This is a genomic window from Rhodococcus sp. LW-XY12 (assembly GCF_019317345.1).
GTDB classification, from domain to species: Bacteria; Actinomycetota; Actinomycetes; order Mycobacteriales; family Mycobacteriaceae; genus Rhodococcus; species Rhodococcus pyridinivorans.
Window position 1 is genome coordinate 4,022,866 of the sequence record NZ_CP079225.1, and the last position, 230,686, is coordinate 4,253,551.

General features: G+C 68.5%; 198 protein-coding genes, 7 pseudogenes and 9 riboswitches (2 of these 214 running past the window's edge). Of the genes and pseudogenes, 96 read left to right on the forward strand and 109 right to left on the reverse strand.

The features are described 5' to 3' along the window. From urtD to atzF, 6 genes are all read left to right on the forward strand, one after another. On the forward strand, window positions 1-504 hold the 3' portion of the coding sequence (gene urtD / locus KXC42_RS18620; protein WP_219129360.1) for an urea ABC transporter ATP-binding protein UrtD. 279 nt of this gene lie to the left of the window's left edge; only the last 504 of its 783 coding nucleotides appear in the window; its start codon lies off the left edge, out of view; it ends in the stop codon at window positions 502-504. Beyond that, window positions 504-1,196 carry an urea ABC transporter ATP-binding subunit UrtE gene (gene urtE / locus KXC42_RS18625; RefSeq protein ID WP_039585648.1) on the forward strand — a complete coding sequence of 231 codons (693 nt, stop codon included), beginning with the start codon at window positions 504-506 and terminating at the stop codon, window positions 1,194-1,196. The genes urtD and urtE overlap by 1 nt, the downstream gene beginning before the upstream one ends. After that, on the forward strand, window positions 1,196-1,882 hold the full coding sequence (locus KXC42_RS18630) for a GntR family transcriptional regulator (protein ID WP_039585441.1): 687 nt from the start codon (window positions 1,196-1,198) through the stop codon (window positions 1,880-1,882). The genes urtE and KXC42_RS18630 overlap by 1 nt, the downstream gene beginning before the upstream one ends. A gap of 54 nt (window positions 1,883-1,936) precedes the next feature. Continuing rightward, a complete protein-coding gene (locus tag KXC42_RS18635) occupies window positions 1,937-2,467 on the forward strand; it encodes a carboxymuconolactone decarboxylase family protein (RefSeq protein ID WP_039585650.1) in 531 nt (176 codons plus the stop codon). A gap of 101 nt (window positions 2,468-2,568) precedes the next feature. Further along, window positions 2,569-6,210, forward strand: coding sequence for an urea carboxylase (uca, locus tag KXC42_RS18640; protein ID WP_052227293.1), 3,642 nt, complete (start codon window positions 2,569-2,571; stop codon window positions 6,208-6,210). Then, on the forward strand, window positions 6,210-7,964 hold the full coding sequence (gene atzF, locus KXC42_RS18645) for an allophanate hydrolase (RefSeq protein ID WP_257605858.1): 1,755 nt from the start codon (window positions 6,210-6,212) through the stop codon (window positions 7,962-7,964). Before uca ends, atzF begins: the two co-directional genes overlap by 1 nt. A gap of 31 nt (window positions 7,965-7,995) precedes the next feature. Here atzF and KXC42_RS18650 read toward each other — a convergent pair whose 3' ends face one another. The 4 genes from KXC42_RS18650 to KXC42_RS18665 all read right to left on the reverse strand — a co-directional run bounded on the left by KXC42_RS18650 (window position 7,996) and on the right by KXC42_RS18665 (window position 11,773). Beyond that, window positions 7,996-9,432, reverse strand: a complete 1,437-nt coding sequence (locus KXC42_RS18650; RefSeq protein ID WP_064062056.1) for an acyl-CoA desaturase — start codon at window positions 9,430-9,432, stop codon at window positions 7,996-7,998. 30 nt (window positions 9,433-9,462) lie between these two features. Continuing rightward, window positions 9,463-10,560 carry a ferredoxin reductase gene (locus tag KXC42_RS18655; RefSeq protein WP_219129361.1) on the reverse strand — a complete coding sequence of 366 codons (1,098 nt, stop codon included), beginning with the start codon at window positions 10,558-10,560 and terminating at the stop codon, window positions 9,463-9,465. Between the two features lie 68 nt (window positions 10,561-10,628). Continuing rightward, on the reverse strand, window positions 10,629-10,961 hold the full coding sequence (locus tag KXC42_RS18660; RefSeq protein ID WP_006553595.1) for a hypothetical protein: 333 nt from the start codon (window positions 10,959-10,961) through the stop codon (window positions 10,629-10,631). Continuing rightward, window positions 10,961-11,773 carry a methyltransferase domain-containing protein gene (locus tag KXC42_RS18665; protein WP_064062060.1) on the reverse strand — a complete coding sequence of 271 codons (813 nt, stop codon included), beginning with the start codon at window positions 11,771-11,773 and terminating at the stop codon, window positions 10,961-10,963. Before KXC42_RS18665 ends, KXC42_RS18660 begins: the two co-directional genes overlap by 1 nt. Window positions 11,774-11,952: 179 nt before the next feature. On the opposite strand from KXC42_RS18665, the gene KXC42_RS18670 reads away from it, so the two are divergent. Beyond that, on the forward strand, window positions 11,953-12,630 hold the full coding sequence (locus KXC42_RS18670; RefSeq protein ID WP_257605860.1) for a metalloregulator ArsR/SmtB family transcription factor: 678 nt from the start codon (window positions 11,953-11,955) through the stop codon (window positions 12,628-12,630). Between the two features lie 74 nt (window positions 12,631-12,704). Here the strand turns inward: KXC42_RS18670 and lpdA are convergent, their stop codons facing one another. The 3 genes from lpdA to KXC42_RS18685 form a co-directional block, all read right to left on the reverse strand. Then, entirely contained in the window at window positions 12,705-14,108 is a 1,404-nt protein-coding gene (gene lpdA, locus KXC42_RS18675; RefSeq protein ID WP_219129362.1) for a dihydrolipoyl dehydrogenase, read from the reverse strand. Window positions 14,109-14,171: 63 nt separating this feature from the next. Beyond that, window positions 14,172-14,993 carry an ABC transporter permease gene (locus KXC42_RS18680; protein ID WP_219129363.1) on the reverse strand — a complete coding sequence of 274 codons (822 nt, stop codon included), beginning with the start codon at window positions 14,991-14,993 and terminating at the stop codon, window positions 14,172-14,174. After that, complete coding sequence (locus KXC42_RS18685) at window positions 14,990-15,946, reverse strand: ABC transporter ATP-binding protein (RefSeq protein WP_257605861.1); 957 nt, start codon at window positions 15,944-15,946, stop codon at window positions 14,990-14,992. Before KXC42_RS18685 ends, KXC42_RS18680 begins: the two co-directional genes overlap by 4 nt. Before the next feature lie 103 nt (window positions 15,947-16,049). Between KXC42_RS18685 and KXC42_RS18690 the strand changes: the two genes are divergently transcribed. Both KXC42_RS18690 and KXC42_RS18695 read left to right on the forward strand, forming a co-directional pair. Beyond that, window positions 16,050-16,775, forward strand: a complete 726-nt coding sequence (locus tag KXC42_RS18690; protein ID WP_230809933.1) for a TetR/AcrR family transcriptional regulator — start codon at window positions 16,050-16,052, stop codon at window positions 16,773-16,775. A 148-nt stretch (window positions 16,776-16,923) separates the two neighbouring features. After that, the gene (locus KXC42_RS18695; protein ID WP_255025602.1) at window positions 16,924-17,583 is read left to right on the forward strand and encodes a hemerythrin domain-containing protein; all 660 of its coding nucleotides are present in this window, start codon (window positions 16,924-16,926) and stop codon (window positions 17,581-17,583) included. 47 nt (window positions 17,584-17,630) lie between these two features. On the opposite strand, the gene KXC42_RS18700 is transcribed toward KXC42_RS18695, so the two are convergent. Genes KXC42_RS18700 through KXC42_RS18715 form a run of 4 tightly spaced genes read right to left on the reverse strand, consistent with a single transcriptional unit; the run spans window position 17,631 to window position 21,233 of the window. Further along, the gene (locus tag KXC42_RS18700; RefSeq protein ID WP_006553604.1) at window positions 17,631-18,269 is read right to left on the reverse strand and encodes a response regulator transcription factor; all 639 of its coding nucleotides are present in this window, start codon (window positions 18,267-18,269) and stop codon (window positions 17,631-17,633) included. Then, window positions 18,266-19,501 carry a sensor histidine kinase gene (locus KXC42_RS18705; RefSeq protein ID WP_255025600.1) on the reverse strand — a complete coding sequence of 412 codons (1,236 nt, stop codon included), beginning with the start codon at window positions 19,499-19,501 and terminating at the stop codon, window positions 18,266-18,268. Before KXC42_RS18705 ends, KXC42_RS18700 begins: the two co-directional genes overlap by 4 nt. 26 nt (window positions 19,502-19,527) lie before the next feature. Next, window positions 19,528-20,328: an ABC transporter permease gene (locus KXC42_RS18710; protein ID WP_219129367.1), complete on the reverse strand. Its 801-nt coding sequence runs from the start codon at window positions 20,326-20,328 to the stop codon at window positions 19,528-19,530. After that, the gene (locus KXC42_RS18715; RefSeq protein WP_254707508.1) at window positions 20,325-21,233 is read right to left on the reverse strand and encodes an ABC transporter ATP-binding protein; all 909 of its coding nucleotides are present in this window, start codon (window positions 21,231-21,233) and stop codon (window positions 20,325-20,327) included. Before KXC42_RS18715 ends, KXC42_RS18710 begins: the two co-directional genes overlap by 4 nt. Before the next feature lie 181 nt (window positions 21,234-21,414). Between KXC42_RS18715 and KXC42_RS18720 the strand changes: the two genes are divergently transcribed. Then, entirely contained in the window at window positions 21,415-21,705 is a 291-nt protein-coding gene (locus tag KXC42_RS18720) for a hypothetical protein (RefSeq protein ID WP_019291132.1), read from the forward strand. 37 nt (window positions 21,706-21,742) lie between these two features. Here the strand turns inward: KXC42_RS18720 and KXC42_RS18725 are convergent, their stop codons facing one another. Together KXC42_RS18725 and KXC42_RS18730 are read right to left on the reverse strand one after the other, a co-directional pair. Continuing rightward, window positions 21,743-22,588 (reverse strand): SDR family oxidoreductase, encoded by an 846-nt coding sequence (locus KXC42_RS18725; protein WP_121208859.1) that lies wholly within the window; start codon window positions 22,586-22,588, stop codon window positions 21,743-21,745. A 30-nt stretch (window positions 22,589-22,618) separates the two neighbouring features. Further along, the gene (locus KXC42_RS18730) at window positions 22,619-23,953 is read right to left on the reverse strand and encodes a wax ester/triacylglycerol synthase domain-containing protein (protein WP_219129369.1); all 1,335 of its coding nucleotides are present in this window, start codon (window positions 23,951-23,953) and stop codon (window positions 22,619-22,621) included. Between KXC42_RS18730 and KXC42_RS18735 the strand changes: the two genes are divergently transcribed. Next, entirely contained in the window at window positions 23,952-25,970 is a 2,019-nt protein-coding gene (locus KXC42_RS18735) for a prolyl oligopeptidase family protein (protein WP_219129370.1), read from the forward strand. The two genes, KXC42_RS18730 and KXC42_RS18735, sit on opposite strands and share 2 nt — an antisense overlap. 52 nt (window positions 25,971-26,022) lie before the next feature. Here the strand turns inward: KXC42_RS18735 and KXC42_RS18740 are convergent, their stop codons facing one another. Next, window positions 26,023-27,027, reverse strand: coding sequence for a LacI family DNA-binding transcriptional regulator (locus tag KXC42_RS18740; protein WP_019291129.1), 1,005 nt, complete (start codon window positions 27,025-27,027; stop codon window positions 26,023-26,025). 103 nt (window positions 27,028-27,130) lie between these two features. Here KXC42_RS18740 and KXC42_RS18745 point away from each other — a divergent pair, with 103 nt between their 5' ends. The 4 genes from KXC42_RS18745 to KXC42_RS18760 are packed head-to-tail and all read left to right on the forward strand — an operon-like array spanning window position 27,131 to window position 31,648. Beyond that, window positions 27,131-28,489 (forward strand): MFS transporter, encoded by a 1,359-nt coding sequence (locus KXC42_RS18745; protein ID WP_219129371.1) that lies wholly within the window; start codon window positions 27,131-27,133, stop codon window positions 28,487-28,489. Further along, window positions 28,486-28,956 (forward strand): type II 3-dehydroquinate dehydratase, encoded by a 471-nt coding sequence (gene aroQ, locus KXC42_RS18750; protein WP_024101795.1) that lies wholly within the window; start codon window positions 28,486-28,488, stop codon window positions 28,954-28,956. Before KXC42_RS18745 ends, aroQ begins: the two co-directional genes overlap by 4 nt. After that, window positions 28,953-29,819, forward strand: a complete 867-nt coding sequence (locus tag KXC42_RS18755; protein WP_019291127.1) for a shikimate dehydrogenase — start codon at window positions 28,953-28,955, stop codon at window positions 29,817-29,819. The genes aroQ and KXC42_RS18755 overlap by 4 nt, the downstream gene beginning before the upstream one ends. Further along, window positions 29,819-31,648, forward strand: coding sequence for a sugar phosphate isomerase/epimerase and 4-hydroxyphenylpyruvate domain-containing protein (locus tag KXC42_RS18760; RefSeq protein WP_219129372.1), 1,830 nt, complete (start codon window positions 29,819-29,821; stop codon window positions 31,646-31,648). Before KXC42_RS18755 ends, KXC42_RS18760 begins: the two co-directional genes overlap by 1 nt. On the opposite strand, the gene KXC42_RS18765 is transcribed toward KXC42_RS18760, so the two are convergent. Then, on the reverse strand, window positions 31,634-32,491 hold the full coding sequence (locus tag KXC42_RS18765) for an alpha/beta fold hydrolase (RefSeq protein ID WP_071935572.1): 858 nt from the start codon (window positions 32,489-32,491) through the stop codon (window positions 31,634-31,636). The two genes, KXC42_RS18760 and KXC42_RS18765, sit on opposite strands and share 15 nt — an antisense overlap. 168 nt (window positions 32,492-32,659) lie before the next feature. On the opposite strand from KXC42_RS18765, the gene KXC42_RS18770 reads away from it, so the two are divergent. Then, a complete protein-coding gene (locus KXC42_RS18770) occupies window positions 32,660-33,001 on the forward strand; it encodes a hypothetical protein (protein WP_024101798.1) in 342 nt (113 codons plus the stop codon). Window positions 33,002-33,014: 13 nt separating this feature from the next. Here KXC42_RS18770 and KXC42_RS18775 read toward each other — a convergent pair whose 3' ends face one another. Continuing rightward, entirely contained in the window at window positions 33,015-33,863 is an 849-nt protein-coding gene (locus KXC42_RS18775; protein WP_219129373.1) for an NADPH-dependent oxidoreductase, read from the reverse strand. 197 nt (window positions 33,864-34,060) lie between these two features. On the opposite strand from KXC42_RS18775, the gene KXC42_RS18780 reads away from it, so the two are divergent. Beyond that, window positions 34,061-34,264, forward strand: coding sequence for a PspC domain-containing protein (locus KXC42_RS18780; RefSeq protein WP_006553621.1), 204 nt, complete (start codon window positions 34,061-34,063; stop codon window positions 34,262-34,264). Window positions 34,265-35,025: 761 nt separating this feature from the next. Here KXC42_RS18780 and KXC42_RS18785 read toward each other — a convergent pair. From KXC42_RS18785 to htpG, 7 genes are all read right to left on the reverse strand, one after another. Further along, window positions 35,026-35,784 (reverse strand): ATP-binding protein, encoded by a 759-nt coding sequence (locus KXC42_RS18785; protein ID WP_007633699.1) that lies wholly within the window; start codon window positions 35,782-35,784, stop codon window positions 35,026-35,028. After that, complete coding sequence (gene istA / locus KXC42_RS18790) at window positions 35,781-37,439, reverse strand: IS21 family transposase (RefSeq protein WP_257605819.1); 1,659 nt, start codon at window positions 37,437-37,439, stop codon at window positions 35,781-35,783. Before istA ends, KXC42_RS18785 begins: the two co-directional genes overlap by 4 nt. Before the next feature lie 111 nt (window positions 37,440-37,550). Beyond that, window positions 37,551-38,564 (reverse strand): alpha/beta hydrolase family protein, encoded by a 1,014-nt coding sequence (locus tag KXC42_RS18795; RefSeq protein ID WP_219129374.1) that lies wholly within the window; start codon window positions 38,562-38,564, stop codon window positions 37,551-37,553. A 319-nt stretch (window positions 38,565-38,883) separates the two neighbouring features. Next, window positions 38,884-40,509, reverse strand: a complete 1,626-nt coding sequence (groL, locus tag KXC42_RS18800; protein WP_024101799.1) for a chaperonin GroEL — start codon at window positions 40,507-40,509, stop codon at window positions 38,884-38,886. Between the two features lie 280 nt (window positions 40,510-40,789). Continuing rightward, a complete protein-coding gene (locus KXC42_RS18805) occupies window positions 40,790-41,314 on the reverse strand; it encodes a DUF6764 family protein (RefSeq protein ID WP_016691625.1) in 525 nt (174 codons plus the stop codon). A 141-nt stretch (window positions 41,315-41,455) separates the two neighbouring features. Beyond that, window positions 41,456-42,232 (reverse strand): HAD-IIA family hydrolase, encoded by a 777-nt coding sequence (locus KXC42_RS18810; protein WP_024101800.1) that lies wholly within the window; start codon window positions 42,230-42,232, stop codon window positions 41,456-41,458. Window positions 42,233-42,276: 44 nt separating this feature from the next. Next, a complete protein-coding gene (gene htpG / locus KXC42_RS18815) occupies window positions 42,277-44,202 on the reverse strand; it encodes a molecular chaperone HtpG (protein WP_219129375.1) in 1,926 nt (641 codons plus the stop codon). A gap of 122 nt (window positions 44,203-44,324) precedes the next feature. Here htpG and KXC42_RS18820 point away from each other — a divergent pair, with 122 nt between their 5' ends. After that, window positions 44,325-45,575 (forward strand): FAD-binding oxidoreductase, encoded by a 1,251-nt coding sequence (locus KXC42_RS18820; protein WP_033096167.1) that lies wholly within the window; start codon window positions 44,325-44,327, stop codon window positions 45,573-45,575. Here the strand turns inward: KXC42_RS18820 and KXC42_RS18825 are convergent. After that, window positions 45,550-46,020: pseudogene (locus tag KXC42_RS18825) on the reverse strand (PadR family transcriptional regulator); the annotation flags it as partial. The gene KXC42_RS18820 and the pseudogene KXC42_RS18825 overlap by 26 nt on opposite strands. Between KXC42_RS18825 and KXC42_RS18830 the strand changes: the two are divergent. The 13 genes and pseudogenes from KXC42_RS18830 to mnhG all read left to right on the forward strand — a co-directional run bounded on the left by KXC42_RS18830 (window position 46,010) and on the right by mnhG (window position 62,362). Continuing rightward, a complete protein-coding gene (locus KXC42_RS18830; RefSeq protein WP_257235647.1) occupies window positions 46,010-46,510 on the forward strand; it encodes a DUF1707 domain-containing protein in 501 nt (166 codons plus the stop codon). The pseudogene KXC42_RS18825 and the gene KXC42_RS18830 sit on opposite strands and share 11 nt — an antisense overlap. Before the next feature lie 55 nt (window positions 46,511-46,565). Continuing rightward, window positions 46,566-50,060: a bifunctional RecB family nuclease/DEAD/DEAH box helicase gene (locus tag KXC42_RS18835; RefSeq protein ID WP_219129376.1), complete on the forward strand. Its 3,495-nt coding sequence runs from the start codon at window positions 46,566-46,568 to the stop codon at window positions 50,058-50,060. Between the two features lie 111 nt (window positions 50,061-50,171). After that, window positions 50,172-50,636, forward strand: coding sequence for an SRPBCC family protein (locus tag KXC42_RS18840; protein WP_006553630.1), 465 nt, complete (start codon window positions 50,172-50,174; stop codon window positions 50,634-50,636). A 116-nt stretch (window positions 50,637-50,752) separates the two neighbouring features. Then, window positions 50,753-51,475: a phosphatidylserine decarboxylase gene (locus KXC42_RS18845; RefSeq protein ID WP_024101805.1), complete on the forward strand. Its 723-nt coding sequence runs from the start codon at window positions 50,753-50,755 to the stop codon at window positions 51,473-51,475. Then, window positions 51,472-52,389, forward strand: coding sequence for a phosphatidylcholine/phosphatidylserine synthase (locus KXC42_RS18850; RefSeq protein ID WP_006553633.1), 918 nt, complete (start codon window positions 51,472-51,474; stop codon window positions 52,387-52,389). The genes KXC42_RS18845 and KXC42_RS18850 overlap by 4 nt, the downstream gene beginning before the upstream one ends. Window positions 52,390-52,460: 71 nt before the next feature. Next, a complete protein-coding gene (locus KXC42_RS18855; protein ID WP_033096170.1) occupies window positions 52,461-54,677 on the forward strand; it encodes an AAA family ATPase in 2,217 nt (738 codons plus the stop codon). A 1-nt stretch (window position 54,678) separates the two neighbouring features. Next, on the forward strand, window positions 54,679-55,872 hold the full coding sequence (locus tag KXC42_RS18860) for a hypothetical protein (protein WP_064852234.1): 1,194 nt from the start codon (window positions 54,679-54,681) through the stop codon (window positions 55,870-55,872). Between the two features lie 201 nt (window positions 55,873-56,073). Continuing rightward, window positions 56,074-58,911 (forward strand): Na+/H+ antiporter subunit A, encoded by a 2,838-nt coding sequence (locus tag KXC42_RS18865; RefSeq protein ID WP_033096172.1) that lies wholly within the window; start codon window positions 56,074-56,076, stop codon window positions 58,909-58,911. Further along, window positions 58,908-59,450, forward strand: a pseudogene (locus KXC42_RS18870) (Na(+)/H(+) antiporter subunit C); the annotation flags it as partial. The gene KXC42_RS18865 and the pseudogene KXC42_RS18870, both read left to right, overlap by 4 nt. Window positions 59,451-59,641: 191 nt before the next feature. Then, a complete protein-coding gene (locus KXC42_RS18875) occupies window positions 59,642-61,231 on the forward strand; it encodes a Na+/H+ antiporter subunit D (protein WP_024101810.1) in 1,590 nt (529 codons plus the stop codon). Beyond that, window positions 61,231-61,779: a Na+/H+ antiporter subunit E gene (locus KXC42_RS18880; RefSeq protein ID WP_006553639.1), complete on the forward strand. Its 549-nt coding sequence runs from the start codon at window positions 61,231-61,233 to the stop codon at window positions 61,777-61,779. Before KXC42_RS18875 ends, KXC42_RS18880 begins: the two co-directional genes overlap by 1 nt. Beyond that, window positions 61,776-62,036, forward strand: a complete 261-nt coding sequence (locus tag KXC42_RS18885) for a monovalent cation/H+ antiporter complex subunit F (protein WP_219129378.1) — start codon at window positions 61,776-61,778, stop codon at window positions 62,034-62,036. Before KXC42_RS18880 ends, KXC42_RS18885 begins: the two co-directional genes overlap by 4 nt. Beyond that, window positions 62,033-62,362, forward strand: a complete 330-nt coding sequence (gene mnhG, locus KXC42_RS18890) for a monovalent cation/H(+) antiporter subunit G (protein WP_006553641.1) — start codon at window positions 62,033-62,035, stop codon at window positions 62,360-62,362. Before KXC42_RS18885 ends, mnhG begins: the two co-directional genes overlap by 4 nt. A gap of 40 nt (window positions 62,363-62,402) precedes the next feature. On the opposite strand, the gene KXC42_RS18895 is transcribed toward mnhG, so the two are convergent. From KXC42_RS18895 to KXC42_RS18910, 4 genes are all read right to left on the reverse strand, one after another. Further along, a complete protein-coding gene (locus KXC42_RS18895) occupies window positions 62,403-63,524 on the reverse strand; it encodes a glutamate--cysteine ligase (protein WP_039585476.1) in 1,122 nt (373 codons plus the stop codon). A 99-nt stretch (window positions 63,525-63,623) separates the two neighbouring features. Continuing rightward, window positions 63,624-64,265 (reverse strand): superoxide dismutase family protein, encoded by a 642-nt coding sequence (locus KXC42_RS18900; protein WP_019291110.1) that lies wholly within the window; start codon window positions 64,263-64,265, stop codon window positions 63,624-63,626. Between the two features lie 91 nt (window positions 64,266-64,356). Beyond that, window positions 64,357-65,001, reverse strand: coding sequence for a LytR C-terminal domain-containing protein (locus KXC42_RS18905; protein WP_006553644.1), 645 nt, complete (start codon window positions 64,999-65,001; stop codon window positions 64,357-64,359). A 77-nt stretch (window positions 65,002-65,078) separates the two neighbouring features. After that, the gene (locus KXC42_RS18910; RefSeq protein WP_006553645.1) at window positions 65,079-65,429 is read right to left on the reverse strand and encodes a DUF3263 domain-containing protein; all 351 of its coding nucleotides are present in this window, start codon (window positions 65,427-65,429) and stop codon (window positions 65,079-65,081) included. 132 nt (window positions 65,430-65,561) lie between these two features. Here KXC42_RS18910 and KXC42_RS18915 point away from each other — a divergent pair, with 132 nt between their 5' ends. From KXC42_RS18915 to KXC42_RS18925, 3 genes are read left to right on the forward strand one after another with little or no spacing between them, the layout of a single operon-like run. Next, complete coding sequence (locus KXC42_RS18915; RefSeq protein ID WP_039585478.1) at window positions 65,562-66,158, forward strand: peptide deformylase; 597 nt, start codon at window positions 65,562-65,564, stop codon at window positions 66,156-66,158. A gap of 22 nt (window positions 66,159-66,180) precedes the next feature. Continuing rightward, a complete protein-coding gene (locus KXC42_RS18920) occupies window positions 66,181-67,146 on the forward strand; it encodes an N-acetyltransferase (protein WP_064852235.1) in 966 nt (321 codons plus the stop codon). 18 nt (window positions 67,147-67,164) lie between these two features. Beyond that, window positions 67,165-67,968 carry an exodeoxyribonuclease III gene (locus KXC42_RS18925; RefSeq protein ID WP_219129379.1) on the forward strand — a complete coding sequence of 268 codons (804 nt, stop codon included), beginning with the start codon at window positions 67,165-67,167 and terminating at the stop codon, window positions 67,966-67,968. A 36-nt stretch (window positions 67,969-68,004) separates the two neighbouring features. On the opposite strand, the gene KXC42_RS18930 is transcribed toward KXC42_RS18925, so the two are convergent. Beyond that, entirely contained in the window at window positions 68,005-68,403 is a 399-nt protein-coding gene (locus tag KXC42_RS18930; protein ID WP_019291107.1) for a GNAT family N-acetyltransferase, read from the reverse strand. Between the two features lie 158 nt (window positions 68,404-68,561). Between KXC42_RS18930 and thiD the strand changes: the two genes are divergently transcribed. Continuing rightward, window positions 68,562-69,407 carry a bifunctional hydroxymethylpyrimidine kinase/phosphomethylpyrimidine kinase gene (thiD, locus tag KXC42_RS18935; RefSeq protein WP_006553650.1) on the forward strand — a complete coding sequence of 282 codons (846 nt, stop codon included), beginning with the start codon at window positions 68,562-68,564 and terminating at the stop codon, window positions 69,405-69,407. 12 nt (window positions 69,408-69,419) lie between these two features. Here thiD and KXC42_RS18940 read toward each other — a convergent pair whose 3' ends face one another. The 7 genes from KXC42_RS18940 to thiO form a co-directional block, all read right to left on the reverse strand. Beyond that, the gene (locus KXC42_RS18940; protein WP_231913161.1) at window positions 69,420-70,892 is read right to left on the reverse strand and encodes a M20/M25/M40 family metallo-hydrolase; all 1,473 of its coding nucleotides are present in this window, start codon (window positions 70,890-70,892) and stop codon (window positions 69,420-69,422) included. A gap of 114 nt (window positions 70,893-71,006) precedes the next feature. Further along, window positions 71,007-71,786: an ABC transporter permease gene (locus KXC42_RS18945; RefSeq protein ID WP_006553652.1), complete on the reverse strand. Its 780-nt coding sequence runs from the start codon at window positions 71,784-71,786 to the stop codon at window positions 71,007-71,009. Further along, entirely contained in the window at window positions 71,786-72,715 is a 930-nt protein-coding gene (locus KXC42_RS18950; protein WP_219129380.1) for an ATP-binding cassette domain-containing protein, read from the reverse strand. Before KXC42_RS18950 ends, KXC42_RS18945 begins: the two co-directional genes overlap by 1 nt. A gap of 68 nt (window positions 72,716-72,783) precedes the next feature. Further along, entirely contained in the window at window positions 72,784-73,317 is a 534-nt protein-coding gene (locus KXC42_RS18955) for a hypothetical protein (protein WP_230809913.1), read from the reverse strand. 90 nt (window positions 73,318-73,407) lie between these two features. Next, a complete protein-coding gene (locus tag KXC42_RS18960; protein ID WP_006553655.1) occupies window positions 73,408-74,193 on the reverse strand; it encodes a thiazole synthase in 786 nt (261 codons plus the stop codon). Then, window positions 74,186-74,398, reverse strand: a complete 213-nt coding sequence (thiS, locus tag KXC42_RS18965) for a sulfur carrier protein ThiS (protein WP_006553656.1) — start codon at window positions 74,396-74,398, stop codon at window positions 74,186-74,188. Before thiS ends, KXC42_RS18960 begins: the two co-directional genes overlap by 8 nt. Next, window positions 74,395-75,459, reverse strand: coding sequence for a glycine oxidase ThiO (gene thiO / locus KXC42_RS18970; RefSeq protein WP_039585483.1), 1,065 nt, complete (start codon window positions 75,457-75,459; stop codon window positions 74,395-74,397). Before thiO ends, thiS begins: the two co-directional genes overlap by 4 nt. Beyond that, a riboswitch (TPP riboswitch) is annotated at window positions 75,456-75,568 on the reverse strand. Its footprint overlaps the gene before it by 4 nt. Window positions 75,569-75,594: 26 nt before the next feature. Between thiO and thiE the strand changes: the two genes are divergently transcribed. Next, window positions 75,595-76,284, forward strand: coding sequence for a thiamine phosphate synthase (thiE, locus tag KXC42_RS18975; protein WP_033096181.1), 690 nt, complete (start codon window positions 75,595-75,597; stop codon window positions 76,282-76,284). A 4-nt stretch (window positions 76,285-76,288) separates the two neighbouring features. Here thiE and KXC42_RS18980 read toward each other — a convergent pair whose 3' ends face one another. Beyond that, on the reverse strand, window positions 76,289-77,143 hold the full coding sequence (locus tag KXC42_RS18980; protein ID WP_006553659.1) for an NUDIX hydrolase: 855 nt from the start codon (window positions 77,141-77,143) through the stop codon (window positions 76,289-76,291). A gap of 137 nt (window positions 77,144-77,280) precedes the next feature. On the opposite strand from KXC42_RS18980, the gene KXC42_RS18985 reads away from it, so the two are divergent. From KXC42_RS18985 to KXC42_RS18995, 3 genes are read left to right on the forward strand one after another with little or no spacing between them, the layout of a single operon-like run. Further along, window positions 77,281-78,633, forward strand: a complete 1,353-nt coding sequence (locus tag KXC42_RS18985) for a hypothetical protein (protein WP_024101821.1) — start codon at window positions 77,281-77,283, stop codon at window positions 78,631-78,633. Continuing rightward, window positions 78,630-79,592: a glutamate ABC transporter substrate-binding protein gene (locus KXC42_RS18990; RefSeq protein ID WP_219129381.1), complete on the forward strand. Its 963-nt coding sequence runs from the start codon at window positions 78,630-78,632 to the stop codon at window positions 79,590-79,592. Before KXC42_RS18985 ends, KXC42_RS18990 begins: the two co-directional genes overlap by 4 nt. Before the next feature lie 5 nt (window positions 79,593-79,597). Beyond that, entirely contained in the window at window positions 79,598-82,018 is a 2,421-nt protein-coding gene (locus KXC42_RS18995; RefSeq protein ID WP_373922162.1) for a tetratricopeptide repeat protein, read from the forward strand. A gap of 7 nt (window positions 82,019-82,025) precedes the next feature. On the opposite strand, the gene KXC42_RS19000 is transcribed toward KXC42_RS18995, so the two are convergent. The 5 genes and pseudogenes from KXC42_RS19000 to KXC42_RS19020 all read right to left on the reverse strand — a co-directional run. Further along, window positions 82,026-83,240, reverse strand: coding sequence for an acetate/propionate family kinase (locus KXC42_RS19000; protein WP_219129383.1), 1,215 nt, complete (start codon window positions 83,238-83,240; stop codon window positions 82,026-82,028). Then, on the reverse strand, window positions 83,237-85,321 hold the full coding sequence (gene pta, locus KXC42_RS19005; RefSeq protein WP_039585489.1) for a phosphate acetyltransferase: 2,085 nt from the start codon (window positions 85,319-85,321) through the stop codon (window positions 83,237-83,239). Before pta ends, KXC42_RS19000 begins: the two co-directional genes overlap by 4 nt. A gap of 183 nt (window positions 85,322-85,504) precedes the next feature. Next, window positions 85,505-86,518 carry a glucose-6-phosphate dehydrogenase (coenzyme-F420) gene (fgd, locus tag KXC42_RS19010; RefSeq protein WP_219129384.1) on the reverse strand — a complete coding sequence of 338 codons (1,014 nt, stop codon included), beginning with the start codon at window positions 86,516-86,518 and terminating at the stop codon, window positions 85,505-85,507. 125 nt (window positions 86,519-86,643) lie between these two features. Next, window positions 86,644-87,504: a DUF559 domain-containing protein gene (locus tag KXC42_RS19015; protein ID WP_039585493.1), complete on the reverse strand. Its 861-nt coding sequence runs from the start codon at window positions 87,502-87,504 to the stop codon at window positions 86,644-86,646. A gap of 155 nt (window positions 87,505-87,659) precedes the next feature. After that, window positions 87,660-88,100, reverse strand: a pseudogene (locus tag KXC42_RS19020) (LLM class flavin-dependent oxidoreductase); the annotation flags it as partial. 318 nt (window positions 88,101-88,418) lie between these two features. Between KXC42_RS19020 and KXC42_RS19025 the strand changes: the two are divergent. After that, window positions 88,419-89,192 carry a sulfite exporter TauE/SafE family protein gene (locus KXC42_RS19025; protein WP_006552923.1) on the forward strand — a complete coding sequence of 258 codons (774 nt, stop codon included), beginning with the start codon at window positions 88,419-88,421 and terminating at the stop codon, window positions 89,190-89,192. 63 nt (window positions 89,193-89,255) lie between these two features. Here the strand turns inward: KXC42_RS19025 and KXC42_RS19030 are convergent, their stop codons facing one another. The 7 genes from KXC42_RS19030 to KXC42_RS19060 form a co-directional block, all read right to left on the reverse strand. Continuing rightward, entirely contained in the window at window positions 89,256-90,602 is a 1,347-nt protein-coding gene (locus KXC42_RS19030) for a bifunctional adenosylcobinamide kinase/adenosylcobinamide-phosphate guanylyltransferase (protein ID WP_006552924.1), read from the reverse strand. Then, complete coding sequence (locus KXC42_RS19035) at window positions 90,602-91,414, reverse strand: ABC transporter ATP-binding protein (protein WP_373922163.1); 813 nt, start codon at window positions 91,412-91,414, stop codon at window positions 90,602-90,604. Before KXC42_RS19035 ends, KXC42_RS19030 begins: the two co-directional genes overlap by 1 nt. Beyond that, a complete protein-coding gene (locus tag KXC42_RS19040) occupies window positions 91,411-92,373 on the reverse strand; it encodes an iron ABC transporter permease (protein WP_228045161.1) in 963 nt (320 codons plus the stop codon). Before KXC42_RS19040 ends, KXC42_RS19035 begins: the two co-directional genes overlap by 4 nt. A gap of 107 nt (window positions 92,374-92,480) precedes the next feature. Next, on the reverse strand, window positions 92,481-93,386 hold the full coding sequence (locus tag KXC42_RS19045; RefSeq protein WP_219129385.1) for an ABC transporter substrate-binding protein: 906 nt from the start codon (window positions 93,384-93,386) through the stop codon (window positions 92,481-92,483). 87 nt (window positions 93,387-93,473) lie between these two features. After that, a riboswitch (cobalamin riboswitch) is annotated at window positions 93,474-93,603 on the reverse strand. Between the two features lie 19 nt (window positions 93,604-93,622). Then, window positions 93,623-94,846 (reverse strand): O-succinylhomoserine sulfhydrylase, encoded by a 1,224-nt coding sequence (locus tag KXC42_RS19050; protein WP_006552928.1) that lies wholly within the window; start codon window positions 94,844-94,846, stop codon window positions 93,623-93,625. After that, on the reverse strand, window positions 94,843-95,253 hold the full coding sequence (locus KXC42_RS19055) for a rhodanese-like domain-containing protein (RefSeq protein ID WP_219129386.1): 411 nt from the start codon (window positions 95,251-95,253) through the stop codon (window positions 94,843-94,845). The genes KXC42_RS19050 and KXC42_RS19055 overlap by 4 nt, the downstream gene beginning before the upstream one ends. 70 nt (window positions 95,254-95,323) lie before the next feature. After that, window positions 95,324-95,770, reverse strand: a complete 447-nt coding sequence (locus tag KXC42_RS19060) for a hypothetical protein (protein ID WP_219129387.1) — start codon at window positions 95,768-95,770, stop codon at window positions 95,324-95,326. 292 nt (window positions 95,771-96,062) lie between these two features. Between KXC42_RS19060 and KXC42_RS19065 the strand changes: the two genes are divergently transcribed. Further along, a complete protein-coding gene (locus KXC42_RS19065; RefSeq protein WP_033096189.1) occupies window positions 96,063-97,460 on the forward strand; it encodes an FAD-dependent oxidoreductase in 1,398 nt (465 codons plus the stop codon). A gap of 90 nt (window positions 97,461-97,550) precedes the next feature. Here the strand turns inward: KXC42_RS19065 and KXC42_RS19070 are convergent, their stop codons facing one another. After that, a complete protein-coding gene (locus tag KXC42_RS19070) occupies window positions 97,551-98,033 on the reverse strand; it encodes a DUF456 domain-containing protein (RefSeq protein ID WP_006552932.1) in 483 nt (160 codons plus the stop codon). Window positions 98,034-98,140: 107 nt separating this feature from the next. Between KXC42_RS19070 and KXC42_RS19075 the strand changes: the two genes are divergently transcribed. Together KXC42_RS19075 and KXC42_RS19080 are read left to right on the forward strand one after the other, a co-directional pair. Continuing rightward, a complete protein-coding gene (locus tag KXC42_RS19075) occupies window positions 98,141-100,924 on the forward strand; it encodes a vitamin B12-dependent ribonucleotide reductase (protein ID WP_006552933.1) in 2,784 nt (927 codons plus the stop codon). A 23-nt stretch (window positions 100,925-100,947) separates the two neighbouring features. Beyond that, window positions 100,948-101,376: a hypothetical protein gene (locus tag KXC42_RS19080; protein WP_200358561.1), complete on the forward strand. Its 429-nt coding sequence runs from the start codon at window positions 100,948-100,950 to the stop codon at window positions 101,374-101,376. Between the two features lie 7 nt (window positions 101,377-101,383). Here the strand turns inward: KXC42_RS19080 and KXC42_RS19085 are convergent, their stop codons facing one another. Continuing rightward, on the reverse strand, window positions 101,384-101,764 hold the full coding sequence (locus tag KXC42_RS19085) for a VOC family protein (RefSeq protein WP_006552935.1): 381 nt from the start codon (window positions 101,762-101,764) through the stop codon (window positions 101,384-101,386). A gap of 92 nt (window positions 101,765-101,856) precedes the next feature. Between KXC42_RS19085 and KXC42_RS19090 the strand changes: the two genes are divergently transcribed. Together KXC42_RS19090 and KXC42_RS19095 are read left to right on the forward strand one after the other, a co-directional pair. Next, a complete protein-coding gene (locus KXC42_RS19090; RefSeq protein ID WP_037217988.1) occupies window positions 101,857-102,234 on the forward strand; it encodes a nuclear transport factor 2 family protein in 378 nt (125 codons plus the stop codon). A 106-nt stretch (window positions 102,235-102,340) separates the two neighbouring features. After that, window positions 102,341-103,438, forward strand: coding sequence for a CaiB/BaiF CoA-transferase family protein (locus tag KXC42_RS19095; RefSeq protein WP_019291085.1), 1,098 nt, complete (start codon window positions 102,341-102,343; stop codon window positions 103,436-103,438). 51 nt (window positions 103,439-103,489) lie between these two features. Here the strand turns inward: KXC42_RS19095 and KXC42_RS19100 are convergent, their stop codons facing one another. From KXC42_RS19100 to KXC42_RS19110, 3 genes are all read right to left on the reverse strand, one after another. After that, complete coding sequence (locus KXC42_RS19100) at window positions 103,490-104,971, reverse strand: PLP-dependent aminotransferase family protein (RefSeq protein ID WP_071935594.1); 1,482 nt, start codon at window positions 104,969-104,971, stop codon at window positions 103,490-103,492. A gap of 33 nt (window positions 104,972-105,004) precedes the next feature. Further along, on the reverse strand, window positions 105,005-106,543 hold the full coding sequence (locus KXC42_RS19105) for an alkaline phosphatase (protein WP_071935595.1): 1,539 nt from the start codon (window positions 106,541-106,543) through the stop codon (window positions 105,005-105,007). Between the two features lie 128 nt (window positions 106,544-106,671). Then, complete coding sequence (locus tag KXC42_RS19110) at window positions 106,672-107,961, reverse strand: adenylosuccinate synthase (protein WP_006552940.1); 1,290 nt, start codon at window positions 107,959-107,961, stop codon at window positions 106,672-106,674. 252 nt (window positions 107,962-108,213) lie between these two features. Here KXC42_RS19110 and KXC42_RS19115 point away from each other — a divergent pair, with 252 nt between their 5' ends. Beyond that, complete coding sequence (locus KXC42_RS19115; protein ID WP_024101848.1) at window positions 108,214-108,867, forward strand: hypothetical protein; 654 nt, start codon at window positions 108,214-108,216, stop codon at window positions 108,865-108,867. Between the two features lie 112 nt (window positions 108,868-108,979). Here KXC42_RS19115 and KXC42_RS19120 read toward each other — a convergent pair whose 3' ends face one another. Beyond that, entirely contained in the window at window positions 108,980-109,558 is a 579-nt protein-coding gene (locus tag KXC42_RS19120; protein WP_219129388.1) for a TerD family protein, read from the reverse strand. A 188-nt stretch (window positions 109,559-109,746) separates the two neighbouring features. On the opposite strand from KXC42_RS19120, the pseudogene KXC42_RS19125 reads away from it, so the two are divergent. From KXC42_RS19125 to KXC42_RS19165, 9 genes and pseudogenes are all read left to right on the forward strand, one after another. Continuing rightward, window positions 109,747-110,817: pseudogene (locus KXC42_RS19125) on the forward strand (glycosyltransferase family 1 protein). After that, window positions 110,814-111,893 carry a glycosyltransferase gene (locus KXC42_RS19130; RefSeq protein WP_006552944.1) on the forward strand — a complete coding sequence of 360 codons (1,080 nt, stop codon included), beginning with the start codon at window positions 110,814-110,816 and terminating at the stop codon, window positions 111,891-111,893. Before KXC42_RS19125 ends, KXC42_RS19130 begins: the two are co-directional and overlap by 4 nt. Beyond that, complete coding sequence (locus tag KXC42_RS19135) at window positions 111,890-112,870, forward strand: glycosyltransferase (protein WP_219129389.1); 981 nt, start codon at window positions 111,890-111,892, stop codon at window positions 112,868-112,870. Before KXC42_RS19130 ends, KXC42_RS19135 begins: the two co-directional genes overlap by 4 nt. Continuing rightward, window positions 112,867-113,694 (forward strand): glycosyltransferase family 2 protein, encoded by an 828-nt coding sequence (locus KXC42_RS19140; RefSeq protein ID WP_071935599.1) that lies wholly within the window; start codon window positions 112,867-112,869, stop codon window positions 113,692-113,694. Before KXC42_RS19135 ends, KXC42_RS19140 begins: the two co-directional genes overlap by 4 nt. Before the next feature lie 17 nt (window positions 113,695-113,711). Then, window positions 113,712-113,839, forward strand: a riboswitch (cobalamin riboswitch). A 35-nt stretch (window positions 113,840-113,874) separates the two neighbouring features. Beyond that, on the forward strand, window positions 113,875-114,042 hold the full coding sequence (locus KXC42_RS19145; RefSeq protein ID WP_219129390.1) for a hypothetical protein: 168 nt from the start codon (window positions 113,875-113,877) through the stop codon (window positions 114,040-114,042). 20 nt (window positions 114,043-114,062) lie between these two features. Continuing rightward, window positions 114,063-114,284 carry a hypothetical protein gene (locus tag KXC42_RS19150; protein ID WP_219129391.1) on the forward strand — a complete coding sequence of 74 codons (222 nt, stop codon included), beginning with the start codon at window positions 114,063-114,065 and terminating at the stop codon, window positions 114,282-114,284. A gap of 92 nt (window positions 114,285-114,376) precedes the next feature. Beyond that, window positions 114,377-114,652: a hypothetical protein gene (locus KXC42_RS19155; RefSeq protein WP_219129392.1), complete on the forward strand. Its 276-nt coding sequence runs from the start codon at window positions 114,377-114,379 to the stop codon at window positions 114,650-114,652. A gap of 49 nt (window positions 114,653-114,701) precedes the next feature. Continuing rightward, on the forward strand, window positions 114,702-115,292 hold the full coding sequence (locus KXC42_RS19160; RefSeq protein WP_257605870.1) for a (2Fe-2S)-binding protein: 591 nt from the start codon (window positions 114,702-114,704) through the stop codon (window positions 115,290-115,292). Then, a complete protein-coding gene (locus tag KXC42_RS19165; RefSeq protein WP_198040558.1) occupies window positions 115,289-115,642 on the forward strand; it encodes a hypothetical protein in 354 nt (117 codons plus the stop codon). Before KXC42_RS19160 ends, KXC42_RS19165 begins: the two co-directional genes overlap by 4 nt. Before the next feature lie 179 nt (window positions 115,643-115,821). Here KXC42_RS19165 and KXC42_RS19170 read toward each other — a convergent pair whose 3' ends face one another. Genes KXC42_RS19170 through KXC42_RS19185 form a run of 4 tightly spaced genes read right to left on the reverse strand, consistent with a single transcriptional unit; the run spans window position 115,822 to window position 119,883 of the window. Further along, a complete protein-coding gene (locus KXC42_RS19170) occupies window positions 115,822-116,652 on the reverse strand; it encodes an ABC transporter ATP-binding protein (RefSeq protein WP_193902545.1) in 831 nt (276 codons plus the stop codon). After that, window positions 116,649-117,719 (reverse strand): iron chelate uptake ABC transporter family permease subunit, encoded by a 1,071-nt coding sequence (locus tag KXC42_RS19175; RefSeq protein WP_219129394.1) that lies wholly within the window; start codon window positions 117,717-117,719, stop codon window positions 116,649-116,651. Before KXC42_RS19175 ends, KXC42_RS19170 begins: the two co-directional genes overlap by 4 nt. Then, a complete protein-coding gene (locus KXC42_RS19180; protein ID WP_219129395.1) occupies window positions 117,716-118,801 on the reverse strand; it encodes an iron ABC transporter permease in 1,086 nt (361 codons plus the stop codon). Before KXC42_RS19180 ends, KXC42_RS19175 begins: the two co-directional genes overlap by 4 nt. Window positions 118,802-118,809: 8 nt before the next feature. Beyond that, a complete protein-coding gene (locus KXC42_RS19185) occupies window positions 118,810-119,883 on the reverse strand; it encodes an ABC transporter substrate-binding protein (RefSeq protein WP_219129396.1) in 1,074 nt (357 codons plus the stop codon). Window positions 119,884-120,130: 247 nt separating this feature from the next. Further along, window positions 120,131-120,207: riboswitch (cobalamin riboswitch) on the reverse strand. 255 nt (window positions 120,208-120,462) lie between these two features. Between KXC42_RS19185 and KXC42_RS19190 the strand changes: the two genes are divergently transcribed. From KXC42_RS19190 to KXC42_RS19205, 4 genes are all read left to right on the forward strand, one after another. After that, entirely contained in the window at window positions 120,463-120,981 is a 519-nt protein-coding gene (locus tag KXC42_RS19190) for a hypothetical protein (protein WP_219130510.1), read from the forward strand. Window positions 120,982-121,289: 308 nt separating this feature from the next. Further along, complete coding sequence (locus tag KXC42_RS19195; RefSeq protein WP_219129397.1) at window positions 121,290-122,813, forward strand: PepSY domain-containing protein; 1,524 nt, start codon at window positions 121,290-121,292, stop codon at window positions 122,811-122,813. A 226-nt stretch (window positions 122,814-123,039) separates the two neighbouring features. Further along, a riboswitch (cobalamin riboswitch) is annotated at window positions 123,040-123,243 on the forward strand. A gap of 143 nt (window positions 123,244-123,386) precedes the next feature. Beyond that, entirely contained in the window at window positions 123,387-125,669 is a 2,283-nt protein-coding gene (metE, locus tag KXC42_RS19200) for a 5-methyltetrahydropteroyltriglutamate--homocysteine S-methyltransferase (protein ID WP_219129398.1), read from the forward strand. Between the two features lie 29 nt (window positions 125,670-125,698). Continuing rightward, window positions 125,699-126,916, forward strand: coding sequence for a cobalamin-independent methionine synthase II family protein (locus KXC42_RS19205; protein ID WP_219129399.1), 1,218 nt, complete (start codon window positions 125,699-125,701; stop codon window positions 126,914-126,916). Between the two features lie 112 nt (window positions 126,917-127,028). Here the strand turns inward: KXC42_RS19205 and KXC42_RS19210 are convergent. Next, window positions 127,029-127,277 (reverse strand): annotated as a pseudogene (locus tag KXC42_RS19210) (citrate/2-methylcitrate synthase); the annotation flags it as partial. A gap of 2 nt (window positions 127,278-127,279) precedes the next feature. Continuing rightward, window positions 127,280-127,627: pseudogene (locus KXC42_RS19215) on the reverse strand (ABC transporter substrate-binding protein); the annotation flags it as partial. Window positions 127,628-127,682: 55 nt separating this feature from the next. Then, window positions 127,683-127,879: riboswitch (cobalamin riboswitch) on the reverse strand. A gap of 48 nt (window positions 127,880-127,927) precedes the next feature. Here KXC42_RS19215 and KXC42_RS19220 point away from each other — a divergent pair. Next, window positions 127,928-128,644 carry a polysaccharide deacetylase family protein gene (locus KXC42_RS19220; RefSeq protein ID WP_039958234.1) on the forward strand — a complete coding sequence of 239 codons (717 nt, stop codon included), beginning with the start codon at window positions 127,928-127,930 and terminating at the stop codon, window positions 128,642-128,644. A 70-nt stretch (window positions 128,645-128,714) separates the two neighbouring features. Here KXC42_RS19220 and KXC42_RS19225 read toward each other — a convergent pair. Beyond that, window positions 128,715-128,825 (reverse strand): annotated as a pseudogene (locus KXC42_RS19225) (SDR family oxidoreductase); the annotation flags it as partial. Between the two features lie 264 nt (window positions 128,826-129,089). Between KXC42_RS19225 and KXC42_RS19230 the strand changes: the two are divergent. Next, window positions 129,090-129,623: a hypothetical protein gene (locus KXC42_RS19230; protein ID WP_006552961.1), complete on the forward strand. Its 534-nt coding sequence runs from the start codon at window positions 129,090-129,092 to the stop codon at window positions 129,621-129,623. Window position 129,624: 1 nt separating this feature from the next. Here KXC42_RS19230 and KXC42_RS19235 read toward each other — a convergent pair whose 3' ends face one another. Continuing rightward, window positions 129,625-130,425 carry an SDR family oxidoreductase gene (locus KXC42_RS19235; protein ID WP_193902551.1) on the reverse strand — a complete coding sequence of 267 codons (801 nt, stop codon included), beginning with the start codon at window positions 130,423-130,425 and terminating at the stop codon, window positions 129,625-129,627. Window positions 130,426-130,551: 126 nt separating this feature from the next. Here KXC42_RS19235 and KXC42_RS27410 point away from each other — a divergent pair, with 126 nt between their 5' ends. After that, window positions 130,552-130,686 carry a hypothetical protein gene (locus KXC42_RS27410; protein WP_006552963.1) on the forward strand — a complete coding sequence of 45 codons (135 nt, stop codon included), beginning with the start codon at window positions 130,552-130,554 and terminating at the stop codon, window positions 130,684-130,686. A 60-nt stretch (window positions 130,687-130,746) separates the two neighbouring features. After that, the gene (locus tag KXC42_RS19240; protein WP_219129400.1) at window positions 130,747-131,538 is read left to right on the forward strand and encodes a class I SAM-dependent methyltransferase; all 792 of its coding nucleotides are present in this window, start codon (window positions 130,747-130,749) and stop codon (window positions 131,536-131,538) included. Here the strand turns inward: KXC42_RS19240 and cobF are convergent. Then, the gene (cobF, locus tag KXC42_RS19245) at window positions 131,521-132,267 is read right to left on the reverse strand and encodes a precorrin-6A synthase (deacetylating) (RefSeq protein WP_219129401.1); all 747 of its coding nucleotides are present in this window, start codon (window positions 132,265-132,267) and stop codon (window positions 131,521-131,523) included. The genes KXC42_RS19240 and cobF overlap by 18 nt on opposite strands. Next, window positions 132,264-135,863 carry a cobaltochelatase subunit CobN gene (gene cobN / locus KXC42_RS19250; protein WP_219129402.1) on the reverse strand — a complete coding sequence of 1,200 codons (3,600 nt, stop codon included), beginning with the start codon at window positions 135,861-135,863 and terminating at the stop codon, window positions 132,264-132,266. Before cobN ends, cobF begins: the two co-directional genes overlap by 4 nt. 52 nt (window positions 135,864-135,915) lie before the next feature. Then, a riboswitch (cobalamin riboswitch) is annotated at window positions 135,916-136,108 on the reverse strand. 118 nt (window positions 136,109-136,226) lie between these two features. Here cobN and KXC42_RS19255 point away from each other — a divergent pair. From KXC42_RS19255 to KXC42_RS19265, 3 genes are read left to right on the forward strand one after another with little or no spacing between them, the layout of a single operon-like run. Then, window positions 136,227-137,216: a cobalamin biosynthesis protein CobG gene (locus KXC42_RS19255; RefSeq protein ID WP_219129403.1), complete on the forward strand. Its 990-nt coding sequence runs from the start codon at window positions 136,227-136,229 to the stop codon at window positions 137,214-137,216. Then, window positions 137,213-137,863, forward strand: coding sequence for a precorrin-8X methylmutase (locus KXC42_RS19260; protein WP_071935611.1), 651 nt, complete (start codon window positions 137,213-137,215; stop codon window positions 137,861-137,863). Before KXC42_RS19255 ends, KXC42_RS19260 begins: the two co-directional genes overlap by 4 nt. Further along, window positions 137,860-139,416, forward strand: coding sequence for a precorrin-2 C(20)-methyltransferase (locus KXC42_RS19265; RefSeq protein ID WP_039958237.1), 1,557 nt, complete (start codon window positions 137,860-137,862; stop codon window positions 139,414-139,416). Before KXC42_RS19260 ends, KXC42_RS19265 begins: the two co-directional genes overlap by 4 nt. 102 nt (window positions 139,417-139,518) lie before the next feature. On the opposite strand, the gene KXC42_RS19270 is transcribed toward KXC42_RS19265, so the two are convergent. Then, window positions 139,519-140,280 carry a cobalt-precorrin-4/precorrin-4 C(11)-methyltransferase gene (locus KXC42_RS19270; RefSeq protein WP_006552970.1) on the reverse strand — a complete coding sequence of 254 codons (762 nt, stop codon included), beginning with the start codon at window positions 140,278-140,280 and terminating at the stop codon, window positions 139,519-139,521. Next, entirely contained in the window at window positions 140,277-141,497 is a 1,221-nt protein-coding gene (gene cbiE, locus KXC42_RS19275) for a precorrin-6y C5,15-methyltransferase (decarboxylating) subunit CbiE (RefSeq protein WP_219129404.1), read from the reverse strand. Before cbiE ends, KXC42_RS19270 begins: the two co-directional genes overlap by 4 nt. A gap of 41 nt (window positions 141,498-141,538) precedes the next feature. Further along, a riboswitch (cobalamin riboswitch) is annotated at window positions 141,539-141,735 on the forward strand. A 22-nt stretch (window positions 141,736-141,757) separates the two neighbouring features. Here cbiE and KXC42_RS19280 point away from each other — a divergent pair. The 4 genes from KXC42_RS19280 to KXC42_RS19295 are packed head-to-tail and all read left to right on the forward strand — an operon-like array spanning window position 141,758 to window position 147,550. After that, window positions 141,758-143,650, forward strand: a complete 1,893-nt coding sequence (locus KXC42_RS19280; RefSeq protein WP_219129405.1) for a VWA domain-containing protein — start codon at window positions 141,758-141,760, stop codon at window positions 143,648-143,650. After that, entirely contained in the window at window positions 143,650-144,264 is a 615-nt protein-coding gene (cobO, locus tag KXC42_RS19285) for a cob(I)yrinic acid a,c-diamide adenosyltransferase (protein ID WP_024101878.1), read from the forward strand. Before KXC42_RS19280 ends, cobO begins: the two co-directional genes overlap by 1 nt. After that, window positions 144,261-146,636 (forward strand): cobyrinate a,c-diamide synthase, encoded by a 2,376-nt coding sequence (locus KXC42_RS19290; RefSeq protein ID WP_257605871.1) that lies wholly within the window; start codon window positions 144,261-144,263, stop codon window positions 146,634-146,636. Before cobO ends, KXC42_RS19290 begins: the two co-directional genes overlap by 4 nt. Beyond that, a complete protein-coding gene (locus tag KXC42_RS19295) occupies window positions 146,633-147,550 on the forward strand; it encodes a cobalamin biosynthesis protein (protein WP_200358593.1) in 918 nt (305 codons plus the stop codon). Before KXC42_RS19290 ends, KXC42_RS19295 begins: the two co-directional genes overlap by 4 nt. A 185-nt stretch (window positions 147,551-147,735) precedes the next feature. Here the strand turns inward: KXC42_RS19295 and KXC42_RS19300 are convergent, their stop codons facing one another. Beyond that, window positions 147,736-148,437: a haloacid dehalogenase type II gene (locus KXC42_RS19300; protein WP_019291058.1), complete on the reverse strand. Its 702-nt coding sequence runs from the start codon at window positions 148,435-148,437 to the stop codon at window positions 147,736-147,738. 102 nt (window positions 148,438-148,539) lie between these two features. Between KXC42_RS19300 and KXC42_RS19305 the strand changes: the two genes are divergently transcribed. Both KXC42_RS19305 and KXC42_RS19310 read left to right on the forward strand, forming a co-directional pair. Continuing rightward, complete coding sequence (locus KXC42_RS19305) at window positions 148,540-149,061, forward strand: hypothetical protein (RefSeq protein ID WP_019291057.1); 522 nt, start codon at window positions 148,540-148,542, stop codon at window positions 149,059-149,061. Between the two features lie 121 nt (window positions 149,062-149,182). Then, window positions 149,183-149,731 (forward strand): hypothetical protein, encoded by a 549-nt coding sequence (locus KXC42_RS19310; protein WP_024101881.1) that lies wholly within the window; start codon window positions 149,183-149,185, stop codon window positions 149,729-149,731. Here the strand turns inward: KXC42_RS19310 and KXC42_RS19315 are convergent. From KXC42_RS19315 to KXC42_RS19330, 4 genes are read right to left on the reverse strand one after another with little or no spacing between them, the layout of a single operon-like run. After that, a complete protein-coding gene (locus KXC42_RS19315) occupies window positions 149,634-150,464 on the reverse strand; it encodes a cobalt-precorrin-6A reductase (protein WP_019291055.1) in 831 nt (276 codons plus the stop codon). The two genes, KXC42_RS19310 and KXC42_RS19315, sit on opposite strands and share 98 nt — an antisense overlap. Beyond that, window positions 150,461-151,939, reverse strand: a complete 1,479-nt coding sequence (locus KXC42_RS19320; protein ID WP_006552980.1) for a cobyric acid synthase — start codon at window positions 151,937-151,939, stop codon at window positions 150,461-150,463. The genes KXC42_RS19315 and KXC42_RS19320 overlap by 4 nt, the downstream gene beginning before the upstream one ends. Window positions 151,940-151,943: 4 nt before the next feature. Continuing rightward, complete coding sequence (locus KXC42_RS19325; protein ID WP_019291054.1) at window positions 151,944-152,714, reverse strand: CbtA family protein; 771 nt, start codon at window positions 152,712-152,714, stop codon at window positions 151,944-151,946. 14 nt (window positions 152,715-152,728) lie between these two features. Then, on the reverse strand, window positions 152,729-152,923 hold the full coding sequence (locus KXC42_RS19330; protein WP_006552982.1) for a CbtB domain-containing protein: 195 nt from the start codon (window positions 152,921-152,923) through the stop codon (window positions 152,729-152,731). A gap of 54 nt (window positions 152,924-152,977) precedes the next feature. Next, window positions 152,978-153,047, reverse strand: a riboswitch (cobalamin riboswitch). A gap of 80 nt (window positions 153,048-153,127) precedes the next feature. On the opposite strand from KXC42_RS19330, the gene KXC42_RS19335 reads away from it, so the two are divergent. Continuing rightward, window positions 153,128-153,676, forward strand: a complete 549-nt coding sequence (locus KXC42_RS19335) for a histidine phosphatase family protein (RefSeq protein WP_219129407.1) — start codon at window positions 153,128-153,130, stop codon at window positions 153,674-153,676. A 1-nt stretch (window position 153,677) separates the two neighbouring features. Here the strand turns inward: KXC42_RS19335 and KXC42_RS19340 are convergent, their stop codons facing one another. The 3 genes from KXC42_RS19340 to KXC42_RS19350 form a co-directional block, all read right to left on the reverse strand. Further along, the gene (locus KXC42_RS19340) at window positions 153,678-154,607 is read right to left on the reverse strand and encodes a cation diffusion facilitator family transporter (RefSeq protein WP_006552984.1); all 930 of its coding nucleotides are present in this window, start codon (window positions 154,605-154,607) and stop codon (window positions 153,678-153,680) included. Window positions 154,608-154,692: 85 nt separating this feature from the next. Then, window positions 154,693-155,856 (reverse strand): aromatic acid exporter family protein, encoded by a 1,164-nt coding sequence (locus KXC42_RS19345; protein ID WP_219129408.1) that lies wholly within the window; start codon window positions 155,854-155,856, stop codon window positions 154,693-154,695. A 10-nt stretch (window positions 155,857-155,866) separates the two neighbouring features. Continuing rightward, entirely contained in the window at window positions 155,867-156,283 is a 417-nt protein-coding gene (locus KXC42_RS19350) for a DUF3151 domain-containing protein (protein WP_006552986.1), read from the reverse strand. A gap of 259 nt (window positions 156,284-156,542) precedes the next feature. On the opposite strand from KXC42_RS19350, the gene KXC42_RS19355 reads away from it, so the two are divergent. Continuing rightward, window positions 156,543-157,382: a hypothetical protein gene (locus KXC42_RS19355; protein ID WP_257605873.1), complete on the forward strand. Its 840-nt coding sequence runs from the start codon at window positions 156,543-156,545 to the stop codon at window positions 157,380-157,382. Window positions 157,383-157,514: 132 nt separating this feature from the next. Here the strand turns inward: KXC42_RS19355 and fbaA are convergent, their stop codons facing one another. Continuing rightward, window positions 157,515-158,549, reverse strand: a complete 1,035-nt coding sequence (fbaA, locus tag KXC42_RS19360) for a class II fructose-bisphosphate aldolase (RefSeq protein ID WP_006552988.1) — start codon at window positions 158,547-158,549, stop codon at window positions 157,515-157,517. A gap of 148 nt (window positions 158,550-158,697) precedes the next feature. On the opposite strand from fbaA, the gene KXC42_RS19365 reads away from it, so the two are divergent. Together KXC42_RS19365 and KXC42_RS19370 are read left to right on the forward strand one after the other, a co-directional pair. Then, the gene (locus tag KXC42_RS19365) at window positions 158,698-159,705 is read left to right on the forward strand and encodes a DUF368 domain-containing protein (protein ID WP_219129409.1); all 1,008 of its coding nucleotides are present in this window, start codon (window positions 158,698-158,700) and stop codon (window positions 159,703-159,705) included. A 64-nt stretch (window positions 159,706-159,769) separates the two neighbouring features. Beyond that, on the forward strand, window positions 159,770-160,498 hold the full coding sequence (locus KXC42_RS19370; protein WP_019291049.1) for a VTT domain-containing protein: 729 nt from the start codon (window positions 159,770-159,772) through the stop codon (window positions 160,496-160,498). A gap of 72 nt (window positions 160,499-160,570) precedes the next feature. Here the strand turns inward: KXC42_RS19370 and KXC42_RS19375 are convergent, their stop codons facing one another. From KXC42_RS19375 to KXC42_RS19390, 4 genes are all read right to left on the reverse strand, one after another. Beyond that, the gene (locus tag KXC42_RS19375) at window positions 160,571-161,713 is read right to left on the reverse strand and encodes a glycoside hydrolase family 76 protein (protein WP_064852490.1); all 1,143 of its coding nucleotides are present in this window, start codon (window positions 161,711-161,713) and stop codon (window positions 160,571-160,573) included. A 77-nt stretch (window positions 161,714-161,790) separates the two neighbouring features. Then, window positions 161,791-162,477, reverse strand: a complete 687-nt coding sequence (locus KXC42_RS19380) for an RNA methyltransferase (protein WP_059384638.1) — start codon at window positions 162,475-162,477, stop codon at window positions 161,791-161,793. Between the two features lie 2 nt (window positions 162,478-162,479). Further along, on the reverse strand, window positions 162,480-163,088 hold the full coding sequence (locus KXC42_RS19385; RefSeq protein WP_059384639.1) for a hypothetical protein: 609 nt from the start codon (window positions 163,086-163,088) through the stop codon (window positions 162,480-162,482). Between the two features lie 59 nt (window positions 163,089-163,147). After that, complete coding sequence (locus KXC42_RS19390) at window positions 163,148-163,930, reverse strand: SDR family oxidoreductase (protein WP_219129410.1); 783 nt, start codon at window positions 163,928-163,930, stop codon at window positions 163,148-163,150. Window positions 163,931-163,997: 67 nt separating this feature from the next. Here KXC42_RS19390 and KXC42_RS19395 point away from each other — a divergent pair, with 67 nt between their 5' ends. Beyond that, a complete protein-coding gene (locus KXC42_RS19395) occupies window positions 163,998-164,438 on the forward strand; it encodes a hypothetical protein (RefSeq protein ID WP_059384641.1) in 441 nt (146 codons plus the stop codon). Here the strand turns inward: KXC42_RS19395 and KXC42_RS19400 are convergent. From KXC42_RS19400 to clpB, 9 genes are all read right to left on the reverse strand, one after another. Continuing rightward, window positions 164,435-165,157 (reverse strand): lysoplasmalogenase family protein, encoded by a 723-nt coding sequence (locus tag KXC42_RS19400; RefSeq protein WP_059384642.1) that lies wholly within the window; start codon window positions 165,155-165,157, stop codon window positions 164,435-164,437. The genes KXC42_RS19395 and KXC42_RS19400 overlap by 4 nt on opposite strands. Window positions 165,158-165,197: 40 nt before the next feature. Then, window positions 165,198-166,319, reverse strand: a complete 1,122-nt coding sequence (galK, locus tag KXC42_RS19405; protein WP_219129411.1) for a galactokinase — start codon at window positions 166,317-166,319, stop codon at window positions 165,198-165,200. Continuing rightward, window positions 166,316-167,431: a galactose-1-phosphate uridylyltransferase gene (galT, locus tag KXC42_RS19410; RefSeq protein ID WP_219129412.1), complete on the reverse strand. Its 1,116-nt coding sequence runs from the start codon at window positions 167,429-167,431 to the stop codon at window positions 166,316-166,318. Before galT ends, galK begins: the two co-directional genes overlap by 4 nt. A gap of 4 nt (window positions 167,432-167,435) precedes the next feature. Next, window positions 167,436-167,975 carry an orotate phosphoribosyltransferase gene (gene pyrE / locus KXC42_RS19415; protein WP_059384645.1) on the reverse strand — a complete coding sequence of 180 codons (540 nt, stop codon included), beginning with the start codon at window positions 167,973-167,975 and terminating at the stop codon, window positions 167,436-167,438. 86 nt (window positions 167,976-168,061) lie between these two features. Beyond that, window positions 168,062-168,661, reverse strand: coding sequence for a LemA family protein (locus tag KXC42_RS19420; protein WP_219130512.1), 600 nt, complete (start codon window positions 168,659-168,661; stop codon window positions 168,062-168,064). Between the two features lie 159 nt (window positions 168,662-168,820). Beyond that, entirely contained in the window at window positions 168,821-169,603 is a 783-nt protein-coding gene (locus tag KXC42_RS19425) for an SDR family oxidoreductase (protein ID WP_059384647.1), read from the reverse strand. 128 nt (window positions 169,604-169,731) lie between these two features. After that, entirely contained in the window at window positions 169,732-170,391 is a 660-nt protein-coding gene (locus KXC42_RS19430; protein ID WP_016691486.1) for a hypothetical protein, read from the reverse strand. Between the two features lie 29 nt (window positions 170,392-170,420). Then, complete coding sequence (locus KXC42_RS19435; protein ID WP_219129413.1) at window positions 170,421-171,332, reverse strand: hypothetical protein; 912 nt, start codon at window positions 171,330-171,332, stop codon at window positions 170,421-170,423. A 67-nt stretch (window positions 171,333-171,399) separates the two neighbouring features. Further along, window positions 171,400-173,955 (reverse strand): ATP-dependent chaperone ClpB, encoded by a 2,556-nt coding sequence (clpB, locus tag KXC42_RS19440; RefSeq protein WP_024101899.1) that lies wholly within the window; start codon window positions 173,953-173,955, stop codon window positions 171,400-171,402. A 270-nt stretch (window positions 173,956-174,225) separates the two neighbouring features. On the opposite strand from clpB, the gene KXC42_RS19445 reads away from it, so the two are divergent. Continuing rightward, a complete protein-coding gene (locus tag KXC42_RS19445; RefSeq protein WP_024101900.1) occupies window positions 174,226-175,386 on the forward strand; it encodes an FAD-binding oxidoreductase in 1,161 nt (386 codons plus the stop codon). Here the strand turns inward: KXC42_RS19445 and KXC42_RS19450 are convergent. The 3 genes from KXC42_RS19450 to KXC42_RS19460 all read right to left on the reverse strand — a co-directional run bounded on the left by KXC42_RS19450 (window position 175,367) and on the right by KXC42_RS19460 (window position 177,092). Further along, window positions 175,367-175,933, reverse strand: coding sequence for an ester cyclase (locus KXC42_RS19450; protein ID WP_033096225.1), 567 nt, complete (start codon window positions 175,931-175,933; stop codon window positions 175,367-175,369). The genes KXC42_RS19445 and KXC42_RS19450 overlap by 20 nt on opposite strands. Before the next feature lie 97 nt (window positions 175,934-176,030). Continuing rightward, window positions 176,031-176,597 carry a hypothetical protein gene (locus KXC42_RS19455; RefSeq protein WP_019291034.1) on the reverse strand — a complete coding sequence of 189 codons (567 nt, stop codon included), beginning with the start codon at window positions 176,595-176,597 and terminating at the stop codon, window positions 176,031-176,033. 45 nt (window positions 176,598-176,642) lie between these two features. Next, the gene (locus tag KXC42_RS19460; RefSeq protein WP_257605877.1) at window positions 176,643-177,092 is read right to left on the reverse strand and encodes a hypothetical protein; all 450 of its coding nucleotides are present in this window, start codon (window positions 177,090-177,092) and stop codon (window positions 176,643-176,645) included. 245 nt (window positions 177,093-177,337) lie between these two features. On the opposite strand from KXC42_RS19460, the gene KXC42_RS19465 reads away from it, so the two are divergent. The 4 genes from KXC42_RS19465 to KXC42_RS19480 are packed head-to-tail and all read left to right on the forward strand — an operon-like array spanning window position 177,338 to window position 179,250. Then, window positions 177,338-177,661, forward strand: a complete 324-nt coding sequence (locus KXC42_RS19465) for a hypothetical protein (protein ID WP_228044657.1) — start codon at window positions 177,338-177,340, stop codon at window positions 177,659-177,661. After that, window positions 177,658-178,359, forward strand: coding sequence for a hypothetical protein (locus tag KXC42_RS19470; RefSeq protein WP_024101904.1), 702 nt, complete (start codon window positions 177,658-177,660; stop codon window positions 178,357-178,359). The genes KXC42_RS19465 and KXC42_RS19470 overlap by 4 nt, the downstream gene beginning before the upstream one ends. 32 nt (window positions 178,360-178,391) lie before the next feature. Beyond that, entirely contained in the window at window positions 178,392-178,670 is a 279-nt protein-coding gene (locus tag KXC42_RS19475; RefSeq protein ID WP_219129414.1) for a hypothetical protein, read from the forward strand. A gap of 55 nt (window positions 178,671-178,725) precedes the next feature. Further along, entirely contained in the window at window positions 178,726-179,250 is a 525-nt protein-coding gene (locus KXC42_RS19480; protein ID WP_257605878.1) for a hypothetical protein, read from the forward strand. A 99-nt stretch (window positions 179,251-179,349) separates the two neighbouring features. Here the strand turns inward: KXC42_RS19480 and KXC42_RS19485 are convergent, their stop codons facing one another. After that, window positions 179,350-180,903, reverse strand: a complete 1,554-nt coding sequence (locus KXC42_RS19485; protein WP_219129415.1) for an AMP-binding protein — start codon at window positions 180,901-180,903, stop codon at window positions 179,350-179,352. Between the two features lie 197 nt (window positions 180,904-181,100). Here KXC42_RS19485 and KXC42_RS19490 point away from each other — a divergent pair, with 197 nt between their 5' ends. Next, a complete protein-coding gene (locus tag KXC42_RS19490) occupies window positions 181,101-181,892 on the forward strand; it encodes an FAD-binding oxidoreductase (protein WP_019291028.1) in 792 nt (263 codons plus the stop codon). 25 nt (window positions 181,893-181,917) lie between these two features. On the opposite strand, the gene KXC42_RS19495 is transcribed toward KXC42_RS19490, so the two are convergent. The 3 genes from KXC42_RS19495 to KXC42_RS19505 are packed head-to-tail and all read right to left on the reverse strand — an operon-like array spanning window position 181,918 to window position 185,107. Continuing rightward, the gene (locus KXC42_RS19495; protein ID WP_006553016.1) at window positions 181,918-182,436 is read right to left on the reverse strand and encodes a hypothetical protein; all 519 of its coding nucleotides are present in this window, start codon (window positions 182,434-182,436) and stop codon (window positions 181,918-181,920) included. Between the two features lie 29 nt (window positions 182,437-182,465). Next, entirely contained in the window at window positions 182,466-184,178 is a 1,713-nt protein-coding gene (locus tag KXC42_RS19500; protein ID WP_064852468.1) for a 3-ketosteroid-delta-1-dehydrogenase, read from the reverse strand. Window positions 184,179-184,225: 47 nt separating this feature from the next. Then, on the reverse strand, window positions 184,226-185,107 hold the full coding sequence (locus tag KXC42_RS19505) for an alpha/beta hydrolase (protein ID WP_006553018.1): 882 nt from the start codon (window positions 185,105-185,107) through the stop codon (window positions 184,226-184,228). A gap of 31 nt (window positions 185,108-185,138) precedes the next feature. On the opposite strand from KXC42_RS19505, the gene KXC42_RS19510 reads away from it, so the two are divergent. The 5 genes from KXC42_RS19510 to KXC42_RS19530 all read left to right on the forward strand — a co-directional run bounded on the left by KXC42_RS19510 (window position 185,139) and on the right by KXC42_RS19530 (window position 188,746). After that, the gene (locus KXC42_RS19510) at window positions 185,139-186,041 is read left to right on the forward strand and encodes an LLM class F420-dependent oxidoreductase (protein WP_219129416.1); all 903 of its coding nucleotides are present in this window, start codon (window positions 185,139-185,141) and stop codon (window positions 186,039-186,041) included. Window positions 186,042-186,146: 105 nt separating this feature from the next. Then, window positions 186,147-186,536: a nuclear transport factor 2 family protein gene (locus KXC42_RS19515; protein WP_219129417.1), complete on the forward strand. Its 390-nt coding sequence runs from the start codon at window positions 186,147-186,149 to the stop codon at window positions 186,534-186,536. A gap of 78 nt (window positions 186,537-186,614) precedes the next feature. Continuing rightward, window positions 186,615-187,109: a flavin reductase family protein gene (locus KXC42_RS19520; RefSeq protein ID WP_024101914.1), complete on the forward strand. Its 495-nt coding sequence runs from the start codon at window positions 186,615-186,617 to the stop codon at window positions 187,107-187,109. A gap of 98 nt (window positions 187,110-187,207) precedes the next feature. Beyond that, window positions 187,208-188,197, forward strand: a complete 990-nt coding sequence (locus tag KXC42_RS19525; RefSeq protein ID WP_219129418.1) for an LLM class flavin-dependent oxidoreductase — start codon at window positions 187,208-187,210, stop codon at window positions 188,195-188,197. Between the two features lie 96 nt (window positions 188,198-188,293). Further along, on the forward strand, window positions 188,294-188,746 hold the full coding sequence (locus KXC42_RS19530; protein ID WP_006553023.1) for a hypothetical protein: 453 nt from the start codon (window positions 188,294-188,296) through the stop codon (window positions 188,744-188,746). Window positions 188,747-188,826: 80 nt separating this feature from the next. Here the strand turns inward: KXC42_RS19530 and KXC42_RS19535 are convergent, their stop codons facing one another. The 5 genes from KXC42_RS19535 to dnaK form a co-directional block, all read right to left on the reverse strand. Beyond that, the gene (locus KXC42_RS19535; RefSeq protein ID WP_219129419.1) at window positions 188,827-190,362 is read right to left on the reverse strand and encodes an FAD-binding protein; all 1,536 of its coding nucleotides are present in this window, start codon (window positions 190,360-190,362) and stop codon (window positions 188,827-188,829) included. 168 nt (window positions 190,363-190,530) lie between these two features. After that, complete coding sequence (locus tag KXC42_RS19540; RefSeq protein WP_024101918.1) at window positions 190,531-190,935, reverse strand: heat shock protein transcriptional repressor HspR; 405 nt, start codon at window positions 190,933-190,935, stop codon at window positions 190,531-190,533. After that, window positions 190,935-192,107: a molecular chaperone DnaJ gene (gene dnaJ, locus KXC42_RS19545; RefSeq protein ID WP_064061281.1), complete on the reverse strand. Its 1,173-nt coding sequence runs from the start codon at window positions 192,105-192,107 to the stop codon at window positions 190,935-190,937. The genes KXC42_RS19540 and dnaJ overlap by 1 nt, the downstream gene beginning before the upstream one ends. 32 nt (window positions 192,108-192,139) lie before the next feature. Continuing rightward, on the reverse strand, window positions 192,140-192,784 hold the full coding sequence (gene grpE / locus KXC42_RS19550) for a nucleotide exchange factor GrpE (protein ID WP_219129420.1): 645 nt from the start codon (window positions 192,782-192,784) through the stop codon (window positions 192,140-192,142). Continuing rightward, entirely contained in the window at window positions 192,781-194,622 is a 1,842-nt protein-coding gene (gene dnaK, locus KXC42_RS19555) for a molecular chaperone DnaK (protein WP_193902573.1), read from the reverse strand. Before dnaK ends, grpE begins: the two co-directional genes overlap by 4 nt. A 388-nt stretch (window positions 194,623-195,010) precedes the next feature. Between dnaK and KXC42_RS19560 the strand changes: the two genes are divergently transcribed. After that, on the forward strand, window positions 195,011-195,922 hold the full coding sequence (locus KXC42_RS19560; protein ID WP_219129421.1) for a hypothetical protein: 912 nt from the start codon (window positions 195,011-195,013) through the stop codon (window positions 195,920-195,922). A gap of 55 nt (window positions 195,923-195,977) precedes the next feature. On the opposite strand, the gene KXC42_RS19565 is transcribed toward KXC42_RS19560, so the two are convergent. The 4 genes from KXC42_RS19565 to KXC42_RS19580 all read right to left on the reverse strand — a co-directional run bounded on the left by KXC42_RS19565 (window position 195,978) and on the right by KXC42_RS19580 (window position 202,187). Then, window positions 195,978-196,754 carry a MerR family transcriptional regulator gene (locus tag KXC42_RS19565; protein WP_006553030.1) on the reverse strand — a complete coding sequence of 259 codons (777 nt, stop codon included), beginning with the start codon at window positions 196,752-196,754 and terminating at the stop codon, window positions 195,978-195,980. Between the two features lie 95 nt (window positions 196,755-196,849). Next, window positions 196,850-198,313 (reverse strand): dynamin family protein, encoded by a 1,464-nt coding sequence (locus KXC42_RS19570; RefSeq protein WP_064256526.1) that lies wholly within the window; start codon window positions 198,311-198,313, stop codon window positions 196,850-196,852. Further along, window positions 198,310-200,127 (reverse strand): dynamin family protein, encoded by a 1,818-nt coding sequence (locus KXC42_RS19575; protein ID WP_064061282.1) that lies wholly within the window; start codon window positions 200,125-200,127, stop codon window positions 198,310-198,312. The genes KXC42_RS19570 and KXC42_RS19575 overlap by 4 nt, the downstream gene beginning before the upstream one ends. A gap of 71 nt (window positions 200,128-200,198) precedes the next feature. Continuing rightward, window positions 200,199-202,187: an IniB N-terminal domain-containing protein gene (locus KXC42_RS19580; RefSeq protein ID WP_219129422.1), complete on the reverse strand. Its 1,989-nt coding sequence runs from the start codon at window positions 202,185-202,187 to the stop codon at window positions 200,199-200,201. 264 nt (window positions 202,188-202,451) lie between these two features. Here KXC42_RS19580 and KXC42_RS19585 point away from each other — a divergent pair, with 264 nt between their 5' ends. The 5 genes from KXC42_RS19585 to KXC42_RS19605 all read left to right on the forward strand — a co-directional run bounded on the left by KXC42_RS19585 (window position 202,452) and on the right by KXC42_RS19605 (window position 211,271). After that, complete coding sequence (locus KXC42_RS19585; RefSeq protein ID WP_257605881.1) at window positions 202,452-204,254, forward strand: Hsp70 family protein; 1,803 nt, start codon at window positions 202,452-202,454, stop codon at window positions 204,252-204,254. A 9-nt stretch (window positions 204,255-204,263) separates the two neighbouring features. After that, window positions 204,264-206,741: a LuxR C-terminal-related transcriptional regulator gene (locus KXC42_RS19590; protein ID WP_219129423.1), complete on the forward strand. Its 2,478-nt coding sequence runs from the start codon at window positions 204,264-204,266 to the stop codon at window positions 206,739-206,741. Next, the gene (locus KXC42_RS19595) at window positions 206,732-208,327 is read left to right on the forward strand and encodes a hypothetical protein (protein ID WP_257605882.1); all 1,596 of its coding nucleotides are present in this window, start codon (window positions 206,732-206,734) and stop codon (window positions 208,325-208,327) included. The genes KXC42_RS19590 and KXC42_RS19595 overlap by 10 nt, the downstream gene beginning before the upstream one ends. Before the next feature lie 138 nt (window positions 208,328-208,465). Continuing rightward, complete coding sequence (locus KXC42_RS19600) at window positions 208,466-209,797, forward strand: S1 family peptidase (RefSeq protein ID WP_219129424.1); 1,332 nt, start codon at window positions 208,466-208,468, stop codon at window positions 209,795-209,797. Window positions 209,798-209,963: 166 nt separating this feature from the next. After that, complete coding sequence (locus KXC42_RS19605; RefSeq protein ID WP_219129425.1) at window positions 209,964-211,271, forward strand: S1 family peptidase; 1,308 nt, start codon at window positions 209,964-209,966, stop codon at window positions 211,269-211,271. 332 nt (window positions 211,272-211,603) lie between these two features. Here KXC42_RS19605 and KXC42_RS19610 read toward each other — a convergent pair whose 3' ends face one another. Then, entirely contained in the window at window positions 211,604-212,302 is a 699-nt protein-coding gene (locus tag KXC42_RS19610; RefSeq protein ID WP_193902579.1) for an ammonium transporter, read from the reverse strand. Window positions 212,303-212,736: 434 nt separating this feature from the next. Here KXC42_RS19610 and KXC42_RS19615 point away from each other — a divergent pair, with 434 nt between their 5' ends. Beyond that, the gene (locus KXC42_RS19615) at window positions 212,737-215,925 is read left to right on the forward strand and encodes a heterodisulfide reductase-related iron-sulfur binding cluster (RefSeq protein ID WP_219129426.1); all 3,189 of its coding nucleotides are present in this window, start codon (window positions 212,737-212,739) and stop codon (window positions 215,923-215,925) included. 58 nt (window positions 215,926-215,983) lie between these two features. Here KXC42_RS19615 and KXC42_RS19620 read toward each other — a convergent pair whose 3' ends face one another. Both KXC42_RS19620 and KXC42_RS19625 read right to left on the reverse strand, forming a co-directional pair. Then, entirely contained in the window at window positions 215,984-216,934 is a 951-nt protein-coding gene (locus KXC42_RS19620; protein WP_219129427.1) for a hypothetical protein, read from the reverse strand. Window positions 216,935-217,029: 95 nt separating this feature from the next. Further along, on the reverse strand, window positions 217,030-218,004 hold the full coding sequence (locus tag KXC42_RS19625; protein ID WP_373922164.1) for an alpha/beta hydrolase: 975 nt from the start codon (window positions 218,002-218,004) through the stop codon (window positions 217,030-217,032). Between the two features lie 115 nt (window positions 218,005-218,119). Between KXC42_RS19625 and KXC42_RS19630 the strand changes: the two genes are divergently transcribed. Continuing rightward, window positions 218,120-218,998 carry a triacylglycerol lipase gene (locus KXC42_RS19630; protein ID WP_219129429.1) on the forward strand — a complete coding sequence of 293 codons (879 nt, stop codon included), beginning with the start codon at window positions 218,120-218,122 and terminating at the stop codon, window positions 218,996-218,998. A 7-nt stretch (window positions 218,999-219,005) separates the two neighbouring features. Here the strand turns inward: KXC42_RS19630 and KXC42_RS19635 are convergent, their stop codons facing one another. Further along, window positions 219,006-230,686: the 3' end of a non-ribosomal peptide synthase/polyketide synthase gene (locus tag KXC42_RS19635; protein ID WP_219129430.1), read on the reverse strand. The gene runs 18,880 nt beyond the window's last position; the window shows 11,681 of its 30,561 coding nt (coding positions 18,881-30,561); its start codon lies off the right edge, out of view; it ends in the stop codon at window positions 219,006-219,008.

Genomic DNA, 230,686 nt, shown 5'->3' on the forward strand with positions numbered 1-230,686 from the left:
CGCACCTTCCAGACCGCCTCGGTCTTCGAGGAACTGTCGGTCCTGCAGAACCTCGACATCGCCGCCGGCGCGAGCCGCTCCCCGTGGCAGTTGCTGCGCCGCCGCAACAACGTTCTGCCCGAGATCGAGGAAACACTCGAGACGATCGGCCTGACCGCCCACCGCGACACCCCCGCGGGCATCCTCGCCCACGGGCAGAAGCAGTGGCTCGAGATCGGCATGCTGCTCGTGCAGAACGCCGACGTGCTGCTCCTCGACGAACCCGTCGCCGGAATGAGCGGCGACGAACGCGAGGAGACCGGGCAGCTGCTGCGCCGCATCGGCGCGCAGCGCACGGTGGTCGTCGTCGAGCACGACATGGACTTCATGCGCGCCTTCGCCACCTCCGTCACCGTCCTCGCCCGCGGCAAGGTCATCGCCGACGGCACCGTCGACCAGGTCCAGAACGACCCGCAGGTCCAGCAGGTCTACCTCGGGACCGCCACCGCTCCCCAGGAGGCATGATGCTCGAACTCGTCGACGTCCGCGCCGGTTACGGTCGCACCGAGATCCTGCACGGCATCTCCCTGACCGTGCCGACCGGCAAGACCGTCGCGGTCATGGGCCACAACGGTGCCGGCAAGACCACACTGCTGCGTGCCGCCGTCGGCCTGCTGCCCGTCACCAAGGGAAAGATCCTCTTCGACGGTGACGACATCACCTCGCTGCGACCATCTGCGCGGGTCGCCCGCGGTCTGGCCTACGTCCCCCAGGGGCAGCAGTCCTTCGGTCAGCTCACCTGCCGCGAGAACCTGCAGGTCGTCGCGGACACCCGCCGCAACGGCCGCGCACTCGTCGCCGACATGCTCGATCTGTTCCCCGCCCTCGTCCCGCTGCTGGACCGGCGGGCCGGCCTGCTCTCCGGTGGTCAGCGCCAGCAGCTCGCCATCGCCCGCGCCCTGATCACCGAGCCGCGCATGCTCATCCTCGACGAGCCCACCGAGGGCATCCAGCCGTCGGTGGTCGCCGAGATCGAGAACACCATCGTCGAACTCGGCCGCAGCGGCGACCTCGGGGTGCTGCTCGTCGAACAGCACATCGGTTTCGCCCTCGACAATGCCCTGCACTACTACGTCCTCGAATCCGGGCGCATCACCTCGACGGGTGACGGTGGTGTCGACGCCGCCTCCACCGTCCGTGCGGCGATGGCGATCTGATGGCCGCCGACACACGGCGCGAGAGGGTCTACAAGGCCCTGCGCGATCGCCTGATGTCCGGGACACCCTCCCCCGACGAACGACTCAGTGAAGAACGCCTCGCCGAGCAGTACGGGGTATCGCGCACGCCGGTGCGCGAGGCCCTCGCCCGATTGGTCTCCGACGGACTCGTCGAACGCCGCGACCAGGGGCTGTACCCCTACCGTCCGCGCTTCGACGACCTCGCCGACCTGTACGAGCTGCGGACCACGCTGGAGCTGCGCGGGATCCGCCGCGCGCTCGACGGCGAGTCGGTGCGGCACGATCCCGACGTCCTCGGTCCCGAACTCGACCGCTGGTACGAGATCCGCGAGGAGCCGCCCGAGCCCGACGCCGGTTTCGTCACGCTCGACGAGCGCTTCCACATGACGCTGCTCGCCGCTTCCGGCAACCGTGCGCTGTGCGACGCGCTGGCCTCGGTGAACGCGAAGGTGCGCCCGGTGCGGATGTTCGACTATCTGACCCCCGACCGCATCGTCGCGACCGTCGACGAGCACATCGAGGTCGCCGAGCTGGTCCTCGCCGACAAGCTCGACGACGCCCACGACCTGCTGCTCGCTCACATCGACACTTCGCGATCGGTGGTCGTGCGCCGGGCCGAGGAGGCACGCGCCTTCGCCCGGATGGCCCGCGCCGTCCGAGACTGACACTTCCGGTCGTGTCACGTGACCGGAGGGGTCCGGTGCGGCACACTGGCGCTCATGACACCCCGCATCCCGCCCGGACGTTTCAAGGAACTCGGCCCGATCAACTGGGTGACATGGAAGGCCCTGTCCGCCGCCGGCGGCACCTCTGATGCCCACCTGTTCAGCACCCTCGGCCGCACCGGACGACTGTTCCGCGGGTGGTTGCACTACGCCGGCATGCTCATGCCGTTCGGCCGTCTCGGCCGGTTCGAATCGGAGATGGTCATCCTGCGCGTCGCGCATCTGCGCGAGTGCGGTTACGAATTCGACCACCACACCCGCCTGGGCCGCCGTGCCGGGATCACCGACGAGGTGCGCGAGCGTATCGTCGCCGGACCCGATGCTCCCGGCTGGCAGGCGAGGCATCGCGCACTTCTCCTCGCCGTCGACGAACTCGTGGCGACGAAGAATCTGTCCGACGAGACGTGGGCGTCGCTCACGCAGTTCTACGACGACCGCAGGCTCATCGAGTTCTGCCTGCTGGTCACGCAGTACGACGCTCTCGCCACGACCATCGGGGTGCTGCGGATCGAACGCGACTTCTGATCCGTCCGCACCGGCCGGCATCCGGCCGGCGGCGCGATCCCTAACAAGGCTGTTACACAACGTCACAGCGGCGTCATTGCTGGTCCATAGCGTATACAGCCATGTCCACAAAGACGTATACAGAAGCGTCGGTCCCCTCGACCTTCGCCTTCGACACCCTGCTGGTCGCCAACCGCGGTGAGATCGCGTGCCGCATCATGCGGTCCGCGCACAAGCTGGGTCTGAAGACTGTTGCGGTCTACTCGGACGCCGACGCAGCGGCCGCACATGTCGAACTCGCCGACCTCGCGGTCCGGCTCGGCCCGGCTCCCGCAGCCGAGTCCTACCTGCGGGCCGATCTCGTCGTCGAGGCGGCCCTGGCCACCGGTGCGGGAGCGATCCATCCCGGTTACGGATTCCTCTCGGAGAACGCCGAATTCGCCGCTGCCTGCGAAGGTGCGGGAATCGCCTTCGTCGGGCCGACCCCCGACCAGTTGCGCGTCTTCGGCGACAAGCACACCGCCCGTGAGGCCGCCCGCGCGGTGGGCGCGCCCCTCGTCCCCGGTAGCGGCCTGCTCGATTCGCTCGACGACGCGCTCGCCGCGGCCGAGGACATCGGCTATCCCGTGATGCTCAAGGCCGTCGGCGGGGGCGGCGGTATCGGGATGCAGGCCTGCCACAGCGCCGACGACCTGCGTGGGGCGTACGAACGCGTCATCCGTCTCGCCACGGCGAACTTCTCGTCCTCCGGTGTCTTCCTCGAACGGTTCGTCCCCCGCGCCCGGCACGTGGAGGTGCAGGTCTTCGGCGACGGGCACGGCCGGACGATCAGCCTCGGCACCCGCGACTGTTCGTTGCAGCGCCGGAACCAGAAGGTCGTCGAGGAAGCGCCCGCGCCGAACCTCCCCGACCACATCGTCGAGCAGATGCTCTCGTGTTCACGCGCTCTCGCGTCGTCGGTGCGGTACCGATCGGCGGGCACGGTCGAGTTCGTCTACGACGTCGACCGCGGCGAGGTGTCCTTCCTCGAGATGAACACCCGACTGCAGGTCGAGCATCCGGTCACCGAGGAGGTCACGGGCGTCGACCTCGTCGAGTGGATGCTGCGTCTCGCGCGCGGCGACGACAGCATGCTGGGCGGCCTGCCCGATTCCGGACCCGAGCTCACCGGGCACGCCGTGGAAGCCCGCGTGTACGCGGAGGATCCGGGACGCGACCACCGGCCGAGCGCGGGTCTGCTCACCCACGTCGAGTTCCCCGCCCACACCCGTATCGAGACGTGGGTGGACACGGGCACCGAGGTCGGCACCTTCTACGACCCGATGCTCGCGAAGGTGATCGTGCGCGGCGAGTCGCGGCGCACAGCATTCGCCGGGTTGGCGGAGGCACTCGACGACACCCGGATCCACGGCGTGCAGACGAACCTGTCGAAGTTGCGCAGGATCTGCTCCGAGGCAACGGTTCTCGACGCGGAGCATGTCACCACGACGCTGGCGGACATCCCCCCTGCCGGACGTCGCATCGACGTGCTGCGCGCCGGCACGATGACGACCGTCCAGGACTTCCCGGGGCGGATCGGACTGTGGGAGGTCGGGATTCCGCCGTCCGGCCCGATGGACGATCTCTCCTTCCGCGCCGCGAACGTCGCCGTCGGCAACCCCGAGGGCGCACCCGGTCTCGAATGTACCCTGCTCGGCCCGCGCCTCGAGTTCTCCGATCCGACGATCGTGTGTGTCACGGGCGCCCCCGCCGAGGTCACCGTCGACGGTGTGCCGGTGCCGATGTGGGAGCCCGTCGAGGTCCCGGCCGGCTCCGTTCTCGAAGTCGCCGCCCCCGTCGACGCCGGTCTGCGCACCTATGTCGCGGTCCGCGGCGGACTCGACGTGCCGCTCTATCACGGCAGCGCATCGACGTTCACGCTCGGCGGCTTCGGTGGGCCGACCGGCAGGGCGCTCGCGACCGGCGACGTGCTCGGCCTCGCGTCCGGCGAGGCGCTCACCGATCCGGCGCCGGTCCCCACCGCGATCCGCCCCATCCTCGGGCACACCTGGCATCTCGCGGTGACCGAGGGCCCGCAACCGGCCCCCGGCTACTTCACCGCCGACGACCTGCAGCAGTTCTACGACGCGACGTGGACGGTGCAGACGCACGCCAACCGCACCGGCATCCGGCTCGACGGCCCGAAGCCCACCTGGTCGCGCACCGACGGCGGCGACGCCGGCCTGCATCCGTCGAACCTGCACGACAATCCGTACAGCGTCGGCGCACTCAACGTCTCCGGCGACACTCCGATCCTGCTCGGCCCGGACGGTCCGAGCCTCGGCGGTTTCGCGTGCCCGCTCACGGTGGTCTCCGGTCATCGCTGGAAGCTCGGCCAGATCCGCCCCGGCGACTCGCTGCGGTTCGTGCCGGTCACCGACGAAGGGGCCGTCGAACTGCGCAACAGTGCGGCCCGCGGCGCCGACCTCCCGCCGGTCGCCCGGCAGAGCGCACCCGACGGTGGGCGCCTCGGTCGCATCGAGCCGTTCTTGGACCACCCCGAGGTCGTGTATCTGCGCGGTGGCGACGACAACATCCTCGTCGAGTACGGCGAGATGGTGCTCGATCTCGGCCTGCGCATGCGGGTGCACGCATTGTCGGAGGCACTGGCCGCCACGCATCTACCCGGCATCGTCGACGTCACGCCGGGTGTGCGCTCGCTGCACATCCACTTCGATCCCGATGTGCTGCCGCAGTACCGCCTGCTCGGGGTGCTGCAGGATCTCGAGACGGAACTGCCCGCGACGCGCGATCTGGTGGTGCCGAGCCGCACCGTCCGCCTGCCACTGTCGTTCGACGACCCGTCCATCGCCGACGCCATCTCGCGCTACCGCAGCGGGGTGCGCGACGAGGCGCCCTGGCTGCCGTCGAACACCGAGTTCATCCGGCGCATCAACGGTCTCGACTCGATCGAGCAGGTCCGCGACACCGTCTTCGACGCCGAATATCTCGTCCTCGGTCTCGGTGACGTCTATCTCGGTGCGCCCCTGGCCGTTCCGCTCGATCCGCGGCACCGGCTGGTCACGACGAAGTACAACCCGGCCCGCACGTGGACGCCGTCCGACGCAGTGGGCATCGGCGGCAAGTACCTGTGCGTCTACGGCATGGAATCGCCCGGCGGATACCAGCTGGTCGGACGGACGATCCCCATCTGGTCGGGCTACCGGCAGACGGGGCCGTTCGAGGAGGACAAGCCGTGGCTGTTCCGGTTCTTCGACCGCATCGTCTGGGAACCGGTGACGCCCGATCAGTTGCTCGAACACCGGGCCGCGGCGAAGGCGGGCCGGTTCGACGCCGACATCTCCGACGGCACCTTCGCTCTCGACGACCACCTGCGTTTCCTCGAGGACAACGCCGACTCCATCGACGCCTTCCACGCCGCACAGGCCCGCACGTTCGACGCGGAGAAGCGGGCGTGGCGTGATGCCGGAGAGTTCGACCGCGTCGACAGCGAGCCGATCGAGATATCCGCCGTCGGTGATCCCCTCGACGGGATGCCGACCGGTGCCGTCGTCGTCGAGGCACCGATGGTCGGCAACGTCTGGCGCGTGGAGGTCGCCGAGGGCGACACCGTCACTGCCGGGGACACTGCGGTGATCCTCGAGGCGATGAAGCTCGAGATGCCCGTGCCGTCGGAGACCACCGGCACGGTCCTGAAAGTTCTCGTGATCCCGGGCACGAAGGTTGCACCCGGGACCCCCCTTCTCGTGATCGGAGCAGTCTGATGAGCATCGGCAGTACCCTCGACAACCCGGGTGTCGGATTCGCGACGCCCGCCCCCTCGGTGAGGGTGTCCGCTACCGATCGCGTTTGCGCCGCACTGGGCCGCATCGACGAGGTGGATCGACCCGAGGTGTGGATCGCGTTGCGCAGCGCCGACGATCTCCTCGCCGACGCGGCCGCCGTGGACGCGCGGGTCGCCGCCGGTGAGTCGCTTCCGCTCGCCGGTCTGGTCGTGGCGGTCAAGGACAACGTGGACGTCGCGGGAATCCCCACCACCGCGGCGTGTCCGGAGTTCGCGTACGTCCCGGAGGAAACAGCTTCGGGTGTCGATCGTCTGGTTGCCGCCGGCGCCGTCGTGCTGGGCAAGACCAATCTCGACCAGTTCGCCACCGGTCTCGTCGGCACCCGGAGCCCCCACGGGGCGGTGCGGTGCGCGTGGGATCCCGAGAAGGTCTCGGGCGGTTCCAGTTCGGGTTCGGCGGCCGCGGTGGCGCTCGGTATCGCCGACATCGGGCTGGGCACCGACACGGCCGGTTCGGGACGTGTTCCGGCCGCGCTGCACGGAATCGTCGGCATCAAGGCCACTCTCGGAGTGATCCCGGCGCACGGTGTGGTCCCGGCCTGCGTCGACTACGACTGCCTCACGGTCTTCGCGACGTCGCTCGACCTGGCGGCGACCGCCGTCCGGATCATGGCCGGACCCGAACCCCGCGACCCGCGCAGCAGGACCTGGCCCGCGGATGTACGACTCGCCGCGCCGAACACCCTGCGCGTCGCGGTGCCGCGCGCCGAGGATCTCGAGGCGCTGTGCGAGGAGTACCGTGACGCCTTCACCCGCACGGTGGCCGCGGCGCGCGAGTCCGGCATCGAGATCGCGGAAGTGGATATCTCACCGCTGCTCGACGCAGCCCTGCTCCTGTACGACGGTGCCGTCGTGGCCCAGCGCTACGCGGCCGTCGGCGAGTTCCTGTCGACGGCACCGGAGGGCGCCGATCCCACCGTCGCCGCGATCGTCGCCGGGGCGAAGAAGCCCGCCGCCTACGAACTCGTCGAGGACATCGACACGCTCACCCACGTGAAGGCGTTCGCCGCTGAACTGCTGGCCGGGTTCGACGGGTTGCTGCTCCCGACGACGACGGAACACCCGACGATCGCCGCGGTGCAGGCCGATCCGATCGCGATCAATCGGCGGATGGGCACCTACACGAACTTCTGCAACCTGCTGGACATGGCAGCGGTGGCGGTGCCCGGCGCGCCCACGGCGGCCGGTGAGCCGTTCGGGGTCATGGTCGTGGTCCCGGCTTTCGGCGACCAGGTGGCGGTGGACGTCGCGGCCGCGCTGAACGGTGTGGATGCACCGCGCGTCGTCGAATCCGGCGTCGAACTCGCGGTCTTCGGAGCACACCTGCGCGGTCAGCCGCTGCACTTCCAGCTCGAGGAACTCGGGGCGCGCTTCGTCGAGGAGGTGCACACCTCCGACGCGTACCGTCTCGCCGCACTGAACACGACGCCGCCGAAGCCGGGACTGGTGCGTCACGCACCGGGCGAGGGCGCCGCGATCGTCGGTGAACTGTTCCGGTTGTCGGAGGCCGGACTGGGCCGGTTCCTCGCTGCGCTGCCCGCCCCGATGACGTTGACGAGCGTCGAACTGGCGGACGGGCGGTGGGTCGTCGGTTTCGGGTGCACCCAGGACGCAGCCGCCGACGCGGTGGACATCACCGAGTTCGGCGGCTGGAAGGCCTACCGGGCGTCCTGACCCCGGCTCCGGAGTGCACCGGACGAACCGGTCAGCGGGGCGGCGGATCGACCTTCACACCGCCACCGGCGTGTTCCGGTCCGGCGTCGGGATGGTCGGCCGGCAGACGGTCGCGGAACCGTGCGGCCTCGCTGGGAACGGGACCGCCGGTGGGATCCTGCGAACGACGATACGGTCCGGGCTTCGGACGGGGCTTGCCGCCCGGGAAGGCGAGCCGGGCGATGGTGCGGTGCACCATGAACCACTGCTTGCCCAATCGGCCCGAGTTGTAGGGCAGTTCGTAACGCTCGCAGATGTCCTTGACCTTCGGCGCGACCTCCGCGTAACGGGTGCTCGGCATGTCGGGGAACAGGTGATGCTCCACCTGGTAGCCGAGATTGCCGCTGAGGATGTGGAACAGCGGGGTGCCTTCGATGTTCGCGGCGCCGACGAGCTGCCGCACGTACCACCCTCCACGCGACTCGTTCTCGACCTCCTTCTTCGAGAAGGTATAGGTCTGGTCCGGGAAGTGCCCGCAGAAGATGATCGCGTGCGCCCACACGTTGCGAATGATGTTGGCCGTGATGTCGGCGAGAACCGTCGCGAGGAAGGTCTTCTCGACACCGGGCAGATACCGGTCGGCGAGATGGGCTGCGGTACGAAACTTTCCGGACCGGCCCTTGCCCATCGGTCCCTTGCTCATCGACCGCAGTCGCCGGCCCAGACGCGAGGTCTTCGGCTGGGGCAACCGGCCCTGCAGCGCGACCTGCGCGAGACCGAACAGCGCGGCGCTCACCAGCGGCCAGCCGACGTAGTCCTTGACGAACTGCGCGCGGGCCTTGCCGAAGATGCCCTTCAGCTCCTCGATCACCTGACCGGTCGACTTCTCGCCGGCCCACAACGCCTCGAGGTCGAGGTCGTGCAGCGCCACACCCCATTCGAAGAGCACGGTGAGCAGCGCGTTGTAGAGAGGTTGCGCCAGGTAGACGGGGTGCCACTTCTGGTGCGGGTCGATCCGCATGATCTCGTAGCCGAGATCCTTGTCGAGGCCGCGGATGTTCGTGAACGTGTGGTGGATGTAGTTGTGCGAGTGCTTCCACGCCTCCGCGGTGGAGGCGGTGTCCCAGTCCCACACCGACGAGTGGATGTCCGGATCGTTCATCCAGTCCCACTGGCCGTGCATGACGTTGTGGCCGATCTCCATGTTCTCGAGGATCTTCGCCACTCCGAGACAGGCTGTCCCGGCCACCCAGGCGGGCTTGTACGACGACGCGAAGAGCAGTAACCGCCCCGCGACGACCAACTGCCGTTGCGTGGCGATGACGTTCTTGATGTACTGCCGGTCCTTGTCGCCGAGACTCGAGTACACCTCGTCGTGGATGGCGTCGAACTCCTTGGCGATCTGCTCGAGATCGTCGTCGCTCAGATGCGCGAGCGGACTCTGTGGTTCCCGTGTCCCGGTGTCGGTCCTGTCGATGCTTCTCGTCACGACGCGCCCCCTGCTTCGAAGCCGGTTGCTTCACAGTTCTATTTCGATGTCACCCTCCGCGGTGTGGATACAGGTACGCACCGCAGCCCCGGTGGGCTCGCTCACCTCGTCGGTCCGCAGGTCCCGGAGTTGCCCGGATTTCAGCGTTCCGACGCACGTGTGGCAGATGCCGATACGGCAGCCGTATGGCAACTTCAGGCCGGCGTTCTCGCCTGCGACCAGGATGGGTGTTCCCCCGTCGCACTCCACCTCTTTCTCGCTGTCGAGGAAGTGGATGGTGCCGCCCTCGCCGCTCCCGGCATTCCCACCGATGATCGGCTGGAAACGTTCGAGGTGGAATCTTTCGGGATCACCGTGTTCGTCCCAGTGTTCTTCGAGGGCGTCGAGCAGGTCGCGCGGGCCCGAGCAGAAAGCGTCGCGTTCGCGCCAGTCGGGGCACAGATCGCCGAGATCGCCGGGGGTGATGCGGCCGCGGTCGCCGCTGAGCCACAGCTCGAGACGCATTCCGGGATGCCGCTCGTCGAGGTCGCGCAGGGTCGAGCCGAAGATCACCTCGTCCTCGGTGTGGGCGGAATGCACGACGACGACGTCGTCGATGCGGTCGCGGTGGTCGAGGCTGCGCAGCATGCTCATGATCGGGGTGATCCCGCTGCCCGCGCTGATGAACAGCATCTTCGCGGGCAGCGGGTCGGGCAGGGTGAACACGCCCTCGACCTCACCGAGGCGGACGATGTCGCCGGGGTCGAGTTTGCGGACCAGGTACGGCGAGACCACGCCATTCTCGACGAGTTTGGGTGTGATGCTGATGAGCCCGTCGACCGGATCGGGGTCGGAGGTGAGCGAGTACGCGCGCCAGTGGTAGACCCCGTCGATGACCACCCCGAGCCGCACGTACTGGCCCGGCTCGTGACCGCGCCACTCGTAGGCCGGGCGGATGAGCACCGATGCGGCGTCGCCGCCCTCGGGGACGACCCGCTCCACACGGCCGCGCAGTTCGCGGGTCGTCCAGAGCGGGTTGATCATCTCGAGATAGTCGTCGGGCCGCAGAGGTGTGAACAGGTGCCGCACCGTGCGCAGCAACCATCTCCGAACCGGGTGCACGTGTGGGCGAGCGCCGCGTTCCGCCATGGCGCAACACTACGCGGGCGCGCACACCTCACATGCACATTCGTCGCCGATGTGGGATCGGTGACAGCTCAGCGCAGGATCGTCAGCTGCACCACGGAATCGGCGTTCGCGACGAGGCGGTGCACGATGCCGGCGTCGACGTGGACGGCGGTACCCGGTACGAGCGACACGGTCTCGTCGGCGGTGCTGAACGAGATGTCGCCGGTGACGGCCTGCACGAGGATCGGAGCGCCGGCCTTGTGGTCGTCCATCGTCTGCCCGGCGACGAAGGACAGACGTACCACGGTGGCACCGGTGACCGCCGCGAGCTTCTCGATGCGTGGCCCGCTCCCCTCGCCCGCGTTGAGCTCCGCGAGCCCCTCGATACGGGTGAGCTTGCCCTCGACCTGCTGTGTACTCATCACGCTTCCTTCTTCGTGGCGACGATCTCGATCGCGACCAGATGCTTCTTGTACTTTGTGAACGTCGACCGCATCTGAAGCACCCGGCTGCGGGCGTCGGAGTCGCGAAGGACGTTGCGAACGAACTTCAGGGTGCCGGGCAGGCCCTCGTCGGCGAGGATGCGCTTGGGTTCGAGCAGCGCCATGGGAGCGAAGCCGATCTTCTCGACCTCGAATCCGTTCTCCTCGAACAGGGTCCGCCATTCCGCCGCGGTGAGCGGGCGGGCGTTGACCTTGATCGAGCGCGCGAGCGACGTGCGGATCTCGGTCTTGACCTCGTCATCGACCTCGTCGGGTTCGATCGCGAGTTCGTGGATGGCGTACCGGCCGCCCACACGGAGCACCCGGCGGGCCTCCTGCACGATCTCCGCCTTGTGCCTGTCGGTCTGCATGGTCAGCATCGCCTCGCCGACCACGACGTCGGCGACCTCGTCGTCGAGTCCGGTCTTCGACGCCTCGCCGCTGACCACACTGCCTCCGCCGGCGATGGCCTTGCGCGTCAGTTCGGCTGCCGTCTCGTCGGATTCGACTCCGGTGTAGCTGCCGGGCGAGTACGCGAGGATCTCCTGCGCCGTCCGGCCGAGGCCGGGCGCGAACTCGACGACGTCCGCGCCACGCAACCTCGCGTCGGCGAGCACGCGTGCCGTCAGTTCCTTACCGCCGGGCCGCAGCACACGCTTGCCCAGGCGGGCGAGCAGCCAGTGTCCCGGCAGGTGGGCGGTGTCCCTACCCGCAAGGGGGAGAGCGTCTTCCGATGCGCGCTTGTCCGCCATGTTCTGCACTCCTTCTCGCGAGGGCAAGGGTGGCTACGGTTCCGAGGCTCTCCGGACCGGTCGTAACGTGGACGGTGCGTCGGTTGTCGCCTCCATGGCGCCGACTATAGAGGATTTTCCTCCTTTTAATAAGGTGACCCTCACCTGAGAGTCACCGCGGGCGCGACGGGAGAGCGGACTTGGCACGGCGGGTGAAGCAACGCGAGCGGATTCTCGGCCTGTTGCGGGAGTCCTCGGGCCCGGTCGACGCCCATCATCTCGCCGCCACGCTCGACCTGCACGTCACGACCGTCCGCTTCCATCTCGCGGGCCTCGGGGAGGAAGGTCTCGTCCGCACCCGGCAACTTCCGATCGAGCGGGTCGGGCGCCCGCGCCTCGGCTACGTCGCGGTGAAGGAACCGTCCTACACCGATCTCGTCGCGCTGCTCGCCGCGCGGATCGGGGGCACCCCCACCGAGCGCGAGGACAAGGCGTTCGAGGTGGGCTCGGACTGGGCGGGCATGCTCGCCCTCGCACCCGCGCCGACCGTCGACGCCGGCACGCTCGTCATCGACGCCCTGCAGCAGTTGGGTTTCGAGACGCAGAGCGCGACGAACGCCTTCGGCACCCACAGCCTCACGTTGTGCACGTGCCCGCTCGCGGAGATCGCCCGCACGAATCCCGAAGTGATGCGCGGCATCCAACGCGGATTGATCCAGCGTGTCCTCGACGACCACGCCGACCTGCTGCGCAGCCGCTACGCCGTCGACGTCCGGCCCGACCCGCAGGACGGTAACTGTCTCGTGCAGCTGGTGCTGCGCCCGGAGAAGGGCGGAACGACGTCAGCCCGCGACGACGGTCGAGTCGTCACGGGCTGAGCCGGTACATCCGAGCGGGGATCCGCCCACACGGAAGAAGGGTGAACGCGGGGCCTCGGGTCGGCCCCGCATCCTCAGAAGTTGATCATGTGTCCTGCGAGACCGTGGATGGCCTCCTGCAGCGCCTCGCTCAGAGTCGGGTGCGTGTGGACGTTGCGCGCGAGCTCGTTGACCGTGAGGTCCCACTTCTGGGCCAGGGTCAGCTCGGGCAGCAGCTCCGAGACGTCGGGGCCGATGAGGTGGCCGCCGATGAGCTCACCGTGGGTCTTGTCGGCGATGAGCTTGACGAAGCCGTTGGGATCGCCCAGACCGTGCGCCTTGCCGTTGGCGGTGAACGGGAAGGTCGCGACCTTCACGTCGTAGCCCTCGGCCTTCGCCTGCTCCTCGGTGAGACCGAAGGAGGCGACCTGCGGCTGGCAGAAGGTCGCACGCGGCATCATGCGGTAGTCGCCGAGCTCGAGGGTCTCGGCACCGCCGATGGTCTCGGCCGCGACCACGGCCTGCGCCTCCGCGACGTGCGCGAGCTGAAGCTTCGCGGTGACGTCGCCGATGGCGTAGATGCCCTTGACGTTGGTGCGCATGCGCTCGTCGATCGCGATGGCACCGCGGTCGGTGAGCTCGACGCCGGTGTTCTCGAGGCCGTAGCCCTCGACGCGCGGCGCGAAGCCGACCGACTGCAGCACCTTGTCGACCGTGACGGTCTCGACGTTGCCGGACTTGTTGTCCTTGATCTCGACGGTCACCTTCGAACCGTCGTCCGAGATCTTCTGCACCGCGGCACCGGTCTTGATGGTGATGCCGAGCTTCTTGTACGCCTTGGCGATCTCCTTGGAGACGTCGGCGTCCTCGTTGGGCAGTGCGCGGTCGAGGAACTCGACGATGGTGACGTCGACCCCGTAGTTCTTCAGGACGTAGCCGAACTCCATGCCGATGGCACCGGCACCGACGATGACGATGGACTCGGGGAGGTCGCGGGTGAGGATCTGCTCCTCGTAGGTGACGACGTTGTCGCTGAGCTCGGTGCCCGGGAGCAGCTTGGTGACGGAGCCGGTGGCGATGATGACGTTGTCGAAGGTCACCTGTTCGGTGCCGCCCTTGGTGAGGGCCACCTCGATGGTCGTGGCGTCGACGAACGAGCCCTTACCGTCGTATTCGGTGATCTTGTTCTTCTTCATGAGGAAGTGCACGCCCTTGGTGCGCCCGTCCGCGACCTTGCGGCTGCGGTCGTAGGCGGCACCGAAGTCGAAGGACACGTCTCCCGAGATGCCGAAGGTCTTGGCCTCTTTGTTGAAGAGATGTGCCAGCTCGGCGTTGCGGAGAAGTGCCTTCGAGGGGATGCAGCCGACGTTCAGGCAGACACCACCCCAGTACTTCTGCTCGATGATGGCGGTGCTCAGTCCCAGCTGTGCCGCGCGGATAGCAGCGACGTACCCACCGGGACCGGCTCCGAGGACAACGACGTCATAGTGTGAGGTCACGGATATACAGGGTAGTCCCGCCCGATTCCGGTGTCTGCCGATGGTCCGGTTACCGGCCGGTAGCTACCGGATCCGGTGATCGGCCGTGTATCGGCGCACGGCGAGCGGGACCGTCACGGCGAGCAGCACGACGCACCAACCGAACGCCGACCACACCGGATGGTGCAGCGGCCACGCCGCATCCGCGGGTACCGGCGCGGACGCCGAGAGCAGCTCGCGCAGCGCACCTACGACGGCACTGACGGGATTCCACTCGGCGATCTGTCGGACGACCACCGGCATCGTGTCGGTGGGCACGAAGATGTTCGAGAACGTGATCGTGCCGAAGATCATGGGTGCGCACTGCTGCAGGACCTGTTCGTCCCGGATCGAGACGCCGAGCCACACACCTACCCACGAGAATGCGAACCGGAACAACAGCAGCACCACCGCGGCGAGGGCGATCTCCCCGGCGCCCGCTTCGATCCGCCAGCCGACGAGATATCCGATGCCGACCATCGGCGCCAGCGTGACCGCACACGTCAGGGTCTCGGCGAAGGCGAGTCCGGCGGGCGCGGCCACCGGGGAGGTGGGCAGGGTCCGGAAGCGATCCGACAGTCCGCTGCGCATGTCGGCGTTCGCGGTGGCGGCGGTGGTCGCGAGGCCCATGGCCGCCACGAGGACGAGCACACCCGGCATCAGGTATGCGCGGTAGGCGGCGCCCTCGCCACCGGACAGGGCGCCGGCGAAGACGAATCCGAAGAGCAGCATCATGCCCAGCGGTGCGGCGAGGGTGACGAACAGCAGGGCCGGCGAGTGCCGGTAGGTCAGCAGGACGCGATGCAGCAACGTCCGGGTGCCGGTGAGGGCAGAACTGCCGTGGCCGGACTCGTGGATGGTGGTCATGCGGACTCCTCGATTCGCTCGCGTCCGGTCAGGGTCAGGAATGCCTCGTCGAGACCGACGCGGCGACGGCCGATGTCGTCAACGGGGACACCCGCGTCGTCGAGGGCGCGCAGCACGGGCAGCAGCGGCACCGAGTGGGCGTCGGTCGTGAAGGACAGCCGGACCGAGCCGTTCTCGACCGGCACCTGGATGCCGTTGTGGCGCAGGCCGAATGCGCCGATGACGGCGACGGCCTCGTCGATGCGGGCGGCACCGGGGAGGACGAGGTCGAGTCCGGAGCCGACCGCCTCCTTGATCTCGGCGGGAGTGCCGGTCGCGATCGTCCGGCCCGCGTCGAGGATGGTGATGTCGTCGGCGAGCCGGTCGGCCTCGTCGAGATACTGCGTGGTGAGCAGGACCGCGGTGCCCTCGGCGACCAGTTCGCCGACCATCCCGTAGATCTCGTTGCGGCTGCTCGGGTCGAGACCGGTGGTCGGTTCGTCGAGGAAGAGCACGTCGGGTCGCACGAGCATCCCGGCGAGCAGATCCAGCCGCCGGCGCATGCCGCCGGAGTAGGTGCTCGCCTGCCGGTTCGCAGCATCGGCGAGGCCGAAGCGGTCGAGCAGTTCGACCGTGCGGGTGTGGGCGGCGCGGCCGGCCAGACCGTGCAGGCGAGCGACGATCATCAGGTTCTCGACACCGGTCAGTCGTAGATCCACCGCGTGGTACTGGCCGACGAAGCCGATGCAGCGCTTCACGCGGGTCGCGTCGTGCACCACATCGAAGCCGCGTACGCGGGCACGTCCGGCCGTGGGCCGCAGCAGGGTGGCGAGCATCCGGACGATGGTGGTCTTCCCCGATCCGTTCGGACCGAGGAGCGCATGGACGCGCCCCGGCGGGACGCGCAGGTGGACGTCGTCGACGACGATGCGATCGCCGAACGCCCGGGTGAGGCCTTCCGCCTCGAGTGCCATCTCGATCACGATCCACCTATCGATCGGGAACACCGTTCGCAGTTCGAGGGTACGCATCTGCGAACATCGTTCGCAACCCGTTCGAGGAGGCATGCTGTCCTGCATGACGGTCTCCGACTCGATCTGGCTGCGGTCCGACACCGGGCGCCCCGGCCCGCGACCGGCCTACACGCTCGACCAGCTCGCAGACGCGTGCGTGCGGATCGCCGACGAGGACGGCATCCGCGCCCTGTCCATGCGCAGGCTCGCCGACGCCCTCGGCACCGCCCCCGCGTCGCTCTACCGCTACGTCTCCGGCAAGACCGATCTCGTGGACCTCATGGTCGACCGGGCCGGAGCCGAATACCGCTTCGCTCCGCTGACCGGTGACGTGCGCGCCGACGTACTCGACGTCGCCGAACAGTCCCGCGCAATCCACCGCCGGCATCCCTGGCTGAGCCAGGTCACGGCATCGACGCTCGGCCCGAACTCGATGCGGTATCTCGACCACCTCGTCGGCGCCCTCGCCCCCGCCGGACTCGACCCGACCGCGACGATGACCGGAGTCGCCCTCCTGTCGGGGTGGGTCACCAACTTCGCCGCGCAGGAGGCCGCCGGGATGTCTGCAGGGGCGGCCGGCGGCGGAGCCGCGCACATCGCCGCGATGCTCGAGCACGGCGACTACCCGCATCTCACCGCCCTGATGACCGGCGCGTCCGCCGGAGGATCCGCAGGTGATGTCGCAGATGCGGACAGCCGCAGCGGTGCGGACGACGGATCCGATGCGAACGACCGTGCGTTCCGCGCCGGCATCGACGCGCTCCTGTTCGGCATCGCGCCGACCCGCTGACATCGCCTGCCGGCTCCCTGCAAGAGCCGGAGTGATGATCACGGACCGAGCGCGCGGAGACATTCTTGGCGACCACTTGGTGCGCGACGATCTCCGGCGCCCGCTCGGCACCAAGCCGGTTCCAAGTCCGGCCGCGCACGCTACCGACATGACTTCCGCATCCCTCACCCCGCGCCTCACCACCGACGACGACCTGCTCGGAATGCGGCTCGCGCACCGCGTGATCCTCCGCGACGTCACCCGGCTCCGCGAACTGGCGGACCGGATGCTCGCAGATCCGTCGAGCTTCGACAGGGCCCGCTACGCGGCGACCGCCGACTATGTCGGACTGTTCGTCGCGAGTCTCTACCACCATCACAACGTGGAGGACCTCGCACTCTGGCCGCTGATCACCGCGTCGGCCGGACCCCACGTCGACTTCACCGAACTCACCGACGACCACGACGAACTCGACCCGCTCCTCGACGAACTCGGCGAATTCACCCGTGGGCTCCCCGACCCCGCGGCAGTGGCCGGCTTCGCACGCACCCTCCGCACGCTGAGTGAGCACCTCCACGAGCACATCGCGGACGAGGAGGGAACGGTCTTCCCGCTCATCACCGGGCACGTCTCCGCCGACGCGTGGCAGCGGTTCGAGAAGGACGCCCAGCGCGGTGGCCGGGCCGACTTCGACCTCACCCGCTTCTTCGCCGTGATGACCGAGGACGAGACCGAGCGGGTCCGCCGCGAACTGCCCCTTCCGGTGCGACTGATGGTCGCGGTCTTCTCCCGTCGGCAACGACGCCGCGAGCGTGCGGTGTTCGGATGACCCTGCTGTTCGGCTGACCCTGCTGTTCGGCTGACCCTGCTGTTCGGCTAACCCAGGATCCCGCGGTCGTAGGCGACTGCGACCGCGGCCGCCCTGTCCTTCACCTCGAGCTTCGCGAAGACGTGGGTCAGGTGGGTCTTCACGGTCGCCTCGCTGATGAACAGCTCCTGGGCGATGGCCCGGTTCGAGGTGCCCTTCGCGACGAGCGCCAGCACCTCACGCTCCCGGGCGCTGAGCGCCTGCGGGGCGGTGGGTGTCCGCATGTGGTTCATCAACCGCGACGCGACCACCGGCGACAAGACGGTCCGTCCCTCCGCCGCGGCCCGCACCCCGGCGAACAGGTCGTCCCTCAGAGCGTCCTTGAGCAGGTAGCCGGTCGCGCCGGCCTCGATCGCAGGCACGGTGTCGGCGTCCGTGTCGTAGGTCGTCAGCACCAGGACGCGACTGCGCGCACCTCGCGCGACGAGTTCGGTGATCGCCTGCACTCCCCCGCCTCCCGGCATCCGCAGGTCCATGAGCACCACGTCGGGGTCGAGTTCGAGCGTGAGGGTCACGGCCTCCGGACCGGAGGCAGCCTCTCCGACCACGTCGAATTCCGGGGATGCGGCGAACATTCCGCGCAGGCCGTCCCGCACGACGGGGTGGTCGTCGACGATCAGCACGGTGATCTCGTCCGCGTCGGTCACGACGTCCTCCCGGCCCTGATCAGCGGCACCCGCACCGAGACCGCGGTCCCCACACCCGGTTCGGACTCGACGTCCACGACGCCGGCGATCCGGTCGGCACGGGACTGCATGCCCCGCAACCCGAATCCGTCGCCCGGTGTCGCGCACGGATCGAAACCGCATCCGTCGTCCCGGATGTCCACACTCACTTCGTCGTCCATATAGGACACCGTGACACCGGCACGGTGTGCGGAGGAATGCTTGGCGACGTTCGCGAGGGCCTCCTGGGTGATGCGGAACAACGTCACGCCGATGTCGTCGTGCAACGGTTCGGTGGTGCCCGTGACCGTGAGATCGACCCGGATCCCGTGTTCGGCCGACCATCTCTCCACCTCGTGGGCCAGCGCGTCGTCGAGCGTGCGGTGTTCGAGTACCTCGGGAGCGAGATTGCGCACCGAACGACGGGCGTCGCCGAGGCTGCGTCGGGCGAGGTCCGTCGCCCTCTCGACGTGGCGCCGCGCCGCCTCCGGGTCGGTGGTGTCCTGCGCGGCCTGCAGCTGCGTGACGATCCCGGCCAGGCCTTGGGCGAGGGTGTCGTGGATCTCCGCGGCGAGTCGGCGACGCTCGTCGTCGATCCCCGCTTCCCGGGCGTGGACCAGCAGCTGCGCGTGCAGAGCCTCGTTCTCGGACAGCGCGTTCTCGAGTTGCACGTTGGTGCGTTCGAGTTCGGCGATCGCAGCCAGCCGTTCGAGACTGCGTTGCTCGTCGCGTTCGGCGAGCCTCATCATCAGCATGGAGATCGACGCGTTGAGCACGACGAGGAGCCCGAACGCGATCCACATGGTCGTGTCCTCCGGCGGCAGACCGCCCGCCTGCGAACCCGCCACCGTCACGGCGGTGACGAGCAGCCCGAACCGGATCCAACGGTCCGGCAGCATCGCGTGGGCATCGAAGTAACCGGAGGCCGCGTAGATCGCAAAGAACGGGTTGAGCCAGCTCAGGACGAACGCCAGGGCGGACCGGAGGAGGTAGTAGACCGCGTCGCCCTCCGGCATCGACCGACGGCGACGGCCCCGCCACAGTTCCAGACCCACCGCCACCGCGGTGAGCACCGCTGCCGTGTACCGCTCGGCGGGACTCATCAACAACGTCGCGGTGCCGACGGACAGGACGGTGCCGGTGGCGAGCATCCCCACCGGCGCCCATCTGTAGGTCCGAAGCCACGGATCGTCGGTGGTCGTCGGTGCCGTCATGGCTTCCAGGATGACGGTCGACGCGGTCACTGCCAACGGAACCACCGGATCGCCACGCCGGTCAGGACGACGGTCCAACCCACCACGACCGCGATGCCACCGAGGTTCGGCAGGCCGCCCGCGGCGGTCTCGTCGAGCAGTTGCGCTGCGGCACCGAAGGGTGTCAGCTCCACGATCCGTCGCAGCAGCTCGGGCATCGCCTGCACCGGAAGCCATACGCCTGCACTGAACATCAACGGGAAGAACACGATCGTGCCCAGCGTCTGGGCGATCCGCACGGACGGTGCCACCGCAGCCAGTGTCGCTCCCGCGCTCAGTGCCGCAGCGAGAGTGACGAGTACCGCGAGTGCGTATCCCCACGGCTGGGCGGGGAAGGCGACTCCGAAGGCCGCCCGACCGACGATCAGTGCGAGGACCACCGACGCCAGGACCGCGATCGCGTGCACCACGATCTGTGCGGTCAGCAGGTGCGACGGACTCGCCGGGGTCACGGCGAGCCTGCGGAGGATGCCCCGTTCTCGGTACGACGACAACACCGCGGGCATCGTCTGGACACCGGCCACGATCATCGCGAGGAGGATCGCCACGGGGACGTACAGATCGATCACCCGCAGACCACCGAGGTCCGGATCCGGTTCCCGGAAACCGGGAATCATGCCGAGGATCACGAGCAACAACGTGGGGAAGACGAGGATCCAGAAGAGCGCCCCGGGTTCCCGCGTGAACAGTCGTGCCTCGGTACGCAGAACGGCGGTCGATGCGGACATCGTCGGGGTGCTCGTCGTCGACGTCTCGACGAGCCTGGTGCGGACGGTCGGGTCGGTCATGACGTGCTCCTGGTGTCGGTGAGATCGAGGTAGGCGTCGTCGAGGGTCGCTTCGGCGATGCGGAGGCGTTCGGCCGTGACGCCGAGGCGTGCCAACAGGCCGAGTACCGCGTGGATCGACTCCTCACTGCCTTCGACGGCCACCCGTTCCCGGGCGGTGTGCACGGAGACGACGCCGGGCTGGGCTTCGAGGAGCGCGGGGTCGAGCGGACCGGACGGGTGGAACGAGACCACGATCGCTGCGGACGACTGCCCGATCAGCTGGGCCGGCGTCCCCAGCGCACGGATGCGCCCGGAATCGAAGACCGCGACACGGTCGCAGAGGCGTTGTGCCTCTTCCATGAAATGTGTGACGAGCAGGACGGTGACGCCGGAATCACGCACCTCCTCGATCAGTTCCCAGGTGTCACGGCGCCCACGCGGGTCGAGTCCGGTGGTGAGTTCGTCGAGGACGACGACGCGCGGTGAACCGATGAGTGCCAGTGCGATGAACAACCGCTGTTTCTGGCCCCCGGACAGTTTCGTGAACCGGGTGTCGAGCATGCGGCCGAGCCCGAGGCGTTCGGCGAGCACATCGCCGTCCGCGGGTCGGGCGTAGAAGGCCGCGTACAACCGGAGGGCCTCGCGCACGGTCAATTTCGGCTGCAGCTCACTCTGCTGCAACTGCGTGCCGAGCAGTTCGGTGACGGCCCGGTGGTCGCGGACCGGGTCGAGGCCGGCGACGCGGACGGTGCCCTCATCGGGTTTTCGCAGACCCGAGATGTGTTCGACGGAGGTCGTCTTCCCGGCCCCGTTCGGACCGAGGATCCCGAAGATCTCACCTTCGTGGATCTCGAAGCTCACGCCGTCCACGACGGCGCGACCTCCGTACGACTTGTGCAGATTGTTCACTTCGACGATCGGCATGCATCGAGCGTCGCGCGGAGCACAGGTCCCGCACATCGTCCGTCCGTCTCGATCGGATGTCCCCCGATCGGATGATGGCGAGGGTCATCCGGCTCGGGCATGATGTCGCCGTGCGTGTTCCCCGTCGAGATCAACCCGCGCGGCGCGAGGCCGCTCGGGTGTTCGACACGGGAGAACCCACATGGAATACAACGCAATGATCGAAATCGACGCCGACCTCGATCTCCTGACCGACGACGAGACCGTCGACCTCATCGAACCGATCGTCCCGCACCACGGGGCGGTGGGCCGCAGCGACAACGGTCGCGCCCAGCTCATCATCACCGTCGACGCCGTCGACGCGATCCACGCGCTGCGGTTCGTGCGCGACCTGATGCAGGACTCGTACTCGTCCTACCGCGTGAACGCGGTGGATGTATTGCCCACCAGCGCGTTCGACGCGATCTACGGTTTCGGCGACTACTTCGCCTGATACGGGAGCGCGGTGGGGGTCCGCGCTGCGCGGACCCTCACTTGCGGCGCCCGAACCTGCGCATGCCGAGCAGGTAGCGCGGGATCGACCGGAACGGGACCCGCACCGGCCAGTCGTCGGGACGGAAGTACGCCTCGGTGCCGCCGTCGACCACCACGACGCTGCCCGTCATGAAGTCCGCCGCCGGGGACAGCATGAATTCGACCCACTGCGCGATCTCGTCGGGCTTCCCGAAGCCCCCGAGCGGAACGGGGAAGCTCTCCACCACCTTCCCGAGGGGGCTCTCGAGTTGCGCGTCGAGCAGCGGGGTGGAGATCGCTCCGGGCGCGAGGATGTTGAGGCGGATGCCGGCACCCGCCCACTCGGGGGTGACCGCGGCGCGTCGCGCCCATCGGGTCACGGCGATCTTCGACGCCGCATAGGTGAACGGCGGGCCCGCCTGCGAGATGCGGGTGGTGCGCGCGACGCCCTTGTCCATGTCGCCGGCGAGGAAGGCCTTCACCGCCGAGTTCGGCACGCCGGGAGTCGTGGTCGTCGAATTGGATCCGAACACCACGACCTTGCTGTTCGCGGAGGCGGCCAGAGCTGCTCGCCATCCGACGAGCAGGTCGATCACGCCGCGCACGTTGACCTGCGCGATGATCTTCTCCTTGCCGGGGGTGGGGCCCAGGCCCGCGGCGAGCACGGCACCGTCGAGACGGCCGCCCGCCAGCTCGAGCGTGGCCCGGACGGCGTGGGAACGACCCTCCGGAGTGGATAGGTCCGCCGTGACCTCGGTGTCCTTCAGGTCGATGCCGATCACCGTGTGCCCGGCGGCCCGCAGCCGCTCCGCGCTCGCCCGGCCCATTCCCGAGGCGGCACCCGTCACCGCATAAGCCGCCATGTGCCCCTCCATCGTTGGATTCGGGGCACGTTACAGCGAGGCGACCGCCTCGTGCAGCAGGGAGACGTACCGAGCGAGACCTGCCGCGTCGAGGACATCCGGGGAGGTCGTCACCGACAGGGTCACGGTGTCGCCGATCCCGTGCACGCCGTGGGTGAGCGCCTGCACGGGCGACAGGCCCGGGAAGCCCGAGGTGAACCGCACCCGCCCGCCACCGAGTTCCAGGTCGGCCGGACCTCGGTAGACGCTCGACACGACGGTGTTGCCCGTGACGGTGGGTGGGACGACGGACAGGTCGAGTCGGTCGGTACCGAACCGCAGCAACGGTGCGGGGACGTGGTCGTCGGTGCGGACCCGGATCGCCATGGCGGGGTGCCGCGCACGGATCCGTTGCAACGCCAGGTCGGCGGCGATCGCCGCGGCACGTTCGTGCGGGTCGCGGAGCGCGCAGTGCAGGTCGACGCCGACGTTGCGGTAGCTGTTGCGGGCCGTGCCCGGCGCCACCGCGACCGGCACCTCGGCGGACAGTTCGTCGACGCCGAGGAACTGCGACAGGGCGGCGCCGATGGCCGTGAGCGCGCCGATGGTGACCGTGCCGACGCTGCGCAGGGCGGCGGAGTCGAACACGAGTGTGCGGACCGTCCGCCGCGGCCCGGGTGCGGTGTTCACAGCGACCAGCGGCCTCCCCGGGGTGGGTGGCGGCACCGAGGGGTCGGCGAGCTGTCGCGCCGCATCCACCGACCGCCGCCCGTCGGCGATCACCCGTGGAATCGAGAACGGCAGCCGCAGGACGGCACGCGTAAGCATCCCGGCGGGCGAGAGGGCGCGCGGCGGTGTCGTGGGTGTCGCGGTGCCCGCCAGCAGATCGCGGGCGAGCGCGGAGGAGCGCACCCCGTCTGCGAAGGCGTGCGACATCTGCAGGACGACCACGAGGGCGGGACCGTTCCCGCGCGGAGCACCCGTGACATGTGGGAAGACGTGCAGTCGCCACGGCGAGACGGTGACGTCGACGCGGGTCGCGACGAGCCCGGACAGCGCGACGAGCATCTGTTCGTAGCTGCCGGATTCGTGGACGACGAACCGGTCTTCTGCTGGGGTGTGCGCTGCCCAGTAGGGATAGTCGAGACCCGCGGGTACCTCGACCATCCGTACCTGCAGCTCCCCCATCACCGCCGCCCGCGACCGCAGTTCGTCGAGCACGTCGGCGACCGGAGTCGCGGGGGCGTCGAAACAGTAGAGGGCGAACAGGTCGCCCGGGATGCGGTCGCCGAGCCATTCCCGGCGCGCGTCCGACGGATGCATCTGCACGAGGTCACAGTCTGCCTGCCGCCGGAGGCACGTGCGGGGCGGGTATGAATGGACCATGAGCGACGACACGACCGATCCGTACCTATGGCTCGAGGACGTCACCGGCGAGGAACAACTCGACTGGGTGCGTGCCCGGAACGACCGAACGGTCGAGGAGTACACCCGCACCGAGAGCTTCACCGACCTCGAATCCCGCATCCGCGAGATTCTCGACACCGACGCCCGCATCCCCTATGCACGTCGGCGGGGCGAGTACCTCTACAACTACTGGCGGGACGCCGAGCACGTACGCGGCCTGTGGCGTCGCACGACGATAGAGCAGTACCTGCGCGACGAACCCGAATGGGACGTCCTCGTCGACCTCGACGCCGTCGCCGAGGAAGAGGGCGAGAACTGGGTGTGGTCGGGTGCCCAGGTGCTGCGGCCCGATCAGACCCGCGCGCTCATCAGCTTGTCGCGCGGTGGTGCCGACGCGAGTGTGATCCGCGAGTTCGATCTCGTCGAGCGACGATTCGTCTCGGGCCCGGACAGTTTCGAACTGCCCGAGGCGAAGACGGACATCGGGTGGATCGACTCCGACACCGTCTATGTGGGAAGCGATTTCGGCGACGGGTCGCTCACCGACTCGGGTTATCCGCGACTCGCGAAGCGTTGGCGGCGCGGCACTCCGATCGATGAGGCCGAGACGGTCTTCGAAGGTGAGCGCACCGATGTTGCTGTCTCCGCCTGGTACGACAACACGCCCGGATACGAGCGCAGCTTCGTCGACCGCGCGATCGACTTCTACCGGGCGCAGCGTTTCGAACTCACCGCGGACGGCGAGCTCGTCGAACTGGATGTTCCCGACGACGCGCGGGTGAGCGTGTACCGCGACCACCTGCTCGTGCGCACCCGCTCCGAATGGCTCGGCCATCCCGCCGGCACGCTGCTCGCCGCGAACTATCCGGCCTTCCTCGCCGGCTCGCGTGAGGTGACGGTGCTGTTCGCCCCGGACGAACACACCTCGCTCGAGCAGTACGCGTGGACGCAGAATCACCTGCTCGTCGTCACACTGCGCGACGTGCAGACCCGCGTGCGGGTGCTCACACCGGGTGAGGACGGTTGGTCGGACGAGGAACTGCCCGACGTCCCCGATGCCACGTCGACTTCGATCATCGACGTCGATCCGCTCAACAGCGACGACTTCTTCCTCAACTCCAGCGGTTTCACGATCCCTGCGACCCTGCTGTCGGGGACGGTCGGCGGCCCGGTGGAGGCGATCAAGCAGGCCCCGTCGTTCTTCGACGCCGAGGGCATCACCGTCGAGCAGTTCTTCGCGACGTCCGACGACGGCACGCAGGTGCCCTACTTCGTGGTCGGCAGCAACACCGGAACCCCGTCGCCCACACTGCTGTACGGGTACGGCGGGTTCGAGAACTCGATGGTGCCGGCCTACAGCGGCGGCGTCGGGCGGGCGTGGCTCGAGAAGGGCTACACCTACGTCATCGCGAACATCCGCGGTGGCGGCGAGTACGGACCCAGCTGGCACACGCAGGCCCTGAAGGAAAACCGGCACAAGGTCTTCGAGGACTTCGCCGCGGTCGCGAAGGATCTCGTCGCGCGCGGGATCACGACGGCCGAGCAGCTCGGCACCCAGGGCGGCAGCAACGGCGGTCTGCTCATGGGCGTGATGCTCACCCGCTATCCCGAACTGTTCGGGGCGATCGTGTGCCAGGTGCCGCTGCTCGACATGAAGCGCTACCACCTGCTGCTCGCCGGTGCGTCGTGGATGGCCGAGTACGGCGACCCCGACAACCCCGCGGAGTGGGAGTTCCTGTCGAAGTACTCGCCGTACCAGAACACCGACCCGGATGCCGACTACCCGCCGATCCTCGTCACCACGTCGACGCGCGACGACCGGGTGCATCCCGGCCATGCGCGGAAGATGGTGGCGCGGCTCGAAGAGCAGGGTCACGAGGTCCGGTACTACGAGAACATCGAGGGCGGCCACGGCGGCGCTGCCGACAACGCCCAGGCGGCGTTCAAGTCGGCGCTGACGTTCACCTTCCTGGCGGACAAGCTCGCGAACCGGTGAACTTCGGGGAGGCTGTGTGCGTTCTCGTCGAGAAAGACGCACACAACCTCCCTCATCTCGCCGGTCCGGTGGACTCGCGGACGACGAGCTGCGTCGGGAGCACGAGTTCGTCGGCCACCGCGACCCGCTCGTAGGCCTGCCGGGCGAGCATCTCGATGGCGCGCGCCCCGGCGTCCTCGGTGCGTTCGGCGAGCGTGGTGAGCGACGGCCGGCACAGGTCGGAGCCGAAGATGTTGTCGAATCCGACCACGCTCACGTGCTCCGGGACGGACACCCCGCGTTCCCGCATCCGGCGCAGCACCCCGATGGCGAGCATGTCGTTGTGGCACACCACCGCGGTGGCACCGGCCGCCACGGCGGCGTCGGCCGCGGCGGCACCGCCACCGAGCGTCGGCGAGTAGGGGCCGAAGCGACGCACCGCGATGCCGTGAGCCTGCGCCGCGGCCTGCAGACCGGCCCAGCGCCGCGCTCCCGACCACGACTCGGGCGGACCGCCGAGGAACAGCAACGAGCGGTGCCCGAGCGACGCGAGGTGGTCGACGATCTGCCGCGTGCCCGTCTCGTAATCGGCGACAACGCAGGAGATTCCGCGGATCGCCCGGTTCACCAGGGTCACGGCGTCGAATTCGGCGACGCGCCGCAGCTCGTCGTCCGGCATACGGGCGGCCGCCAGGACGAAACCGTCGACGGCCGGCCCCAGCCGCCGGATGATGTGCGCTTCGGTGGTCGCGCTCTCCTGGGTGTCGGCGAGGACGAGGGTCCGGCCGGAGGCGACGGCGGCGCGTTCGGCCCCCTTGATCACGCCCGAGAAGAAGGGGTTCGTGATGTCGGGGACCAGCAGCGCCAGGGTGTTGGTGCGTCCCGATTCGAGGGCGCGGGCCGCGGGGTTGGGTGCGTAGCCGAGCCGGTCGGCGACCTCGAGGATGTGGTCGCGAGTGGCGGCGTTGACGCGACCGGGCTTGGTGAACGTGCGCGAGACCGTCGACGCCGCGACCCCTGCCTCGCGGGCCACATCGGTGATGGTGGCGCGTTTCCGTGAACGCGGAGAGGCCGACATACGGACAGTATGGCAAAAAAAATGGCAAACGATTGTCGTGGGCTGCGCCACACCCATAACGTCCGTGTATCCGATACTGAAGACCCACCCCCCGAGGCATCCGATGACTGAAAACACCACGGTGCAGCGCACGCCCCGCAAGGCGGCCCTCGCCGCGTGGAGCGGCAGCGCACTGGAGTACTACGACCTGGCGATCTACGGTACCGCCGCTGCGCTCGTCTTCCCGAAGATCTTCTTCCCCGAGGGCAACCAGGCGGTCGCGACCGTCGCGTCGCTCGCGACCTTCGGCGTCGCCTACGTCGCACGCCCCTTCGGCTCCGTCCTGATGGGCCACATCGGTGACCGCTTCGGCCGCAAGCTGATTCTCGTCGGCACGCTGCTACTGATGGGTGTCTCGACCTTCCTCATCGGCTGCCTGCCGACCTACGGACAGGTCGGCATGATCGCGCCGATCCTGCTGGTCGTGCTGCGGCTGCTCCAGGGGCTGTCCGCCGCGGGTGAGCAGGCCGGCGCGAACTCGATGTCGTTCGAACACGCCCCCGACGACAGACGCGGTTTCTTCACCAGCTGGACACTGAGCGGCACGCAGGGCGGCCAGGTGCTCGCACCTCTGATGTTCCTGCCCGTGATCGCGCTGCTGTCCGAGGAGCAGTTGCAGTCGTGGGGCTGGCGCGTGCCCTTCTGGATCAGCGCCGTGATCGTGCTGGTCGGTTTCCTCATCCGGCGCAGCCTCGACGAGACCCCCGAGTTCCACGCCAAGAAGGCGCACGACGAGGCCCCCAAGGCACCGCTGGCCGTGCTCTTCCGCCACCACTGGACCGGCGTCCTGCGCGTCTTCTTCGCGGCCTTCATCGCCATGGTCAACACGGCCTTCCAGGTGTTCGCCCTCAACTTCGCCACAGCCGACGAGTACGGCATCGGCATCAGCGACACCACGATGCTGTGGCTGGCGATCGTCGCCAACATCATCGCCGTGGGCACCATCCCCATGTGGGCCCTGCTGTCCGACCGCATCGGTCGCAAGCCGGTCTTCGTCTCCGGCCTGATCGGCAGCGCCGTGATGGTGACGGCCTTCCTGTGGTCGATCTCGCGGGGCGACGTGCCGCTCGTGCTCATCACCGGAATCCTGCTCGCCGGCGTGGTCTACAGCATGCCGAACGCGGTGTGGCCCGCCACCTACGCCGAGTACTTTCCCACCAGCGTCCGCCTGTCGGGCATGGCGATCGGCACCCAGTTCGGCTTCGCGCTCGCCGGTTTCACCCCGGCCATTGCCGGCTCGCTCATGGACGGCAACGCCGACAACTGGTACCGCGTGGCCCTGTTCTGCGTCGGCGCCGTCGCCATCTCGCTGATCGCGGTGGCCACCGGACCGTCCGGAACCCACAAGATCCCCACCCGTGAGATCGGCCTGCTCCCCCACGATCGGAACACCGCGCCGGTCCCCGCCGGAGCGGCATCGTGAGTGCTCGTCCGACGATCGCCGTTCTCAACGGGCCCAATCTCAACCTGCTCGGCACGCGCGAACCTCATCTCTACGGCACCGCGACGCTGGCGGACATCGAGAAGTCGTGCCGCCGCACCGCCGACGACCTGGGCTTCGACATCGACTTCCGGCAGAGCAACCACGAGGGCGCACTCATCGACGCCGTCCACGAACTCCGCGAATCGGCAGCCGGTTTCGTCGTCAACGCCGCGGCCTACACGCACACCTCGGTCGCACTGCACGACGCGCTCGTGACCGTCGCGGCACCGATCGTGGAAGTGCATTTGACCAACGTCCACGCCCGCGAGGAGTTCCGGCACCGTTCGTTCGTCGCTCCCGTCGCGAAGGCCGTGATCGCCGGATGCGGCCCCGACGGATACGAGTTCGCCGTCCGTCACCTGGCCGCACTCGCACTCGATACCGAGAAGAAGGAAAGCTCCCGATGACCACCGCAGCGCCCGCACGTACGTCCTTCCTGCTGGGCCTGTTCGGCGCCGGGATCGGCGGTTCGCTCACCCCGGCCATGCAGGAACGGGAGGGCTTCGCCTCGGGACTGAACCTGACCTACCGCCTCGTCGACGCCGAGCGCCTCGGCTACGGCGCCGAGAACCTGGCCGAGATGCTCGACTGGGCACAGCGTTTCGGCTTCGACGGGCTCAACATCACGCACCCCTTCAAGCAGGTCGTCATCCCCCTGCTCGACGAGTTGTCCGACGACGCCCACGATCTCGGCGCGGTCAACACGGTGGTGTTCCGGGACGGTCGCGCACTCGGCCGCAATACCGACTGGTCCGGCTGGGGGCGCGCGTTCCGCCGCCGGCTGCCCGAGGCCGTCTCCGACCGCGCCGTGCTGGTCGGGGCCGGCGGTGCCGGTTCGGCCGTCGGGTACGCGCTGCTCGAACAGGGCTCCGCGCACGTGTCCATCGTCGACGTCGACGTCGAGAAGGCGCAGGCCTGCGCGACCCGCCTGGCCAAACGCTTCGGCGACGACCGGGTCCGCGCGACCACCGATCTCGCCGGCGCTCTGGCCTCGGCGCAGGGTCTGGTCAACGCGACCCCCACAGGCATGACCGGCCACCCCGGCCTGCCCGTCCCCGCCGAGCTCGTCCGCGAGGACCTGTGGGTCTCCGACGTCGTGTACTTCCCGCTCGAGACCGAACTGATCCACCTCGCCCGCTCCCGCGGATGCCGCGTGGTGCCCGGTGGCGGCATGGCCGTCTTCCAGGCCGTGGGTGCCTTCGAGTACTTCACGGGCGTCGAACCCGACGCCGAACGAATGGTCCGACACTTCGAGGAGCTGACCAGCTGATGCGCCGCGGAATCGCCACCGTCTCGCTCTCCGGTGTTCTCGCCGACAAACTCGACGCGATCGCCGCTGCAGGATTCGACGGGATCGAAATCTTCGACAACGACCTCATCGCGTCGCCGCTGTCACCCGCCGAGGTAGCGCGGCGCTGCGCCGATCTCGGTCTGTCGATCGACCTGTTCCAGCCGATCCGCGACATCGAGGGCGTCGACCCGCGGCGATTCCCCGACGTCCTGCACCGCGTCCGCCGCAAGCTCGAGGTGATGAACGAGCTCGGCGCAACGACCTTCCTGGCGTGCTCGAACGCGCTGCCGACCGCGATCGACGATCCGGAACTGTCCGCCGAACAGCTGCGCGCCGTCGGCGATCTCGCCGCCTCGCACGGGGTCACCTTCGCCTACGAGGCCCTCGCCTGGGGACGTCACGTCAACCGGGTCGGGCAGGCGTGGAATCTCGTCGAACGCGCCGACCACCCGGCCGTGACGCTGGCCGTGGACACCTTCCACATGCTCGCACGCGGCGACGACGGACGCGCCCTGGCCGGCATCCCCGGCGAACGCATCGGCTTCCTGCAGGTTGCCGACGCCCCGGTGCTCGACATGAACGTCCTCGAATGGAGCCGCCACTTCCGGTGCTTCCCGGGGCAGGGCATGCTCGACGTCTCCGGGGTGGTCGCGGCCGTGCTCGACGCCGGTTACGACGGTCCGCTCTCGCTCGAGGTCTTCAGCGACGTGGTGCGCGAAGCGGATCCGCATGTGACCGCGCGCGACGCGATGCGGTCGCTGCTGTTCCTCGAGGACCGGCTCGGTGCGCGGGTCACCGGGCCCGCACGCGAGAAGGTGACGGTCGCACCGCCGCTTCCGGCGCACACCGACGCGGCGTTCGTCGAACTCGCCGACCCCGACCGCACCGACTACCCGGCGCTGCTCACCGGACTCGGATTCCATGTCGCCGGCCGGCACCGCAGCAAGCCCGTCGTGTGGTGGCGCAACGGCGGCGCGAACGTCGTCCTGAACGAGGAGCCCGCGCCGGGTCCCGCCGCGACCGCGCTGGGTCTCGTCGCCCCCGACGTCGCCGCGGTGGCCGAACGCGCCGCGAACCTGCTGTGGCCCGCGGTCGACCGCACCCGAGGGGAGGGTGAAGCAGGCCTGCCGGGCATCACCTCGCCCTCCGGTCTGCACGTCTTCGTCAGTGCCGAGCCGGGGCAGACCGACGACTGGCACAACGACTTCGTGTCCGACGACGCGGCAGCCACTCCCCCGGCCGACGAGGGATGGCTCGGTCTCGACCATGTCGACGTGACGGTCGCGGCGGACGACCTGAACCAGGAGCTGTCGTTCTTCCGCACCCTGTTCGGACTGCGGCCGGAAGACCCCGAGGAGTACATCCAGCCGCAGGGCCGCCTGCGCATCCGCGCACTGCGCGCGGAGAAGGGTGACCTGCGGGTCGCGCTGAACGTCTCCGAGACCGGTGCTGCGCCCCAGCTGCACGGTGTGACCCAGCTGGCCTTCGCCACGGCCGACGTCGTCGACTCGGTACGCCACGCACGTGCGCGCGGCGTGGAGTTCCTCCGGCCGCCCGCGAACTACTACGCGGATCTCGACGCGCGGTTCGTGCTCGACCCCGACCTGCTCGCCGTCCTGCAGGACAACGGCCTGCTCTACGACCGCAACGACGACGGCGGCGAATTCCTGCACGCCTACACGCTCCCGGTGCAGGGCAATTTCCAGGTCGAACTCCTCGAACGGCGCGGCGGATACACCGGATACGGCTCCCCCAACGCCCACGTCCGGCTCGCCGCGGCCGCCCGCGCGGGCTCAGCGGTCACGTAACCACGCCACGATCGTCGCGACGGTGTCGTCGTTGTCGCGGATCCAGCCGTTGTGGCCCAGTGCCCGCGGATTGTGCCATCGGGTGATCTCGGTGGAGGGCAGCTTCTCGAGCAGGTGCTGCGCCGACGCGACCGGGGTGAGGTCGTCGTCTTCGATCGTGATCGACAGGACGGGGAGCGTGAGACGCCCGACCCGTTCCTCGTAGTCGATGTCCGCACCGGCCGGTTCGAACCGGCCGGTGCGGGCCAGTCGCGCCCAGTCGGAGATCAGCACGCGCGACTGCCGGCCGAACCCGGCGACGTCGATCCGGTCGCCGGGCCAGAATCCGGCGACCGCGGCGGTCAGCGACATCGCCGTCGATCCGAGCCACAGTCCCGGGCCGCGGACGCCCCCGTGATGCCGGTAGTAGGGCGTGCCCGACGCGACGAGGATCAGTCCGCCGAGCCGGCCGCGGATGCGCGCGGCGTAGAGCACCCCGAGTTGGCCGCCCATGGAGTGGCCGAGAAGGTACGGCGTCGAGTCGGGGAAGCGCTCCCGCACCACCTCGAAGACAGCGGGGAAGTGCGTCGCGACGATCTCGTGGTAGCCGTAGGTGCTGTCGGGTCCGGGCCTCGGACGGCTGTCGCCCTGGCCGGCCAGTTCACAGATCGCCGCGTCGAATCCGTGCTCGGTGATCGCCTGCCCGAACGGCTCGTAGTAACCGGCAGGGATGCCGAGCCCCGGCACGATCACCACGACGGCGCGGGAGGCGTCGCGACGTGTCTCGTGCTCGTGGTCGGGTCCCGCGAAGAGGCGCACCGGGGCCGTGGTGCCCCCGGGAAGCTGGATCGGTACGGTCTCCACCGGCCCAGACTAGGCCGATCCGGACGCGGCGGGTGCCGGTTTCCCCAGTGTCCCTGCCACCCCGAGTCCGGAATTCAGGGTCGGGATGGGGGTCGTGCCCGGATGTGCTCGGGCCGGGTCGCGGCGGACGATCGAAATGTCCGGTCCAGCACCCTTTCGGAGGAACCCATGCGTACTCTTGCCACCCGCTCCCGCCTCGCGACCGCCGCCGTCCTGTCGCTCGGCACCGCCGCAGTACTGCTCGGAACAGGAACTGCCACAGCACAACCCGCGCCCGGCGTGGTCGGCTTGAGCGAGCAGGCCGCGGTCGCCGTGCTCGCCGCGGAGGGTGTGCCGTACTCGATCGTCAACCGGTCCGGTTCCGCCGGCGGCGACTGCACCGTGACCGCTCAGCGCGACCGGGGATACCGGACCGAGGTCGAGTACGAATACGACAGTGACGACAACGAGTTCGATCGTGTCGAACGTCAGGTGTGGCGCGGGGTCGGCCTGACGGTCGTGTGCCGCTGACGCCTCCCTGCGGTCAGTCCAGACCGAAACCGCGCTCCCGCAGAGCTTCCCGCATCTGTTCTTTGCTCCCGAGCGCGCCGGGCGACGCGAAGCGCCCGAGTACACGTTCGACCCAGCTCTCCGCCAGACCCTGATCGCGGTAGAAGCCGGAGATCTCCTCCTCATAGGCGGCGAGGCCGGCATCCCGTTCCTCGGTCGAGTACTGCTCGCGATGCAGCACCACGTCCTGACCCAACCGCGGCTTGACCTCCGACTCCACCTCGGGATCGGGACGGCCCACCACCAGCCCGACCACAGCGAAACTGTGGTCGGGCAGAGCCAGTTCTGCGGCCACGTCACGCGGATGGTTGCGGATGGCCCCGATGTAGACGGTGCCGAGGCCGAGCGATTCCGCGGCGAGCACCGCATTCTGTGCGGCGAGCGCGGCATCGACCACCCCGAGCAGCGCGGACTCCACGTAGTCGACGTTGACGAGATCCTTGTCGTACTGCTCGGCGACCCGCGCCGCTCGGGCGAGGTCGGCCACCCACACGAGCAGCAGTGGAGCGTCACGCACCGCCGGCTGGTTGCCGGCGAGAGTCGCGATCCGGGCGAGCCGGTCGCGGTCGGTGACGGCCACGACGCTCCACAACTGCAGGTTGCTCGAGCTCGCGGCGGACGAAGCCGCGGCCACGATCGCGCACAGATCATCCTCGGAGACCGCTTCGGGAAGGAACTTTCGCACGGAGCGATGCGCCAGTTGGAGAGCGATGACGTCGTTCCACGCGCCGGAGCCACCGCGTCCGGCCACCTGCTCGGCGGCCCGGGTGCCGTACCTGCGGCGCAGTGCGGCGAGCTGTTCGTCCAGGACGACGTCGGTCATGACGGGAGATCTCCTTCTGATCGGCAGTACCGACGGTCGAGTCTGCCTCCTCGCGCCCCGGTCGCCGAGCATTGTCCTCAGCGTGATTTCTGCGTTGTTCGGGCCGGCTCGTCCGACCGACCCCGAGACGAAGATCAGGGTGAAGATCCGGGCCGTTCCCGGATGTGCCGAGACCGTTACGGCGACAGGATGAATACATGAACTTCGAGAACCAGGCTCCCCGTCCCTTCACCCGCTCCTCGTCCCAGCGCATGCTCGGTGGTGTGTGCGCAGGACTGGCCGAGTACTTCAACGTCGACCTCAACCTCGTGCGTGCAGGCGCAGTCCTCGCAGCCTTCGTCACGGGCGGCACCGCCGTGTTGCTCTACCTCGCCCTGTGGATGCTGATCCCCGAGAACTGATCCGGGTCACGGGGTCGGCCGAGACGACGATACCCCCGGCGGAGATCCGCCGGGGGTGTCGTATTCCGCTGCGAGGCAGCGGCGCAGCTGTTCAGCTCAGCAGGAACTACTGGCCGAGGCCGAGAACGGCACTGCCGGTCTCGAGCAGGGTGCCGAGCAGTTCGGTGCCGCCGAGCAGTTCGAGGGCAGAGCCGATGAGTTCGATGACGTCCATGTGAATCTCCTTCGTCCGATCACATACCGGACGGGTCTCGTCCGATTGCTTTTCGCCTACCCGGAATTCCGATCGGAATTCCGTCGGGCTCGCATCAATTCTCAACACACTCGACGTGTATGCGCGACCCGAGAGTGCGCAAATCGGGATGTGATGACATTCACACTCGCAGGGAAGCTGGGACGAGCCCGCATATGACCAGTTCACAGCGTCAAGGAAAGAAAACGGAACGTCCGTACCCATTTATTTCTGTTTGAATTCGATATTTCCGTTCGGCCCGATTCATCCCGTTCACCGACCGATTACGGCGAATCGACCGATTTATCGGTTGAATAACGACCGAAAGAAGATGCCCGATTCGACCGGGATCGAATCGGGCATTTCCGGTGGATTGTGCGGGACCTCTACAGTCCGACCGCCTGCGACAGAAGCGGCCACGAGTTGCGCAGATTGTTTGGGACGCCTTTCGGAAAGCGCGGTTCTGATGATCGGGTAGCGGTCGGACGGGCATCGGATAGCGGCATCTGCCCGTCCGACCGCTGGGCCGCTATGGCGTTGCCGTGGCGAGGTGCCGTCTCATGTTCGGGCCGTCGAGGGCGATGATCTCGGCGCCGGCGACGATCCGGTTGAGGATCGATTCGGCGATGACCGCGTCTTGGAGCGACTTGTACCAATCTGGCGGATCGAACTGCGAGGTCACCAGCGTCGAGCCCCGCCCTTCCCGAGCGGCAAGGATGTTGAGCAGCTCCGCCGCGGTGTGCGGAGCCACCGGCGTGGTCAGGAAGTCATCGAGAACCAGCAGGTCGCAGTTGTGCAGATCAGTGAGGAAGTCCAGCCTGCGCTGCGAGGTCGGCTCCAGCACGGCGAGCCGGTTGGCCAGGTCGTCGAGCCGGAAGAACCTCGCGGTGTAGTACTTTCGGCACGCGGCATTGAGCAGCGCCTGGGCGAGGTAGGTCTTGCCCACGCTGGACTGGCCGAGCACGACGAGATTGCGGGTGGCGTCGATCCATTGACAGCTGGAAAGTCGTGCGATTAGCTCGCGGTTGACGTTGCGGTCAGGCAGGTAGCGGATCTCTTCTACGCAAGCATCAGGGTTTGGCGATCTGGAGGCCTTGAGTAGTTTCTGGGTCCGGCGTTCCTGCCTGGCCGTGATCTCTTTGTCCAGGGCGTGGAAGATCTTCTCCGAGAAGGTCCACTCGTCGCAGGCGGGATCGTTGGCCAAGTCGATGACGGTCTGGCCGAACGCGGTCATCCGCAACTGGGTGAACAGTGGCATGTCGGCGTCGGTGAGATGACGATCAGTCACTGCAGCTCCTCCCGCCCCGCGGTGCCGCTGCTCGGGCCTCCGGTGAGGACGGCGAGGCTGAACTGCTCCGGCCCGGCCAGATGCGCCCCGGTGGTATCTCGCCGATCCGGCGGTACCGCTACAGGCGTTGCGGTCGCCGGCGTCGTCGCTGCGGTCGTGGTGGTGGGTCGAGCGGCGGCCTGGGCCCTCAGGGCCGCCAGCTGCTGCTTGACGGCGGTGTAGCTGATCGCCCGGCGTGAGGTCTCGGAGACCAGCTGCCCGCAGGCCCGCTCGAGCAGCATCTTGTTGTCCCCGCGGGCCAGGGCGAGGATGTTCTGGCACGAGCGGTAGCCCTGAGCCTCGATCCGCTGGCGATCCAGGACCTCACTGATCGCGGCCACGGTGTGCGGTCCGATCTTGTGGGCCTGGCGCACGAAATACGCCCGCGACCACAGGTCCGATGACTGCAGATGCTGCGCGGGAACATGGTCAGGGTCGGTCACGAAGGCGTGCCGCCTACCGGAGACGGCGTGGGAGGCGATGACCTCCCCGCCAGCCATGACAGTGAGCGTGGGGCCGGTGATCTTCACATCGACGTGCTGGCCAGCGAAGGTGTAGGGCACCGAGTACTTCACCGTGGCGATCTCCACGTGGTAATCCCTGTTGACCTTGGACTTCTTCCAGATGACTGGCTGCCAGCGGGCCTCGGGAAGGTCGAACAGTTCCGACTGCTCGTGCTCGGTGAACAGCTCCCGGCGGCTGGTCTTCTGGCCGCGGAACGGGGTCCGGTCGTTGATCGCCTCGACCTCGGCGGCGATCGCCTCGTTCGCATCATCCAGGCTAGCGAACCGCCGATCGGCCAGCCGTCCGATCACCCAGTTCGTCACCACCTTCACCCCAGCCTCGACGTGCCCCTTGTCTGTCGGGCGCACCGGCCGAGTGGGCACGGCAGCGGTCTGGTGATACTCGAGGAAGTCACGGTACTCACGGTTGACCTCGCGGGCCCGGTCACCGCGGGCGATCTGGTTCGACGCCGTCGAGGCGTTGTCCGGGACGATCACCTGCGCCGCGCCGCCGAAGTACTCGAACGCCTGCAAGTGCGCGTCGAGCCAGTTCGGCATCTTCTCGTCCAGGCAGCCGCAGGCGAAGACCATCCCCGAGTACGGCAGCGATGCCACGAACACCGACACTGTGGTCTTGGTGCCGGTGACGGGATCGAAGATGGCCATCTTCGTGCCCGCCCAGTCGACCTGCATCGTGTGCCCGGGCACGTGCGTGATCCGCATCGTCAGCTCGTTGACCTCGACGTACTCGCCGATGATCTGGCAGAACCGCTGGTAGCTGTAGTGCCGCTGCCCCGGCGTGCCGTCAGTGTCGAGGTAGTTGGCCCACAGCACCCGCAGCGGCAGCTTCTTCTTGCCCGTGCGCTTCTTCACGGCAGCCGCCACGTCGAAGGCGACGAACTCCTTCGACGGCGTCTTGCGCCCATCGGCGAACAAGACGTCGATCTCCTCGACGCTGAGCGCCTCGACCTGGCTCGTGGCGGTCAACCCGTGCTCGTGGCAGACCTTCTTCGCCTTCGCGACCGTGCGATGCGAGCAACCCGCGATCGCCTCGATGTCCCGGTAGGACCTGTCCTGCAGCAGTAGCGACATCACCAATCGGTAATCAGTCACCCGTGCCTCCTGTTCGGATCCACGCGCAGCCTGGTTGCCACGCGTAGAACCGACACGAGCACACGAGGACCGGCACCGCTATCCGATGCTCATACTCGCGCTACCCGATCATCAGAACCCTGCTATCCGAAGCACGTCCCTAACACGCAGATCGTCCTCCCAGTAGTCCCAGGAGTGCGTACCCGCCGGACGCAGGTCGATCCGGGCGGGGATGTCCAACTCCTCGAGTCGCTGGGCCATCCGCTGGGTGCAGTGGTGGACCGCCGCCTCGATGCTGCCGCCGACGACCACCTGCCCGACGAGCCCGATCGGGTCGTTGTTCACCGACCGCGATCCGAGCCGCTCGTACTGCCCGGGCAGACCCGAACCCGACGAGATGTACAGGTCGATACCGCGGAGCTTCTCGGCCTGGAGGTAGGGATCGTTCTCGATCCAGGCCGGATCACCGACCGGGCCCCACATGTTCTCGGGGTCGCCACCCTTGACGCGTACGACGGCCTGCACGTAGGACTGCCCCAGCGGCGTGCTCGTCTCGGCGCATCCGCTGTACGCCCCGACCGCCTCGTACAGCTCGGGGGCCGTCGTGGCGAGGCCGAGCACCGACGTCCCCGACATCGACACTCCCGCAATGGCGTTGCGTCCCGATGTCCCGAACTCCGTGTCGATGACCGGCGGGAGTTCGTGCGTCAGGAAGGTCGTCCACATGTTGCGGCCGAGTGCGGGATCGTCGTTGCGCCAATCGGTGTAGTAGCTGTAGCCGCCGAGGAGCGGCGTGACGACGTTGATGTTCTTGTCCGAGAAGAAGTCCTCGACGTCGGTCTGCTTCTCCCAGGTGGCGATCCCCTGCCCGCCTCCCGAGCCGTTGATCAGGTAGAGGGTGGGACGCGGTTCGCTCGAGTCGGCGGGCGTCCGGATCCGGAGGGGGATCACCTTGTCCATCGACGGTGAGTAGACGTTCGCGATGACGGTGCGGTCGCTCTCGTGCTCGACAGAGGTCAGCTCTCCCACCGGTCGCTGGTCGTCGGCTTCTACCGACTGCGCGAAAGCGCCTCCGGGAGCCGCGAGGACCATCGACGTTCCCATCGCCACCGTGAGCAGTACCCGCCGTAACCAGGACGACCGCATATTCTCTTCCCCTCGTCGATCCGTCTGGCTGCGCACCTCGGACCGGTTGCGGATCGGCACGAACCTCCGGAACCGGATGAAGTGACACTTTCGTGACATTCATCGTCCGCAGAGCCCCTTTCGTAACGAATATGTGATCGTTCCGTACCGGAGGCCGGAATCGTCGGGGAACAGCACGAGGCCCGACCCCACCGGAGTGGGATCGGGCCTCGTGTGGCTCAGGGGCGGATCAGAAGTCCTCTCCGCCCGCAGGGGCGGATCAGAAGTCCTCTCCGCCCGCAGGGGCGGATCAGAAGTCCTCTCCGCCCGCAGGGGCGGATCAGAAGTCCATGCCGCCCATGCCGCCGGTCGGGTCGCCCACGGGAGCGGCGGCCTTCTCCGGCTTGTCGGCGACGACGGCCTCGGTCGTCAGGAACAGAGCCGCGATCGACGCAGCGTTCTGCAGCGCCGAGCGGGTGACCTTGACCGGGTCGTTGATGCCCGCTTCGAGCAGGTCCTCGTAGTCGCCGGTCGCAGCGTTGAGGCCGTGGCCGGCCTCGAGGTTGCGGACCTTCTCGGCGACGACGCCGGGCTCGAGGCCGGCGTTGAAGGCGATCTGCTTCAGCGGCGCCTCGAGAGCGACCTTGACGATGTTGGCACCCGTAGCCTCGTCGCCCTCGAGCTTGAGGTCGTCGAGAACCGGAGCGGCCTGCAGCAGGGCCACGCCACCACCGGCGACGATGCCCTCTTCGACGGCAGCCTTCGCGTTGCGGACGGCGTCCTCGATGCGGTGCTTGCGCTCCTTGAGCTCGACCTCGGTCGCGGCACCGGCCTTGATGACGGCGACGCCGCCGGCCAGCTTCGCGAGGCGCTCCTGCAGCTTCTCACGGTCGTAGTCCGAATCCGACGCCTCGATCTCGGCGCGGATCTGGTTGACGCGACCGGCGATGGCGTCGGGATCGCCCGCGCCCTCGACGATGGTGGTCTCGTCCTTGGTGACGACGACCTTGCGGGCCTGGCCGAGCAGCTCGATGCCGGCGGTCTCGAGGGAGAGGCCGACCTCTTCGCTGACGACCTCGCCACCGGTGAGGATGGCGATGTCGGCGAGCTGGGCCTTGCGACGGTCACCGAAGCCCGGAGCCTTGACGGCGACCGACTTGAAGGTGCCGCGGATCTTGTTGAGGACCAGGGTGGACAGAGCCTCGCCCTCGACGTCCTCGGCGATGATCAGCAGCGGCTTGCCCGACTGGATGACCTTCTCGAGCAGCGGCAGCAGGTCCTTGACCGTGGAGATCTTGGAGCTGACGAGCAGGATGTAGGGATCCTCGAGCACGGCCTCCTGACGCTCTGCGTCGGTGGCGAAGTAGAGGGAGATGTAGCCCTTGTCGAAGCGCATGCCCTCGGTCAGCTCGAGCTGGAGGCCGAAGGTGTTGGACTCCTCGACGGTGATGACGCCTTCCTTGCCCACCTTGTCGATGGCCTCGGCGATGAGCTCACCGATCGCGGGGTCGCCGGCGGAGATGCCTGCGGTGGCGGCGATCTGCTCCTTGGTCTCGACCTCCTTGGCGGTGTCGAGCAGCTTGGCGGTGACGGCCTCGACGGCCTTCTCGATGCCGCGCTTCAGGCCGAGGGGGTTGGCGCCCGCAGCAACGTTGCGCAGACCCTCGCGGACGAGCGCCTGGGCGAGCACGGTAGCGGTGGTGGTGCCGTCACCCGCGACGTCGTCGGTCTTCTTGGCAACTTCCTTGACCAGCTCGGCGCCGATCTTCTCGTACGGATCCTCGAGCTCGATCTCCTTGGCGATGGACACACCATCGTTGGTGATCGTGGGGGCGCCCCACTTCTTCTCGAGAACGACGTTGCGACCCTTGGGGCCCAACGTCACCTTGACTGCGTCGGCGAGGCTGTTGAGGCCCCGCTCGAGGCCGCGACGGGCCTCTTCGTCGAACGCGATGATCTTGGCCATTGCGAAGTGATCCTCCGGGTATGGGGGTGACACCGGAGCGATCGCTCGTCGGATCGCTCCATGTACGCCTTCGGCCGGAAGCAGTGCCCGCGACGGACGACCAGGGGTGTCGAAAACCCGGTCTCACCCTACCGACCTGGCACTCACGTGTTGCGAGTGCTAAGTGCATTTTTAGCACTCGGGGGTGGCGAGTGCAAGACTACCGGCACCTGCCACCCCCGTCACGAAATCCGCGAAAGACCGACTACACGGTCGTCCGGATCATCGGTGCCGCGCTCGCTCAGCGCGGCGTCGAACCGACCCCCACGGCGCACCACTGTCCCGTCGCGGTGTTGACCGCGAACGACTGGGCTCCGACGCACGTGACGCCGGTGGTGTCGGCCGTGGCGCCCGACCCGTAGCCGGCCACCGACAGGGTCGTCGCCGGACCCTGAGCCCACGAGTGGCTCAGTCCGCCGCCGAGCGCGTAGGCGAACGACCGGCCGCCGTCACGGGCTGCACTGAGCGCCGTGCCGAAGCCCGTCGCGTGGGCTTCGGCGGCACCGGCCGACTCGGCGACCGACACCGCGGTGCCGCTGTCGGCCGCATACGCGCGAGCGAAGGCGTCCTCGGCGGTGGCGCCGCAGCTGGCGGTATCGGACACCAGGATGTCGTTGGCAGAAGGAGGCGACACACAGGTCACCGGCGCCGCTGCGGCGGTACCCCCACCGAACAGCGCGGCCGAGGCCACACCGACGGCGACGAGTACACCGGCCCGGAACGAACGGCGCGCGGTGAGAACGGATCGGAAGGAACGAATGGACAAGAACGGGCTCCTCTGCACTGGAGTGCCTCTTCGCGAAAGGCTGCGTCTGCGCGAACTGGGGAACGAGCGCCCCGCGCGAACGGGGGGCCGGCGCCCCGGCGGTAGGGTACCGATCACATGCGTCTCACGCGAGACCGCCTGTCACAGACTGTCGAGGAGCCCCGGGAGAGCGGCGACGGAGTCGATGACGTGGTCGGGACGATCGACCGCCAGGTCCAGGACGGATTGCCGAAACTTTCCGGTACGCACCAGGATTCCCGTCATACCGAGGCGTTGCCCCGGGACGACCTCGCCCGCGATGTCGTCGCCGACGACCACCATCCGATCCGGTTCGACACCCATCCGCTCCGACGCGACGAGGAAGCCGCGCAGCGACGGCTTGCCCACCGCCACCACCGACCGGCCGGTGAGCTCCTCGAGTCCGGCCAGGTAGACCCCGGTGTCGATGCGCAACTCGTCGGCGGCCTGCCACGCGAGCGCCCGGTGCATCGCGACCACCGGAACGTCCTCGAGCATCAGTTCGGCGACGCGACTCATCGCCCGGTGCGTGAAGGCATCCCCCGCGCCACCGAGGATCACCACTTCCGGATCGTCCTCGTCCAGCACGAGACCGTCGAGATCCGCGGCGATGTCGCCCTCGTTGAGGACCCAGCAGCGCAGACCCGGATAGGTCTGCCGGACGTGGTCGACGGTGAGGGATACCGCGGTGACGATCTCGTCCGGCGACACCTCCATCCCGAGATCGGTGAGCCGCTGCGCGATCTCGGCGCACGTCCGGGAGGTGGTGTTGGTGAGGAAGGCGCGGCGGACGCCGTCGGCACGCAGTCGTGCCAGGACATCCGCCGCGCCCGGGACGGGCTGCCACTCGGTGACGAGCACGCCCTCGATATCGAACAACACCCCGTCTACACGCGTCATGCATCGAGCCTATCCGCGTGCGCGCCTACGGCGACAGGCTCGGCTCACACGCTTCCGGCGAGACGCTCGGCGAGCAGGCGGGTGAACCGCGCCGGATCCTCCACCTCGCCACCCTCGGCGATCAGCGCCATGCCGTGGAGCAGCTCGGCGACGTCGGCGAGCGAGGCGTCGTCCGGACGCTGTTCCCGGGCCGTGCGCAGACCCGACACGAGCGGGTGATCGGGGTTGAGTTCCAGGATCCGCTTGACCCGCGGCACCGGCTGACCGGACGCCTTGTACATCCGCTCGAGGGCGGGCGACATGCTGAAGGTGTCGCCGACGATGCACGCCGGGGAGGACGTCAGGCGCGACGAGAGCCGCACGTCCTTGACCTGCTCCTCGAGGGTCTCCTTCATCCACGACAGCAGGTCGCCGAACTCCTTCTCCTTCTCCTCGCGTTCGGCTTCGGCGGCCTTCTTCTCGTCCTCGGTACCGAGGTCGACGTCGCCCTTGGCGATCGACTGGAAGCGCTTGCCCTCGAATTCCGGAACGGAGGTCACCCACATCTCGTCGACGGGGTCGGTCAGGAGCAGCACCTCGATGCCCTTGTCGCGGAACGCCTCCATGTGCGGGGAGCTCTCGAGCAGCTGCCGCGACTCGCCGGTGAGGTAGTAGATCTCGTCCTGGCCGTCCTTCATGCGCTCGACGTAGCCGGCGAGCGTGGTCTGCTTCTCCTCGCTCGCCGTCGAGTCGAACGACGAGATCGCCAGCAGCGTGTCGCGGTTGTCGGTGTCGGAGATCAAACCTTCCTTGACGACCCGGCCGAACTCGCGCCAGAACTTCGTGTACTTCTCGGGTTCCTTCGCGGCCATGTCCTTGACGGTCGCGAGGACCTTCTTCGTCAGGCGGCGGCGGATGGCCCGGATCTGCCGGTCCTGCTGCAGGATCTCACGAGAGACGTTGAGCGACAGGTCCTGCGCGTCGACCACACCCTTGACGAAACGCAGGTACTCGGGGACGAGATCCTCGCAGTCGTCCATGATGAACACGCGCTTGACGTACAGCTGCACGCCGGTGCGCCGTTCGCGGGCGAACAGGTCGAAGGGCGCGTGCTCCGGGATGAACAGCAGCGCCTGGTACTCGAAGGTGCCCTCGGCCTTGAGCGGGATGACCTCGAGCGGCTCGTCCCAGGCATGGGCGATGTGCTTGTAGAAGTCCGTGTACTCCTCCTCGGAGACCTCGTCCTTCGAGCGCGCCCACAACGCCTTCTGCGAGTTGAGGGTCTTGGTCTCGAAGGTCACCTCGTCGGTGCCGTCCTCCGACTTCGTGGTGCGCGAGACCTCCATGCGGATCGGCCACGCGATGAAATCCGAGTACTTCTTGACGATCTCCTCGAGCTTCCACTGCGAGGTGTAGTCGAACAGGTGGTCCTCGGCATCCTCGGGCTTGAGATGCAGGACCACCGAGGTGCCCTGGGGCGCGTCGTCGACCTCGGCGATCGTGTAGGTGGATTCGCCGCTGGACTCCCAGCGCGTACCGGTCTTCTCCCCGGCCTTGCGGGTGACGAGCGTGACCTTGTCGGCGACCATGAACGACGAGTAGAAGCCGATACCGAACTGGCCGATCAACTCCTCGGAAGCGGCGGCGTCCTTGGCCTCGCGCAGCTTCTGCCGGAGTTCGCCCGTGCCGGACTTCGCGAGGGTGCCGATGAGATCGACGACCTCGTCGCGGTTCATGCCGATGCCGTTGTCGCGCACGGTCAGGGTGCGCGCATCCTTGTCCACCTCGAGCTCGACGTGCAGGTCGGAGGTGTCGACGTCGAGATCCTTGTTTCGGAAAGACTCCAGCCGGAGCTTGTCCAGGGCGTCCGACGCGTTGGAGATCAACTCGCGCAGGAAGGTGTCCTTGTTCGAGTAGATCGAGTGGATCATCAGATCCAGCAACTGCCGCGTCTCGGCCTGGAATTCACGCTGTTCGACGTTCGTACTCATTCCGGGTTCCCTTTCCACAAGCAGAACTTCCCCGGAAATAGTAAGCCGTCCGCGAGTCCGGCCCGTTCGCGCTTCCGGGTCCATGATGGAGGTGCAGGCTTCGTCCATCACAGGAGGTTGCGATGACGGTTCGTCGGACAGTGGTCGTCGGTGCGGGCATCGTGGGTCTGTCCACCGCGTGGTTTCTGCAGGATCGAGGCATCGAGGTCACGGTGCTCGATCGGGTCGGCGTGGCGGGTGACGCCTCGTGGGGCAACGCCGGGTGGCTCGCGCCGGCACTGACCCTGCCGCTACCCGAGCCGGGGGTGCTGCGTTACGGCTTGCGCTCGATGTTCCGGCCGTCGTCGCCCGTCTACGTGCCGCCCACGACGGATGTGCGGTTGCTGCGCTTCCTCGCCGACTTCGCCCGGCACTGCACGAGACGGCAGTGGACGTCGTCGATGAAGGTCTTCGCGCGCGCCAACCGCCTCGCCCTCGATGCCTACGACGATCTCGCCCGCGGGTCGGGCGACACGATCGTCACCGAACCGACGCGGGTCGCCGATCCGTTCCTCGCGGCGTTCACCTCGGACGACGACCGTCGGCTGCTGGTCGAGGAGTTCGAGCACGCGCGTGCCGCCGGCAGCGAGATCGACTTCGACCTGCTCGACACCGACACGCTGCATTCGCTCGAACCGCTGCTCGGGGACTCGGTGCGGGTGGGTCTCCGGATCCGGGGGCAGCGGTTCATCGATCCGCCGCGGTTCGTCGCCTCGCTGGCGCACGCGGTCCGCGCCCGGGGTGCGGAGATCGTCACCGACGTCGACGTCGAGGAGGTGCGCGACACCGGTCGCGGGGTGGATGTCGTCGTGGCCGGTGGGCACTCGCGGTCGGCGGATGCGGTGGTACTCGCGAACGGAGCGTGGCTCGGGTCGCTCGCCCGGCCGTTCGGCGTGCGCACGCAGGTCCAGGCCGGTCGCGGCTACAGCTTCAGCGTGCGGCCGCCGAGCCTGCCGAAGAACCCGGTCTACTTCCCGGCCCAGCGGGTGGCGTGCACACCCCTCCAGGACCGTTTCCGGGTCGCGGGAATGATGGAGTTCCGCAGTCCCGACGCCCCGCTCGACCCGCGACGCATCCGGGCGATCGTCGACGCGACCCGTCCGCTGTTGCGTGAGGTCGACTGGGACGGGCGCAGCGAGGAGTGGGTGGGCTCACGGCCGTGCACGGCAGACGGGCTCCCGTTGATCGGCCGCACCCGTTCGGATCGGGTGTACGTCGCCGGCGGGCACGGGATGTGGGGTGTGGCGCTCGGTCCCCTCACCGGACGGCTGCTCGCCGGGTCGATGACCGGCGAGCCGGATCCGTTGCTCAGGTCGTTCGATCCGCTGCGCTGACCGGTCCGGGTTCGAGACGGTCGCGCACGCGGTCGAACCATTCGAGGACGGCCCGTTCGTAGAGGATGCCGAAGTCGAGGGTCGCCGCGGCGTGCGGCGGGAGGATGTCGGCCGCCGCCTGCTGTTCGTAGGCGGCGAGCTGCTCCTCGTGTCTGCGGCGATGCTCGGCGAGCATCGAGGCGAGGCGCTCGGGCGAGAGGTGATCGCCGAAGGCGACGGTCAGCAGCAGCGGATGGCGGATGTTCTCATCGCCCGGTTCGCGGTCGATCCATTCGGCGAAAGCCGTGCGTCCGGCCTCGGTCAGCAGGTAGGGCTTGCCGTCGCGCGGGCCCTTCTCCCCTGCCTCGATCAGTCCCTGCCGTTCCATCGCGGCCAGTTCCCGGTAGACCTGGCTCGTCGTCAGCGACCAGAACTTGCCGATGCGCGCCTGTGCGGTGGACACCACCGGCCCCGGTATCGCGACATCGCCGCTGCGCGTCTCCGATGCCGAGCGCGAAACGATCGTGGAGGAGCTCGGGCGCCATCTCACCGCCGGACGGTTGACGATCGGCGAGTTCGACGAGCGTGTGGCCCGGGTCTACCGCGCCGTGACGCAGGACGACGCCGGCGCCGTTCTCGCCGACCTGCCGTCGACACTCGTTCCCACCCCGTCCCCGCCGGCCGGCAAACCGTTCCCACGTCTGCGCCTGCCGCTCCACCAGCGCATCGAATGGGGAGCATGGGCCACCGTGGGATCGATCAATCTCGTGGTGTGGGCACTGGTCTCGCTCGGAACGGCCTCGTCGATCTACTTCTGGCCGATCCGGGTCGTCGTTCCGTGGGGCATCGTGCTGGCGGTGCGCACCGCGCTCGGGGTCGAGGGCGGGCCCGGCCGCCGCAGTGTGCCCGGTGGGCGCGAGAACAATGGTCCGGCGGGTCCGACCTGTCTGCAATAGTCGGGACCAGCCGTGCCCATCCCGGGCATCCCGCACGCCGGAGACGGAGCTGCCGATGTTTCTTCTCGACGACAGGCTGGTCTTCGGCGCCGGAGATCTCACCCGCGCCGCCTCGTGCGAGTTCGCAGTGCTCCGCAACCTCGACTCGACGCTCGGTCGGCTCCCGCGCCCCGACACCGAACCCGACGCAATGCTCGACCGTGTCGCCGCACTCGGCGGCCGCCACGAGCAGCGCGTCCTCGACCGCTTCCGCGCGCAGGTGGGTGCGGAGAAGGTCGTCGAGATCGCCCGGCCCGAGTACACCGCGCAGGCGCTCACCGAGGCGGCGCAGGCCACCCTCGACGCCGTCCGGGCCGGCGCGCCCGTCGTCTATCAGGGCGCTTTCTTCGACACCGGTTCCTCCGACACTGCCCCCGATCCGCTCGGCATGATCGGCTTCTCCGACTTCCTCGTCCTCGAGGACGACGGCTACGCCGTCTACGACAGCAAACTCTCCCGGCACGCGAAGGTCGAGGCCCTGCTCCAGCTCGCCGCTTACGCGGACGCACTCGCGCGCACCGGGACGACGGTGTCCTCGCACGCGCATCTCGTCCTCGGCGACGGCTCGATCGCCTCCTACCCGCTCGCGGAGATCATGCCGGTCTATCGGCACCGACGCGCCTGCCTCGAAACCCTTCTCACGTCGCACCGCGCTGCCCCCGGGCCGGTGCGGTGGGGAGCGGGTGGGCACACCGCCTGCGGTCGCTGCGACGACTGCACCCCGGAACTCGAACGTCACCGCGACCTGCTGCTGGTCGCGGGGATGCGCAGTACCCAGCGGCTGCGGCTGATCGAGGCGGGCGTGTCGACCATCGACGACCTCGCCGCATGCGCGGCACCCGTCGACGGGATGGCGCGCCGCACCTTCGACGCCCTGCGCGCCCAGGCACGGGCGCAGCTCGAGGAGGAGAGGCGGGACAGTCCCTATGCGGAGGTCTACGACGCCACCCCGCTCGGCATCCTGCCCGCGCCCGACGAGGGCGACATCTTCTTCGACTTCGAAGGCGACCCACTGTGGTCCGAGGGCGGCAGTTCCGAGTGGGGACTCGAGTACCTGTTCGGCGTCGTGGAGGGACCGGCCGACGCACCGATCTTCCGGCCCTTCTGGGCACACGACCGCGAGCAGGAGCGGCAGGCACTGCTGGACTTCCTCGACTACGTCACCGACCGCCGGCGTCGCCACCCGAGGATGCACGTCTACCACTACGCCCCGTACGAGAAGACGGCGTTGCTGCGGCTGGCCGGGCGCTACGGCGTCGGCGAGGAGATCGTCGACGACCTGCTGCGCGAAGGTGTGCTCGTCGACCTGTACCCCGTGGTGCGCAACTCGATCCGGGTGGGTGCCCGGACGTACGGACTGAAGAAACTCGAACCGCTCTACACCGAGGAGAGCGAGGCACGCGACGGCGATGTCGCCGACGCGGGCGCCTCGATCGTCGCGTACGCCGACTACTGCGCACTGCGCGATGCCGGGCACCTCGAGGAGGCGGAACGCGAACTCGCGTCGATCGCCTCCTACAACGAGGCCGACTGCATCTCCACCCTGCGTCTGCGCGACTGGCTGCTCACCCACGCCCGTGACCACGGCATCTCCCCCACCGAGACGACCCACGACGAGGCCGCTCCCGACGCGCAGGCACACCCCGTCGAGACGAAACTCCTCGAATACGTCGGCGGTGCACTGGCGGGCGACCGCACCCCGGAACAGCAGGCGGCCGCACTCGTCGCCGCGGCCATGGGCTACCACCGGCGCGAGCGGAAACCTCTCTGGTGGGGACACTTCGATCGTCTGGCGACGGCTCCCGACGAGTGGGCGGACGCCCGCGACACGCTGGTCGCGGCGACGTGCACACTCGAGACCGACTGGCACAAGGCCACGCCCCGCCGGCGACTGCTCCGGCGTCGGCTGCGCCTCGCGGGCGAGTTCGAGCCGGGCAGCACATTGCGCGCCGGGCAGGACGTCTTCTTGTTGTACGACGCTCCGGGACCGGACGGACTGCCCGACGGCGGCACCGGGACGCGCGCGTGGTCGCGCGGCGTGGTCGTCGAACGCACCACGGGGACGGACCATCCCGACGTGCTCGTCGTGGACGAGTCGCTACGGACGGACGAGGAGTACTCCGTGCTACCGGTGGCCGTCACTCCCGGCGCGCCGATCTCGTCGAAGAACATCGAAGCGGCGATCGCCTCCGCCGCCGAGGCGATGTGCAGCGAGTTGCCGGCTCTGCCGTCGACCGCGGCGGTGGACGTACTGCGCCGCATCCCTCCCCGCCTGCGCTCCGGTGCCGCGCTGCCGCCGCTCGGCGACGACGCGGCCGGCACGATCGTCACGACCGTTCTCAACCTGGAGAATTCGTACCTGGCGGTGCAGGGCCCACCCGGCACCGGCAAGACGTACACCGGGGCCCGGGTGGTGGCGGCGCTCGTGAACGAGCACGGCCGGCGCGTCGGCGTGGTCGCGCAGTCGCATTCGGTGGTCGAGAACATGCTGGCCGGGATCGTCGCCGCGGGAGTGTCGCCGGAACGGGTCGCCAAGGCGAAATGCCAGAGCCCCGATCCGACGTGGACCGCCTTCCCTGACGCGAAGTCCCTTGCGGCGCATATCGGTACATCCGCCACCGGCTATGTGGTGGGCGGAACGGCCTGGGACTTCACGAATCCGAACTGCATCGAGCCCGGCAGCCTCGACCTGCTGGTGGTCGACGAGGCCGGTCAGTTCTGTCTCGCCAACACCATCGCCGTGGCCACGGCGGCGTCGAATCTGCTGCTGCTCGGCGATCCCCGCCAACTGCCGCAGGTCTCGCAGGGCACCCACCCCGAGCCGGTCGACGAGTCCGCCCTCGGATGGCTCGCCGAAGGGCACGGTGCGTTGCCCACCGATCGCGGCTACTTCCTTCCGGTGACCTGGCGGATGCACCCGGATCTGTGCGCGCGGGTGTCCGAGCTGTCCTACGAGGGACGACTGCAGTCGAAGTCCGAGATCACCACGCGCCGCGCGCTCGACGGCGTCCCGCCCGGCGTGCGGCTCGTGGAGGTCGCGCACGAGGGCAATGCGACCTGCTCGCCCGAGGAGAGCGCCGAGATCGTGCGCGCCATCGCAGCCGTGCTCGGCTCGGCGTGGACGGACGACGCCGGCTCCCCGCCGCGACCTCTCGGCGAGGAGGACGTCCTGGTGGTCGCACCGTACAACGCTCAGGTCACCCGCCTACGGCAGGATCTCGCCGCCGCGGGTCTGCACCGGGTCCAGGTGGGCACCGTCGACAAGTTCCAGGGCCGCCAGGCGGCGATGGTGTTCGTGTCGATGACCGCCTCCGCCGTCGAGGACGTGCCGCGGGGCATGTCGTTCCTGTTGTCCCGCAACCGGTCGAACGTGGCTCTCTCACGCGGCAAGTGGTCGGCGGTGATCGTCCGGTCCGGCGCCCTGACCGATCACCTCCCGTCGACACCGGACGGCCTGATCGAACTCGGGGCGTTCATGCGGCTGACCGGAGCCGACCCGACCGGGGCGTGACCGCACTCACATCGTCCGTTAGGATCGACGACGATCCTGTTACCTCCGGTAGCAGATACACGGGACCCGGTCCCCCGGAGAAGACCCGGTCCCCCGAGCACAGGAGTACACGTGTCGAAGACCCTCGAGGCCACGATCGAGATCACCGCCTCCCCCGAGCAGGTGTGGCGCGTGGTGTCCGATCTGAAGCGGATGGGCGAGTGGAGCCCGCAGTGCCGTCGGATGATCGTGCGCGGTGGGCCGGTGTCGGCCGGCACCACCACGATCAACATCAACAAGAAGGGGCTGCTGGTGTGGCCCACGACGTCGAAGGTGATCGACTTCGAACCCGGCCGTCGCCTGAGCTTCCGGATCAACGAGAACCGCTCCATCTGGTCGTTCACCCTCGAACCCACCGCTACCGGCACGCGGGTCACCCAGCGGCGCGAGGCGCCCACCGGGACCAGCAAGGTCTCGCAGACCCTGGTCAAGTATGTTCTCGGCGGCACAGAGGCGTTCGACGACGAACTGACGATGGGGATGAACGCGACTCTCGCCCGTCTCAAGAACGAGATCGAGGCGGCCGCGCGGGTCTGACCTTCCCTCCTCGGCTCACGTACGCTGGAGTGCCTGTGGACCGACAGGACCCGCCCGCGAGACGGGCGGGTCCCCTGCGGTCCCGGACCACCGATCGCCAGCGATAAGAGGAGCCCGTGGCACGTAAGCCGACGCCCGCCGGAACACCCCCCACCAGCGGGGTAGCCCACATGGTCGACCTGGTCAGGCATGTCGTACCGCCCATGCATCCGGGCGGTATCCCCTTCGTCGCAGCTCCGCTGGCCGTGGCGACCCTCGGCCGCCGCAAGCCCTGGCTGCGCCGCGCCGGTCTCGCATCGGCACTGGCGTGCGCCACCTTCTTCCGGCACCCGCACCGCGTGCCGCCGAACCGCGCCGGAGTGGTCGTCGCTCCCGCCGACGGTGAGATCGCTCTCGTCGACCATGCCGTGCCGCCCGCCGAACTCGGGCTCGGCAGCGAGGAGCGCCCCCGGGTCAGCATCTTCCTGTCCGTCCTCGACGTGCACGTGCAACGCAGCCCCGTCGGCGGCACCGTCCGCTCGGTGGTCCACACCCCGGGCAAGTTCCTCTCCGCCGATCTCGCCGACGCGAGCGAGGTCAACGAGCGCACCAGCATGCTGATCGAGACGCGCGACGGCGCCGAGGTCGCCGTCGTCCAGATCGCCGGGCTGCTGGCACGGCGCATCGTCAACGACGCGCAGATCGGCGACACCCTGCCGATCGGCGACACCTACGGCCTGATCCGCTTCGGATCCCGGGTCGACACCTACCTGCCGGTCGGGAGCACCCTGCTGGTCGAACGCGGGCAGCGCACCATCGGTGCCGAGACCGTCCTCGCTCAGCTGCCCACGGTGTCGTGAGTCCGCACACGCAGGGTTCGCGTGCGGTCGCGACCGGGCGGTCCCGCAATCGGCCCAACGTCGTCCGCCTGCTGCCGAGCGTCATCACGGTCCTGGCGTTCTCCGCCGGACTGTCGGCGGTGAAGTTCGCGCTCGACGGACAACTCGGCACCGCGCTCGGCATGATCGGCGCCGCGGCCGTCCTCGACTCGCTCGACGGTCGCATCGCCCGCATGCTCGACGCGACCAGCAAGATCGGCGCCGAACTCGACTCGCTGTCGGACGCCGTCGCGTTCGGTGTCGCCCCGGCGCTCGTGCTCTACGTGACGTTGCTCGACGGCAGCCCCTTCGGCTGGATCGTCGCCCTGCTCTACGCAGTGAGCCTCGTGCTGCGACTCGCGCGCTTCAACACCCTGCTCGAGGACGACAGCGTCCCCGCCTACGCACGCGAGTACTTCGTCGGCGTGCCCGCACCGGCGGCCGCCCTCATCGCGCTCGCACCCGTCGCCGCCCACATCCAGTGGGGCGACGGCTGGTGGACCGCCTACGGGCTGGTCGCGGTGTGGATCCTCGGGACGGCCGGGCTCGCGATCAGCCGCATCCCGACCTTCGCGATGAAGTCGGCGTCCGTGCCCGCGCGACTCGCCGTGGTGCTGCTCGTGCTGGTCGCGATGGCGGCGGCCGCGCTGGTCACCTATCCGTTCATCCTCATGCTCGTGCTGGTCGCGGTCTACCTCGCGCACATCCCCTTCGCGGTGCGATCGCGGCGCTGGGTCGCGGCCCGGCCCGAGACCTGGGACATCAAGCCCTCGGAGCGACGCGCACTGCGTGCCCGCAACCGCGCGCAGCGTCCGCGTCGTGTCGCCGCCCGCCGTGTCGCCACGTCGGCGAGATCTCAGGCGCGACTCGGGCTGCGCCGTCCGCGAGGACGATGACATGCACGACCCGCGAGGACGATGACATGCACGACCCGCGAGGACGCTAGTCACGTTCTAGGCTCGGCGGGGTGACGACCCCACAACTCTCACTCACCGTCCGGCTCAACACCTCCGCCGCCGACTCGCGGCGCGGTGTCGTGCGTCTGCACCCCGAGGCGCTGGCCGCGCTGGGCCTGCGGGAATGGGACGCGATCGCGCTGGTGGGAGCGCGTCGCACGGCGGTCGTGGCGGGTCTCGCCCCGGCCGGCACCCCGACCGGCACGATCTTGCTCGATGACGTGGTGCTGTCGAACACAGGCCTGAAGGAGGACGCGACGGTCGTCGTCGCGCCCGTGACGGTCTACGGCGCGCGCACGGTGACGGTCACCGGGTCCACCCTCGCGCGGCAGTCGATCCCGGAGACCACCCTGCGTCAGGCGCTGCTCGGGAAGGTCCTCACCGTCGGCGACGCGGTGTCGCTGCTCCCCCGCGATCTCGGACCGGGCACGAGCAACGCCGAGACGACGCGGGCACTGTCGCGGACGTTCGCGATCGCGTGGACCACCGAACTGCTCACCGTCTCCTCGGTCGATCCGGCCGGACCGGTGAGCGTGCAGCCGAACACGGCCGTCGTGTGGGGCGGTGGCCCGGGTGCCCTGCCGTCCTCCGTGCCGTCCGCTTCCGGATTCGTCTCGTCGGGGTTCGTCGCCTCCTCCCCCGCGACCGACCGTCCCGAATCGGCCCCCGCCACGCCTCCGCCACCGCCGGTCGAGGATCTCGTGGGTGTGCAGGCCCAGGTCGCGAAGCTCTCCGAGTGGCTCACCCTCTCGCTCGACGAACCCGAACTGCTGCGCACCCTCGGCGCGTCGCCGCATCTCGGGGTGCTCGTCACCGGTCCCGCCGGGGTCGGTAAGGCGACCTTCGTGCGCTCGGTGGTCGCCGACCGGCGTCTGGTCGAGGTCGACGGGCCGGGTGTGGGTGCACTCGCCGCCGACGAGCGGCTGCGCCGGATCTCCGCGGCGGCCGAAGCGGTGCGCGGTGGGGGCGTCCTGCTGCTCACCGACGTCGATGCCGTGCTCCCCGCCGACACCGAACCCGTCGCGACGTTGATCCTCGACGAGCTGCGGCGGGTGGTCGACACCGAGGGCGCGGTGCTGATCGCGACCACCGCGCATCCCGACGACGTCGACTCCCGGCTGCGTGCCCCGGAGATCTGCGACCGCGAACTGTCCCTGCCGCTGCCCGACGGCGCGACCCGCCGCGCCCTGCTCGACGTGCTGCTGCGCTCGGTGCCGTCCACCGGTCTCGACCTCGCCGCCGTCGCGGGTCGCACCCCCGGTTTCGTCGTCGCCGACCTCGCGGCGCTGTGTCGCGAGGCGGCACTGCGCGCGGCGTCGCGGGCGAACCGCGACGACGACGAACCCTCGCTCGTCCAGGACGACCTGCTCGGCGCGCTCGAGGTGATCCGTCCGCTGTCGCGATCGGGTTCCGAGGAGCTGGCGATCGGCAGCGTGAGCCTCGACGACGTCGGCGACATGGTCGAGACGAAGCAGGCCCTGACCGAAGCCGTCCTGTGGCCGCTGCAGCATCCCGATTCGTTCGAGCGTCTCGGTGTCGATCCGCCGCGCGGTGTGCTGCTGTACGGCCCGCCCGGTTGCGGCAAGACCTATCTCGTCCGCGCTCTCGCCGGCACGGGACGTCTGAGCGTCCACGCCGTCAAGGGCGCCGAACTGATGGACAAGTGGGTCGGTGCGTCGGAGAAGGCGGTGCGCGAGTTGTTCGAGCGTGCCCGCAACTCGGCACCGGCGTTGGTGTTCCTCGACGAGATCGATGCTCTCGCACCGCGCCGCGGGCAGAGCTCCGATTCCGGGGTGTCCGACCGGGTCGTCGCGTCGCTGCTCACCGAACTCGACGGTGTCGAGCCGCTGCGCGACGTCGTGGTGGTGGGAGCGACCAACCGGCCCGACCTCATCGACCCGGCTCTGCTGCGTCCCGGCCGGCTCGAACGTCTCGTGTTCGTGCCGCCGCCGGACGCCGAGGCCCGGGCCGCGATCCTGAAGACCGCGGGCCGATCGGTACCGCTCGACGACGACGTCGACCTCGACGACCTGGCCGCCGGACTCGACGGCTACTCGGCCGCGGACTGCTCGGCGCTGCTGCGCGAGGCCGCGCTCGCGGCGATGCGGCGCAACGTCGACGCCGCCGTGGTCACCGCCGAGGACGTCGCGGTGGCCCGGGAGAAGGTGCGCCCCTCGCTCGATCCCGTGCAGGTCGCTCATCTGCAGGCCTACGCGGAGGGCCGTTGAGATGGCCGTGACCACCGCGGTCCGCGTCGCCGGACCGGCAGCCGTCCTCGCGGCCTTCCTCGCCGCCGGGGTCGCGATCCTCGTCCCGGCCGCGGGCGAATCGGTCCTCCCTGAGGGTGCGCGCAGCGAATGGGCACCCGTGGTCACCGCCGCGCTCGCCGTTCTCTCGGCGGCCGGGCTGCAGCGGACCGGCTCCCGACGTACCGCCTGGATGCTGGCCGCCGCCTCGATCGTGGTCCTCGGGTCGATCCGCTATCTCGTTCCCGCCGGCATCTCGGCCGACAGCCTGACGGTCGTCGGATGGGTGATCGCCGCGATCACCGGTGTGCTGCTCGGAGCGGCGACCGCGGGCTCGTGGGGTTCGGCGACCGGTCAGTGGGCCCTGATCGCCGGTGGGTGGGCGGCCTTCCTCACCGCCGCAGCCGTCGGTTCCGAGGTCCCCGTGGAGGCCATGCGCTGGACGGTTCCCCAGTGGGCGCTGGCCTTCGCACTCGTGGCAACGGTCGCCGCCGCGCTGACGGTGCCTGCCGGGATGCGCGTGCAGCGGGCCGATCCGCGGTTGCTCGCGATCATGGTGACCGCCGCGGTGGTGCTCTCGGTGGGCTACCGACTGCTGGGTGAATTCGTGGGTTCCCGCGCGAGCGACACGGGTGTGCTCCTGTGGCTGGTCGCCGGTGGGGCGCTCGCGGTGGCGGTCGTCGGTGCCGAGATCGTCGCGCGCCTCGTCCCGCCCGGAGACGACCGGTTCGTCCTCGCGGTCACCGGGGCCGTGGCCGCGGCGTACCCCGTCCTCGTCGAGTTGTGGTCGGGTATGCAGTCGGCGACCGTGCCGTGGTGGGTGCTGCTCGTCGCGGTGGCCGCCGTGGTCGCCGGGGTGCGGCTCTCCCCCTCCATGCCGTACGCGCTTCCCGGGCTGATGCTCGCCGCGTCGATCTCGGCGGCGACGGTGTGGTGGCCGGCGGAGATCGGCGAGGGAATCCCTCTTGCGGTGCGGGTGGCGCTCGTCGCGCTGGGCACCGGTCTCGCACTCGGGGCATCGTTGCCGGGCTCGGCGTCCGTCGCGGCTCTCGGCCTGGCGCTGCCGGTGCCGGCGACGGCCGTCGTCGGGGCGGTGTGGATGCTTCCGGCGGATGCGCAGTGGTCGGCGCTCGCACTGTTTGCCGCGGCCGTGATCTGTGCGTGGCAGGTGCGCTAGCGCTCTCACCTCCCCGATTCGCAAGCGTGCGAAGACAACCGTTAGGATGTGCACAATCCGTTTTGCCCGATGACGGCGACCGGCGTGCATGTCGGGGCGATCCCCGTTTCGGCGGTGTGCCGTCCGCTGTGACGACAGCGAGTCCCACGGCCCGCAGTCAGTTTCACCCCGCCGACAGGCCCGACCCCGACGGAGTGCCTTTTGATCGCCATACTCGTTGCCCATGCGGTCGCTGCCCTTCTGGCGCCGCTTCTGGTCCGAGTCATGGGGAGAAATGCATTCCTGCCGCTCGCGGTGGTGCCCCTCGCGAGTCTCGGCTGGGTCGTCACCAACTGGGGAACCGATCAGAAACTGCAGATCGCGTGGGCCTCGACGCTGTCGATGAATTTCGATCTGCGCTTCGACACGCTCGCGGCGATCATGTGCGTGCTCGTTTTGGGCATCGGCTCGTTGATCCTGCTCTACTGCTCGCGCTATTTCGAGGACGACGAGCCCCGCCTGGGCTTGTTCGCCGCCGAGATGGTCGCCTTCGCCGGCGCCATGTTCGGTCTGGTGGTCAGCGACAACATGTTGCTGCTCTACACCTTCTGGGAACTGACGACCGTCCTGTCGTTCCTGCTCGTCGGGCATTACGCCGAACGCGCCTCGAGTCGCCGTGCCGCCACCCAGGCCCTGCTCGTCACCACGGCCGGTGGTCTGGCGATGCTGGTCGGCATCATCATCCTCGGCGAGATGGTCGGCAGCTACAACCTGTCCGACGTCGTCGCGGCGGCACCTCACGGATGGCTCGCCGGCGTCGCCGTGGTGCTCGTGCTCGTCGGCGCACTGTCGAAGTCCGCCGTGGTCCCGCTGCACTTCTGGCTGCCCGGCGCGATGGCCGCCCCCACCCCGGTGTCCGGATATCTTCACGCCGCGGCGATGGTCAAAGCCGGCATCTACCTCGTGGCCCGGCTCGCACCCGGCTTCGCGGACAGCGCCGCGTGGCGGCCGATCGTCATCGGTCTCGGTCTCGCGTCGATGATCCTCGCCGGCTGGCGAGCGTTCCGCGCCTTCGACCTCAAGCTCATCCTGGCCTTCGGCACCGTCAGCCAGCTCGGTTTTCTCACTGCGCTGGTGGGTACGGGCAGCCGGGAAGCGGCCCTGGCGGGCCTGGCGATGGTGATCGCCCACGCCCTGTTCAAGGCATGCCTGTTCATGGTGGTCGGCATCATCGACCACTCCACCGGCACCCGCGACATCCGCAAACTCGCGCATCTCGGCTCTGCCGCCCCCTACCTGATGGTGATCGCGATACTTGCGGCGGCGAGCATGGCCGGTCTGCCGCCGTTCATCGGTTTCGTCGCGAAGGAAGCCGCGCTCGAGTCGTCGCTGGTGGCCGAGGTGCTCCCCGAATGGGCGCGGATCGCCATGACTGCGGGCATCGTGGTGGGCTCGATCCTCACCCTCGCCTACAGCATCCGGTTCATCTGGGGGGCCTTCGGTCGTAAGCAGCTCAAACGTCCGAGCCCCGCGGTGCAGAACCTGCACGCGCCCGGCCCGCTGCTGCTCACCGCCCCGAGCGTCCTCGCGTTCGCCGGTCTCGCCGCGGGCTTCGCGAGCTCGTGGATCGACCATCTGATCACCCCCTACGCCGACGAGCTGCCCACCGAACTCGACAAGCCCTACCACCTGGCGTTGTGGCACGGATTCTCCTTGCCGCTGGGTCTGACCGGCGTGGTGATCGTGGGCGGCACGGTCCTGTTCCTCGCGCACCGCACCATCGCGCGTCTGCGCTTCGAGCACCCGCCGCTCGGAAATGCCGACCGGATGTACGACGCGACACTCCAGGGCATGGACACCCTGTCCCTGCGCCTGACCGCCTTCCTGCAGCGCGGTTCGCTCCCCCTGACCCAGGCGACCATCCTCATCACCCTGGTGGCGCTCCCGACGGTGCTGATGTTCTTCTTCGGGCTGAGCACGATGCCGTCGACGCGCGCGTGGGACTCGATCTGGCAGCTCGGGGTGGGGTTGATCATGATGGCCGCCGCGATCACCGCGACGGCCCTGCGCAACCGTCTCGGCGCAGTGTTGGTCGTGGGCGTGACCGGTTACGGGCTCGGGGTGCTGTTCGCCCTCCAGGGAGCTCCCGACCTCGCGCTCACCCAGTTCCTCGTCGAGACCGTCACCCTCGTGATGTTCGTGCTGGTCCTGCGCAAGCTGCCCGCCGAGACCGACCCGGCCGCGGTGATGGGCAGCAAGTTCGCCCGCGCGATGCTCGGCATCGCCGTGGGCGCGGTGGTCGCCGGGATCGGCGCCTACGCCGTCGCGGCACGCACTACCGATCCGATCTCGCTGCTGCTGCCCGACGCCGCCTACTACGGCGGTGACGGCAAGAACATCGTCAACGTCCTGCTCGTCGACATCCGCGCCTGGGACACGCTGGGCGAGATCTCGGTGCTGCTGGTCGCCGCGACCGGCGTGGCCAGCCTGGTCTTCCGCACCCGCCGCTTCGGCACCGCCCCGCGTGTGGCGGACGCACCCGCGGCGCAGCTCGACGCGGTCTCCGCCAGCAACGAGACGACCTGGCTGCTCGGCGGCGATCTCATCGATCCGCGCTACCGATCGCTGGTCCTCGAGGTCACCACGCGACTGGTCTTCCCCACCATGATGATCCTGTCGGTGTACTTCTTCTTCTCCGGGCACAACGCGCCCGGTGGCGGTTTCGCGGGCGGTCTCGTCGCCGGTCTCGCGCTGGTGTTGAGGTACCTGGCCGGCGGACGCTACGAGCTCGGAGAGGCGGTTCCCATCGACGCCGGCAAGATCCTCGGCATCGGACTCACCTTCGCCGCGGGCACCGCACTGGTGTCGATGTTCCTCGGCGCCCCGGCGCTGTCGTCGGCGACCCTCGAGCTCACGCTGCCTCTGCTCGGCGACATCAAGCTCGTGACCGCACTGTTCTTCGACCTCGGTGTGTACCTCATCGTCGTCGGACTGGTCCTGGACGTGCTGCGCAGCCTCGGTGCTCGCCTCGACGCCGAGACCGTGGGTGAGCGCCGATGACCGCGAACATCACGCTCCTCGCCGTCGTCGGTGTGCTCGTCGCGGCCGGTGTGTACCTGCTGCTCGAACGCAGCATCATCAAGATGCTGCTGGGCCTGCTGCTGGCCGGCAACGGAATCAACCTGCTGCTGCTCACCCTCGGCGGCCCCGCAGGTCATGCACCCATCGTCGGTGTGGAGAGCGACGTCGAGCCGGACATGGCCGATCCCCTCGCGCAGGCGATGATCCTCACCGCGATCGTCATCACGATGGGTGTGGCGGCGTTCGTGCTGGCACTGACCTACCGCTCCTACACCTACCGCGCACGGGACGAGATCGAGAACGACCCCGAGGACACCCTCGTGTCGCAGCGGCGCAGTCTCGCCGATCTACCGTCGCGAGACCGCTCCGACGACCCGCTCACCGGTATCCCGAGCAAGAGCGGCGACGCCTTCGACGCCGCGGGCAACCCGATCCCGCTCGATCAGCTCAAGAACATCGAGGACATCGAGGCGTACGAGGATCTGCACGACGGCGACTTCGACGACCCCACCGACTCGGCCTACACGCAGAACCAGGGGGGGACGGACGAGTCCGGCTCTGCCGAAGATTCGGGCGGGGCCGGCTCTATCGAGGATGTCGAGGACGCCGACGAGGACGTCCGCGCGGACGATCCCGACCCCGAGGCCCCCGACCCTGCCGAGGACGAGCGGACCGGAGACGACGAGAAGAACGGGAAGGAGGATCGCCGATGAACCCGAGCGTCGCGAACCTCGTTCCCCTCCCCGTCCTCATCCCCTTGCTCGCCGCAGCCGCAACCCTGATCGTCGGCCGCCGTCCGCGCGTCCAACGGTGGATCACCGTCTTCGCGCTGGTCGCCTCGCTCGTCGTGTGCGTGGCGCTGCTGTACTACGCCGACGCCGACGGCATCGCGGTACTGCAGATCGGTGGGTGGGAGGCGCCGATCGGCATCTCGCTGGTCGTCGACCGATTGTCGGCGTTGATGCTGGTCGTCTCGGCGATCGTGCTGCTGTCGGTGATGCTGTACGCAGTCGGCCAGGGTATCCACGACGGCAACGAGCAGCAGCCCGTCTCGATCTTCCTGCCGACCTATCTCGCGCTCACCGCGGGTGTCAACATCGCCTTCCTCGCGGGCGACCTGTTCAACCTCTTCGTCGGCTTCGAGGTGCTCCTCGCCGCCTCGTTCGTCCTGCTGACCCTGGGTGCGAGCGCCGACCGCGTCCGCGCGGGCGTCTCGTACGTCATGGTCTCGATGGTGTCCTCGCTGGTCTTCCTCGTGGGCATCGCCTTCGCCTACGCAGCCACGGGCACTTTGAACCTCGCCCAGATGGCACTGCGGATGGACGAGATCTCACCGGGCACCCGGGCCGCGATCTTCGGTGTGTTGCTCGTGGCTTTCGGTATCAAGGCCGCGGTCTTCCCGCTGTCGTCGTGGCTGCCCGACTCCTACCCCACCGCGCCCGCACCGGTCACGGCCGTCTTCGCCGGCCTGCTGACCAAGGTCGGTGTGTACGCGATCATCCGGGCGCACACCCTGCTGTTCCCGGGCGGCGAACTCGACGACGTCCTGCTCGTCGCGGGTCTGCTCACGATGATCGTCGGCATCCTCGGCGCGATCGCGCAGAACGACATCAAGCGTCTGCTGTCGTTCACGCTCGTCAGCCATATCGGCTACATGATTTTCGGTGTCGCTCTGTCGTCGCAGACCGGTCTCGCGGGCGCCGTCTACTACGTCGGCCACCACATCCTCGTGCAGACCACCCTGTTCCTCGTGGTGGGTCTCATCGAACGCCAGGCCGGGTCGGCGTCGCTGCGACGCCTCGGCAGCCTCGCACTCATGTCTCCGCTGCTGGCGGTCCTGTTCCTCATCCCGGCGCTCAACCTGGGCGGTATCCCGCCGTTCTCCGGGTTCATCGGCAAGGTCGCCCTGCTGCAGGCCGGCGCGGAGGACGGTTCGGTCCTGGCCTGGGTCCTCGTCGCCGGTGGTGTCGTGACCAGCCTCCTGACGCTGTACGTCGTCGCGCGTATCTGGACGAAGGCGTTCTGGCGGGCACGCGCCGACGCTCCCGAGGGCGATCTCGCGGACATCGGCCCCTCGGCGCTGATCGACGAATCCGCCACCGACATCTCCTTCGAGGAACGCCCGGACGTGGGCCGGATGCCGGCCGCGATGCTCGTCCCCACGGTCTGGCTCGTCGCGATCGGTGTGTCGTTGACGGTCTTCGCCGGTCCCCTGCTCGACATCAGCAACCGTGCCGCGGAGAACCTGCGCGACCGCACGGTGTACATCGAGGCCGTGCTGGGGGGTGAGCAGGAATGATGAAACGCGCCAACGTCCTGCGCATGTTCGTCGTGGGATGGACGACGCTGGTCTGGGTCCTGCTGTGGGGCACCTTCAGCATCGCCAACATCCTCGGCGGTGTGGTCGTCTCGCTCGTCGTCATGTTCGTGCTGCCGCTGCCGCGTGTACCCGTCGAGGGTCGCGTGCACGTCTGGTCCGCGATGCGGCTCGGCGCGGTGATCTTCGGCGAGACCATCCGCTCGACGATCAACGTGGCATGGCTCGCGATCCGGCCGTCCCCGCCGCCGGTCACCGGCGTGCTGCGCTGCCGGCTCACCATCAAGTCCGACCTGGTGCTGACACTGTGGACGGACATCATGAACAACATCCCGGGCACCATGGTGCTCGAGATCGACCAGGTGCGGCGGATCATGTACGTGCACGTCCTCGACGTGGGTACCGACAAGGCCGTGGCCGACTTCTACCGTTCCGCCCGCCTCATCGAGCGTCTTCTCATCCGGACGTTCGAACGCGAGTCGGAATGGCAGGCCAGCCCCTGGCGCAGCGGAACGGAGGAACTGACGTGACCGTGACACTGGCGATCGCGGGGGCACTGCTGTTCGTCTCCGCAATCCTGATCACCTACCGCGTGATCGCGGGCCCCAACTCCCTCGACCGGCTCGTCGGCGTCGACGTCCTGCTCGCGCTCGGCATCTGCGGCATCGCGATCTGGGCGGTGTACACACGCGACACGTCGGTGCTGCCCGCCACCGTGGCCCTCGCCCTGGTCGGCTTCATCGGGTCGGTGTCCGTGGCTCGATTCCGGGTGCGTGACGAAGGATGACGACGATCATCGACACCTTCGCCCACCTCCTGATCCTCATCGGGGCGGTCATCTCGTTGACCGCTGCGATCGGCGTGGTGCGTTTCCGCGACACCCTGTCGCGCATGCATCCGGCCACCAAGCCGCAGGTGGTGGGTCTGTTGTTCGTGCTGGGTGGCGCGATGATCATCCTGCGCAGTTCCGTCGACATCTGGATGATGGCGTTGGCGGGCATGTTCATGGTCCTCACGGCACCGGTGATCGCGCACCGCGTCGGTCGCGTCGCCTACCGGGAGCAGCTCGGTCGCGACGGCCTGCTCGACGAGGACGCTCCCGGCGGTGCGTGACAGGTGACGAGGAGCTGACGGCCGGGACGTCCTCGGACGATCACTCCTTCAGTTCCTGCACGAGCGAGTCCACCACCGCGACGAGATCGCCGTCCGTCCGTTCCGCGAGCCGGCGCTGACGCTGATAGGACGCTCCCCTCACCGGGATGTCCGCAACTCGCGCGAGTTCGTCGGCGCAGCCGAGCCGTACCGCGGTGGGCATGATCTGCTCGAGCAGATCGTTCAGGTCGTCGGTGACGAGCCGTTCGGTACACACCGGGTCGAGGATGACCTCGGCATCGAGTCCGTACCGCGCCGCACGCCACTTGTTCTCCTTGACGTGCCACGGTTGCAGCACAGGAAGTTCCTCACCGCGCTCGAGACGTTCGTCGAAGTAGACGACGAGTGAATGCACGAACGCGACGAGGGCGGCCAGTTCGGCGCGGTTGGTGATGCCGTCGAAGACCCGGACTTCGAGGGTGCCCCATTTCGGCGCGGGCCTGATGTCCCAGTGCATGCCTCCGGGGTGGCTGATGACGCCGGACTCGAGCTGGTCGGCGATGAATTTCGCGTACTGCGGCCAGTCGGCGAAGTGGTAGGGCAGGCCGGCGGTCGGCAGCTGCTGGAACATCAGCGCGCGGTTGCTCGCGTAGCCGGTGTCGTAGCCCGCCCAGATCGGCGACGAGGCCGACAACGCGAGCATGTGGGGATATTTCACGAGCATGGCGTTGAGGATCGGGATGATCTTCTCCGCGGAGGAGACTCCCACGTGGACGTGCACTCCCCAGATGAGCATCTGCCGTCCCCACCAGCGGGTGCGGTTGATCATCTCCTCGTAGTCCGGGGAGGGTGTGACGGTCTGGTCGGTCCACTGCGCGAACGGATGGGTGCCGGCACACATCAGGTCCACTCCGAGCGGATCGGCGGCGCGGCGAAGCAACGACAGCGACTCGGACAGATCGTCGACGGCCTCGGCGACGGTGTCGTGTACACCGGTGACGAGTTCGACGGTGTTGCGCAGGAACTCTTTGGTCAGCCGCGGGGTCTCCCCGGCGATCTCCTCCACCCTGTCGAAGACGACCGCCGCGCTGTTCGAGAGATCGCGGGTGGTCTTGTCCACCAGAGCGATCTCCCATTCCACGCCGATCGTGGGACGAGGTGATCCCGGAAACGCGACTGCCACGTCTCGATCCAACCACAGGGCCCCGCCGACGGATGTCCGTCGCGGGGCCCCGTGTCAGGAATTACCCGGGTACCGAGCTTCAGGGGATTCGAACCCTGCTCACCCGATGACGCCGCAGGCGAGGCGTGCGCCGAGGTTGTCCTGGTGCACGACCACAGAGGCGCCGTCCTCACCTTCGAGGTCCTCGAGGCCGAAGGCCGAGGTGGTGACGGTGGCGGTGGCGGTGCCGTCCTCGTGGACGACGAGCGAGACCAGGTCGCCGCTCTCCGGGACGGAGGTGTTGCCACCGGCCTGCAGGTGGGCACCGGCCGACAGGAAGGCGCCGGGCTCGCCGCCGTTCGGCGCGGTGGACTGGGGCTCGCAACGGCCGAACTCGTGGATGTGGACACCGTGGTAGCCGGGCTCGAGACCCTCGACCTCGATGGTCACCTCGACGTCGCCGCCGTTCTCGGCGAACGACACGGTGCCGGCCGACTCGCCGTCGACCGTGGTGAGCTCCGCGGTGAGCGCAGCAGCGGAGGCGGAGCCACCGGCGTGCGACTCGCTCCCACCCTCGGTGCCGTGGTCGTCGCCGTGGGCCTCGGAAGCGGGCGCGGCGGATCCCGTCCACACCGGCGGAGTCGTCCCCGGCTCGGTGCTCGCCTCCTCGCTGTTCGAGCACGCAGTCAGGCCCACCGCGGCGATCGCGACGATCGGGGCCAGAGCACGCCAGGACATGCGACGGGTGGAACTGGAGACCATCAAACCGCTCCTTCGAAGTGCCGAAAAGTCACCCGATCATAACCGGGCGTCTCCGGCGACCACCCGGTGGCGGACCGACACGGTTCCGGCGCTAACGCGAAGTGACGATGACGATCACTCCGGGGGCGGCGTCGCGGATGCCCTCGAAGCGCGGTTGCGCGGTGACACCGAGCGACTCGGCGACGGCTGTCGCGGTCTGCTGCTCTCCGGGAGACGACCCGTAGAACACCGAGGTCTGCTGGAGCAAGCCCTCGCTGTAGTTGCCCGTTTCACTGATGGTGTACCCCTCGTCCTCGAGGTAGGCCGCGGTCTGCGCGGCGAGGCCCGCGACCTCCGAGTTGTTGAACACGCGCACCGGTGCCGTCGCGGAGGCCGAGGTGTCGGACGCGAACGCGGTTCCGCTCCCCACGGGCATGGAAGGAGCCGAAGACACGGCCGTGGTGGTGGTCGCACCGTCCCCGGCGTCGGACGTGCCCCCGTTCGCGGCAGCGGGCGCGGGCGCGGTGGGCACCGCGGCCGAGCGCGTGGACGGTGCGGCCGGCGCAGCAGCGGTCGTCGTCGTGGGTGCCGCCGCGGGAGCGGGTTCGTCGTCGGAATCACCGAGCGAGGCGAAACCGAGACCGGCGAACAGGATGCCCAAGGAGATCAGGACCATCGCGAACGCACGCAGAGGCGGTCCCGAGGGTGCGGGCGCGCGGCTGGGGATCTCGGGGGTTCTGCTCACGACCTCGACCATAGTTGCCCGAGCACACGCAGCGCTGCCGACCGGCCGCGCGTGTCGATATCGCATTATCCGGCCCGACGGCCGCCCGTCTAACGGGTGTCGAAACCGAGCCGGCGGGCCGCGCGGGCCTTCTGACGGCTCGCACGCAACCGCCGCAGCCGCTTGACCAGCATCGGATCGGCGGCGAGCGCCTCGGGACGATCCACCAGAGCATTGAGCACCTGGTAGTAGCGGGTGGCGGAGAGACCGAAGAGTTCCTTGATGGCGTCCTCCTTGGCACCGGCGTACTTCCACCACTGCCGTTCGAACGCCAGGATGTCGAGATCGCGACGGCTCAGGCCGTTCGCCTCGTCGCCGGTGGGTTCCTGCGCGGATGCGCCGTCGCCCTGCTGGGACACGAGATCGGACCGGTCGTTGCCGTGCGCTGCTGCGCCGTCCATTTCCCTCCTCGACTGACTGGATCACACCGTGACGAAGAGTCCTTGCGTCTCGGCGGAAGTCATTCAATCACGGGGTGGGGACACATACCGGTTCGAGAACGCCGCGAGTCGATCCCATTATCCTGTGTCACCATGGCCATTCTTCCCATCGTCATCGTCGGCGACCCCGTCCTGCACAACCCGACCCGGCCGGTGACCGAGTCACCCGCCGAACTCGCTCAGCTGATCGCCGACATGTTCGAGACGATGGACGCGGCCAACGGCGTCGGCCTCGCCGCCAACCAGGTCGGTGTGGACAAGCGACTGTTCGTCTACGACTGCCCCGACCGCGACGAGTCCGGCAAGGTCGCGCGCCGGCGTGGCGTCGTCGTCAACCCGATCCTCGAGACCTCGGAAATCCCCGAGACGATGCCCGACCCCGAGGACGATCTCGAGGGCTGCCTGTCCGTGCCGGGCGAGAACTTCCCCACCGGTCGCGCCGACTGGGCGAAGGTCACCGGTACCGACGAGAACGGTGAGCCCATCGAGATCGAGGGCCACGGATTCTTCGCTCGCATGCTGCAGCACGAGGTCGGGCACCTCGACGGCTTCCTGTACGTCGACGTTCTGATCGGGCGCAACGCCCGCGCCGCGAAGAAGACCATCAAGCGCGCCGGATGGGGCGTCCCGGGCCTGACCTGGCTCCCGGGTTCGGTGGAGGACCCTTTCGGCCACGACGAGGACGACTGACGAGGCGACCGGCGAACCGTCGATGACGACCGACCGTCCGGCCCCGTCCGTACCCCTCGGTACCCGGGTGGTGCTGCGGTACCGCCTGCCCGCCGGCTACAGCCACCCGATGACCGATGTCATCGGTGAACTCGTCTCCGTCGAACCGGTGGTCGCGGTGCGCACCGCCGACGGTCGTGTCGTCCAGGTGTCCCCCACCTCGGTCGTCGCGCTCAAGCCGATCGCGGCGCGGCCGATCCGCGTCTCGGAGATCCGCGCGCTCGAGCACGCCGCCGCCGCGGGGTGGCCCGGTCTCGAATCGGCCTGGGTGGACGGCTGGCTCGTGCGCGCCGGACACGGTTTCACCCGGCGCGCCAATTCGGCAACGCCGCTGGGTGAACGCGGCACCGTGGCGGACCCCGCCGATCCGGCGGTGCGCGCCCGGCTCCGTGAATGGTTCGCGGCACGCGGATTGCCGCTGCGGCTGCTGGTGCCCGATCGACTCGCCCGCATCCCCGAGGGGTGGCCGACCTCGGAGCCGGTGCTCGTGATGGGCGCCGACCTCGCGAACATCCCCTTGCCGCCGGAGCCCACCCCGGTCACGATCACCGAGCGGCCGGACGCCGACTGGATGTCGCTCCACCGCGCCGACGCCGACCCGCTGCTCGCGCAGGACGTGCTCGGCTCGGTGGCCGCGGGGATCCTCGGGTTCGGCCGCATCGGTGCACCCGGGCAGCCGCCCCTGGCGATCTGCCGCGCGGCGATCACCGATGCGCCGGACGGACGCCGCTGGGTGGGTCTGTCGACCGTCGAGGTCGCTCCCGAACACCGGCGTCGCGGACTCGGCACACTCGTGTGCGGTGCCCTGCTGCGCTGGGCACGCGAGCACGGCACGACCCACGCATATCTGCAGGTCGAGGAGTCGAACACCGCGGCGCGCGCCCTGTATCGCGAACTCGGCTTCGTCGACCACCACCGCTACCGATACGCCTCCGAACCCGTCGGATAGGTCGCCTACAGTGGGCGTGTGCGCCTTGCTACCTGGAATGTGAACTCCGTCCGTGCCCGTACCGACCGCATCCTCGACTGGTTGCAGCGAACCGACACGGATGTGCTCGCGATGCAGGAAACCAAGTGCAAGGACGAGCAGTTCCCGTACGAACGCTTCGAGGGACTCGGCTACCGCGTCGCGCACGTCGGACTGAGCCAGTGGAACGGTGTGGCCATCGCGTCGCGCGTGGGCCTCGACGACGTGCAGATCGGCTTCGAGGACCAGCCCGGTTTCTCCAAGGACCCGGAGGTCGATCCGGCGCTCGAGGCGCGGGCGATCGGGGCGACGTGCGCGGGTGTGCGCGTGTGGAGCCTGTACGTCCCCAACGGCCGCGACCTCAACGACCCGCATTACACCTACAAGCTCGACTGGCTCGCCAAGCTGCGCGCCGACGCGCACGCCTGGGCCACCGCAGCGCCCGGGCAGCCCATCGCGCTGGTCGGCGACTGGAACGTCGCCCCCACCGACGACGACGTGTGGGATCCGGCCTTCTTCGAGGGCAAGACGCACACTTCGCAGCCCGAGCGCGACGCCTTCCACGCGTTCGCCGACGTCGGCTACACCGACGTCGTCCGTCCGTACGCGCCCGGCCCCGGGGTCTACACCTACTGGGACTACACCCAGCTGCGCTTCCCCAAGAAGCAGGGGATGCGGATCGACTTCGTCCTCGGATCACCGGCCTTCGCGGCACGGGTGACGGGCGCCGAGATCGACCGCAACGAACGCAAGGGCAAGGGCGCGAGCGACCACGCACCGGTCGTCGTCGACCTCGACCTCTGAGCAGGTCCCGCGTCGGGTGGACCGCCCGCACAGGCATCAGGCCTTGCGGGCAGGCACCTTGCGCTGCGGCTGCTTGCGCCGGGTCTCTTTGCGGTGGGGGTCCGTGCGCGGCAGCTCGAGAGCCACGACGACGTCGCGGTAGTTCTCGTGCGACGACACGAATCGCTGCACATAGGTGCACACCGGCCGCACCCGCCAGCCTCTGCTGCGAGCGAGATCGAGCGAACCACCGACGAGGACGGCCGCGAGACCCCGATGACCGAAATCCTCGACGATCACGGTGTGCATGAAGTCGACGACCGGCGGGTTCGGCGCCGGAACGCGTTCGAAGTCGTAGTACGCCAGGATGCCGACGAGATCGCCGTTGAGGCGCAGTTCGAACCGGTTCTGGTCGGCGTTGTCCGACACGGCGAGGTCCGGCGAACTCGTGTTCATGAGCGCCTCCAATAGGGGTGTTGCGTGATCGAACTGTGACCTGTGCCACTATAGAGCAACGAGGCGACCACCGGCAGCAACGCTGTCGTGTTTCGCAAAGTGCACCCGCCTCAGCGCCTCCCGGCCGTGTTCGAACACACCCTCGGTAGGGTGTCCGCGTGGACCTTCTGCCCCTGTCGCCTCGAGGCGAGACCCCGGTTCGAGCCCTCACCATCGCCGGCACCGACTCCGGAGGCGGAGCCGGCATCCAGGCCGATTCCCGCACGATGGCGATGTGCGGTGTGCACGCATGCGTCGCGGTGGCCGCCGTCACCGTCCAGAACTCCGTCGGCGTCCGCGGGTTCCACGAGATCCCCGCCGAGACCGTGGCCGACCAGGTGCGGTGCGTGGTCGAGGACATCGGGGTGTCCGCAGCGAAGACGGGCATGCTCGCCTCCACGCAGATCATCGAGGCCGTCGCACAGGTGTGCTCCGAGGTGGGCATCGGCCGCGACATGGAGGTACCGCTCGTCGTCGACCCGGTCTGCGCATCGATGCACGGCGACCCGCTGCTGCACTCCGACGCGCTCGACGCGATCCGCGGGGTGCTCATCCCCCTCGCCACCGTCGTCACCCCGAATCTCGACGAGGTACGGCTGATCACGAGCATCGAGGTCGTCGACGACGCGTCGGCCCGGCGCGCCGCCGAAGCGCTCCATGCGCTCGGCGCCCAGTGGGTGATCGTCAAGGGCGGTCATCTGCGCAGCTCGGAGAAGAGCACCGACCTGCTGTTCGACGGCGACCGTTTCCTCGAGTTCAGCACGCCGCGCATCGAGACCGGCAACGACCACGGCGGCGGCGACACGCTCGCAGCCGCGATCGCGTCCGCCCTCGCGCATGGCCGGTCGGTGCCCGAGGCAGTCGAGTTCGCGAAGGAATGGATCACGAAGTGCCTCGAGTGGTCCTACGACCTCGGTCACGGCCACGGCCCGGTCAACCCGTTGTGGCGACTGCACGAGCGCTGATCGCGCCCGTCTTCACTCGGTGAACTCGGCGCGCACCTCGGCCCGCTGGTCACTTGCGGGCACCCCGTCGGGTCCGTCGATCGAATTCGCGTAGACAGCCGTGCCGTAGGCGACGGCGGCGGCCGCCGCGGCGAACGCGTCGCGGTCGATGCCGGCCAGGGTGTCCTCGGGGGTGTGGTAGTTCGGGTCGAAGGGCTGGTCGGCGGTGCCACCCCACCGGTCGGCCTGTTCGGGGGTCTTGACGTCGTCGGCGCCGGTGAACACCCCGCCCGCGGGGATGCCGAAGGCGACGAACGGACCGTAATCGGAACGGCCGTCGAAATCCGTTCCGCCGACCTCGATTCCGCGTTCGTCGAAGAACTGCGCGAAGGTCCGTTCGATACCCGCCGAGCCCTCCGGTCCGGGTCCTTCACCGACGGCGTCGGAGTCGTCGCCGTCGAACACCAGATATCCGGCGTTGGGCGAGCCGAGCATGTCGAAGTTCAGGTACAGGGCGATGTCGAGTCGTTCCTCGTCGGACAGCGACTCGACGTACCTCGTGGAGCCGACCAGTCCGACCTCCTCGGCGCCCCAGAACGCGAACCGCACGGCGTTGGTCACGCCCGGCTCGCTGCCGAGTTGCAGCGCGGTCTCGAGGACGGCGGCGACGCCGGTTCCGTTGTCGTTGATCCCCGGTCCTTCGGGGACGCTGTCGAGGTGCGCGCCGACGACGACCACGTCGTCGGTCGAGCCGGTGCGCGTCTGCGCGATCACGTTGCGCGACTTCCTGTCCTCGGTGCGGGTCTGGAGTGTCACCGTCACGGTGGTCGCGGCGGACAGGCGCTCGGCGTCGGCCCCGGCCACGCCTCCGACCGGGATGCGGGGGGTCGATTCCGCCCCGAGACCGGCGGCGGCGAGCGGGCCGTCCTCGTTGTTGGCGACGAGCAGCGCGGCCGCTCCCCGTTCGGCGGCGACCTGCTCCTTGACGGCGAAGGTGCACACGCCGCGATCGACGATCACCACCGCGCCGGTCGCGTCGATGCCGTCGTAGTCGGTGGCCTCGCAGCCGGGGGTGTCGTCGGGGGCGATGCGCACGACGCGCGCGGTGAGCCCCTCCGGTCCCGTCGACGGCGACATGCCGAGTGCGCTCACGCCCATCGGCTCCCCGTCGACGGTGAGCTGCTCGTTCTCGACGGCGAACAGGGTCGTGTCGAACTCCGGTGTCTGCACGTCGAATCCGGCGTCGCGCAGGGCTCCGGCGACGTAGTCGACGCTCGCGTCGTAGCCGGGGGTTCCGAGCGAACGGTTTCCGTCGTTCTCGCCGGCGATCCGTTCGAGTTCCGTCAGGTGCGTCATGACGGCATCGAGTTGCACGGCGTCGGCGAGCGCCGTCGGGTCGACGGGCGGCGCCTCCACCTCCGCCTCCGAGCATCCCGCCGTCAGCAGTACACCGGCGGCGATCAGGGCCGCTCCCCGCATGCCGTATCTCGTCTGCGCCCACGCCATCGACCGAGCGTACACAAAAGCACTGCGCCGCACGGGGAAAGCGTGCGGCGCAGTGTGCGGAGGCAGAACCTGCGGCGTGTCGAGGTAGTACCTCAGGCGTGTCGAGACAGTACCTCAGGCGTCGCGGCGGTTGACCACCACGAGTGAGGCCGCGAACACCAGGAACGAGAAGGCCGCGAAGTACAGGAGCGATCCCCATGGACCCCAGTGGAATTCGATTCCCTGCCCGATACCCAGGAAGTTGTTCGCGTTCGCGAACGGCAGGAACGGCTGGATCTCGCGGCCCACCGAACCGAACAGCGCGAACAACGACTCGAGCAGCAGCGGCCACAGCATCAGCAGCGCGATCGTGCCGGCCGACTGCCGCAGCAGCGTGCCCACACCGACCGCGAGGAAGACGCACAGGAACGCGTAGATCGCGGTGCCGTAGACCGCGCGCCACGCCGTGTCGCCGCTGAGGACGAGCTCGCGACCTGCGTCGGGCCCGGCCAGTGCCTTCGCGAGGTAGAAGGCACCGAACGAGACCGCGAGTGTCAGCACCGCGCCCAGCACACCGATGAGCAGGGCCTTCATCGTCAGGAGCAGGGTGCGGTTCGGGGTGGCCTGGAAGGTCGTGCGGATGACCCCGAAACGGTATTCGCTGGTGACCGACAGTGCCGCGAGGATCATGAGCACCAGCACACCGAAGCCGGTGACGCCGCTGACCGCGACGTCCACGGTCGGATAGAACCGTCCCAGTTCGTCGTCCATCCCGGCCGACGCGCGGGAGACCGACCCGAGGATCGCGGCCAGACCCAGACCGAGGGCGACGATGACGAGGGTGCACCACAGCGGTGACTGCACCGACGTGAGCTTGATCCGTTCGGCCCGCAGTGTGTCGAGCGCCGTACTCATCACAGTCCACCCTTCATGACGTCGTCGACTCCGGATCCGTGGTATTCGACCTCGCCACCGGTGAGTTTCATGAACGCTTCCTCGAGCGACGCGTTGCGGCCCGCGAGTTCGTGCAGCACGATCGACCGGGTCGCAGCGAGTTCGCCGATCTCCGCCGCCGGAGCGCCCGAGACGTGCAGGGCACCGTCGTTCTCCCGCACAGTGTGCCCGCGTTCGGTGAGCGCGGTGCGCAGCTCGTCGAGTTGCGGGCTGCGCACGACGACGAACGAGTCGGACGCGCGGTCGACGAACGCCTTCACCGAGGTGTCGGCGATGAGCCGTCCACGGCCGATGACGATGAGATGTTCGGCGGTCTGCGCCATCTCCGAGAGCAGGTGGCTGGACACGAGCACCGTGCGGCCTTCCGTGGCGAGCGCCTGCATGAACCTCCGGATCCACACGATGCCCTCGGGGTCGAGGCCGTTGACCGGTTCGTCGAACAGCAGCACGCGCGGGTTGCCGAGCAGTGCGGCGGCGAGACCGAGTCGCTGCGACATGCCGAGCGAGAAGCCGCCGGCGCGCTTGCCCTCGACCTCCGTCAGTCCCACCTGGCGCAGAACCTCGTCGACACGCGAGGCAGGCAGACCGTTCGACGCGGCCAGCCAGGCGAGATGCGACCGCGCCGACCGGTTGGGATGCACCCACTTCGCATCGAGCAACGCCCCGACGGTGGTGAGCGGCCGTGTCAGCTCGCTGTACGGCTTCCCTTCGATCAGTGCGGTTCCCGAGGTCGGCCGGTCCAGCCCCAGGATCATGCGCATCGTGGTGGACTTCCCCGCGCCGTTGGGGCCGAGGAAGCCGGTGACGATGCCGGGACGGACCGTGAACGTCAGGTCGTCGACCGCGGTCGTGGACCCGAAGGTCTTGGTCAAGCCGGTCACTTCGATCATGCGCACCACCCTACGTGCGGCTCCGGCGAGCGCATCCGATCACACTCCCCGGAGCCGCACGCGGTGCGTCAGGGGACGAAGACCTCGGTGGTGACCGGGATGCTCGGTCGCTCGGTACGCATCGTCAGGGCGACGCGGCCGGGCCCGGGGAACACGTGCATGAACAACGGCCGGGTGCTCGTGTGGAAGGCCGGCACGAAGCGGGTCTCCGTACCGCGGGCACCGGTGTCGAGGTTGTGCCAGTCGAAAGCGACGGTGACGTCGCAGTTCAGGATGCTCGGCGTCCACTCGCCGAGAAGCGAGTAGCCCTGCGTGATCCGCAGTTCGATCCCGTGGGTGGCACCCGGCGCCGAGGAGTACTCGTAGAGCGGGCCGTCGAAGGCGGTTCCACCGGCGCGCACGATGCCGGCGCAGATGCCGTCGCCCAATGTCAGCACGGGTGGCGTGGACAACTCCGTCGTCGCGCACGACCTCGGTCCGGTGTTCGACCAGCCCATCTGACACGGTTCCTGGGCGCCCGCGACACCCGGCGCCGCGACGGCGACGACAGTGCCCATGAGCCCGGCAGCGGCGGCAGCGAGAATTCTGTGTGCAACTGTCATGCCCGGGGATCGTACAGACCGATCGGTAACCCGTCGCGCGACAATCGGAAACCCCTGAACACCAAGGTGCTCAGGGGCTTCCCGTACCGGTCACGGCTCCATCGGCGAAGATGCCTGGGCCCAGAAGCGTTTCGGGATCCGGCCGGCGTGCCGGGCACGGAATCCCGCTTCGACGGCGTGACGCATCGCCGACGCCATCAGCGCCGGATCCTTCGCGCGGGTGACGGCGGTCGCGAGCAGCACGGCGTCGCAACCGAGTTCCATCGCGAGCGCCGCGTCGGAGGCGGTTCCGATTCCCGCGTCGAGGATCACCGGCACACCCGCAGCCTCGACGATCATCTCGATGTGGTGCGGGTTCGAGATACCGAGGCCGGTCCCGATCGGCGAGCCGAGCGGCATCACCGCGGCACAACCGACGTCCTCGAGGCGCCGCGCGAGGACGGGATCGTCGGTCGTGTACGGCAGGACGACGAAGCCGTCGTCGACGAGTTGTTCGGCCGCGGAGACGAGTTCGATGGCATCGGGCAGCAGCGTCCGTTCGTCGGCGATGACCTCGAGTTTCACCCAGTCGGTCTCCAGCGCCTCCCGCCCGAGCTGCGCGGTCAGCACGGCTTCCTTCGCGCCGCGGCACCCGGCAGTGTTCGGCAGCGGTTCGATGCCGAGGCGGCGCAGCAGGTCGAGGACACCGGTTCCGGAGGCCGCGTCGACACGGCGCATCGCGACGGTGGTCAGTTCGGTGCCCGACGCGACGAGTGCCTCCTCGAGCACGGCCAGGTTCGCCGCGCCACCGGTGCCGGTGATCAGCCGCGACCCGAAGGTGCGGCCGGCGATGGTCAGCTGCGGCAGGTCGGCGCCGGGATCGTGTGTGTCAGCCACCCTGGACCGCCGTGAGGATCTCGATGCTCGCTCCGCGTGTGACCGGCTCCGACCAGCGGCCGCGCGGGCACACGACACCGTCGACGGCGACCGCGATGCCCTTCTCGGGCAGACCGAGCTCGTTCAGCAGTTGTGACACGGTCGGGGCCGCGTCGTAGTACTTGTCCTCACCGTTGACGGTGATGCCCACGGACACGTTCGTCATCCCACACTCGCTTCCGTAATTCGTCCAGGACAGGCGTACTGCGCGTCGGCCAGCGACCGCCCACCGAGTTCGGCGAGCACCGCGTCGACGGTGAGCGGCGTGAGCAGCACACCGTTGCGGCCGTGGCCGGTCGCGGCGACGACACGATCGGAGAGCCGGCCGATCAGCGGCAGGTTGTCGGGGGTCATCGGGCGCAGGCCCGCGCTCGCCTCGAACAGTTCGTACTCGCCGAGCGCAGGAAAGATCTTCTCGGCGTCGGCGATCAGATCGCGCACCCCGGCCACCGTGACCTGTGTGTCGGACGCCTCGTACTGTGTGGCGCCCACGACGAGGCCGTCGTGGCGGGGCACCAGATAGGCGGGGCGTCCGTGGACACTCGCGCGCACGGTGCGCTGCGGCGGCGGGGTCGCGCCCGGCCGCACCCGCAGGCGCAGGATCTCGCCCTTGACCGGACGGACCGGAAGGCCCGGCCACAGTCGCGCCGACGCCGAGCCGGCGGCGAGCACCACCTGATCGTCGGGAAGGTCGGCGAGATCGTGGACGGCGGCGTCGGAGAAACGCACCCCGGCCGCGGTGGCCGCGACGCGCAGGGCGTCGACGAGCGTACGGTTGTCGACCGACGACTCGGTGGGCGCGAGCAGTCCGAGACGCACCTTCGGCCCGAGCGACGGTTCGAACTCCCGGATCTCCGCACGGGAGAGCAGACGCATCTCGTGCCCCCGCTCCCCGACCCATTCGGCGACGGTCCGCAAGTCGGCCGCGTCCGCCGCGTCGAGCGCGACGGTCAGCGACTCCTCGGCGGTGAACACGTCGACGCCGGTCTCCGCGCGCAGTGCATCCGCGAATCCGGGCCAGCGGTCGAGCGAGGCCGCACCCAGGGACAGCACGTGGTCCTCACCGGGCCAGCCCTCGGACAGCGGGGCCAGCATCCCGCCGGCCACCCACGAGGCGCCACTGCCGGGATTCGGGTCGTGCACGGTCACGATGTGCCCCGAGCGGGCCGCGCGCCATGCGATCGACAGCCCGATCACTCCGCCACCCACGACGGCCACAGTTGCCATTGGTCCACCTCACTCCCTGCGCCGGCATGATCCGGGTCAGGTCATAACGGTCGGGGCCGGCAGGCCCCCTCTCAGCCCCGCGAACCTCGGGACTCCCGTGTCGTCACTTTCTGCTTAGAGGCTACCGTCTTGGTCGTGACCACCTATCGCGGCAACCATCCCGACCCGCGCGGCCGCCTCGCGACCGCCCGGTTGTATCTGTGCACCGACGCTCGCCGGGACACCGGCGACCTCGCACGGTTCGTCGAGGAGGCCCTCGCCGGTGGGGTCGACATCGTCCAGTTGCGCGACAAGGACTCGGCCGGCGAGAAGAAGTTCGGACGCCTCGAGGCACGCGAGGAACTCGCCGCCCTCGAGATCATCGGCGAGGCGTGTGCACGCCACGGTGCGCTTCTGGCCGTGAACGACCGCGCCGACATCGCGCTCGCGTCGGGCGCCGACATCCTGCATCTCGGTCAGGGCGACCTGCCGGTGCGGCACGCGCGGCAGATCCTCGGCGACGAGATCGTCATCGGCCGCTCGACGTCGAGCCGCGCGCAGGCTGCGCTCGCCGACATCGAGGAGGGCGTCGACTACTTCGCATCCGGGCCGGTGTGGGACACACCGACCAAGCCGGGACGGACCGCAGCGGGGCTGGAGGTGACGCGCGAGGTCACGCAGTCGCAGCCGGCACGGCCGTGGTTCGCGATCGGCGGCATCGATCTCGAGCGACTCCCCGAGGTGCTCGACGCCGGTGCCACGCGGGTCGCGGTGGTCCGGGCGATCACGAAGGCATCCGATCCGCGGGCAGCCGCGGCGGCGCTGAAGGCCGCACTCCCGACCTGAGGCGTTACAGCCAGCCCAGCACGGCCGAGGGCGACATCGCGATCGTGCCCCTGGGCAACCGCGCGCGCAGGCCGCGATCCGCGGTGACCACGACCGTCACCCCGGGGTCGACCACGGCCGTCGTGGTGGAGGCCAGCCGGGTCAGTTCGTCGTCGCCGCTGCCGTCCGCGCTGTGCACCGGGATCCGGACGTCGTCGATCGTCGCGTCGCGGGCATGCCCTTCGAGGACCGCTTCGACGCGGGGGACCCAGCCGAACGTCCCGTCGGGAATTTCGACGGTGCGGGGCAGGACCGCGGCGAGGTCGGCGAGCAGTGCGCTCGTCGCGCCGGGGCGGTCGCGCCACCATCCGGTGGGGCCGCTCGCTCCGAGCACGTTCGCGGTGTCGAGCAGCATGCGTACCGGTGAGGTGCGCAGCGACGGCCACGCCTCGGCGAAGCCGCTGTGCAGCGGCATCGCCTCGACCTCCGGTTCGGGCACCCAGCGCAGTTCGGTGCTCTCCTGGTTGAGACTGGTCACGAGAGTTTCGGTGGCGTCGGCGACGACGGTGGTGTAGGTCCATCCGCCCGCGAGGCCGGAGGTGACGCGTTCGGCGCGTACCGTCACGGCCGCGAGATCGATGCCGGCCTCCTCGTGGGCCTCCCGCACGGCGGCGTCGACGGTGCTCTCGTGCGAGTCGCGCGCTCCACCGGGAAGTGCCCACGTCCCGCCCTGGTGCGACCATGCCGCCCGATGCTGCAGGAGAACCGCGGGGCGACCGTCCGCGAGCGGAGCGCGCAGCAGCAGACCTGCGGCGCCGTGCCGTCCCCAGCGCTTCTCGCCGTCCGGTCCGACCGCCCAGCCGTCACCGTCTCCACGCATTGCGTCCGCCTCTCCGACCCGCCCTCGCCCGGACCTGTGCCCGGTACCGGATCCCCGCCGTCCGTGGACGGCAACAATACCGCCGGGCTGCTTATATGCTCCCCTCAGACCGCTCGACACGAGGAAGGGAGTGCCCGGTGGACGTACGGATCACCCCTCCCTTCGCTCCTGTCGAGAGCCACATCCGCGACGACGCCGATACGGACACTCCGGACGCCCGGTTCGACGACGCTCGTGCCCTGCTCCGGTCCACGCCGGTCCGGTTGGTGGTCCTCGGGGTGGTGCTCACCGTGCTGCTCGTCGCCTCGGCAGCGGTCTCCGCAACGATGGTGTCCGGCAGGCAGGCCACCCACGATCGTCTCCTCGCGTCCATCGAGCCGCTCGCCAGCGCGGCCCAGAATCTCTACAGCGCGCTGTCGGTGGCCGACGCCGCCGCCGTGACGGGCTTCATCTCGGGCGGACTCGAACCGGAGGCGGTGCGCAGTCGCTACATCCGGGCGACCAACGAGGCCGCGGAGTACCTCGTCATCGCGGCGACCGGCCTGACCGATGCCGACCGCGAGACCGCGCACAACCTGACGGAGATCGGGCGGCTGCTGCCCGTCTACACGGGTCTCATCGAGACGGCTCGCACCAACAACCGCACCGGGCATCCGGTCGGCGCCGCATATCTCGGCGAGGCCTCGCACCTGATGCAGACCGAACTGCTCCCCGCCGCGCAGGAACTGCACACGCGCGGCGTCGCCGCGGTCGAGGACACCCAGCGCGACGCGGTGCGACCGCCCTGGCTCGCGATCGGATTGCTCCTCGTCACGGTCGCTGCCCTGTGCGTGGCGCACGCCGTCGTGAGCCGCCGCAGTCGTCGCACCCTCAATCCCGGAATCCTCGTCGCGATCGGCGCGACCGGCGCGCTGCTGTGCTGGTTGCTCGTCGCGGGCCTGGCCTCGTCGAGTGCCACCGAACGCGCCATCGAGCGCGGTGCGGCACCGCTCGCCGATCTCACCGAGGGCCGGATCCTCGCCCAGCAGTCGCGTACCGCCGAGACCCTGCTGATCGCCCGGCGCGACACGACCGGCGCGTACGACGACACCTTCGAGACCAACATGGCGCGGCTCGGCAACATCCTCGACGAGTACGGTCGCGATTCCGCCCTCGAGGCGGGCGCCGAGGCAGTGGAGACCGCCCGGTCGGCGCACGACGCATGGATCAACTCGCATGCACGCATGGTCGACGCCCTCGTCCGCGGCGACTACGCAGCGGCCTCGGTCCTCGCGGTCGGTGCAGGTCCCGGCGAGTCCACCGCCCGGTTCGTCGCTCTCGATGCGGCCCTGACGGAAGGAATCGACGACACCCGCACCGAACTGCGCGACAACGAGTTCCGCGCCTCCCGCACCCTCGCCGGCCTCGCACCGATGTCGGTGGTGCTGCTGACGGTGGCGCTGGTCGGCGTGTGGGTCGGTCTCCGGCCCCGGTTGAAGGAGTACCAGTGAGAGAGCGCGTTCTCGTCGCGGGCCTGTGCGTCGTCTCCGCACTCGCCGGCGGGTGCGCGACCGACCCCCCACCGCGCGCCCCCGGCCTCCAAGGGACGACGACCTCTCTCCCGCTTCCCGAGAACGCGCGGATGCTCGAGTCGTCGGTGGCCACACCGCCCGCCCCCGACTGCGGCGATCCCACCGCCTCGCTTCCCCCGGACCCGAACGCCACCGGACCTGCGATCGATCGGATCCGCACGCGCGGCCGGCTGATCGTCGGCCTCGACACCGGCAGCAACCTCATGAGCTACCGCGACACCGCGACCGGGCGCATCACCGGTTTCGACGTCGACATCGCACGTGAGCTCGCCCGCGACCTCCTGGGCGATCCCGACCTCGTCGACTACCGCATCCTGTCGTCGGCCGAGCGCGAGAAGGCGCTGCAGGACTCCACCGTCGACATCGTCGCGAAGACCATGAGCATCACGTGCGCCCGACGCGAGAAGGTCGACTTCTCCACCGAGTACTTCCGAGCCCAGCAGCGCGTGCTCGTCGTCCGGGGATCCGACATCCGCTCCGCCGCCGATCTCGCCGGCCGGCGCGTGTGCATCGTCGAGGGCACCACCTCGCTGCTCCGGATGCGAGAAGTGCAGCCGTCGGCGTCGATCCTCACCGTGCCGTCGTGGGCCGACTGCCTCGTCGTCCTCCAGCAACAGCAGGTCGACGCCGTGAGCACCGACGACACGATCCTCGCCGGACTCGCCTCACAGGACCCCTATCTCGAACTCGTCGGCCCCTCCCTGGGATCGGAGCCGTACGGAATCGGAATCCGGCTGGGCAGCGACGAGCTCGTACGCTTCGTCAACGCCACCCTCGAACGGATCCGCTCCGACGGGACGTGGACGGCGCTGTACGAGAAGTACCTGCGGGTGCTCGGTCCCACTCCGTCACCCCCGACACCGAACTACCGGAAGTGACGGCCATGTCCGACGAACCCGAACCGGCCGATACCCCGTCGGCCGATTCCGGCCCCGCCACCGAACGGGCAGTGAACTCCGGGCCCGCCACTAGGCGCGCAGCGGATTCCGGACCCGCGACCGAGCCGTCGACCAGCGACTCGGGACCGGCCACCGCGCGGGCGGCCGGGGATGCCGGACCTGCCACCGAACGCGGCCCCGTCCCCGCCACGCGGCCCGAATCCACCCGACGCTCGTCGATCTGGTCCGGCTCGTCCTCCCAGCGTTCGTCCTCCCAACGTTCGTCGAACCGCCGCATCCGGCCGCGCGGAACCCAGCGTCGCCGCATCGCCGGCCTCGTCGACGTGCCGGTCCCCACCACGAAGGATCCGGTCGACGCCGTCCTCCGCGATCCTCACGTCTCCGAAGGCAAGAGGTTCTGCGCGAAGTGCGGACAACCGGTGGGACGCAGCACCCCGTCGGGGCCGGGTCCCACAGAAGGCGATTGCCCCCAGTGCGGAACACATTTCCAGTTCACTCCGGCCCTGCACCGCGGGGACCTCGTCGCCGGGCAGTACGAGGTGCAGGGTTGTCTCGCCCACGGCGGACTGGGATGGATCTACCTCGCGATCGACCGCAACGTGAGCGACCGCTGGGTAGTGCTGAAGGGCCTGCTGCAGGGCGGCGACGCCGAGGCCCAGGCGGTCGCGGTGGCCGAACGCCAGTTCCTGGCCGAGGTCAGCCATCCGAGCATCGTGCAGATCTACAACTTCGTCGAGCACCCCTCACCCGACGGCACCCCGATGGGATACATCGTCATGGAGTACCTGGGTGGTCACACCCTGCGTACCGTGCTCGACAACTATCCCCCACCGAACCGCATCCCCGTCGAGCAGGCCATCGCATACATGCTCGAAGTGCTACCGGCACTGCAGTATCTGCACGACATCGGACTGGTCTACAACGACCTCAAGCCCGAGAACATCATGGTCACCGACGAGCAGATCGAACTCATCGACCTCGGCGCCGTCTCCGCGATCGAGGGATACGGCTATCTGTACGGGACGCCGGGATATCAAGCACCCGAGATCGTCCGGACCGGGCCGACGGTCGCGAGCGACATCTACACGGTCGGACGCACACTCGCGGTGCTCACCCTCGACATGCCCTCGGACAAAGGCCGTTACCGCGACGGTCTGCCCACCCCCGAGCAGGCTCCCCTGCTCGACGAGTTCGACTCCTTCCACCGCCTGCTCCTGCGGGCCACGAACCCCGATCCGCAGCAGCGCTTCTCGTCCGCCGACGAATTGCACGGACAGCTCACCGGTGTGCTGCGCGAGATCCTGTCGAAGAAACTCGGCACCGAACACCCCGGACTGTCCCGGCTGTTCAGCCCGCCCCGCACGACCTTCGGCACCGACGAGGCACTCGTCCCCACCGACGTGTACGCCGACGGGATCGAGCGCGACCCCAAACTGCGGGGCCAGGATGTCGCGGCGGCACTGCCCGTCCCCCTGCTCGACCCCAACGATCCGAGTGCCGCGCTCCTCGCCGCCGCGGTGCACAGCGAACCGCAGCAGACCCTCGACTCGCTCCGGCACGCGCGCGAGAACGGGGTCGGGCGGGTCGTCGGAGCATCCGACGTGTCGTTCTCCAAGGAGATCACCCTCGCCGAGGTCCGCGCCCATCTCGATCTCGGGCAGGTCGACAGCGCGGTGGAGATCCTCACCCGCCTCGAGCGCGAGTTCGGCGACGACTGGCGCATGGACTGGTACGCCGGCATCGCCGAACTGCTGCAGGACGACTACGAGGCAGCGTTCACCCGGTTCGACAAGGTGCTGCACACGCTTCCGGGTGAGATCGCCCCGAAGATCGCACTCGGGGCCACCGCCGAACTGACGCTGCAGCATTGGGAGAGCGACGACCCCGACGCGTGGCGACGCTTCTGCGAGCAGTCCTACCGGGTCGTGTGGCGCACCGATCACGCCGTCGTCAGCGCGGCCTTCGGGTTGGCACGCCAGCTCACCGCCCGCGACGAGATCCGCGCCGCCGTGGACGTGCTCGACGAGGTCCCCACGACCTCCCGGCACCACAGTGCCGCGACCATGACCGCCGCGCTGATCCTGTTACGAGGCGGTCGCGTCGAGGAGATCTCCGAGGCGGATCTGCGCGAGGCCGCGCACCGGATCGCGTCGCTGCCTCCCGACGAGGGTCGCGCCCTGCAGATGCGCGCACTGGTCCTCGGGACAGCGCTCGAATGGGTGCGCAGTGGACGGGCATCGAGTCGCGAGTACGACCGCATCCTCGACGTACCGTTCACCGAGAAGGGACTCCGCCTGGGCACCGAGGCGGCGCTGCGGCAATTGGCGCGCAACGCCCCTTCCCGCACACACCGCTACACCCTCGTCGACCTCGCGAACGCGATCCGGCCGCGCAGTTTGACCTGATCAGAAGTCAGCGCCGGGCGAACTGTACGGCCGCGCGGGCGATGGCGAGTTCCTCGTTCGTGGGGATCACGAGAACCTCCACCTGCGACGAGTCGGTCGAGATCCGGCGTTCCCCGTCGTCGTCGGCAGTGTTGCGCGCATCGTCGACGACGATGCCGAGCCGGTCGAGGCCGGAGAGGCTGTCGCGCCGGACGTCGACGTTGTTCTCCCCCACCCCACCGGTGAACACGATCGCGTCGACGCCGCCGAGCTCGAAGGTGTAGGCGCCCACGTACTTCCGGATGCGATGCACGTAGACTTCGTACGCGAGTCGCGCGTCCTCGTCGCCCTCGCCGACGAGCTTCAGCAGAGCCCGGAAGTCGTTGACACCCGACAGCCCCTTCAGGCCCGAATGCCGGTTGAGCAGGTCGTCGATGGCGTCGACCTTCAACCCGGCCGCCCGGTTGAGGTGCATGACGACACCCGGATCGATGTCGCCGCTGCGCGTGCCCATGACGAGACCCTCGAGCGGGGTCAGTCCCATCGAGGTGTCGATCGGGCTCCCACCTGCGACCGCCGACGCCGACGCACCGTTACCCAGATGGAGCACAACCAGATTCAGGTCCGCGATGTCGCGTCCGAGGAACTCCGCGGCACGCCCCGACACGTATTCGTGTGAAGTACCGTGGAATCCGTACCGCCGGATGTCGTGCTTGTGGGCGATGTCGCGGTCGATCGCATAGGTCGCCGCGTGCGGCGGAAGACCGTGGAAGAAGGCGGTGTCGAAGACACCCACATGGGGGATGTCGGGCAGTTCCTCCCGCGCGACCTCCATTCCCACGACGTTCGCCGGATTGTGGAGGGGCGCAAGGATCGACAATTCGTCGACGGCGCGGACCACGTCGTCGTCGATCAGGGTCGGTTCGTAGAAGACCTTGCCGCCGTGCACGAGTCGGTGTCCGACGGCGACGATGCCCACCTCGTGCAGCGGACGGCCCAGCCCTTCGAGCATCTCCAGTACCGCACGCAGTCCGGTCCGGTGGTCGGCGATGGCGTCGTTGCGTTCGTCCGCCCCCGCCGTGTGGTGGAAGACGATCCGGCCCTCCGGTTCCCCGATCCGCTCGATCAGTCCGTGCGCCAGCGACTTTCCGCTCTCCGGTTCGATCAGCTGGAACTTGATCGACGACGATCCGGAGTTGAGGACCAGGACGGTGCCTGCGGTGACCGGGTTCGGGCTGCTCACGCGTCTTCCTCCTGCGCCTGGATCGCGGTGATGGCGATGGTGTTGACGATGTCCTGGATCAGGGCGCCCCGCGAGAGGTCGTTGACCGGCTTGTTCAGGCCTTGCAGGACGGGTCCGACGGCGACGGCACCGGCGCTGCGCTGCACGGCCTTGTAGGTGTTGTTGCCGGTGTTCAGGTCCGGGAAGATGAACACCGTGGCGCGTCCGGCGACGTCGGAGTCGGGCAGCTTCGCGCTCGCGACCGTCGGTTCGATCGCCGCGTCGTACTGGATCGGACCTTCCACCGGCAGGTCGGGTCGCCGCTCCCGGACCAACGTCGTGGCCGAGCGGACCTTGTCGACGTCGGCACCCGAACCGGATTCGCCGGTGGAGTACGACAGCATCGCGACCCTCGGGTCGATGCCGAACCGGGCGGCGGTCGCGGCGGACGAAATCGCGATGTCGGCGAGCTGGTCGGCGGTCGGGTCGGGGACGACGGCGCAGTCGCCGTACGCGAGGACACGGTCGGCGAGGCACATCAGGAAGATGCTCGACACCGTGGAGACGCCCGGTTCGGTCTTGATGATCTCGAGGGCGGGGCGGATCGTGTGGGCGGTGGTGTGGGCCGCGCCCGAAACCATGCCGTCGGCCAGTCCCAGGTGCACCATCATCGTGCCGAAATATGAGATGTCGCGCATGATCTCGCGTGCACGTTCGACGGTCATGCCCTTGTGGGCACGCAGCCGCGCGTACTCCTCCGCGAACCGGTCGGCGTGCTCGGAAGTGCGCGGGTCGAGGATCTGCGCCTGCGACAGGTCCACCCCGAGTTCCGACGCCCGCTGGCGGACGGCTGCCTCGTCGCCGAGGATCGTCAGCTTCGCGATGCCACGCTGGAGCACGCGTCCGGCGGCTCGAAGGATGCGGTCGTCCTCGCCCTCGGGCAACACGATGTGCCGCTGCTGGGCCCGCGCGCGGTCGATGAGCTGGTATTCGAACATCTGCGGGGTGGTCACGGACGGTCGCGGCAGTCGCAACCGGTCGAGCAGAGAACGGGAATCGACGTGTCGTTCCATGAGCGCGAGTGCCGTGTCGATCTTGCGCTGTGCGCCGAGGGCCATGCGGCCTCGGGTGCGGTCGGCAGCCGAGGCGGTGTCGAAGGTGCCGAGTTCGGTGGTGAGTATCGGCAGCGACGGCTTCAAGGCCGTGACGAGCTGCGCGATCATCGGGTGCGGCAGCAGGCCCCCGTTCATGATGATGCCGGCGAGCGTCGGGAATCCTTCGGCGGCATTGGCATTGACCAGCGCGAGGATGACGTCGGAGCGGTCGGCGGGAGCGATGACGACGACGCCGTCGGTGAGCCGCTCGAGAATCCGTTCGGCGGTCATGCCACCGACCATGATCCGCAGCGCTTCCCGCTGCAGCAGGTCGGGGTCACCGCTGTAGAGCTCGCCTCCGATCGCGGTCTGCAGCTCGGCCATCGTCGGCGCGACCAGTGCGGGCACCTCCGGGAGCGTCCACACCGGTTCGGTGCGGTCGCCGAGAGCCCGGGCGATCTCGTCGAGTGCATGGGGGTCGCAGCGGTTCACCACCACCGCACCGAGATGCGCGTGCTGTCCCGCGAGCTCGTTCGCACACACACCGGCGAGCTGGGCGATCTCCGAGGGCGTGCGGCGGGAGCCGCGCAGGACGAGCAGTACCGGGGCGTCGAGGTTCGCCGCGATGCGGGCGTTGTACGACAGTTCGCTGGGGTTGGCGATCTCGGTGTAGTCGCTGCCGACGATGACGACGGCGTCGCAGCGGTCCGCCACCGCGTGGTACTTGCCGACGATGTCGCTGAGCGCGGCGTCCGGGTCGTCGTGGACGTCGTCGTAGGTGACGCCGATGCAGTCCTCGTAGGCGAGGTCGACGGTGGTGTGTTCGAGCAACAGTTCGAGGATGTAGTCGATGTCGCTGTCGGAGCGCGCGATGGGACGGAAGACACCGACGCGGGCGGTGGACGCGCACAGCGTCTGCAGCACGCCCAGGGCGACCGTCGACTTCCCGGTGTCCCCTTCCGGAGCTGCGATGTAGATGCTCGAGACGGACCCTGCAGCAGCACTCATGGATTCCACCCTAACTGCAAACTTTGCTCCGTCCCGCGTACCCGCGCACACGCCCGGCCGGCGGTGTCCGGCCGGGCATGGGAGTCGCGGGATGTCAGGACTGGGTCTGCAGCACGCGCGGGGTGTCGGGCTGCTCGGTGCCGCTCCTACTCAGCGGAGAAGCGGCACCTTGCGGGTCGGACGTCAGGTGAGTGCGCGCAGGCGCGGGGCGAGGTCGCGCTCGAACAACTCCAGGAACCGCTTCTGATCATGACCCGGCGCATGGAACACCAGATGATTCAACCCCGCATCGACATACGCCCTGACCTGCTCGACCGCCTCGTCCGGATCCGACGCCACGATCCACCGCTTGGCGACCTGCTCGATCGGCAACGCATCCGCCGCCGCCTCCATCTCCATCGGATCATCGATCGAATGCTTCTGCTCCGGCGTGAGCGACAGCGGCGCCCAGAACCGGGTGTTCTCCAACGCCTTGTCCGGATCGGTGTCGTACGAGATCTTGATCTCGATCATCTTGTCGATCTGCGCCACATCCCGCTCGGCCTTCTCCGCCCCCTCGGCGACGGCCGGCAACAGCTTGTCGGTGTAGAGTTCCATGCCCTTCCCGGAGGTGCAGATGAACCCGTCCCCCGCGCGTCCGGCATAGCGGGCCACGACCGGACCGCCGGCGGCGACGTAGACCGGGATGCCGCCTTCGGGCACGTCGTAGATCGACGCCCCCTTGGTGGTGTAGTACTCGCCCTCGAAATCGACCCGGTCTCCGCGCCACAGCTCACGCATCAACCGCACCGATTCGCGCAGCCGGGCGAAGCGTTCCTTGAACTCCGGCCACTGGCCGGCGTAGCCGGTGGCGATCTCGTTGAGTGCTTCGCCGGTGCCGACCCCGAGGAAGATCCGTCCCGGATACAGACACCCCATCGTCGCGAAGGCCTGCGCGATCACCGCCGGGTTGTACCGGAACGTCGGCGTGAGCACACTCGTGCCCAGCTGCAACCTTTCGGTGCGCTCCCCCACGGCGGTCATCCACGCCAACGAGAACGGCGCATGCCCACCGTTGTGCCGCCACGGCTGGAAATGATCCGACACCGTCGCCGAATCCATCCCGTGCGCCTCGGCCAACACACCCAACTCCACCAGCTCGCGCGGCCCGAACTGCTCTGCCGACGCCTTGTATCCCAACTTCAAACCCTGAGCCACAGATTCCTCCGACCGTTCGCGTTCCGATGTCCCCGAGTATGCCCACCGGACGCTCGTCGTCGGTCGAGACCGACGTTGTGTTCGAAATTCACCGAAAAATCGCACACAACACCGGTCTCGACAGGTCACCCGAGGGCACCGGCGCGGTACAACGCGCGTCGCACCCTTTCGACGAGGACTCGAGGTCGCCGATACAGCAGGTCGGCGCCGACACGCACCACGGTCCAACCGAGCTCCGACAGCAACGCATAGCGGTCGATGTCGATGGTCCGCTGTACTCGATCGGTCCAGTGCTGCGCACCGTCGTACTCGACGAGGACCCTCCACTGCTTCCAGCCCATGTCCGCACGTGCCACGAACCGCCCACCGTCGTAGATCTCGATCTGCGTCTCCGGCACGGGCAGACCGGACCGGACGATCAGCAGCCGCGTGTGCGTCTCCGGTGGTGACGCGGCACCTCCGTCGACGAGTTCGAGAACCTTCCGTACGGACGCGAGGTGCCGAGCGCCCTTGTTCCGAGCGGCCACCGCTTCGATCTCGTGGACCTTCGTTCCGGTCGCATTGCAGAGCGCGTCCACCATTTCGACGCACCGATCGAGGTCCGCACCGCGCGCGAGGTCGAAGGCCGTTCGGGCCGGTATCGTCACCGTCATTCCGTCGACGACGCAGGATTCGATGTCGTCGACGCTGCGAACGATGATGCCCGGCGTCGAGTGCAGTTTTCCGGGTCGCACCATCTCCGCCGGCAACGACGCGTCGAGCCAACGGGTCCCGTGCACGGCGGCTGCGGATGGTCCGGCCAGTACCCCGGCGCCTCCGGTCCACAACCAGGCGGCCTTCGCGCGTAGCAGCGCGGTCGCTTCGACTCCCGGAGCGACGTACACATTGCGATGAAGCTTCACGAAGTGGTGCCGAAGTTGATACCGCGTCACCGATCCGGCCGCCAGTGCATCGGTGCCGGCGAACGGTTCGTGGAAGTCGACCATGAGCGCGAGCGTGCCCGGTCTCCTGCGTTCCCGGTACCCCGAATCCGCCGTCTGTGGAGAACTTTCGACGTTATCCCCAGACGCGCCGAATCGAGACCGGTGTTGTTGTCGATTTCTCGCGAGTTATCGACAACAACACCGGTCTCGACGAACGATCACGCGGCGCGGACCCGCGCCAATCCCCATTCGCGGGCCAGCAGTTCGTAGGAACGCAGACGGTCCTCGTGGCCGTGGGTGACCGAGGTGACGACGAGTTCGTCGGCGTCCGTCACTCGGCGGAGGGTGTCGAGTCGCTCCGCCACCGTGCTCGGCGCCCCCACGAACTGGGTGACGATACGGTCGTCGACGAGGGCTCGCTCCTCGTCGGTCAGCGGCGGGGTGGTGTCCGGGTTCGGATACGGGATCGCGCCGTGACCCGAGCGGATGCTGTGCGTCCAGTGCCCGTAGGTCGACGCCAGTTCGCGTGCGGTGGCGTCGTCGTCGGCGACCACCGCGTCGGCCGAGACCACCACGTAGGGCTTCCTCAGGATCGGCGACGGACGGAACGCTGCCCGGTACGCCTCGACCGCTTCGACTGTCGTGCCCGGGTGGACGTGCTCACGGCGACGTCCTGTGGGCGGGAGCCATCGGAATGGGCCTTTCGGGAATGCGGGGTGTGGGAAAGCGAGGGTGCAGACGTGGGTCCCGGCGGTAGCACCCGCACCCGCGTACGGGGGGTTGCTGCGACGTCGTAGAGCCAGGTCTCTCGGTCGCTCTGGATGGTCGCGCCTCAAGCTACGGAGTGCGGCACGCCGCGGACAGGCTTTCTCTCACTGTGACGGAAATCCGTTCCTCGTCGAGACCGATGTCGATGTCGACGCGGTGCCCCGGCATCGACGACAAGGCCGGTTTCGGTACGCCGTAGACTCGCCTCGGTGACCCCGCTCGAACTCTTCCTCGTCGCATTGGCCGGACTGGGCGCCGGAGCGATCAACTCCCTCGTCGGATCCGGCACTCTCATCACCTTCCCGACGCTCGTCGCGTTCGGTGTGCCCCCGGTGACCGCGACGATGTCCAACGCGATCGGCCTGGTCGCTGGAGGTGTGTCAGGCACCTGGGGGTATCGGCGCGAGCTGCGCGGGCAATGGGAGCGGCTGCGATGGCAGATCCCGGCGTCGTTCTGCGGGGCACTGGTAGGAGCGTGGCTCCTGCTCCACCTGCCTGAGACCGTCTTCGAGACGGTCGTACCCATCCTGCTCCTCCTGGCCCTTACCCTCGTCGTGTTCCAGCCGAAGATCCAGGCGTGGGTGGCCCGCAGAACCGGCGGCGACGCCGACGGCCACCTCGGACCGGTGCGGATGACACTGCTCGTCGTCGGCACCTTCGCCGTCGGCATCTACGGCGGCTATTTCACGGCGGCGCAGGGCATTCTGCTCATGGGTTTGTTCGGAGCGTTGCTGCACGACCACATCCAGCGACAGAACGCGGTGAAGAATCTGCTGTCGCTGGTGGTGAACGTCGTGGCCGCGTGCGCGTACATCCTGGTGGCGTTCGACCGGATCGACTGGACCGTGGCCGCACTGATCGCGGTGGGTTCTTTGATCGGTGGCTATCTCGGCTCGCACTACGGCCGACGCCTGTCGCCGGTCGCGCTGCGGGCGGTGATCGTCGTGGTGGGGCTGATCGGTCTTTACCGACTGCTCGCCTGACGCACCACTTTCCGGAATTCACCTCTGCCGGGGTTGTCCGCAGCGTTACGAGAAGAACAGGTATCAATCCGATTTCAGAGAAATGGGAATCCCCGCCACCACGAGAGTTGCCGACTCACTGGCCTCCGCGACCCGCGCATTGAGCCGGCCGAGCATGTCGCGGAACAATCGGCCCGAAGAGGTCGCGGGCACCACTCCGCTACCGACCTCGTTGCTCACGGCGACCACCGGCACCGCACACTTCCGCCACGCCGCGATCAACTCGTCCACATCGGAGTGGACAGGGTCGAGGTCGCCACCATCCCAGACACCGTGGATATCGAGCCGTGCCGTCAACCACGTTCCGAGACAATCGATCAGCAGCGGTTCCGTAGCGGTGCACAGCACCTCGGCGACATCGACCGTCTCCACCGTCGACCATGAACCGGGACGTCTTTCCCGGTGCAGTGCAACACGTTCCGCCCACTCCGCGTCACCCTCTCGTGTCCCGCCGGTGGCGACGTAGGTGACGGACGGGCAGGACGCGAGTAGTTCCTCGGCGTGCCGCGACTTGCCCGACCGCACTCCCCCGAGAACCAGCGTCCGATGCGGCACGACCGGAGTCCCTTCACCCACGTGGACCACCTCACCATCACGACCGGGACGAGCATCCACCTGCTGCAGACGATTCCGCAGTTCGTCGATGGGCGGATTGTGGTGGCCCAGATGCACTGCGACCACCTCGGTGTTCTCGGTGACGGCACCGACACCGCGCAGACCATCCACCATCGCGCCGAACTCGGGCAGGCCGAGGTGACCCTCGGACAGTTCGGAACGGTCGCCGAAGGTTTCCTCGAGGAATACCGCGTCGAACCGGGCGTCGCGCACGGCCTCGAACCACTCGGCGAGCCACATCCCGGTGTCGCACGCCCACAGCAACCGCGACCCGCCCGGGCCCGACAGGTCGTACAGCACCGCGTCGCCGTCGCGGAAGACCTTGTGCCGTGCGGGAAGAACGCGCACCGAGTAGTCGCCGACGGTGAGCGAGTCCCCCGGCTCGACCGGAACGAAACGCACCGGCGCGTCGGGAGCCACCCAGGGTCTACAGGTGTCGAGCGCGTCGGCGGGACCTATCACATCGAGTTCGACGCCGGCGGCCACCCACGACCGGAACAACAATGCCTGCGGGCCCAGATGATCTGCATGGGCGTGGGTCAGGAGGATATGCCGCACCTGCGCCAGCGACCTGCCGTGCCGCACGGCTGCGCGGGGCGCCTCAGGACCGCAGTCGAGCATCAGCACATCGTCGACGAGTGCCGCGGTTTGCCCGCGGATCTCGCCGCGACGCGCGGCATCCGCGCAGGATGCACACGTGCAGAACGGGTTCGGCCACCCGTCCGCCGCGCCGGTTCCCAGGAGCACGACCTCCATCAGCGGTCCTTCGTGCTGTCGCGGAGCGGGAGGACGGCGCGACCCGCCGGGCGGTCGAGGATCTCGACGCGGGCGCCGTAGACCTGCGCGATGCGTTCGGCGGTGAGGACGTCGTCGGGCGCTCCGTCGGCGACGACGTGCCCGCGATCGAGCAGTACGAGCCGTTCCCCGTATTGGGCGGCGGAGGTCAGGTCGTGCATCGCGGCGATGACGGTGAGGTCGCCTTCGGTGCGCATCGAATCGACGAGTTCGAGTACCTGCTGCTGGTGTCCGATGTCGAGTGCGCTGGTGGGTTCGTCGAGGAGCAGCACCCGCGGTTGCTGGGCGAGAGCGCGTGCGAGCACGACGCGCTGCAGCTCACCGCCGGACAGTTCGGTCGCGAGTCGCGGTGCGAACGCTTCGAGCTCGAGCCGTTCTACGATCCGGTCCACCACCTCGCGGTCGTGCGCGGTCTCGGATCCGAAGCGCGGGATGTGCGGGGTGCGGCCGAGATGGATCAGTTCCCTGACGGTGACACCTTCCGGCACCACGGGGCGTTGCGGCATCAGCGCGACCGCGCGTGCCATGTCCCGACGTCCGGCGCGCCCCGGCACGATGTCGGCGACCTGTAGGTGACCGGTGGCCGGCACGAGACCGGCGAGGACGTGCAGCAGGGTGGTCTTGCCCGACCCGTTGGGCCCGACCAGCGATAGCCAGGAGCCGGCGGTGACGTTCAGGTCGATCCCGTGCAGCACCTCGACGCCACCGCGTTCGGCGCTGAGCTGCCGGCACGACACCGTCATGGTCGGGTTGGTGAGAACATCGCTCTTCATCGGACACCTCGGCTCCGTCTGAGCACGACGAGGAAGAAGGGCGCCCCGATCGCCGCGGTGACGACACCGATCGGCAGTTCGGCGGGCGACATGACGGTGCGGGCCAGGACGTCCGCGAGGACGAGGAAGGACGCACCCACCAGCAGCGACAGCGGCAGCAGGAGACGGTGGCCGGGTCCGGCGAGCAGCCGGACCGCGTGGGGGACGACGATGCCGACGAACCCGATGAGACCGCTCGCCGAGACGACGGCCGCGGTTCCGAGGGTCGCGACGCAGACGAGCAGCAGCCGCACGCGCGCCGGGTTGATCCCGAGGCTCGCGGCTTCGACGTCGCCGACCGCCATGACATCGAGTGTGCGCCGATGCAGCGCGATGATCGCGACGGTGACCACGACGTACGGCAGGACCACGACGACGTCGGACCAACCGTCGGTGGACAGGCGGCCGAGCATCCACGAGTACACCTGCCGCAGGGTGTCGTCGTGCAGCTGCATGAAGAACGTCTGGATCGCGTTGGCGAAGGCCGCGACGGCGACACCGGCGAGGATGATGACGACTTCCGAGCGGCTGCCGCCGACGGTGCGGCCGAGCGAATACGTCGCGCCGACGGCGAGCAGGCCCCCGGCGAAGGCCGCGATCGGGACACCGGCGAACCCGGCCGCGCCGCCCACGACGATGGCGAGGGTGGCACCGAGACCGGCGCCGCTGGAGACCCCGAGCAGATAGGGATCGGCGAGCGGATTGCGGAAGACCCCTTGGTAGGCCGCACCGGCGATGGCCAGCATCGCACCGACCAGCACCCCGAGCACGACGCGCGGCATCCGGATGTTCCACAGGATCGCCTGCTGACGCGTGCTCAACCCGGAGTCGACGTCGACGAGCGGCAGGCGGTCGGCGATGTCGAGCAGCACCCCGCCCGGGGTGAGACCGGCGGGCCCGACGAGGATCCCGACCAGCATCGCGGCGAACAGGGCGAGCACGGCGCCGGTCAGCACGAGCACGTTGCGCGGCGGTACCCGCGCACCACCGGGTGGCAGTGCGCGGGTGTTGCCTCGCGACACGGAGATCAAGGCGTGGGCTGGACCGCGGGGATGGTGCCGACGATCCGGGCGACCTCACGCATCAGGTCCACGACGCGCGGCCCCCAGCGACTGGCGATGTCCTCGTCGAGGACGTAGACCTGGCCGTCCCGGACAGCGGTGAGCTCGCCCCATCCGGCACGTTCCGCGACGACCTCGGGCGTGACGCCGCAGCACTGGCCGTCGGCCAGGAAGATCACGTCGGGGTTCTGTTCGAGGACGTACTCGACGGACAGCTGCGGGTAGCCGTCGCCGCCGGTCGCGATCGAGGTCAGCCCCAGCATCGAGTAGATCTCGCCGATGTAGGTGTCGTCGGTGACGGTGTAGAAGGTGTTGTCGAGCTCGTGGTAGTAGGTCAGCGTGGTCTCCCGTTCGGGGAGGCCGGCGAGAATCTCGTCGATGTCCGTCTTCATCTGCGCCACGAGTTCGGCGGCGTCGCCGACGTGTCCGGTGACGGCTCCCAGCTGCTCGATCTGGGCGTAGGTGTCGTCCAGGTTCTCGGCCGCGGGAAGGATCAGCGTCTCGACACCGGCCTGTTCGAGTCCCGCAACGAGATCGGCGGTATCGGCGTTGGCGACGACCAGGTCGGGTTCGTAACCGAGGATCGCCTCGACGTTGGGGGTGTACCCCGACAGATCGGTGACGGGCGCGTCGGCCGGATAATCGGATCGGTCGTCGACCGCGACCACCTGGTCGCCGGCACCGACGGCGTAGAGCATCTCCGTGCTGGTGGGGCTCAGCGACACGATGGCCTGCGGGACGTCCGCGGAGGTGGTGTCGGTGTCACCGGACGGTGACGAATCGTCGCTGCTCGAGCACCCTGCGGCGAGGAGCGCGAAAGCGGTCAGCCCGGCGGCGAGCAGCCGTCGGTGGTTGTCGAGTGGCACAGCCATCCTCCGTTGTTCGGAGGACGAAAACAGCACGGCTGCAACAGGCGGTTGCGGCACGCCACCGTCCTTCGTCCGAGGACCAGTACGTACGGACCCTCCGCGCCGGCCGACCTGGCTCACCCCGTATCGGGACTTACAGTTGCGGGACAGCGCCGGGATCTCACCGGCTTCACCGAAAACGCAGCGGGTGCCCTACCGGATCGGCAGGACACCCGCAGCGTAGCTCACGGCGTCCCAGGTCAGGACAGCGCCTGCTGGAGATCCTCGAGCAGATCCTCGGGATCCTCGAGGCCCACGGACAGTCGCACCACGCCGTCGGACAAACCGATCGCGGCCCGCCCCTCCGGTCCCATCGCCCGGTGGGTGGTGGTCGCCGGGTGGGTGATGAGCGACTTGGAGTCGCCGAGATTGTTCGAGATGTCGACGATGCGCAGCTTGTTCAGCAGCTCGAAGGCACGCTTCTTGCCCTCGCCCTCGGGGGCGTCGAGCTCCAACGTGATGATCGTGCCACCGCCACTCATCTGCGACTTCGCGAGTTCGTACTGCGGGTGCGACTCGAGATACGGGTACTTGACCCAGCGCACCGCATCCTGCGATTCGAGGAACTGCGCGATGCGCAGCGCCGAATCGACCGAGGCGCGCAACCGCACCGGCATGGTCTCGAGACCCTTGAGCAGCGTCCACGCGTTGAACGGGCTCAGCGACGGCCCGGTGTGGCGGATGAGCTTCTGCACCGGCCCGTCGATGTAGTCGGCGGGTCCGAGGATCGCTCCGCCGAGCACGCGGCCCTGACCGTCGATGTGTTTGGTGCCGGAGTAGACGACGATGTCGGCACCGAGATCGAGGCTGCGCTGCAGCAGCGGGGTGGCGAAGACGTTGTCCAGCACCACCTTCGCGCCCGCCGCATGCGCCATCTCGGAGACGCGACGCACGTCGACGAGGGTCTGCATGGGGTTCGAGGGGGTCTCGAAGAAGACCGCGGTGGTGGGCACCGACAGTGCCTTCTCCCACTGGTCGAGATCCTCGCCGTCGACGAACACCGTCTCCACGCCCCAGCGGGGCAGAATCTCGTTGCACACGACGAAGCACGAACCGAAGAGGCTGCGTGCCGCGACGAGACGGTCGCCCTTGCCGAGCAACGCGGCGAGCGCGGTGAACACCGCGGACATGCCGGACGCGGTGGCGTACGCTCCCTCGGCACCGTCGAGCAGGCGCAGGCGCTCCTCGAACATCTTCACCGTGGGGTTGCCGTAGCGGGAGTAGACGAAATGGTCGACGTCGCCGGTGAAAGCGGCCTCGGCGGCCTCGGCCGACTCGTAGACGAACCCGGAGTTGAGGTAAAGGGCCTCGGAGGTCTCCTCGAAACCGGATCGGAGGGTGCCGCCGCGCACGCCGAGCGTGGCGGGGCGAACGGTGGCGGGCAGCGCCTTGTCGAACGCGCCGCCCTGGGGGATGGAACTCACGACTGCCTCCACGGCAGGCCCGCGGCCCGCCAGCCCTCGGCACCGCGATGGCTTTCGCCGTCGAGAGCGCCTTCGAATCCTTCGAGAACGTTGTAGGCGGGGGTCAGGCCCGCAGCGGTGGCGGCCGTGGCCGCTCCGATGGAGCGCTGCCCCGAGCGACACAGGAAGATCACCGGTCCGCTGCCGATACCCGCTGCCCTCAGATCCTCGACGAAGTTCGGGTTGAGGGCGCCGTCGGGGTAACGAACCCACTCGACGAACACGGTCCGGCGACCGAGCGACGAGGTCTCGGGGACCCCGACGTATTTCCACTCGGCTTCGGTACGCACATCGACGAGCACGGCATCCGGATCACCTTGCAGCAGGTCCCATGCCTGCTGCGGCGTTATATCACCTGCGTAGCTCACCGGAACATATTTTCACAGGTCGGACTGTGACGTACACGCGGGCACCGCTTCGTATACGCACGGCGACACGTCAGAACCGGCAGATCCGCCACACGTCGTCGATGCGGACGACCTGCCACGTCTCGGTCTGCGTCTCCCCGTCGAGGCCGGTCCGGACGTCGACGGTGGCCCGATCGCCGTCCACGGCGATGTTCTGCGTGGCCTGCAGCTCCACGCGTCCCTCGACGTCCGCGAGCGGTGCTTCCTCGGCGGGCAGATCGCTGCACCGCAGCCGGTCGAGGATCGGTCCGTCGTTCTCGTTGTGCGCGGAGACGTAGTCGGTGACGGCGCGGCGCACCATCGCGTCCTCGGTGAGGTCGTCGCCCGCCGGGGAGAAGAGCTGGGCGCCGAAGACGACGAGGACGAGCACCACCAGGACCGCGAGGGCTCCGAGGAAAGGCCCTATGCTGCTACTGGTGGGACCGTCGGGATCCGGGCCGGGATCGGGTTCGGGTTCGGGGGCTCCGCGCTTGGCCATGCGCCCGATCCTAGTGGGCGCGAGGTCGCGGCCCGTCACGACCGCATTTGCCCTAAAAACCCTCTCGAGGTAGGAATTGTCGCATGGCCACCACGCAGCTCGTTCGACGCCTCGCCGTCGACCTGTGTCGTATGGGTGCCCACATGTGTTGTCGCTGAAGCGATTCGCTCGACGGCTCGATTCGTCCTCCTTCGCCGTCATCCCCGCGCGACCTGCGCCGAGCCCACTGAGGGCAGCCTTAATTTAAGCTGGATATGTCCGTCCGCACACCGAAGAGGTAGTTGATCCCCTGATGACCGATCAGACTCGTCCCCTTCGCGTCGCGATCGTCGGTGCCGGCCCTGCCGGTATCTACGCCGCCGACGCACTCATGAAGTCCGACACTGCGCAGGATCCCGGGGTCAGCATCGACCTGTTCGAGCGCATGCCGGCGCCGTTCGGTCTGATCCGCTACGGTGTCGCGCCCGACCACCCGCGCATCAAGGGCATCATCACCGCCCTGCACAAGGTGCTCGACAAGCCGCAGATCCGCCTGCTCGGCAATCTCGACTACGGCAGCGACTTCAACCTCGACGACCTGCAGCGTTTCTACGATGCGGTGATCTTCTCGACCGGCGCGAACGCGGACCGCGCGCTGAACATCCCCGGCATCGACCTCGACGGCAGCTACGGCGCCGCCGACTTCGTGTCCTGGTACGACGGTCACCCCGACGTGCCGCGCACCTGGCCGCTCGAGGCGGAGAAGGTCGCCGTCCTCGGTGTCGGCAACGTCGCGCTCGACGTCGCCCGCGTGCTCGCCAAGACCGGCGACGAGCTGCTGCCGACGGAGATTCCGCCGAACGTCTACGAGGGTCTGAAGAACAACAAGGCCGTCGAGGTGCACGTCTTCGGTCGCCGTGGTCCGGCGCAGGCCAAGTTCACGCCGCTCGAGCTGCGCGAACTCGACCACTCCCCGACCATCGAGGTCATCGTCGACCCCGAGGACATCGACTACGACGAAGGCTCCGAGCAGGCACGTCGCAACTCCAAGCAGGTCGACATGGTCGCCAACACTCTGCAGGACTGGGCGATCCGCGATGTGGGCAACCGCCCGCACAAGCTGTTCCTGCACTTCTTCGAGTCCCCGCACGAGATCCTCGGTGAGGACGGCAAGGTCGTCGGTCTGCGCACCGAGCGCACCGAGCTCGACGGCACCGGCAACGTGCGCGGCACCGGCAAGTTCAACGACTGGGAGGTCCAGGCCGTCTACCGCGCGGTCGGCTACCTCTCGCAGAACATCGCCAAGCTGCCCTTCGACGAGCAGGCCGGCACCGTGCCGAACGAGGCCGGACGTGTGCTCGCCGACGAGAACGCCGAGGGTCCCGACCGGTTCATGCCGCACACCTACGTCACCGGCTGGATCAAGCGCGGCCCCGTCGGCCTGATCGGCCACACCAAGGGCGACGCGAACGAGACCGTCGCGAACCTGCTCGAGGACCGGGCCGCCGGCCGGCTGAACACCCCCGAGGATCCGTCCGAGGACGCGATCGTGAAGTTCCTCGAGGACAAGCAGCTGCCGTACACCACCTGGCAGGGCTGGTACCGCCTCGATGCGCACGAGCGCAGCCTCGGTGAGGCCGAGGGCCGCGAGCGCGTGAAGGTCGTCGAGCGCGAGGACATGTTCCGCGCGAGCGAGCCGCACAAGGCGTGACAGCAGCCTGAACTGCACGAACGAGGAGGGACCCATCCGCGCGGATGGGTCCCTCCTCGCTTTCGGGTCTGCTCGGCTTTCCGGGTGCGCTCAGGTGAACAGGACGGCGCCCAGCCACACCGACGCCGCGACGAGTCCGCCGAACAGTTCGACGAGGATCGACAACGCGACCGCCTTGGTCGCCGCGACCGTCGAGACCCACGCGTCGCGGTGGGTGCGATGCCGCTGCACCTCCGACAAGTACATGCCGAGCAAGAAGCCCAGGAACAGCCCGACGACGGGGACGACGAAGAACCCGACGATGCCGAGCAGACCGGCGAGGATCAACGAGCGGTTCGGCACCCCGGCCTGCTGCAGTCGCTTGCCGGGCCAGGTGTACTTCACGATGCCGGTGACCAGCAGCGCCACCGCCGCGACGCCCAGCACGATCCATGCGGTGGTGCCTCCCGTGAGGAACGCCCATACGGCGATCGCGCCGAAGATCAGCAGGACGCCGGGCAGGACCGGCAGCACGATCCCGAGCAGGCCGACGAGGATCGCCAGCCCGACGAGCAGTTCGCCGCCGGCACTCACGGCGCCACCGAGCGGGTCGAGCGGGCGGAAGACAGCGGAGTACCGGGACGCGGTGGCAGCATGGTGGGACTATATGTGCCACCGGTCCACGCCCCCGGGAGGACGCGATGAGCAGTACCAGGCCTCACAGCAGCCCGAAGAGTGCATCGGACGCCGCAGCCGCCGCGGTGCGCGGCGACGTCCGGTACTTCACGACGCCCGGTGTCGATCCCGCCGAGGCGGTGGAGTGGCAGCGCCGCGACGCGCGGATCGTCCACCACGGCACCGGTCGTGTCGTCTTCGAGCAAACCGATGTGGAGTTTCCTGCCTTCTGGTCGCAGAACGCCACCGACATCGTCACGCAGAAGTACTTCCGCGGGCAGCTCGGACACCCGGATCGTGAGCACTCGTTGCGCGACGTGATCGCGCGCATCGTCGACACGATCACGGCGTGGGGGCACACCGACGGTCATCTCGACGATCCGGAGGCATTCGCCGCCGAGCTGACCTATCTGCTGATCCACCAGCGGGCCTCGTTCAACAGTCCCGTCTGGTTCAACATCGGGGTGCCGAACACTCCGCAGCAGGCCAGCGCGTGTTTCATTCTGTCGGTCGACGACAGCATCGACTCGATCCTCGAGTGGTACCGGCAGGAAGCGGTGATCTTCAAGGGCGGGTCGGGCGCCGGGGTGAACCTCTCCCGGATCCGCTCGTCGGCCGAACCGCTGACCGGTGGCGGAAGCGCATCGGGGCCGGTCAGCTTCATGCGCGGCGCCGACGCCTCCGCCGGCACCATCAAGTCCGGCGGCAAGACCCGGCGGGCCGCGAAGATGGTGATCCTCGACGTCGACCATCCCGACATCGAGGAGTTCGTCGACTGCAAGGCGATCGAGGAACGCAAGGCGCGGGTGCTCGCCGAGGCCGGTTTCGACATGGGTCTCGACGGCACCGACATCCATTCGGTGCAGTACCAGAACGCGAACAACTCGGTGCGCGTGACCGACGAGTTCATGCACGCGGTGGTGGCCGACGCCGAGTGGCCGCTGCGTACCGTGACGACCGGCGAGACGGTCCGGACTGTCCGCGCGCGAGAGTTGTTGCAGCGCACCGCCGCCGCCACCTGGGAGTGCGCCGACCCGGGCATCCAGTACGACACGACGATCAATGCCTGGCACACCGCCTCCGCGACCGGCCGGATCAACGCGTCGAATCCCTGCTCGGAGTACATGCATCTCGACGATTCGGCCTGCAACCTCGCGAGCCTGAATCTGCTGACCTTCCTGCGCGAGGACGGCACCTTCGACGTCGACGGTTTCCGTCACTCCGTGGCGGTGATGCTCACCGCGCAGGAAATCCTCGTCGGCCGCGCCGACTACCCCACCGAGCGGATCGGTGAGACGTCGCGGCGGTTCCGGCAGCTCGGGCTCGGTTACGCCAACCTCGGTGCGCTGCTCATGGCTTCGGGCCTGCCCTACGACAGCGAGGCCGGCCGCGCGACGGCTGCGGCGATCACCGCCCTGATGACCGGTCACGCCTACGCCGTGTCGGCGGACATGGCGAGGCGCCTCGGACCGTTCGACGGTTTCGACGAGAACCGCGCGCCGATGCTCGACGTGCTGGGCAAGCATCGTGGCGCACTCGATGACATCGACGCCGATCTCGCACCGGCCGACGTGCTCGATGCGGCACGACAGGCGTGGGACCGCGCCGTGGCCGACGGCTCTGCCCACGGTGTGCGCAACAGCCAGGTCAGCGTGCTCGCACCGACCGGCACGATCGGGCTCGCGATGGATTGCGACACCACCGGGATCGAACCGGATCTGGCGTTGGTGAAGACCAAGAAGCTCGTCGGCGGCGGCAGCCTCACGATCGTCAATCGCAGTGTGCCGCGCGCACTGTCGCGTCTGGGTTACAGCCCGTCGGAGGTCGCCGATATCGTGGCGCACCTCGATCTGCATCACGATCTCGCCGGTGCGCCGCACGTGCGCGACGAGCACGCACCGGTGTTCGCGACGTCCATGGGCGACAACGTCATCTCGCCGCGCGGCCACGTCGCGATGATGGCCGCGGTGCAGCCCTTCCTGTCGGGTGCGATCTCCAAGACGGTGAACCTGCCCGAGTCCGCGACCGTCGACGACATCGCCGACATGTATGTCGACGCGTGGCGCCTGGGCGTGAAGGCCCTTGCGATCTACCGTGACAACTGCAAACTGGGACAACCGTTGTCGACGGCGTCGCGCCCTGCTGTCGCAGAAGCGGCTCCGTCCACGGCGCCTCGCCGCGAGCGGCTCCCGCGCACCCGCACTTCTCGGACGTTCGAGTTCCGGGTGGCGGACTGCAAGGGCTTCGTCACGATCGGTGAGTACGACGACGGGCGTCCCGGCGAGATGTTCCTGCGCGTGTCCAAACAGGGCTCGACGCTCGCCGGCATCATGGACGCCTTCTCGATGTCGGTCAGTTACGGTCTGCAGTACGGGGTCCCGTTGCGCACCTTCGTCCGGGCCTTCACGAGTACGCGTTTCGAGCCGGCCGGGATCACCGACGATCCGGATCTGCGGATCGCCACGTCGATCCTCGACTACATCTTCCGGCGACTGGCGATCGACTATCTCGAACCCGACGAGCGCGCCGAACTGGGCATCCTCACCGGCGCCGAGCGTTCGGTGCCCGACACCCCCACGCTCACGCCGTACACGAGCACGCCGCCGGTGCGTGAGCCCGATCCGCCGGCGACCGCGCCGCGGGGCACGCACAGCACGAGCAGCGCGAGCACGTCCTCCCCGGGTGGTCTCGCTGCTCCGTCACCGTCGAATCCGGACGCGCCGTACTGCATGCAGTGCGGAGTGAAGATGCAACGGGCCGGGTCGTGCCACGCCTGCCCGTCCTGTGGGAACACCAGCGGCTGCAGTTGAGGTGATGCGTCCATACTGGCGGGATGGTCCTGGGAGTCGACACCGAACTGACACTGACGGCCGCGGGTGCGGTCTTCCTTCTTGCGCTCGCTCTCGGCGTGTGGAAGTACCGGCAGATGGCGACGTCCGACGACCACCTCGCGCACCCGTACGTCGACATCGCCCACCGATCGGCCCTGATGTATTCCTTCGCGACGCTGCTGGTCGCGGTGTTCGTCGAGCTCAGCGCGTGGCCCACCGCAGTGAACCTCGCCGCGGCCGCGGTGATCGTGGTGTTCTTCGTCGGCGCGATCGCGAGCTATGTCGTGCACGGTGCGCTGCGCGACACCACGAATCAGTTCGCGCATCCGGTGCGCGGGACGGGTCTGGCGATGGCCGCGCTGATCGTCGGTGAGATGGGTGGCTTCGCGGTGCTGTTCGCCGGCTTCCTGTGGGGTGCCTTCGCAAGCTGAGGCCGCGTCAGGTGCGGTGTTCGAGCAACGACAGGACGTTGCCGTGCGGGTCGCGGAACCATGCGACCCGCATACCGTCGGGTGCGGTCCACGCGTCGTGGTCGTCCTGATCCATGCCGTTGTACCGGATGAACTCCACGCCGTGCTCGCGCAGTCGTTCGACGGTGCCGTCCAGATCGGATACCCGCCAGCCCAGCACGGTGTAGCCGGTCTCCTCGCGCGACTGCACGAGGGTCACCCGGACCGGTGCGCCGCCGCCTCCGTCGAGGACGAGCGCGAAGGGGTCGCGGGAGAGCTTCCGGAAGCGCAGGGTGTCGACGTAGAACATCTCCGAGACGTCGAGGTCGGTGCTCGGGACGAAGCTCACGAGTTGGCCGGTGATCGTCATACGTCCACTGTGCTCCGGAGCGCCCGAGTGCGACAGCGGATTCGGCGGATTCACGCCCCCACCTCGGCGATCCGGCGACTAGGCTCTCGATCATGAGTACTTCGGAGATCGCTACGGTCCTGGCCTGGCACGACGCTGTGAACAGCAACGACATCGACACGCTCGTGCAGTTGTCGAGCGACGACATCGTGCTCCCCACCCCCGACGACGATCCCGACCAAGGACTCGACGAACTGCGCGAGTGGGCGACGACGGCAGGGGTCACGCTGCAACCGGGCCGCCTGTTCGTCCACCACGGAATCGTGGTGGTCGAGGAGACGGTGACCTGGGCGTCCGATCCGGGTCCTCGCGACGAGGCGATCGCCTTCCGGGTGGTCGACGACCAGGTGGTCACCGTCGTCCGCCACGCCGATCTCGGCGAGGCCTTCGAGGCGACCGGACTGAGCGAGGCCGACCTCTACGAGGAGTGATCCACTCCCGACGACCGGAACCCCAGCGACCGGAGCCATATTCTGAACGCTCGCTAAGGTACTCTCCGTTGCGACAGTCCCTACACATCGGAGCGAGGTTCGTCGAGTGTCCGCTGAAGCTGTTGAGAAGAAGGGTCCGCTCGCGGGTGTCCGCGTCGTCGAGTTCAAGGGTCTCGGTCCCGGCCCACACGCCGCGACCCTGCTCGCCGATCTCGGCGCCGATGTCGTCATCGTGCAGCGCCCCGGCGAGATCCCGCCGGAGGGACAGCGCGATCCGATTCAGCGCAACCGTCGCATCGTCGAGGCCAACCTCAAGGATCCCGCCGACATCGAGAAGGTCCTGACCCTGCTCGAGCGCGCCGACGTCCTCATCGAGGGCTTCCGTCCCGGCGTCACCGAACGACTCGGCCTCGGACCGGACGTGGTCCTCGAGCGCAACCCGCGCATCGTCTACGGCCGCATGACCGGCTGGGGCCAGGAGGGCCCGCTCGCCAACGCCGCCGGCCACGACATCAACTACATCTCCCTCACCGGCGTCCTGCACGCCATCGGCCGCCAGGGCGAGCGTCCGGTGCCGCCGCTGAACATGGTCGGCGACTTCGGTGGCGGTTCGATGTTCCTCGTCTTCGGCATCCTGTCCGCCCTCGTCGAGCGTCAGACCTCCGGCAAGGGCCAGGTCGTGGACGCGGCGATGGTCGACGGCGCCCTCGCTCTCTCGCACATGATGTGGGCGTTCCGCGGTCGCGGCGCGTGGTCGGACGAGCGCGGCGTCAACATGCTCGATACCGGCGCCCCGTTCTACGAGGTCTACGAGACCAAGGACGGCAAGTACATGGCCGTCGGTTCCATCGAGCCGCAGTTCTACGCGCTGCTGCTGCAGGGCCTCGAGCTCGATCCGGCCGACCTGCCGCACCAGCTCGACACTTCCCGCTGGGCGGAGATGAAGAAGATCTTCACCGACAAATTCCTGTCGAAGACCCGCGACGAGTGGACCGAGATCTTCCTCGGTACCGATGCCTGCGTCTCCCCGGTCCTCACCTGGGCCGAGGCGGAGAAGAACGAGCATCTCGTCGCACGCGGGTCGCTGATCGAGATCGACGGCGTCGTGCAGCACGCACCGGCGCCGCGCTTCTCCCGCACCCCCGCCGGCGAGCCCGTCGGTCCGGCGGCCGAGGCCACCGACATCGACACCCTCTGGGTCTGATCCGGCAGCCCGAGCCCGCCGACGCTCCGACGATCGTCCTGGCGCACAGGATCAGACGACGAGCCGCGCCTCGTCGGGTGTGCGCCCGGAGGCGACCTGCTCGTAGGCGGCGGCCATCGCCTCGACGGCGTCGTCGAGGACCTCGACATCCTGCGTGTACGGCAGGCGCACGAAATGTTCGAACGCGCCCTGCACACCGAAGCGCGGACCGGCGGAGAGCAGCACACCGTGGGACGGCGCGGCGGCAGCCAGCGAGGTCGACACCGGCTCGGGCATCCGTGCCCACAACGACATCCCGCCCTGGCCCGGCGTGTACTCCCAGTCGGGCAATCGCCGGTCCAAGGCTGCGCACAGCGCACGGCGTCGTTCCCTCAACGCGGCGCGGCGACGTTCGAGCAGTTCGTCGACTTCGGAGAGCAGATGCGCGGCCGCGAGCTGTTCCATGACAGGCGTGCCCAGGTCGACCGCGGTCCGTGCCCCGGCCAGCCGGACGATCGTGTCGCGGTCGGCGCGGATCCATCCCACCCGCAGGCCACCCCACAGCGACTTCGCCGTCGAACCCACCGTCACCACCGACGCGCCGGCAGGCATGGCTGCGACGGGAGGCGGCGGCGGGGCGTCGAGCCAGAGATCGACCATCGACTCGTCGACGACGAGCGTGGTCCGCGTATCGCGCATGATGCGGGCCAGTTCGGCGCGGCCGTCCTCGTCGAGGCACAGGCCAGTGGGGTTGTGGAAGTCGGGGACGAGGAAGGCGGTGCGCGCCGCGGTCTGCCGGACGGCACTGGCGACACCGTCGAGATCCCAGCCGCCGTGCGGGCCGTTCTCCGGGCGCACCGGAACCGGCACCGGGCGCGCGCCGTAGCGGCGGATCGCTTCGAGCGCATTGGGATAGGTGGGGTGGTCGACGACCACCCGGTCGCCGGGGTCGTCGAGCACACCGAGCAGCAGGCGCATCGCGTGCTGCGCCCCGGAGGTGACCATGATCTGGTCGGGCGAGGTGGGCAGTCCACGCTCGCGGTAGCGGCGCGCGATGACCTCGCGCAGCACCGACACCCCTATCGGTTCCATGCCGTGCGAGTCCAGATAGGTCGACATCGACCGCAGCGCCGCGGCATACGCCGCTTCGATCTCCGCTGCCGGCGCGGGCAGCGAGGCGTTGCTCAGATCGATCGCCGGGCCGATCGGCATCCGGGACCCGGTGTTCTCCGCGCCCCGGCGAGCGGGCACGGCGACCGTGCTGCGGGCACCCTGCCGACTGCGCAGATAGCCTTCTTCCCGCAGCGCCGCATAGGCGGACGCGACGGTGGTGCGGCTCACCGACAGCGCCGCGGCGAGTTCGCGCTCGCTGGGCAGGGCGACCCCGAGCGGGACGCGGCCGTCGTGCACGAGCAGGCGGATGCTGTCCGCGAGCGCCCGGTAGGCGGGTCTGGGATCGGGGCGAGCGGAGCGACGGGGATGCGACTGCCCCGAATCCTGCCAGTTCCCGAGGTCGCGGACGAGCGACACGGCTCCGATCGCTCGAGTGATCACCGATCCAGTATGCCCCGCATCGCGCGGGCGGGATCAGGCCGGTGGATCGAGCACCTGACGGAACAGGACCGTCCCTCGCGAGTCGAGCAACTCCACCCGCATCTGCTTCGTCGCGCCGTCGATGAACACCTCACCGAAGTGCTGATATCCGTCCATCGGCGAGGTGTTCGCCGCCGGGGGCGCGTGCACGAAGATGGCCTCGGGACCGAACGTCCCGTCCAGCTCGTTGGGTCCGAAAGCACCGGCGTTGAGCGGTCCCGAGACGAACTCCCAGAACTCGTCGAAGTCGGTGAACGAGGCGCGGTCCGGCGAATAGTGATGCGCGGCCGTGTAGTGCACGTCGGCGGTCAACCACACGGTGCCGGTGATCCTGCGCGCCTCGACCGCCGACAGGACCCGCGCGATCTCCGATTCCCGGCCCGAGGGAGCGCCGTTGTCCCCGTTCGCGATTCCTTCGAAGGCCGTATCGCCGTCGGGTACGACCAGGCCGATCGGCAGGTCGGCGGCGATGATCTTCCAGGTGGCGGTCGAACGGGTGAGTTCGTCGATGAGCCACTGCGTCTGCGCGCTGCCGAGCACCTGCCCCGCCGCGCCGACGTTGGTGCCGTTGGCGTCCTTGTAGGTCCGCATGTCGAGTACGAAGACGTCGAGCAGCGGTCCGTACCGCACGACCCGGTGGATGCGTCCGTCGACGGCCTCCGCCGGATCGAGCGGGAGCCACTCGTGGAAGGCACGGAAAGCCCGTTCCGCCAGGACGTCCACGTTCTTCTCGGTGTACTGCTCGAGATCCAGGATCTCACCCGCGTACCAGTTGTTGACGGTCTCGTGGTCGTCCCACTGCACGATCTGCGCGACGGAGGAGTTGAACCGCCGATAGTTCTCGTCCATGAGGTTGTAGGCGTACTGGCCGCGGTACTCGTCGAGGGTCTGCGCCACAGCACTCTTGGCCTCGGTGACGATGTTGCGCCAGATCCGGCCGTCCGGCAGCTCGACGGTCTCCTTCAGCGGGTTGTCGGCGTACACGACGTCGCCGGAATGCACGAACAGGTGCGGGTCGCGACGGGCCATCGTGTCGAAGATCGTCATCCCACCGATGTCGGGATTGATACCGAAGCCCTGACCGGCGGTGTCGCCGGACCACTGCAGCCTGATGTCGCCGGGTGCGGTCGGGGCGGTGCGGAACAGACCCGTCACCGGCTCGGACGTGGCGCCGTCCTCGCCTTCGAGGACGACACGATAGTGCACCTGCTCGCCGGCCGGCAGTCCCGTCAGCCGCAGTCGGCCGGTTCCGTCCGTCTCGGGCGTCAGCAGACCACCCACGTGCCGGACGGGATCGGTGAAGGATTCGGTGGCCGCCGTCTCCACGACGAGCCGCGCCGGTCGATCCGAGCGCGCCCACACGAGCGCCCCGTCGGCCCGCACATCGCCGGTGGCCACACCGTGGGTGAGGATCGGCCGCTCACGGACGAGGCTCGGCGTTGCAACGGAACTTCCCGACGAGCACGCCACCGCCGGAGCCGCGAGGGCTCCGAGCGCGACGGTGCGCAGCAGGGTTCGACGGGACACGTACATGGTTCTCCCCGGGGTCCGACGGACTGTGCGGGACGAGCGTGCACAGTCCGTGCGAACCGTCGGTGAACATGCAGTGAGGGATCGGCGCCCGTCCGACGACGAATCGGCGCGGGCCGGGAACTACCCCGTCAGCGGATGACGTCGCGTCGGACGATCGTCTCGTCGCGGCCCGGCCCCACACCGATGCAGGAGATGTAGGCGCCGGAGAGCTCCTCGAGACGCAGCACGTAGTTCTGCGCGTTCTTCGGCAGCTCCTCGAAGGTGCGGGCGTGGGTGATGTCCTCCCACCAGCCCGGCATCTCCTCGTAGATCGGCTTGGCGTGGTGCACGTCGGTCTGCGTCATCGGCATCTCGTCGATACGCACACCGTCGACCTCGTAGCCGACGCAGATCGGCACGGTGTCGAGACCCGACAGCACGTCGAGCTTGGTGAGGAAGTAGTCGGTGATGCCGTTGACGCGGGTCGCGTAGCGGGCGATGACGGCGTCGAACCATCCCGTGCGGCGGGCGCGACCGGTGGTGACACCGACCTCTCCACCCTGCTTGGCGAGGTAGGCGCCGTGGTCGTCGAACAGCTCGGTCGGGAACGGACCCGAGCCGACGCGGGTGGTGTAGGCCTTGAGGATGCCCAGCACCGTCGAGATCTTCGCCGGGCCGATACCCGAACCGACAGCGGCGCCGCCGGCGGTGGGGTTGGACGACGTCACGTACGGATAGGTGCCGTGGTCGACATCGAGCAGCGTTCCCTGCGAACCCTCGAGGAGGATCGTGTCGCCGCGCTCGAGCGCCTTGTTCAGTTCGAGGCGCGTATCGGTGATGCGGTGCTTGAAACCCTCGGCCTGGGTGAGGACCTCGTCGACCACCTGCTGCGGGTCGAGCGCCTTGCGGTTGTAGATCTTGACGAGCACCTGGTTCTTGAATTCCAGTGCGGCCTCGACCTTCTGGGTGAGGATCTTCTCGTCGAGCACGTCGGCGACCCGCACGCCCACGCGGGCGATCTTGTCCTGGTAGCAGGGGCCGATACCGCGTCCGGTGGTGCCGATCTTCTTCTTGCCGAGGAAGCGTTCGGTGACCTTGTCGATGGCCACGTGGTACGGCATGATCAGGTGCGCATCGGCCGAGAGCAGCAGACGGGACGTGTCGACGTCGCGCTTCTCGAGGCCTTCGAGCTCGGTGAGCAGCACACCCGGATCCACCACGACACCGTTGCCGATGACGTTGTTGACGCCGGGCGTCAGGATGCCCGACGGGATCAGGTGCAGGGCGAACTTGTCGCCGTTGGGCAGCACGACCGTGTGACCGGCGTTGTTGCCGCCCTGGTAGCGCACGACCCACTGCAGACGTCCGCCGAGTAGATCGGTAGCTTTGCCCTTGCCCTCGTCGCCCCACTGGGCTCCGATCAGGACGATTGCCGGCATGTCGCGCTCTCCTCAGGCAGGTGTCTACGTGCGGGCGGTCTCGCCTGCAGGGTCCTGCCCAACCGGGCAGCAGCCGGGACCACAGTGTAGTCCACCCTCCGACGAGCGCGAATGACGGGACTGCAGAAGCGCCGGAGCTGCGGCGCGCGGTGGCGGGTCGCCGCCGCCCTCCCCCACCGCCTTCCCATTACAGTGGACGCAGCCGAGAGCCCGACGAACCCGACCCCTCGAGGAGACCCGTTGACCCCGGTAGTGCTCAGATGCGGTGACGTGCCATTGCCGTTGGCGCTGACCCCCGTGACCGCACTGTCTGCGCCTGCCCTCCCCGAGAAGGACGACTTCGAGGACGTCTTCGCGCATCTCGAGTCGGTGGAGGACCCTCGTCTGATCCTCGTAGGCAACGACGCGGCGTTCGCCGCGACCGTCACCCGGCTGATGCGCACCGAACGCCTCGACCTGGAGGTCGCGTACGTCCCGGAGACACGAACCCCGGCCACGGAGGCGTACGGGTTGCGGACGGGGTCGAAGGCCGCCACCGTCGCCCTGCAGGGGGTCGCGAAGCCGTTGCCGCTCATCCGCGACGACGCCGGTATCGCCCTCGTCGGCCGTGCGCTGCTGTGCGGTGAGAACGGCGATGCGCTCGTCGGGGAGGCCTACGTCGATGACACCCGCCTGTTCTCCGGCACGGTGCCCGGCATCCGCGTCGAACCCACACCCGCGATGCCCGGTCTGCGGGCCGCGATCGACCGGCCGCGCTGGTTCGGCGGCTACAAGTGGCTGACGGGTCGGGCCATGCAGTTGGGTTCCCCCGCCGCAGTCGTCACCCGCGACGGGGTCGCGAACCCCCGGGCTCTCAAGCGGTCGACCTTCTACCGGCACGACAAGAAGTGGAAGCTCGTCCGCTGAAACCCATCTTCAGCCGACGTTGACCCCTGTCGGGCTCAGCCGACGTTGACCCCTGTCGGGCTCAGCCGACGTTGACCCCTGTCGGCTCAGCCGACGTTGACCCCTGTCGGGCTCAGCCGACGTTGACGCCGTAGTCCCGTGCGATGCCCGCCAGACCGGAGGCGTAGCCCTGGCCGATGGCGCGGAACTTCCACTCGCCACCGTGGCGGTACAGCTCACCGAAGACCATCGCGGTCTCGGTGGACGCATCCTCGGTGAGGTCGTAGCGGGCGAGTTCCCGGCCGTCGGCGCGGTCGACGACGCGGATGAACGCGTTGCGCACCTGACCGAACGACTGGCCCCGCGCGTCGGCGTCGTGGATCGACACCGGGAAGACGATCGACTTGACCTCCGCGGGAACGGCGACGAGGTCGACGTTCACGCTCTCGTCGTCGCCCTCGCCCTCACCGGTGAGGTTGTCGCCGGTGTGCTCGACGGAGCCGTCCGGCGAACGCAGGTTGTTGTAGAAGACGAAATGCTGGTCGGACAGGACCTTGCCGTTCTCGCTCGTCATCAGTGCACTGGCGTCGAGATCGAAGTCCGCGCCGGTCGTCGCGCGCACGTCCCAGCCGAGGCCCACCGTCACCGCCGTCAGGTTCGGAGCTTCCTTCGACAGCGAAACGTTGCCGCCCTTGGCCAAGCTCACACCCATACCGAATCCTCTCGCTCGATGATCGTTGCCTACCGCCACCCTAGTGAAGACCGGACGAGTCGGGCAGGACGTGTGAAGGCCGTCCCGCGGGGGTAGCCGCAGGGCACCGGACGATGGCCGGGGACGGCGTTCCCGGCCTTTCGGTGTGTACGGCGAATGTCGCGCGAGGGAGAAGAGGGTCGGTTGTGGTGATTCGAGTCGCGTCGGTGCCTGCGTCGCACGTCTACGTCCGGCACCTCGCCTGCCCGGAGGGCGACGACGTGATCCGGTTGACGGATCCGGTTCCCGCCGACGGCCGCAAGGTTCCCGGGGGCTGATGGCCGCCGTTGATGCTCGAACCGGGCTGGGTGAGCGACCACCACGAGGAATTCGACGTCTTCCACATCCATTTCGGATTCGACGCGATCGGCGCGGAGCAGCTGCAGGACGTCGTCGCCGAACTCGCCGAGCACGACAAGCCTCTCGTGTACACGGTGCACGACCTGCGGAACCCGCACCACCCCACCCCCGGTGAGCACCACAAGCAACTCGACGTGCTGATTCCGGCCGCGGACGAACTGATCACCCTCACGCCGGGCGCCGCCGAGCGGATCCGTCTGCGCTGGGGCCGGGAGGCGACGGTCCTGCCGCATCCGCACGTCGTCGAACAGCACTGGCTCGAGCGACCGCGTCGCGACGAAAGTCCGTTCGTCGTGGGAGTCCACGCGAAGAGCCTGCGCGCGAACATGGATCTGTTCCCGGTGCTCGACACGCTGGCCGAGACCGTGCGCTCGCTACCCGATGCGGTGTTGCAGATCAACGTGCACGACGAGATCTTCGATCCCGACAATGCGTACTGGTACAACCCGGAAGCCGGTTCCCGCATCCGGCAGTACGGCGAGCAACCCCAGGTGGACGTGCGGGTGCATCCGTACTTCTCCGACGACGAACTGTGGCAGTACCTCTCGGATCTGTCGGTGTCGGTGCTGCCCTACCGTTTCGGAACCCATTCGGGTTGGCTCGAGGCGTGTTTCGACCTCGGCACCGCTGTGATCGCGCCGAGCTGCGGCTTCTACGGCGAGCAGCGTCGGTGCGGGGTGTACACCTACGACGAGGACACCTTCGAAGCCGACTCGCTCGATCGTTGCGTGCGAGAACTGTACGAGAGCAGGGATCTTCCGCGAGCCGACTGGTCGCAACGTATGGACGAACGTCGCGCGCTGGCCCGCGCCCATCGCGATATCTACCTGCGCGCGATGAGCAGCCGGAGCAGATCATGACGCCGTTGCGCATCGCACTCGTCGCGTCGAACAGATATCCGATCCGCCAGCCCTTCGCCGGCGGACTCGAAGCGCACGTGTGGCATCTCGCCCACGCGCTCGGCAAGGACGGCCACGAGGTGACGCTCTTCGCCGCACCGGGATCCGATCCGGAACTTCCGGCCTCGTTCCTCGAGGTGCCGTCCTTCGAGGTCAGCGAACTCGCACGCAGCGACGTGTCGATGCCCCCGGCGAACGGCTTCCTCGGCGACCACCACGCCTACCTGTCGCTGATGCTCGATCTCGCCGGACCGTCCGCCGATGCCTTCGACGTCGTGCACAACCACAGCCTGCACTACCTGCCGATAGCGATGGCCCGCATGTTGCATACCCCGCTGCTCTGCACGCTGCACACGCCGCCGACGCCGTGGCTCGAGTCGGCGATGGCGACTCCGGGTGGGTGCCCGGGCACGTTCGTCGCGGTCAGCCGGCACACCGCGACGGCCTGGGAACACGTCACGCCCGGTCCGGTGGCGGTCGTGCCCAACGGTGTCGATCTCGGAGCGTGGCCGGTCGGTTCGGGAGGTGAGGATCTGATCTGGTTCGGCCGCCTCGTGCCGGAGAAGGGCGCGCATCTCGCGATCGAGGCCGCGCGCCGGGTCGGTTACCGGCTGCGGATCGCGGGCCCGATCAGCAACCGGGGGTACTTCGCGGAACACGTCGAACCGTTCCTCGGTCCCGACGTGATCTATCTCGGTCATCTTTCCCAGCCGGATCTCGCTGCCGCGGTGGGACGTTCGGCAGCAGCACTCATCACCCCGCAATGGGACGAACCGTACGGGCTCGTCGTCGCCGAGTCCCTGGCATGCGGGACACCCGTGGTGGCCTTCGCGCGCGGCGGCATCCCGGAGGTCGTCGACGAGAGCAGCGGATGCCTGGTCGCGCCGGACGACATCAACGGCCTGGCCGAGGCGGTACCCCGCGCTGTCGGTCTGTCCCGTGCCTCCGCCCGAGCCCGCGCGGAGGAGCGTTGTTCGGAACGCACGATGGTCGATGCCTACGTCTCGCTGTATCGGGAACTCGCGGGAGCGGCATGATCGGCTACTACATCCATCACCACGGGCACGGACACCGCACCCGCGCGAGCAGCATCTGCGCGGATCTGCGGACGCCGGTGACGGCATTGTCGTCGGCGCCGCTCGGCACTGCCGCCGACGCCTTCGACGACGTCGTGCTGCTCCCCCGCGACGACCTCGCCGTCGACACCGCGCAGGACACGACGGCCCACGACGTCCTCCACTGGGTTCCCACCCACGACGACGGTCTCCGCGAACGCATGCACGCGCTGGGGTCGTGGATCGCCGCGACCCGCCCGAGCCTGCTGGTAGTGGAGGTGACGCTCCTCGCCCGCTTGTACGGGATCCCCGTCGTGGTGCTCGCGATGCCGGGCGAGCGCACCGATACCGCCCACACGCTGGCCTATCGCGTCGCCGACCATCTCATCGCACCGTGGTCGCAGGACGTCTACGATCCGCACTGGCTGCGCTCGTACGTCACCTCGTACGTCGGCGGGATCAGCCGTTTCGACGGACGCCCGTCTCCCACCCGCACAGCCGGTGAGAAGCCGAGGGTCCTCGCCATGAGCGGCAGCGGCGGATCGTCGATCACCGTCGACGATCTGCACCGGTTCTCGTCACGCTACCCCCAGTACGTGTGGGAGGGTCTCGGTGTCGCGGGCGGTCCGTGGGTCGACGATCCGTGGCCCGTCCTCACCGGCGCCGACGTCGTGATCGGGCGTGCGGGACAGAACACCGTCGCCGACATCGCGGCCGCCGCGCGACCTGCGGTCGTGATCGCCGAACCCCGTCCGTTCGACGAACAACGTTCCACCGCAACGGCTTTGGAGAAGGCCGGACTGGCGGTGGGTCTCGACGGGTGGCCCGACCCGGACCGCTGGCCCGAACTGATCGAGCGAGCACGCGGCCTCGACCCCGTCGAATGGAAACGCTGGCAGGTCGACGGTGCCGCGGCGCGCGCGGCGGCGATCCTGGACGACCTGGCGGAGCGATCGTGACCGTCTCGGTCGTCACGGTCGCCGCGGGTCGCGGCACGCATCTGCGACGCCAACTCGACGGCCTCGCACGCAGCACCCGGACACCTGACGAGCACATCGTTGTCGCGATGGGTGACCCGGAGGTCACGGAGGTCGTCGCCACGGCCGGCTCGTCGGCGCGAGTAGTGGAGATGGACGTCGACTCCGCGAAACTGCCGGTCGGAGAGGCACGGAATCTGGGTGCGCGGACGGCGTCGTCAGATCTGCTCGTCTTCCTCGACGTCGACTGCATTCCGGCTCCCGACCTGATCGAACGGTACGCCGAGGCGGCCGGCCGGCACCCGGCTGCGCTGCTCAACGGTCCGGTCACCTATCTGTCCGAACCGGGCGCCGACGGCTACGACCTCGACCGGCTGGGCGACGCGATCGATCCGCATCCGGCCCGTCCGTTCCCCTCCTCGGGTGAGATCGTGCTGGACGATAGACACGAATTGTTCTGGTCGCTGTCGTTCGCGTCCCGGTCGCTCGTGTGGGACCGCATCGGCGGGTTCTGCACCGCATACAGCGGATACGGCGGCGAGGACACCGATTTCGGACAGAAGGCCGCCCGTGCCGGAGTCCCGATGGCCTGGGTCGGCGGCGCCCATGCCTTCCACCAGTACCACCCGGTGTCGAGCCCGCCGGTCGGGCATCTCGACGACATCCTCACCAATGCCGCGCTGTTCCACCAGCGTTGGGGGTGGTGGCCGATGCGGGGGTGGCTCGACGAGTTCGAGCGGACGGGACTCGTCTCCTTCGACCCCGACACGCAGCGGTGGACGAAGGTGCGGACGACCGGCCCGTGAAGACTTTTCGTTCCGTGTGCTAATTTCGGCACCGTCATTGCGACGACGCACGAGGAAGTCGGTGTGATTCCGGCGCGGTCCCGCCACTGTGACCGGTAGAGCGATCTCCGGGAGCCAGATACTCACGTCGCCGTACCTCCTTGCCCGGGGCGGACTTCCCCGAGAGAGGGTGTAATCGCCGTGCGTGTACGCGCAGCCTTCCCGAAGCTCCTTGTCGCGTTGACCTCCTCGAGCCTTCTGCTCGCCGGATGTTCGACGGCGGGTTCCGACACCGAGAACGACGCCTCGGACGAGTGCATCACCGACTTCGATGCCTCGGTCGACTACTTTCCCGACAAGTCCGGATAGTCGACGCCGATTTCGAAGCCGTGGTCGCGCAGGCGGCCGACGCCCCGACCTGGCTCGTGGGTGGCGGCGTCGGCGGGTTCACCGCGGGGCTGGCCGGACTCGGCCGCGCCGGTGTGGTGATCGCCGCGGCGCTCGGGGCCACCGTGTTCCCCCTCAATGCCGTCACGCCCATCGTGGAGGCGCCCGTGGTCATCGCCGTCCTGATTCGTTCACGGCGTGGAACACTGGGAGCGGCACTGTGACCTCCACCGGCGTGGAACTACGCGATCCGACCATCGGCCACGCCCGTCGTCGTGCCTTCCGTGGCAGGACGGTCACGGAGATCGCTTCGAAGGTGAACGTTGCTCGACGGGGTGAACTCGTCGACGTGCTCGGACGCCTGGCGCGCGAGCAGAATCTGGCGGTCGTCATGTCCACCCACGAACTCGAACTCGCACTACGGGTGTCCGACCGGATGTGGCTGCTCGAAACAGATCGCACACTGACATGCGACACTCCCGCTGCTCTCGCCGAATCCGGCTTTATCGGAGATGCATTCGATCGCGGACGCATGCGGTTCGATCCTCGTAGGATGGTGTTCGATCTGGAATCGGAGAACAATTGTGTCTGATGCGATCGGGACTCTCGAGCGAATCACAGTGTGGAGCCCGTACTTCCGCGTGAGTACGGGCCCTGCCGACGACAGATGGCGTCCTACCGCAGATCTGACTGACCCCGCGACCCGCGACGCCCTGGTGGCCGATATCGCCGCGCGAATGGGGACCGCCGAACCGCGCGTGGCAGCATCGACCCTCTTCTTCGGATACGTCGCACGCGTGTGGTCGGTGGCGATGGGTTCCGTCGTCGATTCCGGACGGTGCATTCGGCTCGATCCCGAGCAACTCCTGTGGCGCAACGACGCCGGGCTGCACTTGCACACCATCGAACCCGGATTCGGCGACGACATCGTGGTGGAAGTCCTCGACCGGCAGATCGAACCTCTCGTCCATGCGTGGCGCGACGTGGTCGCGGCCGGCCTGTTGTGGGGCAACGCGGCATCCGCTCTGATCGGGGCCGGTCGGGTGATCGGTTCCGATGCACAGCCTCTCGTCGATGACCTTCTGTCCGATCCGCGTCTGGCGGACACTGTGGACCCGGCGACCGGCCGTCGCCGTAGTTGCTGTCTTTACTACCGCACACCAACCGGCGGGGTCTGCGGCGACTGCGTCTTCCCCACCCCGCCGGACGACCGCTCGAAGGAGATGCCGTGACAGTCGTGTTCGATCCCGAGAACTATTGGAACGACATGTGGTTCGGTCTGCTCATCGAAGGCTCGGCACTGGAGGTCGCGGCCCCGAACGCACCGAAGAAGATCGGGATGTACGACGGGTACGTCACCGTCGACTTCGATCGGTGGCACTTCCCTCTCTGCATCGGCGAACACACCGCGAGTGGGCCGGAACTCGGTCGGATCCGCCGCTGCGGTCGCGCCGAGTTGTACCGCAGGATCGGCAGGGACGACACCGTCACCTCATGGGGGCTGCGCATGTTCAACAGCCGGGACGAGCAGATGCTCACGATCATGCTCCCACCCCGTTACTCACCAACACCGAACAGTTGACCGATGAACCGGTCTGGGAACACCTCGAGGCGTGGGACCGCATCCGCGGAATTTCTGGGGCTGGAACCCGATCCACGCGATCGCACAGGTAGGGGCTTCCGACACACATGAGTGTGAAGCCGGGCGCCGACCGAGGTCCGGCGCGGAGCGGTCCGTCCGCGAAGGCAGAACGCGCCCGGTCACCGGGCGGCCTCGATGTCGACCGACCGGTGGGGCAGGACCAGCGGTGTGCCTGCGACGGGATCGGTGATCACGGTGGCCTCCACACCGAAGACGTCGCGCACCATCTCGGAAGTGATGACTTCGCTGGGCGGTCCGGCGGTCACCAGCGTCCCCGCTCGCATCGCCACAAGGTGATGGGCATAGCGACTGGCCATGTTGAGATCGTGCAACACCAGCACGATGGTGCGTCCGAGCCGGTGGTTGAGGGAAGCGAGCAGATCGAGCACCTCGATCTGATGGGCCAGGTCGAGGAAGGTCGTGGGCTCGTCGAGCAGCATGATGTCGGGATCCTGGGCCAACGCCAGCGCGATCCACACGCGTTGGCGTTGGCCGCCGGACAGTTCTTCGATCGGGCTCTCGGCCAGCTGGTCGACGCCGGTCGCCGCCAGTGCGGCGGCCACCGCCCGCTCGTCTTCGGCACTCCACTGTCGGAACCACCGTTGATGGGGATGCCGGCCCCGGCCGACGAGATCGGCGACGGTGATGCCGTCCGGGGCAAGGGGCTGCTGCGGCAGCAGACCGAGGGCGCGGGCCAGCGTGCGCGCCGGCATCTCGGTGAGCTCGGTACCGTCCAGAAGGACTCGGCCGTGCTGCGGCGACAACAGGCGGGCCAGGCCCCGCAACAGGGTCGACTTGCCGCACCCGTTGGGTCCGACGATCGCCGTGATACGGCCGGCAGGCAGGCTCGTGCTCACCTGGTCGACGATCAGCGAGGAGCCGTAGCCCAGGCTGAGCTGCTCGGTCGTCAACGAGACCGACCGGTTCGCGTGTGCTGGCTGCGGTGTCATCCGGCGGCTCCGATGCGGTGGGCGCGGGCGAGGAGATAGAGCAGGACCGGCGCTCCGAGGATCGCCGTGAGGACTCCGACGGGCATCTCCGACGGCGCGAAGATCGAACGGCCCGCCAGATCGGCGCCGACCACCAGAAGGGCGCCGACGGCGGCAGAGGGCGCAAGGCCGATCTGCCGCTCGGCGAGGATGCGGCGGGTGATCTGCGGCGCCACCAGCGCGACGAAACCGATGGGTCCGGCAGCTGCGGTCGCCATCGCGGCGAGGACCACTGCAATCAGCAGCAGCAACACCTTGCGGCCTTGACCGGCTCCGGTCAGGGTGCGGGTGAGATCGTCGCCGAGCTCGAGCAGCCGCAGGTGCCGCGACTCCACGATCAGCACCGGGACCGTCGCCGCCAGCGCGATGACAATGATGGTCACGTGCAGCCCGCTCCGATTGGCCAGGCTGCCGGTCAGCCAGGCAGCGGCACTCATGGCTCGGTGGATGTCGGAACGGGTGAGCAGATAGGAGATAGCGGAGGAAAGCATCGCCGCGACACCGATCCCGACCAGCACCAGCCGGAAGCCGTGCAGACCGCGCCGGTAAGCGATGAGCACGATCATCAGCGCAGCGAGGACCGCGCCGGCCAGCGCACCGAACACGAGCTGCAGACCGCTGCCCCCCACGACAAGCAGCACGGTCAATGCGCCCATCGCCGCCCCGGAATTGATGCCGATGATGTCGGGGCTGACGAGCGGATTGGCGGCGATGCGCTGCAATATGGCCCCCGAGAGCGCAAAAGCCGCGCCGACACCGAGCCCGGTCAGTGCCCGGGGCAGGCGGTCGCCCAGCACGACCTCGCGCTCGATGAGGGTGCCTCCGCCTCCCACGATGGTGACGGCGCCGGAAACCGAGATCGGGTACACCCCGAGGACCAAGGAAGCCGTGGCGACCGCAACGGCGGCCACGCCGGCGAGGACGGTGAGCAGCACCGAGGAGCGACTGATCCGAAAGGAGACCGGGGTACCTCGCGGGGCCACCAGGAGCGTGTCGCGGGTTGGACCGCGGCGCACCGGCGAACTCATGTGCCGACCACCTTGCGGTTGCGGACCAGGTAGAGGAAGAACGGGGCGCCGACCAGGCCGGTGATGATCCCGACCTGCAGCTGTTCGGGTTGGACCAGGAGTCGTCCGAGGATGTCGGCGATCAGCAGCAGCATGGGCGCGAGCACGATGGTCCAGGCGAGCACCCAGCGGTAGTCCGAGCCCGTGATCATCCGTGCGATGTGGGGTACCACGAGCCCGATGAACCCGACCGGACCTGCGATAGCGGTGGCGCCACCCGCAAGCAGAACCACAGCGAGAGCCCCCGCGATGCGGTCGACCCACACACGGGCACCGAGGCTGCGGGCGAGATCCTCACCCAGAGCCAGAGCATTCAACGCGCGGGTCAGGCCAACAGCCAGGACGACACCGACGGCGATGAACGGCGCTACCGCGGCCAAAGCGTCACTGTCCGAACGGGTCAACGATCCCACGACCCAATAGCGGAAGTCCTCCATCGTGGAGGCGTCCTGGAGGGTGATCATCGTGGTGACCGCGCCCAGGAGCGCGGTCAACGCCGACCCGGCCAGAGCGAGCTTCACCGGTGTGGCACCACCCGGACCGAGCGAGCCGAGCATGTAGACGAAGACGGCGGCCACCGCAGCTCCTGCGAAGGCGAACCACACGTAACCGGCAGCGCTCGTGATGCCGAGACCGACCATCGCCGAAACCACCGCCAGCGCCGCGCCGGCGTTGATGCCCAACAGTCCGGGTCCCGCCAAGGGGTTGCGGGTCAGACCTTGCATCACCACGCCGGCGAGGCCGAGCGCCATCCCGGCCAGCAATCCGGTCACGGTCCGCGGGATGCGGATATATCGCACCGCACGCTCGACGCCACTGTCCGCCGAATCTGTAACGGCCCCGACCACGTCGGAGAGGCCGACCGGCAGGGTGCCGAGCAGGACCGAGCCGAGGGTCACGGCCACCAGAACAGCCGTGGCCACCGCGAGCCCGAGTAGGCGAGTACGGTTGCCGCTCAGCAGGCCGGAGCGCACGACAGGCGCGCCGGCAGCCGGGGCCGGACCGTCCGCAGACCGCTCCGGGGTCGTTGCCGCCGTCGTCACCGCCTACCTCACTCGCCCCCGTCTTGTCCGGTCTCGTCCTGGATGGCCGGGGCCAGGTCGGGGTGCAGCAGCGAAGCCAGTAGCTCGATTGCATGGGCGATGCGGACTCCGGCGGCGCGGTCAGCGAACAGGAAGGGATGCACGGCACCGTTCTGCACCGCCGACAGGCCCGCGAGCGCCGGGTTCTGCACGATCGTCTGCGCCTCCTCGGCGCCGTCCTGGCGGGTATAGGAGGCGTCGCAGCAGGTGCTGGTCAAGATGACATCGGGGTCGCGACGGATCAGCTCTTCGAGGTCGATCGCGACGTGGCGTCGCTCGACGAGGTCGGCGAAGGCGTTCACGCCCCCGGCCTGCGCGATGATCCGGGTACCGAAGTCGATGCCACCGGCGACGCGGATGCCACCGCCCTCATCGAGTAGGACGATCGCGACGCTCGGGCGGTCCGCCCCGGCCAGCACCTGGTCGACCGCCGCGATGCGCTGCTGTTGATCGGCAATGACCTCCTCGGCGCGCTCCTCGACGTCGAACAGGGCTCCGAGGTCGCGCAGGTCGTCATAGATCGTCTCGACGCTCACGGTGGCGGGGTCGATCGCCTCGTCCGACAGTCCGTCCGCGCTGGGGCACAGCGGGCTGAGGATCCAGCTCTGTATGCCGAGCCGGGTCAGACTCGCCCGCGTGCCGAAGCTCTCGTCGCCGGCGCCGTCCTCGGTGAACACGTTGTTGTACCCCGACAGGATGAAGTCGGGCCCGGTGGCCAGAAGCGCCTCACGACTGGGGAGCTTCTCGACGTACGGCACCTGCTCCTGGGCATCTGCGTACTCGGGCAACACCTGAGCATCGAGGAAGGCGGTCTCGATCAGGCGGTCGCTGATGCCCAGCGCATGCGCAATCTCGATGGCCGGCTGGTAGGCGGCATACACGCGTTCCGGTGGCGCTTCCACGGTGACGTCGATCCCGCAGTTCTCGACGGTCATGGAGTCGGCCGACGCGGCGTTCTCCTCGTCTGCGCCACATGCGCTCGCGCTGATCAGCGTCAGACATGCGGCGGCGACGCTCAGCGTCCGACGGTTCAGCGGAGTCATGCGACGGCCGTCCTTTCGATGCGCTGGGGGAATCGGCACTCGGGCCGGATCAAGGCATGGAAGGTGCGGGTCGCAGCGACCTGATCACTGATTCCCGGTGCGTGGGCGATCGCGATGGCGCGCCCTTCGACAGGATCCGGACGCCGAGGAGGTACAGCGGAGACAGAATGGGAGAGAGATGGGTGCACGGCTTCGCGCAGCCTTTCTCGGGGTAGGCCGCCCCGATGCTGAAAGGTACGAATGGGGTGAGTATCTGGCTCGCAGACGCTTGTCGAAGCGCCGCTCACAGTGGCGGTACCGCGCCGGATTCACACCGGCTTCCTCGGATCCCATCGTGATGGACGAACTGAGGCTAGCAGGAGCCGACCATGCCCGAATTCCCGGCTCGGCCGAAGTAGGAGCCGGGGACGGTGCAGGTCGGTGGTGGCGCAACGCCATTCGAACGGCGTAGCGGTTGTGTCCTGTTCGACGCCGGTACCACCGCTGTGCGGGAGACCGACGTCATCGCCCGGCCCTGTCCCGGCACCGGAGAAGAGACCCGAGGGGAATCAACGCTATCCTCGCGGGGTGGACTCACGGATGCCGGTGCTTGCGCAGGTGCGCGGTGCTGCCGTGGGGTCGGTGTCGGGGGCGGTGAGTATCGCCGCCCATGGTGTGGCCGGTGGCGGGATGTCGCCGAGCCAGTCGGCGGTGGTGTTGCTGCTGGCGGCGTGCGCCGGCATCGGTGCCGCGGTCGCCGCCGTCACCGTGCGCGATCGGAACTGGGTGTTTCTCCTCGCGGCACTGACTGCCGGACAGGTGGTCGGGCACACCACCCTCTCGGTGGTCGACGACCACGCGCACGGGCTGGAACTGTCGCCCGCGATGATCGCCGCCCACCTTGCCGCTGTTGCGGTCTCCGCCGCTGCGGTGCGCGCCGTCGAAGGTGCGTGCCTGCACGTGTTGGGGGCGTTCACCCGCGTGATGCTGGTGCTCGTTTCTGTCCCGCCTGCGCAGACCGTGGTCTGGTCGGCGACCCCGCTCTATCGGGCGACGCTGTCGTTGTGGTTGCTGGCCGGCGCCGCCGCCGGTACCCGCGGACCGCCGACCGCGGCGTAGTCGGCCTCCCTACCCGATCCGCCTGCTGCGCCGTCCCCGGCGCGGGAGAGCACGCGATCGCCGACGGGTGGGTCCGACATTCTTCTTCCGCCGTCCTGCCTTCGCCCCGTGCTGGGGTGCCGAGTGTATGGCGTGCGTGCCCTCAGCGGCATCGACCGGATTCGATCTGCCAAGTCCCCTCGATGCCCGCCTTTCCTGACGGTCGCCTCACCGACCGCATCTCCAGCGGTGCCCGTGCTCCTGCACGGACACCGCCGAGAAACGCGCACACGGTGAGCACCTCACGACAGCCGAATCGAGACACACTCATGTCTGTTCCCGAACTCGACCGCGGCACCATCGCCGCGGACAGTTCCGCCGCCGAGCCCGCCCGGGCTGCGGCGCAGGATTCTTCACCGCCGCGCAGCATGCGGCCGCTGATCATGCGGCTGCACTTCTACGCCGGGATCCTGGTGGCCCCGTTCCTGCTGATCGCGACGATCAGCGGGGGCCTCTACGCGATCGCCCCGACCCTCGAACAGGTGCTCTACCGCGACCTGCTGCACGTCGATTCCACCGGTCCGGCACTGCCGGTCGCCGAGCAGGTCCGCGCCGCCCAGCAGCTACGCCCGGACCTGACCGTCTCAGCGGTACGCCCCGCATCCGAGGTCGGTGAGACCACCCGGGTGCTGTTCACCGATCCGTCCCTCGGTGAATCCGAGCGCACTGCCGTGTTCATCGATCCCGCGACCGCCTCGTCGACCGGTCAGTCGGTGGTCTACGGCAGTAGCAGCGCGCTGCCGGTACGCACCTGGATTTCCCAGCTGCACCGGCACCTGCATCTGGGTGAGCCCGGCCGGATCTACAGCGAGCTGGCCGCCTCCTGGTTGTGGGTCATCGCTCTGGGCGGGGTGTACCTGTGGGTGCAGCGCTACCGCACCCAGCGCACCCGCACCCGGCAGTCGGCGCGACTGCTGACCTTCGACCGCGGCGCGCGGGGCCGCAACCGCACCCTCGGCTGGCACGGCACCACCGGCCTGTGGATCGCGGTCGGCTTGATCTTCCTGTCGGCCACCGGGTTGACCTGGTCCACATATGCCGGGGCGAATGTGGGCGAGTTGCGTACCGCGTTGAGCTGGACCACCCCGACGCTCGATACTACCCTCGGCGTCTCGGACACCGCGCCTGCAGCCGGTGGACACGACGGCCACGACGGCCACGACGGCCACGACGGCCATACTGCCGCTGTTACCGATACGGGCGCACTCGATCGCAACGTCGGCGCTCTGGACCGCGTCCTTGCCGCCGCTGCCGAGCATCGGGTGACCGAACACGTCGAGATGAGCATCCCGGCCGACGGCCACACTGCCGTCACCGTCACCGAAACCCGCCAGCCCTGGCAGTTCGTCACCGACGCGGTCGCGATCGACCCGGCCACCGGGGCGGTGACCGCCACCAACACGTTCGCGGACTGGCCGCTGGCCGCCCAGCTCACCACCTGGGGCATCGCCCTGCACATGGGCATCTTGTTCGGGCTGCTCAACCAGCTGGTATTGCTCGCTCTCGCGGTCGCGTTGGGCACGGTCATCGTGCGCGGCTACCAGCTGTGGTGGCAGCGTCGCCCCACCCGCGGATCGCGTCGGGTGGCGCGCCCACCGCTGCGTGGGACGTGGCGACGCCTGCACCCGGTCACCGTCGTCGCGGTGGTCGCTGCTGCGGTGACCGTCGGGTGGTTCGCTCCGCTGCTGGGACTGAGCCTGCTCGCATTCCTGCTCGTCGACGTCGCGGTCGGTCTGCTGCGGCGCCGGCGTCCGCCCGAGCACTCCCCCGAGGGGACCTCCGCGACCGGCTGAGTCTCGCTGTCTCCGGCCCGGCGGCTCGGATCCTGCCACCGGATCCGAGCCGACCGGGCAATCCTCACACTCCCGAGTTCGTATACAGAGGAACGCATTCCGGACTTGGTAGAGCGTCGTCGAGCCCACGCACGCCGAGGAAGGAGGCGATCCTTGTATAGTCGGCGCTGCGATCGGTTCGCCGCATGTCGTCGTGAGGAGCCCCGAAGACCTCGTGTGCGCGCCGAAGCACCCGATGCCGACAGGTATCGGGTGTGAGAGGGAACCCGGTGGGAATCCGGGACTGTCCCGCAGCGGTATGCAGGAACGACCGCCGTCACCAAGCACTGGACCACCAGGTCCGGGAAGCGACGGCCACTAGGTCCATCCCGACGGAATCGGGAATGGGTGCCTGCGAGTCCGAAGACCTGCCGATCGTGTCGGGCACGCCGTGCCCGACGGTATGCCGCCTCGTGGAATGGGCGCGCGCCGATCGGCAACACCTCGACCACAGGTCGAGAACACGGGGCTCGTATCGGGATGCGCGTTCATCGGGCGGTAGACCACCCAGCGACGAACACCGGAGAAAACCTGATGTCTGCTCCGACAGCATCCTCATTCACCGCCACCGTGCTCGGCTCCGCACGCATCGGACCGAACCGCGAACTGAAGAAGGCCACCGAAGCCTACTGGGCCGGGCGCCTCGACCGCAGTGGCCTGGAATCGGTTGCCGCACAACTGCGCGCCGACACGTGGTCACGTCAACACACAGCCGGGCTGGACTCGATCCCGGTCGGAACGTTCTCGTTCTACGACCACGTCCTCGACACAGCAGTCATGCTCGGGGCGTTGCCTGCCCGGGTCGCGGATATCGCCGACGACCTCGACCGTTATTTCGCCGCGGCACGCGGCACCGACGATATCGCCCCACTCGAGATGACCAAGTGGTTCGACACCAACTACCACTACCTCGTCCCCGAGATCGGACCCGACACCGTCTTCGAACTCGATGCCACAAAGATTCTGGGTGAGATCGCGCAGGCACGCGAGCTCGGTGTGCCCGCTCGCCCCGTCGTCCTGGGTCCACTGACCTTCCTGCTGCTGTCGAAGCCCGTCGACGGGCAAGGACCGCTGCTCGGCCGCGTCGACGAGCTCGTTCCCCTCTATCTGGACCTGTTGGCGCAGCTCGCCGACACCGGGGTCGACTGGGTACAGCTCGACGAACCGGCGTTGGTCCGCGACCTCGACTCACCTGCCCTCGATGCGATCGGACGGGTGTACAACGCCCTGGTGCAGGCACCGAAGCGGCCGTCGATTCTCGTCGCGTCGTACTTCGGCAGCCTCGGGCCGGCGCTCGAGCGGCTCGCACGCACCGGAGTCGAAGGTCTAGCCGTCGACCTGGTAGCCGGTAGCACCACCGGAATCGCAGGCCTGCCCGAGCTCGCCGACAAGCTCATCGTCGCCGGCGTCGTCGACGGCCGCAACGTCTGGCGCACCGACCTCGAACAGGCCTTGTCGACGCTGGCCACCCTGCTCGGTTCCGCCGCCGCCGTTGCGGTGTCGTCGTCGTGCTCACTGTTGCACGTGCCGTACACGATCGATGCCGAACCGGATCTCGACGCATCGCTGCGCACGTGGTTGGCCTTCGGCAGCGAGAAGGTCTCGGAGATCGTCACTCTCGCCACCGCTCTGCGTACGGGATGCGACGCCGTCACCGACGAACTCGCCGCTGCCCGTACCGCCGCGCAGATGCGGGCCTCGGATCCGCGTCTACGCAACGATCGGGTGCGAGGTGTCCTTGCCTCGATCTGCACCGACCGCACCCGCACCCCTGCCGATCGACGGCGTGAGATCCAGCGTCGCCATCTCGATCTGCCACTGTTGCCGACGACCACGATCGGCTCGTACCCACAGACGGCCCGCATCCGCGTGGCCCGTGCAGCGTTGCGCACGGGTGAGATCGACCACGGCGAGTACGTGCGTCGGATGCGCGACGAGATCGCCGACGTGGTTGCGCTGCAGGAGAAGCTGGGACTCGATGTGCTGGTGCACGGCGAGCCCGAACGCAACGACATGGTGCAGTACTTCGCCGAGCAGCTCGACGGGTTCTTCGCCACCACCAACGGTTGGGTGCAGTCCTACGGCACGCGGTGTGTGCGGCCGCCGATCCTCTACGGTGACGTCGCACGCCGTGCACCGATGACCGTCGAGTGGATCGTCCACGCCCAGTCTCTCACGGACAAGCCGGTCAAAGGCATGCTCACGGGCCCTGTCACGATCCTGGCGTGGTCGTTCGTCCGCGACGATCAGCCGCTCGCCGAGACCGCCGACCAGATCGCGCTCGCGATCCGCGACGAGACGGTGGACCTGCAGGCCGCCGGGGTGCGCATCATCCAGGTCGACGAGCCTGCGCTTCGTGAACTCCTGCCGCTGCGCGCGTCGGAACAACCCGACTACCTGAAGTGGGCGGTCGGTGCGTTCCGGTTGGCGACATCCGGTGTCGCCGACTCCACGCAGATCCACACCCACCTGTGCTATTCGGAGTTCGGAGAGGTGATCGAGGCGATCGCCGAACTCGACGCCGACGTCACGTCCATCGAAGCGGCCCGCTCGCGCATGGAGGTCCTCGACGATCTCGACGCCGCGGGATTCGACCTCGGCGTGGGCCCCGGCGTGTACGACATCCATTCGCCGCGGGTCCCGAGCGAGGACGAGATCACAGCACTGTTGCGCAAGGCTCTGCAGGCGGTGCCCGCCGAGCGACTGTGGGTCAACCCGGACTGCGGGCTCAAGACCCGCGGCACGACGGAGGTCACGGCCTCACTGGCGAATCTCGTCGCCGCTGCCGCCACCGTGCGCGCCGAGCTGAACCGATAACTACCGCACTACGAAGAAGGTCATCGACAATGTCCACCCCTCGCATTCGCACCACCCATGCGGGAAGTCTCCCGCGCACCACTGCCCTCGTCGAAGCCAACCGAGCACGACGAGAAGCGGCAGACGGCTTTCGCCTCGATACCTCCGAGGAGTTCGCACAGTTGCTCGGCAACGAGGTGACCGCGCTGGTTCGGCGCCAGGTCGACCTCGGCATCTGCACTCCCGGCGACGGCGAGTACGGCAAGGCCATGTCCTCGACCGTCGATTACGGTGCCTGGTGGTCGTACTCGTTCCAGCGCCTGTCCGGTCTCCAGTTGACCGACGGAGGACCGTTCGGCAGTACACCGATCCGGTCGACACCCGGCAACGTGCGTCTGACCACCTTTCCCGACCGGCGCGACTGGACGCTGTTCGCTGAGGCCTACGGCGATCCCGACAGCGGGGTGTCGATCGGGAAGGAGGCACCCCTCTTCCCTACTGCGACCGGACCGGTCACCTATATCGGCCACGACGCCATCGCGTCGGACATCGCGAATCTGAAGTCCGCGCTGGCGGCCGCAGGGGTCGAGAACGGTTTCATGACTTCCTTGTCACCGGGTAGCGCCTCGCGGATCGGCAACGAGCACTACGCAACCGAGGAAGAATTCATCTGGGCATGCGCGGATGCCATGCGCGAGGAGTACGAAGCGATCATCGACGCCGGTCTGATCCTGCAGATCGACGACCCGTCCATCGCCGAGAACTGGGACCAGATCAACCCCGAGCCGACGGTCGAGGACTACCTGGCTTTCACCCGCATCCGGGTGGAAGCGCTGAACTACGCCCTGCGGGGTCTGCCCCAGGACCGGATCCGCTTCCATCTGTGCTGGGGCAGTTGGCACGGCCCGCACACCACCGATCTCGAGTTCAAGTACCTCGTCGAAACCATGCTCGACATCGACGCCGGGTCGTACTCGTTCGAGGCCGCCAACGTCCGTCACGAACACGAGTGGCGGGTGTGGGAGGACGTGGAGCTTCCCGACGGGAAGCAGATCGTGCCCGGCGTCATCAGCCACGCGACGAACGTCGTCGAACATCCCGAACTCGTCGCCGACCGCATCGAACGTTTCGCGAATCTCGTCGGTGCCGAGAATGTGGTCGCCTCCACCGACTGCGGACTCGGCGGACGCATTCATCCTCAGATCGCGTGGGCCAAGCTCGAATCCCTGGTCCGAGGCGCGGAGTTGGCGACGAAGCGCATCGCATGACATGACCGCAAACGATTGGGCCCGCAGCGTTGAACGCTGCGGGCCCGATCGGAAGCATCCCGGGGTCAGGAGACGGTGACGGAAATATCCCGGGATGCAGTTCGAGCGGGTGTCAGGCCACGATCGACCTCTGCGGCACCCCCGTGTATTCGCTCAGCGGACGGATGAGGGCGTTGGACTCACCTTGCGCGATGATGTGCGCAGTCCACCCGGTGATACGGCTCATGACGAAGATCGGGGTGAACACCTCGATGTCGAAGCCCATCAGGTGGTAGGCCGGCCCGGTGGGGAAGTCCGGATTCGGCTCGATGCCGGTGGCCTCGGCCATGGTCTTCTCGAGGATGTCGTACATCTGCACCCACTATCCGGTTCCGTGTCGAGCACAACCTCGAAGGACGGCTTGTTGTCGGACAGACGCGGAACCTTCGCGTTCTCGTCGGCGAGATTCTCCCGAACGGGATCGGTCCAGGTCGCGGTGCCGACCACGCGGTCGGCGAGACCGAGCGACCGCAGGATCTCGGTGGATCCCTGATTCAGGGACACCGCCCGCTGTGGTGGCGCGTCGATGGTGAGCGTCCTGCCGCAGTTCTCGATGGTGAGCGGGTAGACCGATGCCGCGGTGTCCTGTTCGACTGTCCCGGATGTGTCGTCACTCGACGAGCAACCGGAGACGGCCAACGCCGCCGCTAGCAGTGCGCCGGCTGCGCGCAGCGCCGAATTCCGCCCTTGCGGACGGTCGATATCGAATTGTTCATGTCCATCCTCGTGGGTCCTGCTTCGGCGACGCAGGTGTCCTGGCTCCCGGATCGACGCTCGCCCCGGCCTTCCAACCCCTGTGGGCCGTGACCATGCTATTGGGGGATCACTCCTCGGTGACAGTTGCGGGACAGCCACGGATTCGCACCGTTGTTCCCTACGTCGCTACGAACAGTGCAAGACCCGGCGTCGGTCCCGGAACGGCGCAACCGGGCGTCCTCCACCCATCGACACCGGATGAGGCACCATGTCCGAATGGCATCTCGCCGAAGAACCCTCGTCGTCGTATCCGCCGTACTCGTGGTGCTGGTCGTCGTCGCCGTCGCGATCTTCCAGCTTTCGAACTCCCGCACCTTCCAGCTGTTCGGGGCACTCGTCCATAGGGTGGAGACACCCGAGAAGGTGGTCTCGCTGACCCTCGACGACGGCCCGAGCGTCCTCACCCCGCAGGTCCTGCAGACCCTCGAGGACGCCGACGTCCCCGCCACCTTCTACGTCACCGGCTCGGAACTCGAACAACGACCGGAGCTGGGCCGGGCCATCGTCGAGGCCGGGCACGAACTCGGTAATCACACCGCGACGCACCGCAGGATGATGCTCGTCGGCAGCGGCACGGTGGCCGAGGAGATCGAGCGCACCGACGCCGCGATTCGCGAGACCGGGTTCGACGGGGAGATCACCTTCCGCCCGCCCTACGGCAAGAAGCTCGTCGCGCTCCCCCGCTATCTCGACCAGCACGACCGGACCACCGTGATGTGGGACGTCGAACCGGATTCCGATGCGTCCGACACCGAGACGATCGTGCAGACCGCACTCGACGAGACCCGTCCCGGCTCGATCATCCTGCTGCACGTCATGTACCCCTCCCGGACAGCGTCGCTGGAGGCGATTCCCGGGATCGTCGACGGCCTGCGCGCCGAGGGCTACCGGTTCGTGACGGTGTCGGAATTGCTCGACATGCAGGCCTCGTGAACTCCGGGGCGCGAAATGGTCATCGATGCGCGCTGTTACGCGCTCCGATGACCATTTCGCGCTCTGATTCTCAGGTGAACGGGACTCCGCCGGTGACGGCGATGGTCTCCCCGGTGATGTAGCTCGACTCCTGGGAGGCGAGGAAGACGTAGGCCGGGGCGAGTTCGGCGGTCGCGCCGGGGTAGGCGATCTCCGGTTGCTCCTCGAGCGGCGGAACGGGGTGCTGCTCTCCCGGGTGCTGCATGCGGTACTGGTCCTGGTCCGGCATTCTCGCCCTCCCTCGATCGGGTTCGTAAGGGGCGATACCCGGTGCACCACGGCGCCACACCGGCACCGCTCCGGACACATGTGTCGGAGCATAATCGCAGGTGGACGACATGAGCGAGGTCACATCGGTGTGCGGCGCATAATGGCCACCCATGTGTCGGAACGGAGAGGTCGAGGCATGAGCGCGGACGGTACGAGCGCGGACCTGTCGGCCTATCGGAACGACTTCGCCCGGATCGAGAAGAAGGTCGCCGGGGAGTTCGACGCCGGTCGCCGCGGACGGGTCCTGGCGATCTGCGTCGTCGTCCTGACGGTGTGCATGGTGCTTCCGCAGACGTCGTCGGCGTGGTCGTGGACGGTCTTCGGTAGTTGGTTCGGCGACACCGCACCCGTGGCGGTGCCGCTGCGGATCTTCGCGGCCCTGGCCCTCGTGTTCGGGGTGGTGATCTCGACGCTGGCGTTGTGGCTGCGACGATGGAAGCTGGCGTCGCTCGCGATGCTCGGCTCGGGGCTGTCGTCGTTCTTCGGGCTGTTGGCGTACTGGTCGCAGGCGGGAATGATCACGAACGCTCCGCATCACCCGACCGTGGCGTTGGTCGCCGAATGGCTGGTGATGATCGTGATGACCTCGCAGTGGTTGCCGATCGTGCTGAGCCGGTCGCCGACGGACGTCCCGCCCCGGCCGCATCCGCTGCGGACCGGTCGCCGGTAGGTCAGCGCTCGACGAGCGAGCCCATCTTCTTCGCCAGGAACTCGATGCTGCGACGCGGCATGAGCCTGGCGAGCAGGTCGAGCATCGTCGCGTCCTTGCCGATGCACACCCGGAAGGTGCCCTTCTCGATCGCGTCGACGATCCTGCGGGCTGCCTCGGCGGACGAGGTGATCTTGACGGAGGCGTCAGTGCTGCGTCCCGGGATGGCGGCACCGGAGTTCTCGGCGATGCCGGTGCGGACGGCGCCTGGGAACACCAGCGTCACCGCGACCTTCGTCATGCGCAGTTCGGCGTACAGACCTTCGGTGAGCAGTTTGACCGCCGCCTTGCTCGCGCCGTAGACGGACTGGCCCGGCACCGGCACGAAGGCACCCATGCTCGACACGTTGAGCAGGCTCGCCTCGGGACGGCTCAGCAGCTCGGGGAGGAACGCCTTGCACATGTGCACGACACCCCAGTAGTTGACGTCGAGCACCTTGTTCATCTCGTCGTACGGCAGGTCCGCGAATGGGACGAACTTCTGGATGATGCCTGCGACGTTGGCGACGCCGTCAACCCGCCCGTGTGCTGCGGTCACCTCGGTCACCAGGGCTTCGACGGCGGCGCGATCGGAGACGTCGACCGTGTGGGTGGTGAGACGGTCGACATAGGCGTCCGCCAGAGCGCGGGTGCCGTCGAGAGCCTCGGTGCGGAGGTCGATCGCCGCGACCCGCGCGCCACGCACGAGGAGTTCGAGGACGACATCGCGTCCGATCCCGTTGCCTCCACCGGTGACGACGAAAACCCTGTCACGGATCTGCATGCTGCCTCCTTGTGTCGTTGGGTCCAGTCAATCCGGTCCGGAGCACCGACGCCACCCCGAAGTGTGCGCGTGCACGTCTGCGGGTATCCGTCCGGACACGAGTCGGCCCAGCGTACGGAGGTAGAAGTGACGACGTCGAAGAAGGACGACGAGGTGCGCAAGGACCCACCGGGGCCGGTCGATCACGGTCGCAACGGCGGCATGGCAACGCGGGAGAACGCTCCCGAGGTGGTCGAGCGCTCGGACGACGACGAGAAGTGATCTCGATCAGGACGATGTGAACCGCCACGAGGCCACCGATCGGGCCGATATGTTGGGCATATGCAGTTCGCCGGACCGGCCGAACAGTACAACCGTTTCATGGGCCGTTACGCAGCGACGCTCGCGCCCGCCTTGGCGGACGCGAGCGAGGTGAGGGCCGGGCATCGGGTCTGCGACGTGGGCTGCGGGCCGGGTGGGCTGACCCGTGAACTGGTCGGCCGGGTCGGCGCAGCGAACGTCGCGGCGATCGACCCGGCTCCCCAGTTCGCAGCGGCGTGCCGGCAGATAGCACCGGAGATCGACGTTCGCGTCGGGGTGGCCGAGAATCTGCCGTGGCCGGACGGAACGTTCGACGTCACCCTGGCGTCGCTGGTCCTCGGATTCATGAACGATCCCGAACTGGGCGTGCGCGAGATGGTGCGGGTGACCCGCCCGGGCGGCACCGTCGCCGCATGCATGTGGGACACCACGGCCGGCGGGATGACGATGCTCCGCATCTTCTGGGCCGCGGTGGGAACGGTCGAGCCCGGGTCTCCGGGTGAGACGAGGCTGGCCGGTACCACCGAGGGCGACATCGCCGAGCGGCTCCGCCGTGCCGGCCTGGACGACGTGATCGGTGGTGCCCTGTCCGCACGCGCGGACTACGCTGATTTCTCCGACTTCTGGGAGCCCTTCACGTTCGGCGTAGGACCGGCCGGGCGGCACCTGGTGTCGATGCCCGAAAGGCACCGCGCTGCAGTACGTGACGCCTGTCGTGATGCTCTTCCGTCGGGACCGTTCTCGCTCGACGCCCGCGCCTGGTACGCGCGGGGAACGGTTCCGGGCGACCCGAACTCATCCTCGTCGCAGTAGATAGGTGTCCATCACCCAGCCTCGGGCCCCCTTGGCCCGGGCACGAGCCTCCCGGATCGCCGGGAGCACCTCGGCGAGCGGGCCGGCGACGAGTTCTTCGTCGTCGGTCCCCAGATTCGCACCCCACCAGATGTTCCAGGTCCCGTCGAGGTCGGCGCAGACGAGGCCGCCGTCGAGCATCACCACGATGTTCGACGCACCCGCTGCAACGTCCTGCATCAGTCTTCGGCCGGTCGTGACGGTGATCGGCCCACCGATGGTGTTGAGCACGAGACGATGTCGGGCCGCGAGCAGTTGCACACTGCTGACACCGGGAACGACGTCGTAGTCGAAGCGCACCCTCCCACGATCGAGGATGCGTTCGACGACGCGGATCGTGCTGTCGTACAGGCTCGGATCGCCCCAGACCAGGAAGCCGACCGTCTCGTCCTCCCGAACCTGTTCGAGCAGAACGGTCTCGTACGCCTCGGCGCGGGCGGCGTGCCAGTCGCGTACCTCGTCGCCGTAGCGCTCCGGGTTCCGGTCTCGGGGCGGGTCCGGCACTACGATCATCCGGTGAGAGCCGGAGGTGTGCCGACGCAGGATCTGTTCGCGGACCGCCACGAGATCGTCCACGCCCCGCTTCTTGTCGGGCACGAGGAAGACGTCGACGCTCTCGAGCGCGTGCACTGCCGCAACCGTGAGATCGTCCGGGCCCCCGGGGCCGATCCCGATGAGCCGAACCCTCACCCCCGATCCTCGAGATCGCCCTCGACGTCGAGATAGGCCTGCTGCAGTCTGTTCATCGTCTCGGGATCCGGTTCGGCCCACAGTCCACGATCGGCCGCCTCTGTGAGTCGTTCGACGATACCGCGCAACGCCCACGGATTCGCTTCGCGGAGGAACTGCTGGTTCTCGGGGTCGAGCGCGTAGTTCTGTGCGAGCGACTCGTACATCCAGTCCTCGACCACACCGGCAGTGGCGTCGTAGCCGAACAGGTAGTCGACGGTCGCGGCGAGTTCGAAGGCGCCCTTGTAACCGTGCCGGCGCATCGCACCGATCCACCGCGGGTTGACGACCCGGGCGCGGAAGACCCGTGCGGTCTCCTCCGCCAGTGATCGGGTGCGCACCGCATCGGGGGTGGTGGAGTCGCCGATGTACGCCTTCGGGTCGGTGCCCGTCAGCGCCCGCACCGTTGCGACCATGCCGCCGTGATACTGGAAGTAGTCGTCGGAGTCGGCGATGTCGTGTTCGCGGGTGTCGGTGTTCTTCGCCGCCACCGCGATCCGCCGGTAGTTCGCACGCATGTCGTCGGCGGCCGGAACACCGTGCAACCCACGCCCGTAGGCGAAGCCACCCCACGCGGTGTAGACCTCGGCGAGATCGGCGTCGGTGCGCCAATTGCCGGAGTCGATGAGTTGCAGGATGCCGGCACCGTACGAGCCGGGCTTCGATCCGAAGATGCGCCGCACCGCACGGTCGGCGTCGCCGTGTTCGGCTTCGTCCCGCCGAGCATGGGCTCGCACGTAGTTCTGCTCGTCGGGTTCGTCGAGGGCGGCGACCATGCGGATCGCGTCGTCGAGCATCCCGATGACGTGCGGGAACGCATCGCGGAAGAAACCGGAGATGCGGACCGTGACGTCGATGCGGGGCCGGCCGAGTTCCTCGAGCGGGATCACGGTCAGTTCGCGAACCCGACGCGACTCGGCGTCCCATTCCGGACGCACACCGATGAGTGCGAGCACTTCGGCGATGTCGTCGCCGGCGGTGCGCATCGCCGAGGTCCCCCATACCGACAGGCCGACCGACTGCGGGTACTCGCCCGTGTCGGCGAGATATCGCTCGATCAGGTTGTCCGCCAACGCGACACCCGTGTCGTAGGCAAGCCGGCTCGGGACTGCCTTCGGGTCGACGGTGTAGAAGTTGCGCCCGGTCGGCAGAACGTTGACCAGGCCGCGCAAGGGTGAGCCGGACGGACCGGCCGGGACGTATCCACCATCGAGTGCGTGCAGCACCGCGTCGAGTTCGGCCGTCGTGCCCGCGAGGCGGGGAACCACTTCGTCGGCAGCGAAGGTGAGCACCCTCGCGACCTCGGAATCAGGCTGGCCCAGCACGGTTTCGACGATGCGTGCAGATGATCCGGCGTTCCAGCCGTCGTCCTCCATGGCCTGCACGAGCGACCGCGCGACGCTCTCGACGGCATCGACCTCCTTCGACGGAGCATCCGACTTCAGCCCGAGTGCGGTGCGCAGACCCGGGACGGCGTTGCTCCTGCCGCCCCACACCTGCGCGGCTCGCAGTATCGACAGCACGAGATTCACTCGCGCCTCGCCGGTCGGCGCGGCACCGAGGACGTGCAGGCCGTCGCGGATCTGCGCGTCCTTGACCTCGCACAACCACCCGTCGACGTGCAGCAGGAAGTCGTCGAACTCGGCGTCGTGCGGGCGGTCGTCGAGCCCGAGATCGTGATCGAGTTTCGCCGCCTGGATCAACGTCCAGATCTGCGCCCGGATCGCGGGCAGTTTCGCCGGGTCCATCGCGGCGATGTTCGAGTACTCGTCGAGCAGCTGTTCGAGACGTGCGATGTCGCCGTAGGATTCGGCGCGCGCCATGGGTGGGATGAGGTGGTCGACGATCGTCGCGTGGGCTCGGCGTTTGGCCTGTGCCCCTTCGCCCGGATCGTTGACGAGGAACGGGTAGATCAGCGGCAGGTTCCCGATCGCGGCGTCGGTCGCACAAGCGGCGGACAGACCCGCGTTCTTGCCCGGCAGCCACTCCATCGACCCGTGTTTGCCCAGGTGAACCACGGCGTCGGCACCGAAACCGTGCTCGACCCATTTGTAGGCGGCGAGATAGTGATGTGAGGGCGCCATGTCGGGATCGTGGTAGATCGCCACCGGATTCTCGCCGAATCCACGGGGCGGCTGGATCATCAGCACCACGTTGCCGGCCTGCAGGGTCGCCAGCACGATGGCGTCGCCGTCGACGAACAGCGATCCCGGTGCCGGTCCCCATGCCTCTACGATCGCATCGGTGAGCTCTGCCGGTAGATCACCGGTCCACCGAAGGTAGTCGGAGGTGCTCACCCGCACCGGATTTCCGGCCAACTGTTCGGCGGTGAGCCACTCCTCGTCCTGTCCGCCGGCATCGATCAGGGCGTGGATCAGGGTATTTCCGGCCTCGGTATCGTCCTCGACGTCCATGCCGGGGAAGCCGTCGCCGAGGTCGTATCCGGCATCGCGCAGCGCGCGCAGCATCCGGATCGCCGAGACCGGCGTGTCGAGGCCGACGGCGTTGCCGACCCGGGAGTGTTTGGTCGGGTAGGCGGACAACATGATCGCGATCCGGCGCTGTGCCGGAGGTACGTGTCGTAATCGTGCGTGTGCCACTGCGATACCGGCGACGCGGCGACACCGTTCCGGGTCGGTGATGTAGCGGGGCAGGCCGTCGGCGTCGAGTTCCTTGAAGGAGAACGGCACCGTGATGATGCGTCCGTCGAATTCGGGAACGGCGATCTGCGTGGCCGAATCGAGCGGTGACACACCGTCGTCCGATTCCGCCCAGTCCTCGCGACTCCACGTCAGGCACAGGGCCTGCAGAATCGGGATGTCGAGCGCGGCGAGCGCTCCGACGTCCCACGCCTCGTCCTCACCTCCCGCGCTCACGGTGGCGGGTCTGGTGCCACCGGCCGCCAGCACCGTCACGACCAGCGCATCGAGGGTGCCGAGTGCGGCGAGCAGGTCGTCCGGTGCACCACGCAGCGACGCGCAGTGGATCACCACGCCACGAGCCGTGCCGGTCGCGTCGATCGCGTCGGCGAGATCGTGCGCGAACTGCACGTTTCCGCTGGTGTGGTGGGCCCGGTAGAACAACACGCCGACGCGTGGCGACCGCTCGCCGCCGGGCGGTTCGGGACGGTCGAGCACACCCCATTCGGGCAGCTCGGCGGGCGGTTCGAAGCCGTCACCGCCGAGCAGCACGGTGTCGCTCAGAAAAGCGTGGAGTTGCCCGAGATTGGCCGGACCACCGTGCGCGAGATAGCGATGTGCCTCGGCCGCAACGCCGATCGGAACCGTCGAATACTCCATGAGTTCGGCGTCGGGTGTTTGTTCACCACCGAGAACGACGACCGGGACGCCGGTCGCGAGCACGGTGTCGAGCCCGTCGCGCCAACTGCGCGCGGACCCCAGGATCCGCACGACGACCAGGTCCGATCCGCTGAGCAGACCGGGCAGTTCGGTGGACACGTCGAGGCGGGACGGGTTACCCAGCGCCCACTCGACATCGCTCGACCGAGCCGACAGCAGGTCGGTGTCGGACGTCGACAACAAAGTCAGGCGCGTCACGACGCAACCCGAAAACACAGGCGTACAGCCATGTTCAGTCTCCAAAACCCTCGTGGACCTCACGTGCCGTGGCCGGTCTCCTGGCTGACGGGTCACCGCTGCTGCGCCGACCTTCCCGGATGAGATCCAGTGGCCTCCACACCGGCGGACCGGTACGGACGAGGGCGAGCAACATCCGCTCACAGTGGCGAGGGCCGCGCCGGTTTCCCACCGGCTTCCCGAGCACCACGGCAAGCCGAGAGTAGCGCACCCGGCCGGAAAGGTGTGCAACCATGTGCGTCTGTGGATGCTCTGCCACCCCCTCTCCCTCCCGATCGGTGCCCCGGAATCCTTCGCCCGCATGTCGCGGCGGACGGCGCGCTGGTGCGGCTCCGCGTGCCCGGAGGGCAGGTACCCGACGGGGCGCTCCGAGCACTGTCGAACGCATCGACCGCCTACGCCGACGGCGACGTCCACCTGACGTCGCGAGGGAACCTGCAGCTCAGAGGTATCGACCTCGACGAGTGCGGTGCCGTCCCCGCGGGACTGGCCGACGCCGTCACGGCGGCCGGGCTGCTGCCCTCGGCGAGCCACGAACGGGTGCGGAACATCGTCGCGTCGGCTCTGTCGGGACTCGTGGGTGGACTCACCGACGTCCGGCCTCTCGTCCGCGATCTCGACGCCGGACTGTGCGCCGATCCGGTCCTCGCCGATCTGCCCGGCCGGTTCCTGTTCGGCCTCGACGACGGCCGCGGCGACGTGGTGACGCTGCGGTGCGATCTCACCGCGGTCGCGCTCGGCGGCGGGACGGCACGGATCGTCGTGGGTGGACTCGACGGGCCGACGGTGCGGCTCACCCAGGTTCCCGAGATGCTCCTGCGGCAGGCCCGCCGGTTCGTCGAGATTCGCGAGTCGGTGTGGCACGTGCGTCAACTCCCGCGTGCGGGAGCGGAACTCGGTGGCACCGATCCCGCTCCGCGGCCACCGGCCTTCACGGTGCCGTACGGCGTGCTCGGCGATGCGGTGTCGGTGCTGGTCCCCCTGGGAATCCTCACCCCCGCCATGGTTGCTGCGCTGCCCGATCGAGGTGTGGTCGTCACGCCCTGGCGCGGCCTGATACTCCCGTCCGGGTCGGATCTCGTCGCGCTTCGCGAGACCGGCTTCGAGACGGCCCCGGATTCGGCGTGGCAGCGGGTGACGGCGTGCACGGGAGCGCCCGGGTGTAGCCTCGCCGAAGGTGACACCCGAGCGCTGGCTCGCCGGATCGTCGCCGGAAATACCACCGATTCCCGAATTCACGTCGCCGGATGCGAACGCGTCTGCGGCGCACCGCACTCGCCTCACCGCATCGTTCTTGCCAGGAGCACCCCGTGACCCTTCGACCTCCCCCGCGTCGGTACGACTACGTCACCGACGGCGCCGACATCTACGTCCGGTCGTTCGCGACGATCCGCAGCGAATCGGATCTGTCCGCGATTCCTGCGAGTGCGGAGAAGGTCGCGGTCCGGATGATCCATGCAAGCGGACAGACCGATCTGGCACGGGACCTCGTCATCCATCCCGATCTTGTTCCGGCCGCGCGCACTGCACTGAACTCAGGTGCTCCGATCCTCACGGATGCGAACATGGTGGCCTCCGGGGTCACCCGTACGCGCCTGCCTGCCGACAACGACGTGATGTGTCTGCTCGCCGACCCGCGTGTCCCCGAACTCGCCGAACGTTGGGGCACGACCCGCTCCGCGGCGGCGGTGTCACTGTGGGCCGACCGCCTCGAGGGGGCTGTCGTTGCGATCGGCAATGCCCCGACCGCCCTGTTCCACCTGCTCGAGATGCTCGACGACGGCGCCCCGCGACCGGCGGCGATCGTCGGTGTTCCCGTCGGCTTCATCGGCGCCGCGGAGTCGAAGGAGGCGCTGCTCGACCATCGGCTGCAGATCCCCCATCTGGTGGTCCGGGGACGCCGCGGCGGGTCGGCGATGGCGTCGTCCGCGATCAATGCACTTGCGCAGGAGAAGGAATGAGCGAGATGGTGTCAGGCAGGTTCTACGGCGTGGGTCTCGGCCCCGGCGATCCCGAACTCATCACACGCAAGGCTGCGCGGCTGATCGCCGAAGCGGACGTCCTCGCGTACTACTCCGGTACGCACGGCCGCTCCATCGCCCGATCGATCGCCGCCGATCTGATCCCTGACGGCGTGATCGAGGAACTGCTGGTGTACCCGGTGACGACGGGCACCATCGATCACCCGGGCGGCTACGACGGTGCGATCGCCGATTTCTACGACGAGTCCGCCGCCCGGTTGGCCGTCCACCTCGACGCGGGACGCACTGTCGTCGTGCTCTGCGAGGGCGACCCTTTGTTCTACGGCTCGTACATGTACCTGCACGACCGCCTCGCTCCGCGATATCCGACGGAGGTGGTGCCAGGGGTGACCTCGGTGTCCGCCGCCTCTGCTGCAGCCGCCGAACCGATGGTGCGGCGCACCGACGTCCTCACCATCCTGCCCGGCACACTGCCCGCCCCGGAGCTCGCACGGCGACTCGCCGACACCGACGGTGCGGCGATCATGAAGCTGGGCAGGACGTTTCCCTCCGTCCGGGAGGCTCTCGCCCAGTCCGGGCGCCTCGACGGTGCCGTCTATGTCGAACGCGCGTCGATGGATCGGCAACGCATCCTTCCGGTTGCCGAGGTCGACGCCGACGCGGTGCCGTACTTCTCGGTGATCCTCACCGCCGGTGATCGCTCTCCGACGAATCGGTCGGTCGCCGACCGATCGCGGCCGTCCGTCGCGGTCGAGGCGACACATCCGGACGCGAACGAACTGCTCGTCGTCGGGTTGGGCCCGGCGGACGAGAAGTGGCTGACCCCCGAGGCCGCCGACGCACTCGCACAGGTCGATCACGTCGTCGGATACGGACCGTATGTCGATCGCGTCCCGGTACGTCCCGGCCTGCACCGTCATTCCAGCGGCAACACCGTCGAGGTGGACCGCGCGCGATTCGCTCTCGACCTCGCCCTGGCGGGTGAGAAGGTCGCCGTTGTCTCCGGTGGTGATGCCGGGGTGTTCGGCATGGCGTCGGCGGTGTTCGAGGCCGCGCAGGACGAGACATACGCGTCGGTGCCGATCCGCGTCCTGCCGGGGGTCTCCGCGGTGCAGGCGGTCGCGGCGCGTGCCGGCGCCCCGATCGGCGGCGACTTCGCGGTGATGAGCCTGTCGGATCGACTCAAGCCGTGGGACGTGATCGAGAAGCGGTTGGCTGCGGTATCCGAGGCCGATCTCGTCCTGGGCATCTACAATCCGGCCTCGCGGTCTCGGACGACGCAGGTCGCGGACGCGAAAACGGTACTGCTGAAGCATCGTCCGGCCGACACCGTCGTCGTGATCGGGCGCGATGTGGGACGGTCCGGCGAGTCGCTCGAGGTCACGACGCTCGAGAAGCTCGATCCGGCGAGCATCGACATGAAGTGCCTGCTCATCGTCGGCGCTGCGGGCACCTTCGTGATGCCTTCGGGTGCGGTGTGGACGAAACGGTCGGTCGACGGTCGCCATTCGGGATCCTCGACAACCGTTTGACTGCGGTGTTCACCCGCGGGTTGTCAACAGGTTCGCGCGGTGAACCGGGGTTCGCCACTGTTGCAATCGGGGCGAACCCCGGTTCGGCGCGCGAGGATGGAGCTATCCGAGACCGGCGCGCTCGCGGGAAGGGTCGTAGAGGTGTGAACAGGCCACATCCGGCCGTTCACGCACGCCGAGAGCGTGTCCGACGACGATCACCGCGGTGTGCTTCAGTCCCGCCGCCTCGACACCGTCGGCGATGTCGGCGAGGGTGCCGCGCAGCACGACCTGGTTCGGTCGCGACGCGAACGCGACCACCGCGACGGGGCAATCGGCGCCGTATTCGGCAGTGAGTTCTTCGGCAAGGACGCGGATGCGGGTGATCGCCAGGTGCAGGACGAGACTCGCCCGGATTCCTGCGACCCGCGCCAGAGCCTCGCTGTCGGGCATCGCCGTCGATCGGGCCTGCGTTCGGGTCAGCACGACCGTCTGCACGAGTTCGGGGACCGTCAGCTCGGTACCGAGTGCCGCCGCGGCCGCGGCGTAGGCGGGCACACCGGGTGTGACGTCCCACGGCACGCCCGCGGCGTCGAGCCGTCGCGTCTGCTCGGTGAGCGCCGAGTACAGCGACGGGTCGCCGGAGCACAGCCGCACGGCGTCGAGCCCGCGCCGGTGCGCGTCGACGAGATGCGCGGTGATCTCGTCGAGGTCCAGGTGTTGCGTGTCGACCAGTTCGGCGTCGTCACGGCAGTGCGAGAGGGTGTCGGCATCGAGATAGGTACCGGCGTACAGCACGACCGGGACCTCGCGCAGCAGATTCACCGCTCGCAGCGTGAGCAGGTCGGCCGCTCCGGGTCCGGATCCTACGAAATGGACGGTCATCGTTCGCCTTTCACTGCGCTCCATTGCACGACCGGTCGCTGCGCACGCCAGCCGGTGAATGTTCCTATGGGATCTGCGTGTTCGACGGACAGACGGGTGAGTTCACCGCCGTGCATCTTCCACCACTGCACCAGGACGGCCTCGGTCTCCAGCGTCACCGCGTGCGCGACGAGCCGACCGCCGGGAGGCAATGCGTCCCAACACGTGTCGAGCACACCCTCGCGACTTCCTCCTCCGCCGACGAAGATCGCGTCGGGCACCGGGAGTCCGACGAGCGCGGCAGGTGCAGCACCTCGGACGATGCGCACGATCGACGGCACACCCAACGCGGCGGCATTGCGTTCGATCGCGCCGGCGCGCCGTTCGTCCTTCTCGATCGCGAGAGTACGACAGCGCGGATCGGTTCGCGCCCATTCGATTCCGACGGACCCAGCTCCCGCACCGACGTCCCACAGCAACTCGCCTGGTCGCGGTGCGAGTGCGCACACCGCCGCGAGGCGTACGGTCCGCTTGCTGAGCTGCCCGTCGTGCTCGAACAGGGAGTCGTCGAGACCGGGCAGCACCGACAACCCGGCGGGGCCGTCGACCTCGACGCACATCAGACTCAGAGACCGGACGCCCGTATCGGTCAGATGGGCCGCCTTCGCATCGATCCGGGACTCGTCCGCAGCACCGAGATGCGACAACACCGCGACCCGTGAGTTCCCGAAACCGGCGGCCTCCAGGAGCGTCGCAACATCCGCGACACGTGCACCGTCGACGAGGACGACGAGTTTGCGTCCGCGCGTCAGAACTCTGCGCAGAGCATCGATCTCGCGACCCACGACGGTGATCGTCTCGCACTCCTCCGCGGACCAGCCCATGCGTGCACGGGCAAGGGCCACCGACGAGATCGCCGGGATCACCTCCACGGCGTCGCCTCCGAGGCGTCGGATCAGCGTGGTGCCGATCCCGGAGACCAGCGGATCACCGGATGCGAGCGCGACGACGTCCTTGCCGGCGTGCCGGTCGAGGAGGTCGTCGAGCCCGGACAGGAGCGGCGACGGCCACTCCTCGCGCACCGCTGTGCCGGCGGGAACCAGGTCGAGGTGGCGCCGGCCGCCGAGCAGGACCTCGGCCGCGAGAATCCGCTCCCGGACGGTGGACGGCACACCGGACCATCCGTCCGCCCCGATTCCGACAACGGTGATGCCTGTCGTCTGTCGTATCGGTCCCATGGCGGTGAACCATAGCCCACGCGCCATGGCCTAGACTCGGCCGTGGCAAGGCAATCGAAGGTGCCCCTCACGGGGATAATCGGGAAGCCGGTGAGAATCCGGCACAGGCCCGCTGCGGTGACCCGGGAGTCGTCGATCACGCGCATCCGCGCAGCCACTGGACCGTCCGGTCCGGGAAGGCGATCGCACGGCGTCCGACCGGGAAGTCCGAATACCGGCCTTCGAACAGCTTGCCGCGAAAAACATCCCAGCGGGAGCCTGTGGAGGTCGAAGTGCATGTGTATCCGTTCGGTGCGGTGGTCGGTTCCGACGACCTCGCGCTGGCCCTGACCCTGTGTGCGGTGTCGCCGACGATCGGCGGTGTGCTGGTGCGTGGCGAGAAGGGCACCGCGAAATCGACGACGGTGCGTGCCCACGCCGCACTGTTGCCCCCGGTCACCGTCGTGGACGAGTGCCGGTTCTCGTGCGATCCGGACGCCCCCGATCCGTCCTGCCCGGACGGCCCCCATCCGGCCGATACGGCCTCGCATGTCCGGCCGGTTCGGCTGGTGGAACTGCCCGTCGGCGCGGCGGAGGATCGCGTCACCGGAGCGTTGCATCTCGGCAAGGCGCTGGCCGACCGCACGGCCGAATACGAACCCGGTCTTCTGGCACTGGCCCACCGCGGCGTGCTGTACCTCGACGAGGTCAACCTCCTGCACGACCACCTGGTCGACCTGCTGCTCGACGCCGCGGCGATGGGCCGCTCGACCGTCGAACGCGACGGGGTCTCCGTCGAGCACGCCTCCCGATTCGTACTGGTCGGAACGATGAATCCCGAGGAGGGTGAGCTTCGCCCGCAGTTGCTCGACCGCTTCGGACTCGCCGTGGACGTGACCGCGCCCCGCGACCCGCACATGCGCGCCGAGATCGTGCGGCGGCGGATGGCCTTCGACGCCGACCCGGCCGGGTTCACCGCGCGATGGGCGGATCGGGACGCAGAGTGGTCGCGGCGAGTCGCCTCCGCCCGCGAACTCGTCCCGCAGGTCGCACTGAGCGACGACGCATTGGTCTCGATCGCCGAGGTGTGCGCGGCGTTCGACGTGGACGGCATGCGCGCCGACCTGGTCACCGCCCGCACGGCGATCGCACACGCGGCCTGGCACGACCGGCTCGAGGTGACACGCGAGGACATCGCAGCAGCGGCCCGACTCGCCCTGCCACACCGTCGGCGCCGCAACCCCTTCGACGCCCCCACCAGCAGCGACGATCTGCTCGACGAACTTCTCGGTGGAGACGATCCGGATCCTGGCCCCGACGACGATCCCGGTGGTGGCGAGAGCGCACCCGACGACTCGGCGGCGGAGACGTCCTCCGGTTCGGGTGATCGGTCGTCCACCAGCCTGGCGTCGGCGACGGATCCTTTTCGCGCCAGGGTGTTCTCCGTCGATCGGGTCGGGCGCGGGGCGGCCGGTCGCCGGTCGCGGGCGGTCACCACGATCGGCCGTACCGTGGGTAGTCGCCGCGGCGACACCGGCCCGGTTCATCTGCCCGCCACGATCCGCGCGTCCGCCTTCACCGATCGGGGTCTGCAGGTGCGCCGCAAGATCATCGAAGGCCGCGAGACCAATCTCGTCCTGCTCTGCGTCGACGCATCCGGGTCGATGGCAGCACGCAACCGGATGGTGCAGGTCAAGACCGCTGTCCTGTCGCTGCTGCTCGACGCCTACCGCCGTCGCGACACCGTCGGACTCGTGACCTTCCGCGGCACCGGCGCGACCGTCGCACTCCCGCCGACGAATTCGGTGGACGTGGCTGCCGCACGGCTGCGAGAACTTCCCGCCGGTGGGCGGACCCCGCTGGCGGAGGGGTTGATCGAAGCGGCCACCACCCTTCGGCGTCATTCCCTGCGGGATCCGCGTCGACGCGCCCTGCTCGTCGTGGTCACCGACGGTCGCGCCACCGCCGGACCGGACGCTGTGCAGCGCTCACTCGACGCCGCGGACGTCATCGCTGCACAGGGAATCTCCTCCGTGGTGGTCGATTCCGAGACGGGCCGATTCCGGATGGGTCTCGCGGCCCGTCTCGCCGAACGCCTCGGCGCCGAGTATGTGCCCGTCGGTGAGGTCGATGCCGACGCTTTGACCGGAATCGTCCGGGAGAGGGCCGCCTGATGCCGAAGGGACAACCCACCGTCGTCCCTGCCGACGGTCTCACCACCCGGCAGCGCCGCAACCGGCCGCTGTTGATGATCAACACCGGCGACGGAAAAGGAAAGTCCACAGCCGCATTCGGCCTCGCACTGCGTGGCTGGAACCAGGGCTGGTCGGTCGCCGTCTTCCAGTTCGTCAAGTCCGCCAAGTGGCGACTCGGCGAGCAGACCGCCTTCGAAACCCTCGCCGATCTGCACGCCGAGCGCGGCACCGGGGGGCCGATCGAGTGGCACAAGATGGGTTCCGGCTGGTCGTGGTCGCGCAAGGAAGGCACCGAGGAGGACCATGCCGCCGATGCGCTCGCCGGGTGGCGTGAGATCCAGCGACGTCTCACCGCGGAGCAGCACGGCCTGTACGTACTGGACGAGTTCACCTATCCGATCGCCTGGGGCTGGGTCGACATCGACGAGGTCGTCGATACGCTGACCTCACGGCCGGGACACCAGCACGTCATGATCACGGGGCGGCGTGCGCACCCGAAACTCGTCGAGGTCGCCGACCTGGTGACGGAGATGACGAAGGTCAAACATCCGATGGATGCGGGGCAGAAGGGCCAGCGAGGAATCGAGTGGTGAGAGTTCCACGCGTCGTCGTCGCCGCACCGGCATCCGGGCACGGGAAGACCACCATCGCCACGGGCCTCATGGCGGCACTGCGTCGCGCCGGCCACATCGTGTCGGGGCACAAGATCGGTCCCGACTACATCGATCCCGGCTACCACTCGCTCGCCACCGGCCGACCGGGCCGCAACCTCGACCCGCACCTCGTCGGCGAGGACCTCGTCGCTCCTCTCTTCCTGCACGGCGCCGCCGGTGCGGACATCGCCGTGATCGAAGGGGTCATGGGGTTGTACGACGGGATGATCGGCACCGAGGGGTACGCGTCCACCGCCCACACCGCGGCCCTGCTGTCCGCACCGGTGATCCTCGTCGTCGACGTCTCGCACGCCTCCCGGTCGATCGCGGCGATCGTGCACGGCATGGCGTCCTACGACCGCGGCACGCGGATCGCCGGCGTGATCCTGAACAAGGCCGGATCGCAGCGACATTCGGACGAGGTGATCCGCGCACTCGAACCGACCGGTATCCCGGTGCTCGGTGTGCTCGGTCGCGACGACGGCGTCACCGTCCCCTCGCGCCATCTCGGCCTGGTGCCCGCCGAGGAGCGCGACGAGGCGACCGCGCAGGTGGATCGTCTCGCCGCGCGGATCGCCGAGCGCATCGACCTCACCGAGATCCTCGGTATCGCCTCGGCAGCACCCGCTCTGTCGGCGACACCGTGGTCACCGGGCACGCCCACCGAGGACGGACCGGTGATCGCCGTCGCCGGAGGCCGCGCCTTCACCTTCCGCTACACCGAGACCGAGGAACTGCTGCGCGCACACGGATGCCGACCGGTGACCTTCGATCCCCTGCGCGACGAACGACTGCCCACCGGCACCGCGGGCATCTACCTCGGCGGCGGGTTCCCCGAGGTACATGCCGCCGACCTCGCCGCGAACCTCCCCTTGCGCACGCACCTGCGTGCCGCGATCGCGGCCGGAGTTCCGACCGTCGCCGAGTGCGCCGGTCTGCTCTATCTGGGGCGCGAGGTCGACGGGCACGAGATGGTGGGAGCCCTCGACACTGCGGCACGGATGACCCCGCGCCTGACCCTCGGCTACCGCACCGCGATCGCGCCGCAGGACACCCTGCTCGCCTCCGCCGGCACCCGCGTCACCGGCCACGAATTCCACCGCACCGTGATCGATTCCGGCTCGTCTGCCGCGTGGCTGCTCGACGGCCGGCCGGACGGCATCGCCACCGCAACGGTGCATGCGTCGTACCTGCACACGCACTGGGCCGGACATCCCGATCTCGCACGACGGTTCGCAGACGCCGCACGGTCGGCGGAACCCGCCCCCGAACCCACCTCGGCACCTGCGCGTCGTCGAACACCCGAACCCGACCTGCACCATCACGGCGACCGCGACGCGACCGAGGGGCTGGTCGACCTCGCCGTCAACGTCTCGCGCCGACCGCGACCGGCATGGCTCGACGACGCCCTGCGTGCATCGCTGGACGATCTCGCCCGGTATCCCGACCCGAGCGATGCACGCGCCGCTCTCGCCGATCGTCACGGCCGCAGCGTCGACGAGGTCCTCCCGACCGCCGGAGGTGCCGAGGCGTTCACATTGATCGCTCGGGCACGGGCGTGGCGGAAGCCGGTGGTGGTGCACCCGCAGTTCACCGAACCGGAGGCCGCACTGTTGGCCGCCGGACATCGTGTCACGCGGGTCGTGTTGCGCTGCGATGACGGGTTCGTCCTCGATCCGGGTGCGGTCCCGGAGGATGCCGACCTGGTCATCGTCGGCAATCCGACGAACCCCACCTCGGTCCTGCACCCGGCCGACACGCTCCTGGCACTGACCCGACCGGGACGGGTGGTCGTGGTCGACGAGGCGTTCATGGACGCCGTTCCCGGCGAAACCGAATCGTTGACGGGACAGCTCGTTCCGGGACTCGTGGTGCTGCGGTCGCTCACCAAGACGTGGGCGATCCCGGGTCTGCGCGCCGGATACGTGGTCGGCGACGCCGCAGTGCTCGCGGATTTCGCCGCGCAGCAACCACCCTGGTCGGTGTCCACTCCCGCAGGGGCCGCGATGATCGCGTGCGCATCCGGTGACGCAGTACGCGAGACCGAGGTGATCGCACAGGAGATCGCCGGCGACAGGAAGGTTCTCGTCGACGCCCTCACCGGACTCGGAATCCACGTGGTCTCCCCCGCGACAGCCCCGTTCGTGCTGGCGGAAACGCCAGAGGGAACGCGGGAGAGATTGCGGGAGAAGGGCTTCGCGCTGCGTCGCGGCGACACCTTCCCCGGCCTCGGTGACGACTGGGTACGGATCGCGGTGCGCGACGCGGCGACCACGGCAACGCTCGTCGAGGCGTGGAGAACGATCCTGTGAAGCACAGGGCACTCGGACTGGCGCTCGGCTACGCCGCCGACCAACTCGTCGGCGACCCGCAGCGGTGGCATCCCGTGAGCGGCTTCGGGAAGTTGGCGCGCGCCGCCGAGGGCCGGCTGTATGCCGACCACCGCGTTGCCGGGGTGGTGTTCACCTCGCTGCTGGTCGGCTCTGCCGGAGCGCTGGGATACGTCGCCGACCACGCGACCCGCGGTCGTCCGGTGCCGGCGGTGGCGGTCACGGCGCTGACCACCTGGACCGTGCTCGGCGGCCGCTCCCTCGGATTCGAGGCCCGGACGATCGACGCCCAACTCCGCGACGGCGATCTCGCCGCGGCGCGGCAACAGGTGACCCACCTGGTGGGCCGCGACCCGTCTCGGCTCGACGAGAACGGGATCGCGCGCGCCACGATCGAGTCGGTCGCCGAGAACACCTCCGACGCCGTCGTCGCCCCGCTGTGGTGGGGTGCGGTCCTCGGTCCGGCCGGCCTGCTCGGGTACCGCGCCGCGAACACCCTGGACGCGCGCGTCGGTCACCGCACACCGCGGCTCGAACGGTTCGGCTGGGCCTCGGCCCGGTTCGACGACCTGCTCAATCTCGTCCCCGCTCGCCTCACCGCCCTGCTGGCTGTCGCACTCGGTGACGACAGCCGGGGCGCGGTCCGGGCGTGGCGCCGGGACGCCCGTCAGCATCCGAGTCCGAATGCCGGTCCGGTCGAAGCGGCGTTCGCCGGTGCTCTCGGGATCCGGCTCGGCGGCTCGAACGTCTACCACGGTGTGGTCGAGGATCGCGGCACGCTCGGCGACGGACCCGCGCCGGCCCCGGAAGATATCGGCCGTACCGCGCGACTCGCCTCCAAGGTCGGACTCGGAGCCGTGGCGACCGCCATCGCGGTCGCCCTCGTCCATCGATAGCCTCCCCGATATTTCCCAGCCGCGACGGGAATTCCGGCCGAGGGTGAAATTCCGGGGTGAATCCGTGTTCGTTCTGCCCGAAACGTAACTCCGGTTGCTGGACGCGACGAACATGGCGCACTGCGCCACGCCGAGTCGGTCGCGTCAACTCCGACAACACGTCGGCGTCCACGGCCGACAACCTGTCACGGAATGTCCCGCAGGTCCTCGATGCGATGGTCGAACTCCCCCTCGGTGTCGTCGACCGAGTCCTCGACGCGGCCGTTCTCGAGCGGCCGGTACACGAAGACGGTGTTCAGTCCGACTTCGCGGGCGGCCCGCAGATCGTAGGGATGCGACGCGACCATCGCGGCCCGGAAGGGATCGACGCCCAGATACCGGCAGGTGCGCTCGTACAGGAAACGTTCGGGTTTGAAGGCGCCGAACAGTTCGGCCGTGAGGATGGCATCGGCCTCGAGCTGCTGGTCGCGGAAGAGCGCGATCATCGTGGCCATGTCCGTATTGGACAGTGTCGCCACCACTGCCTGCGAACGGAGTTCGTTCAGCCCGGGCCGCACGTCCGGCCATGCCTCGAGGCGTTGCCAGGCCCGCGCCGTCTCGACGCGCACGTCCTTGGGAAGGTCGATCCCGAACTGCTCGCACACGTCGCCGAGTCCGTCGACGTAGGAGTCCTGCACGCGATACCACTTCTCCACCGACTGGTCGAGACGGAGGATGCGTTCGTAGTAGTCGCTCCTCCAGGCCCGCACCAGGTCGCCCACGGTCGCCGGATCGGCATCGGGTCCGAGCGCATGGGCCACCGCCCGGGTGACCGGGGTGTAGAAGTCCATCAGCGTGCCCTGCACGTCGAAGATGTACGCGTCGTATCGGCTCACGCCTTGGAGCATGCCCGATCGCGCCTGCCCGAAACTGCTTTCCCGAACCCGCACGCCGATGTGACCCGCGTCGCATACTGGGACCGAAGCGTCGCCGCGCTCCGGGGGTGCACCATGGACGACCTGGCGGAATTCCGTCACGATCTCGATCGCATCGAACACCGCGTCGCCGGTGAGGTGGTCGTCGGCCGCTCGCGGGTCCGGATCCTGGCCGGGTGCGTCGCGCTGCTGGTCATGGGTCTGCTGCTTCCCCAGGCCACTTCGGTGACGTCCCTGACGACCCTTCTGCGCTGGGACTCCGAGGCCGCAACCCTTCCCCTCCGTGTCTTCGACGTCTTCGTGGTGGTGTTCGGCATCCTCGTACCGCTCGTCGCATTGCTCCGCCGCCGGTGGGGTGCCGCAACGCTCGCGATGCTCGGTTCGGGGGCGGCGTCGATGGTGGGACTGTTCGCCGTCTGGTCACAGGCCGGGATGGTCGCCCACACCTCTCACGCACCGCACGTCGGCCTGTATCTGTGCTGGGGCGCGGTGATGGCATCCACTGCGGTGTGGTTACCCGTCGTGCTCTCCACCGCTCCCCTGCGCAGCGCCCCTCCGGTCACCTCCGGAGTTCTGACTCCCCGGAACGGTCGCTGACCGCACCGTTCGCCGCTCGACAGTGGCGCACGACACGCTTGCGGTGCAACACTGTAATCAGTGCAACGCGCACAGGTTGATCGGTGCGACACGCACCGGGTCGCGTCCCGAGGAGGACATCATGCGACATTCACACATCCACGGATTCGGACGACCGGGCGGCTGGCAACAGGCAGACGTCCCCGACGCGAGCGATGCCGCCGAGTGGTTCGCCGGCAGGCTCCCCGACGACTGGTTCACCGGACCGCCCGACATCGAGATCGACAGAGAAGAGATCTTCGTCGTCGGCCCCCTCGGGGTACCCGACGGCACGAGCGACACCGAGATCGACGGACGCATCGCTCGATTCCGCGAGACCACGCGCGCCGACCGGATGCGCATCGCCGACGAGGCCGAGGCCCGCTACGGCCGCAAGGTGGCCTGGGGCGTGACGGTCGGCGACCGGACCGACCTGTTCACCCACCTCGCCGTCCCGGTCATGACGCGACTGCGCCAACCCGAACGGAAGGTGCTCGACACCCTCGTCGACGCCGGTGTCGCGCGGTCCCGTTCGGACGCACTGAAGTGGACCGTCAGGCTCGTGGGGCAGCACTCGGAGCAGTGGCTCCGGGAACTGCGCGAAGCGATGAAGAAGGTCGACGATCTGCGTTCCGAAGGTCCGCAGGTCTGACCTCCGCCACCCGGAGGACCCATTCCCGCGCTACCGTCACGGTCTCCACCGCGGCGACACCGCGGGGTGTGGGCGGGCGGCGTATGACGATCACGCGCACGCCCAGTTCATCGGCGGCGTCGAGTTTGCCGCGGGTGAGCGAACCACCCGAATCCTTCGTGACGAGGGTATCGATCCCGTTGTCGAGCAGCAGCTTCCGTTCGTCACTCGCCGTGTAGGGGCCGCGTCCGAGCAGCACCGACCAGCTCGGTGGCAGTTCGGTCGTCAGTGGATCGACGACGCGGACGAGCACGTCGTGCGTGGCGAGCGGTCCGACGAAGCGGTCGAGTGTCTGCCGTCCGGTGCTGAGGAAGATCCTCCGGCCGGTCGCGGCGACGTGCGCGGCGCCGTCGTGGTCGTCGACCCACGTCCACCGGCCGTGCGCGTCGTGCCAGCCCGGTCGTTGCAGGCGCACCAGTGGCACGTTCGCGGCGGCGCATGCCGCGGCGGCGTTCGCGCTGATGCCCGCGGCGAACGGATGGGTGGCGTCGACGACGGCTCGGATACCGCGCTCGGTCAGGTACCGGACGAGACCGTCCGCTCCGCCGAACCCTCCGATGCGCACCGGACCGACGGGCAGGCGTGGATTGCGGACCCGGCCTGCCAGGGAGGATTCGAACGCGATGTCCGCGTCGTCCAATGCCGCGGCGAGGGAACGGGCTTCCCCCGTCCCACCGAGGATGAGGACCGTCACCGCAGGGTTCCCCTCAGCACGGGCAGGGTTCGCTCGTCGGAGAGCATGGTGAGCAGAGCGTCCATGTCGAGATGTTCGTCGACGAGGTCCGCGAGCGCCTCGATGCGGACCTCGCGTGCGGCCGGGAAACTCACTTCCCCGGTGCGGATCTCGCGGCCCACCACCGCAGCGACCTCGCGTAACCACGCCCAGCGCAACGCGTCCCCTTCGAGGGCGCCGTGCCACATGGTGCCGAACACCGAACCCTCCCGGGTGCCACCGAGGAATTCGGTGCCACCGTCGACGGTGACGCGTCCGTGATGGATCTCGTATCCGGAGGCAGCCGCATCCAACGCTGACCCCCTCGGCAATCGGAGGACCTTCTCGTGTCCGAACTCGGTTCGGGCCGGGAGCAACCCGAGACCCGCCGCGCTTGCGCCGGGAACACCCTCGACGCCGTGCGGGTCGTCGATGCGCGTGCCGAGCATCTGGAAGCCGCCGCAGATACCGAGGACCGGTCCACCTCGGCGGACGTGGTCGACGATCGCGGTGTCGAGTCCTCGCGAGCGCAGCCACGCGAGATCCGCGAGGGTCGCGCGTGTTCCGGGCACGATCACGACGTCGGCGCCGGCGAGCGCTCGCGGGTCGTCGACGAAGCGGACCCGCACGTCCGGTTCGAGGCACAACGCGTCGACATCGGTGAAGTTGCTGACCCGCGGCAGCATCACGACGGCGATGCTCAGTGCGCCGTCACCATCGTGTGCGGGACGGGAGGTGAGGGCGAGTGAATCCTCCGAGTCGAGCCACAGGTCGCGTTGCCATGGCAGCACGCCGAGCACCGGGCGGCCGGTGAGCCGTTCGAGCGAGTCGAGTCCGGGCTTCAGGAGCGAGACGTCGCCGCGGAACTTGTTGATCACGAAGCCGCGGATCAACTGCTGATCCGCGGCGTCGAGCAGGGCCAGCGTCCCGTACATCGAGGCGAACACACCACCGCGGTCGATGTCGCCGACCACGACGGTCGGCATCGAACCATGTTGCGCCAGACCCATGTTCACATAGTCGTGGTCGCGCAGATTGATCTCGGCCGCGCTCCCGGCACCTTCGCACACCACCACGTCGAATCTACGCCGGAGGTCGTCGAAGGCACCGAATGCCGCGTCGGCGAGATGCTTTCGTCCACCGGCGAACTCACCCGCCTCCAGCGCTCCCGCCGGCCGCCCGAGAACCACGACGTGGCTGCGCCGGTCGTCGCCGGGCTTGAGCAGCACCGGGTTCATCGCGGCCTCGGGGATCGCACGGGCAGCCACTGCCTGGATCCACTGGGCGCGCCCGATCTCCGCGCCCTCGCTCGTCACCATCGAGTTGTTCGACATGTTCTGCGCCTTGAACGGCGCGACCTTCAGGCCGCGCCGCGCCAAGGATCGGCAGATCCCGGTGACGACCACGGATTTTCCTGCATCCGAGGTCGTTCCGGCGACGAGCAGACCCGAACCCATGCCGTCAGGCCGGGATCGTCACGCGACGGGACGCGCGTTCGGTGAGGTACGCGAAGACCACACCGAGCACCGCCCACAGGGTGAGCTGCACGGTGAACGACGCGACCCGGAACTCCCACAGCAGCGTCGCGGGGAAGCCCTCCCCCACCTCGTCGATTTTCGGCAAGGCGAGATATCCGAGACCCACCACGACGAGGAAGGCAACCGCCGGGCCTGCGATGCGGACGGTGTGCAGATCCTGGGCGGCCAGCGCCTTCGCCACCGCGACGGCCACTGCGATCGCGACGAGTCCGAGAACGACCGAGGCGAGCCACAGCAGGGTGCGTTGATCGATCGTGTCGGGATCACCGACGGCCGGCGGATTCGCCGGATACTTCACGAACGGGACGGCCTCGACGGCGAGCCACGCTCCGGCCGCCCCGAACAATCCGAGCTTCCAGCCCGGCATGTCGGTGAGGCGACGCGCGAAGTGCAGCACCGACGCGTAGAGGGCGCCGAACGCGAGACCGGCGAGAGTCGTCGCGAGGAACAGTCCGGCCTTCTGCCCGGTACGGTCGACGAGCGCATCCTCGCCGTGACTGTGACCGTGGGATTCCCCGGTGGTCGCAGCGTGGTCGTGATCATGCGAATGCGCTTCGCCGGCAGCTTCTTCGAGCGCGATCGCGGATTCGATGTGGGGTTCGCCGACGACGAAGGCGACACCGCCGGCGAGCAGACCCGCGACGAGTCCGGCGAGCAGGCCCCGCAGCAGCAGGTGGAGGTAGGTTCCGGGCATCGTGGTCCCCGTTCTCAATGGCACGGAAGACCGAGGAGGTGCCGGCCGTCGTGCATCAGTTCGTGCATGAACATGCCGGTGCGCGAGATCGCGCCCTGATCGAATCCGACCAGGTAGAGAACGAGAAAAGCCGCGACGATCACTGCGGCGAGAGCGACTGCGAGTGCGGCGGAGCCGAGCGACTCGTCGGGGGTATGGACAACAGCCATGACAATCCTCCTGGGATTTCGCGCCCCATTCGATTCCGTCATGTGCCGCGGGAGTTTTCTGGCTTCCGGAGATTTCGACATCTCCGGTTACAGTGGCGCGACCGCTCCGGCTTTCCACCGGATTGCCTACACCTCGGCACATCTTTACCGACGCACCTTCGCACCGGGCGTTGTGCGATGTCAAGCGGAGAGGACGTACCTGCCGTGACCCGATTGTTCGTCGTCGCACACGCTTCCACGCGTGCGACGGAACAGGCCCGATTTCCGTGCGACGAACCGATCTCCGATCGGGGCCGCCGCGAACTCGGACGCTTCGCGGTCCCGGTCGTCGACCGGTGGGTATGTGCACCCGAGCGACGCGCGGTCGACACGGTCCACGCCTTCGGTGTCCCCGCCGAGATCGACTCCGCGCTGCGCGAGCTCGACTACGGCAGGTGGTGCGGGGCGGCGATGGGCGATGTGCCCGAGGGCGAGCTGGCGATGTGGCTGACCGAGCCGGCGGCCGCACCGCACGGCGGCGAGTCCGTCGAGGACCTCATCCGCCGGGTCGGCACCTGGCTGGCAGCACAGGACGACGACTACGAACGGGTCGGGGTGGTGACACACCCGGCGGTCGTGCGAGCGGCGACGGTGTGCGCTCTCGACGCTCCGGCGGCGTCGTTCCGGAGGGTCGACGTGGGACCGCTGGACGTCGTCCGGCTCTACGGCGGGCCGGGTCGGTGGACTTTGCGGCCGAACCGATTCGCGCGGTGAGCTACCAGGTGACGTCCTTCTCGCACTGCTTGCCGTCGACTGTCGACTCCACCTGGACGGTGGCGTGCTCGAGCCCGTGCGACGACAGCGCGGTGCGCGCCGAGTCGAGGATCCACTGCGGGTCGTGGTCGCTGACGAGATGCACGGTCGCGACGTCCATGCCGGTGGTCAGCGTCCACACGTGCAGGTCGTGCACGCCGCACACGCCGGGCAGCGCGAGCAGGTCGGTGCGCAGCAGGTCGACGTCGAGATGCGCCGGCGAGGTCTGAGTGAGGATGCGCAGCGACTCGGCGGCCAGTCGCAGGGCGCGCGGCACGACCCACAGGGAGATGAGCACACCGACGACGACGTCGGCCAGGCTCCAGCCGAAGATCATGACGAGTGCGCCCGCGATGAGGACGCCGACGGATCCGACGGCGTCGGCGAGCACCTCCATGTAGGCGCCGCGCACCGCGATGCTGTCCTTCGCGTCGGCCCGCAGCATGAGCATCACGACGATGTTGGCGGCCAGTCCCGCGAGGGCGGTGACGATCATGGGCAGGCCGGGAAGTTCGGGGGCGTCGCCGATGCGGTCGATCGCCTCGTAGAACACCCAGCCGGCGACGCCGAGCAGCAGCACCGCGTTGACCATCGCGGTGAGGACTTCGGCGCGATGCCAGCCGAAGGTGCGCGAGGCCGCGCTGCTCCCGCGTCGGGCGAGGATGAGGGCGACCATGCCCATGGACACCCCGACGACGTCGGTGAGCATGTGGCCCGCGTCGGCGAGCAGGGCGAGAGAACCGATCAGGAGACCGACGAACGCCTCCAGTACGAAGAACGCTCCGAGGATGCCCAGCGCGAAGGCCATGCGCCGGATGACGGCGCGCGTGGGACCGGCGCCCTGACCGTGACCGTGGCCGACGCCGTGTGAGTGCCCGTGACCCGAACCCATCGAACTCCCTCTCCGAACCTCGGGCCATCGTATGCACGAATGCGCATATGTTTCAACGGCTACGTGCCCGGCGGGCTCGGAGGGCTTACTCGTCCGGGTCGTAGGCCGGATGTTCGACGGTGGATGGAAGGGTCGCGATCGCGGTGATCCGCTTGAGTCCGGCGGTCTGCAGCAGGTCGACGATCAGTGACCTCATCTGCGCGAACACCACCGTGGCCGACACTCCTGCCCCGGCGATGAGTTCGGGATCCATCTTCTTGGCGATGCTGCGCAGCACACGTGCAGCCTCGGCCTGGTCGGGCTGCTCCCCCGGCTCCGCGAGAACCATCTCGCGGAGCACGTCCACCGCATCGGCCACCTCGGCGAACAGCTGCACGAGCCGCGGATCAAGGATCTCGTCGTCGCGGACGAGGGTCAGCGACCGGCGCGCGAGCACGCGAATGTTGCGCATCGCGTGATCGATCGGGTCGGCGGCAGCCGTCAGGACCGCGAGACGCTTGCGGCTGTTCCAGTACAGCGGCGAGATCCGGCTGATCTCCCGACCGCCCTTGAGGTGGGTGCGCATCGAGTCGATCGCGGGCTGGGTGGCCCGCGCCTGCTTGAGGGCGTCCTCGATCGGTTTCGGGTTGTTCTCGACGAGCCCGGTCTCGACCTTCCTCAGGACCTCGCTCGCCGTGGCGAGGATCTCGGCGGCGTTGCGCCGGGCACGCCGCACCGGATGGGTGGGGATCATCGCGACGACCGCGATGCCCGTGAGACCCCCGACCAGGGCGTCGACCATCCGATCGGGCCCACCGGTGCCACCGGGTGGCAGCAGCGTCGCCACGAGCACCGCGGAGTTCCCGGCCTGCATCGCGAAGATCGGGCCGCTGTTCAACGCGACCGCCGTACTCATCGCGATGGTCACGACGAGCGCGATCTGCCACGGTCCGCTGCCGATCAGCGAGACGAGCAGGTCGCCCACGCCGATCCCGACGGTCACACCGCAGACGAGTTCGACGGAACGCCGCAATCGGGCGCCGAGACCGAGCCCGAGGGAGACGACTGCCGCGATGGGGGCGAAGAAGGGCTGTTGGTGCCCGACCAGATCCTTCGCGACCCACCACGCCAGGCCCGCCGCCAGCGCGCACTGCACGATCGGCAGCGCCGATGTGCGCAGCCGTTCGAACGAGTCGGTCAGGCGTTTACGAGCTCCCTGACGGGTGGGTCGACGCCGGGTCGCCGCGGACAGTCTGTTCAACACAGACATGTACGGGCGTCTATTCGACGCCGAGTTCTTCCGCTGCCCGCGGGTCGCAGTCCTCGAGCAGGTCCAGGCAGCGGGCGTGCTCGTCCGACTCACCGATGGTTCGGGCTGCCCGGGCCAGGACGGCGACGCAACGCAGGAAACCGCGGTTGGGTTCGTGGCTGTAGGGCACGGGACCGAAACCCTTCCAGCCGTTGCGGCGCAGCTGGTCGAGACCGCGGTGATATCCGGTGCGTGCGTAGGCGTATGCCTGGATCGTCTCGCCACTGTCGAGTGCGGCCTCGGCGAGGTACGCCCAGGCGATCGAGGCGGTGGGATGGTCGGCTGCGACCTTCGCCGGGTCCTCGTTGTTCAGCAGGGCCGACTCCGCGTCGTCGTCGCCGGGGAGAAGGGTGGGCTGCGGTCCGAGAAGATCACCGAAAGACGTCATGGGGTCATTGTGCCCTTCCGTGGCGAAGGCTCGATAGAGTCCCCGGGTAACCGCAGGCCGTCGAGCGAGGTGCAGCACGTTGTCGGACCCGAAGAACGAAGAGTCACCCGAGCAGACTTCGACGACCCCTTCTGTCGAGACACCGGACGAGAGTGCGGAAAACGAACCCCCTGTCGAGCCGGCGGCGACCGACGAAGCAGCCGCAGAAGAAGTGGTATCCGAGGATGCAGTGCCCCAGGATGCAGTGCCCCAGGATGCAGTGCCCGAGGATGCAGTGGGCGCGGGAACCGAGAAGGCCGACGAGCCGGCGGAGCAGGTCTCCGAGAAACCTGAGGAGCCGACCACCGATGCGGCGTCCTCGGGTGAGGACGCGAGCAGCGATGAGCCGGAACAGGCTGCAGACGAGAGCGTCACCACGGACGAGACCGTGGCGCTTCCCGTCGTCGAACCCGAGACCGTCGAGTCCCGCCCGACCCCCGAATCCGAGCCCGCGCCCGATGTCACCTCCGCCGATGCGCCCACGGTGCAGATCCCGGTCCGCAGCCACGTGCCGAAGGCGCCGCCGCAGCGCATCGCTCCGCGCCGTGAGGAACCGACGGTTCAGCCCGAGCCCGTCCGCGTCGCCGTCCAGCCCACGCCCACGCGCATCCCGCCGGCCCGCGACAAGAGCCGCGGTCGTCGGCTGATCGCTGCCGGAGCAGCGGCCGTGCTGGTGGTCGTGGCGATCGTCGCGGCCGGCGTGATCGTGTTCCTGAAGGACCGCGCCGACAACTCCCCCGAGAGCCGGATCCGCGCGGGCATCGACACATTCGTCGGAGCACTCGAATCGGGCGACCTGGAGACTCTGCGGGAGTCGACCTGCGGAGCGCTCTCCGACTTCTACGAGACGGTCGATCCGGAGAACTTCCGCGACATCCACCGGCTCGCCGTCGAACAGGGCGAGATCCCGGTGGTGACGAGCGTCGATCGCATCCAGATCACCGAGGGCACCGCCATCGCGCAGGTCACCGCGCACACGGTGAACGATCCCGACGATGTCACCGACCGCACCTTCGACCTCACGCTCGACGGTGAGCAGTGGAAGGTCTGCAGCGAATAACGGGACGACAGCGACCACGAGTGTGCAGAAGTCGTCGTTCGCCCTCGGCGTGTCGCGAGGATTTCTGCACACCGTAGGGACGACGAAGGGCGCCGACGAGAACGTCGGCGCCCTCCTGGTATCGGTGGGGCCTTACTTGGCCGAGACCGAGCGTCCCGCCGACTTGAGGTCGTTGCAGGCCTCGATGACACGCTGCGTCATGGACGCCTCGGCCTTCTTGAGGTAGCTGCGCGGGTCGTAGGCCTTCTTGTTGCCGACCTCGCCGTCGATCTTGAGCACACCGTCGTAGTTGGTGAACATGTGTCCCGCGATCGGACGGGTGAACGCGTACTGCGTGTCGGTGTCGACGTTCATCTTCACGACGCCGTAGCTCAGCGCCTCGTCGATCTCCGACTTCAGCGAACCCGAACCGCCGTGGAAGACGAGGTCGAACGGCTTCGACCCCTCGGGCAGACCCAGCTTCTTCGACGCGGCGGCCTGGCCCTCGGCGAGGACGGACGGCTTGAGCTTGACGTTGCCCGGCTTGTAGACGCCGTGGACGTTGCCGAAGGTAGCGGCGAGCAGGTACTGGCCCTTGTCGGCGCCGAGCGCGTCGACGGTCTTCTCGAAGTCCTCGACCGTGGTGTAGAGCTTGTCGTTGATGGCGTTCTCGACGCCGTCCTCTTCACCGCCGACGACGCCGATCTCGATCTCGAGGATGATCTTCGCGGCCTTGGCGGCAGCGAGGAGTTCCTGCGCGATCTCGAGGTTCTCGTCGATCGGGATGGCCGAGCCGTCCCACATGTGCGACTGGAACAGCGGGTTCTGTCCGTTGTTCACGCGCTCCTGCGAGATCGCGATGAGCGGGCGGACGAAGCCGTCGAGCTTGTCCTTCGGGCAGTGGTCGGTGTGCAGAGCGATCGTCACGTCGTACTTCTCGGCGACGACGTGGGCGAACTCGGCGAGTGCCACGGCGCCGGTGACCATGTCCTTCACACCCAGGCCCGAGCCGAACTCGGCGCCACCGGTCGAGAACTGGATGATGCCGTCGCTGCCGGCGTCCGCAAAGCCCTTGATGGCGGCGTTGATCGTTTCGGACGAGGTGCAGTTGATGGCCGGAAACGCGAAGGAGTGCTCCTTGGCGCGGGCGATCATCTCGGCGTAGACCTCGGGAGTTGCGATGGGCACGGCAGGTGACCTCCATGTCGACGTGTCTGTGCGCTCGGCCGATGTGGGCGGCGGCGCGTTGTCCCTGCATTATGGCAACTCCGGACGTCGAACGCTTGAGTGCATCCGCGAAGTCACGTGCGGCTGTGCCCGGCCGAGTGCCACTACGATGGCAGCCGTGATGACGGAGGCCCGCTCGGAGGCGAAACCCGAGGACAACGACCGCACCGCCCAACCGAAGCCGGCCGAGATGCTCGCCAACGTCGCGCGAGGCGGCCTGATCGGAGTTGCAGAGACGGTACCCGGCGTGTCGGGCGGTACAGTGGCCCTGGTCACAGGGATTTACAGTCGCCTGATCGCGTCCGGCAAGCACATCACGGACGTCCCCCGCGCGATGGTCGGGGGAGCGGGTTGGCGGACCGCTCTGCGACGTGTCGACTGGTGGCTTCTGATTCCGGTCGCTGTCGGCATGGTGGTCGCCGTGTTCTCGATCGCCGGGGTCATGGAGTCGTTCGTGAGCAACCAGCCCGTCTATTCCCGGGCATTGTTCATGGGAATGATCGCGACGTCGGTGATCGTCCCCTTCCTGGAAATCGAACGCGGAGCCCTACGTGCACGGGGAGCGAAGGGCCGCGCGTGCGCTCTGTTCGTACTGATGGCCGCCGCTGTGTTCGCGCTGACGTCGCTGCCTCGCAGCGAGATGACCGATCCGTCCCTGATCCTGGTCTTCGGCGCCGCGGCCGTGGCAGTCTGCGCTCTCGTGCTGCCGGGTGTCTCGGGATCGTTCTTCCTGCTGGTCGTCGGCCTCTACGCGCCGACGATGGCCGCCGTCGACGATCGGAACGTGCAATACCTGGGCGTGTTCGCGCTCGGGGCACTGGTGGGTGTGGTGACGTTCGTGCGCGTACTCGAATGGCTGCTGGAACGCCATCACACCGCGGCCATGGTCGCCGCAGCGGGTCTGATGCTCGGCTCACTACGTGCGCTGTGGCCGTGGCAGACGGATACCGGAGCACTCCTCGGCGTAGGCGACGGCTGGCCACTCGCATCGGGTCTGTTCGTGGCCGGTGCCGCTGTGGTCGGCGTGGTCGCTCTGGTCCAACGCCGGGTTTATGCCGCTGATGCCCGCGCATCCGTGGAGGCAGCGGAGCAAGCACGAAGTATCGAACAACGCTGAAGAACGACGCCGAACGCTGTACCGGGTCGGAGGATCGGTTCGTGAATCGGTACTCTCGCACGTCGTGATTACTTCGGTCCCCACGACCAACCTGGCACTGCTTCCGGGGTTTCTCGATCCTGTCAATCTCCTGAATTCGTTCGGGACCTGGATGCTCATCGGGTTGCTGCTCGTGGTGTTCATCGAATCCGGTCTGCTGTTCCCGCTGCTGCCCGGCGACTCGCTGCTGTTCACCGCGGGCCTGATCGCGGCGGCCAAGTCGGCGGAGGTCGAACCGTTCGCCCCGTTGTGGGTGCTGATGGTGACGATCCCCATCGCGGCGGTCCTCGGCGACCAGGTCGGCTATCTCATCGGCGCGAAGGGCGGAACCAGGCTGTTCAAGCCGGACTCGAAGCTCTTCAAGCAGGCCTACATCGACGAAGCGCACCGCTTCTTCCTGCGCCACGGACCCGCGATGATCTTCCTGGCACGTTTCGTGCCGATCGTGCGCACCTACGCCCCGCTCGTCGCGGGCGCCGCGAAGATGCCCTACCGCGTGTTCATCACCTACAACATCATCGGCGGCATCGTGTGGGGCGCCGGCGTGACGCTGCTCGGCTACCTGCTGGGACAGATCAGCTTCATCGCCGACAACATCGACATCATCTTCCTGGGCATCGTGTTCGTCTCGGTGATCCCGATCATCACGGAGGTCGGCAAGCGCGTGCTCAACTCGCGTCGTGCGGCCAAGAACGGTGAGGCGCCGGCCGCCGAGGCCGCGACGATGCCGATCAACCGCATCGAGAGCACGTAGGAACGAACCTGGCACCACAGAAGGTGGCTTCCGCCCGTCGAACGAACGGGTCGGAATCCACCTTCTTCCGTTTCAGGACCGCGAGGCCGCGACAGCGTAGGCCGCTTCCATGAGCATCCACCCGCCGAGCTGCACCGACATGTCACGTTCGGCGACGGCCGACTCGCGGACGGTGCCGCCCGCGAACCGCGCGACCGAGGTGCCCAGGCCGGGTAGCCGCGCCTGCCGCGACCAGTCGCGGCCGAAGACCGGCAGCTCCTCGACCTGCAGCCGGTTCTCCCAGGCGGCCTCCGCCGACGCCAGCACGATCCGTGCCGCGACGTTGCGGGCGCGGATGTCGTCGCGGTCGACGACGGGCAGTGTCGTGGCGACCATCGCGAGGTAGCGGGCCAGGATCCCGTTGAACAGTCCCCCGTCGCCCCCTCCCCCGCCGGTGACGACACTGCGTTCGGTGAGGTGGTCGTCGACTGCGGCGACGAGCGCGTGGACCCTGCGGCGATGCCGGGGGTCGTCGAGCTGCAGGGCGAGTTCGGTCTCGAGACCGAGCGTCACACCCTGGCAGTAGCTGTAGATCGCGCGTTCGTGCACGCCGTCGCGGATGCCGTCCAGGACGAGACCCGTCTCGGGGTCGAGCAGCACGTCGTGGATCCAGTCGGCCATCTCCTCGGCGCGGTAGACCTTGCCGGTGCGGGCGAGCAGCAGCGCCGCGGGACCGTTCGCGGGGGCGTTGAAGAAGTTGTCCCGGCGACGCCACGGGATGCCGCCGCCGCGTTCGGGTTGCCAGGCGTCGAGGAGCTCGTCGACGAGGGTCGCGATCGCACCGCGGTGGTCGACGTAGAGATGCCGTTCGGCCCGTTCCAGCGACAGGCCGAGCCACGCCATGTCGTCGTAGTAGTTGTTGGTCCAGCCGGTGAGGTTGCGGATGCGGTGGGTGCGGGCGAGCCGCACGACGCGGCGCCGGCGACGCGGTGTGGCGTCGCGCTCGGCGGCGTCGACGGCGGTGTCGATCAGGTGCGCCTGCCACCAGTAGTGCCAGGAGAGGAACAGTCGCTCACGTCGGACGGCGGGCCATCCGACCACCCCGAGCGCGGTGCCGGGCAGGGCCCAGAGACGACGGATGTGCCGCGAGACGATCGCACCCTCTGCGGCGTCGGCCCGCTGCGACCACCGGGCGGCTTCGACTCCGTCCGAACGCTGTCCTGCTGCGGTGTTCATCACCCTCCACACTGCCCGACCGGCGGCCGTCCCGACGACGGTCCGCGCGACTTTCATCCCGGAATGCGGGGCAGGTGTTACCAGGCGTCCGAGAAATCGGCGTGCTGCCTGATCCACGCGTGCATCGCGATCCCCGCGGCGACACCCGCGTTGATGGATCGGGTGGAGCCGAACTGGGCGATGGAGACCGTCATCGACGCGACGTTGCGGGCCGCTTCGGTGACGCCGGGACCCTCCTGCCCGAACAGCAGCAGGCAGCGGTGCGGCAGGGTCGCCGTCTCCAACCGGACCGAGCCGGGGGTGTTGTCCACCGCCACGATCTCGAGGTCCTGTTCGGCCGCCCACGCGACGAGCGCGTCGACGTCGGGGTGGTGGAGCAGGTGCTGGTAGCGATCGGTGACCATCGCTCCGCGCCGGTTCCACCGGCGTCGTCCGACGATGTGCACGGTGCCCACGGCGAACGCGTTGGCGGTGCGGACGACCGTCCCGATGTTCGCGTCGTGGGCGAAGTTCTCGATGGCCACGTGCAGCGGGTGCCTGCGACGGTCGATGTCCGCGACGATCGCCTCGCGGTTCCAGTAGCGGTAGGCGTCGACGACGTTGCGCCGGTCGCCGTTGGCGAGCAGCTCCGGGTCGTAGCGCGGGTCGGTCGGCGGCTCGGTGCCGAATTCCTCGATCCACGGTCCGACGCCGTGCGGGTGCTCGCCCCACTCGGTGGGGCCCGCGGCGTCCTCGACGGCCGGTTCGGAATGCGTGTCGGTCACCGTCAGAACGTCTCGTTCGATCCTGCCGCGACGCGGAAACCGTGACCGGTGGCGTCGTTGGTGCAGGTCACGTCGGCTGCGGTGGTGGCGCACGTGTAACCGAGCTGTGACAGCGGCGATCCGGGCGGCAGCGCGGGGCTCGCCCCGTCGGGCGAGAGGTAGACCGGTCCGCCGGAGCACACGAACTCCCCTTCACCGGAGTCCTGCACGCGGATGCCGAGTCCCCAGTTGACCATGCAGTCCTCGGGGCGCGGCGGGATCGGATCGGTCGGTCCCTCACAGCCCGCCTCGGTGCGGGTGGGCAGCCGGACGATGCCGCATTCGAAGGTGCCGTCGGGGCTGCTGAAGTAGTACGACTCGTTGCGCTGGTACTCGACCTGCGCGAGCGGAGCAGGTTCCTCCGTGGAGGTCTCCGGCTCGGGAGCCGGTTCGGTCGTCGACGGGGTCGTCTCCTCGGTGGTACTCGGGGCGACCGTCGTGGAGGAGGTCGTCGAGGCAGTCGCCGAGGTCGTCGTCGACGTCGCTCCGGAGTCGGCTTCCGGCCCGTCCGCGGAGCCTCCGCATCCTGCGACGAACAGTGCCGCACCCGCGACGACTGCGACCGGCCACATCCGAATTCTCACGCAACACCCTTCCCGACGACGTGCGGGTGTCACTCTATCGAGCGGTGTCAGTGGCCGGTCAGGCGCCGGTTGACCAGGCGATTCATCCATCCGGGCGACACCTGGGCGAGTGTGGCGAGCACGGTTGCCTGCCGTCCGACGGGCCGGTGCACCCGGCCCGAACGCCGGGTGGGGCGGGTCGCGTCGAACACCGCGCGGGCGACGTCGTCGGCGCCGAGGTTCACGCCCAGGGAGCGTCGCGAGCCGATGTCCATCCCGTCGACCATGTTCGTGTCGACGAACAGCGGCCACATCGCCTGGACCTTGATGTCGTGGCGTGCCCACTCGAGTTCGAGTGCTTCGGTCAGGCCGCGCACCGCGAACTTGGTGGCGCTGTAGGTGGCGAGCTCGGGCTGTCCGTAGAGCGCCGATGCCGAGCACATGTTGACGATCTGCGCACCGGGGGTGTCGCGGAGGTACGGGAAGGCCGCATGGCAGCCGAGGAGGACACCGGTGACGTTGACCTCGACGATCCGGCGATGGCGGCTCACCGGGATCTCCTCGAACGGTCCGGAGGACAGCAGCCCGGCGTTGTTGACGAGGACGTCGAGGCGGCCGTCGGTGCAGAATTCCTCGAGCACGCGGGTCCACGCGGCGGTGTCGGTGACGTCGAGGGCACCGGTGACGATCCGTCCCGCGGCGATCGAGGCGCCCTCCTCGGCGAGGCTCGCGAGCCCGGCGGTGTCGATGTCGAAGGCACCAACGCGGTAACCGTGACGGGCGAAGAGCAGGGCTGTGGAGCGGCCGATACCGGCGGCGGCTCCGGTGATCACCACGCTGGGAGCAGACATGGCATCACCCTAATCGCGGGCGGGAGCCGACGGGGTAGAGCGGGGATAGGCTGGAATCGGAGGAGTTGTGAATCGTCGTATCGTCGCCACCGTCGCGTTCGTCACCGTGGGATATGTCGTCGTTCTCGCGTTGTGGATGAACCTGTTCCTGCCGATCTCCGAACCCGGCACCGAGGGTTTCCAGGTGGTCTTCCTCGTCTGCCTGTACGGCACCGTGCTCGGCCTGTCGATGGCGCTCGCGGGTCGCCGATCGGAGGTCATGCGTCGCATCGAACGCGAGGGCTACGAGGGATGGGCGACCATCCGTTCCGCGACACCGCTCGATCTGACCTCGACCGGTCAACTGACCCGGCTCGACCTCGAGCTCACGGTGCCCGGCTCGGAGCCCTATCGCGGCACGGTCGTCTACGAGGTCGACCGCCGCGACCTGCACCGCTACGTCGCCGGCGAGGTCGTGAGCATCTGGGTGGACCCCCTCGACCGCGACCGGATCGTCCTCTACCCCTAACCCTTCCGGCTCGTGAGAGCGAGAAGCCCTTCCACGAGCAGCAGCTGGGCCACGGCGTAGGTGGTCAGCACGAATCCTTCCGCTGCCGCACGGGACTTCTCGTCCTTCAGCAGGGTGCGGCGCACCACGATCGATCCGTCGGACAGCGTGAAGATCAGACCACCGAGACCGAGCCAACTGCGCCGATCGGTGTCCGGCACGGCCAGCCCCGCGCGCACGCGCGCAGCGGGCGCGAGGGCGGGATCTCCGGCGAGCGTCGCGGTGGTGGCGAGCAGGGCACCGTATCCGGCCAGCGGCGCGGCCACCGAGCGGCTGCGGGCGGCGAGCAGACCGGCCGCACCGGCCAGCGCACCGGCACGCTGCACCGCGACCGGCTTCGACACCCGCGCACCACGCCGGACGAGGATGCTCGAGTAGGCGGTCTGCATGACACCGAAACAGGCTGCACCGCTCAGGATCCGACGGTCCTCGTCGGAGCGGATCATGGCGATGTCGCCGAGGGTGGCGGCTGCGAGACCCGCGACCATCAGCGCGGTATCGGCGCGATCGGTGTCACGGGAGCGACGCAGCACCCGCACGGCGAGCGCCGGTGCGATGAGCGGTTTGGCGATCCGCTGCAGCTTCTCGTTACCCGACACCCCACCGACGACCGTGGCAGCCGATGCCGCCGCGAACACCGCGTGCTCGACGCCCCACCTCTTGCGACTGAACCAACCCATGCGCGCACAGTACCCGGCTGCATCGATCATCCCGCAAACGTCAGCAGCGGCGCGCACCGCCGGACGCCGTGGCGCGCAGGAAGGTCGGCGCCGGCAGGTCGCGACGTGCAGCGGCGTCGGCGACGGCCTTCCGCACCGAATCCACGCGGTCGTCCTCGCACAGCGCGATCGCCGACCCGCCGAAACCGCCGCCCACCATCCGGGCGCCGAGTGCACCGGCAGCGACGGCCGCGTCGACGGCGGTGTCGAGTTCGAGGCAGCTGACCTCGAAGTCGTCGCGCAACGAGCGGTGCGACGCATCGAGCAGGGGTCCGAGATCCCGGATCCGCCCTGCCCGCAACAATTCCGCAGCCTTCTGAACGCGGGCGATCTCGTCGATCACGTGCCGGGCGCGGCGACGCAGGACCGGATCGTCGATCGGGTCCGCCGACGAGGCGTCGCGCAGGCTCTCCACGCCGAGGAGGCGGGTGGCGTCCTCGACCTCACGGCGACGCTGTCCGTACTGTCCGTCGGCGAGTTCGTGTCCGGTGCCGGTGTCGACGACCAGCACGGCCAGCCCGCGGGCTTCCGCGTCGAACGGGATGTGTTCGCTGCTGCCGTCGGCGAAGTCGAGGAGCAGCGCGTGGCCGGGACGTGCGTGGAGGGCGATCCGCTGGTCGAGCCCACCGGTGGGAGCACCGGCGTAGTCGTTCTCCGCGCGCACGCACGCCGCGGCGAGTCGATCACGGCCGTCGTCGTCGAGGGGCAGCCCGCACAGGTCGGCGAGCGCTACCGCGACCGATGTCTCGAGCGCCGCGGACGACGAAAGTCCCGCTCCGACGGGCACGTCCGATGCGACCGCGATGTCCGCACCGGTGAATCCCGGCGGGTCGAGCGTCCAGATCACGCCGGCGACGTAGGCGGCCCAGCCGTCGACGTGCCGGTCGCGCAGATCGAGGTCGACGCCGTCGAAACCGGAACTGCGCACGCGCAGCACGTGATCGGAGCGGCGACGCACCGCGACGACGGTGACCTGCGGGATCGCCATCGGCAGGCACAGACCCCCGGCATAGTCGACGTGCTCGCCGATGAGATTGACGCGCCCGGGCGCGCACCAGCAACCCTCGGGTTCGGTGCCGAACTCGGCCGCGAACAGTGCGCGGGCGGTCTCCACGAGCGTCATGGCGCCACCTCGCGAAGGCGTTCGGCGATCCGTTCGGGGGTGGTGTCGCTGATCCACGCGCCCATCGCGGATTCGGATCCGGCGAGATATTTCAGCTTGTCCGGGGCCCGCCGCAACGAGACGATCTGGCAGAACAATCGCACGTCCCCGCGGGGTGCACCGACCGGCGCCTGGTGCCAGGCGGCGATGTAGGGAGCGCGGTCGACACCGGGAAAGAACCGGTCGACGCGGCCGAGCAGGTCGCGCTGGATGCCGGCGAGTTCGTCGCGTTCGTGTTCGTCGAGGGCCGCGAGATCAGGGACCTCGCGATGCGGGACGAGGTGCACCTCGACGGGCCAGCGTGCCGCGGCGGGAACATAGGCCGACCAGGCGTCGCCGGCGAACACGAGTCGGGTGCCCGCGCGTCGTTCGGCGTCCAGGATGTCGCCCTGCAGCGACCTGCCGGTCCGCCGGCGATGCTCGCGGGCGCGGTCGAGCAGGGCCTGCGAGCGCGGTGGGACGAACGGGTAGGCGTAGATCTGTCCGTGCGGATGCTGCAGTGTCACACCGATTTCCACGCCGCGGTTCTCGAAGCAGAAGACCTGCTCGACATCAGGTCGCTGCGACAGCGCGGCGGTGCGGGCGGCGAGCGCATCGATGACGGTGCGCGCCCGGGACGCCGAGAGGTCGGCGAACCGGGCGTCGTGGTCGGGGGTGCACGCGACGACCTCGCAGCGGCCGGTCGCCGGTCGCCGCGGCCACAGACCGTCGCCGTCGACGAGATCCTCACCGGCCGACGGCGCCCCGAGCGACGGGAAACGGTTCTCGAAGACAACGACGTCGTAGTCGTCGGCCGGGATCTCGGTGCACGCACCGGCCCTGCTCGGACACAGCGGGCAGTCGACGGCCGACGGCAGGAAGGTGCGGTCCATCCGGTGCGCCGCGAAGGTGACCCACTCCCCCGTCAGCGGGTCGCGGCGCATCTCGGAGGTCGCCGCGACCGGCGGCAGGTCGCGGCGGTCGTGGAGGTCGCGGGTCGCGGTACCGGAGACGAACGGCTCGGTGTCGTCGAAGTAGATCAGCTCCCGGCCATCCGCGAGATGCGTGACGGTCTGCCGGACCCGCGCCTCCACGCGGCTACTTGTCGTCCAGACCCAGGTCGGCGAGGCCGAGCAGGGAACGGTACTCGACGCCCTCGGCGGCGATGACCTCGTCGGCGCCGGTCGCGCGGTCGACGACGGTCGCGACACCCACGACGATCGCGCCGGCCTCGCGCAGCGCCTTGACGGCGGTGAGCGGCGAGTTGCCGGTGGTGGTGGTGTCCTCGACGACGAGCACGCGCTTGCCGGTGACGTCCGGTCCCTCGATCTGCCGCTGCATGCCGTGGGCCTTGGCGGCCTTGCGGACGACGAACGCGTCGATGGGCCGGCCGGGGGCGTGCATGACGGCGAGGGCGACCGGGTCGGCACCCATGGTCAGGCCGCCGACGGCGTCGAAGTCCCAGTCGGAGACGAGCTCGCGCAGCAGCTTGCCGATGAGCGGGCCGGCCTCGTGGTGCAGGGTCGCGCGGCGCAGGTCGACGTAGTAGTCGGCTTCCTTACCGGACGACAGGGTCACGCGGCCGTGTACCACCGCCAGCTCGCGTACCAGTGCTGCCAGTTCGTCGCGGTCACTCATTGCGTCCTCACCCGTCGTTCGGCGGCGCGACGCCGGTGCGGTCGCGCTCGTGTCGGGGAACGAGCCTAGTCGCTGTGGGTCGCAGATCAGGCAGCGACGGTGTCGGAGGTCGCCTCGGACTCCGGCCGGACGTCGCTCGCGACGACCGCGGTTTCGGTGTCCGCCTCGACGGTCTCGGGCCTGCGGGCCGGTCCGGATGCGGTGACGGGTGCGGGCACCTCGAACAGCACGACCGGGCCGACGGCCGCGAGCTTCGCGAACAACGAGGTGGGGAATCGGCCGACGGCGGTGTTCAGGGCGCCGCCGAGGTCGTTGTGCACGCGGACGGCGCCGGCGATGCGCTGTTCGCGGGTCTGCAGTTCCCGGGCGACCCGGATGAACGGCCAGTGGTTGACCCCTTCGAGTCCACCGATCAGCTCGTGCAGCGTCGCGGACAGCGCGTTCTCCGCGCCGGCGCGTTCGGTGAGCCCGAGACGCTGGTCGCGCACGCCGATGGCGAGCGACCGGGCGCCGACGACGGGCCGGATGTGCTCACGTTCGACGCCGGCACCGGCCGACGCCGCGATGAGCGCGGGCACGAGATCGTAGCGGTCGTCGAGTTCGTGGAGGAGCAGGCGCAGGCTCTCCCGGTGGCGTTGCTGCAGCGTCCGAAGGCGGCGCACGCCTGCGCGCAACCACAGCACCACCGCAACCACGACAGCAACACAGAGCACCACAGCCACAGACGTCACGCGCAGAAATGTACCGAGCGCACGGATCGCGTCGAAGACTGCACCCGGCGTGTCCTGCGCGGTGTATCCGTACCGTGATCTGGCAACGCCCGCCGTCAGTTCGTCCGGCGACGATCAGGTGCGGCCGCGACCGTTGCCGAAGGTGTTCGTCAGCTTCCGCACGAGGTTCTGCGGCACCAGTCGTCCCGCCGTCGCGAGCACCTTGTACTGCAGCCCGGGGATGCTGCGGACCTTGCCCTTGTCCAGGTCGGCGAGCGAGGTGCGCACCACCTCGTCGACGTCGAGCCACATCAGGTTCGGGGTGGACGACATGTCGATCCCGGCACGCTGGTGGAACTCGGTGCGCACGAAGCCGGGGCACAGTGCCTGCACCCGCACGCCCGTGCCGGTGAGACCGCCCGCCAGTCCTTCGGTGAACGACACGACGTAGGCCTTGCTGCCGGAGTAGGTGGAACCGCGCCCGGGAAGCAGACCGGCCACGCTCGCGACATTGACGATGTCACCCCTGCCCGCCTCGATCATCGACGGGAGCGCGGCGCGTGTGAACGCGACGACCGAGGTGACGTTGACATCGAGCTGCGCGTGCAACAGGGCCGGATCGGCGGTCCAGAACTCGCCGGTCGTGCCGAAGCCGGCGTTGTTGACGAGCATGTCGACGCCGCGGCCGAGGCGCTCGACGACGAGATCGCGACCGTCGGCCGTCGCCAGGTCGGCGACGATGATCTCCGATGCCGCCCCGAACTTCTGCTTCAGCTCGGCGGCGAGTTCGTCGAGGGCGGGACGGGTGCGGGCGACGAGCACGAGGTCGTAACCGCGACTCGCGAGGGTGCGGGCGAAACCCGCGCCGATTCCCGAGGTGGGTCCGGTCACGAGCGCGACGGGGCGGGCGGAAGTCATGGCCGCCACACTAACGACACGCGGCGTGCGCGACCACCTCTCGGCGTTCCCCGCAGTGACTGCTCCTCGGCGTTCGCCTCAGTGACAATTCTCGGCGTTCGCCTCAGTGACAATTCTCGGCGTTCGCCTCAGTGACGAGCGGAGGGGCGTCCCGGATCCTGCGAACCCCGGTCGAGTTCCTCGGGTTCGACAACGGGTGGCAGCACGTGGAGGATGCCGGACAGCCGCGCGACGGTCTCGATGGCCGAGTCCCATTCGCGTCCGGTGCTGCCGATGGGGATCGAGCCGAGCGTCCACTCGCCCTCGCTCCACAGCATCTGCACGTGATCGGGGATGGATTCGGTGAACGCGACCATCCGCTGATCGCACACGCGACGCGCGATCTCGAGGTCGGTGGCGAAGACGATGCGCGGCCCGATCGAACCGAGCAGGTTCATGTCGGGATCCTTCGGCGGCGGCGTCGACTTGAGGCGCAGGTCGATGTCGACGTCGGAGCCGACCTTGCGGCGGACCGCGATGATCGTCGCGGTCTCCTCGATGTCGAACAGGACGAACTCCTCGCCGCGGCGAACCCCGCGGACGATATCGATCGCGCCGAGATATTCCTGCTTGGCGAGCGCCGCGCGGTGCCAGGTGGACGGCAGGTGGTCCTCGGCGGAGGTGTACTTGTAACCCTGCGCCTTGGCCCAGATCTCCCGGATACGACCCGACTGCTCCCGCCGCGTCCGGTCGACGTAGAGCAGCGCGACCGCACCCAGCAGTGCGACCGCGGCCAGAGAGAACCACATGACAGTCATCGTCGAGTCAGCCTAGCGGGTCAGCGGCCCGAACCACCGAAGGATGGGAGGGACGCGCTGACGACGGTCTGGGCGGTCATCCGCCCCTGCTCGACGGCGCTGCCGGTCGCCACGGCGGTCGCGCCAACCTCGAGGCTGTCGGCGGTGTCGCCGGTCAGGGTGATGATCTCGGTGTCGGGCGTGAGGACGACGGTGACCGTCGAACCACCGATGACACCGAGGGTGATGCTGCCGCCGTCGTTCGCGGTGATCGTGCCCACGACCGCGCCCGCGTCGCCCATGACCTCGCCGAGTCCGCCCGGGATCCGGTCGAGGGGCAGCCCCGGTGTGGTCGGTTCGGGTGCCGGCGGGAGAGTCGCCGTCGGCGGGGGCGCGACGGTGGCCGGGGCGCGATCCGACGCGACCCGCGAGGTGGAGTCGTCGGGTCGGCTGAGCAGGAACCCGATGGTGCCGCCGAGCGCGATGAGGACCACCGCGGCGAGCGCGATCAGTCCCCAGCGAGGGCCGCGTGGCTTCCCGGCATCCGCGCCGGGCACCGGGCCCGTCGGTGGCTGCCCCGGTATCCCCTGCCCCGGTGTGCCCGGTCCCGGGTTCATCGCCGTCTGCGGATTGCGGGGGTCGTAACCGGGGAGCACCTGCGTGGGCTGATAGCCGTGCGGGGGCGGGTAGCCCGGCTGGGGAGGATACGGCTGCTGAGACGGATGGACCTGGGGCGCGGGGTAGGCCTGCGTGGGCTGGTACTCGCTCCCCTGCGCGCCCCACTGCTCGTAGCGGGTGTACGCGACCGTCGGGTCGGTGACCGGCCGCCCGTACGCCTCGGTCGGGTCGTCGGTGTGCAGCACGCGGGTCGCGTCGTCGTCCGTCCCGTTCGACGACTCGTCGAGTGCGTAAGCCCGTTCCTGCGGGGTGCGCGGATCCTGGGGATTCGTCATAGCGCCTTCCAGAGTAGGCGCGCGCGGCCCCGGCGGCTCCTGCCACCGAGGCCGCGCACGGGCGCCGTCAGGCGCTGATCACGAGGTGGTCGCCGTCCTCGCTGACGCCCACGTGGACGGTGTCTCCGTCCTTGATCTCACCGGCGAGCAGCTTCTTGGCGAGCTGGTCGCCGACCGCCTGCTGTATCAGGCGGCGCAACGGACGTGCACCGTACTGCGGGTCGTAGCCGCGCACCGCCAGCCAGAACCGCGCGGTGTTCGAGACGTCCAGTGTCAGTCGCCGCGCCGACATGCGGTCGGCGAACTGGTCGAGCTGGATGTCGACGATCTTCTCGAGCTGCTCCTCCGAGAGCGGGTCGAAGATCACGACGTCGTCGAGCCGGTTGATGAACTCCGGCTTGAACGCCGCCCGCACCGCCGCCATGATGTGCTCCCGATCGCCACCCGCACCGAGGTTCGATGTGAGGATCAGGATGGTGTTGCGGAAGTCGACCGTGCGGCCCTGGCCGTCGGTGAGACGACCGTCGTCGAGCACCTGCAGCAGCGTGTCGAAGACGTCCGGGTGTGCCTTCTCGACCTCGTCGAACAGCACCACCGTGTAGGGGCGGCGCCGCACGGCCTCGGTCAGCTGACCGCCGGCCTCATAGCCGACGTAGCCCGGAGGCGCACCGACGAGGCGTGCCACCGAGTGCTTCTCGCTGTACTCGGACATGTCGATCCGCACCATGGCGCGTTCGTCGTCGAACAGGAAGTCCGCGAGTGCCTTCGCCAGCTCCGTCTTACCGACACCGGTCGGGCCGAGGAACAGGAACGACCCCGTCGGACGGTTAGGGTCGGCGACACCGGCACGTGCACGACGCACCGCGTCGGAGACGGCCTGCACCGCGACGTCCTGGCCGACGACCCGCTTGCGCAGTTCGTCCTCCATCCGCAGCAACTTGGAGGTCTCGCCCTCGAGCATGCGGCCGGCGGGGATGCCGGTCCATGCCGCGACGACGTCGGCGACGTCGTCCGGGCCGACCTCCTCCTTGAGCATCAGGTCGCCACCGGCGGTGGTACCCGACGCGGCGGCGGCCGCCTCGAGCTTCTTCTCCAGCTCGGGGATGCGGCCGTAGCGCAGCTCGGCGGCCTTGCCGAGGTCGCCGTCGCGTTCGGCGCGTTCTTCCTCACCGCGCAGGGATTCGAGCTGTTCCTTGATCTCCCGCACGGAGTCGATCGCGGTCTTCTCGTTCTGCCAGCGCGTGGTGAGCTGGTTGAGCTTCTCCCGCTCGTCGGCGAGTTCGGCGCGCAGCTTCTCGAGGCGTTCCTTCGAGGCCTCGTCGCTCTCCTTCTGCAACGCCATCTCCTCGATCTCGAGGCGACGGACGACGCGTTCGACGGTGTCGATCTCCTCGGGACGCGAGTCGATCTCCATCCGCAGGCGCGAGGCTGCCTCGTCGACGAGGTCGATCGCCTTGTCGGGTAGGAAGCGCGAGGTGATGTACCGGTCGGACAGCGTCGCCGCCGCGACGAGCGCGGAGTCGGTGATGCGCACGCCGTGGTGCACCTCGTAGCGCTCCTTGAGGCCGCGCAGGATGCCGACGGTGTCCTCGACACTCGGCTCCCCCACCAGGACCTGCTGGAAACGACGTTCGAGGGCCGCGTCCTTCTCGATGTACTTGCGGTACTCGTCGAGGGTCGTGGCACCGACCAGCCGCAGCTCACCGCGGGCGAGCATCGGCTTGATCATGTTGCCGGCGTCCATCGCCGACTCGCCGGTCGCGCCGGCGCCGACGATGGTGTGGAGCTCGTCGATGAAGGTGATGATCTGCCCGGCCGATTCCTTGATCTCGTCGAGCACGGCCTTGAGGCGTTCCTCGAACTCGCCGCGGTACTTCGCGCCCGCGACCATCGAGCCGAGGTCGAGCGAGATGACGGTCTTGCCGCGCAGCGACTCGGGCACGTCCCCGGCGACGATGCGCTGGGCGAGGCCCTCGACGATGGCGGTCTTACCGACGCCTGGCTCACCGATGAGGACCGGGTTGTTCTTGGTCCTGCGGGAGAGCACCTGGACGACACGGCGGATCTCGTTGTCGCGACCGATGACCGGGTCGAGCTTGCCTTCACGCGCCCGCGCCGTCAGATCGGTGGAGTACTTCTCCAGGGCCTGATAGCTGGCCTCGGGATCGGCGGAGGTCACGCGGCGGTTGCCGCGGACGGTCGTGAAGGCGTCGCGCAGGGCGGCCGGCGTTGCGCCGTGCCCGGCGAGGAGCTTCGCGACATCGGAGTCGCCACCGGCGAGGCCGACGAGGACGTGCTCGGTGGAGACGAATTCGTCGGTGAGTTCGGTGGCGAGTTTCTGTGCCGCGGTCATGGCCGCGATCGCCTCACGCCCGAGCTGCGGTGTGGTGGTCGCCCCGCTGGTCTGCGGAAGACGACGGACGAGGTCCTCGGCTTCCCTGCGCACCGCGGCCGGGTCGACGCCCACCGCTTCGAGCAGCGGGCCGGCGATGCCGTCGGTCTGGTCGAGCAGTGCCACGAGCAGGTGTGCCGGACGGATCTCCGGGTTGCCCGCAGCGGACGCCGACTGAAGTGCAGCGGTGAGTGCGGCCTGGGTCTTGGTCGTCGGATTGAACGAGTCCACTGCGCGCCCCTTTCTTTCTCGGTGCACCCCACGCGCAGGCGAGTGCCCCATGTCGATTCTGCAGCCGATTCCCTGCCTCGGACAGGTCTCGGTGATGTCGAATTCTTCAACGGATCATAAGTTGAGTTTGTTCCACTCAACTTTCCTGAGTATAGTGATTCTGTTCACAAACCGCTCGCAGGTTGTGACGGACCCGGCGGTCAGTGGCCGGGCGCCCTGCAACCGACTACAGTGGCGGCGTTCGCGCAGCACGGATACAGGGAGGATGGCGTGGAGGCTTTCGCCATCGCCCGGGTTCAGCTCAGCTTCGCGTCGATCATCGCCACCCCCACCGGAGCCGAACGGTTCGCGACGGCGTTCTACAACGCCATGTGGAGCGAGTCCACCGGCATCCGCTCACTGTTCCCCGCCGGCATGGAGTCGATGCGACAGCGGTTCGCGACCGCGGTCGGCTGGGTCGTCGCCCGCCTCCACGAACCGGGCACCGTCGACAGGTTCCTCGCCCAGCTCGCGCGCGACCACCGTAAGTACGGGGTCGAGCCGCTGCACTACCGCGTCGCGGGCAACGCACTGCTCGCCGCGGTCCGCGAATGCACTCCCCTGATCCTGTGGACGGCCGCGCTCGAACGCACCTGGGCCGAGGTCGTCGACGGAGTCGTCGAGACGATGGCGACCGCCGCGGCCACCGACGACCTGCCTGCCTCATGGGGGGCCACCGTCGTCGGCCACGAACGCGTGCTCCCCGATCTGGCCATCATCCGGCTCGAGGCCGACAGCTCGATCCCCTACTACGCGGGCCAGTACATGAGCGTGCAGATCCCGCAGCGCCCGCACATGTGGCGGTACCTGTCGGCAGCGATCCCGCCGAATCCGTACGGGCAGATCGAATTCCACGTTCGACGGGTCTCCACCGGATGGGTGAGCCCCGCGCTCGTCGGCGAGACCGCGGTCGGCGACCGGTGGACGATCGGCCCACCGCTCGGTGGCCTGCACGTCGACCGCGAGAGCGGCCGGGACGTGCTGATGATCGCGTCCGGCACCGGTCTCGCACCCATGCGCGCCCAGATCATGGAGATGGCGATGCGCGGCGACAACCCGCGCGTCCACCTGTTCTACGGGGGCAAGTATCCGTGCGACCTGTACGACCTCGAGACCCTGTGGCAGATCGCCACGACCAACCCGTGGCTGACCATCGTGCCGGTGCTCGAGGAGAAGGAGAACCCTTGGTGGCACCCGGTTCCCGCGAAGGAACCGCCCACCGGCCTCAACCGGCCGATGTACGGCAAGCTCGGTAAGGTCGCCGGGCAGTTCGGCACGTGGGCCGACCGTCAGATCCAGATCGCCGGGTCGCCGTCGATGATCCGCACGACGCTGTACGCGCTGTCGGCGGCAGGCACCCCGCGTCAGAACATCAGCTTCGACCCGCTCTGATCTGCTTGCGCAGCTTCCGTGCTGCGAGAACGTTCCGCGTCAGCGAGATCGGGTTCGGTGGCACCCATCCCGCCTGCTTTGCCATTCCGAGGTCGTCGCGCACGGCCCAATGCTCGACGATCTTGCCGTCGGCCACCCGCATCCAATGGGCCTGACGCACCGTGAAACTCTTTCCCGTCGGCGCGAACACCTGGTCGACGCGGCCCTGCTCGTCGTAGGTGGCGAAGGGTCCTTCGTGTCGCGCCGACATGACGGTGTCGAGGACGACGAGATCGTCCTGCTCCACGACGTTCTTCACCTCGAACTTCAGATCTGCGAAGGCGTCACGCAACCACAGTGCAGTTGCGAAGAAACCGTCGGGTCCGTGGACTCTGGTGGGAGGCGGTTCACTCTTTGCTTCGCGATTGACCGCGTCCGCGGACAGCACCTCGCCGAAAACGCTGCGATCACCGTCGGCCATCATCATCAGAGCCCGCACGGCGAGAGATTTCTTCTCCTCGGATCCGAGTTCCGGGGTGGACGCCGGAGTGGAATGTTCGATCTTCACGGCACTTCTCCTGCCTGTGAAACGAGACGATCGACCCCCGGTTCGAGTATGAACCGGCCGGTCCAGAAGTCAACGCCGCAGGAGAAGGGAACGGTGGCTACATCCGCTGCGCCGCGACCGCCCGCGCGAACTCCGGATGCGCCTGCGAGATGACGAGTTCCGAACCGTCCTCGGCCACGGACATTCCCAGAGAGGCCCGCTTCGGCTCGAGCACCCGCAAGGCGACGTAGATCGGGAGGAACGACAGACCGAAGACACCGAGCAGCGCCAGACCGTAGATCTCGGGAGCGCCCTGCACGAGCGCGAACACCAGCGCGAGGAAGATGACGCCGAGGACCGTGCAGGTCGCGGCGGCGGCGATCTGCCAGCGCGTGCGGACGGCGACGCAGCGAGCACACACGGGCCAGTCCACCGCGGCGACCTGCACCGTGTAGGCGGCCTCGAGCGCCGAACCGAACCGGTTCGATCCCTGGCGGGGCTCCGATGCGTCGGCCGCGACCGTCACCCGGACACGTCCGGTCTCGGGCTCTCCGTGGCGCGGGCAGATCGGGGGGATGGGATCGATCGGTCGCATCGAACCGTCTCCGAGCGTGCTCGTCGCTCCCGAGCCCGGATATTCGACTGCCAACCGCACCTCGACCCGCTGGACGTCCCCGTTCACCATGCGAGGGAGTATGTCAGGCCGCCCTCCCCGGTGAAAGCCGAGGATCTATCGGCCGCGTCGCCTCTCCGTCTCGGCCACGAAGTTCGGGTGGGCATACGCGACAACGAGCGCCGACCCGTCGATCGGAGCCTCGAAACCCCACCAGCCCTGACGCATCTGTCTGACGAAGATCGCCGGGGTCGGAACGAGGAAGGTTCCGAACACGAGCAGCGACCACAGGGCCATGTGCTCGCGGGCCCAGCCGAGGGCCGCCATCTGCACCGCGACGAGCAGGCAGACCAGTCCGCCCAGCATGCACAGCCACATCGCCCACCGTGTCAGCCGATCGATCCGGACGCACCGCGCACACATCGGTACATCGAACGCGATCACGTGTGGCTTGTGCTGCGCACGTGCACGCCACGTACTGGCCTTCGCCGCAGCTTCGGTACCGATGATGCGGATCTGCGCGCGACTGTGCCGGATCTTGCGATAGGTGGTGACCCAGGTGTGCACGCGCTCGACCTCCGGCACCCCGTGCACAGGACACACGGGTGGAAGCTCATCCTTCACCGTCAGCTGGACGGGTCGGCCCCCCAGTCGTGTCGGTATCGCATCGTCACGGTCCTGTGTCTCGAAACGCACATGCGCAAGACCATTTTTCGTGTTCCCCCCGGTTGTCACGTCGTGCACTGTAGCGGGCGTCGCAAACGCCGTTGCGATGGCCTACACTCTCGTCCGATCACGACTGGGGGGATGTCTTGACACGATCGAATCTGTATGTGGACCCGGACGACCTGCGCGCTGCAACACATGATCTGCGCGATCTGGCCGACCAGGCGGATGGTGCACGCCGTTACGCCGATCGCTGGCTGACGCCTCCTGAGACCGGGGGACTGATCTACTTCGATGTCGTCGAACGGGTGCACACGGCCCGTGCCCGGCTGACGGCTCTCTACGACGAGCTGGGTGTGGCGATCGACCGAGCGGCGACGGCGATGACCGAATCCGCACGGACATACGAGGACACCGAACTGGGCACTTCGGCACAGTTCGAGCGCACCGGTCCGGACATCGGCTGGTGAGCGCTCGTCCGGACGATGCGCTCGTCGAACCCACCGCGTCCGATCCCATACCGGACCTGCTCGAACGCACCCTGGGGATGTACTACCTCTCCCCGAGCTTCTACGTCGCCGAACTCTGCAAGTTCGTGGTGGGCACGGATCCGTGGGTGTACGCGGCCCAGCACTGCGGTGGCGACTGGGAGTCGGTGCTGCGCACGAGCGATGGCGTGAACAGGCTGGCCACCTTCCACCGTGCGTACGCGACGGCCGTAGACGACGTCCACGGCACGGTTGCCCCGTGGGACGGATCGGCGGGCGGGGCCGCCGGTCGTTATCTCACCGATCTGCAGAACGCCCTCGACGAACAGGCCCGGGCCGTTCACGGGATCTCTGAGCAATTGGAGAAGATCGCCGTGTCGATGTACGAACTGAACCAAGCATTCGCCGAAATCCTCTCGGTCATAACCGATGCAGCCATCAGGGTTCTGATCAGGATCGCGGCGACGAGTATCGCCGCCGCAACCGGTGTCGGAGTTCTGGGCTCGGCGGCCATTGCAGCGTCCTCCGTAGTGGACCTGGTGATCATCAGCGACCAGTGGAGGAAGGCGATCGACGTCCACACCACAGTGTGGACGTCCATCCAGGGCCTCATCGGTGTGCTCACCGGAAATCTCGCGAAGATCGAGAACATCGAGATCCCCGGCCTCCCCGCAGTCTAGGCACCACGGTGCCGCACAGGAATCGAGAAGACATGGACGAATCCGAGATCGTCGTCGACGTCGCGCGCGGCGATGCCACCCTGTCCCGCGAGATCGTCACGTCATTGCGGTCGATCGCCGATGCCACGGGCGACCCGGCCTTCGCGAAGCTCGTCGAGCAGGTGACGTCGGGTGAGCTGGGGGTGCGGGAACTCGCCGGTACAGAAGTGTTCTCGTCGATGCTCGACCGTCTGGTCGCCCCGGTCTTCGAGTCGCTGAAGGAGACGACCTTCGAGGACCTCGTCGAGGAGCGTCCCGACCCTAAAATGTAACGCGGATCACACTCCTCGCGATGATCCATCATCAGCCACACACAGAGGAACGGACATGAGCAGGATTCACGTGTGGCTCGCGATGATCGTCGTCATCGCGGGGATCGGGCTGACGGGCCCGACCGCGTCGGCCGCAACGCCCTATTGCGGCATCCACTGGGGTTCGCTGGACGAGGTGAACCCGACGATGGTCGCCTCACCGTTCACCGCCGTGCGGGCAGGACGGCACGAGTGCTTCGACCGGATCGTCGTCGATCTCGCCGGGCCGGCCGCGGGTTACCGCGTCGGCTACGTCCCCGCCGTCCACGAGGACGGATCGGGGTTCGAGGTCCCGCTGCGCGGAGGCGCCTACCTCCAGGTGGTCGTCCTCGCGCCCGCCTACTACGTACCGACGAACCGGCGCGAGGTCGTCGACGTGAGCGGATACCGCACCCTGCGACAGGTGGCGTGGGCCAACAGTTTCGAAGGCCAGACCACCCTCGGTGTCGGGGTACGGGCCCGGCTGCCGTTCCGGGTGTTCACCCTCGACGGTCCCGGTAGCGGTTCACGGGTGGTGCTGGACGTCGCGCACCAGTGGTGAGGCAGGACAGCGGCATTCCGAATCCACGAGTCCTGGTGACAAACAGCCGGCCCCGGCAACCACGACCGGTTGCCGGGACCGACCGCCACGCGAACGAGGTCAGCGATAGGACGCCCGCAGGGTCTTCTTGTCGAGCTTGCCCAGCGGCGTCAACGGCAGAGCGTCGAGGAAGTCGACCGATTTGGGGGCGTGCACCGAACCCTTTGCGGCACGCACCTTCTCGATCAGTTCCTCGACCGGCACCGACTGACCGTCGCGCAGCACGACACACGCCTTGACGGCCTCGCCCCACTTGGTATCCGGCACACCGACGACGGCCACGGACGCGACCGCCGGGTGCGACGAGATGACGTCCTCGATCTCGCGGGGGAAGACGTTGAAGCCGCCGGTGACGATCATGTCCTTCTTGCGGTCGACGATCGTCATGAAGCCGTTCTTGTCGGCGCGCGCGACGTCGCCGGTGTGCAGCCATCCGCCGCGCAGCGCCTCGGCGGTCTCCTCCGGCTTGTTCAGATAGCCCTTCATCACGAGCGGGCCGCGCACACAGATCTCGCCGAGTTCGCCCTGCGGCACCTCGTTCAGGTCGTCGTCGAGCAGGCGGACGTCGAGCCACGGCACGGGGCGGCCGCACGACGCGAGGCGGCTCGGATCGTCGGGGAGGTGTTCTTCCTTGCGCAGCACCGAGATGGTCATGCCGCATTCGGACTGGCCGTAGAATTGGAAGAAGACCGGGCCGAGCCGCTCGATCCCTTCGCGCAGGCGGGACGGCGACATCGCCGACGCACCGTAGAACAGGGTCTCGATGCTCGACAGGTCGCGGCTGTCGAAATCGGGATGGTCGAGCAGCATGTAGATCATCGTCGGCACGAGCATGGTCGCGTTGATGCGATGCTTCTCGATCGCTTCGAGCACGAGCGCAGGATCGAAGTGCGGCAGCACGTAGAGGCATCCGCCGCGCAGGAGCGTGGGAACGAAGAACGCCGCACCGGCGTGCGAGAGCGGGGTGCACACGAGGAAGCGCGGCTGCTCGGGCCACTGCCACTCGGCCATCTGGATCTGGTTCAGGGCCGCGCCCGAACGGAACGAGCCCATCACGCCCTTCGGCTTCCCGGTGGTGCCGCCGGTGTAGACGATGGAGGAGGTGTCCTCGATGTCGACGGGCGCGGACACGAGGCGCTGCTCGGTGAACTCCTCGGACAGGGCGAGAATGTCGGTGCCCACCGAGGACGGGCCGAGGGAGAACAGGTTCTTCAGGGTCGGCACCTGCTCGCGCAGCTCCGCTGCGCGTTCCTCGAAGTGGCGGGGATCGAAGATCAGGGTCTCGATCTCGGCGTCGGTCGAGATGTACAGGTGGTCGGAGAGCGAGCCCATCGGGTTCAGGGCCGTGGTGCGACAGCCGGCGACCATCGTGGAGCCCATCGAGATGAGCACCTCGGGCCGGTTCTTGGACAGCATCGCGACCGCCGTTCCCTGGCCGACCCCGACGGACGCGAGCGCCTGCTGGAACCGGCTGATGGCGGCGCGCATCTCGGCTCCGGTGAGGACGACGTCACCGAGGTGCAGGGCGGGCCGGTCGGCGCTGCGGTCGAGCGCGGTGATGAGGAGATCGGGCGTGAATGCGGGGCGGTAGAGGTCGGCGTACTCCTCGGGCATGGTCGTCCTTCCGGTGTGCTGTGACGGTCCGTTGTGTGACGTCACCGGTTGGCGTTCTCCGCTGTGGTGACCATCACCTGCCGTTCGTCACGATAACCGCCCGAGACCGAAAACTGAAACACGTTCCACTCTGCCTTTTCGGCGACTTCTCGCCTAGAGTCTTGGGCACGTCACAGCACACCACCGGGGGATCACGCATGCAGTCGGCCACGCCGTCACCGAGCGAGACCGAAACGGCAGTCACCGCAACCGTCGTCGAACATCATCGGCTCCGGCACGACCTCGCCGTCGTGCGTCTCGAATGCGACGACGCGATCGTCGATTTCCGCCCCGGGCAGTACGTCGACGTGGCCGTGCCGCAGCGTCCCACGCTGCCGCGTCGCCTCTCCCCCGCGCTGCCACCGTCGCTGGACGGCAAGCTCGAGTTCCACGTGCGCACGGTCCCGGGTGGCTGGGTGAGCGGCGCGATCGTCGCCGACACCCAACCGGGCGACGTGTGGCAGATCGGCGCCGCCCGCGGCGGCGACCTCCACATCGACGACACCGGCCGCATCGTCATCATGGTGGCCGGCGGCACGGGCCTCGCGCCGCTGCGGTCGCTGATCCTCGACACGGCGCGTCACCCGGATCCGCCCCGCACCTTCCTGTTCACGGGCGCCCGCAACCCGCGCGACCTGTACGCCGCCGACATGCTCATGCTCCTGTCCGAGGCGCTGCCGTGGCTGACGGTGGTGCCGGTCGTGGAGACCCTCGAGATCCCCGACATCCCCGACCCCTGGTTCGATCGCATCGCCCCGCGCATCGACGAGTTCGGACCCGACCCCGACGAACTGCTCGAGGGCAGCGTCGACGAGGTCGTCACGTCCTACGGTGCGTTCGGCGACCACCAGGTGCTCGTGTGTGGCCCGGCGGCCATGGTGCGCACCACCGCTCAGCGGCTGATCGAGACCGGCACCCCGGTCGAGAACATCCGCTACGACCCGTACTGAGTGCGCCCGACGTCCGGCCGGCTCTTCAGCGATCGGCTGCGACGGTCACCCAGGCACGAGCGACGACGGATCCGGAAGGATCCGTGCCGATGAGCGCGACGTCCTCGACGTCCTCGTGATCGGTGCGGTAACGCTGCAACACGGTCACCGACCAGGTCTGTGATCCGGGACCCGCGGAATGTCCGTAGAACCGCATCCGGAGTCGCCGCACATCGGCGAGGTCGAACCGTTCGACAACCGAATGCAGCAGTTCGTCGGCGAGCGGGACGGACGCACCGTGCTCACCGACCGGACGCGCCGATCCGGACACGTAGACCTCGGCGACCAACCGCCCGATCTCATCGACGTATCCGAGTGTCCGGTCGAGCCGACCGGACGCCTCGTCGCGGTTGTCGCGGGACCGGCAGGCCAGCGCCTCGGTGGTGGGTGGCGCGAAGAACACGATGTCCACTTCGTCCACCGGGCCGTCTTCGAGGCGGGGCCCGGCTCCCCAGAGGGACAGCACGGTCGGGAGGGAACGGACGTCCCCGTTCGTGATCGTCACATGCCCTCCCTACCTTTCGGATCGTCCACTCAGGCGACCGGTGCGTCCGACGATGCTGCGTCGCGTGCCGCGATGTACCCGAAGACCAGGCCCTGCCCGATGGTGGCACCGGCACCGGGATAGCGGTGGCCGAACGCGTTGGCCGCGGTGTTGCCGATGGCGTAGAGACCGGCGATGGGGCTGCCGTCCTCGCGGAGGACCCGCGCCCGCTCGTCGGCGCGCACGCCACCGCACGTGCCGAGATCGCTCAGCGTCATCTTCACCGCGTAGAGCGGGCCGTGCGTGAGGGGTCGCAGGTTCGGGTTCGGCTGGACGGTCGGGTCACCGTAGTAGCGGTCGTAGGCACTGCCGCCACGTCCGAACTCGGAATCCGTTCCCGCCGCGGCGTCCTCGTTGAACCTTCCGAACGTCGCGGCGAAGGTGTCCACCGGCACGCCCATCGACGCCGCGAGTTCCGCAGCGGTGGTGCCGCGGTGGGCGATGCCCGCCTCGTACCAGGCCTCCGGGAGCGGCCGGCGCGGGAACACCCCGGCCGCGAACACGTAGCTGTTGCGGTACTTCTGGTCGAAGACGATCCACATCGACTCGATCGGATCGCCGGCACGCTCGCGTTCGAGCACCAGCTGTCCGAACGACATGTAGTCGGACGACTCGTTCGTGAACCGGCGTCCCGTCTGGTCGACGATGAACGAGCCGGGCAGCGAACGCTCGGCGAGCATGACCATCGGCGGCTTGCCCGGACGGGTCGGCGCGACGGCGGGGAACCACCATGCCTGATCCATGAGGGCGAGATCGGCACCGACCTCCTGGGCTGCCTTGATCGCGTCGCCGGTGTTGGTCTCCGCCCCGAGGCTCTCGTGGTCGAGCAGACGCTCGGACTGGAACTTGCGCCGCATCTCCATGTCGTGGTCGAACCCACCCGCGGCAAGCACCACCCCGCGACGAGCGGTCACCGTCACCTCACGTCCGTTCTGCGCTACGACGGCACCGGTGACACGATCCCCGTCGGTGAGCAGACGCACCAGCGACGTCTCGGTCCACACCGGCACACCGGCCTTCAGCACACCCGCGAACAGGCCGGCGGCGATCGCTTGCCCACCGGCGACGTATTCACGCTTGACGGCGAGACCGGCGACCCCCTGTGCGAGCCGCTTGAAGATACGCGGAAAACCCTTGTGCGGCAAGCGCAACATGAGGTTCATCCACTTGTAGTCGGCACCGGTGGTAGGCATCGGCAGGCTCGCCTCCATGAGGCCGGGACGCAGTCGACCCCGCTCCTCACCGAGGACCGACAGGTCCATGGGCAGGCACTCGCAGCTGCGGCCGACCGCCGAACCACCCGCCAGTTCGGGGTGATAGTCGGAGTAGCCCTCAGCCCAGAACAGCTTCATGGGGGTGGTGCGCTGGAGCATCTCGACGGTGGCGACACCGTTGTCGACGAAGGCCTCGCCCCGTTCGACCGGCGCCGTGCCGTCGACGACCGTCCGCACGTAGGTGTGGCCGCGCTCGACGGTGTCGCCGCTTCCCGCCGCGGTGAGTACCGGATTGGCCGGCACCCAGAACGCACCGCCGGAACGGGCGGTCGATCCGCCGACGTAGGCCGACTTCTCCACGAGGAGGGCGGACAGTCCCACCTCGTGCGCGGTGAGTGCGGCGGCCATGCCGGTACCGGACCCGATCACGAGCAGGTCGACGGTGGTGTCCTGGGCGGGTGCCACGGGCGGTACGGATGTCGGCGCCATCGACAGTCTCCTTCTCGTCGTTGTCTGCGGGACGCTAGGACAGTTGCTCAGGACGCGAAGCCGCTCGTCCCGGTCACCGGGAGATCCGGCCCGTCGACCAGGGCGCGCACCATCTTCCACACCTCCTGCCGCGCCGGCTCGCTGAGCGACAACGCGGGGAAGGTCAGGAATCCGTGGAACAGGCCGTCGAATCTGCGGTGCTGCACGGACACCCCGGCCGCGGCGAGACGGTCGGCGTAGTCGTCGCCGGACGAACACGGCGGATCGAGTTCGGCGGTGGCGACGACCGCCGAGGGCAGCCCGGCGAGCGACTCGGCGCGGGTGGGGATCAGGCGGGGATCGTCGGTGCCGTCCGGTGCGTACTGCTCCCAGTACCACCGCATCGCCGCGGCGGAGTTGTAGTAGCCCACCCCGTACTTCCGGTACGACTCGGTGTCGAAGTCGTCGTCGATCACCGGATAGAACAACGCCTGACCGAGCACCGCCGGTCCGCCCCTGTCGCAGGTGGCGATCGCGACGGTCACGGCGAGGTTTCCACCGGCACTGTCGCCGGCAAGCACGATGCGCGCCGGGTCTCCCCCGTACGACGCGACGGTCGCGGCCGTCCATTCGAGCGCGGCGTACAGGTCGTCGTGCGCGGCCGGGGCAGGGTGTTCGGGGGCGAGGCGGTAATCGACGGACACGACGACGGCCCCGACAGCCTCCGCCATCGACCGGCAGAACTCGTCGTGACTGTCGAGATCGCAGAAGACGAACCCTCCACCGTGCGCGAACACGACGACCGGGCGCGCGGCCTCGGAGGACTCGGGACGGTAGAGGCGCAACGCGAGGCCGCCTCCCGGTCCGTCGACGACGAGATCGTGTACCTCACTGGTCGTGTATCGGCGAGCGGGACCGGACGTGCTCCGCGAGCCCGTCCGAGCGCACACTCCTGACGGACCGATCGACGAAGGAGAGCGTATGACCGACGGATCGAACCGCATGCCGGCAGTACGCATCGGGATCACCAGCCCGGTCGTCACCCGGGTCCCCGGGGCCTCCGGCGACTGGGAGGCCGGCGCGGGCATCGAGGAACTGTCGCAGATCGCGGTCACCGCGGATCGGTCGGGATTCCACCACCTCACCTGCAGTGAACACGTCGCCGTACCGGCGCCCGTGGCCGCGACGCGCGGTGGGACGTACTGGGATCCGCTGGCGACCCTCGGCTTCCTGGCAGCGCGCACCGACCGGATCCGACTGGTCACCCAGGTTCTCGTCCTCGGCTACCACCATCCTCTGGAGATCGCGAAGCGCTACGGCACGCTCGACACGGTCAGCGGTGGACGCCTGACCCTCGGTCTCGGCGTCGGTTCGCTCGAGGAGGAGTTCGCGTTGCTCGAAGCCCCCTTCACTGATCGCGGCGCACGCGCCGACGATGCTCTCGCCGCCCTGCGCGCATCTCTATCGACACGCGAACCCTCCTATCACGGAGAGTATTTCGAGTACTCGGATGTGGTGGTCGATCCCTGCGCCGTGCAGCCGCGAGTTCCGTTATGGATCGGCGGCCGCACCCCGCGTTCGCTGCGACGCGCGTGCGAGTTCGGGGACGGCTGGGTACCTTTCGGGCTCCCCTTCGACGACGTGAAAACGATGCTCGCGAAGAGGCAGCCGCCGCCCGGCTTCGAGGTCGTGCTGTCGGTGACGCGGCTCGACCCGCTCGGTGACCCCGACGCGACGCGCAGACGACTCGGCCGCGCGATCGCAGCGGGCGCGACGATCGTCGGTGCCGGTGTGGACGCCGGATCCGCCGACCACTACTGCGACCAGCTCGTCGCCCTCGCCGACCTGTTCGGCAGGGAATTCGACGATCTCGGGGTGGGGTGAGGTCGGCATCTCCCGCTGGCCGGGAGAACGGCGATGCGGTGCGCCAGCGGGTCGCTAGCCAGCGTCGACGCGACACCTTTCGTCCCGCACCACACAGGAGCGACCGTGACCGTTTCCGACACCGACGCCCGCACTCAGCGCATCCGCACCACCGTGCATGCCTATCTCGATGCCGTGGCCGCAGGCGTGGCCGCCGACATCGCCGCCCTCTACGCCGACGACGCCATCCTCGAGGATCCTGCCGGAAGCGAGCCTCGCGTGGGCCGGGCAGCGATCGCCGAGTTCTACACGGGTGTCGAGGCCACCGAGAACACCACCGAGTTGCTCACGCTCCGGATCGCCGGGTCGACCGCGGCCTTCCACTTCCGTGTGGTCACGAAGGCGGGCGAGCAGACCTACGAGATCGAGCCCATCGACGTCATGACGTTCGACGACGAGGGACGCATCACCAGCATGCGGGCGGTCTGGGCTCCCAGCGACATGCGTGTTCGCTGACCGGTCGGCGGGACAGGGTTCGCACACTGTGTCGTCGGTGACGGACACTGGAACGAACGCCGATCGATTGGAGTTTCGATGACAGCGGAACACGCGGTACTGGATCCCCGACGGATCCGCGACGTGATGGGCAACTTCTGCACGGGTGTCACGGTGATCACCGCGCTCGACGGCGACGAACCGCTGGGATTCGCCTGTCAGTCGTTCGTGTCGGTCTCGCTGGACCCGCCGCTCATCTCGTTCTGTCCCGCCCGCACGTCGACGACCTGGCCGAAGATCCGGGAGGTCGGCACCCTGGCCGTCAACGTCCTGGCCGAGAGCCAGCGCACCCTGTGCGGTGCGTTCGCGGTGAGCGGCGGCAACAAGTTCCGCGGGGTGCGCTGGGAGCCGGGCGACAACGGCGCTCCGGCGATCGAGGGAGCCCTGGCGCGGGTCGAGGCAACCGTGGAGACCGAGTACGAGGCCGGCGACCACACGATCGTGCTGGCACGGGTCACGGGGCTGACGTCGCTGCACTCCCGCGGTCCGCTCCTGTTCTTCCAGGGCACCTACGGCGGTTTCGAACGGCGGTGACGCCGAACGACAGGTGAGGGAATAGACGGTCACCGGTCGAGGTTGCTCCGAAGGTGTGCCCGGCGGCCGATACCGGGCCCCGACGCGAAGGATTACCGGTGACCGTTCCCCTCTCCATCCTCGACCTCGCACACATCGGCAAGGGCGAGACCGCCCGTGAGAGCTTCGACGCCAGCGTGAAGATGGCCCAGCTCGCCGAGCAGTGGGGTTTCCGGCGCATCTGGTACGCCGAACACCACAACATGCCGACGATCGCCTCGTCGGCGACGAGCGTGCTCATCGCGCACGTCGCTGCGCACACCTCGTCGATCCGTCTCGGCGCCGGCGGCATCATGCTGCCGAACCACTCGCCGCTGACCATCGCCGAACAGTTCGGAACTCTCGCCACGCTGCATCCCGGCCGCATCGACCTCGGTCTCGGCCGCGCCCCCGGCAGCGACCAGAAGACCATGCGGGCGCTGCGCCGCGACCCGACGTCGGCCGACAGTTTTCCGCAGGACGTCCTCGAACTGCAGGCCTACCTGAAGGGTGAGTCGCGGATCCCTGGAGTCGACGCGATCCCCGGTAAGGGCACCGATGTGCCGCTGTACATCCTGGGCTCGTCGCTGTTCGGCGCGAAACTCGCTGCTCTGCTCGGTCTTCCGTACGCCTTCGCGTCGCACTTCGCGCCGCAGGCCCTCGAGGACGCGGTGCGGCTGTACCGCCGCGAGTTCCAGCCCTCCCCCGACCACTCGGAGCCGTACGTCATCGCGGGTGTCGGTGTGATCGCCGCCGATACCGCCGAGGAGGCGCAGTCGCTGTTCGAGGCGACCAAGCGGGCGCGGGTCGTCCAGATGGTCGGACGCGGGCGCACGTTCAGCGAGGAGGAGATCGACATGCTGCTCGACTCCCCCGCCGGCATGCAGGTGCTCGAGATGCTTCGGTACACCGCCGTGGGTACGCCGCAGGAGGTGCGCGACTACCTCGACCGGTTCACCGAGCGCGCGCAGGCCGACGAGCTGATCGTCGTGTCGTCGGCTCCCGGACGCGACGCGTGGCTGCGTTCGCTGGAGCTCGTCGCCGAGGTCAGCGACCTGGTCCCGGCCTGATCGACGAGGGCTTACGCGTCAGGCTACCGGCGGGTACACTTCAGCGGCCGGCCAGGCACGGCTGAGAACCACGAGTCGTCAACCGCCAGGAGCACGATGAAGTACCGCACCCGCGCTGTCGCAGCGGCAGTTCTGACCGCTGCAGCGGCGATCACCGCACCCGCCACTGCGGCCGCCGATTCCCTGCCCACCGACGGGCCCACCATCACGCTGACGATCCGCAACGACACCGATGCGCCGATGGTGCTCACGTCGACCGAGAACCCTTACGGAACATGGGTGGACGAGCCGGCCACCGTGGTGCCGGCCCGCTCCACCGAGACGGTCTCGGCGAGCAGCGCCGACCGGCGCGGGTTCGGCATCCAGATCGACTACACGATGCCCGGCGACGCGACCGTGGCGCTCATGGCCAACAACTACGGCACGGGCGTCGCGAACGGCGACGGCACCCACATCGGCGGTGCCAACCGGCACCGCTTCGAGGTCGCGACCACCGTAGAGGACGGATATCCGTTCATGACAGCGGACTTCGCCGTCACCCGACCCTGAGACGACGGACCGGGCCCGGAGGATACCTGCGTATCCTCCGGGCCCGGTTCGTATGTGCGTCGGCGTCCCGCCTCTGTGTGTCAGCGTCCCGCCGCGTCCATCACGGACAGGTGCGCGAACAGTGCGCTCGCGCCGATCGGATTGCCGCCGCCGGGGTAGACGGTGCCGCTCGGTGCGGCCATCGTGTTGCCCGCCGCGTACAGGCCGGGGATCGGAGCACCCTCGCTGTCGAGCACCCGCCCGACGGTGTCGGTCCGCAGACCGCCCTTGGTGCCGAGGTCGGAGATGCCGAACTGCGCCGCGTGGAAGGGGCCCTGTTCGATCGGGACCAGCGCGGACCCACCGCCGGTGAAGGCGAGATCGTAGGGCTCGTCCCCGCGGCCGAAGTCCTCGTCGACTCCCTTCGCGGCCAGGTCGTTCCACCGCGCGACGGTCGCCTTCAGGGATTCGGCTGGCACACCGATCTGCTCGGCGAGTTCCTCGAGGGTGTCGGCGGTCTTCCACAGTCCCGCGTCGACGTACTTCTCGGTCTCGACGAGAGGAACGTTCGTCGCCCCGACCGGCGGAACCTCACCGCGCCGATCGTCGTAGATCATCCAGAACGGCAACGTCATCTCGCCGCGCTCCATGCGGGCGATGACGTCGCGGCCCAGACGGTCGTAGGGTGCGTACTCGTTGGTGAACCGCGCACCGTCCTGGTCGACGAAGATGCCGCCCGTGAAGCACAGCGCGAACGCCGAACGTCCGTCCGGGTGGGTCAGTCCCGGCGACCACCAGGCCTGATCCATCAGGTCAACGTCGGCGCCGACGGCGATGCCCGCCTCGTGGGCTTTGCCGAGATTCGACCACGGGCCCATCGAGTCCCGCGCGGCGCCGGGCACCCCGTACTTGCTGCGCATCTCGTCGTTCCGATCGAAGCCACCGGCGGCGAGGACGACACCCTTGCGCGCGCGGATCGCCCGTCGCTCGCCGTCGTTCCCGACGACCGCGCCCACGACCACACCGTCCTCGACGATCAGTTCTTCGAGCGGGGTGTTCCGGTACAGCTCCACGTTCGGGTACTTGCGCAGGGCGATGAGGAATCGTCCGACGAGCGCGCGACCTCCGATGAGCATGTCGGGCAGGGGTTCGCCGTTGCGTTCGCGGCCGAGCGGGCCGCGGATCGACTCGTTGAGCTCGGGATCGGCGGCGACGGGCAGCGGCGACGGGACGATGTGACGTCCCTGGGCACGGGCCTTGGGCGCCTTGCCGAAGTAGTCGGGCCACGGGTAGACCATGAATTCGAGATCGTCGTCGGACTCGAGGTAGTCGATCAGCGGGGCGCCGCCGCGGACATAGGCCTCCTGCAGTTCGCGCGGGGTGCGGTCGCCGACGACCGCGTGGTAGTAGGTCAGTGCGTCCTCGAGGGTGTCGTCGTCACCGGCACGCTGCAGGACCGCGTTGGTGGGGAACCAGACGCCGCCGCCCCCGGAATACGCCGTGGTGCCGCCGAAGTACTCGGATGCCTCGACGAGGATCACCGACAGTCCTTCGCGCGCAGCGGTGTACGCACCGCAGCACCCTCCGGCTCCCGACCCCACCACGAGGACGTCGCATTCTTCCGCCCACTCCGCCATGACTGTTGCCTTCCGTCGACCGTTCGTGTGGAACACGCCACACTAGGCAGACGTCGAGGCTCCACAGGGCGATCGTCTCGCTGGGCGGGAGATTTTCGTTCTCGACCGATCCGGCGGATCAGTCGCGCTCGACCGCGGTGCGGTCAGTCGCGCTCGACCGCGGTGCGGTCAGTCCCGCCTGTTGCGCGGCTTCCACACGACGAGGGCGTTGCTGCGCGGAATGGGCACCAGATCGCCGCGTGTCGAACGCAACTGGGCGACCTCGGCGTTGAGTTCGGCGACGCGCTGCTGCAGCGCCTCGACCTGGTTGGTCAGCTCTATGATCCGCTTGATCCCGGCGAGGTTGACACCTTCGTCCTGGGAGAGGCGCTGCACTTCGCGCAGCAGTTCGACGTCGCGCGGCGAGTACCGGCGGCCGCCGCCGCTGGTGCGGTGCGGGGTGACGAGTCCGAGCCGGTCGTAGTTACGCAGCGTCTGCGCATGCATCCCGGCGAGTTCTGCTGCCACCGAGATGACGTAGACGCGCGCATCGGGATCCGGTGACAGATTCCGTGGCATTCTCGTCTCGCTCATCACGCACCTGCCCATCCCTCTCGAGGATCGAAACCGCTTGCCTCTTCTGCACGAAGATAGTTGTGCAGCGCTTCCGTCGCCTTCTCGTCGAGATTCTGCGGGATCGCGACCTTCACCGTGACGAGAAGGTCACCGGCGCCGCCCCCGCGCTTGGGGACGCCGCGTCCGCGGACCCGCAGGACCCGGCCGTCGGCCGTTCCCGGCGGAATCTTCAGCCCGACGCGGCCGTCGAGGGTCGGCACCGAGACGGTGCCGCCGAGGACGAGTTCGCCGTAGCTGACGGGCAGCACGAGGGTCAGATCGTCGCCCTCACGCCCGAACACGCGGTCGGGACGGACGTGCACCGTCACGAACAGGTCGCCGGACGGGGCGCCGCGCAGACCGGCCTCGCCCTGACCGGCGAGGCGGATGCGCGAACCGTCCTTGATGCCTGCGGGAACCCGCACGGTGATGGTGCGGGTGCGGTTCTGCACGCCGGTACCGCGGCAGTCGCTGCAGGGGTTGTCGATGATCGATCCGCTGCCCCGGCAGTCGTCGCACGGTTCCGAGAATCCGAAGGCGCCCTGGTTACGGGAGACCACACCGCTTCCGTTGCAGTTCGGACAGACCCGCGGGCTCGTTCCCGGCTGGGCACCGCTGCCGTGGCAGGTGGTGCACGGCGCCGGGCTGGTCATCCGCAGGGGAACCGTGACGCCCTGGACGGCATCGCGGAAGTCGAGCGTCGTCTCGGTCTCGACATCGGATCCGCGGCGCGGACGCGACCGGCCGGCGGTGGAAGCAGTGCCGCCACCGGCGCGGTTGAACAGGCCACCGAAGAGGTCGCCGAGCCCACCGTCGCCGCCACCGCCGAACAGGTCGCCGATGTCGAAGGTCGCTCCGGTACCACCTGAGAATCCGCCGGCGCCGGGACGGAAGCCACCCGGCATGCCGCCGGAGGCGAACAGGCGCCGGGTCTCGTCGTATTCCTTGCGCTTGGCGGGATCCGACAGGACGGCGTTGGCCTCGCTGACGGCCTTGAAGCGTTCCTCGGCCTTGGCGTCACCGGGGTTGGCGTCGGGATGCAGGTCCCGCGCCAGTTTCCGGTAGGCCTTCTTGATCTCGTCCTGCGTTGCGTCGGGGGAGACGCCCAGGTCCTTGTAGAAATCCTTCTCGATCCACTCCCGCTGGCTCACCGGGCGTCTCCTCCTCTCGCGTTTTCTTGTTCTTAATCTGTTCCGGGCTCCGCCGACCGCGCGTCACCCGGCGTGTCCGCCGGATCGCCGTCGGTGACCGTCACCATCGCGTGCCGCAGGATGCGGTCGCCGAAGCGGTAACCCTTGCGGAGCACCGTCCCGAGCACTGGGTGGTGACCGTCGCCTTCCATCTGGACGGCCTCGTGCAACTCGGGATCGAAGGCGTCGCCTTCCTCACCGAATGCGACGAGTCCGACACTGTCGAACACACCGGTCAGCTTGCCGGACAGTGCCTTCAGCGGACCCGTCTCCAGGTCGCCGTGGGCGCGTGCCCGGTCGAGGTCGTCGAGGACGTCGAGGAACTTCGCCGCGACGGAGGCCTTGGCCTCCTCCGCGATCGCCGTGCGCTGCGCCTCGGCGCGGCGACGGTAGTTCGCGTACTCCGCGCTCACGCGCTGCAGGTCGGCGGTGCGCTCGGCGAGTTCCTTCGCCTCCTGCGACTGTCCTTCGGTCCGCTCGGCCTTCTCGGCGTCGCCCTCCGCAGGAACCGACTCGATCACCTCGCCCTCCTCGGCGCGCGGCTCCTCGGCGGGGTCGCGCACCTCGAAGGTCTCAGGGTCGATCCGTCGCTTGTCGGTGACGGTCACCGGTTCCTGCTCGGGCTTGTCGGCACTCACTTCTTCTCCGAATCGTTCGGCTCGTCGACAACCTCGGCGTCGACGACGTCGTCGGCACCTGCGGCCGAGCCGTCACCGGCAGCGGCACCCTCAGCGCCCTGCGCCTCGTAGATGGCCTGGCCGAGGGCCTGCGACTCGGTCGCGAGCTTCTCGACGGCGGCCTTGACCGCGTTGATGTCGGAGCCGGCGAGGGCGTCGTTGGCTTCCTTGATCGCAGCCTCGACCTTCTCCTTGACGTCGGCCGGGACCTTGTCCTCGTTCTCCTTGATGAACTTCTCGGTCTGGTGCACGAGCGACTCGGCCTGGTTGCGGACCTCGGCCTCCTCGCGGCGCTTGCGGTCCTCCTCGGCGTGCGCCTCGGCGTCCTTGACCATCCGGTCGATCTCCTCCTGGGACAGGCCGGAGCCTTCCTGGATCTTGATCGTGTTCTCCTTGCCGGTGCCCTTGTCGCGGGCGGTGACGTGGACGATGCCGTTGGCGTCGATGTCGAAGGTCACCTCGATCTGCGGGACGCCACGCGGAGCCGGCGCAATGCCGCCGAGCTCGAACGAGCCGAGCAGCTTGTTGTGCGCCGCGATCTCACGCTCGCCCTGGAAGACCTGGATCTGCACCGACGGCTGGTTGTCGTCGGCGGTGGTGAAGGTCTCCGACCGCTTGGTGGGGATCGTGGTGTTGCGCTCGATGAGCTTGGTCATCACGCCGCCCTTGGTCTCGATACCCAGCGACAGCGGGGTGACGTCGAGCAGCAGCACGTCCTTGACCTCGCCCTTGAGGACGCCGGCCTGCAGGGCTGCACCCACGGCGACGACCTCGTCGGGGTTCACGCCCTTGTTGGGCTCGCGGCCACCGGTGAGCTCGCGCACCAGGTCGGTGACGGCGGGCATACGGGTCGAGCCGCCGACCAGCACGACGTGGTCGATGTCGCCGACGGAAATGCCGGCGTCCTTGACGACCTGCTGGAAGGGAGCGCGGGTGCGCTCGAGGAGGTCGCCGGTGATCTTCTGGAACTCCGAGCGGGTGAGCTGCTCGTCGAGGAACAGCGGATTCTTGTCCGCGTCGACGGTGATGTACGGCAGGTTGATCGAGGTCGACTGCGAGGACGACAGCTCGATCTTGGCCTTCTCGGCAGCCTCACGCAGACGCTGCATGGCCATCTTGTCCTTGGTCAGGTCGACGCCGTGCTGTGCCTTGAACTTGTCGACGAGCCAGTTGACGATGCGCTCGTCCCAGTCGTCGCCACCGAGGTGGTTGTCGCCGGAGGTCGCGCGGACCTCGACGACGCCGTCGCCGATCTCGAGGAGGGAGACGTCGAAGGTGCCGCCACCGAGGTCGAAGACCAGGATGGTCTGCTCCTTCTCGCCCTTGTCGAGACCGTAGGCGAGGGCAGCCGCGGTGGGCTCGTTGACGATGCGCAGGACGTTGAGACCGGCGATGGTGCCGGCTTCCTTCGTGGCCTGACGCTGGGCGTCGTTGAAGTACGCCGGGACGGTGATGACCGCGTCGGTGATGTCCTCACCGAGGTAGGCCTCCGCGTCGCGCTTGAGCTTCATCAGCGTGCGGGCGCTGATCTCCTGCGGCGTGTACTTCTTGTCGTCGATGGCCACGGTCCAGTCCGTGCCGATGTGGCGCTTGACCGAACGGATGGTGCGGTCGACGTTGGTGACCGCCTGGTTCTTTGCGGGCTGACCCACCAGAACCTCACCGTTCTTCGCGAATGCGACGACGGACGGGGTGGTGCGGGACCCCTCGGCGTTGGCGACCACAACGGGCTCGCCGCCTTCCAGAACGGAAACGACCGAGTTGGTGGTTCCGAGGTCGATGCCGACCGCACGAGCCATAATTTTCCTCCAATGTTCCTGCCGCGACGCGTGCGCGCCGCGAAAACGTTCCATGCCCGACCTGAGCCCGTTCGGCTCAGGTGAGCGCGGTCGACTCAAGCCTGCACCCGAGCGGTCCACGCCGTCAAGTGAAGTTGAGTCTTATGCGCTCAAGTTGTCTGACTCGTCCAACGGCAGGTCGTGGACTTTTGTTCCGAGGGTGGCGCACATCACTTCGATCGGTCGCATCTGCTCGATTCGAGGACCGATACCCGATGTCGACAACGCGCCACTGTCCGCACCGGTGCGCAAGGACGGGTTGTCCACAGGGACCCCGTCGATCCACAGGTGGTCGGGTCGAGGGCTTCGATGCTCCGGGTCCGTCGTCGCCGTACACGACCCTCACTGCATGGACGAACCGAACTTCCTTCTGCGCTCCGACCTGCTGGCCGGCGGGACGACCTCGGACGAGATCCGTCAGGCTGTCCGTGTGGGACGACTGCGGAACGTCACGCGCGGTGTGTACGTCGACGGTGGCGCGGACCTCGACCCGCTCACCCTGCACCATGCGCGCGTACTGGCGCGACAAGGACGGATCACCCCGGACGCCGTCGTCAGCCATGTCTCCGCTGCGGTGCTGCACGGCCTTCCTCTCTGGGACGTCGACCTCTCCCCGGTGCACATCAGCCGCGAACGGCCGTCGAGCGGACGCCGCACCCCGACCCTCCATGTACACAGGTGCACCTATCAACCCGACGAGGTCTGCGTCGTCGCGGGTCTGCGCACCACGACCGTCGCGCGGACGGTTGTCGACCTGGCACGAACACTGTCGGTGGACTCGGCAGTCATCGCCGGCGACGCGGCGCTGCGGGCGCATCCCCATATCGCGCGCCTGCTCCTCGATGCGCTGGCATCGTCCGGCATGCGGCACGGGATCGCCGCTGCCCGGCGGACCGTTGCTTTCCTCGACGGTCGCAGCGAAAGTCCCGGCGAGTCGCTCAGCCGACTACGGATCCGGTCGGCGGGGTTACCGGCGCCGAAGCTGCAGTACGAGCTGCGGACCCCTTCCGGAGCATTCGTCGCTCGTCCCGACTTCCTCTGGGAGGACGAAGGCGTGGTCGGGGAATTCGACGGAAGGAGCAAGTACGGCTCGGACGAGCCCGGCGCGACGGCCGAGACCGTCCATCGCGAGAAGCTGCGGGAGGATGCGATCCGGGCTCTGGGCTTCGAGGTCGTGCGATGGACGTGGGCGGATCTGTTCCGCTTCGAGGCCGTCCACGCCCGCCTGGTTCGCGCCGCCGGCAGAGCCCGTCGACGTTGATTGCACGATTCGGGGACGGATGCTCGATGACGACATCGAGCATCCGTCCCTGTGCTTACGTAGATCGCGCCTCGTTCGCCTTCGTGATGAACTCGATGTGTTCGCGACTCGGCCCGCAGAACTCCTGCTCGATCTGCTGCGCGTTGTCCTCGTGCATGCGGTAGAGGCTGTCGCGTAGGCCCTCGTCGCCGCCGTGGAACTGCTCGAGCAGATCCATCCATTGCCGTGCCATCTCCTGGGCCTCCGAACAGGCCGGATCCATCCCCGAACTCAGCGCAGCGTCGACACGCGGGATGAGTTCCTGCCACGACGTCTCTGCCGCCGTGATGACGTCGTCGCCCAGCATCGCGCGTCGTTCCGCGAGGTCTGCGATCTGTCCCTTGTCGAAATACCTTTCGAAGATGTCGTCCACTTCGATCACTCCTCGGATCACGTGAAGGAAGTCGGCGACCGATGCATCCGGCGACGTTCGGACCGTGCGGGAGAGCATCTCGACCTGCGCACGCAGCGTGCGGGTCGCCGCGAGCTGATCGTCCAGGTAGGCACGGTGCGCGTCGAGGATCTCCGACAGCGAGGTGTCGCCGTCGGTGACCGTGGCGATCGCGTCCAGTGACAGCCCGAGCTGACGCAGCGCCAGCACCTGGTACAGCCTCTCGACGTCCGACTCCTCGTACAGCCGATGGCCCGACGCCGTCCGACCCGACGGCCGCACGAGGCCTATGTCGTCGTAGTGATGCAGGGTCCGCACGGTCAGGCCTGTCTCCGCTGCGAGACGCCCCACCTTCCAGTGCTGTCCGGAACGTGTCTGCTGCCCGGAACCAGTCGCCGGCATCGTCCACCCACTTCCACCGGCACTCCGTGCGCCGGCACGATCGACGCTATGACCTCACGTTACGTGAGGTGCAAGCCGAATCGTTCGGCTACAGCTCACATCTGTCGGCCGGCTCCCGCGACCAGCCCTTCCGCACTGCGCGCCGCCACCGCTGCGGCTTTCGCAGTGAACGGATCGAGCAGCGGATGTTCGGCGCGGGATCGCCAGTGCCGCACCGCATCGACGGCCGCAGCGCGGATCTCGGCAGGTGACGCGTCGTCGGCGAGACCGAGGCGCCGGGTGGCGCCGATCCCGGATCCACCGACCACGCGCTGCAGCGCCTGGACCTCCTCGTCGGGCAGTGACACCGACGACGACCGCAGTCTGCCCAGCAGGCGGAGTTCGGCGAAGCCGTGGTCGTCGGCCAGTTCGCGTCGCACGGCTCCCAGCAGCTCGTGGTCGCCGCACGCGTGCAACACCCGCTCGAGCGCCAGCAGCGCCGAATGGGTCTTGAGCTGATCGGCACGCTGACCGAACTGCACGTCGATGACCTGACGCAGCTCGTCGAGCCCGCTGCGCGCGACGAGTTCGGCGGCGAGGGACGGTGAATCGCGCGCGCCGAGCTGCACGAGCAGCACTGCGGTGCGGATGCCGAACAGACCGAACCGGTCGACGAGACGTGCCCGCATCCCGGGGTCGACGGGCAGGTCGACGTCGGGCCGCGCGAAACGGTCGGCCGACAGCATCGCGACCTGCAGTTGTTCCACCGGCACCTGTGCGAGCGCCTCGAAGGCCGCGAACTCGTTCTGCCGCAGGGTCCGTGCGGCGAGGGCGAGCAACCCGGCGACCGGCACGACCGCCTGGCACAGTCCGGTGCGTTCGAGTTCGTCGGTGAACCTCGCCGCGACCTGCTTCGCCGACATCATCGCGTCGGCACGACCCGCACCGACCTCGTCGGCGCGCGATACCACCCCGACGATGCCGAGCGGTCCCGATCCCCCGCCGACGTGCCGGCCGATCCGTTCGAGGAACTCGACGTCGGCGGCTCCGAGCGAACGCATCAGGTAGACGACGGCGTCGGCACCGGAGGCCGATTCCTCCGGGGTGAGCAGCGCCAGGGTCCGCGCCGACACGTCCTGCGACAACGACGACGTGCCCGGGGTGTCGATGATGGTGGTCTGCGCCAGCGCGCTGGCCGGCCATTCGACGTCGATGAAGTCGACGCGGTCGGCGGTGAGTTCGCCGAGGTCGAAGGTCAAACGGCCGTCGGGACGCTGCACGGGCACCGGCATGCGGCGGTTCCCGTCGTACCAGGCGTTCACCGACGGCACGGGTCCGTTGCGGTACCAGGTGACGACGCGCGTGCACTCCGTCGCGTCGGTGGGCGCGATGTCCTGTCCTACAAGCGCATTGAGTAGGGTCGACTTGCCGGCCTTGAGCGATCCGGCGAGCGCGATCCGCAACGGCTGATCGAGTCGCGCGGCGCAGTGGTCGAGCCGGTCCGCGACGGCCGGGTTCCCGCCGTACGACGCGCGTGCCCGGTCGAGCAGGTCGCGGGCGCGCGAGAGAGTCGGGGTCACGCCGACACTCCCGCGAGTTCCGCGGCGCGCTCGCGCAATCGGCCCAGTTCCGCGACCTGCGTGTCGAGTTCACCGATCCGACGGCGGCGTTCCTGTTCCTGCACGGTCGCGGCCTGGCGGGCCGCTTCGAGCGACTCGTCGAGCGAACGTAGTGTCTGCTCTGCGATCTCGGTGAAGTGATCGCGCAACTGACGCTGGATGAGCCGGAGCCGGTCCTTCGATTCCTTGCCGACCTGGAAGCTCACGTCGTCGGTGAAGGCGCGGATCGCGCTCTTCGCGTCGACGCGGCGCTTGGCGAGCCGCACCTGCTTGTCGTCGCGATACGCCTTGGTACCCAGGACAACGCCGGCTCCCACCGAGATCGGGTTCACGAGCGCCATCCCCATCAGGGTGGTGACGAGACCGAACATCAGCACGCCACCGTAAGAACCCTTCATGCCGACGAGTACCTTCTGACCGATACCGATCCGGCCCGATTCGAGATCGGACAGGTTCTCGACGGGCTCGAGCAGTCTCGACAGGTCGCCGAGATGCAACGACGGCAAGGAGTCGTCGTCGAGTGCGAAGTGCTCGGCGACCTTGCCTGCGAGCGCCTCGGCGCGTTCGTGCGCCCACACGAAGTTGTCACCGACGGATTCGGCGACCTGTTCGGCGAGCCACTGCCCCAGCCGCGGCCATTCCTTGCCCGGATCACAGTCGTCCACGGACGCTTCGGCGTCGCGGGTCACCGTGCGCAGCCGGTCGCGCAGGTCGTGGTCGATGTCGGCCGCGAGATCGGCGATGCCGTCCGACAACGTGATCTGCCACCGCGCCGCCCGCGTCCGCAATGCCTCGGTCGCGGCGCGTGCCCGGTGCAGGTCCTCGATCGCGGCGTTCCCGGAGTCGGGGTCGCGCAGGGCGGCGAGTTCGCTCTCGCATCCGAGCGCGAGATGGTCGACGACGGTCTTCACGTCGTGCGCCACCGACAGTCGCGCCGAGTCGGCGTTGCGCGCGACCACCTGTTCGCGCAGGAAGTCGTAGATCGCGTCGAAGCCGGATTCCTGCTGCAGCGAGGCGTCTTCGGTGCGCAGGGCGTACTCGCGCAGCAGGGACGAGACGGGCAGCAGCGGCAGGTCGATCCCCGCTCGCTGCAGGTGTTCGCGGTCGGCGTCGACGATCGCGCGCCAGTGCGGATACACGTCCGTCTTGGTGACGAGCACCGCCGACGCCGGGCACAACGTCTGCACCTGTCGCAGGAACGACATCTCCGGTGCGGTGAACTCCTGACTCGCATCCGAGACGACGAAGACCGCATCCGCGGTGGCCAGGAGCGTCAATGTGGCTGCTGTGTGCGGATTTCCGTGGCCTCCCACACCCGGGGTGTCGACGAACACGAGTCCGTCGGCGAGCAGCGGACTCGGCACACTCACCTCGAGCCGGTCGACGTCCCGGCCGGCGCTGCGCGGCGCGACCTGCTGCAGGTCGTCGAAGGGCACGGCGATGCGCGGCGCCGAACCGGTCGGGACGAGTTCGGCGGACGGCTCCTGCCCGTGTTGCACGAGCGTGGGGACCGCGGTGGTCTCGTCGTCGCCGACGGAACACACCTCGAGGCCGAGCAGAGCGTTCACGAACCGGCTCTTGCCCTGGTTCAGACCCCCGACGACGACCACCCGCAGTCGCGGGTCGGAGACCTTCGTACGGGCGGCCGTCAACCGGTCGGTGAGATCGTTGCGCCTGGCGCTGCGAGATCGCGCGATCGCGGAGTCGATCAGGTCGAGGAGCGCTCGGCGTCTCGAAGGATCGGATGGATGCTGCGTATCCGGTGAATGCTGCATGGGCTGCGTCGACTCGCCTTCCGTCGGTGCGGGCTCCGGACATTATGTCCCGGAGCCCGCACCGCTGCGGGTCAGGGCAGCAGTTCGTCGAGCTCGGTGGAGTCGGTGGCGCCGAGAGAGGAGTCGCCGCCGAGACCGGAGGTCGCGGTGAGACCACCCTCGCCGAACAAGCCCGCAGCTCCCGAGGCAGAGCCGAAGACGTCCTCGCCGACCGATGCCCAGCTGTCCGCACCGCCCGACAGGGCCGTATCGACCCCGCCCGACAGGGCCGTCCCCACCTGCGTGGACAGCTCGGCACCGAGGTCGGCTGCGCTCTCCAGACCGCCGGAGACACCGAGGTCGGCAGCCGCGCCCAGGTCTGCTGCACCACCGAGATCCAACCCGTTCTCGACATCGGTGGCTGCACCCAGATCGACGGACGTTCCCAGTCCACCGGCCGCGCCGATCCCCGAGCCGATCGCCGCGCCGAGGTCCGCTCCCACGTTCACTCCGGCCCCGAGTTCCGCCGCCGCGTCCAGTGCGCCGTCGAGGGCGTAGCCGAGCTGACCGGTGGCTTCGGCACCGGCATCGAGGCTGCCGCCGATCGTCGACGCGAGCTGCGTGCCGAGATCGGCCCCCGCATCGAGGGACGCCGACCCTGCGGCCGTCTCGAGTGCACTGCCGAGTTGCAGGCCGAGCTCGGCGCCGGCCGAGCCGCCGGTCGCGAAGGTCGAGCCGAGGACGGACGACAGATCCGATCCGAGGTTCGTCCCCGCCTGCACGGTCGAATCGACGGTCGCGCCGATACCGGTGGTCGAGCCGATGGCGACGTTCAGCGCCGACGACAGTTCGGTGGCCGCGGTGGTCTCGAGGCCGAGCGCACCTCCGAGCACCCCGCCGACCAGCGTGCCGAGTTCGACGCCCGCCCCGGCCTCAGCGTCGATCTCACCGCCACCCGAGAGGACCGCGTCGAGGTCGACACCGCCGAGCAGACCGCCCTGCGCGCTGTTCTCGATGACGGTCCCCAGCGCGGCGCCGAGATCGGCCGCAGCTCCACCGCCCGCTCCGAGCAGGGCCGAGAGGGACGCACCGAGGCCGAGCGTCGCGCCCACACCGGCGTCGAGACCGGCGGAAAGGTCGGTTCCCAGTCCGGCGCCGAGATCGGCCACACCACCGAGGACGCCGCCCAGGCTCGTGCCGAGCGCGCCGGTCAGTTCCGTGCCCACGCCGAGAACGCCACCGAGGGTCGTGCCGAGTGCGGCACCGAGTTCGGCGCCGCCCTCGAGGGCCGCGGTGAGTTCGGTCGAGAAGGTGCCGCCGACGTCGACGGCCGATTCCAGCAGGCCACCGAGGGCAAGCCCGATGTCGGCGCCGAGGGTGCCGCCGATGCCCAAGGCTCCTTCGAGGGTCGTGGCGAGATCTGCGCCGAGGCCGCCCGAGGCCTCGACGGCCGCGTCGATCGCCGCGGCCAGGTCTGCAGCGGCACCGACGCCCAGGCCGAGCCCACCTTCGAGCGCTCCGGCGACGGCACCTCCGACGTCGAAGGATCCGCCGAGTTCGAGGCCTGCGTCGAGAGCACCACCGAGCGCTGCACCCAGGGAAGCGCCGAGTTCGCCACCGGCTTCGAGCGCCGCTCCGAGCTGCGCACCGAGGTCGACGACGATCCCGGTCTGCGCGCCGACGGTCCCGCCGAGGTCCAGTCCGCCGCCGAGGTTAAGTCCACCACCGAGACCCAGGCCCCCACCGAGGCCTGCTCCGACACCGAGGCCCAGGCCGGCGGCGCCACCGAGGCCCACTGCGCCACCGAGGCCCGCTGCTCCGCCCAGACCGGCTGCGGCGGTGCCTACGATCGACGCCCCGACGTTCGCCGCACCGTTCAGCGCTGCGGTCAGTTCGGCGGCGGTTCCGGCGAACAGACCACTGTCCGCAACGAGCGGGGCGACGGCGACGATGTCGGCGTGGCACACGCTGTCCAATCCGGCTTCGGCGAGGACGGCCTCGGGGTTGTTGCAGTACCGGGCGAGTTCCTTCTCGTCACGGAACAGGCTGAGGATGAAGTCGAGTACGGCGTTGGTGGCCATCGCGTGTCTCCTGAGTCGTCGGGATCTACGGACGACGCTACGAAACGGCCGGTCGCGGGCACAGGGGGTGCGGCCCCCTGCCCGCCGTCACCCGTTAGGGGATCGGGGTTCGGGGGCATGGGGGTCGTTAGGGGACAGTCCCTACGATCGGGCCGGTGGCGGCGTGGGCGCTAACGGGCCGCGCGGCGGGAACGACAGGCTCATCGAGACCGAACGGTGGAGCGAGATCGCGGACCGATGTCCGCCCAGAACACGGGAGCGTGCATGTATTCAGGACTCGGCGTCACGATCGGGGCGGCCAACTCGGTGGCCCTCACCGTCCTCGACCAGCCCCGATCCGGCGATCCCAGCGTTCTGTCGATCCCCACCGAACTCCACCTCCCCGAGGGCGGGGCCCCCGTCCTCGGCGCCCCGACCCCCGGTGCGCAGGTGTTCTCCGGCTATGCGGCCCGGGTGGGCGATCCGGTCGGCATCCTCGCCGAGGACGGCTCCACCTACCTGGGTGAGGATCTCGTCGCGTCGACCGTGGCCTGCCTGCAGTACCGCACCGGCACCTCCGATGTGCCGACGATGCTGGCACATCCCGCCGCGTGGTCGGCTCACACCGTCGAGGCCCTGTGCGCCGCGCTCGTCCGGGCGGGCGTCACTGCACGGACGATCCCCGAACCGATCGCGGCGGTGCGCTGGCTCGACGCCACACACGGGCCGCTGGGAGACGACGTGACGGTGGTCTACGACCTCGGTGCGCGCAGCCTCGACGTCACCGTCGTGCAGGGCGGCGCCCATCCCATGCTGCTGGGCCGCCCGTTGAGCAGCGACGACGTCTCCGGCGACCATTTCGACCATCTCGTCACGACCTATCTGCTGGAAACGCTCGGCGGGGACTCGACCGGCCTCGATCCGTTCGATTCCGCGACCGTCGCGGCACTCGCCGACTTCCGCGGTCGGTGCCGCGCGGCGAAGGAGGCACTGTCCAGCGACACCGAGACGGTGGTGCCGGTCGCGCTGCCCGGCCTGCACCGCGACCTGCGTCTGGTGCGCAGCGAGTTCGAGGAACTCGCCCGGGAACCGCTCGGGGCGTCGCTCGCCGTGGTGCAGGACGCGATCCGCGGGGCCGGGCTCGATCGTGCGGACATCGGACGCGTACTGCTGATCGGTGGTGGCTCGTCCACCCCGCTCGTCGCCGAACTGATCTCGTCGGAGCTGGGTCTGCCGATCGTCTCGTCGGCGCGACCGGCCTTCACCGCAGCGCATGGGGCCGCGCTTGCGGCAGCCGCGGACGGTGCCCCGACTGCCGCGGTGCCGATGACGCCTCCTGCATCTGTCGTCGACGACGAGCCCGAGACCGTCGCGCTCCCGGTGGTGCCCGCCGCTGAGGCGCCGCCGGTCGCCGCCGCGCATCGGCCTGCGGTCGTCGACACCGGGTCCGGCACACCCTCACGCGCCCGTGCCCGCTCGTTCGCGCTGGTGGGTGCCGCTGTCGCTGCCGTCGTCGTCCTCGCCGGGGGTGGACTGGCGATCGGCACCCTGTCGTCGGAGGCCGAGACACCCGGTTCGGAGGTGGGTCCGTCGAGCGAGGTCGTGGCCGGCAACTCGACCACCACCGCGACCGTCCCCGGTACGACCGTTCCCGGCACGACCGGCGCGCAGCCGTCCGAGGCGGGAACCACCGCCCCGATCGGGGTGCAGGGACCGGACGGCACCGTGACCGCTGTCCCGGTCGCCGCGACGCCCGCTTCCGGCGCCGCACCCACCGGCGCTGTACCTGCACCGGACCCGACCGCTCCCGCACCGGTGACAGCCGGGGAGGCCACGCAGGCACCCCAGCCGGCACCGCAACCTGCCCCAGCACCCGCCCCCGCTCCGGCACCGGCACCCGCCCCTCAGCCTGCGCCGCAACCCACCGCACCCACCGCGCCGAGCACGGGCGGAAGCCGTGTCGGCGAAGCCCTCTCGGGCGCCGGCCAGGGTGCGGGTGCGGTCGTCGAAGGTCTGGGCAACGGCGTCGGCGGCCTGCTCGGAGGCACCGGGCAGGCTGTGGGCGGACTGCTCGGAACCGGACGCTGACCGATCCCGATGACGTCCGCTCCCGCTCCTCCGCGACGCCCGGTCCCCCGGGAGGTCACGCGTGCCCTGACCGCGGCCGCTCCCCCGCGACTGCTGCTCGTCGGCGGCACCGGAAGCGGGAAGTCCGCCGTACTCGCTTCGCTCCGAACCGATCTCGGCGACACCCGCATCGTCGACGACGCGCACCGCATGACCGCCGCGGAACTGCACGAGCTCGTCGACCACGTCCGGAATGCGCCGACGGGAATCGTCGTGGCCACCGAAGCTCGACCCCACCGAGCCGAGATGCGTTCGCTGACCGCAGCGTTCGCGGGAAACGGGACAGTGGTGGAACTGGGCTCGTGGACGCCCCGTGAGATCGCCGGTCGCGCGGCATCGTTCGAGCTTCGGCTCGCGCCACCCCAGGTGCGTGCCCTGCACCGCCTGACGGGCGGCGTACCGCATCTCGTCGACACCGCCCTCGAAGCCGTGCGGACGGAGGCCGATGTCCGGCAGGCCGTCGAGGAGGGGATCCGCCGGCAGCTCCTCGCCGATCTCGATCTCACCGCAGCCCTCGCGCTCGTCGATCTCGGTGCGGCGCTCGATCCCGGCGAACTCTCCGCCGTACTCGAGGTACCCGCCGAGCGGGCCCTCGATCTCGTCGACGCGGCCCGCGCGAGCGGTCTGCTCGGGGCCGATGCAGCGAGTCTCACTGCGGGAGCGAGCGGCGTGCCCGCCGCGGTCCTCGGGAGACACAACCTGTTCGCCGTCGCCCGCCGCCTCCTCGCGACACGCATCGACGCCGGAACACTCACGCCGCACCTCGCCCGGGGGCTCGCCACGATCGGCCTCACCGATCCGCATCTCGCCCGACGGCTCGTGGAGTTCGCGGTCGACGCAACGCCGCGCGAGGCCGCCGATCTTCTCGACGCCGCGGTACCGGCGGGAGCCGATCCCGATGCCCTCGCAGTGCGACGCGCCGAAGTCGCCTTTGCGGCAGGGGATCTCGAGCGAGCCGAGCAGGTCACCGACCGGCTGCTCGACCGCGCCGACACGGTGGACGTCGACGACGTGCGCGCCGCCACCCGGATCTCCGCGAGTATCGCCGCGCATCGCGGCATGCTCGACCGCAGCGCCGACCTGTTCGAATGGCTCGGCCCCGAACGGGTCGGTACGGACGCTCCTCTCGCCGCCACAGTGCTGCTCGCCGCCGGACGCTCCTCGGCCGCAGAACGTCTCCGCGGTGCCGCCGTCTCGGGTGCGCCGACCTCTGCGGCCTCCGCCGCACGACTGCTCGAGGAGGGCCTGCGCGAATCCGTCGGAGGCGACGGCCGGATCGCGATGAATCACCTCGCCCGCGCATTGACGAGCCTCGGATCCGACGGTTCGTTGCGCGCCTGGCCCGACACGGTCGACGCCGTCGCCGCACTGCTGTGTCTGCACTCGGGCGAACTCGGGTACGCACGCGCGATCCTCGACCGTCCGGAGACTCCCACCGTGCGCAATCGCATCCTGGTGGCGTGGACCGAGATGCTCGGCGGTGATCTCACCGCCGCCGCGGCGACCGCCGAAGCCGTCGCTCCCGAGGTGACCGGGCAACGCAATCTCCTCTTCTTCCACGCCCTGCAGGTCGGGCTGGCGCGACGCAACGCCGACCTCGGAGCGTTGACGGTGCGATGGCAGGCCGCGCAGGCGGTCGTCGCCGAGTACTCCGTCGACCTGTTCGGATTGCTGCCCCTGGGTGAACTGTGGCTGGCCGCCGTCCGCCTCGGGGAGTCCGCGCGGGTCGCGCACCTCGTCGTCGGTGCCCGTGCGCTGCTCACCACCCTCGGCGAGCCACCGCTGTGGGGTGCGGCGCTGCACTGGTACGGAGTGCAGGCCGCGATCGCCGCGGACCGTCCGGCCGACCTTGTCCCGCACGCCCGCGCGCTCGCCCTGGCCGCGGAGACCACTGCCTACGCCGCGGTGCTCGCGCGGGCCGGGCATGCATGGCTCTCGGTGCTGCGCGGTGAGGTCGACGCGACGCGCATCCGCGAGGCGGCCGAGTCCCTCGCGTCCGTGGGTCTCCCGTGGGACGGCGCGAAGCTCGCGGGAGAAGCAGCGCTCCGGACGGACGACACCACCGTCGCCACCGGATTGCTGCAGGTCGCGCGGACGATCCGGCAGGACGGCCCGGCCGGTCGCGCACCGGTCGACGTCGCCCCCGCCGCTCCCCCGAGCGTTCCGGACGAATCACCCCTCGGCGCACGGGAGAAACCGGGTGCACTGTCCGAGCGCGAGGCGCAGGTGGCCGACCTGGTGGTTTCGGGCCTCACCTACCGAGAAGTCGGGAACCACCTGTACATTTCCGCGAAGACCGTGGAACATCATGTCGCCCGTATCCGGCGCCGACTCGGTGCCGGTTCCCGCTCGGAGCTCCTGTCACTGCTCCGAGCCATGGGGCACGGCGCAGATGTATCCCGTCACATGCACTCCGACCGGAATGGAGGAAAGCCGGCATGTCCGTAGGCGTTGGCCTGAGGGTGGGGACCACCGTGTCGTCGGTTGCGGTCACCTCACCGACGCCGGGACGGCCGGACCCCGCACCGATCGAGCGGTTCACCGCCGTCCACCTGCATTCCGACGGCACCGCGACGCTGGGCGACCACGACGTCGTCGACGGGCACACCAGTTCCTTCACCGGCTTCGTCGACCGCCTCGGCCACTCCGGCGGTGTCCGCGCCAACGACGGGTCACTCTCCCGCGCCGAAGACCTGGTCGCAACGGCCATGGAATGTCTCCTCGCCGACGCAGCCTCCCTCATCGGCGACACCCCGTACACGGCTGTGGCGACGCATCCCACCGACTGGCCGAGCTCGACGGTCGCGGTGCTGCGCAACGCCCTCGACTACGTCGGGTTGCGTCACGTCTCGCTCGTCTCCGACGCCGAGGCCGCCGCGGCATGGTTCGAATCGCAGGTCGCGCACCAGACCGGACGGCTCCTCGCGGTCTACCACATCGACCCGCAGGGCTCGACCGTCACGCTCGTGCGCTCTGGAGTCGCGGCGGGTAAGGCCTTCCGATTCCCTGAGGACGACGCTCCGTCGGTCGCCGCGCAGCTCTCGTCGGCGCTCGGCGCGTTCGGCTGGCTCGTGAGCAACCTCGACGCCATCGTCGTCACGATCGACGAAGCAGTCGATCCGAGCGCCGCGCAGCTCGTCGCACAGTCGGTGAAGACCGGTCTCGGTGTGCGGTGTGCTTTGGCGCCCGCCCCGCACCAGACGATGGTGCGGGGCGCCGCTCTCGCCGCGGCCGCCGGCTCGGTCGACCTCCTCGGTTCGACGCAGATCCTGCCCACCGCCAAGCTCACCGAACCGCGACGCAGCGAACTCGACCCCGAGATCACCGCGGTGATCTCGAAGATCACCGCGACTCCCCCTCCGGGCGCCACGCCCGCTGCCGCCGCGGCGAACACGCCGAAGGCGACGGTCGCCGCCGTCGCAGCCGGAGATGCCGCCGACGAGAAGCCCTCGGGTCGCTCGTCGAAGGTCACGGCCATCGCGGCGGCTGCGGCGATCGCGTTGCTGGTAGGCGTCGGCGCGTTGGTGTTCGGGCTGCGGGACTCCCCGACGGCCACCGCGGGCACGCAGGTCGCCGAGACCCCGACCGCACCCGCGACCACGACGACCTCGAAGTCGAGCAAGCCGCCGGCTCCCCGCAGCACCGAGGAGACCACCACCGAGGAGTCGACCGAGCCGGCCACCGCCGAGCAGACGGTCCCGGTGGCCCCGCCGGTCGTGCAGCAGACCTGGGTCGATCCCACCACCGGCACGAGCGAACAGTCCTCGTCGTCGTCGTCGCCCGGCTCGACCACCTCGAGCACGTCCTCAACCACCTCGAGCACCGGCTGGTCGCGGCGGAACCAGCCCGATGATTCCTCGGGTGGCGGACGCGGCAGTGGTGGCAGTGGCGGGAGCGGTGGCAGTGGCGGGAGCGGTGGCAGTACGACCACCACGACGACCCAGCCGACGACCGCCCCGACCGATCCCGACCCTTCTGAGGAACCGCCCTCGCCGGACATTCCGGAAACGACAGAGACTGAGACCGGCAGCTAGACAGCGCGGGTATCCGAGTGGTGACCTACGGCACTATCGGCGGTCGCCGGGCCGTCCCGTAGGCTGTCCCGCGGGTCGGCTCGCCGATTCCACGAAGCACCTGTTCAAGAGCACATCGAGCACACATGAAAGGCCTCCATGCGTCTCTCGTCGGCGTCGCGCGCCGCAGTCCGTTCCACCACCCGCCGCGTCGCAGTCGCAGCGGCCTCCGCGGTTGTGCTGGCCGTGCCTCTGAGCGCCACAGCGAACGCCGCGCCCGCCGAACAGTTGCCTTCCGCTGAACTTCCCGCCGAGCTCGTCGAAGCGATCCAGCGCGACCTGGGTCTGACGCCCGAGGAATACCTCGATCGCGCCGCGCGGGCGCAGGAACTCGGTGACTACGCCCGCGACTTCCGTTCCGAGCGTCCCTCCGAGTTCGCAGGCGCCTGGCTCGGCGAGGACGGCAAGCCCGTCATCGCCGTCACGAACCCCGTGGCCGCAGAGGAGGCAGCCCAGGACGGCTACCGGGCGACGGTCGCGCCGGTCTCGGCCGACGGACTCGAGCAGGCCCTCGCCGAACTGAACCGCTGGGTGGCGGGGCTCCCGCGCGAGGTGTCGTCGCAGATCAACTCCGCGTCGATCGATGTGCTCAACAACCAGATCGTCCTCGACATCGTGAACTCGCCGATCGGGCGCGCGCTGAACCTGCCGTCGCTGGTGGCGAACGTGCAGGTCCAGTTGTCGCCGGGCATGCCGCCGAACGATCCGGCCCCGATGGGTGGCGACACCTACATCACCGCCGACGGTGACGTCCGCGCCACGCCCATCGAGCGCATCGGCATCTGCTCGTTCGGCTTCAACGGTGTCGACGCCGACGGCGACGCCGTCAACCTCACCGCCGGTCACTGCGACGCGGTCGCTCGTTCCGACGGTGGTTCGACGGTCTACCTGCCCAACCGCGCGAACATCGACGAGAGCGTCCGGATCGGCAAGTTCACCGAGTCCACGGTCGGTACCGACAGCACCCTCGACTACGGCATCGTCTCGCTCGACAAGGCCGGCGTCGAGGCGGGCCTGGACCGCCCGTCGGTTCGCGGCGGCAACGGCTCGACCCTCACGGTCACCGGCACGGCCGTTCCGGTCGTCGGCGCGCCCGTCTGCAAGTCGGGACAGTCGTCGTCGTTCACGTGCGGGCTCGTCGTCGCCGATCGCATCGAGACCCAGCTGACCTACGACTCGGGCTTCTCGAGCACCATCCGCGGCTTCGCGACCTCCGCCTGCACCCTCGCGGGTGACAGCGGGGGTGCCATCGTCACCGGCACCCTCGCCCTCGGTGTGATCAGCGGATCGAACAGCGCCGGCGCACCGAACTGCGTCGAGGCGAATCTGGTACTCGCGCCCAACGGTGGCACCTCCAGCCTCGGCATCCCGATCCAAGAGATCGAGAACGCCACCGGCGCCCGAGTTCGTACTGCGGCGAACCCGTCATAATGCCCGGAACACCCGGGCCGTTCGTCACAACAGTCACACGAGTCTCATACGTAACCGAGAAGTAGCTACGTACTTCCGCGATCACCCCTTAGGATCGGACGGACGCCGATCCGCGGGGGAACGGCGCCTTCGCGCGTGCATGCGCGAAGGAACGAGAAAGGTATCCATGCGACGCACCTTCGCACGTCGGACGGCCGTCATCGGTTCGACCGCACTGCTGCTCCTCGGCCCTGCCGTTGCCATCGCGCAGGCCGAACCCGAGACCGAACCGGCGCAGACATCGTCTCTGCCGGCCGAGCTCGTCGAGGCGTTGCAGCGCGACCTGAACATCGATGCCGAGCGCTTCCTCGCCGATGCGCAGCGCAGCCAGGATCTCGCCGCGTTCGCCGAGAAGGCACGGGAGCAGTTCGAAGCCGTCTTCGCCGGTGTGTGGCTGGACGACCAGGGCACCGCCACCGTCGGCCTCACCGAAGGTGACGGCTTCGAGGAGGCCCGCAAGGCCGCCGAGGATGCCGGATTCACCGTCGCCGAGACCGAGCGCAGCGAGGACGCCCTCGAAGATCAGCTCGGCGCGCTGGGCGACTGGCTCGAGACCCAGCCGCCCGCCGTCGCCGACGTCATCCGCGGCATCGCCATCGACGTGGTCAACAACGATGTCGTCGTGCGCACCGACAACGTGTCCGGCGTCGAGCTCCCCGACTTCCTCGACGGCGTGCGCGTGCTGTTCGCTCCCGCCGAACTGACCCCGGAGGGCGCAACCGACCTGCAGCCCATCGCCGGTGGTCTCGGCGCGCCCGACGCGCTCTTCGGCGGCGACGCCTATGCCGCGCTCGGTGCCGGCGAAGGGCTCCGTTGCTCGCTCGGCTTCAACGCCGAGGACGGCAGCGGACGTCCTGTGAACATCACCGCCGGTCACTGCGACCCCAACCGCGCCCAGGCCGGTACGCGATGGGCGTCCCAGGTCCACCAACTCGTCGGCGAGAACCTGGGTCAGCACCTCGGCTCGTTCGAGAAGACGGTGCTCGACCGCAGCGACTACGCGCTGATCCGTCCCTCCGCCGAGGCCGCAGCCCGCTTCGAGAACAACGGCGTGCGCGTTCCGTTCGCCGCTCCGCTGACCATCACGGGCGTCGCGGATCCCGTCGTCGGTGCTCCGGTCTGCAAGTCGGGCCTGCGCACCGGCTACAGCTGCGGTGTCGTGACCGCCACCGGCCAGAACGTCGAGATCGGCCACCGCGTGCTCGAGAACGGCATCTCCACCAACCTGTGCGCCCTGCAGGGCGACAGCGGTGGCACCCTCGTCACCGGCACTCTCGCCCTCGGCATCTCCAGCGCCTCGAACGTCGGCCAGTACGGCATGTGCGAGATCGCCGGGTTCGTCAGCGGCCTGCTCGGTGAGAGCCCTGAACTGTTCGCCACGCCGATCAAGACGGTCCTGGCCGAGAACCCGGGCCTGAAGGTCCGCACCTGGTAGGACGAACCCATACGACGACGAGGCCCGGCTTCCGCACCGCGGAGGCCGGGCCTCGTTTCGTCTCATCTCCGCAGATTGCGCTCTTCTCGGAGCGTCGTTCGGGCACCAAGATCGAGTCGGATAGGCTCGCCCGATCGGTCGGACCGGACGAGTGGACCGCAGGGACAGAGGGAGAGTGAAGTGCTGGGATCATCGATCGTGGGCAGCATTGCGGTGCTGTTCACGGATCAGCAGGTGCTGTGGAATCTGATCAGGCTTTTCCTGGCCGGTTGATCTGCATACGAAACGGCCCCGTCACCCTGCAGGGTGACGGGGCCGTTTCGTACTACTGCTTACTTACCTTCGGCCCACTGCGTGGTTCCCGGAGCCGCCAGCAGATCCTGGACCACCGCGATACCCGCGATGACAGCCGTCGGGCCGCCAGCCGTGAACGCGCCGATGGTGCCACCGACGCCCGCACCGGCACCACAGCCGAGGATGGTCCCTGCGCCCGGCACGATCGTTCCGGGAATCGCTCCGACGATGCAACCGATGATCGCGCCCGCGACAGTGCCGATAGCGGTGGCCATGCCCAACTGCGACACGAAGTTCTGCTGCGACTTCAGGTTCTCTTCGGGCGATGCGACATCGGTGAGCTTCAGCGCCACCGGGGTGAGCGACGGTCCGACCTTGTCCTCGGGAGCAACCGGGACAGTCTTGGACAAGTCGGTGACCGGGGTCAGCGTCAGGGTCTTGCCGTCCTCGCTCACCTCACGCTCGAAGGGCAGCTGCAGATCGCCGAGCTGGATCGCGAGCGGCAGGCTGAGGACGGTGTCACCCTCGTCGTCCTGCAGTTCGACGCTCTTTCCGTCTCCGGAGACCTGGAAGGAACCTGCGTCGATGACGGTCACGACGGACTCACCCTCGGGCCGGACCTCGTAGTTGATCGCGTCTTCGTCGGCTGCGGCCGGAGCGGCGTACGAAGTTCCGGCGGTGATGCCCATGGCGGCGATCGTCATCGTCGCCACAGCGGCAAGCTTCTTCAGCTTCATCTTTTTCCGTTCTGTGACATGGCGCACGCCTGTTAAGACGCCCCCATTCTGCTGTATCGACCTGGAGTTCTACGTCCCCCGACGTGTACATCCCACGTGCGAACCCCACGTACCGGGCAAATCATAACCGACATCACATCCGGAGCGTTATACCCCTTTGTCCGAATGGACACCGCATCGTGGCCGGTAGAGCGTGTCGTGACCTCCGTGTGACATACGCCTCGTTTCGGGCGAGTTAGGACATCCTGCGCGACGGCGGTATCGCGTTTGACCTCTAGCGTGTCCGGGCACACGGTCTCCGATTCGACGCAGATTTTGCTACTGGCGGGTAACTCCAGTTCAGACCAAGTTACCGGTGGGTAACTTAGCTTGCGTTACGATGCGGTGACTCATACCAGGCGGCACGACGCCGCCCCCGACACGAAAGGCCACGTATGAATGCCCTGACGATTACGTTGGGCACGATCGGCGTGCTGCTGAGCCTCGTGTGTTGGTTCGCGTTCATCAGCGGCGCATTGAAGATGGTCAACACGATCCGGGTCGGCCAGCCGGCCCCGGACCGCTGGCGGCCGTTCTTCCCGCGCTTCAAGCAGATGGTCGTCGAATTCCTCGCGCACACGAAGATGGTCAAGTTCCGGACCGTCGGCTGGGCGCACTGGCTGGTGATGGTCGGCTTCATGCTCGGCGCGATCGTCTGGTTCGAGGCCTACGGCCAGACGTTCAATCCCGAGTTCCACTGGCCCCTCATCGGCGACACTGCCGTCTATCACTTCATCGACGAGATCCTCGGCCTCGGCACGGTGATCGGCATCCTCGTGCTGATCTACATCCGCCAGCGCAACCATCCGCGTCAGCCCGGCCGGATGTCGCGCTTCAGCGGTTCGAACTTCAAGGCCGCCTACTTCGTCGAAACGGTCGTGCTGCTCGAGGGCCTGGGCATGATCCTGGTGAAGGCCGGCAAGATCGCCACCTTCGGCGGTGGCCACCTTGCGACCGACTTCTTCACCATGCAGGTCGCCAAGATCCTCCCGGCGAGCCCCGAACTCGTGTCGGTGTTCGCATTCGTCAAGCTCATGTCGGGCATGGTGTGGCTGTACATCGTCGGCCGCAACATCACCTGGGGTGTCGCGTGGCACCGCTTCTCGGCCTTCTTCAACATCTACTTCAAGCGTGAGGACGACGGCGGTCCCGCCCTCGGCGCCGCACGCCAGATGATGTCCGGCGGCAAGCCCGTCGACATGGAAGATGCCGATCCGGACAAGGACACCTTCGGTGCCGGTCGCATCGAGGACTTCACGTGGAAGGGCTGGCTGGATTTCACGACCTGCACCGAGTGCGGTCGCTGCCAGTCACAGTGCCCCGCCTGGAATACCGGTAAGCCGCTGTCGCCGAAGCTGCTCATCACGTCGCTGCGCGACCACGGTTACGCCAAGGCTCCCTACCTGCTCGCCGGTGGTCGCACCGATCTCGGTGGCGACGAGGTCGGCTTGGTCGACGCCGAGGGCAACCCGGACGAGGCCAAGCTGGCGAAGATCCCGGCGTCGGCTCGCGAGGAGTCGGGTCGCAAGCTCGTCGGCGAGACCGAGGGACTGCTGGAAGCAGGCGAGCTCGCTCCCGTCATCGACACCGAGACCCTGTGGTCGTGCACCAACTGTGGTGCGTGCGTCGAGCAGTGCCCGGTGGACATCGAGCACGTCGACCACATCATCGACATGCGTCGCTACCAGGTGCTCATCGAGTCGGACTTCCCGTCCGAGCTCGCGGGTCTGTTCAAGAACCTCGAGAACAAGGGCAACCCCTGGGGGCAGAACGCCAAGGACCGTCTCAACTGGATCAACGAGATGGAGTTCGACATCCCGGTCTTCGGCCAGGATGCCGACAGCTTCGACGGCTACGAGTACCTCTTCTGGGTCGGCTGTGCCGGTGCCTACGAGGACCGCGCCAAGAAGACCACGAAGGCCGTCGCCGAGCTCCTCGCGACCGCCGGCGTGAAGTTCATGGTCCTCGGCGCCGAGGAGACTTGCACCGGCGACTCCGCTCGCCGCGCGGGCAACGAGTTCCTGTTCCAGCAGTTGGCGCAGCAGAACATCGAGGTCCTCAACGGTGTGTTCGAGGGCGTCGAGCAGAGCAAGCGCAAGATCGTCGTGACGTGTGCGCACTGCTTCAACGCACTGAACAACGAGTACCCGCAGGTGGGTGGCAGCTACGAGGTCGTCCACCACACGCAGCTGCTCAACCGTCTGGTGCGGGCGAAGAAGCTGGTCCAGGTCAAGGCCGTCGGCCAGGACGTGACCTACCACGACCCGTGCTTCCTCGGACGGCACAACAAGGTCTACAACGCTCCGCGTGAGCTGATGGCGGCGTCGGGTGCGAAGCTCGTCGAGATGCCGCGTCACGGCGAGCGGTCCATGTGCTGTGGTGCCGGTGGTGCCCGCATGTGGATGGAGGAGAAGATCGGTAAGCGCATCAACATCGACCGTGTCGACGAAGCGCTCACCACGAATCCCGCCAAGATCGCGACGGGCTGCCCGTTCTGCCGCGTCATGCTCACCGACGGTGTGACGGCGCGTCAGGAAGAGGGCAAGGGCGAGGGCGTCGAGGTCATCGACGTTGCGCAGCTCATGCTCGAGTCGATCTCTCGCGTCGAGGCTGCGAAGCTCAGCGACAACCTCAAGGTGGTCCAGCAGCCGAAGACTCCGGTCGAGGTCGAGGAGACCGCGGAAGAGGTCGAGAAGGAGCGCGTCGAGGAGGTCGAGGCGGCAGCGGCAGCGCCGGCTGCTCCGAAGACCACCGGTGTCCCGAAGGCCGGCGGCCTGCAGATGAAGGGCGGTCTGAAGGCTCCGGGCGGACCGAAGGCTCCCGGGGGCGCGAAGGCTCCTGCTGCCGAAGCTGCCGAGGCACCGGCAGCGCCGAAGGCTAAGCCGGGCGGCCTGCAGATGAAGGGCGGTCTGAAGGGCCCGGGCGCGAAGAAGGCTGCGGCGCCGGCCGCACCGGCCGCGTCGTCCGAGGCTTCTTCTGCTCCTGAGACCGAGGCACCGGCAGCGCCGAAGGCGAAGCCGGGCGGGCTGCAGATGAAGGGCGGTCTCAAGGCACCGGGCGCGAAGGCCCCGGGCGCTGCGAAGCCGGCCGCACCTGCTGCTCCCGCCGCTCCTGCCGAGTCGTCGGACGCTCCCGCTGCCGAAGCACCCGCGGTGCCGAAGGCGAAGCCGGGCGGACTGCAGCTCAAGAGCGGCCTGAAGGGACCGGGCGCCAAGAAGGCGGCTCCGGCGGCGTCCGCAGCTCCGGCTGCACCTGCCGAGGAGGCACCTGTTGCCGAGGCTCCCGCGGCGGAGTCGTCTACGGCCGAGGCGCCTGCTGCGGAGCAGCCGAAGGAGTCGGTGATCCCGAAGGCGAAGCCGGGCGGACTGCAGCTCAAGAGCGGTCTGAAGGGTCCGGGCGCGAAGAAGGCTGCGCCTGCCGCTCCGGCGAAGGCGGAGCCGACGCCGGAACCCGAGCCGGTCGCCGAGGCTCCGGCTGAGCCCGAGGCGCCCGCGACCCCGGCGAAGCCGGAGGTCGAGGCACCGAAGGCGAAGCCGGGCGCGCTCGGCTTCAAGCCCGGCGCGAAGGCACCTGGCCGCAAGTAGGTACGCAACGCGAGGTTGAGGCTCGCAACGCTGGCAGTGACTGCTGGCGTTGCGAGCCTTACTTCTTTGTTGCGTACCTCCCCGTCGGCCCACTCCCCCGCGCCGCCCGTGCGAACGCCTCCCGCACCTTCGTTGCGACGGCGCCGCGGGTCCCGAGGTCCTGCCACGTCCACCGCACCACCGTCCACCCCGCGTGACGCAGTGCGTCCTCCCGCAGCTTCTCGCGGTAGACCACGTCCTCGGCGGCGGTGGTCGCGACCCCGTCGCGGCGGTACTTGATCCGACCGTCGAACTCGCCGATCACACCGTGCTCCGGCCACAGGAAGTCGACGCGAGCGAGCCACCTGCCGTCGGCGCAGAAGACGTCCACCTGCGTGAGCGGCATCGGGATCTGCTCACGGACGAACAGAACCCTGCTCCGCGACTCGCCGGCGCTGTCGCTGCACCCGCTCGACAGCTGCACGGCACGACGCGCATGCGCGATGCGGGGATGACTCCCCATCCGTTCCACGGCACGGGTCAGCTCGTCGGAGGCAACCAGCCCCGCTCGCAGCGCACTGTCGGCAAGTACGACGGCCTGCTCCACCGGCACCGTTGCGGCCACATCCGTGATCGTCCGTGCGACCGACAGCACCCGCGCTCCCCTCCGATCCACGACGTCCGCCTCACGGAAGAGCGCCGCGTGCATGGCGCGGCCGGGCGTCCTCCGCGCTCCACTCGGCGCGTTGCGGGTGAGGTGCACATCGTCGAGTGGGATCTGCCAGACGTCGAGCCCGTGCAGCACCGCGGCCGATACGTGGCTCAGCGCCGAGGTCGGTCCTGCATTGGCGATGAACGCCCGTGCCCGAAGAGCATGTCGAGCGTGATCGTCGGTCCCCGCATATTGGTCGGACTGGACGAAGACTCCCGACGCGAGCCGAGTCCACGTTCCGTTCCGCACCAGACGTCGGATCTCCGCATCGGTGACGCCGCGCGCATTTGCCTCGCGCCGCAGAATCAACTCCCCCATGGCGCCTAGCATCGCCCGTCGCCCCGGGCCCGCAGGTGCCTACGAGGACGAATCGGCCGGATCTGTGGATGAACCGACCGCCTGTGGATGAACCGTCAGGAGACGCCGATCGCGGGACCGAGGACGGGCCACGAGTTGTGCAGGTCGTCCTGCCAGTAGCCCCAGTTGTGGGTGCCGTCGTCGTGGATGTCGATGGTGGCGGGGATGCCCAGTTCGTCGAGGCGCGTCGCCATGCGTCGGGTGCAGTCGGCCGCGGCGGCTTCGATGAGTCCGCCTTTGATGACCACGTCGGCGAGGTCTTCCTCGTCCTTGATCCACTCGGATTCGAGATTGTCGTAGCGGCCGGGCAGGCCGGTGCGCGACGACAGGTACAGAGTGGTGCCGCGAAGCTTCTCGGCGTTGACGTAGGGGTCGTTGGCGACCCAGGTGGGGTCGTCGAACGGACCCCACATGTTGAGCGGGTTGCCGAAGAAGTTGACGACGGTCGTGGTGACGAAGGCCTGGCCGAGGGGGTCGCTTGTGCGTGCGCAGCCGCTGAAGCTGCCCACCGCGTCGTACAGATCCGGTGCGGCAATCGCGAGATTGAGCGACGACGTGCCCGACATCGAGAAGCCGATCAGGCCGTTGGTGCCGGTGGTCGCGTAGGTGCTGTCGACGACGGGCGGCAGTTCCTCGGTGAGGAAGGTGGCCCACTTGTAGCGGCCGAGATTCGGGTCGTCGTGCTTCCAGTCGGTGTAGTAGCTCGACTCGCCGCCCTTCGGGATGACGACGTTGACGTGCTTGTCGGAGAAGAAGTCGACGATGTCGGACTGGTCCATCCAGCTGTTGTTGTACGACCCGCCGTCGACGCCGCTCAGCACGTACAGCGTGGGGCTGGGAGTGACGGTGTCGGTGGGGCGCAGTATCCGCAGCTCGATGTTCTCGTCCATGGACGGCGAGTAGACCTCGATGTCGAGTTGCTGGTCGTCGAAGACCGTAGTGCTCACGAGCCGGGCCTCATCGGGTTCTGCGGACGCCGTCGACGCTCCGAGGCCCCAGGTCGACGCCACGACGGTCGTCACGACAGCCAACGCGGATATCCGCCGCATAGATATACTCCGATTCCGTTCCCCTGCGCAGCCCCCGGAACACCTTATAGGGCCGCAGTGCACTTACCGATAGTCGTCACTGTTCGAAGGATGACCCGTGTTTGGCCGATCGCTCCTGCTGACCGTTCTCGCCGCGGGTCTTCTCGGCTCCGGCACGGCGGCCGCCTCGCCTGCCACGCTGCCCGTGCCGTACGAACTTCCCGACACGGTGGTTCTGGAGCTCGAGAATCCGGGTGGTTCGGCTCCCGGATCGAACGACCCGAACTGCCGCCCGACCCCCGACAAGCCCAATCCTGTTGTGCTGGTCCACAACACCAGCGGTAACCGGCAGGTCGCGTGGCAGACGTTCTCGCCTCTGCTCGCCAACGCCGGCTACTGCGTCTTCGCTCCGACCTTCGGCGCGTTCCCCGGTCCGTGGCCCGTCAGCGCTCTGGGTGGGATGGCGCCGCTCGAGCCGAGCACACATCAGCTCTCCGCATTCGTCGACGAGGTGCTCGCGCAGACCGGCGCCGAGAAGGTCGACATCGTCGGCCATTCGCAGGGCACGCTGGTCGCGGCGAAGTGGATCGGTGACGGCGGCGCCGGCAAGGTTGATCGACTCGTGTCGCTCGCTCCCCTGTGGGACGGAACGACCATCGTCACCAGCGACGGTGTGATGCGCGACTTCGAATACGCGACCTGCCCCGCCTGCGCCGACATGCTTCCCGGCTCGCAGTTCCTCGAGGATCTCGCCGCGACCGGCCGCTTCGTCGAGTCGGTGGAGTACACGAACATCCTCACCGCCCGCGACGACGTGGTGGAGCCGTACACGAGCGGCCTGGGCGAGGATCCGAACGTCACCGACGTCGTGCTGCAGGACGTGTGCTCCTCCGCGAAGACCACGCACCTGGGGATGCTCGCCGACCGGCTCACCACGGAGCTCGTGCTCTCCACGCTCGACGAGACGGTTCCGGCGCCGACCGGCTGCGTCGACTGACAGCACCTCAGCTCTCCCGCTCGGAGAGCACCGCGTCGAGCACGGGCACGATGACGTCGAGCGCATCGGGTGAGGTCATCTGCCAGTGCGTCGCCGGCACCTGATGGTTGTCGACGGCACCCGTCACGGCCGCGTTCCAGCCGGACGCTCCGCGTGTTCCGGTCGGGTCGTCGGCTGCGGCGGTGAAGTAGACGATGTCGCCGTCGTATGTCCCCGGCCGATGGCCCGCCATCAGCTCGGAGTTCCGCTGTGCCGCCGCGACCAGCCTGGTCATCACACGTCTCGTGTCGTCCTCGGTGTTGCCCGTAAGTGAGGCGACGGACGTGACGAGGTCGTCGATGTCCTCAGCGCCGGCTGCGTCTGCATCGTCGAGTCCGAATCCGGCGAGCAGCTCGCTCATCGACACATCGCTCGACTCGCCGGTCCGTGCACCGTTGCCGGCGACACTGTCGAGCATCACCAACGTGTCGACACGCTCCCCCTCCGCCTGCAGACGAACGGCCATCGCGTGGGCGATCACGCCGCCGAGCGACCAGCCGAACAACCGATACGGCCCCTCGGGCTGCGCGGCCCGCAGTTCATCGACGTAGCGCGCCGCGAGTTCGTCGAGGGTGGCGGGCTCGAAGTCGTCCTCGGTGACGGCCGGGGTCTGCAGACCGTAGACGGGTGCGTCGTGATCGAGCTGACGCGCGAGGGCGGTGTAACACCACGACAATCCGACGATCGGGTGGACGAAGAACAGCGGCGTACCTGCACCCCGGGTCCGGATCGGCAGGACCGGGGCCACGGACTCTTCGACGTCACCGGCACTTTCACGATCGATGAGCGCCGCGAGTCCTTCGACGCCGGGTTCCCGGAACAGCCACTGCAGAGGTACTCGCGTGGGGAGTTCCGCGTTCAACCGGGAGACGAGCTTGGTTGCCACCAACGAATTGCCACCGAGTCCGAAGAAGTCGTCGTCCAGGCCCACCTGCTCGACACCGAGCACCTCGGCGAACACCGACGCCACGATCTGCTCGACATCGGTGACCGGCGCCCGGAACTCCCGCGCCGCGAGTTCGGGCTCCGGCAATGCCCTGCGATCGAGCTTCCCGGACGCATTGAGCGGTAGCGCATCCAGAACGACGAACTGCGCCGGGACCATGTACCGGGGAAGGGATGCTCCCAGTGCGTCACGAACGCTGTCGAGTTCGACGGTTGTGCCCGCAGCAGGAACAACATAGGCCACCAACTGCGGACCGAATTCACCTTCGTGTACCACGACGGCTGCCTGTCCGATCTCGGGCAGGCCCGTCAGAGCAGTCTCGATCTCCCCGAGTTCGATCCGCAGACCGCGCACCTTGACCTGGAAGTCGGTGCGGCCGAGGTACTCCAGCATGCCGTCGGCGTTCCACCGAACCCTGTCACCGGTGCGGTAGAGCCGGCCACCTCCGGTCGTGAACGGGTCCGCGACGAAGCGCTCGGCCGTCAGGTCGGCTCGTCCGATGTACCCGCGCGCCACCTGGACGCCCGACAGGTACAACTCGCCCTGCACTCCGACCGGGACCGGGTTCAGACGTCCGTCGAGCACGTAGGCACGGACACCGCGGAGCGGTACACCGATCGGAACCGACACGGATTCCGTGCCCACACATCGGAACGCCGTAGACGTCACAGTCACCTCGGTCGGGCCGTAGGTGTTGTCCAGTACCGCATCCGAACGCGACACGACACGTGCAACGAGATCCGGCGAGAGCGCCTCACCGCCCGCCGAAAGATACCGCAGCGACGACGGAAGCTCGAGTCCTTCGTCCGCAACGAACAACGCCAACATCGATGGGACGAACTCCATGATGCACACATCCCACCGACGTGCGACCTGCACCAGATACTCCGGGTCCCGGTGGCCGCCGGGCTCCGCGATCACGAGACGCGCACCCATCTGCAGCGGGTAGAACAGCTCCCACACGCTGGCATCGAACGTGATCGGTGTCTTGTGAAGCGCGGTATCTCCCGGACCCAGGCCGTACCGTTCCGCCATCCACGCGATCTGATTGACGACCGATCGGTGCGAGACGGTGACGCCCTTCGGTCGCCCCGTCGATCCCGACGTGAAGATGACGTACGCCGTGTTGTCCGGGTGCGGCGCAACCGGGAGAACCGAGCTCACGTCGTGCGCATCGAGATCGATCGTCTCGACGTCCACCGCGACTGCAGACGCCGGAAGCGAAGCTCCATCCGTTGCCGTGGTGAGAGTCAGCAACGGTGCTGCGGTCTCGAGGACGTACGCCGTCCGGTCGAGCGGATGTTCCGGATCGATCGGTAGATATCCCCCACCTGCCCGCAGGATCGCATAGATCGCGACCAGCATGTTCGGCGACCGACTCATGCAGACGCCGACCAACACTTCGGGCCCGACCCCATGTCCGATGAGGTACCCGGCGAGCGCGTCGACCCGACGATCGAACTCGCCGTAGTCGAGGACATCGTCGCCGAACACAACTGCCGGTGCGTGCGGCGTGCGCTGCGCCTGAGTGGTGAACCCGTCGAGCAGCAGAGCATCGGTTACCGGTACCGCGGTGTCGTTCCACTCTGTCAGGATGCGGTGCCGCTCGGCATCCTCCATTACGTCCACATCACCGATGAATAGATCCGGATCGGCGGTCGTCGTCGAGAGAAGCCGGACCAGGCGCTCCGCCATCAGATCGACGGTGTCTGCATCGAAAATGTCTGTGGCGTAGTCGATCTGACCGAGGTACCCGTCACCGCCCGGCGTCTCGGCAAGACTGAAGGACAAATCGAACTGCGCGGACTTGCGATCGAATTCCAACGCCGAGAGGGAAAGTCCGGGGAGTTCGACTGCAGACTGGGTGTAGTTCTGGAAGGCCAGCATCACCTGGAACAATGGAGAGAACGACTGGGACCGTACCGGGTTGATCCGGTCCACCAATTTCTCAAACGGTACATCCGCATGCGCGAACGCCTCGAGATCCGCCCGGGTCGTGGCCGTCATCAACTCACGGAAAGACGAGCTCGGGTCGACCTCGGTCCGCAACACCAGAGTATTGACGAACATCCCGACCAGGTCATCCAGCGCGCGCTCACCACGACCGGCCACCGGAGTGCCGATCGCAATATCGGCGGTACCTGACAATCGGGCCAGCAGCACCGCCAAGGCCGTGTGCACCACCATGAACGGAGTAGCGTGCTGCGCGGTGGCGAGCTGCCTGACGCGAGCCACGACTTCCGGCGGGACCGTGAAATCGACGCGTGCGCCCAACCCGCCCCGAGTCGCCGGGCGTGGCCGATCGGTAGGAAGATCCAATGCGTCCGGCAGATCCGCAAGGAACCCGGTCCAGTAATCGAGTTGTCGGGAGATCATCGAGTCCGGATCGGATTCGTCACCGAGCACGGCACGTTGCCACAGTGCGAAGTCCGCATACTGCACCTCGAGCGGTGGCCATGCGGGAGCTTGCCCTGCGATGCGAGCGGTGTAGGCAACGACGACGTCCCGCGCCAACAGTCCGATCGAAACCCCATCGGCAGCGATGTGGTGCACAACCAGCGCAAGGACGTGTTCGTCCTCGTCGATCCGCAGTAGTGCACCACGAATCGGCGGCGCGTTCGTGACGTCGAAACCACTGGTGAGAAGCTCGGTGACGCGGAGTCGTAGCTCGTCCTCATCAGCCACCCGAACAGGTTCGAGGCCGGCCGGTATCCAACCTGCAGGAAGCACCTTCTGGGTGCCCACGCCGTCTACTTCCGGATACTCCGTGCGCAGCACCTCGTGCCGGGAAATCACATCCCGCATCGCTCTCTCGAGGGCCTCGATGTCGAGGTCGCCGCTCAGGCGAATTGCAAACGGAATGTTGTACGCCGCCGACTCCGGATCGAACCGGTTCAGGAACCACATCCGCTGCTGGGCGAGTGAGAGCGGAATCTGATCGGGACGTTCTTGTGCCACCAGCGGAACCACAGCACCGGCACCGGCCCGTCCTTCGAGGTTCGCAGCGAGAGTTTCGACGGTCGGCGCATCGAACAACGAACGCAACGGGACTCGCGCCTCGACGGCCGCTCCGAGACGGGACACGACCTGGGTCGCCACGAGGGAGTTGCCGCCGAGGGCGAAGAAGTCGTCGTCCAGGCCGACCTGCTCGACACCGAGTACGTCTGCGAACACCGATGCGACAGCACGTTGGGTTTCCGTGACCGGGGCACGGAACTCCCGCTCCTCGAGCTCCGGAGCCGGTAGCGCCTTCCGGTCCAGCTTTCCGGACGCATTGAGGGGCAACGAATCCAGCACGACGAACTGTGTCGGAACCATGTACGACGGCAGCACTTCGCCGAGAGCGCCACGCAGCTGGGTCGCGTCGACGTCACCCACCGGAACGATGTAACCGACCAGCTGATCCGACCGGACGTCGACCGCTGCTGCAGCGATCCGATCCGTGCCGCGCAGCACCGCTTCGATCTCGCCGATCTCGATGCGCTGGCCGCGCAGTTTGGCCTGCAGGTCGTTGCGACCGACGTATTCGAGTTCGCCGTCGCGGTTCCACCGAACGAGATCGCCGGTGCGGTAGAATCTCTCGCCGGTACCACCGGCCGGGTCGGCCACGAAACGTTCGGCAGTCAGTCCCGCACGTCCCTCGTATCCACGCGCGACCTGGATGCCCGACAGATACAGTTCGCCCATCACGCCGACGGGCACGGGGCGCAGTCGCGCGTCCAGCACACGCGCGTGCGTGTTCCATACAGGTGTACCGATGGGAACCACGACGTCGTCGTCGGCGCTCGCCTCACGGTGCGTCGCCTGAATCGTCACCTCGGTTGGGCCGTAGAGATTGTGCACGTCCGCGCCGAACTTCGAACGGGCACGCTCGGCGGTCGCCGACGACAATGCTTCTCCACCGGCGAACACCGCTCGCAATGCCGGGGTCGGCTCCGTCGACTCATCGAGCACGGCGTCGAGCACGATCGGTACGAACTGTGCGATCGTGATGTCGAAGTCCACCAGCGCCCGAGCGAGATAGGCGGGGTCGCGGTGTCCGTCGTGCGATGCGATCACGAGGCGGGCACCGGAGATCAGCGGCAGCATGAACTCCCACACCGAAGCGTCGAAGGTCGCGGGAGTCTTGAGCAACACCACATCGGAGGGTCCGACATCGAACTGCTCTTGCATCCAGGCAAGTTGGTTGACCACAGCGGCGTGCGTGACCGCGACGCCCTTCGGCCGCCCTGTCGAGCCCGACGTGAACAGTACGTAGGCGACGTTCTCCGGCCGCAACTCTCCGCGACGTTCATCGGCCGCCAACGGCTCGGAATCGAAGCCGGAAAGATCGACGGTGTCGACCACAATCACTTCACGATCGGTACGGAACTCTGTTCCAGAAGTCGTCAGAACGACCGCCGGATCGGTGATGTCGAGAACGTAGCCGACACGCTCCGACGGCTGTTCGGGATCCACGGGCACGTAGGCGCCGCCGGCCGCGAGGACCGCGTAGATGCTCACCACGAGATCGACAGACCGCCCGATTGCGACCGCGACGGTGGAGTCCGGAGAAACTCCGACCGAAATCAGGTACCGAGCAAGAGAATTGACTCGTCTTGAGAACTCGCGATAGGTGAGAGTCGTGTCCTGAGCGGAGACCGCGGCAGCGTCGGGGGTTGCCGCTACGCTTTCGCTGAACCATTCGGGGACAGTCATCGGCCCCACGAGTTCACGTGTCGCAGACTCACCGAGTGCGCGTAGTTTTTCCGTCTCCGCAGGTAGCATCCACGGCAAGTCACCGACCGCCGCTGCTGCGTCGGTGACGACGGCGTCGAGTATTCGCAGGAAACGCTGCGCGATCGCGCCGACCGTCGCATCGTCGAACAGGTCGGTGGCATACGTCCACGCCATCGCGATACCTGCGGGCTCGTTGGCATCCGATATCGTTTCGTGCACTGTGACCTGAAGGTCGGTCATCGCATGACCGAGCGGCACTTCGACCGGCGACATGCGGACTCCACCGAGACGGAAGTCGGTGGTCTGTGCATTCTGCAGGGTCAGCATGACCTGGAACAGCGGGTTCCGAGACTGCGATCGAGTGGGCGCGAGCACGTCGACCAGCGACTCGAACGGGATGTCCGCGTGGGAGAACGCCTTCAGGTCGATACTCTTGACCGAGTCGAGCAACTCGAGGAACGGCACACTCGGTTCGATTTCGGTTCGCAGTACGAGAGTGTTCACGAACATGCCGACGAGATCGTCGAGCTCGGCGTGGCCACGTCCGGCGACAGGTGTGCCGATGACGATGTCGGTGCTGCCACTCAGTGCTGCAAGCTCGACTGCCAACACGGAGTGAAGCACCATGAAGAGAGTTGCATTGCGTTCTCGCGCCAAGCGTGTCAGCCCGGCGTGGACCGTTCGGTCGACCGTGATGGTGTGTGTCGCGCCGCGGTGGGATGCGATCGCCGGCCGAGGCCGGTCCCACGGCAACTCCAACTGCTCGGGGGCACCCGTGAGCGTCTCGATCCAGAAGCGAATCTGACCGGCCATGACACTGCTCGCGTCATCGGCCGAACCCAACATCTCACGTTGCCACAATGCGTAATCTGCGTACTGCACGGCCAGGGGCGACCACGTGGGTACGGTCCCTTGATCCCGAGCTGCGTACGCCAGCATGATATCCCGCGTCAGCGGCCCGGCAGAGAAGCCGTCACCTGCGATGTGATGCACGACGAATACGAGAACGAACTCGTTCTCTGCAGGTTTGTACAGTCGCGCGGCCAGCGGCACTTCGGTCGTCACATCGAAACCGGTGGATACGAATTCGGCGAGGCGACCGAGGATCTCGCTCTCACTCACCGGTATGGGAGAGAGGTCCACGTCGACGTCCGATGCCGGCAGGATTCTCTGCACGCCGATTCCGTTGATCTCCGGATACACGGTGCGCAGGATCTCGTGACGGTCGAGAAGGTCCTCGACGGCGTGCTGGAGTGCCGGCACGTTCAGGTCACCGGACAACCGGATCGCCAGCGGAATGTTGTAGGTCGCGGACGCCGGATCGAAGCGGTTGAGGAACCACATCCGCCGCTGAGCGAGGGACAGCGGCACATGTTCGGGTCTGGTCCTCGCTGTGAGTGCAGGCCGGTTGCCGGAACCACTTCGCCTTTCCGCAGCAGCTGCGAGGTCGGAGACCTTCGAGGATTCGAACAACAGGCGCACTGGAATCTGCGCTTCGAATGCGTTGCCGAGACGGGCAGCGACACGTGTGGCGATGAGCGAGTTGCCACCGAGATCGAAGAAGTCGTCGTCGGCACCGACTCGTTCCAGGCCGAGGACCTCCGCAAATACGCCGGCAACAATCTCTTCTGCAACCGTAGTCGGAGCGCGGAAGTCGCCGCTACCGAATACGGGATCGGGGAGCGCGCGGCGGTCGATCTTTCCGGATGTGTTCAGCGGCATCCTCGGCAGCGCGATGATGCTCGAGGGCACCATGTAGCGGGGAACCTTCGATGCAACTGCCACGGCGAGGGAGTCCGTATCGATATCCGCGCCGTCTTCCGGCACGACATAGGCAACGAGATGGTCTCCGAGTGTTTGGTGGGAGTGCACGATGACCACGCATTGACGGACCGTCGCATCACCGAGAAGCGCCGACTCGATCTCGCCCAGTTCGATGCGAAGTCCCCGCAACTTCACCTGGAAGTCCGAGCGTCCGACGTACTCGAGTTCCGATGCCCGATTCCATCGAACGAGGTCACCGGTACGGTACATCCGACCGCCGTCGCCACCGAACGGATCGGCGACGAACCGCTCGACTGTCAGATCGGGGCGTTCCACATAGCCGCGGGCAAGCTGAACTCCGGCGAGGTACAGCTCCCCTGTCACGCCGACGGGCACCGGACGGAGATGCGCGTCCAATACGTACATCCCGACGGGACCCTGCGCCGCCCCGATCGGAATTACATTCAGGTCGGTGGCAGAGACTGCGTGGCGGCTGACGGATACTGCCGCTTCGGTCGGACCGTACTCGTTCGACAGCGCCGTCGCGGCGTTGACAGTGCGGAAGGCCCCGGCGAGCTTGGGGGTGAAGACTTCTCCACCGCAGAACACCTGGCGGAGGGAGGCGAGTTCGCCCGGTTCGGCGGACGCAACCAGCTCGGTGAGCATCGACGGGACGAAGTGTGCAGATGTCACCTGGTTCTCGACAATTGCCTCGATGAGACGTCGAGGATCGCGGTGCGCGTCAGGTGCGGCGACGACCAGTCGGGCGCCCGATGTGAGGGGCCACCAGAACTCGCGAACCGACGCATCGAAAGTGAACGGTGTTTTCTGCAGGACTGTGTCATCGGCGCCCAGGCCGTAGGCATTCTGTCGCCACGACAATGAAGCAACGACCGCACTGTGGGGAACTGCAACACCCTTCGGCCGCCCGGTCGAACCGGACGTGAAAATCACGTAGGCGATGTTCTCGACATGCAGCGGCGCGTTCCTGTCGGCGTCCGAAACGGTCCGTTCGGAGTAGTTTCCGAGCTCGAGGGTGTCGATCTGAACGATCTCGAGATCATGGTCCGTGGCGAAATCGTCGCCGGACGTCGAGAGGACCAGGAGTGGGTCGGCGGTCCCGAGGACGTAGTCGTTGCGGTCCTGCGGCAAATCGGGATCAACAGGAACGTATGCGCCGCCCGCCTTGGCCACTGCGTACATACCGATCAACAGGTTCGCCGATCGACGCAGCGCCAGGGCGACCAAGGTGTCGGGACCGACCCCGCGGGACACGAGGTACCGGGCCATCGCATTGACCTGCGCATCGAACTGCGCGTACGACAGGGTCACGCCGTCGGCCGACAGTGCCGGCGCATCGGGCGTCCGCGTCACCTGACGGTCGAACAGATCGACGAGAGTCTCGCTGTGCAGGGGTTTGACGCCACGGTCCCACTGGACGAGTGCCCGTTCGGCGGGTTCCAAGATGTCGATGTCACCGACCGCTACCTCGGGCTCGGCAGTGACGGCACCGAGTATCCGACGGAACCGATCTCCGAATGCATCGATCGTGGAACCGTCGAACAGGTCGGTAGCGTAGATGAATTCAGCTGTCCACCCCGAAGGATCTCCTGCTGCGTCGTGCGAATCGGTCAGCGTCAACTGCAGGTCGAACCGAGCTTCGGCGAAGTCCGTGTCGAGCGCGGAGATGGTCAGCTCGTCGAGTTCGAACACCGACTGCTGCATGTTCTGGAAGACGAGCATGACCTGGAACAACGGTGTTCGCGACTGCGAGCGGGGCGGATCGAGCACCTCGACGAGCCGCTCGAACGGCACGTCCGCGTTGCCGAAGGTGCCCAGGTCGGTGTCGCGCACCTGCGCGAGCAGCTCGGTGAACGGCAAAGCCGGGTCGATGTCGTTGCGCAGCACGAGGGTGTTGACGAACATGCCGATCAGGTCGTCGAGTTCGGCCTCCCCGCGACCCGCGACGGGCGTGCCGATGGTGACGTCGCGGGTGCCGGCGAGTTTCGCGAGCAGGACGGCGAGTGCGGCGTGCACGACCATGAAGGTGGTCGCGTTGTGTTCGCGTGCGAGGCGTTGCAGCGCACCGACGGTGGTGGCGTCGATCTGGAAGGTGTGCCGTGCACCGCGGTTGGTGGCGACCGGCGGACGCGGGTGGTCGAGCGGCAGTTCGAGCGGCTCGGGCAGGTCACCGAGTCGTTCGGTCCAGTAGGCCAGTTCACGTGCGACGAGACTGTCCGGATCGTCCTCGGATCCGAGCAGTTCGCGTTGCCACAGAGCGTAATCCGCGTATTGGACGGCGAGCGGCGACCACGACGGTGCCTCCCCGCGGCGACGCGCGTCGTAGGCGACCATGACGTCGCGGGTCAGCGGTCCCATCGAGAAGCCGTCCGCGGCTACGTGGTGCACGACGAAGACGAGCACGTACTCGTCGTCGCCGACCTGATAGAGGCGGGTGCGGACCGGTACCTCGGACGTGACGTCGAATCCGGCGTTCACGAATTCGACGACGGTGGGCAGGATGTCGGCCTCGTCGATCGGCACGGGCGTGACATCCGGGCGCACTTGGGAGACGGGCAGCACGACCTGATGGCCGACACCATCGGCTTCCGGGTAGACGGTGCGCAGGATCTCGTGGCGCGCGAACAGATCCGCGACGGCGTCTTCCAGGGCCGTGAGGTGCAGAGAACCGGTGAGGCGGATGGCGACCGGGATGTTGTACGCGGCGGAGTCGGGGTCGAGGCGGTTGAGGAACCACATCCGCTGCTGCGCGAGCGAGAGCGGCACCGAGTCGGGTCGCGGTTGCGTCTGCAGTGCCGGGCGGCCACCGGATCCGGCGTGTTCCTCGGCCCGCACGGCCAGTGCTGCCACGGTGGGTGCCTCGAACAGCACGCGCAGCGGGACGCGCACGTCGAGTGCGGTGGCGAGTCGCGCGATGACCTGGGTGGCGATCAGTGAGTTGCCGCCGAGTTCGAAGAAGTCGTCGTCCGCGCCGACGCGGTCGACGCCGAGCAGGTCGCGGTAGATGCCGGCGACAATCTCTTCGATCGGGGTGGACGGCGCGCGGTACGCGCGCGTCGCGACCTCCGGTGCGGGCAGCGCCTTGCGGTCGATCTTGCCGTTCGCGTTGAGCGGCAGCGCGTCGAGGATCACGACGACCGACGGCACCATGTAGCTCGGAAGACTCTGTGCGAGTGCGTCCTTCACGGTGTTCGCGTGCAGGGACTCGTCGCCGGTGAGGTAGGCGACGATCCGGTCACCGGTGTGCGGGTCGCTGTGCACGACCGTCACGGCCTGCGCCACACCCGGCTGTGCCCGCAGTGCGGTGTCGATCTCGCCGAGTTCGATGCGGAAGCCGCGGAGTTTGACCTGGAAGTCGGCGCGGCCGCGGTAGTCGAGGGTGCCGTCCTCGTTCCAGGCGACGATGTCACCGGTGCGGTAGAGGCGCGCGCCGGATCCGAGCGGGTCGGCGACGAACCGGTCGGCGGTGAGGTCGGGGCGTCCGGCGTAGCCACGTGCGAGCTGGGCGCCCGCGAGATACAGCTCGCCCGTCACACCCACCGGCACGGGGCGGAGGCGACCGTCGAGGACGTGGACGCGCGTGTTCCACTCCGGGCGGCCGATCGGCACCGAGTCGGTGTCGTCGCCGGTCACCGCGTGCGCGGTCACGGAGACGGCGGCCTCTGTCGGCCCGTACAGGTTGACCAGGTCGACGTCGGGGTGGAGCGAGCGGAACCGCTGGGCTAGCGCGGAGGGCAGCGCCTCACCGATCGCGAGGATGCGCCGCAGCGACGGGCTCAGCGCATCGCCGGCCGTGTCGAGCAGCGCCTCGAGCATCGACGGCACGACGTGCAGAGTGGTCACGGACTTCTGCCGTATGACCGCGTCGAGATAGGCCGGGTCGCGATGACCGTCGGGTGCGGCGACGACGAGTCGACCGCCGGAGACGAGTGCCGACCAGAACTCCCACACCGACAGGTCGAACGTCGCGGCCGTCTTCAGCAGCGCGGCGTCGTCGGGGAACAGACCGAAATGCCCTGTCTTCCAGAGCAACTGGTTGGCTATCGCCGCATGCGGAACTGCGACACCCTTCGGTCGTCCAGTGGAACCCGACGTGAAGATGACGTAGGCGAGGTGCTGCGGGTCGAGCGGAACACGACGTTCGGTGTCACGCACCGGGCTGTCGTCGAGCGCGTCGAGTTCGGGTGCGTCGACGTGCA

What these genes read in the sequence shown, in the direction of transcription:
- KXC42_RS18665 (WP_064062060.1), bottom strand. Translation starts at nt 11,773, where the DNA reads ATGGCGGACAAGCGCGCATCGGAAGACGCTCTCCCCCTTGCGGGTAGG.
- KXC42_RS19035 (WP_373922163.1), bottom strand. Translation starts at nt 91,414, where the DNA reads ATGAAGAGCGATGTTCTCACCAACCCGACCATGACGGTGTCGTGCCGG.
- KXC42_RS18710 (WP_219129367.1), bottom strand. Translation starts at nt 20,328, where the DNA reads ATGACCGACCCGACCGTCCGCACCAGGCTCGTCGAGACGTCGACGACG.
- KXC42_RS18910 (WP_006553645.1), bottom strand. Translation starts at nt 65,429, where the DNA reads ATGGACGGCGCAGCAGCGCACGGCAACGACCGGTCCGATCTCGTGTCC.
- KXC42_RS18930 (WP_019291107.1), bottom strand. Translation starts at nt 68,403, where the DNA reads ATGAACACGAGTTCGCCGGACCTCGCCGTGTCGGACAACGCCGACCAG.
- KXC42_RS19325 (WP_019291054.1), bottom strand. Translation starts at nt 152,714, where the DNA reads ATGCCCGGAACCTACCTCCACCTGCTGCTGCGGGGCCTGCTCGCCGGA.
- KXC42_RS19015 (WP_039585493.1), bottom strand. Translation starts at nt 87,504, where the DNA reads ATGGTCGACTTCCACGAACCGTTCGCCGGCACCGATGCACTGGCGGCC.
- KXC42_RS19580 (WP_219129422.1), bottom strand. Translation starts at nt 202,187, where the DNA reads ATGGCCACCAACGCCGTACTCGACTTCATCCTCAGCCTGTTCCGTGAC.
- KXC42_RS19475 (WP_219129414.1), top strand. Translation starts at nt 178,392, where the DNA reads ATGGACGAATCCGAGATCGTCGTCGACGTCGCGCGCGGCGATGCCACC.
- KXC42_RS19265 (WP_039958237.1), top strand. Translation starts at nt 137,860, where the DNA reads ATGAGCGAGATGGTGTCAGGCAGGTTCTACGGCGTGGGTCTCGGCCCC.
- KXC42_RS19590 (WP_219129423.1), top strand. Translation starts at nt 204,264, where the DNA reads ATGACGTCCGCTCCCGCTCCTCCGCGACGCCCGGTCCCCCGGGAGGTC.
- KXC42_RS19320 (WP_006552980.1), bottom strand. Translation starts at nt 151,939, where the DNA reads ATGGGTTCGGGTCTGCTCGTCGCCGGAACGACCTCGGATGCAGGAAAA.
- KXC42_RS18905 (WP_006553644.1), bottom strand. Translation starts at nt 65,001, where the DNA reads ATGGTCGAGGTCGTGAGCAGAACCCCCGAGATCCCCAGCCGCGCGCCC.
- KXC42_RS19030 (WP_006552924.1), bottom strand. Translation starts at nt 90,602, where the DNA reads ATGGAGGTCGTGCTCCTGGGAACCGGCGCGGCGGACGGGTGGCCGAAC.
- KXC42_RS18780 (WP_006553621.1), top strand. Translation starts at nt 34,061, where the DNA reads ATGAACTTCGAGAACCAGGCTCCCCGTCCCTTCACCCGCTCCTCGTCC.
- KXC42_RS19065 (WP_033096189.1), top strand. Translation starts at nt 96,063, where the DNA reads ATGACCGATCAGACTCGTCCCCTTCGCGTCGCGATCGTCGGTGCCGGC.
- KXC42_RS18835 (WP_219129376.1), top strand. Translation starts at nt 46,566, where the DNA reads ATGTTTCTTCTCGACGACAGGCTGGTCTTCGGCGCCGGAGATCTCACC.
- htpG (WP_219129375.1), bottom strand. Translation starts at nt 44,202, where the DNA reads ATGAGTACGAACGTCGAACAGCGTGAATTCCAGGCCGAGACGCGGCAG.
- KXC42_RS19600 (WP_219129424.1), top strand. Translation starts at nt 208,466, where the DNA reads ATGCGTCTCTCGTCGGCGTCGCGCGCCGCAGTCCGTTCCACCACCCGC.
- KXC42_RS18720 (WP_019291132.1), top strand. Translation starts at nt 21,415, where the DNA reads ATGGAATACAACGCAATGATCGAAATCGACGCCGACCTCGATCTCCTG.
- KXC42_RS19310 (WP_024101881.1), top strand. Translation starts at nt 149,183, where the DNA reads ATGCGACATTCACACATCCACGGATTCGGACGACCGGGCGGCTGGCAA.
- KXC42_RS19060 (WP_219129387.1), bottom strand. Translation starts at nt 95,770, where the DNA reads ATGGCCAAGCGCGGAGCCCCCGAACCCGAACCCGATCCCGGCCCGGAT.
- urtE (WP_039585648.1), top strand. Translation starts at nt 504, where the DNA reads ATGCTCGAACTCGTCGACGTCCGCGCCGGTTACGGTCGCACCGAGATC.
- KXC42_RS19045 (WP_219129385.1), bottom strand. Translation starts at nt 93,386, where the DNA reads ATGGCTGTGCCACTCGACAACCACCGACGGCTGCTCGCCGCCGGGCTG.
- KXC42_RS18775 (WP_219129373.1), bottom strand. Translation starts at nt 33,863, where the DNA reads ATGACCGACGTCGTCCTGGACGAACAGCTCGCCGCACTGCGCCGCAGG.
- KXC42_RS18735 (WP_219129370.1), top strand. Translation starts at nt 23,952, where the DNA reads ATGAGCGACGACACGACCGATCCGTACCTATGGCTCGAGGACGTCACC.
- KXC42_RS19530 (WP_006553023.1), top strand. Translation starts at nt 188,294, where the DNA reads ATGAAGTACCGCACCCGCGCTGTCGCAGCGGCAGTTCTGACCGCTGCA.
- KXC42_RS18745 (WP_219129371.1), top strand. Translation starts at nt 27,131, where the DNA reads ATGACTGAAAACACCACGGTGCAGCGCACGCCCCGCAAGGCGGCCCTC.
- KXC42_RS18630 (WP_039585441.1), top strand. Translation starts at nt 1,196, where the DNA reads ATGGCCGCCGACACACGGCGCGAGAGGGTCTACAAGGCCCTGCGCGAT.
- KXC42_RS18740 (WP_019291129.1), bottom strand. Translation starts at nt 27,027, where the DNA reads ATGTCGGCCTCTCCGCGTTCACGGAAACGCGCCACCATCACCGATGTG.
- KXC42_RS19345 (WP_219129408.1), bottom strand. Translation starts at nt 155,856, where the DNA reads ATGTCTGTGTTGAACAGACTGTCCGCGGCGACCCGGCGTCGACCCACC.
- KXC42_RS19520 (WP_024101914.1), top strand. Translation starts at nt 186,615, where the DNA reads ATGACAGCGGAACACGCGGTACTGGATCCCCGACGGATCCGCGACGTG.
- KXC42_RS19080 (WP_200358561.1), top strand. Translation starts at nt 100,948, where the DNA reads ATGGTCCTGGGAGTCGACACCGAACTGACACTGACGGCCGCGGGTGCG.
- KXC42_RS18900 (WP_019291110.1), bottom strand. Translation starts at nt 64,265, where the DNA reads ATGGTCTCCAGTTCCACCCGTCGCATGTCCTGGCGTGCTCTGGCCCCG.
- uca (WP_052227293.1), top strand. Translation starts at nt 2,569, where the DNA reads ATGTCCACAAAGACGTATACAGAAGCGTCGGTCCCCTCGACCTTCGCC.
- KXC42_RS19085 (WP_006552935.1), bottom strand. Translation starts at nt 101,764, where the DNA reads ATGACGATCACCGGCCAACTCGTGAGCTTCGTCCCGAGCACCGACCTC.
- KXC42_RS19120 (WP_219129388.1), bottom strand. Translation starts at nt 109,558, where the DNA reads ATGGGTGTGAGCTTGGCCAAGGGCGGCAACGTTTCGCTGTCGAAGGAA.
- KXC42_RS19610 (WP_193902579.1), bottom strand. Translation starts at nt 212,302, where the DNA reads ATGAAGCTGAAGAAGCTTGCCGCTGTGGCGACGATGACGATCGCCGCC.
- KXC42_RS19385 (WP_059384639.1), bottom strand. Translation starts at nt 163,088, where the DNA reads ATGTGGCCGGTCGCAGTCGTCGCGGGTGCGGCACTGTTCGTCGCAGGA.
- KXC42_RS19135 (WP_219129389.1), top strand. Translation starts at nt 111,890, where the DNA reads ATGATCGGCTACTACATCCATCACCACGGGCACGGACACCGCACCCGC.
- KXC42_RS19110 (WP_006552940.1), bottom strand. Translation starts at nt 107,961, where the DNA reads ATGCCGGCAATCGTCCTGATCGGAGCCCAGTGGGGCGACGAGGGCAAG.
- KXC42_RS19105 (WP_071935595.1), bottom strand. Translation starts at nt 106,543, where the DNA reads ATGTACGTGTCCCGTCGAACCCTGCTGCGCACCGTCGCGCTCGGAGCC.
- KXC42_RS19560 (WP_219129421.1), top strand. Translation starts at nt 195,011, where the DNA reads ATGGACGAACCGAACTTCCTTCTGCGCTCCGACCTGCTGGCCGGCGGG.
- KXC42_RS19330 (WP_006552982.1), bottom strand. Translation starts at nt 152,923, where the DNA reads ATGGCTGTTGTCCATACCCCCGACGAGTCGCTCGGCTCCGCCGCACTC.
- KXC42_RS19575 (WP_064061282.1), bottom strand. Translation starts at nt 200,127, where the DNA reads ATGCAGCATTCACCGGATACGCAGCATCCATCCGATCCTTCGAGACGC.
- KXC42_RS19425 (WP_059384647.1), bottom strand. Translation starts at nt 169,603, where the DNA reads ATGACTTCCGCCCGCCCCGTCGCGCTCGTGACCGGACCCACCTCGGGA.
- KXC42_RS19500 (WP_064852468.1), bottom strand. Translation starts at nt 184,178, where the DNA reads ATGGCGCCGACATCCGTACCGCCCGTGGCACCCGCCCAGGACACCACC.
- KXC42_RS18705 (WP_255025600.1), bottom strand. Translation starts at nt 19,501, where the DNA reads ATGACGGCACCGACGACCACCGACGATCCGTGGCTTCGGACCTACAGA.
- atzF (WP_257605858.1), top strand. Translation starts at nt 6,210, where the DNA reads ATGAGCATCGGCAGTACCCTCGACAACCCGGGTGTCGGATTCGCGACG.
- KXC42_RS19190 (WP_219130510.1), top strand. Translation starts at nt 120,463, where the DNA reads ATGCCGGTGCTTGCGCAGGTGCGCGGTGCTGCCGTGGGGTCGGTGTCG.
- KXC42_RS19130 (WP_006552944.1), top strand. Translation starts at nt 110,814, where the DNA reads ATGACGCCGTTGCGCATCGCACTCGTCGCGTCGAACAGATATCCGATC.
- KXC42_RS18915 (WP_039585478.1), top strand. Translation starts at nt 65,562, where the DNA reads ATGGCCATTCTTCCCATCGTCATCGTCGGCGACCCCGTCCTGCACAAC.
- KXC42_RS19490 (WP_019291028.1), top strand. Translation starts at nt 181,101, where the DNA reads ATGCAGTCGGCCACGCCGTCACCGAGCGAGACCGAAACGGCAGTCACC.
- KXC42_RS18755 (WP_019291127.1), top strand. Translation starts at nt 28,953, where the DNA reads ATGACCACCGCAGCGCCCGCACGTACGTCCTTCCTGCTGGGCCTGTTC.
- KXC42_RS19195 (WP_219129397.1), top strand. Translation starts at nt 121,290, where the DNA reads ATGTCTGTTCCCGAACTCGACCGCGGCACCATCGCCGCGGACAGTTCC.
- KXC42_RS19365 (WP_219129409.1), top strand. Translation starts at nt 158,698, where the DNA reads ATGGCAGCCGTGATGACGGAGGCCCGCTCGGAGGCGAAACCCGAGGAC.
- KXC42_RS19540 (WP_024101918.1), bottom strand. Translation starts at nt 190,935, where the DNA reads ATGAGCGAGACGAGAATGCCACGGAATCTGTCACCGGATCCCGATGCG.
- KXC42_RS19270 (WP_006552970.1), bottom strand. Translation starts at nt 140,280, where the DNA reads ATGACCGTCCATTTCGTAGGATCCGGACCCGGAGCGGCCGACCTGCTC.
- KXC42_RS18860 (WP_064852234.1), top strand. Translation starts at nt 54,679, where the DNA reads ATGGCCGTGACCACCGCGGTCCGCGTCGCCGGACCGGCAGCCGTCCTC.
- KXC42_RS19535 (WP_219129419.1), bottom strand. Translation starts at nt 190,362, where the DNA reads ATGGCGGAGTGGGCGGAAGAATGCGACGTCCTCGTGGTGGGGTCGGGA.
- KXC42_RS18760 (WP_219129372.1), top strand. Translation starts at nt 29,819, where the DNA reads ATGCGCCGCGGAATCGCCACCGTCTCGCTCTCCGGTGTTCTCGCCGAC.
- KXC42_RS19040 (WP_228045161.1), bottom strand. Translation starts at nt 92,373, where the DNA reads ATGCTGGTCGGGATCCTCGTCGGGCCCGCCGGTCTCACCCCGGGCGGG.
- KXC42_RS18940 (WP_231913161.1), bottom strand. Translation starts at nt 70,892, where the DNA reads ATGGCGTGGGCGCAGACGAGATACGGCATGCGGGGAGCGGCCCTGATC.
- KXC42_RS19455 (WP_019291034.1), bottom strand. Translation starts at nt 176,597, where the DNA reads ATGGTGAACGGGGACGTCCAGCGGGTCGAGGTGCGGTTGGCAGTCGAA.
- KXC42_RS19170 (WP_193902545.1), bottom strand. Translation starts at nt 116,652, where the DNA reads ATGACACCGCAGCCAGCACACGCGAACCGGTCGGTCTCGTTGACGACC.
- KXC42_RS19205 (WP_219129399.1), top strand. Translation starts at nt 125,699, where the DNA reads ATGTCCACCCCTCGCATTCGCACCACCCATGCGGGAAGTCTCCCGCGC.
- KXC42_RS19400 (WP_059384642.1), bottom strand. Translation starts at nt 165,157, where the DNA reads ATGGGTTGGTTCAGTCGCAAGAGGTGGGGCGTCGAGCACGCGGTGTTC.
- KXC42_RS19375 (WP_064852490.1), bottom strand. Translation starts at nt 161,713, where the DNA reads ATGAACACCGCAGCAGGACAGCGTTCGGACGGAGTCGAAGCCGCCCGG.
- KXC42_RS18880 (WP_006553639.1), top strand. Translation starts at nt 61,231, where the DNA reads ATGAAACGCGCCAACGTCCTGCGCATGTTCGTCGTGGGATGGACGACG.
- KXC42_RS18950 (WP_219129380.1), bottom strand. Translation starts at nt 72,715, where the DNA reads ATGATCGAAGTGACCGGCTTGACCAAGACCTTCGGGTCCACGACCGCG.
- thiS (WP_006553656.1), bottom strand. Translation starts at nt 74,398, where the DNA reads ATGACGAACGTGTCCGTGGGCATCACCGTCAACGGTGAGGACAAGTAC.
- KXC42_RS18945 (WP_006553652.1), bottom strand. Translation starts at nt 71,786, where the DNA reads ATGAGTACGGCGCTCGACACACTGCGGGCCGAACGGATCAAGCTCACG.
- KXC42_RS18725 (WP_121208859.1), bottom strand. Translation starts at nt 22,588, where the DNA reads ATGGCGGCTTATGCGGTGACGGGTGCCGCCTCGGGAATGGGCCGGGCG.
- KXC42_RS18690 (WP_230809933.1), top strand. Translation starts at nt 16,050, where the DNA reads ATGACGGTCTCCGACTCGATCTGGCTGCGGTCCGACACCGGGCGCCCC.
- KXC42_RS18875 (WP_024101810.1), top strand. Translation starts at nt 59,642, where the DNA reads ATGAACCCGAGCGTCGCGAACCTCGTTCCCCTCCCCGTCCTCATCCCC.
- KXC42_RS18810 (WP_024101800.1), bottom strand. Translation starts at nt 42,232, where the DNA reads ATGACGCGTGTAGACGGGGTGTTGTTCGATATCGAGGGCGTGCTCGTC.
- KXC42_RS19075 (WP_006552933.1), top strand. Translation starts at nt 98,141, where the DNA reads ATGAGCAGTACCAGGCCTCACAGCAGCCCGAAGAGTGCATCGGACGCC.
- cbiE (WP_219129404.1), bottom strand. Translation starts at nt 141,497, where the DNA reads ATGGGACCGATACGACAGACGACAGGCATCACCGTTGTCGGAATCGGG.
- KXC42_RS19435 (WP_219129413.1), bottom strand. Translation starts at nt 171,332, where the DNA reads ATGACGAATCCCCAGGATCCGCGCACCCCGCAGGAACGGGCTTACGCA.
- KXC42_RS18680 (WP_219129363.1), bottom strand. Translation starts at nt 14,993, where the DNA reads ATGACCACCATCCACGAGTCCGGCCACGGCAGTTCTGCCCTCACCGGC.
- KXC42_RS18995 (WP_373922162.1), top strand. Translation starts at nt 79,598, where the DNA reads ATGTCCGACGAACCCGAACCGGCCGATACCCCGTCGGCCGATTCCGGC.
- KXC42_RS18730 (WP_219129369.1), bottom strand. Translation starts at nt 23,953, where the DNA reads ATGGTCCATTCATACCCGCCCCGCACGTGCCTCCGGCGGCAGGCAGAC.
- KXC42_RS19185 (WP_219129396.1), bottom strand. Translation starts at nt 119,883, where the DNA reads ATGACTCCGCTGAACCGTCGGACGCTGAGCGTCGCCGCCGCATGTCTG.
- pyrE (WP_059384645.1), bottom strand. Translation starts at nt 167,975, where the DNA reads ATGAGTGACCGCGACGAACTGGCAGCACTGGTACGCGAGCTGGCGGTG.
- KXC42_RS19565 (WP_006553030.1), bottom strand. Translation starts at nt 196,754, where the DNA reads ATGCCGGCGACTGGTTCCGGGCAGCAGACACGTTCCGGACAGCACTGG.
- pta (WP_039585489.1), bottom strand. Translation starts at nt 85,321, where the DNA reads ATGAGTGCTGCTGCAGGGTCCGTCTCGAGCATCTACATCGCAGCTCCG.
- galK (WP_219129411.1), bottom strand. Translation starts at nt 166,319, where the DNA reads ATGACGCTCGTGGAGACCGCCCGCGCACTGTTCGCGGCCGAGTTCGGC.
- KXC42_RS19615 (WP_219129426.1), top strand. Translation starts at nt 212,737, where the DNA reads ATGAATGCCCTGACGATTACGTTGGGCACGATCGGCGTGCTGCTGAGC.
- KXC42_RS19595 (WP_257605882.1), top strand. Translation starts at nt 206,732, where the DNA reads ATGTCCGTAGGCGTTGGCCTGAGGGTGGGGACCACCGTGTCGTCGGTT.
- KXC42_RS19305 (WP_019291057.1), top strand. Translation starts at nt 148,540, where the DNA reads ATGGACGACCTGGCGGAATTCCGTCACGATCTCGATCGCATCGAACAC.
- mnhG (WP_006553641.1), top strand. Translation starts at nt 62,033, where the DNA reads ATGACGACGATCATCGACACCTTCGCCCACCTCCTGATCCTCATCGGG.
- KXC42_RS19300 (WP_019291058.1), bottom strand. Translation starts at nt 148,437, where the DNA reads ATGCTCCAAGGCGTGAGCCGATACGACGCGTACATCTTCGACGTGCAG.
- KXC42_RS19510 (WP_219129416.1), top strand. Translation starts at nt 185,139, where the DNA reads ATGACCGACGGATCGAACCGCATGCCGGCAGTACGCATCGGGATCACC.
- KXC42_RS19430 (WP_016691486.1), bottom strand. Translation starts at nt 170,391, where the DNA reads ATGTGGTTCTCTCTGGCCGCGGTCGCACTGCTGGGTGCGGTCGCGCTG.
- metE (WP_219129398.1), top strand. Translation starts at nt 123,387, where the DNA reads ATGTCTGCTCCGACAGCATCCTCATTCACCGCCACCGTGCTCGGCTCC.
- KXC42_RS19235 (WP_193902551.1), bottom strand. Translation starts at nt 130,425, where the DNA reads ATGCAGATCCGTGACAGGGTTTTCGTCGTCACCGGTGGAGGCAACGGG.
- thiO (WP_039585483.1), bottom strand. Translation starts at nt 75,459, where the DNA reads ATGGCAACTGTGGCCGTCGTGGGTGGCGGAGTGATCGGGCTGTCGATC.
- KXC42_RS19585 (WP_257605881.1), top strand. Translation starts at nt 202,452, where the DNA reads ATGTATTCAGGACTCGGCGTCACGATCGGGGCGGCCAACTCGGTGGCC.
- KXC42_RS19340 (WP_006552984.1), bottom strand. Translation starts at nt 154,607, where the DNA reads ATGGGTTCGGGTCACGGGCACTCACACGGCGTCGGCCACGGTCACGGT.
- dnaK (WP_193902573.1), bottom strand. Translation starts at nt 194,622, where the DNA reads ATGGCTCGTGCGGTCGGCATCGACCTCGGAACCACCAACTCGGTCGTT.
- KXC42_RS18695 (WP_255025602.1), top strand. Translation starts at nt 16,924, where the DNA reads ATGACTTCCGCATCCCTCACCCCGCGCCTCACCACCGACGACGACCTG.
- KXC42_RS19240 (WP_219129400.1), top strand. Translation starts at nt 130,747, where the DNA reads ATGCAGTTCGCCGGACCGGCCGAACAGTACAACCGTTTCATGGGCCGT.
- KXC42_RS18655 (WP_219129361.1), bottom strand. Translation starts at nt 10,560, where the DNA reads ATGGCGGAACGCGGCGCTCGCCCACACGTGCACCCGGTTCGGAGATGG.
- groL (WP_024101799.1), bottom strand. Translation starts at nt 40,509, where the DNA reads ATGGCCAAGATCATCGCGTTCGACGAAGAGGCCCGTCGCGGCCTCGAG.
- KXC42_RS19350 (WP_006552986.1), bottom strand. Translation starts at nt 156,283, where the DNA reads ATGACGTCTTTCGGTGATCTTCTCGGACCGCAGCCCACCCTTCTCCCC.
- KXC42_RS18795 (WP_219129374.1), bottom strand. Translation starts at nt 38,564, where the DNA reads ATGCGGTCGTCCTGGTTACGGCGGGTACTGCTCACGGTGGCGATGGGA.
- KXC42_RS19230 (WP_006552961.1), top strand. Translation starts at nt 129,090, where the DNA reads ATGAGCGCGGACGGTACGAGCGCGGACCTGTCGGCCTATCGGAACGAC.
- KXC42_RS19480 (WP_257605878.1), top strand. Translation starts at nt 178,726, where the DNA reads ATGAGCAGGATTCACGTGTGGCTCGCGATGATCGTCGTCATCGCGGGG.
- KXC42_RS19485 (WP_219129415.1), bottom strand. Translation starts at nt 180,903, where the DNA reads ATGCCCGAGGAGTACGCCGACCTCTACCGCCCCGCATTCACGCCCGAT.
- KXC42_RS18820 (WP_033096167.1), top strand. Translation starts at nt 44,325, where the DNA reads ATGACGGTTCGTCGGACAGTGGTCGTCGGTGCGGGCATCGTGGGTCTG.
- KXC42_RS19605 (WP_219129425.1), top strand. Translation starts at nt 209,964, where the DNA reads ATGCGACGCACCTTCGCACGTCGGACGGCCGTCATCGGTTCGACCGCA.
- KXC42_RS19620 (WP_219129427.1), bottom strand. Translation starts at nt 216,934, where the DNA reads ATGGGGGAGTTGATTCTGCGGCGCGAGGCAAATGCGCGCGGCGTCACC.
- KXC42_RS19220 (WP_039958234.1), top strand. Translation starts at nt 127,928, where the DNA reads ATGGCATCTCGCCGAAGAACCCTCGTCGTCGTATCCGCCGTACTCGTG.
- KXC42_RS18635 (WP_039585650.1), top strand. Translation starts at nt 1,937, where the DNA reads ATGACACCCCGCATCCCGCCCGGACGTTTCAAGGAACTCGGCCCGATC.
- KXC42_RS19175 (WP_219129394.1), bottom strand. Translation starts at nt 117,719, where the DNA reads ATGAGTTCGCCGGTGCGCCGCGGTCCAACCCGCGACACGCTCCTGGTG.
- KXC42_RS19390 (WP_219129410.1), bottom strand. Translation starts at nt 163,930, where the DNA reads ATGTCTGCTCCCAGCGTGGTGATCACCGGAGCCGCCGCCGGTATCGGC.
- KXC42_RS18660 (WP_006553595.1), bottom strand. Translation starts at nt 10,961, where the DNA reads ATGAGTACACAGCAGGTCGAGGGCAAGCTCACCCGTATCGAGGGGCTC.
- KXC42_RS18955 (WP_230809913.1), bottom strand. Translation starts at nt 73,317, where the DNA reads ATGACAGTTGCACACAGAATTCTCGCTGCCGCCGCTGCCGGGCTCATG.
- KXC42_RS18715 (WP_254707508.1), bottom strand. Translation starts at nt 21,233, where the DNA reads ATGCCGATCGTCGAAGTGAACAATCTGCACAAGTCGTACGGAGGTCGC.
- cobO (WP_024101878.1), top strand. Translation starts at nt 143,650, where the DNA reads ATGCCGAAGGGACAACCCACCGTCGTCCCTGCCGACGGTCTCACCACC.
- KXC42_RS18980 (WP_006553659.1), bottom strand. Translation starts at nt 77,143, where the DNA reads ATGCGTGGAGACGGTGACGGCTGGGCGGTCGGACCGGACGGCGAGAAG.
- KXC42_RS18920 (WP_064852235.1), top strand. Translation starts at nt 66,181, where the DNA reads ATGACGACCGACCGTCCGGCCCCGTCCGTACCCCTCGGTACCCGGGTG.
- KXC42_RS18770 (WP_024101798.1), top strand. Translation starts at nt 32,660, where the DNA reads ATGCGTACTCTTGCCACCCGCTCCCGCCTCGCGACCGCCGCCGTCCTG.
- KXC42_RS19090 (WP_037217988.1), top strand. Translation starts at nt 101,857, where the DNA reads ATGAGTACTTCGGAGATCGCTACGGTCCTGGCCTGGCACGACGCTGTG.
- KXC42_RS18685 (WP_257605861.1), bottom strand. Translation starts at nt 15,946, where the DNA reads ATGGCACTCGAGGCGGAAGGCCTCACCCGGGCGTTCGGCGATCGCATC.